At 71.6% G+C, this 230,686-nt stretch carries 201 protein-coding genes, 5 tRNA genes and 1 riboswitch (1 of these 207 only partly in view); of the genes, 120 read left to right on the top strand and 86 right to left on the bottom strand.

All coding sequences use genetic code 11. The features are described from left to right. Positions 1–223, bottom strand: the beginning of a protein-coding gene (locus IW245_RS03545; RefSeq protein ID WP_197001764.1) for an ROK family transcriptional regulator. Its footprint begins 1,046 nt before the window's first position; only the first 223 of its 1,269 coding nucleotides appear in the window; its start codon is at positions 221–223; its stop codon lies beyond the left edge, outside the window. Positions 224–411: 188 nt separating this feature from the next. Between IW245_RS03545 and IW245_RS03550 the strand changes: the two genes are divergently transcribed. The 5 genes from IW245_RS03550 (at position 412) to IW245_RS03570 (ending at position 8,006) form a co-directional block, all read left to right on the top strand. Next, the gene (locus tag IW245_RS03550) at positions 412–1,746 is read left to right on the top strand and encodes an ABC transporter substrate-binding protein (protein WP_197001765.1); all 1,335 of its coding nucleotides are present in this window, start codon (positions 412–414) and stop codon (positions 1,744–1,746) included. 4 nt (positions 1,747–1,750) lie between these two features. Then, a complete protein-coding gene (locus IW245_RS03555) occupies positions 1,751–2,734 on the top strand; it encodes a carbohydrate ABC transporter permease (protein ID WP_197001766.1) in 984 nt (327 codons plus the stop codon). Between the two features lie 12 nt (positions 2,735–2,746). After that, complete coding sequence (locus IW245_RS03560; protein ID WP_197001767.1) at positions 2,747–3,670, top strand: carbohydrate ABC transporter permease; 924 nt, start codon at positions 2,747–2,749, stop codon at positions 3,668–3,670. Further along, positions 3,667–5,634, top strand: coding sequence for a DUF5107 domain-containing protein (locus tag IW245_RS03565; RefSeq protein WP_197001768.1), 1,968 nt, complete (start codon positions 3,667–3,669; stop codon positions 5,632–5,634). Before IW245_RS03560 ends, IW245_RS03565 begins: the two co-directional genes overlap by 4 nt. Before the next feature lie 170 nt (positions 5,635–5,804). Beyond that, the gene (locus IW245_RS03570; RefSeq protein ID WP_233473115.1) at positions 5,805–8,006 is read left to right on the top strand and encodes an RICIN domain-containing protein; all 2,202 of its coding nucleotides are present in this window, start codon (positions 5,805–5,807) and stop codon (positions 8,004–8,006) included. Between the two features lie 136 nt (positions 8,007–8,142). Here IW245_RS03570 and IW245_RS03575 read toward each other — a convergent pair whose 3' ends face one another. After that, entirely contained in the window at positions 8,143–11,322 is a 3,180-nt protein-coding gene (locus IW245_RS03575) for a S8 family serine peptidase (RefSeq protein WP_197001769.1), read from the bottom strand. A 278-nt stretch (positions 11,323–11,600) separates the two neighbouring features. Here IW245_RS03575 and IW245_RS03580 point away from each other — a divergent pair, with 278 nt between their 5' ends. The 4 genes from IW245_RS03580 to IW245_RS03595 all read left to right on the top strand — a co-directional run bounded on the left by IW245_RS03580 (position 11,601) and on the right by IW245_RS03595 (position 16,339). Then, the gene (locus tag IW245_RS03580; protein ID WP_197001770.1) at positions 11,601–12,206 is read left to right on the top strand and encodes a cysteine hydrolase family protein; all 606 of its coding nucleotides are present in this window, start codon (positions 11,601–11,603) and stop codon (positions 12,204–12,206) included. Between the two features lie 7 nt (positions 12,207–12,213). Continuing rightward, entirely contained in the window at positions 12,214–13,146 is a 933-nt protein-coding gene (locus IW245_RS03585; RefSeq protein ID WP_197001771.1) for a GlxA family transcriptional regulator, read from the top strand. A 237-nt stretch (positions 13,147–13,383) separates the two neighbouring features. Further along, on the top strand, positions 13,384–15,738 hold the full coding sequence (locus IW245_RS42015) for a HelD family protein (RefSeq protein WP_197001772.1): 2,355 nt from the start codon (positions 13,384–13,386) through the stop codon (positions 15,736–15,738). 130 nt (positions 15,739–15,868) lie between these two features. Then, the gene (locus IW245_RS03595; protein WP_197001773.1) at positions 15,869–16,339 is read left to right on the top strand and encodes a carboxymuconolactone decarboxylase family protein; all 471 of its coding nucleotides are present in this window, start codon (positions 15,869–15,871) and stop codon (positions 16,337–16,339) included. A gap of 69 nt (positions 16,340–16,408) precedes the next feature. On the opposite strand, the gene IW245_RS03600 is transcribed toward IW245_RS03595, so the two are convergent. Beyond that, the gene (locus IW245_RS03600) at positions 16,409–17,629 is read right to left on the bottom strand and encodes an RNA polymerase sigma factor (protein WP_197008300.1); all 1,221 of its coding nucleotides are present in this window, start codon (positions 17,627–17,629) and stop codon (positions 16,409–16,411) included. Positions 17,630–17,899: 270 nt separating this feature from the next. On the opposite strand from IW245_RS03600, the gene IW245_RS03605 reads away from it, so the two are divergent. The 11 genes from IW245_RS03605 to IW245_RS03650 all read left to right on the top strand — a co-directional run bounded on the left by IW245_RS03605 (position 17,900) and on the right by IW245_RS03650 (position 21,498). Further along, complete coding sequence (locus IW245_RS03605; protein WP_197001774.1) at positions 17,900–18,217, top strand: hypothetical protein; 318 nt, start codon at positions 17,900–17,902, stop codon at positions 18,215–18,217. A gap of 3 nt (positions 18,218–18,220) precedes the next feature. Continuing rightward, on the top strand, positions 18,221–19,210 hold the full coding sequence (locus IW245_RS03610; RefSeq protein ID WP_197001775.1) for a radical SAM protein: 990 nt from the start codon (positions 18,221–18,223) through the stop codon (positions 19,208–19,210). An 84-nt stretch (positions 19,211–19,294) separates the two neighbouring features. Beyond that, on the top strand, positions 19,295–19,534 hold the full coding sequence (locus IW245_RS03615; RefSeq protein ID WP_197001776.1) for a hypothetical protein: 240 nt from the start codon (positions 19,295–19,297) through the stop codon (positions 19,532–19,534). 56 nt (positions 19,535–19,590) lie between these two features. Further along, positions 19,591–20,034 carry a hypothetical protein gene (locus tag IW245_RS03620; protein ID WP_197001777.1) on the top strand — a complete coding sequence of 148 codons (444 nt, stop codon included), beginning with the start codon at positions 19,591–19,593 and terminating at the stop codon, positions 20,032–20,034. Next, the gene (locus tag IW245_RS41430; protein WP_197001778.1) at positions 20,031–20,342 is read left to right on the top strand and encodes a winged helix-turn-helix domain-containing protein; all 312 of its coding nucleotides are present in this window, start codon (positions 20,031–20,033) and stop codon (positions 20,340–20,342) included. Before IW245_RS03620 ends, IW245_RS41430 begins: the two co-directional genes overlap by 4 nt. Before the next feature lie 148 nt (positions 20,343–20,490). Then, positions 20,491–20,622, top strand: a complete 132-nt coding sequence (locus IW245_RS41435) for a hypothetical protein (protein WP_267920110.1) — start codon at positions 20,491–20,493, stop codon at positions 20,620–20,622. 353 nt (positions 20,623–20,975) lie between these two features. Beyond that, positions 20,976–21,047, top strand: a tRNA-Lys gene (locus IW245_RS03630). A 7-nt stretch (positions 21,048–21,054) separates the two neighbouring features. Continuing rightward, a tRNA-Asn gene (locus IW245_RS03635) sits at positions 21,055–21,126 on the top strand. Positions 21,127–21,156: 30 nt separating this feature from the next. Further along, positions 21,157–21,228, top strand: a tRNA-Val gene (locus IW245_RS03640). A gap of 33 nt (positions 21,229–21,261) precedes the next feature. Further along, positions 21,262–21,335: transfer RNA gene (locus IW245_RS03645), tRNA-His, on the top strand. Positions 21,336–21,424: 89 nt separating this feature from the next. Further along, positions 21,425–21,498: transfer RNA gene (locus IW245_RS03650), tRNA-Arg, on the top strand. A gap of 111 nt (positions 21,499–21,609) precedes the next feature. Here IW245_RS03650 and IW245_RS03655 read toward each other — a convergent pair. Next, entirely contained in the window at positions 21,610–23,859 is a 2,250-nt protein-coding gene (locus IW245_RS03655) for an ATP-binding protein (protein WP_233473116.1), read from the bottom strand. A 164-nt stretch (positions 23,860–24,023) separates the two neighbouring features. Here IW245_RS03655 and IW245_RS03660 point away from each other — a divergent pair, with 164 nt between their 5' ends. The 3 genes from IW245_RS03660 to IW245_RS03670 all read left to right on the top strand — a co-directional run bounded on the left by IW245_RS03660 (position 24,024) and on the right by IW245_RS03670 (position 25,636). Further along, on the top strand, positions 24,024–24,479 hold the full coding sequence (locus tag IW245_RS03660) for a carboxymuconolactone decarboxylase family protein (RefSeq protein ID WP_197001780.1): 456 nt from the start codon (positions 24,024–24,026) through the stop codon (positions 24,477–24,479). Positions 24,480–24,569: 90 nt separating this feature from the next. Beyond that, positions 24,570–25,028, top strand: coding sequence for an iron chaperone (locus IW245_RS03665; RefSeq protein ID WP_197001781.1), 459 nt, complete (start codon positions 24,570–24,572; stop codon positions 25,026–25,028). Between the two features lie 107 nt (positions 25,029–25,135). Further along, a complete protein-coding gene (locus tag IW245_RS03670) occupies positions 25,136–25,636 on the top strand; it encodes a GNAT family N-acetyltransferase (protein ID WP_197001782.1) in 501 nt (166 codons plus the stop codon). 4 nt (positions 25,637–25,640) lie between these two features. Here the strand turns inward: IW245_RS03670 and IW245_RS03675 are convergent, their stop codons facing one another. Further along, positions 25,641–26,138, bottom strand: a complete 498-nt coding sequence (locus tag IW245_RS03675) for a hypothetical protein (RefSeq protein WP_197001783.1) — start codon at positions 26,136–26,138, stop codon at positions 25,641–25,643. After that, positions 26,131–27,471: a diaminopimelate decarboxylase gene (lysA, locus tag IW245_RS03680; protein ID WP_197001784.1), complete on the bottom strand. Its 1,341-nt coding sequence runs from the start codon at positions 27,469–27,471 to the stop codon at positions 26,131–26,133. The genes IW245_RS03675 and lysA overlap by 8 nt, the downstream gene beginning before the upstream one ends. 346 nt (positions 27,472–27,817) lie before the next feature. On the opposite strand from lysA, the gene IW245_RS03685 reads away from it, so the two are divergent. From IW245_RS03685 to IW245_RS03700, 4 genes are read left to right on the top strand one after another with little or no spacing between them, the layout of a single operon-like run. Continuing rightward, positions 27,818–30,049 carry a serine/threonine-protein kinase gene (locus IW245_RS03685; RefSeq protein ID WP_197008301.1) on the top strand — a complete coding sequence of 744 codons (2,232 nt, stop codon included), beginning with the start codon at positions 27,818–27,820 and terminating at the stop codon, positions 30,047–30,049. 15 nt (positions 30,050–30,064) lie between these two features. Then, entirely contained in the window at positions 30,065–31,345 is a 1,281-nt protein-coding gene (locus tag IW245_RS03690) for a vWA domain-containing protein (RefSeq protein ID WP_197001785.1), read from the top strand. Beyond that, positions 31,342–31,971, top strand: coding sequence for an FHA domain-containing protein (locus IW245_RS42020; protein WP_197001786.1), 630 nt, complete (start codon positions 31,342–31,344; stop codon positions 31,969–31,971). The genes IW245_RS03690 and IW245_RS42020 overlap by 4 nt, the downstream gene beginning before the upstream one ends. 6 nt (positions 31,972–31,977) lie before the next feature. Beyond that, complete coding sequence (locus IW245_RS03700) at positions 31,978–33,408, top strand: GlnX family signal transduction membrane protein (protein WP_197001787.1); 1,431 nt, start codon at positions 31,978–31,980, stop codon at positions 33,406–33,408. 82 nt (positions 33,409–33,490) lie between these two features. On the opposite strand, the gene IW245_RS03705 is transcribed toward IW245_RS03700, so the two are convergent. Continuing rightward, positions 33,491–33,853: a DUF1048 domain-containing protein gene (locus tag IW245_RS03705; protein WP_197001788.1), complete on the bottom strand. Its 363-nt coding sequence runs from the start codon at positions 33,851–33,853 to the stop codon at positions 33,491–33,493. Beyond that, complete coding sequence (locus tag IW245_RS03710; RefSeq protein WP_197001789.1) at positions 33,850–34,179, bottom strand: PadR family transcriptional regulator; 330 nt, start codon at positions 34,177–34,179, stop codon at positions 33,850–33,852. Before IW245_RS03710 ends, IW245_RS03705 begins: the two co-directional genes overlap by 4 nt. Before the next feature lie 103 nt (positions 34,180–34,282). Here IW245_RS03710 and IW245_RS03715 point away from each other — a divergent pair, with 103 nt between their 5' ends. Both IW245_RS03715 and IW245_RS03720 read left to right on the top strand, forming a co-directional pair. Further along, positions 34,283–34,618: a YnfA family protein gene (locus IW245_RS03715; protein ID WP_197001790.1), complete on the top strand. Its 336-nt coding sequence runs from the start codon at positions 34,283–34,285 to the stop codon at positions 34,616–34,618. A 116-nt stretch (positions 34,619–34,734) separates the two neighbouring features. Then, positions 34,735–35,805, top strand: a complete 1,071-nt coding sequence (locus IW245_RS03720; RefSeq protein ID WP_197001791.1) for a hypothetical protein — start codon at positions 34,735–34,737, stop codon at positions 35,803–35,805. A 226-nt stretch (positions 35,806–36,031) separates the two neighbouring features. Here the strand turns inward: IW245_RS03720 and IW245_RS03725 are convergent, their stop codons facing one another. Next, positions 36,032–36,925 carry a LysR family transcriptional regulator gene (locus tag IW245_RS03725; protein WP_197001792.1) on the bottom strand — a complete coding sequence of 298 codons (894 nt, stop codon included), beginning with the start codon at positions 36,923–36,925 and terminating at the stop codon, positions 36,032–36,034. 215 nt (positions 36,926–37,140) lie between these two features. On the opposite strand from IW245_RS03725, the gene IW245_RS03730 reads away from it, so the two are divergent. The 10 genes from IW245_RS03730 to IW245_RS03775 all read left to right on the top strand — a co-directional run bounded on the left by IW245_RS03730 (position 37,141) and on the right by IW245_RS03775 (position 49,476). Beyond that, entirely contained in the window at positions 37,141–37,782 is a 642-nt protein-coding gene (locus IW245_RS03730; protein ID WP_231399247.1) for a hemerythrin domain-containing protein, read from the top strand. 89 nt (positions 37,783–37,871) lie between these two features. Continuing rightward, positions 37,872–39,098 carry a serine hydrolase domain-containing protein gene (locus tag IW245_RS03735; protein ID WP_197001794.1) on the top strand — a complete coding sequence of 409 codons (1,227 nt, stop codon included), beginning with the start codon at positions 37,872–37,874 and terminating at the stop codon, positions 39,096–39,098. A 205-nt stretch (positions 39,099–39,303) separates the two neighbouring features. After that, a complete protein-coding gene (locus IW245_RS03740) occupies positions 39,304–40,539 on the top strand; it encodes a serine hydrolase domain-containing protein (protein WP_197001795.1) in 1,236 nt (411 codons plus the stop codon). Between the two features lie 345 nt (positions 40,540–40,884). After that, positions 40,885–41,340, top strand: coding sequence for a hypothetical protein (locus IW245_RS03745; RefSeq protein ID WP_197001796.1), 456 nt, complete (start codon positions 40,885–40,887; stop codon positions 41,338–41,340). Between the two features lie 72 nt (positions 41,341–41,412). Then, entirely contained in the window at positions 41,413–41,502 is a 90-nt protein-coding gene (gene kdpF, locus IW245_RS03750; protein ID WP_197001797.1) for a K(+)-transporting ATPase subunit F, read from the top strand. Beyond that, positions 41,502–43,163 carry a potassium-transporting ATPase subunit KdpA gene (gene kdpA / locus IW245_RS03755; RefSeq protein ID WP_197001798.1) on the top strand — a complete coding sequence of 554 codons (1,662 nt, stop codon included), beginning with the start codon at positions 41,502–41,504 and terminating at the stop codon, positions 43,161–43,163. The genes kdpF and kdpA overlap by 1 nt, the downstream gene beginning before the upstream one ends. Before the next feature lie 23 nt (positions 43,164–43,186). Then, positions 43,187–45,307 carry a potassium-transporting ATPase subunit KdpB gene (gene kdpB / locus IW245_RS03760; RefSeq protein ID WP_231398643.1) on the top strand — a complete coding sequence of 707 codons (2,121 nt, stop codon included), beginning with the start codon at positions 43,187–43,189 and terminating at the stop codon, positions 45,305–45,307. A 2-nt stretch (positions 45,308–45,309) separates the two neighbouring features. Further along, entirely contained in the window at positions 45,310–46,233 is a 924-nt protein-coding gene (locus tag IW245_RS03765; RefSeq protein ID WP_197001800.1) for a potassium-transporting ATPase subunit C, read from the top strand. A 19-nt stretch (positions 46,234–46,252) separates the two neighbouring features. Continuing rightward, positions 46,253–48,796, top strand: a complete 2,544-nt coding sequence (locus tag IW245_RS03770) for a DUF4118 domain-containing protein (RefSeq protein ID WP_197001801.1) — start codon at positions 46,253–46,255, stop codon at positions 48,794–48,796. Next, positions 48,793–49,476 carry a response regulator gene (locus IW245_RS03775; RefSeq protein WP_197001802.1) on the top strand — a complete coding sequence of 228 codons (684 nt, stop codon included), beginning with the start codon at positions 48,793–48,795 and terminating at the stop codon, positions 49,474–49,476. The genes IW245_RS03770 and IW245_RS03775 overlap by 4 nt, the downstream gene beginning before the upstream one ends. Before the next feature lie 211 nt (positions 49,477–49,687). On the opposite strand, the gene IW245_RS03780 is transcribed toward IW245_RS03775, so the two are convergent. Next, on the bottom strand, positions 49,688–49,909 hold the full coding sequence (locus IW245_RS03780; protein ID WP_197001803.1) for a DUF397 domain-containing protein: 222 nt from the start codon (positions 49,907–49,909) through the stop codon (positions 49,688–49,690). Then, the gene (locus tag IW245_RS03785; RefSeq protein WP_197001804.1) at positions 49,906–50,754 is read right to left on the bottom strand and encodes a helix-turn-helix domain-containing protein; all 849 of its coding nucleotides are present in this window, start codon (positions 50,752–50,754) and stop codon (positions 49,906–49,908) included. The genes IW245_RS03780 and IW245_RS03785 overlap by 4 nt, the downstream gene beginning before the upstream one ends. A gap of 850 nt (positions 50,755–51,604) precedes the next feature. On the opposite strand from IW245_RS03785, the gene IW245_RS03790 reads away from it, so the two are divergent. The 5 genes from IW245_RS03790 to IW245_RS03805 all read left to right on the top strand — a co-directional run bounded on the left by IW245_RS03790 (position 51,605) and on the right by IW245_RS03805 (position 54,794). Continuing rightward, the gene (locus tag IW245_RS03790) at positions 51,605–51,979 is read left to right on the top strand and encodes a hypothetical protein (protein ID WP_197001805.1); all 375 of its coding nucleotides are present in this window, start codon (positions 51,605–51,607) and stop codon (positions 51,977–51,979) included. A gap of 38 nt (positions 51,980–52,017) precedes the next feature. Beyond that, positions 52,018–52,338 carry a hypothetical protein gene (locus IW245_RS42845; protein WP_504739613.1) on the top strand — a complete coding sequence of 107 codons (321 nt, stop codon included), beginning with the start codon at positions 52,018–52,020 and terminating at the stop codon, positions 52,336–52,338. A 71-nt stretch (positions 52,339–52,409) separates the two neighbouring features. Further along, positions 52,410–52,691: a hypothetical protein gene (locus IW245_RS03795; RefSeq protein ID WP_231398644.1), complete on the top strand. Its 282-nt coding sequence runs from the start codon at positions 52,410–52,412 to the stop codon at positions 52,689–52,691. A 13-nt stretch (positions 52,692–52,704) separates the two neighbouring features. Next, positions 52,705–53,676 carry an ATP-grasp ribosomal peptide maturase gene (gene tgmB, locus IW245_RS03800; protein ID WP_197001806.1) on the top strand — a complete coding sequence of 324 codons (972 nt, stop codon included), beginning with the start codon at positions 52,705–52,707 and terminating at the stop codon, positions 53,674–53,676. After that, complete coding sequence (locus IW245_RS03805; protein ID WP_197001807.1) at positions 53,670–54,794, top strand: methyltransferase domain-containing protein; 1,125 nt, start codon at positions 53,670–53,672, stop codon at positions 54,792–54,794. Before tgmB ends, IW245_RS03805 begins: the two co-directional genes overlap by 7 nt. Positions 54,795–55,052: 258 nt before the next feature. Here the strand turns inward: IW245_RS03805 and IW245_RS03810 are convergent, their stop codons facing one another. From IW245_RS03810 to IW245_RS03820, 3 genes are read right to left on the bottom strand one after another with little or no spacing between them, the layout of a single operon-like run. Then, entirely contained in the window at positions 55,053–55,469 is a 417-nt protein-coding gene (locus tag IW245_RS03810; RefSeq protein ID WP_197001808.1) for an arsenate reductase ArsC, read from the bottom strand. Continuing rightward, on the bottom strand, positions 55,466–56,212 hold the full coding sequence (locus IW245_RS03815) for an aquaporin (protein WP_197001809.1): 747 nt from the start codon (positions 56,210–56,212) through the stop codon (positions 55,466–55,468). The genes IW245_RS03810 and IW245_RS03815 overlap by 4 nt, the downstream gene beginning before the upstream one ends. Then, entirely contained in the window at positions 56,212–56,517 is a 306-nt protein-coding gene (locus tag IW245_RS03820; protein ID WP_197001810.1) for an ArsR/SmtB family transcription factor, read from the bottom strand. The genes IW245_RS03815 and IW245_RS03820 overlap by 1 nt, the downstream gene beginning before the upstream one ends. A gap of 252 nt (positions 56,518–56,769) precedes the next feature. Here IW245_RS03820 and IW245_RS03825 point away from each other — a divergent pair, with 252 nt between their 5' ends. Beyond that, positions 56,770–57,141: a nuclear transport factor 2 family protein gene (locus tag IW245_RS03825; RefSeq protein WP_231399248.1), complete on the top strand. Its 372-nt coding sequence runs from the start codon at positions 56,770–56,772 to the stop codon at positions 57,139–57,141. Positions 57,142–57,187: 46 nt separating this feature from the next. Here IW245_RS03825 and IW245_RS03830 read toward each other — a convergent pair whose 3' ends face one another. The 3 genes from IW245_RS03830 to IW245_RS03840 all read right to left on the bottom strand — a co-directional run bounded on the left by IW245_RS03830 (position 57,188) and on the right by IW245_RS03840 (position 62,394). After that, positions 57,188–59,986 carry an AfsR/SARP family transcriptional regulator gene (locus tag IW245_RS03830; RefSeq protein WP_197001812.1) on the bottom strand — a complete coding sequence of 933 codons (2,799 nt, stop codon included), beginning with the start codon at positions 59,984–59,986 and terminating at the stop codon, positions 57,188–57,190. A gap of 104 nt (positions 59,987–60,090) precedes the next feature. Then, positions 60,091–61,995: an APC family permease gene (locus IW245_RS03835; RefSeq protein ID WP_231398645.1), complete on the bottom strand. Its 1,905-nt coding sequence runs from the start codon at positions 61,993–61,995 to the stop codon at positions 60,091–60,093. A gap of 75 nt (positions 61,996–62,070) precedes the next feature. After that, positions 62,071–62,394, bottom strand: a complete 324-nt coding sequence (locus tag IW245_RS03840) for a methyltransferase family protein (protein WP_197001814.1) — start codon at positions 62,392–62,394, stop codon at positions 62,071–62,073. A gap of 183 nt (positions 62,395–62,577) precedes the next feature. Here IW245_RS03840 and IW245_RS03845 point away from each other — a divergent pair, with 183 nt between their 5' ends. From IW245_RS03845 to IW245_RS03855, 3 genes are read left to right on the top strand one after another with little or no spacing between them, the layout of a single operon-like run. Next, positions 62,578–64,566, top strand: coding sequence for an APC family permease (locus tag IW245_RS03845; protein ID WP_197001815.1), 1,989 nt, complete (start codon positions 62,578–62,580; stop codon positions 64,564–64,566). A gap of 10 nt (positions 64,567–64,576) precedes the next feature. Continuing rightward, entirely contained in the window at positions 64,577–65,977 is a 1,401-nt protein-coding gene (locus tag IW245_RS03850; protein ID WP_197001816.1) for a sensor histidine kinase, read from the top strand. After that, positions 65,974–66,648 carry a response regulator gene (locus IW245_RS03855; RefSeq protein WP_197001817.1) on the top strand — a complete coding sequence of 225 codons (675 nt, stop codon included), beginning with the start codon at positions 65,974–65,976 and terminating at the stop codon, positions 66,646–66,648. Before IW245_RS03850 ends, IW245_RS03855 begins: the two co-directional genes overlap by 4 nt. Positions 66,649–66,669: 21 nt before the next feature. On the opposite strand, the gene IW245_RS03860 is transcribed toward IW245_RS03855, so the two are convergent. The 5 genes from IW245_RS03860 to IW245_RS03880 all read right to left on the bottom strand — a co-directional run bounded on the left by IW245_RS03860 (position 66,670) and on the right by IW245_RS03880 (position 72,454). Further along, positions 66,670–67,461, bottom strand: a complete 792-nt coding sequence (locus tag IW245_RS03860) for an ABC transporter permease (protein ID WP_197001818.1) — start codon at positions 67,459–67,461, stop codon at positions 66,670–66,672. Continuing rightward, positions 67,458–68,414, bottom strand: a complete 957-nt coding sequence (locus IW245_RS03865) for an ATP-binding cassette domain-containing protein (protein ID WP_197008303.1) — start codon at positions 68,412–68,414, stop codon at positions 67,458–67,460. Before IW245_RS03865 ends, IW245_RS03860 begins: the two co-directional genes overlap by 4 nt. 382 nt (positions 68,415–68,796) lie before the next feature. After that, positions 68,797–69,642 (bottom strand): DUF4097 family beta strand repeat-containing protein, encoded by an 846-nt coding sequence (locus tag IW245_RS03870; RefSeq protein WP_197001819.1) that lies wholly within the window; start codon positions 69,640–69,642, stop codon positions 68,797–68,799. Between the two features lie 76 nt (positions 69,643–69,718). Then, complete coding sequence (locus IW245_RS03875) at positions 69,719–70,222, bottom strand: toxin-antitoxin system HicB family antitoxin (RefSeq protein ID WP_197001820.1); 504 nt, start codon at positions 70,220–70,222, stop codon at positions 69,719–69,721. Positions 70,223–70,378: 156 nt separating this feature from the next. Continuing rightward, complete coding sequence (locus tag IW245_RS03880) at positions 70,379–72,454, bottom strand: alpha-galactosidase (protein WP_197001821.1); 2,076 nt, start codon at positions 72,452–72,454, stop codon at positions 70,379–70,381. A gap of 100 nt (positions 72,455–72,554) precedes the next feature. Between IW245_RS03880 and IW245_RS03885 the strand changes: the two genes are divergently transcribed. The 5 genes from IW245_RS03885 (at position 72,555) to IW245_RS03905 (ending at position 79,970) form a co-directional block, all read left to right on the top strand. Continuing rightward, positions 72,555–73,718, top strand: a complete 1,164-nt coding sequence (locus tag IW245_RS03885; protein WP_197001822.1) for an ROK family protein — start codon at positions 72,555–72,557, stop codon at positions 73,716–73,718. A 134-nt stretch (positions 73,719–73,852) separates the two neighbouring features. Then, a complete protein-coding gene (locus IW245_RS03890; RefSeq protein ID WP_197001823.1) occupies positions 73,853–75,112 on the top strand; it encodes an ABC transporter substrate-binding protein in 1,260 nt (419 codons plus the stop codon). A 3-nt stretch (positions 75,113–75,115) separates the two neighbouring features. Then, on the top strand, positions 75,116–76,072 hold the full coding sequence (locus IW245_RS03895) for a carbohydrate ABC transporter permease (RefSeq protein ID WP_197001824.1): 957 nt from the start codon (positions 75,116–75,118) through the stop codon (positions 76,070–76,072). A gap of 2 nt (positions 76,073–76,074) precedes the next feature. Beyond that, positions 76,075–76,893: a carbohydrate ABC transporter permease gene (locus tag IW245_RS03900; protein ID WP_197001825.1), complete on the top strand. Its 819-nt coding sequence runs from the start codon at positions 76,075–76,077 to the stop codon at positions 76,891–76,893. A 68-nt stretch (positions 76,894–76,961) separates the two neighbouring features. Further along, positions 76,962–79,970, top strand: a complete 3,009-nt coding sequence (locus IW245_RS03905; protein WP_197001826.1) for a CBM35 domain-containing protein — start codon at positions 76,962–76,964, stop codon at positions 79,968–79,970. A 46-nt stretch (positions 79,971–80,016) separates the two neighbouring features. Here IW245_RS03905 and IW245_RS03910 read toward each other — a convergent pair whose 3' ends face one another. The 4 genes from IW245_RS03910 to IW245_RS03925 form a co-directional block, all read right to left on the bottom strand. Continuing rightward, positions 80,017–80,826: an alpha/beta fold hydrolase gene (locus tag IW245_RS03910; protein ID WP_197001827.1), complete on the bottom strand. Its 810-nt coding sequence runs from the start codon at positions 80,824–80,826 to the stop codon at positions 80,017–80,019. A gap of 76 nt (positions 80,827–80,902) precedes the next feature. Continuing rightward, the gene (locus IW245_RS03915; protein ID WP_197001828.1) at positions 80,903–81,973 is read right to left on the bottom strand and encodes a helix-turn-helix domain-containing protein; all 1,071 of its coding nucleotides are present in this window, start codon (positions 81,971–81,973) and stop codon (positions 80,903–80,905) included. Between the two features lie 13 nt (positions 81,974–81,986). Further along, a complete protein-coding gene (locus IW245_RS03920) occupies positions 81,987–82,805 on the bottom strand; it encodes an inositol monophosphatase family protein (RefSeq protein ID WP_197001829.1) in 819 nt (272 codons plus the stop codon). Then, on the bottom strand, positions 82,802–83,335 hold the full coding sequence (locus IW245_RS03925) for a DUF5919 domain-containing protein (RefSeq protein ID WP_197001830.1): 534 nt from the start codon (positions 83,333–83,335) through the stop codon (positions 82,802–82,804). Before IW245_RS03925 ends, IW245_RS03920 begins: the two co-directional genes overlap by 4 nt. Before the next feature lie 774 nt (positions 83,336–84,109). Here IW245_RS03925 and IW245_RS03930 point away from each other — a divergent pair. The 4 genes from IW245_RS03930 to IW245_RS03945 all read left to right on the top strand — a co-directional run bounded on the left by IW245_RS03930 (position 84,110) and on the right by IW245_RS03945 (position 87,008). Beyond that, positions 84,110–84,256 (top strand): hypothetical protein, encoded by a 147-nt coding sequence (locus IW245_RS03930; RefSeq protein WP_197001831.1) that lies wholly within the window; start codon positions 84,110–84,112, stop codon positions 84,254–84,256. Between the two features lie 56 nt (positions 84,257–84,312). Beyond that, complete coding sequence (locus IW245_RS03935; RefSeq protein ID WP_197001832.1) at positions 84,313–84,672, top strand: hypothetical protein; 360 nt, start codon at positions 84,313–84,315, stop codon at positions 84,670–84,672. Between the two features lie 330 nt (positions 84,673–85,002). Next, positions 85,003–85,869 (top strand): PfkB family carbohydrate kinase, encoded by an 867-nt coding sequence (locus IW245_RS03940; RefSeq protein WP_197001833.1) that lies wholly within the window; start codon positions 85,003–85,005, stop codon positions 85,867–85,869. Positions 85,870–86,141: 272 nt separating this feature from the next. Then, positions 86,142–87,008 carry a peptidoglycan-binding protein gene (locus tag IW245_RS03945; protein ID WP_197001834.1) on the top strand — a complete coding sequence of 289 codons (867 nt, stop codon included), beginning with the start codon at positions 86,142–86,144 and terminating at the stop codon, positions 87,006–87,008. On the opposite strand, the gene IW245_RS03950 is transcribed toward IW245_RS03945, so the two are convergent. The 8 genes from IW245_RS03950 to IW245_RS03985 form a co-directional block, all read right to left on the bottom strand. Further along, on the bottom strand, positions 86,984–87,814 hold the full coding sequence (locus tag IW245_RS03950) for a sugar phosphate isomerase/epimerase family protein (protein WP_233473118.1): 831 nt from the start codon (positions 87,812–87,814) through the stop codon (positions 86,984–86,986). The genes IW245_RS03945 and IW245_RS03950 overlap by 25 nt on opposite strands. Further along, positions 87,811–89,097 (bottom strand): dihydrodipicolinate synthase family protein, encoded by a 1,287-nt coding sequence (locus IW245_RS03955; RefSeq protein WP_197001835.1) that lies wholly within the window; start codon positions 89,095–89,097, stop codon positions 87,811–87,813. Before IW245_RS03955 ends, IW245_RS03950 begins: the two co-directional genes overlap by 4 nt. Then, the gene (locus IW245_RS03960) at positions 89,094–90,239 is read right to left on the bottom strand and encodes a Gfo/Idh/MocA family protein (protein WP_197001836.1); all 1,146 of its coding nucleotides are present in this window, start codon (positions 90,237–90,239) and stop codon (positions 89,094–89,096) included. Before IW245_RS03960 ends, IW245_RS03955 begins: the two co-directional genes overlap by 4 nt. A 130-nt stretch (positions 90,240–90,369) precedes the next feature. After that, positions 90,370–92,793, bottom strand: coding sequence for an RICIN domain-containing protein (locus tag IW245_RS03965; RefSeq protein WP_197001837.1), 2,424 nt, complete (start codon positions 92,791–92,793; stop codon positions 90,370–90,372). Positions 92,794–92,830: 37 nt separating this feature from the next. Then, entirely contained in the window at positions 92,831–95,665 is a 2,835-nt protein-coding gene (locus IW245_RS03970) for a glycosyl hydrolase family 95 catalytic domain-containing protein (RefSeq protein ID WP_197001838.1), read from the bottom strand. Between the two features lie 461 nt (positions 95,666–96,126). After that, a complete protein-coding gene (locus IW245_RS03975) occupies positions 96,127–97,653 on the bottom strand; it encodes a CAP domain-containing protein (RefSeq protein WP_197001839.1) in 1,527 nt (508 codons plus the stop codon). A 141-nt stretch (positions 97,654–97,794) separates the two neighbouring features. Continuing rightward, positions 97,795–99,438: a M14 family metallopeptidase gene (locus IW245_RS03980; protein ID WP_197001840.1), complete on the bottom strand. Its 1,644-nt coding sequence runs from the start codon at positions 99,436–99,438 to the stop codon at positions 97,795–97,797. 100 nt (positions 99,439–99,538) lie between these two features. Next, on the bottom strand, positions 99,539–100,675 hold the full coding sequence (locus IW245_RS03985; RefSeq protein ID WP_197001841.1) for an RNA ligase RtcB family protein: 1,137 nt from the start codon (positions 100,673–100,675) through the stop codon (positions 99,539–99,541). A 316-nt stretch (positions 100,676–100,991) separates the two neighbouring features. Between IW245_RS03985 and IW245_RS03990 the strand changes: the two genes are divergently transcribed. Together IW245_RS03990 and IW245_RS03995 are read left to right on the top strand one after the other, a co-directional pair. Then, positions 100,992–102,680, top strand: a complete 1,689-nt coding sequence (locus tag IW245_RS03990; protein WP_197001842.1) for a ricin-type beta-trefoil lectin domain protein — start codon at positions 100,992–100,994, stop codon at positions 102,678–102,680. A 288-nt stretch (positions 102,681–102,968) separates the two neighbouring features. Beyond that, positions 102,969–104,192, top strand: coding sequence for an ROK family protein (locus IW245_RS03995; protein WP_197001843.1), 1,224 nt, complete (start codon positions 102,969–102,971; stop codon positions 104,190–104,192). A gap of 68 nt (positions 104,193–104,260) precedes the next feature. On the opposite strand, the gene IW245_RS04000 is transcribed toward IW245_RS03995, so the two are convergent. From IW245_RS04000 to IW245_RS04025, 6 genes are all read right to left on the bottom strand, one after another. Then, the gene (locus IW245_RS04000) at positions 104,261–105,835 is read right to left on the bottom strand and encodes a hypothetical protein (protein ID WP_197001844.1); all 1,575 of its coding nucleotides are present in this window, start codon (positions 105,833–105,835) and stop codon (positions 104,261–104,263) included. After that, positions 105,832–107,652, bottom strand: coding sequence for a hypothetical protein (locus IW245_RS04005; RefSeq protein WP_197001845.1), 1,821 nt, complete (start codon positions 107,650–107,652; stop codon positions 105,832–105,834). Before IW245_RS04005 ends, IW245_RS04000 begins: the two co-directional genes overlap by 4 nt. 63 nt (positions 107,653–107,715) lie before the next feature. After that, the gene (locus tag IW245_RS41445; protein WP_197001846.1) at positions 107,716–108,531 is read right to left on the bottom strand and encodes an IclR family transcriptional regulator; all 816 of its coding nucleotides are present in this window, start codon (positions 108,529–108,531) and stop codon (positions 107,716–107,718) included. 72 nt (positions 108,532–108,603) lie between these two features. Continuing rightward, positions 108,604–109,449 carry a geranyl diphosphate 2-C-methyltransferase gene (locus IW245_RS04015; protein WP_231398647.1) on the bottom strand — a complete coding sequence of 282 codons (846 nt, stop codon included), beginning with the start codon at positions 109,447–109,449 and terminating at the stop codon, positions 108,604–108,606. 19 nt (positions 109,450–109,468) lie between these two features. Further along, the gene (locus IW245_RS04020; RefSeq protein WP_233473128.1) at positions 109,469–110,794 is read right to left on the bottom strand and encodes a family 2 encapsulin nanocompartment cargo protein terpene cyclase; all 1,326 of its coding nucleotides are present in this window, start codon (positions 110,792–110,794) and stop codon (positions 109,469–109,471) included. A 39-nt stretch (positions 110,795–110,833) separates the two neighbouring features. Continuing rightward, positions 110,834–112,237: a family 2B encapsulin nanocompartment shell protein gene (locus tag IW245_RS04025; protein WP_197001847.1), complete on the bottom strand. Its 1,404-nt coding sequence runs from the start codon at positions 112,235–112,237 to the stop codon at positions 110,834–110,836. Between the two features lie 491 nt (positions 112,238–112,728). Here IW245_RS04025 and IW245_RS04030 point away from each other — a divergent pair, with 491 nt between their 5' ends. Next, on the top strand, positions 112,729–115,494 hold the full coding sequence (locus IW245_RS04030) for an AfsR/SARP family transcriptional regulator (RefSeq protein WP_197001848.1): 2,766 nt from the start codon (positions 112,729–112,731) through the stop codon (positions 115,492–115,494). Positions 115,495–115,637: 143 nt separating this feature from the next. On the opposite strand, the gene IW245_RS04035 is transcribed toward IW245_RS04030, so the two are convergent. The 5 genes from IW245_RS04035 to IW245_RS04055 all read right to left on the bottom strand — a co-directional run bounded on the left by IW245_RS04035 (position 115,638) and on the right by IW245_RS04055 (position 119,386). Next, on the bottom strand, positions 115,638–116,483 hold the full coding sequence (locus IW245_RS04035; protein ID WP_307788861.1) for a protein phosphatase 2C domain-containing protein: 846 nt from the start codon (positions 116,481–116,483) through the stop codon (positions 115,638–115,640). Then, positions 116,432–116,716, bottom strand: coding sequence for a hypothetical protein (locus tag IW245_RS04040; protein ID WP_197001850.1), 285 nt, complete (start codon positions 116,714–116,716; stop codon positions 116,432–116,434). The genes IW245_RS04035 and IW245_RS04040 overlap by 52 nt, the downstream gene beginning before the upstream one ends. Then, a complete protein-coding gene (locus tag IW245_RS04045; RefSeq protein ID WP_197001851.1) occupies positions 116,713–117,087 on the bottom strand; it encodes a hypothetical protein in 375 nt (124 codons plus the stop codon). The genes IW245_RS04040 and IW245_RS04045 overlap by 4 nt, the downstream gene beginning before the upstream one ends. A 728-nt stretch (positions 117,088–117,815) precedes the next feature. Then, complete coding sequence (locus IW245_RS04050) at positions 117,816–118,493, bottom strand: GntR family transcriptional regulator (RefSeq protein ID WP_197001852.1); 678 nt, start codon at positions 118,491–118,493, stop codon at positions 117,816–117,818. 71 nt (positions 118,494–118,564) lie between these two features. Continuing rightward, positions 118,565–119,386, bottom strand: coding sequence for a class I SAM-dependent methyltransferase (locus tag IW245_RS04055; protein WP_197001853.1), 822 nt, complete (start codon positions 119,384–119,386; stop codon positions 118,565–118,567). A 284-nt stretch (positions 119,387–119,670) separates the two neighbouring features. Between IW245_RS04055 and IW245_RS04060 the strand changes: the two genes are divergently transcribed. Beyond that, on the top strand, positions 119,671–120,090 hold the full coding sequence (locus IW245_RS04060; protein ID WP_197001854.1) for a hypothetical protein: 420 nt from the start codon (positions 119,671–119,673) through the stop codon (positions 120,088–120,090). A 1-nt stretch (position 120,091) separates the two neighbouring features. Then, positions 120,092–121,579 carry a M14 family zinc carboxypeptidase gene (locus tag IW245_RS04065; protein WP_197001855.1) on the top strand — a complete coding sequence of 496 codons (1,488 nt, stop codon included), beginning with the start codon at positions 120,092–120,094 and terminating at the stop codon, positions 121,577–121,579. 39 nt (positions 121,580–121,618) lie between these two features. Here IW245_RS04065 and IW245_RS41450 read toward each other — a convergent pair whose 3' ends face one another. Beyond that, a complete protein-coding gene (locus IW245_RS41450; RefSeq protein WP_267920112.1) occupies positions 121,619–121,750 on the bottom strand; it encodes a hypothetical protein in 132 nt (43 codons plus the stop codon). A 129-nt stretch (positions 121,751–121,879) separates the two neighbouring features. On the opposite strand from IW245_RS41450, the gene IW245_RS04070 reads away from it, so the two are divergent. Then, a complete protein-coding gene (locus IW245_RS04070; protein ID WP_197001856.1) occupies positions 121,880–123,109 on the top strand; it encodes an AfsR/SARP family transcriptional regulator in 1,230 nt (409 codons plus the stop codon). Positions 123,110–123,138: 29 nt separating this feature from the next. Here the strand turns inward: IW245_RS04070 and IW245_RS04075 are convergent, their stop codons facing one another. Continuing rightward, the gene (locus tag IW245_RS04075; RefSeq protein ID WP_197001857.1) at positions 123,139–123,573 is read right to left on the bottom strand and encodes a BP74-related protein; all 435 of its coding nucleotides are present in this window, start codon (positions 123,571–123,573) and stop codon (positions 123,139–123,141) included. A 306-nt stretch (positions 123,574–123,879) separates the two neighbouring features. Between IW245_RS04075 and IW245_RS04080 the strand changes: the two genes are divergently transcribed. Continuing rightward, the gene (locus IW245_RS04080) at positions 123,880–125,832 is read left to right on the top strand and encodes a M4 family metallopeptidase (protein ID WP_197001858.1); all 1,953 of its coding nucleotides are present in this window, start codon (positions 123,880–123,882) and stop codon (positions 125,830–125,832) included. A gap of 46 nt (positions 125,833–125,878) precedes the next feature. Here the strand turns inward: IW245_RS04080 and IW245_RS04085 are convergent, their stop codons facing one another. Next, positions 125,879–127,189: a hypothetical protein gene (locus IW245_RS04085; protein ID WP_197001859.1), complete on the bottom strand. Its 1,311-nt coding sequence runs from the start codon at positions 127,187–127,189 to the stop codon at positions 125,879–125,881. 381 nt (positions 127,190–127,570) lie between these two features. Between IW245_RS04085 and IW245_RS04090 the strand changes: the two genes are divergently transcribed. The 8 genes from IW245_RS04090 to IW245_RS04125 all read left to right on the top strand — a co-directional run bounded on the left by IW245_RS04090 (position 127,571) and on the right by IW245_RS04125 (position 135,805). Continuing rightward, on the top strand, positions 127,571–127,774 hold the full coding sequence (locus tag IW245_RS04090; RefSeq protein ID WP_197001860.1) for a hypothetical protein: 204 nt from the start codon (positions 127,571–127,573) through the stop codon (positions 127,772–127,774). 238 nt (positions 127,775–128,012) lie between these two features. Continuing rightward, a complete protein-coding gene (locus IW245_RS04095; protein ID WP_197001861.1) occupies positions 128,013–128,189 on the top strand; it encodes a hypothetical protein in 177 nt (58 codons plus the stop codon). A 74-nt stretch (positions 128,190–128,263) separates the two neighbouring features. After that, the gene (locus tag IW245_RS04100; RefSeq protein WP_197001862.1) at positions 128,264–128,869 is read left to right on the top strand and encodes a hypothetical protein; all 606 of its coding nucleotides are present in this window, start codon (positions 128,264–128,266) and stop codon (positions 128,867–128,869) included. Between the two features lie 104 nt (positions 128,870–128,973). Beyond that, a riboswitch (S-adenosyl-L-homocysteine riboswitch) is annotated at positions 128,974–129,049 on the top strand. Positions 129,050–129,062: 13 nt separating this feature from the next. Continuing rightward, the gene (metH, locus tag IW245_RS04105; protein ID WP_197001863.1) at positions 129,063–132,677 is read left to right on the top strand and encodes a methionine synthase; all 3,615 of its coding nucleotides are present in this window, start codon (positions 129,063–129,065) and stop codon (positions 132,675–132,677) included. 284 nt (positions 132,678–132,961) lie between these two features. Then, entirely contained in the window at positions 132,962–133,360 is a 399-nt protein-coding gene (locus IW245_RS04110; protein ID WP_197001864.1) for a hypothetical protein, read from the top strand. A 117-nt stretch (positions 133,361–133,477) separates the two neighbouring features. Continuing rightward, positions 133,478–134,182 carry a hypothetical protein gene (locus tag IW245_RS04115; RefSeq protein WP_197001865.1) on the top strand — a complete coding sequence of 235 codons (705 nt, stop codon included), beginning with the start codon at positions 133,478–133,480 and terminating at the stop codon, positions 134,180–134,182. A 50-nt stretch (positions 134,183–134,232) separates the two neighbouring features. Continuing rightward, a complete protein-coding gene (locus IW245_RS04120) occupies positions 134,233–135,351 on the top strand; it encodes a DNA glycosylase AlkZ-like family protein (RefSeq protein WP_197001866.1) in 1,119 nt (372 codons plus the stop codon). A gap of 115 nt (positions 135,352–135,466) precedes the next feature. Further along, the gene (locus IW245_RS04125; protein ID WP_197001867.1) at positions 135,467–135,805 is read left to right on the top strand and encodes a hypothetical protein; all 339 of its coding nucleotides are present in this window, start codon (positions 135,467–135,469) and stop codon (positions 135,803–135,805) included. 192 nt (positions 135,806–135,997) lie between these two features. On the opposite strand, the gene IW245_RS04130 is transcribed toward IW245_RS04125, so the two are convergent. Both IW245_RS04130 and IW245_RS04135 read right to left on the bottom strand, forming a co-directional pair. Beyond that, positions 135,998–137,641: a tannase/feruloyl esterase family alpha/beta hydrolase gene (locus tag IW245_RS04130; protein ID WP_197001868.1), complete on the bottom strand. Its 1,644-nt coding sequence runs from the start codon at positions 137,639–137,641 to the stop codon at positions 135,998–136,000. A gap of 151 nt (positions 137,642–137,792) precedes the next feature. Continuing rightward, positions 137,793–138,767 carry a GlxA family transcriptional regulator gene (locus tag IW245_RS04135; RefSeq protein WP_197001869.1) on the bottom strand — a complete coding sequence of 325 codons (975 nt, stop codon included), beginning with the start codon at positions 138,765–138,767 and terminating at the stop codon, positions 137,793–137,795. Between the two features lie 52 nt (positions 138,768–138,819). Here IW245_RS04135 and IW245_RS04140 point away from each other — a divergent pair, with 52 nt between their 5' ends. After that, positions 138,820–139,242 (top strand): cupin domain-containing protein, encoded by a 423-nt coding sequence (locus tag IW245_RS04140; RefSeq protein ID WP_197001870.1) that lies wholly within the window; start codon positions 138,820–138,822, stop codon positions 139,240–139,242. Here the strand turns inward: IW245_RS04140 and IW245_RS04145 are convergent. Further along, positions 139,197–139,796: a hypothetical protein gene (locus IW245_RS04145; protein ID WP_197001871.1), complete on the bottom strand. Its 600-nt coding sequence runs from the start codon at positions 139,794–139,796 to the stop codon at positions 139,197–139,199. The genes IW245_RS04140 and IW245_RS04145 overlap by 46 nt on opposite strands. A gap of 138 nt (positions 139,797–139,934) precedes the next feature. Between IW245_RS04145 and IW245_RS04150 the strand changes: the two genes are divergently transcribed. From IW245_RS04150 to IW245_RS04170, 5 genes are all read left to right on the top strand, one after another. Further along, a complete protein-coding gene (locus IW245_RS04150; protein ID WP_197001872.1) occupies positions 139,935–140,693 on the top strand; it encodes a bestrophin-like domain in 759 nt (252 codons plus the stop codon). Between the two features lie 310 nt (positions 140,694–141,003). Next, a complete protein-coding gene (locus IW245_RS04155) occupies positions 141,004–143,112 on the top strand; it encodes a serine/threonine-protein kinase (RefSeq protein ID WP_197001873.1) in 2,109 nt (702 codons plus the stop codon). A 135-nt stretch (positions 143,113–143,247) separates the two neighbouring features. Further along, entirely contained in the window at positions 143,248–143,844 is a 597-nt protein-coding gene (locus IW245_RS04160; RefSeq protein ID WP_197001874.1) for an FKBP-type peptidyl-prolyl cis-trans isomerase, read from the top strand. 82 nt (positions 143,845–143,926) lie between these two features. Beyond that, complete coding sequence (locus tag IW245_RS04165; RefSeq protein WP_197001875.1) at positions 143,927–145,168, top strand: MFS transporter; 1,242 nt, start codon at positions 143,927–143,929, stop codon at positions 145,166–145,168. A 245-nt stretch (positions 145,169–145,413) separates the two neighbouring features. Then, positions 145,414–147,606 carry a M4 family metallopeptidase gene (locus IW245_RS04170; protein ID WP_197001876.1) on the top strand — a complete coding sequence of 731 codons (2,193 nt, stop codon included), beginning with the start codon at positions 145,414–145,416 and terminating at the stop codon, positions 147,604–147,606. Positions 147,607–147,661: 55 nt separating this feature from the next. On the opposite strand, the gene IW245_RS04175 is transcribed toward IW245_RS04170, so the two are convergent. Next, positions 147,662–148,570, bottom strand: a complete 909-nt coding sequence (locus IW245_RS04175; RefSeq protein WP_197001877.1) for a hypothetical protein — start codon at positions 148,568–148,570, stop codon at positions 147,662–147,664. A 130-nt stretch (positions 148,571–148,700) separates the two neighbouring features. Here IW245_RS04175 and IW245_RS04180 point away from each other — a divergent pair, with 130 nt between their 5' ends. From IW245_RS04180 to IW245_RS04215, 8 genes are all read left to right on the top strand, one after another. After that, positions 148,701–149,996, top strand: a complete 1,296-nt coding sequence (locus IW245_RS04180; protein WP_197001878.1) for a serine hydrolase domain-containing protein — start codon at positions 148,701–148,703, stop codon at positions 149,994–149,996. Then, on the top strand, positions 149,996–150,742 hold the full coding sequence (locus IW245_RS04185) for a GNAT family N-acetyltransferase (protein ID WP_197001879.1): 747 nt from the start codon (positions 149,996–149,998) through the stop codon (positions 150,740–150,742). The genes IW245_RS04180 and IW245_RS04185 overlap by 1 nt, the downstream gene beginning before the upstream one ends. Beyond that, positions 150,739–151,854 carry an o-succinylbenzoate synthase gene (gene menC, locus IW245_RS04190; protein ID WP_197001880.1) on the top strand — a complete coding sequence of 372 codons (1,116 nt, stop codon included), beginning with the start codon at positions 150,739–150,741 and terminating at the stop codon, positions 151,852–151,854. Before IW245_RS04185 ends, menC begins: the two co-directional genes overlap by 4 nt. 51 nt (positions 151,855–151,905) lie before the next feature. Beyond that, positions 151,906–153,480, top strand: coding sequence for a helix-turn-helix domain-containing protein (locus IW245_RS04195; RefSeq protein WP_197001881.1), 1,575 nt, complete (start codon positions 151,906–151,908; stop codon positions 153,478–153,480). A 25-nt stretch (positions 153,481–153,505) separates the two neighbouring features. Continuing rightward, complete coding sequence (locus tag IW245_RS04200) at positions 153,506–155,032, top strand: N-acyl-D-amino-acid deacylase family protein (RefSeq protein ID WP_197001882.1); 1,527 nt, start codon at positions 153,506–153,508, stop codon at positions 155,030–155,032. 377 nt (positions 155,033–155,409) lie between these two features. After that, positions 155,410–155,667 (top strand): LutC/YkgG family protein, encoded by a 258-nt coding sequence (locus IW245_RS04205; protein ID WP_233473129.1) that lies wholly within the window; start codon positions 155,410–155,412, stop codon positions 155,665–155,667. 96 nt (positions 155,668–155,763) lie between these two features. Continuing rightward, a complete protein-coding gene (locus tag IW245_RS04210; protein ID WP_197001883.1) occupies positions 155,764–156,780 on the top strand; it encodes an L-tyrosine/L-tryptophan isonitrile synthase family protein in 1,017 nt (338 codons plus the stop codon). Positions 156,781–156,783: 3 nt separating this feature from the next. Beyond that, a complete protein-coding gene (locus IW245_RS04215) occupies positions 156,784–157,578 on the top strand; it encodes a TauD/TfdA dioxygenase family protein (RefSeq protein ID WP_197001884.1) in 795 nt (264 codons plus the stop codon). 48 nt (positions 157,579–157,626) lie between these two features. Here IW245_RS04215 and ybiA (IW245_RS04220) read toward each other — a convergent pair whose 3' ends face one another. Further along, positions 157,627–158,196: a riboflavin biosynthesis intermediates N-glycosidase gene (ybiA, locus tag IW245_RS04220; RefSeq protein WP_197001885.1), complete on the bottom strand. Its 570-nt coding sequence runs from the start codon at positions 158,194–158,196 to the stop codon at positions 157,627–157,629. Positions 158,197–158,401: 205 nt separating this feature from the next. On the opposite strand from ybiA (IW245_RS04220), the gene IW245_RS04225 reads away from it, so the two are divergent. Next, the gene (locus tag IW245_RS04225; RefSeq protein WP_197001886.1) at positions 158,402–159,145 is read left to right on the top strand and encodes an ABC transporter ATP-binding protein; all 744 of its coding nucleotides are present in this window, start codon (positions 158,402–158,404) and stop codon (positions 159,143–159,145) included. Next, entirely contained in the window at positions 159,145–160,011 is an 867-nt protein-coding gene (locus tag IW245_RS04230) for an ABC transporter permease subunit (protein WP_197001887.1), read from the top strand. The genes IW245_RS04225 and IW245_RS04230 overlap by 1 nt, the downstream gene beginning before the upstream one ends. Before the next feature lie 42 nt (positions 160,012–160,053). Here the strand turns inward: IW245_RS04230 and IW245_RS04235 are convergent, their stop codons facing one another. The 3 genes from IW245_RS04235 to IW245_RS42025 are packed head-to-tail and all read right to left on the bottom strand — an operon-like array spanning position 160,054 to position 165,073. Then, the gene (locus tag IW245_RS04235) at positions 160,054–161,298 is read right to left on the bottom strand and encodes an ATP-grasp domain-containing protein (protein ID WP_231398650.1); all 1,245 of its coding nucleotides are present in this window, start codon (positions 161,296–161,298) and stop codon (positions 160,054–160,056) included. Beyond that, positions 161,295–162,551, bottom strand: a complete 1,257-nt coding sequence (locus IW245_RS04240; protein WP_197001888.1) for an MFS transporter — start codon at positions 162,549–162,551, stop codon at positions 161,295–161,297. The genes IW245_RS04235 and IW245_RS04240 overlap by 4 nt, the downstream gene beginning before the upstream one ends. Continuing rightward, positions 162,548–165,073, bottom strand: a complete 2,526-nt coding sequence (locus IW245_RS42025) for an L-tyrosine/L-tryptophan isonitrile synthase family protein (protein WP_197001889.1) — start codon at positions 165,071–165,073, stop codon at positions 162,548–162,550. Before IW245_RS42025 ends, IW245_RS04240 begins: the two co-directional genes overlap by 4 nt. A gap of 150 nt (positions 165,074–165,223) precedes the next feature. Here IW245_RS42025 and IW245_RS04250 point away from each other — a divergent pair, with 150 nt between their 5' ends. Next, complete coding sequence (locus tag IW245_RS04250; protein WP_197001890.1) at positions 165,224–166,723, top strand: amino acid adenylation domain-containing protein; 1,500 nt, start codon at positions 165,224–165,226, stop codon at positions 166,721–166,723. After that, positions 166,720–167,766, top strand: a complete 1,047-nt coding sequence (locus IW245_RS04255) for a thioesterase domain-containing protein (RefSeq protein ID WP_197001891.1) — start codon at positions 166,720–166,722, stop codon at positions 167,764–167,766. Before IW245_RS04250 ends, IW245_RS04255 begins: the two co-directional genes overlap by 4 nt. A 4-nt stretch (positions 167,767–167,770) precedes the next feature. On the opposite strand, the gene IW245_RS04260 is transcribed toward IW245_RS04255, so the two are convergent. Both IW245_RS04260 and IW245_RS04265 read right to left on the bottom strand, forming a co-directional pair. Next, the gene (locus tag IW245_RS04260) at positions 167,771–168,496 is read right to left on the bottom strand and encodes a VIT1/CCC1 transporter family protein (protein WP_233473120.1); all 726 of its coding nucleotides are present in this window, start codon (positions 168,494–168,496) and stop codon (positions 167,771–167,773) included. A 72-nt stretch (positions 168,497–168,568) separates the two neighbouring features. Then, on the bottom strand, positions 168,569–169,312 hold the full coding sequence (locus IW245_RS04265) for a sugar phosphate isomerase/epimerase family protein (RefSeq protein WP_197001893.1): 744 nt from the start codon (positions 169,310–169,312) through the stop codon (positions 168,569–168,571). 85 nt (positions 169,313–169,397) lie between these two features. Here IW245_RS04265 and IW245_RS04270 point away from each other — a divergent pair, with 85 nt between their 5' ends. Beyond that, entirely contained in the window at positions 169,398–169,847 is a 450-nt protein-coding gene (locus IW245_RS04270; protein WP_197001894.1) for a GNAT family N-acetyltransferase, read from the top strand. Between the two features lie 103 nt (positions 169,848–169,950). Here the strand turns inward: IW245_RS04270 and IW245_RS04275 are convergent, their stop codons facing one another. The 5 genes from IW245_RS04275 to IW245_RS42030 all read right to left on the bottom strand — a co-directional run bounded on the left by IW245_RS04275 (position 169,951) and on the right by IW245_RS42030 (position 173,854). Continuing rightward, positions 169,951–170,367: a VOC family protein gene (locus IW245_RS04275; protein WP_197001895.1), complete on the bottom strand. Its 417-nt coding sequence runs from the start codon at positions 170,365–170,367 to the stop codon at positions 169,951–169,953. 10 nt (positions 170,368–170,377) lie between these two features. After that, on the bottom strand, positions 170,378–170,752 hold the full coding sequence (locus tag IW245_RS04280) for a helix-turn-helix transcriptional regulator (protein ID WP_197008309.1): 375 nt from the start codon (positions 170,750–170,752) through the stop codon (positions 170,378–170,380). Between the two features lie 128 nt (positions 170,753–170,880). Beyond that, a complete protein-coding gene (locus IW245_RS04285; RefSeq protein ID WP_197008310.1) occupies positions 170,881–171,531 on the bottom strand; it encodes a DUF2306 domain-containing protein in 651 nt (216 codons plus the stop codon). A gap of 333 nt (positions 171,532–171,864) precedes the next feature. Next, a complete protein-coding gene (locus IW245_RS04290) occupies positions 171,865–172,524 on the bottom strand; it encodes a response regulator (protein ID WP_197001896.1) in 660 nt (219 codons plus the stop codon). Positions 172,525–172,609: 85 nt separating this feature from the next. Further along, complete coding sequence (locus IW245_RS42030) at positions 172,610–173,854, bottom strand: sensor histidine kinase (RefSeq protein WP_197001897.1); 1,245 nt, start codon at positions 173,852–173,854, stop codon at positions 172,610–172,612. Between the two features lie 715 nt (positions 173,855–174,569). On the opposite strand from IW245_RS42030, the gene IW245_RS04300 reads away from it, so the two are divergent. Beyond that, positions 174,570–176,615, top strand: coding sequence for a M4 family metallopeptidase (locus IW245_RS04300; protein WP_197008311.1), 2,046 nt, complete (start codon positions 174,570–174,572; stop codon positions 176,613–176,615). Positions 176,616–176,857: 242 nt separating this feature from the next. Here the strand turns inward: IW245_RS04300 and IW245_RS04305 are convergent, their stop codons facing one another. Beyond that, positions 176,858–177,511: a DUF998 domain-containing protein gene (locus IW245_RS04305; protein ID WP_197001898.1), complete on the bottom strand. Its 654-nt coding sequence runs from the start codon at positions 177,509–177,511 to the stop codon at positions 176,858–176,860. A gap of 136 nt (positions 177,512–177,647) precedes the next feature. On the opposite strand from IW245_RS04305, the gene IW245_RS04310 reads away from it, so the two are divergent. Both IW245_RS04310 and IW245_RS42035 read left to right on the top strand, forming a co-directional pair. Beyond that, complete coding sequence (locus tag IW245_RS04310; protein WP_197001899.1) at positions 177,648–177,968, top strand: YciI family protein; 321 nt, start codon at positions 177,648–177,650, stop codon at positions 177,966–177,968. A 6-nt stretch (positions 177,969–177,974) separates the two neighbouring features. Then, positions 177,975–180,137, top strand: coding sequence for an RNA polymerase sigma factor (locus IW245_RS42035; RefSeq protein WP_307788862.1), 2,163 nt, complete (start codon positions 177,975–177,977; stop codon positions 180,135–180,137). Here the strand turns inward: IW245_RS42035 and IW245_RS04320 are convergent. From IW245_RS04320 to IW245_RS04335, 4 genes are all read right to left on the bottom strand, one after another. Continuing rightward, a complete protein-coding gene (locus tag IW245_RS04320; protein WP_197001900.1) occupies positions 180,121–181,353 on the bottom strand; it encodes an RNA polymerase sigma factor in 1,233 nt (410 codons plus the stop codon). The two genes, IW245_RS42035 and IW245_RS04320, sit on opposite strands and share 17 nt — an antisense overlap. Positions 181,354–181,382: 29 nt before the next feature. Continuing rightward, positions 181,383–181,724, bottom strand: coding sequence for a YciI family protein (locus IW245_RS04325; protein WP_197008312.1), 342 nt, complete (start codon positions 181,722–181,724; stop codon positions 181,383–181,385). A 202-nt stretch (positions 181,725–181,926) separates the two neighbouring features. Continuing rightward, positions 181,927–182,850 carry an ABC transporter permease gene (locus IW245_RS04330; RefSeq protein WP_197001901.1) on the bottom strand — a complete coding sequence of 308 codons (924 nt, stop codon included), beginning with the start codon at positions 182,848–182,850 and terminating at the stop codon, positions 181,927–181,929. Next, positions 182,847–183,767: an ABC transporter ATP-binding protein gene (locus IW245_RS04335; protein ID WP_197001902.1), complete on the bottom strand. Its 921-nt coding sequence runs from the start codon at positions 183,765–183,767 to the stop codon at positions 182,847–182,849. The genes IW245_RS04330 and IW245_RS04335 overlap by 4 nt, the downstream gene beginning before the upstream one ends. A gap of 132 nt (positions 183,768–183,899) precedes the next feature. Here IW245_RS04335 and IW245_RS04340 point away from each other — a divergent pair, with 132 nt between their 5' ends. The 6 genes from IW245_RS04340 (at position 183,900) to IW245_RS04365 (ending at position 190,096) form a co-directional block, all read left to right on the top strand. Continuing rightward, on the top strand, positions 183,900–185,288 hold the full coding sequence (locus IW245_RS04340; protein WP_197001903.1) for a B12-binding domain-containing radical SAM protein: 1,389 nt from the start codon (positions 183,900–183,902) through the stop codon (positions 185,286–185,288). Positions 185,289–185,441: 153 nt separating this feature from the next. Further along, positions 185,442–186,644 (top strand): MGDG synthase family glycosyltransferase, encoded by a 1,203-nt coding sequence (locus IW245_RS04345; RefSeq protein WP_233473123.1) that lies wholly within the window; start codon positions 185,442–185,444, stop codon positions 186,642–186,644. Next, entirely contained in the window at positions 186,641–187,540 is a 900-nt protein-coding gene (locus IW245_RS04350) for a polysaccharide deacetylase family protein (RefSeq protein ID WP_372445078.1), read from the top strand. Before IW245_RS04345 ends, IW245_RS04350 begins: the two co-directional genes overlap by 4 nt. Next, positions 187,537–188,517 carry a UDP-glucose 4-epimerase GalE gene (gene galE, locus IW245_RS04355; protein ID WP_197001904.1) on the top strand — a complete coding sequence of 327 codons (981 nt, stop codon included), beginning with the start codon at positions 187,537–187,539 and terminating at the stop codon, positions 188,515–188,517. Before IW245_RS04350 ends, galE begins: the two co-directional genes overlap by 4 nt. A 39-nt stretch (positions 188,518–188,556) precedes the next feature. Beyond that, a complete protein-coding gene (locus IW245_RS04360; RefSeq protein WP_197001905.1) occupies positions 188,557–189,423 on the top strand; it encodes a GNAT family N-acetyltransferase in 867 nt (288 codons plus the stop codon). A 118-nt stretch (positions 189,424–189,541) separates the two neighbouring features. Continuing rightward, positions 189,542–190,096 carry an isochorismatase family protein gene (locus IW245_RS04365; protein WP_197001906.1) on the top strand — a complete coding sequence of 185 codons (555 nt, stop codon included), beginning with the start codon at positions 189,542–189,544 and terminating at the stop codon, positions 190,094–190,096. Positions 190,097–190,140: 44 nt separating this feature from the next. On the opposite strand, the gene IW245_RS04370 is transcribed toward IW245_RS04365, so the two are convergent. Next, the gene (locus IW245_RS04370; protein ID WP_197001907.1) at positions 190,141–190,482 is read right to left on the bottom strand and encodes a hypothetical protein; all 342 of its coding nucleotides are present in this window, start codon (positions 190,480–190,482) and stop codon (positions 190,141–190,143) included. Between the two features lie 80 nt (positions 190,483–190,562). Beyond that, positions 190,563–191,030, bottom strand: a complete 468-nt coding sequence (gene ybiA / locus IW245_RS04375; RefSeq protein WP_197001908.1) for a riboflavin biosynthesis intermediates N-glycosidase — start codon at positions 191,028–191,030, stop codon at positions 190,563–190,565. 193 nt (positions 191,031–191,223) lie between these two features. Between ybiA (IW245_RS04375) and IW245_RS04380 the strand changes: the two genes are divergently transcribed. From IW245_RS04380 to IW245_RS04395, 4 genes are all read left to right on the top strand, one after another. Then, positions 191,224–191,457: a hypothetical protein gene (locus IW245_RS04380; protein ID WP_197001909.1), complete on the top strand. Its 234-nt coding sequence runs from the start codon at positions 191,224–191,226 to the stop codon at positions 191,455–191,457. A gap of 24 nt (positions 191,458–191,481) precedes the next feature. Further along, entirely contained in the window at positions 191,482–192,432 is a 951-nt protein-coding gene (locus IW245_RS04385) for a DMT family transporter (RefSeq protein WP_197001910.1), read from the top strand. A gap of 61 nt (positions 192,433–192,493) precedes the next feature. Beyond that, complete coding sequence (locus tag IW245_RS04390; protein WP_197001911.1) at positions 192,494–193,006, top strand: hypothetical protein; 513 nt, start codon at positions 192,494–192,496, stop codon at positions 193,004–193,006. A gap of 35 nt (positions 193,007–193,041) precedes the next feature. After that, the gene (locus IW245_RS04395; RefSeq protein WP_197001912.1) at positions 193,042–193,950 is read left to right on the top strand and encodes a hypothetical protein; all 909 of its coding nucleotides are present in this window, start codon (positions 193,042–193,044) and stop codon (positions 193,948–193,950) included. 45 nt (positions 193,951–193,995) lie between these two features. Here IW245_RS04395 and IW245_RS04400 read toward each other — a convergent pair whose 3' ends face one another. The 3 genes from IW245_RS04400 to IW245_RS04410 all read right to left on the bottom strand — a co-directional run bounded on the left by IW245_RS04400 (position 193,996) and on the right by IW245_RS04410 (position 201,058). Beyond that, a complete protein-coding gene (locus IW245_RS04400; RefSeq protein WP_233473124.1) occupies positions 193,996–196,356 on the bottom strand; it encodes an immune inhibitor A domain-containing protein in 2,361 nt (786 codons plus the stop codon). Positions 196,357–196,513: 157 nt separating this feature from the next. Continuing rightward, on the bottom strand, positions 196,514–198,289 hold the full coding sequence (locus tag IW245_RS04405; protein ID WP_231398653.1) for a PKD domain-containing protein: 1,776 nt from the start codon (positions 198,287–198,289) through the stop codon (positions 196,514–196,516). A gap of 60 nt (positions 198,290–198,349) precedes the next feature. Next, on the bottom strand, positions 198,350–201,058 hold the full coding sequence (locus IW245_RS04410; protein ID WP_197001913.1) for an ATP-binding protein: 2,709 nt from the start codon (positions 201,056–201,058) through the stop codon (positions 198,350–198,352). 120 nt (positions 201,059–201,178) lie between these two features. Between IW245_RS04410 and IW245_RS04415 the strand changes: the two genes are divergently transcribed. From IW245_RS04415 to IW245_RS41460, 4 genes are all read left to right on the top strand, one after another. Continuing rightward, on the top strand, positions 201,179–201,619 hold the full coding sequence (locus IW245_RS04415; RefSeq protein WP_197001914.1) for an SRPBCC family protein: 441 nt from the start codon (positions 201,179–201,181) through the stop codon (positions 201,617–201,619). Then, positions 201,616–202,029: an EVE domain-containing protein gene (locus IW245_RS04420; protein WP_197001915.1), complete on the top strand. Its 414-nt coding sequence runs from the start codon at positions 201,616–201,618 to the stop codon at positions 202,027–202,029. Before IW245_RS04415 ends, IW245_RS04420 begins: the two co-directional genes overlap by 4 nt. Then, positions 202,026–202,487, top strand: coding sequence for a MarR family winged helix-turn-helix transcriptional regulator (locus tag IW245_RS04425; RefSeq protein WP_233473125.1), 462 nt, complete (start codon positions 202,026–202,028; stop codon positions 202,485–202,487). Before IW245_RS04420 ends, IW245_RS04425 begins: the two co-directional genes overlap by 4 nt. Positions 202,488–202,611: 124 nt before the next feature. Beyond that, on the top strand, positions 202,612–203,832 hold the full coding sequence (locus tag IW245_RS41460; RefSeq protein WP_197001916.1) for a transglutaminase family protein: 1,221 nt from the start codon (positions 202,612–202,614) through the stop codon (positions 203,830–203,832). A 38-nt stretch (positions 203,833–203,870) separates the two neighbouring features. Here IW245_RS41460 and IW245_RS04435 read toward each other — a convergent pair whose 3' ends face one another. Together IW245_RS04435 and IW245_RS04440 are read right to left on the bottom strand one after the other, a co-directional pair. Further along, complete coding sequence (locus IW245_RS04435; protein WP_197001917.1) at positions 203,871–204,479, bottom strand: hypothetical protein; 609 nt, start codon at positions 204,477–204,479, stop codon at positions 203,871–203,873. Positions 204,480–204,572: 93 nt separating this feature from the next. Further along, complete coding sequence (locus IW245_RS04440) at positions 204,573–206,945, bottom strand: RNA polymerase sigma factor (RefSeq protein ID WP_197001918.1); 2,373 nt, start codon at positions 206,943–206,945, stop codon at positions 204,573–204,575. Positions 206,946–207,224: 279 nt separating this feature from the next. On the opposite strand from IW245_RS04440, the gene IW245_RS04445 reads away from it, so the two are divergent. The 5 genes from IW245_RS04445 to IW245_RS04465 all read left to right on the top strand — a co-directional run bounded on the left by IW245_RS04445 (position 207,225) and on the right by IW245_RS04465 (position 212,686). Next, positions 207,225–208,376, top strand: coding sequence for an alpha/beta hydrolase family protein (locus IW245_RS04445; protein ID WP_197001919.1), 1,152 nt, complete (start codon positions 207,225–207,227; stop codon positions 208,374–208,376). Between the two features lie 71 nt (positions 208,377–208,447). Beyond that, entirely contained in the window at positions 208,448–209,644 is a 1,197-nt protein-coding gene (locus tag IW245_RS04450) for a sensor histidine kinase (RefSeq protein ID WP_197001920.1), read from the top strand. Continuing rightward, positions 209,641–210,285 (top strand): response regulator transcription factor, encoded by a 645-nt coding sequence (locus IW245_RS04455; RefSeq protein WP_267920113.1) that lies wholly within the window; start codon positions 209,641–209,643, stop codon positions 210,283–210,285. Before IW245_RS04450 ends, IW245_RS04455 begins: the two co-directional genes overlap by 4 nt. 150 nt (positions 210,286–210,435) lie before the next feature. Continuing rightward, positions 210,436–211,134, top strand: a complete 699-nt coding sequence (locus tag IW245_RS04460; protein WP_233473126.1) for a M24 family metallopeptidase — start codon at positions 210,436–210,438, stop codon at positions 211,132–211,134. A 253-nt stretch (positions 211,135–211,387) separates the two neighbouring features. Continuing rightward, positions 211,388–212,686: a pyridoxal phosphate-dependent decarboxylase family protein gene (locus IW245_RS04465; RefSeq protein ID WP_197008320.1), complete on the top strand. Its 1,299-nt coding sequence runs from the start codon at positions 211,388–211,390 to the stop codon at positions 212,684–212,686. A gap of 36 nt (positions 212,687–212,722) precedes the next feature. Here IW245_RS04465 and IW245_RS04470 read toward each other — a convergent pair whose 3' ends face one another. Further along, on the bottom strand, positions 212,723–212,971 hold the full coding sequence (locus IW245_RS04470; RefSeq protein WP_197001921.1) for a hypothetical protein: 249 nt from the start codon (positions 212,969–212,971) through the stop codon (positions 212,723–212,725). A gap of 227 nt (positions 212,972–213,198) precedes the next feature. On the opposite strand from IW245_RS04470, the gene IW245_RS04475 reads away from it, so the two are divergent. Both IW245_RS04475 and IW245_RS04480 read left to right on the top strand, forming a co-directional pair. After that, the gene (locus IW245_RS04475; protein WP_197001922.1) at positions 213,199–213,624 is read left to right on the top strand and encodes a hypothetical protein; all 426 of its coding nucleotides are present in this window, start codon (positions 213,199–213,201) and stop codon (positions 213,622–213,624) included. Positions 213,625–213,639: 15 nt separating this feature from the next. After that, a complete protein-coding gene (locus tag IW245_RS04480) occupies positions 213,640–214,281 on the top strand; it encodes a GNAT family N-acetyltransferase (protein WP_197001923.1) in 642 nt (213 codons plus the stop codon). A 34-nt stretch (positions 214,282–214,315) separates the two neighbouring features. Here IW245_RS04480 and IW245_RS04485 read toward each other — a convergent pair whose 3' ends face one another. The 3 genes from IW245_RS04485 to IW245_RS04495 are packed head-to-tail and all read right to left on the bottom strand — an operon-like array spanning position 214,316 to position 215,932. Further along, the gene (locus IW245_RS04485) at positions 214,316–214,522 is read right to left on the bottom strand and encodes a DUF4287 domain-containing protein (RefSeq protein WP_197001924.1); all 207 of its coding nucleotides are present in this window, start codon (positions 214,520–214,522) and stop codon (positions 214,316–214,318) included. 25 nt (positions 214,523–214,547) lie between these two features. Then, entirely contained in the window at positions 214,548–215,354 is an 807-nt protein-coding gene (locus IW245_RS04490) for a PaaX family transcriptional regulator C-terminal domain-containing protein (RefSeq protein WP_197001925.1), read from the bottom strand. Continuing rightward, the gene (locus IW245_RS04495) at positions 215,351–215,932 is read right to left on the bottom strand and encodes a GNAT family N-acetyltransferase (RefSeq protein ID WP_197001926.1); all 582 of its coding nucleotides are present in this window, start codon (positions 215,930–215,932) and stop codon (positions 215,351–215,353) included. Before IW245_RS04495 ends, IW245_RS04490 begins: the two co-directional genes overlap by 4 nt. Before the next feature lie 55 nt (positions 215,933–215,987). On the opposite strand from IW245_RS04495, the gene IW245_RS04500 reads away from it, so the two are divergent. Then, a complete protein-coding gene (locus tag IW245_RS04500) occupies positions 215,988–216,998 on the top strand; it encodes an alpha/beta hydrolase family protein (RefSeq protein WP_197001927.1) in 1,011 nt (336 codons plus the stop codon). Here the strand turns inward: IW245_RS04500 and dctA are convergent. Continuing rightward, positions 216,981–218,318, bottom strand: coding sequence for a C4-dicarboxylate transporter DctA (gene dctA / locus IW245_RS04505; protein WP_197001928.1), 1,338 nt, complete (start codon positions 218,316–218,318; stop codon positions 216,981–216,983). The genes IW245_RS04500 and dctA overlap by 18 nt on opposite strands. 236 nt (positions 218,319–218,554) lie before the next feature. Between dctA and IW245_RS04510 the strand changes: the two genes are divergently transcribed. Beyond that, positions 218,555–219,502: a TAXI family TRAP transporter solute-binding subunit gene (locus tag IW245_RS04510; RefSeq protein ID WP_197001929.1), complete on the top strand. Its 948-nt coding sequence runs from the start codon at positions 218,555–218,557 to the stop codon at positions 219,500–219,502. A gap of 41 nt (positions 219,503–219,543) precedes the next feature. Here the strand turns inward: IW245_RS04510 and IW245_RS04515 are convergent, their stop codons facing one another. From IW245_RS04515 to IW245_RS04535, 5 genes are all read right to left on the bottom strand, one after another. Beyond that, the gene (locus IW245_RS04515; RefSeq protein WP_197001930.1) at positions 219,544–220,911 is read right to left on the bottom strand and encodes a HAMP domain-containing sensor histidine kinase; all 1,368 of its coding nucleotides are present in this window, start codon (positions 220,909–220,911) and stop codon (positions 219,544–219,546) included. Between the two features lie 13 nt (positions 220,912–220,924). Continuing rightward, the gene (locus IW245_RS04520; RefSeq protein ID WP_197001931.1) at positions 220,925–221,590 is read right to left on the bottom strand and encodes a response regulator transcription factor; all 666 of its coding nucleotides are present in this window, start codon (positions 221,588–221,590) and stop codon (positions 220,925–220,927) included. A gap of 25 nt (positions 221,591–221,615) precedes the next feature. Beyond that, positions 221,616–222,719 (bottom strand): Nickel transporter NicT, encoded by a 1,104-nt coding sequence (nicT, locus tag IW245_RS04525; RefSeq protein ID WP_197001932.1) that lies wholly within the window; start codon positions 222,717–222,719, stop codon positions 221,616–221,618. 137 nt (positions 222,720–222,856) lie between these two features. Further along, positions 222,857–223,522 carry a response regulator transcription factor gene (locus IW245_RS04530; RefSeq protein WP_197001933.1) on the bottom strand — a complete coding sequence of 222 codons (666 nt, stop codon included), beginning with the start codon at positions 223,520–223,522 and terminating at the stop codon, positions 222,857–222,859. 5 nt (positions 223,523–223,527) lie between these two features. Beyond that, positions 223,528–224,742 (bottom strand): sensor histidine kinase, encoded by a 1,215-nt coding sequence (locus IW245_RS04535; protein ID WP_197001934.1) that lies wholly within the window; start codon positions 224,740–224,742, stop codon positions 223,528–223,530. A gap of 192 nt (positions 224,743–224,934) precedes the next feature. On the opposite strand from IW245_RS04535, the gene IW245_RS04540 reads away from it, so the two are divergent. Further along, positions 224,935–225,903, top strand: a complete 969-nt coding sequence (locus IW245_RS04540) for an NAD(P)-dependent alcohol dehydrogenase (RefSeq protein WP_197001935.1) — start codon at positions 224,935–224,937, stop codon at positions 225,901–225,903. 32 nt (positions 225,904–225,935) lie between these two features. Beyond that, positions 225,936–226,433, top strand: a complete 498-nt coding sequence (locus IW245_RS04545) for a YbaK/EbsC family protein (RefSeq protein ID WP_197001936.1) — start codon at positions 225,936–225,938, stop codon at positions 226,431–226,433. A 62-nt stretch (positions 226,434–226,495) separates the two neighbouring features. On the opposite strand, the gene IW245_RS04550 is transcribed toward IW245_RS04545, so the two are convergent. Next, positions 226,496–227,827: a sulfatase-like hydrolase/transferase gene (locus IW245_RS04550; RefSeq protein ID WP_197001937.1), complete on the bottom strand. Its 1,332-nt coding sequence runs from the start codon at positions 227,825–227,827 to the stop codon at positions 226,496–226,498. Between the two features lie 163 nt (positions 227,828–227,990). Here IW245_RS04550 and IW245_RS04555 point away from each other — a divergent pair, with 163 nt between their 5' ends. After that, entirely contained in the window at positions 227,991–230,576 is a 2,586-nt protein-coding gene (locus tag IW245_RS04555) for a proprotein convertase P-domain-containing protein (protein WP_197001938.1), read from the top strand. Positions 230,577–230,686: the final 110 nt, after the last annotated feature.

Below are 230,686 nucleotides of genomic sequence, written 5' to 3' on the forward strand. Positions count from 1 at the left end.
GGTCACCTTCGCGGACGAGCCGGCGTTCGACGAGTTCGTTGACCAGGTTGGACACGGTCGCCTTGGGCAGACCGAGCTCCAGGGACAGCTGGGTGCGCGAGCGGGCGCCGTGCCCGCGCAGGTGTCGCAGGATCAGGCCCATGTTGGTGCGTCGCAGGGACGCCCGGTTGGCGATATCTCCCGATCTCGGAAGCGCGATGACCGATATGCCGTTTTCTGTCATGTCTAGCGCTCCTGTGCGGCCTCGTGTCCGGTCTGGCTTGAATGTTACTACGGGAGTCGAACTAAATTACAGCAGGTCCTTGACTTTGATCTTTGTTAGTTAGGACACTACTCGAACTAAAGGCGGGTCGGTAGGGGCTCAACTCCGCCCGCCGGACCAGGGTTCACGAACAGGGTGGTGCGTACGCAATGAAACGTCTGAATCTGTCCGGCTACGGCGGCCGAGGGGTCGCGGTGCTCGCCGCCGCGACGCTGATCGGTGGGCTGGCCGGCGGCTGCGGCCCGGCCAAGCCGACCTCCGCCGACAGCAAGGAGCTGACCTACTGGTCGATGTGGAAGCAGGGCGAGGACCAGCAGAAGGTCCTCCAGGCGGCCATCGACGGGTTCGAGAAGTCCTCCGGGGTCAAGGTCAAGGTGCAGTGGTCCGGCCGGGACGTGCTCAAGCAGGTCGCGGCCCGGCTCAACGCCGGCGACGTGCCGGACCTGACCGACCAGGACGGCGCCGCCATCGCCGGCAACCTCGGCGCGGTCGACGGCGTGCGGGGCCTGGCCGACGTGTACGCCACCACGATCCCGGGGGAGAGCAAGAAGATCTCCGACGTGATCGCGCCCGGGCTGGTCGCGTCGTACAAGACCAAAGCCGGGGAGCCGTTCGTGGTGCCGTACGAGGTCTTCGGCTCGACCATGTGGTACGACGCGGCCAAGCACCCTGAACTCGCCGCCAACCCGCCGAGGACCTGGGCGGAGTTCATCACCGTCCTCGACGCCATGAAGGCCAAGGGCCGCACGCCGCTCGCGCTCGACGGCGACGTGAAGTCCTACGACGCGTATTGGACCACCTGGTCGATCATCCGGCACGGCGGACCGGGCCTGCTCGCCAAGGCGGCCACCGACAAGTCGGGGGACACGTTCGACAATCCGGCGTTCCTCGCCGCGGCCAAGGACATGGAGCAGCTGATCAAGGGCGGGTACCTCGCCAAGGACTTCAACGGCACCAAATGGCCCACGCAACAGAACGCCTGGGCCGCCGGGAAGAGCCCGACGGACTTCCTTCTGATGGGTACGTGGGCGCCGAGCGAGACCGGTCCCCAGGCCGCGCCCGGGTTCACGTACCGGTCGATGCCGTTCCCGACCGTCGACGGTGGCAAGGGCAACTCCGCCGCCGAGGGTGGCGTGATCGGCTTCGCGGTGCCGGCCAAGGCCAAACACTCCGACGCCGCGAAGAAGTTCATCGCCTACTTCATGAACGGCGAACGCCTGGGCAAGATCTCCTCCGACGCGCAGAACCTCACCCCGCGCGCGGACGTCAAGGCGCCGGCCACCCTGGCCGACTACGCCAAGGAACTGGGCAACGCCGGCGCGGACGTGTACCTGCCCTCCGACAACGCCCCGGCCGTCGCGCCGCAGTGGGTCAGCAACGTGTGGGAGCCGGCCAACGCCGACTTCTTCAACGGCAAGCTCGACGCCGCCGGCTTCGTCAAGCGGCTCAAGGACGAGAGCGTCAAACTCGGCAAGCAGGGCTGAGCAGATGTCCCAGGTAGGCACCGTGCCGCGTGAGGTCCCTCGCGCGGCACGGCCCCGGACCCGAGGCCAGGCCCGACCCCGGAGCCGCGGCCAGAGCCCGGTCGCCCGGGCCCGCCGGCGGATGTACTGGCCGTTCATCACCCCGGCCCTGGTCGTCTACGTCGCGTTCTTCATCGGCCCCGCCCTGGCCAGCGTGTGGATCAGCCTGCACCGGTGGCGCGGGGCCGGCGACGACATGACGTTCACGGGCCTGGACAACTACCGCCGGCTGCTCGACGACGACGCGTTCGTGGCGGCGTTCGCCAACTCGCTGAAGATCCTGGTGATCTGCGGCGTCGGGATCTTCGCCCTCGCGTTCGCGCTCACCATCGTGTTGCGGGAACTGCGGTGGCGGCGGGCACTGCGGTCGCTGCTGTTCTTCCCGTACATCGTCTCCCCGATCGCCATCGGCGTCGCGCTCGGCCTGCTGCTGGAACCCGACGGTCTGGCCAACTCCGCGCTGCGCCTGGTCGGGCTCGGCGGGCTGGCCGAGCCGTGGCTGGCGCCGGACCGACTGTTCGCCACCATCCTGGTGGGCATCGTATGGGTGACGACCGGCTTCTACGTGATCCTGCTGATGACCGGCCAGGAACGCATCCCGGCGTACTACTACGAGGCAGCCGAACTCGCCGGCGCGACCCCGATCCAGCAGTTCCGGCACGTGACCCTGCCCATGAGCTGGGACGTCGTGTCCGTGGCCGCCGTGCTGTGGGTGATCAACTCGTTGAAGATCTTCGAGTTCGTCTACGCGTTCGTCGGCACCGGCGACTCCCCGCCCGTGCAGGCCCGCACCATCCCGATCTACCAGTTCATCATGACCACCGGCGGTCGCAGCCCGGCCTACGAACTCGGGTACGGCTGTGCCATGGGAGTGGTCATGGTCGTGCTGGTCTCAGTCCTCGTCGTGCTGTTGCGCCGCGTCATGCGCCGCGACGCGATCCAGTTCTAGAAGGAGAGCGCAATGTTACTCGCCCAGCCGCCGCCCACCCGAACCGTCCTGGCCCCGCGCACCCGCGCCAGCCAGAAGCGGCGGGGGCGGGCGGGGCCGGCGAAGGTCGCGGGCCGGGCGCTCGTCGCGGTGTGGGTGGCGTTCAACGTCACCCTGCTGGGCTGGCTGGTGTTGACCTCGTTCAAGAGCAGCCGGGAGATCTTCCAGGAGCCGCTGTCGCTGCCCACCGCCCCGCGCACGGACAACTACGTGTCCGCGTGGAGCGTGTCGGAACTCGGCGTCGGGTTCCTCAACTCCGCCGTCATCGTGGGGCTGTCCGCCGCGCTGGTGGTGGCGCTGGCCGCGCCGTGCGCGTACATGCTCACCCGGGGGCAGACCCGCTCTGCGGGGCCGGTCACCACGTTCTTCGCCGTCGGCATGGGCGTACCCCTGCAGGCCGTGATCATTCCGATCTTCGTGCTCACGCAGTCCGTCTCCAGCTTCGCCTACGCGACGTTCGGCTGGTGGGACGACCGGGTCAGCCTCCTGGTCGTCTACGTCGCGATGTCGTTGCCGTTCACGGTCTTCCTGCTCACCGGGTTCTTCCGGTCCCTGCCGGCCGACCTGGAGGAGGCCGCGGCCATGGACGGCGCCAGCGGGCCGCGCACCTTCCTGCGCGTCATGCTGCCCCTGGCCCAGCCCGGCCTGGTCACCGCGTTCATCCTCAACGTCGTCAGCCTGTGGAACGAGACCCTCGTGGCACTGATCCTGATCACGGACAACGAGCAGTACACGCTGCCGCAGGCACTGCTCGGGCTGTACCAGACCATGCAGTACACGTCGAACTGGGGCGGGTTGTTCGCCGGGGTCGTCATCGTCGTGCTCCCGATCCTCGGGGTGTACGTCTGGCTCGGTCGCCGCATCGTCGAAGGCCTCACCGTGGGGGCCGGCAAATGACCCACGTGCGCCTCGACACCGTCCGGCTGCCCGTCGCCCCGCTCGGCGACGCCAACCCGCTGCCGCCGTTGGGTTCCCCCCGACCGGTCACCTCCCTACTGGACGCCTCGGCGGCCGACCCGGAACTGGCCGCCAACCTCGCCTACGGACACCCCGCCACCCTGCTGCCGTACACCACCCAGGACGGGTACACCCGCGACCTCGCCGACACCGACGTGCCGGTGGCCGTCGTCGACAACGGCATCGTCCGCGCCGAGTTCCTCCTCGGCTACGGCGGCCGGATGCGCTCACTCGTGCACCTGCCCACCGGCCAGGAACTCCTGCACCGCAACCCCGTCCTGCAACCGGCGAACCTGGCCCTGCGCAACGCCTGGTTCGCCGGCGGCGTCGAGTGGAACCTCGGCACCACCGGCCACAGCCCACTGACCTGCGCACCCCTGCACGCCGCCCGGGTCACCCGCCCCGACGGCGTGCAGGTCCTGCGGATGTGGGAGTTCGAACGGCTCCGCGAACTGGTCTACCAGATCGACGCGTACGCGCCCCCGCTGTCGGAGGTGCTGTACGTGCACGTGCGAATCATCAACCCCAACCCGCACGAGGTACCGGTCTACTGGTGGTCCAACATCGCCGTACCCGAGACCCCCGGCACCCGGGTCGTCGCGCCGGCCGACTCCGCCTACCACCTGTCCTACGACGGCAGGCTGCGCCGCGTGCCCGTCCCCGTCCGCAACGGCTCCGACGCCAGCTACCCGGCGGCGGCCCCCAACCCGGCCGACTACTTCTACGACATCGTCCCGCGCCGCCGACGGTGGATCGCCGCCGTCGACGCCGACGGCACCGGACTGTTCCACACCTCCACCGACTGGCTGCGCGGCCGCAAACTGTTCGTCTGGGGCCACAGCCCCGGCGGCCGGCGCTGGCAGGAATGGCTGTCCCCGCCGGGGCACCCGTACCTGGAGATCCAGGCCGGCCTCGCCCGCACCCAGCTCGAACACCTGCCGATGCCCGCCGGCGAACGCTGGTCCTGGCTGGAGGCCTACGGCCGGCTCGACGTCGACAAGGTCCCCGCCCACGACCCGAGCTGGATCACCACCCGCGGCGCCGTGGAACGCGCCCTGCAACGCCAGCTCCCGCGCGACGCCGTCGACCGCGAGTACGCCAACGCCTCCGCCTGGGTCGACCTCCCGCCGACCCAACGGCTGCACACGGGCTCCGGCTGGGGCGCCCTGGAACGCCACTGCCGCGCCGACACCTCCCTGCACCTGCCCGGCACCCCGTTCGACGACGACACCCTCGGCCCCGAACAGCAGCCGTGGCGCGCCCTCGTCGACACCGGCGCGCTTCCCGCACCGCCGCCTGGCACGGCCCCGACGTCGTATCAGGTCGCGCCCGGGTGGCGGGCGCTGCTGGAACGGGCACCGGAGAACTGGTTCAGCCTGCTGCACGTCGGGGTCGCGCGCTGGCACGCCGGGAACACCGACGGGGCCCGGGCCGCGTGGCGCGCGTCCGTGCACGCGGCGCGCAACCCGTGGGCGCTGCGCAACCTCGCCGTCGCGAACTTGCGCGCGGGACAGTTCGCGACGGCGGCGGATCAATTCACATCGGCCCTCCGGTTGCGGCCGGGCCTGCGCCCACTGGTCGTGGAGGCACTCGGGGCCATGCTCGCCGCTGACAGACCCGAGCAGGCCCTCGCGGTCGTGGACGGCCTCGGCCCGGCGCTGCGGGCGCACGGGCGGATACGGCACCTGGAGTGCGCCGCCGCGATCGCCGCGGACCGCATGGACCGGGCGGGTCGATTGCTGGGAACGGGCATCGTCATCGACGACCTGAAAGAGGGCGACGACGCCCTCGAACAGCTCTGGTTCGCCTACCACGAGCGCCTCGCGACCACGGTGGCCGTCGACCGGGTCCGCGCCGACAACCCGCTGCCGACCATCTACGACTTCCGGATGAGCCCGCCATGAGCGCCCGCCGTCTGGTCGTCCGTGGCGGGCTCGGGGACAGGGCGCCGCCGAGACGCTCGCCCCTGCGCTTCAGCCAGCAATTTCCACATCCCCCCGACGTGCCCGCCCGAGCCCGCACCGCGTTTTCGATGTCTGGGCGCTCACGACACCTGATAAGAAAGGTCCCATCTGTGTCCAGATACCGAAGAGGGTTCCTGGCGGCGGCCGCCGCAGTGGCCCTCATGACGGTCGCCCCGTCCGCGTCGGCGACCCCTCCGGCCGCCAACTACACGATCTCTATCAGCGCCCTGACCGGTCACAGCTTCGCCACCGACAGCCCGGCGAGCGGTTACATCGACAAGGACGGCACGTTCTACTTCCAGCAGTCCGCGGCCCTCTACGGTGCCACCGAGCCCCGGTACTGGGACTTTTACACCGGTACGAACTTCGACACGGCCAGCCGATCCAGCACGATCAGCAACGCGGTGAACCCGGGCAACGCCAATGACAAGAACAACGACACGTCGTGGCGGTGCGACAACAGCCCGACGGGGGCCACCTCGACGAACCCGCCGACCGGTTCGGGGTACGCGCACCGCAACTACTGCGACCTGATGGGTACCTGGGTCGACCCGGACACCGGCAACTGGTACGGGCTCGTGCACAACGAGTTCACCCCGGAGCCGTTCGGCAGCGCCGGATTCTCGCACTACGACGCGATCGACTACGCGGTGTCCACGAACCAGGGCAAGGTGTGGACCATCACCGGCCACGCCATCACCTCGCCCTACAGCACCACGCGGGGTGACGACGCCGCGTTCCCGAACCAGACCTGGTACTACGGCGACGGCGACCCCCGGCTGCTGGTGGACCCGGCCTCGGGCTACTTCTACGTCTTCTACAACTCGCGGGTCAACCCGAAGTACAACGCGGGCGGCAGTTCCACCTTCGGCGTGCACGTCGCGCGGGCCCCGATGTCGCAGAAGATGGCGACCGGCTCGTGGCAGAAGTGGTACAACGGCACCTGGACACAGCCCGGCGTGGGCGGCCAGGAGAGCAACATGGTGCCGGTCACCTCGCCCACCCAGACCGGCTACACCCCGGTCGCCAACAGCTACAACCCGGCCAACACCGGCACCACAGACCAGCAGATCGCCGCCGGGAAGATCCCGCCCAAGTCGGACCTGTTCTTGATGAACGTGTCCTACAACGCGTACCTGGGCCTGTACATCGCCGAGCCCGAGGTGCAGGACCAGAGCGTGCCGACGTCGCAGAAGTTCTACGTCACCGATGACCTGTCGACGCAGAAGTGGTACCTGATGGGCGACTCGGGCAACGCCGCGAAGTCCGGTTCCTGGTACCGGTGGATGGTCGACAGCGTCAACAAGACCGGCTCGACGATCGTGGGCAGGTCGTTCCGTTCGTACTGCTCGATCAACTGCTCGGGCGGCTCCGGAGGCAACTACTACACCGCCACCATCGACTCCTCCCAGCCGGCCGCCGCGCCGGTGGACACGTCGAAGACGTACACCATCAGCAGTGGTTCCGGCCGGGTGCTGGCCCAGGTCTCCGGCAGTTCGGCGACGACGTCGGTGGGGGCCGCGACCGGGTCGGGTCTGGAGGCGTGGTCGTTCGCGTCGCTGGGTGACGGCGCGTTCCGGATCACCAACGCCGCGACCGGCCAGGCCCTCGGCGTGGACGCCGCCACGACGGCCACGCGGGCGTGGGGGACCAAGCCCACGGTCACCGCGTCGACGGGCAGTGTCGGGCAGCAGTGGTTCATCGTCCGCAACGAGACCGGGGCCTTCCGGATCGTCAACCGGTACAGCCAGCTCGTGCTGGGCATGTCCTCGGACTCGACCCGGCTCACGGAGACCACTCCGCACCGGGCGTGGACGAACACCACCGGCAACGCGGTCGGCGGCAACCGCACCGCCGCCGAGCAGACCCTGACCCTCACCCAGACCAGCACCCCTGGAAACCTCAACGGAACCCACACCCTGCGCCTGGCGTCCGGGAACCTGCTCGACGTCTGGGGTGGATCCGTCAACCAGGGCCAAGGGCTCATCACCTGGTACGCCAACGGGGGCACCAACCAGAACTGGGTCCTCACCCAGCAGTCTGACGGCGCCTACACCCTGGTCAACGGCCGCTCCAACTTCTGCGCCGGGGTCTCCGCCAGTTCCACAGCCCCGGGCGCCAGCGTCATCCAGTGGTCGTGCACCGGGGTCACCGACCAACGCTGGCAGGCCACCCAGCAAGCCAACGGCTCCTACACCCTCACCAACGTCAACTCCGGTCTGCTGCTGACAGCGTCGTCAACGGGTCCCGGAGCCACGATCTCCCAGCAGTCGAACACCAACTCCCCCCTCCAGCAGTGGAGCATCTCCTGACCGCCGCTTGAGGCAGGGAGGGATAGTCGGGGCCCCGCATCGGCGCAAGCGATGCGGGGCCCCATCACGTCTTCCGGACCACCCTCGGTCGGGCGAGCGCCCGCGCCCGCCCGGCCGAGCGCGGCCGGTTGTGCGCCTACCGGGTCCGGTAGGCGTTGTGGATCGTCTCGGTGACCTTCGCGCCGTCCGCCCCCGTGGCGGTGGTCCGCAGCGACACCCCGCCGCCGGATGCCGGATGCCTGACCTGGCCGTGCCAACCGCCCTGCTCCCGGATCAGGTGCACCGGCACCCACGTGACCCCGTCGTCGAACGAAGCCTCCACGGTCAGCGCCTTGGCCACAGAACCATCCGCGCTGGACACCGTGACCGGTAGCCGGAGCAGCCCGCCGGCCGGGGCGTACCCCTCGGCGTCGAGCTCTGGCGAGAACTGCACGGCCAGCGCCGGCAGCCGGGTACGGGTCGACGTGTGGCCGGAACGGAACGCCCACTCGGTGGTGATCCGGTCGCTGAGCACCGCCGTGGCGTCGGCCCACTCGGTGACGACCCGGTAGTCGGCGGCCTCCGGCGGCACCGTGGTGTACATCCCGGTCGGGCTGGCGCTCTCGGCGAGCTTGGCGCCGTCGCGGTACAGCGTGGTCCTCGTCGTGGCGGTGCTCGTGTCGCGCATCCCGTACCAGCCGGCCCGGCCCGGGCCGCGCGGCATGACGTACGTGGCCAGCTCGTCGCCGTCGCGCGACATCAACCGGGGCACGACTGACGGCCCGAACACCGGCTTGTTGAGCTCGTCGAGGTAATGCTTACCGGGCCGGTAGTTCGTCATGATGTCCGTCGCCTGGTACTCGAACCCGGTGTCGGCGGACTTGGTCGCTATGGTGTTCCAGCCGAGGGTGTCGCCGCCCAGGTAGTACTCGACCCGCTCCGAGCCGACCCGGGCCGGAACGGGGAAGCCGGCCGCCGAGTCGAAACCGAGCGACTGCGCGAACGGGAACGCCACGTGCTCGGCGACCGGGAACCTCGGGTCGACCGGCCCGAGCACCCTGGTCCGCACCGTGGCCAGGTCGGCGGGCTTGAGCGTCTTGCGCAGGGAGCTCGGCAGGTCGTCGCTGGCCCACGCGAGGTTGTACGCGTAGGGGCTGTCCACCAGCTCGCCGCCGCCCCGGGCCATGGTCGTGGACACGATCGAGGCGAACCGGCCGGCCGGTGGCTTCGGGCCGAGCCGGACGAGCCGGAGTTTGTCGAGCCGGTCCGAGCCGAGCCACGTCGTGCTGGACCACTTCGCGTTGCCCTCCCGGATGCCCACACCCGCGTTGAGCGAAACGGCCCCGGGCTCAGGCACGCTCACCTCGTATTTGCCAGCCTGACGGCCGTCCATCTCTACGGTCATCGGGCCGGTCACGTCCAGCACCGGCCGGGTGACCGCCGCCATTCCGTCGGGGCTGTCGATGACGGTCATCACCGAGTACCGGCCGGGGGGCACCCGGACGGTGCCCTGCGCCTCGTAGACGTAGGCCGAGTCGGTCCCGTCCGCGTCCGGCCTCAGGCTGGTCATCTGCCGGGCGACCTGCCAGCCGTCGGGGGCCGTGGCGTGGATCGTCACCGCGACGAGTTGCCGCTCGCGGTGCACCGTGAACGCGTTGACCAGCGAGACGTCGCCGCCTGTCGCGATCAACCGACCGGTGTAGCGGCCGTCGGGTCCGTTGACCCTGGTGTCGGCGGTGACGGTGACCGTGGCGGTGCCGCCAGCTGGGACCGTCACGGACGGGTCCGCGGTGAACATTCCTGCCGGGGCCGCCTGGCCGGTCGGCGTCGCGCCGTCGACGCGGAGCGCCAGGGTGACCGGGGCTGACCCCTGGTTGCGGTAGGTCACCTGGCGGGTGACCGGCGTGTCGTCACCGTGCGGGTACTCGGTCGTGCCGAAGTCCAGGGTGCCCGACTCGGCGACCACGGACTGCCGGGTGGCCCGGGCCACGTCGACCCGGCCGGCGCCCTGGCCGAACACGTCCCCGCCGGGTTTGGCGCTGCCGGTCAACGCGTTCTTCAACTGGGCTGCCGTCCACTGTGGGTGCTGGCCGGCCAGCAGCGCCGCCGCTCCCGCGACGTGCGGCGTGGCCATCGACGTACCACTCAAGCTGGTGTATCTGTCATTCACCGGGGTGCCGATCACGCCGTGCGCCGCCCGGGCGGCCACGATGTTCACCCCCGGCGCCGAGATCTCCGGCTTGACCGTGCCGGTCGCACTCGGGCCACGGCTGGAGAACGGCGCACGCTGGTCGGCGCTGTCCACGGCGGCCACGGACAACGCCGCCTCGGCCGTGCCCGGTGAGCCGACGCTGCCGTCGAAGCCGTCGTTGCCGGCCGCGACCACGAACAGCGCGCCGGTCTGCGCGGTCAGCGTGTTCACCGCCTCCTCGAGCGGGTCGATTTCCGGGCCGTCCCAGGAGCCGAGGCTCAGGTTCACCACCCTGGCGTGCTGTTCCAGGGTCGCCCAGCGCATGCCGGCGAGGATCGCCGACTCGGGGCAGCCGTAGACCACGCACACCTTGCCGATCGCCAGCTTCGCGTCCGGAGCCACGCCCTTGTAGAGCGGGCCCACCCCGGCGATCGTCGACGCGACGTGCGTGCCGTGCCCGACCAGGTCGTCGGTGTCGGGATCGTCGGTGAAGTTGCCCGTCGCCGAGATCTTCCCGGCGAAGTCGGGGTGACTGGCGTCGATGCCGGTGTCCAGCACCGCGACGGTCACGCCGGCCCCCGTGTAGCCGGCAGCCCACGCCTCCGGCGCTCCGATCTGCGGAACGCTCTTGTCCAGCAACGGCTTGCGGATCCCGTCCAGCCAGAGCTTGCCGGGCGCGGCCATCCTGTTCTTCCCGAGCCCTGCCCAGAATCCGGCCGCGTCCTTCTTGGCCAGCTTCCTCGGCGTCACCCCCGATGCCACGAGCCCGGCCCCGCCCTGGCTGAGCAGCGGCAGATCGGCCCGGCGGGCGTCGTCGTAGCCGAAGTCGATCAGGGACGTGACGTCGAACAGCCGGGGGTCCAGCTTGCCGTCGCGCAACCCGTCGAGCGCGTCGACAGGGGTGACCCGCAGGTGCCCGTCAGCCTTTGTGATCATGTAGCCGACGTGGGTTCTACCAGAGCCCATCGCGACCGTGACCCGCTCGCCCGCGACGGTCACCCGGTCCCCGGTGACCAGGGTGACGGACCGGATCTGGCCGGCGGGGACGTCGGCCGGGGCGGGTGGGGGAGCGGCGGTCGCTACGCCGGGTGACGCGGAGAGGAGGAGCGTGGTGAGGGCGAGGCCTATCGGCCATCGTGGACGCATCCGCTGTCCCTTCAGAAGCTGAAAATGATCTCTCCTGTAGGACGGGCAGGACGCTTCACAGGTTGCTTCAGGCCCATCTGCGATCTTGGTACTCAGCTCACGTCACGGCGCGCAGCTGTGAACGGGGACGGGAGCCGGGACGTGTCCGGGCACCTCCATCGTGCGTGCCCGGGGATGATCCCGCGGCCGGACGGGACGGAAGTCGCGTGACCGGATCGGTCCGCACCCGGGCGTGATGGTGTCTTACCACGGCATCGCCGAGGGGCCATGATCGAACTATGAAACAAGCGCTCATCGTGGTAGACGTCCAAGAGTCGTTCCGGCAGCAGCCGCTCTGGCCGGCGATCTCCCGACCCGACATTGTCGCCCAGGTGGACCGACTGGTGGCGGCCTTCCGCTCCCGGGGTGATCTCGTGGTCTGGGTTCTGCATGCCGACCCCGGTACGGGAACGGAGTTCGACCCGGCCCTCGGGCACGTCCGGCTGATGGACGGGCTGGTTCCCCACCCGGGCGAGCCCGTCCTCACCAAGTCCGCTCACAACGCGTTCACCACGACAAACTTGCAATACCTCCTCACGACCGCCAGGATCAGCGACGTGGCCATCTGCGGCATCCGGACCGAACAGTGCTGTGAGACCACGACCCGGCTGGCGTCTGACCTCGGCTACGAGGTGACCTTCGTGATCGACGCGACGGCGACGTCCCCGATCGAGCACCGCGACGCGCCGGCCGACCGCACGCTCGAGGAGATCCTCGCCGACCCGCGGACGCTACAGACAGCGGACATCATCACCCGCACCGAGTACGCGCTCGCTGGCCGCTTCGCCACCATCCGCACCGTCGCCGAGGTCGTAGGCTCGGCGGCCGTCACCATCGGAGGCTGACCGGATCGTGTCCACCGTCGTCTTCCTGCTCGTCCCACAGCTGCACCTGTTGGATCTGGCCGGACCCGCCCAGGTGTTCTCCACCGCCGCGGACCTCGGGTACGACTACACGCTGCGGTACGTGGCCGAGCAGGAGGACGTCCCCACCTCGCAGGGAATTCCCCTCCGGGCGGGCATCGACTGGCCCGATCTGGAGCCCGGGGACCTCATCGTCGTCCCGGGCTGGCGCGGGCCGACGCTGGGGCGCCATGGCCAGCTCCGACCGGAAACGTCCCGCCGGCTGGCCGGGCACCACGCCGCCGGCGGGACGGTGGCGAGCGTGTGCGCCGGGGCCGACGCGCTCGGCCGTGCCGGGTTGCTCGACGGGCGGCGATGCACCACTCACCACGACCTCCAGGACGACCTGGCGCGGCGCTACCCGGCCGCGACGGTGGTGCGGGACGTGCTCTACGTGGTCGACGACCGGGTCGTGACCTCGGCCGGGATCGCCAGCGGCATCGACCTGGCCCTCCATCTGGTCGCGGGTAGGCACGGTCCGGGCGCCGCCGGCCGGGTCGCCCGCTCGATGGTGGTGTACGCCCGCCGCAACGGCGAAGAACAGCAGGCCAGCGCGATGCTACGGCACCGCTCACACCTCAGCGACGTGGTCCATCGGGCACAGGACCTGATCGACTCCCGATTCGCCGACCGGCTGCCGCTCACCGACCTGGCCGCCAGCTGCGGAGTCAGCGAGCGAACGCTGACCCGGCTGTTCGGGAGAGCGACCGGATTGACCCCGCTGCGCTACCAGCAGGTCCTGCGGCTGGAACGAGCCGAGCACCTGATCGGCCACGGCGCGACGGCCGAGGCAGCCGCGCGATCAGTGGGCTTCCAGGACGCCCGCATGCTCCGAAGGCTTCGTGCTTCCCATACCGCGCCGGCACAGGACGTCCGCCCGTAGCCCGAAGAACCCTCAGCCTTCATGCCTTCACCGCCGGACGGCGGCCGGCAAGTGAGATGCGCACGTAGCGCGGAGGAGGCGAGGCATCGGGAACTGAGTCGCAACGGTGGCGACCTTCCCTCCCTGCCACAAGAACTGTATCCCACGGAATCAGGCGGAACATCGACCCGCGGAACGATCTTCCGTCCCATTTCCACACATACGCTGGCCCTCCATCCATTCTCAGGAGGCATCTCAGTGCAGTCCGATCGGGCCGAGGAACTCGCGGCCGAGCAGCAGATCGTGGACACCGTCTATGCCAGGCTCGCCCAGGTCCGCGCCGACGCGGCAGAGGTCGACCAGGAGGGCCACAACCGGGCCAGGTCCGGACCGGTCGGCGGGCTCGTCGAACGCGACGCGATGGTGCACCTGGCGGACCGCCGGATGAAGGGCCTGGACGCCGCGTACGAGGGGCTGGTCTTCGGGCGGCTGGACCTCGACGACCAGTCGGGATTCCACCTCGGCCGGCTGGGCCTGCGCGACGAGCACCTGGAACCACTCCTCGTCGACTGGCGCGCGCCGGCCGCCGCCGCGTTCTACCAGGCCACGCCCGGGGTACCCCTGGGAGTGGTGCGCCGGCGCGTGATCACCTGCGCCGGCCCCCGGGTGCTCGAGGTCGACGACGAGCTGCTGGCCGCGCAGGCCCCCGAGCACCTGCGGCTCGTCGGCGAGGGCGCCCTGATGGCCGCCCTCGAGCGGAGCAGGGGATCGGCGATGCGCGACATCGTCGCCACGATCCAGGGCGAGCAGGACGCGGCGATCCGGGCGCCCTCGGGCGGGGTCACCGAGATCACCGGCGGCCCGGGCACCGGCAAGACCCAGGTCGCGCTGCACCGGGCCGCCTACCTGCTGTACGCCGAGCGCCGGCGGTTCGCCGAGCGCGGCGTGCTGGTCGTCGGGCCGTCAGCGGTGTTCACCCGCTACATCGGTCAGGTGCTGCCCGGGCTGGGCGAGGACGACGTCCGGCTCGCGGCACTGGGCGACCTCGCGGAGCCGGTGGCCGCGACCCGCTACGACGCGCCGGCGCTCGCAGCCCTCAAGGGTGACACCCGGATCGTCGACCCCCTCGCCGAACTCGCCTGGCAGGCCCCGCCGGACACGCCGGTGCGGCTGCGCGTCAGCCACGTGGGGCGGGCGCTCACGCTCGGGGAGAGCGAACTGGCGGCGGTCCGCCGCGCCGTCCGGGCCAGGGGGGTCGCGCCGAACGCCGCCCGGGGACTGGCGGCAGTCGAACTGCTCCGGGCATTGTGGGTCCGGCTGCGCGCCGAGGAGACCGGGCCGCCGACGGAGTACCGGGAGTTCCTCGACGACGTGGCCGACCGCGGCGAGTTCCGCGACTTCGTCGAGGAGTGGTGGCCGCCGCTGAGCCCGACGTGGGTGCTGTCGTGGCTCGCCGATCCAGCCCGGGGCGAGGCCGCCGGCCTGACCGCGGCCGAGGCGGCACTGCTCGCCGGGTCGTTCGCCGACTGCGTCGTGCCGCCGGACGTCGAGGAACCCGAACCGGCGCCCTGGACGGTGTCGGACGTGCCGCTCCTGGACGAGCTGCGCGTCCTGCTCGGCGTCACCCCGGAACGCAAGGGCTCCCGCACCGAACCCCTCTGGGCACTACAGGAACTGCGGACCTGGGCCGAGCGGTCCCAGGAGGGCGGGTACGTCCTCAGCCGCGGCCTCGACAACGGCTGGGGCCTGTACGGCGCAGGGGACCCGATGCCCTTCGCCCGGCACCCCGACCTCGACGACGCGCCCGTCGTCGCCCAGCGCTGGGCCGAGGCCGTGCTGGCCAGCCTCGACCTGAAGGTGCTCGAATGGGCCGACGCCGTCGACCCGTACGGCGAGCCCGGGTTCGCCCCAGTGATCAAGGGCGCGGCCCCCGCCCGCGAGAAGGAGGCCGTCGACGGGGACGACGGCTACGCGCACGTGATCGTCGACGAGGCCCAGGACCTGTCCCCGATGCAGTGGCGGATGCTGGGCCGGCGCGGCGAGTACGCCAGCTGGACCGTCGTCGGCGATCCGGCGCAGAGCTCGTGGGCCGACCCGACGGCCGCCCGGGCCGCGATGGAGCTCGCGATGGGCCCCGGCGCCCGGCACCGGTTCGCGCTGCGGACCAACTACCGCAACTCCACCGAGATCTTCGCGCTGGCCACCCGGGTCATCGCGGGCGTCGTACCCGCCGAAGAACTGCCGGTCGCGGTGCGCGCCACCGGCCGGGAGCCGGTGCTGCGGGCCATCAGCGCCGACACGCTCGCCGAGGAGGCCGTGCGGGCCGCCGCGGAACTGCTCGCCGAGGTGACCGGGACCGTGGCGGTGATCGCGGCCGAACACCGGCTCGATCACCTGGCCGGCGCGCTGGGCGGACTGGCCGACGGCCGGCTGACCGTGCACGGCGCGCTGGAGGCCAAGGGCCTGGAGTTCGACGCGACGGTGGTCGTCGAACCGGCCGAGTTGCTGGCCGAGTCCGGATCCGGTCCCCGGACGCTGTATGTGGCCCTGACCAGGGCCACCAACCGGCTGACGGTGCTGCAGACCGGGTCCGGCTGGCTGCCGGCCGTCTGAGTCGCGGGTGGCCGGGTCGTCCCCGGCCACCGCTTCCCTTTCGTGGTGAGAGGCGGGTCACACCCGCCTCCGGTCACATTCGACCCGCCTGGCGAGTCATCCAGGTGTACCCACGAAAGAGGAGCCTGTGATGGAAGCCCGTCTCAACATGTTCGGCAACGCCTCCGCGACGAAGTTCCTGAAGTACATCAACACCGCCGGCAAGGTCATCTCCGACTCGACGTTGCCGGCCGCGACCCAGGAGCTGGTGAAGATCCGGGCCAGCCAGATCAACGGCTGCGGCTTCTGCCTGGACATGCACACCAAGGACGCCGCGCACGCCGGTGAGACCTCGCTGCGGCTGAACCTCGTCGCCGCCTGGCGCGAGGCGAAGGTGTTCACCGAGGCGGAGCGCGCCGCCCTGGAACTGACCGAGGCCGGTACCCGGCTCGCCGACGGCCGGGGCGTCAGCGACGACGCCTGGGCCGACGCCGCCAAGCACCACGACGAGGACCAGATGGCCGCCCTGGTCTCGCTGATCGCCCTGATCAACGCCTACAACCGGATGAACGTCCTCGTCCAGCAGCCCGCCGGGGACTACCAGCCCGGACAGTGGGCGTAACTGGCCCGTGCCGCGCCCGCCGGCACGCACCCACGCCCGGGTGGGGTCGCGACGCCGGCGCGGTGCGGCTCATGGGCCGGACAGCTGGTCGCGGCGACGGACGAGGTACGCCGTCTCCGCGGAGTTGCCGGCCAACCCGATCGCCCGGTCGTAGGCCGCCCGCGCCTCCTCGCCGCGGCCGAGCCGGCGCAGCAGGTCCGCGCGGGTGGCGTGGAAGGCGTGGTAGCCGTCCAGCGGCAGACCGTCGACCTCGGCCAGCGCGACCTGCGGTCCGTCGAGCTCGGCGACGGCGATCGCCCGGTTGAGCCGCACGATCGGCGAGGGGTCCAGGCGGCTCAGGTGGTCATACAGCGCGACGACCTGGGACCAGTCGGTGTCGCGGACATCGGGGGCGTCGGTGTGCACGGCGTTGATCGCGGCAAGGAGCTGGTAGCGCCCCGGCGGCTGCCCGGACGCGAGGCGCGCGCGGAGCAGGGCGTGGCCCTCGGCGATCAGCGCGCGGTCCCAGGCGCCGCGGTCCTGCTCGGCGAGGGTGACGAGTTCGCCGCCCGCCGACACCCGCGCCGCCCGGCGGGCCTCGGTCAGCAGCATCAGCGCCAGGAGACCTGCGACCTCGCCGTCCGTCGGCATCAGGGCCCGGACCAGCCGGGTCAGCCGGATCGCCTCGGCGGTCAGGTCGGCGCGGACCGCCTCCTTCCCGGGGGCCGAGGCCAGGTAGCCCTCGTTGAAGATCAGGTAGAGGACCGCGAGCACCCCGGTGACCCGGGCGGGGAGGTCCTCGCGCGCCGGTACCCGGTAAGGGATCCTCGCGACCTTGATCTTCTCCTTCGCGCGGGTGATCCGCCGACCCATGGCGGTCTCCTGGACCAGGAACGCCGCCGCGATCTCGGGCACCGTGAGCCCGCCGACCATCCGCAGGGTCAGCGCGACCCGGGCCTCCATCGCGAGAGCCGGGTGACAACAGGTGAAGACGAGGCGGAGCCGGTCGTCGTCGATGACGCCGAGCGGTTCGGGGGTGTCGGCCAGCATCAGCGCCTCCTGGTGCTTCTCCTCGCGCCGGGCCTCGCGGCGGAGCCGGTCGATGGCCCTGCGGTGGGCGGTGGTGGTGAGCCACCCGCCGGGATTCGGGGGTACGCCGTCGACCGGCCAGCGCTCGACGGCGATCGCGAACGCCTCGGCCGCCATCTCCTCGGCGATGTCGAGGTCCCCGACCCGCCTGGCCAGGGTGGCGACCACGCGGGCCCACTCCTCGCGGTGGACCCTGGTGATCACCTCGCCGACACCGGTCACGCGAACGGCCGCAGTTCGATCCACGCCGCCTCCCCTTCCCGCCCGTCGACGACCGTGGCCACGTCGGGCGGTCTTCTCCCCTGCTACGAACACCGCCGCCCCGATCCGACACATACTTCGAGGGCCTGTCCGCGGCCTCGATGCTATCGGCCCCCAGCGACCGAGAAGCCGCACCTCATAGAGATGCGCGGATGTGGGCCATGGTGACTCGGCGTATGTGTAAAACTTTCGGAGAGTGGCCTTTCCGGCTCACCACCTGGGGGGAACGACATGGCTCCGAAGACGGCCGCCGGCAAGATGCGCGGCTCCGACCTGTTGAAGAACCGGTACACCGAACAGGACCTCGAGAAACTGCTGGCGGTAGGCGACGCAGAGGGGATCGACCTCGTCGACTTCTTCCCGGTCGGCATCCCGGCCCCCGACGGCAGCTGGGGCGTGTGGCACGTCAAACGCGACAACCTGGCCACCCTGCTGGACCGGCTCACCAAGCTGGAGCACATCCCGGTATTCAAGGTCTTCCCGAAGGGCATCCCCTTCCCCGACATGTTCGAAGTGATCTTCGAGGCGGGTTCGCAACGGCGCTACTGACCCGTGCGCCTGACCGGCAGGGAAGGGATCCTCCAGATCCACCCCACCCGACGCTGCAACCTCAGCTGTCTGCACTGCTACTCCGAGTCCGGCCCGGGCGCGCGCGAGGAGCTCGCGCTCGGCACCTTGCTGGCCGTCGTCACCGACGCCGCCGAACTCGGGTACACGGTGCTGTCGGTCTCCGGCGGAGAGCCGCTCATGTACCGGCCGCTGCCGCTCCTGCTCGCCCACGCGCGGGCGCACGCGATGCGCACCCTCGTCACCACCAACGGCACGCTGACCAGCTCTCGTCATCTCGAGCCCATCGCCGCGCACCTGGACCTGCTCGCGCTGAGTCTGGACGGGCCACCCGCCGACCACGACGAGATGCGGGCCCGGCCCGGCGCGTTCGACACGCTCGCCTCCCGGATGGACGACGTCCGGGCGGCCGGGATCACCTTCGGCTTCCTGTTCACCCTGACCCAGCACAACGTGCACCAGCTCGACTGGGCCGTGCGCTTCGCCCTCGAACAGAAGGCGTCGCTGTTGCAGATCCACCCGCTGGAGGCGTCCGGCCGGGCGTCGGGGATGGCCGACTCCGTTCCCGACGAGATCGAGTGCGCCGCGGCGGTGCTGGAGGTCGCGCGCCTGCGCCACGAGGTCGGCGACCAGCTGCGCGTCCACCTCGACCTGACCGTGCGGGCCGCCCTGCCCCACAGTCCGATGTCGGCGGAGGACCATGACCCGTCGGCGGCGTTCGCGCGACTGGTGTCCCCGCTGGTCGTGGAGCCCGACGGCCGCTGCGTGCCCCTCGAGTACGGCTTCCCCGCGTCGTTCGCCCTGGGCGACGTCACCGAGCACCGTCTGAGCGTTCTGGCCGCGACCTGGCGGGACACCGTACTGCCGAGATTCCAGCGGCTCGTCGCCGACGTCCACCACACGCTCACCGCCGAGGATGGCCCCCTGGTCGCCAACTGGTACGCCGAGACCACCCGCGCCGCCCGGTCCCGCTGAGCACCGCGCGGCCGGGGTCGTCCTGGGATGTCGCTTGGGGAACCGGTGCCACCCGCCGCGCCTCTGATAAGCATGTTCACGGGGATGCGGTACCGGGTGGCCTTCGTGGTGGGGATGGGCTGCTGGGCGGTCGTGCTGAAATGGGTGCTCCTGGACGGGATCCTGGAGGGACGGTGGCTGGCGACGGCCGCGCTCGTCGTGCCCACCCTGCTGGCGCCCGTCGTCCTGTGGTGGCTGCGCAGGCGCAGGATCGCCGAGGGCGAGGCGATGCTCGCCGAGATCCGCGCCGCCCGCAATGACGCACCGCCCACCGGACCGTCCTGAGCGATCAGCCGCGGAAACTACTTTCCAAACTGGAAAGTAGTTTCTATGCTGTAGCCATGAACGATCTCACGCCCCCCACCAGCGCCCAGGCCCGCGAACGCCTCGCCACCGCCCAGGGACTCGCCACCACCACCGCCCGCCGAGGAGCCGTCGTCGGCTCGATCACCACCGCCGCCGTCGGTGTCCTCATGGCGGGCGCCCTCGCCGCGACGTCGTACTTCGCGTCGAGGAACCCGATCGCCCTCGCCCTGTCGTTCGCGGTCTACGGCATCGCGCTGGCACTGCTGATGGCGTGGCACCGCCGCACCCAGGTGGTCGCCCAACGCGGCTTCGGTCGGGCCTACATCCGCGCACTCATCACCACGATCGTGCTGTACGCCACCGGGGTGGCCCTGCTCCCACAACACCTGTCCTGGCCGTGGACGACTGCCTACTGCGTCCTGGTGGCGTTGCCGATGCTCGTCACCGCCACCCGCATGGCCACCGGCGCGCGCCGGTGAGCGACGCCGGAGCCACCCACCCCCGCCACCGACTCAACGAGACGATCCACGCGCCGGTGCGGTTCAGCATCGTGGCGGCGCTGTACGCGGCGGACCAGGCCGAGTTCGGCTTCATCCGCGACACGGTCCAGATCTCGGACTCGGTGCTGTCCCGGCAGATCGGCGTGCTGGAAGCGGCCGGCTACGTCCAGGTGCGCAAGGGACACGTCGGCAAGCGCCCGCGCACCTGGCTGTCGCTCACCGCGGACGGCAGACAGGTCTTCACCGACCACCTCGCCGCCCTCCGCGCCATCGCCGACGGTGTCTGAACCATCACCGGAGCCATTCTCCGGGAATAGCCCGAGGCCCACGAGAATGGTCGTGAAGGACGTCCCCGAAAAAGCGTTGCGATGGCTGGCACTGGAAATTATGGTTGTCACATCACGTCGAACGACACCGACCGAAGGAGGGGAAGACATGACGCGGACCGCCACCACGAACTGGCAGCGAGTCGCACTGCGCGGCGATGTCGTCGTGCACATGTCCAACCGGCCCTTCGGGCATCTGCACCCGAAGCCGTATGTGAATATGGGCAGGTGGCAGGCGTAGCACATCCAGTGCCGCCGCCGCCCCGTCCCCATCGGACAGGGCGGTTTTTCGTTTACCTGGTCTGCGCATCCCGCGGACTGTGCAGCTCACCAGCCTCCCGAACTGGCGGTCGCAGGTTCGATTCCTGCCGCCCGCGGCATTGCCGTGCCCACGGCGAACTGTCACCTGAGAATTCCACAGCGGATAGCACGAATGACGCGGCGCGCACCTCGCGCGCCGGAAAGTCCAGCACGCCTCGAGAATGCGAATGCTGGCAGCATCAATGCCCTCTTGGCGTAACTGGCAGCGCGCACGGTTGAAGCCCGTGGGGACCCTGTTCGAGTCAGGGGGAGGGCGCGATGGTTTTCGCTCGCGGGCCGCGAGCATGGATGGTTATGCTCCGGACTCTTAATCCGGATAGCGGGGTTCAAGTCCCTGGCGGCCCACGCACGATCCGGTATCGCCCAACTGGCAGGGCGCCTGGCTGTTAACCAGGTTGTCGAGGTTCGAGTCCTCGTACCGGAGCTCAGCACGATGCGGAGGATCCTCCGCGATGCCCGCGTAGCTCAACGGAAGAGCACCTCGCTTACAACGAGGGGGCCGGGGGTTCGACACCCTCCGCGGGTACGGCACCGGCGTCCTCGGACCCGGTATCGCCATGGTGTCTGTGGTGTAAGGAAAGCACGCCGGACTGTGACTCCGGCGGACGTGGGTTCGACTCCCCGTGGACACCCTGAGCGCGTCGTGGACGGCGGCACGTCCAGCGGCCTGTAAAGCCGCCACCTTCGGGTAGACCTGGGTCGGCACCAGGGGCGCGCACCATACCCTCGTAGCTCAGCGGAGTAGAGCGTCCGGTTCCGAGCCGGAAGGCCGCAGGTTCGAATCCTGCCGGGGGTACGCATGATCTCGTGGCTCTCCGGGCGGGGAGGCGCGCCCGCGCGACGGGTGCGCGGTCCGGTTCGACTCCGGGCGGGATCGCGATGCCATCCGCTGTGGAACTCTCCACGGTCACACCACCCGGCCTCCGCCCACCACAACCTCCCGCGCCGCCCGCGCCAGCCGCTCATCGTGTGGCCGGCCCAGTTCTCGCGCGAGCCCGATCACCCGCTCCAGCACCGCCAACGCCTCCTCACCGCGACCCGCCACCCGGCACGTCTCGGCGTAGGAGTGCAGACAGTCGATCTCCAACTGCACCTCCGCCAACGGCTCCAACAGCTCGAACGCCCGCCGATGGTGGTCCAGCGCCTCGTCGAGCGACCCCATGACCCGCAACGCGACCCCGAGATAGTTGTGGCACCACGCCTGGCTGTGGTGCAGATTGTGCCGCTCGGCCAGCCGTAACGCCTCGTGCAACGCGCGCAGCGACTCCGCCGGATCGTCCGGCGCCAGGGCGACACCGAGGGTCACCAGGCCGGTGATCTGGGCGGGTCCGTCGGCCAGGGCGATGGATGCCCGGGCGAGGTCGACGGCCTCGTCGCGTCGGCCGAGGTGCAGGGTCACCCAGCCGTCGAAGGCCAGCGCCTGGGACTGGCCGGCGCGGCGGCCGAGTCGCTCGAACAGTTCGCGGGCCCGCCGGAAGTGTGCCTGGGCGGCTGCGAGGTCGCCGAGGTCGCGGTGTACGAATCCGGTGCGCAGCGCCAAGCCGGCCGCGAGGTCGTCGTCGTCCGGCCCGGAACGTTCGGCCAGTTCGTAGGCGGCGAGCGCCTCGGTGACGCGGCCGGCGGCGGCGCGGGCGAAGCCGAGGTCGGCGAGCAGTGCCGCCCGCTGCCGGTCGCGGCCGAGGCGTCCCGCGGCGGACGCGGCGGCTTCGAGCATGCGCGCCTGGTCGTCGGTGCCGCGGTGCCGGAAGAACCAGACCCGCATGGCCTGGGGCAGGTCGGCCACCGCCTCGTCCGCGCCGAGGCGCACGGCGGCGTCGAAGCAGGCGACCAGGTTGTCGTACTCGAGGTCGAACCAGGCCATGGCCCGCGCCGGGTCGCCGGGCGCGGGATCAGGGCGGTGCGGCGAGGGCAGCGTCCGGTCGTGGGCGACGGCCTGGGCGAGGTAGTGGCGCAGGACCCGGTGCACGGCGGCGTCGACCTGCGGCTCCTCGTCGGCGGCGATGTCCGCGGCGAATCGTCGGATCAGATCGTGCATCCGGTACCGGCCGGGGGACAGCTCCTGTAGCAGGTGGGCGTCGACCAGTTCCTCGAGTACCTGTTCTGCGGGCAGGTCGGCGAGCGCGCCGGCGACCGGGGCGTCGAAGTCGGTGCCCGGCAGTACGCCCAGTAGTCGGAAAACGCGGCGCTGCGCAGGGTTGAGTTGTCGCAGCGACATGCCGAACACGGCGTCGAAGCGGCCCGCGTTGTCGCGCAGCCGCTCGGCCAGCACCGCCACGGTCCAGCCGGGGCGGTGCCGCAGCCGGGCGCCGGCCATCCGCAGGGCCAGGGGGAGACCGCCGCACTGGCGCAGCACCTGACCGACGGCGTCGTCGTCGGCGAGGGTGAGCCCGGCGGCCCGCCCGAACAGGTGCGCGGCGTCGTCGCCGGCCAGGGGCTCCAACGACACCGGGGGCACCCCGTCCAGGCTCACCAGCCGGTGGCGGCTGGTGACCAGGACCGCGGACTTGCCGGCGCCGGGCAGCAGCGGGCGGACCTGCTCCGCGTCGACCGCGTTGTCGAGCACGACGAGGGCCCGCCGGCGGGACAGCTCCGACCGCCAGAGGGCCGCGCGTTCCCCCATGCCAGCTGGGGGGTGCGCGATGTCCAACGCGCCGAGCAGCCGGCCCAACGCGGCCTGCGGCTCCAGGGGTTCCTGGCCGGGGGTGAAGCCGTGCAGGTCCAGATAAAGACCGCCATCCGGGTACGCCGGGGCGAGCCTGTGGGCCACGTGCACCGCGAGGCTGGTCTTGCCCACGCCACCCATGCCGTCGATCGCGACAGCGCCCGCGGTGCGTAGCAGCTCCTCGACCAGCGCGGACTCCGCTGCCCGGCCGGTGAAGTCGAACAGGTCGGCCGGCAGGTCGTTGCGGCGCGGGGCGGGCGCCGCGCCGGCCTTGGCCGCCTCGGCCCACCCCGCGCGCAGCGGACGGGGGTCGCGGCCCACGACCTTGCACAGCGCCACGACGGCCTCCCACGGCGGCACGAGCCGACCGGCCAGGTACCGCGACAGTGAGGAGCTGCTCAGACCCGCCTGAACGGCGAGGGCGCGCAGGCTGAGCCCGCTCAGCTCCTTGATCCGGGCGAGCTGGGCCACCAGGTGCTCTTGCGGGCTGGACACCTGCAACACCGTACCCGTCCCGCACCACGCCCACGGATCGAGCGGGTGTTCGCGCTGCTAGAGGGCGTTTCGAGTGTCCCACGGTGTCCCACGGACCGCGCGGGGCACGGTGCGCCGATGGTCGGATGACTCCTGTCAGCGACACCGACGACGGAGGAGAAACGATGTCGACCGAGCGCATGCCGAACCCGGCGGTTCTGATCCCCGGGGCGATGGACGCCCTGATGGCCCTCAACAAGGTCATCGCGGGCGCCGGGGTGGACGGCAGGCTGCTGGCGCTGAGCCACCTGCGGGCCAGCCAGATCAACGGCTGCGGACCGTGCGTGGCCGGGGGCGCGCTGCAGGCCGGCCGGCACGGCGCGACCGCCGACCAGGTGCACGCCGTCGCCGCGTGGCGGGAGACGCCGTGGTTCAGCGAACCCGAGCGTGCGGCGCTGGCCCTGACCGAGGCCGTGACCCGGCTCGCCGACCGGTCGGACCCGGTGCCCGACCAGGTGTGGGACGTCGCCGCCACGCACTTCGACCAGAAGGAGTTGGCCGTGCTGCTGCTCAACATCGCGGTCACCAACGTCTACAACCGGCTCAACGGGCCGACCCGCCAGCAGGCCGGGAAGTGGTGACGTGTTCCTGATCCAGGTCCACGAGAAAGATCAACACTGAAACAATCGGTGGAGAAACCACCAACCGCGAATCTGAGAGGAATCTTTGTCATGGCTGCCACGAAGAAGACCAGCACCGCGAACGGCGAGAAGTACGACGGCTTCACCGAGGAGGAGCGCGGTGCGATGAAGGAGCGCGCCAAGGAGCTCAAGGCCAGCGCCCGGCGCGGCCCCAAGGTCGACCCGGAGGTCGAGGTGCTGGCGAAGATCGCCGAGATGTCGGACTCCGACCGGGCGATCGGGGAGCGGCTGCACGCCCTGATCAAGGCCAACGCGCCGACCCTGACGCCGAGGCTGTGGTACGGGATGCCCGCCTACGCCCGCGACGGCAAGATCGTCTGCCACTTCGTGTGCGCGGGGAAGTTCAAGACCCGGTACGCGACGTTCGCCTTCAGCGACGAGGCGAACCTCGACGACGGCACCATGTGGCCGAACTCGTTCGCGCTGACCGAGCTGACCGCGGCCGCCGAGAAGCGGATCGCCGCGCTCGTCAAGCAGGCTGTGAGCTGACCACCGGGCACAGCGGACTGTCGGATGTGCACGCGTCCGACGTTTCGCTGTCGTCGGCCCCGATAATGGGGTCGCTGTCGGTGGCCTGCGCCCGGCAGGATGCGGTGATGGTCACCATTCGAGGGTTCCGGGACGCCGACGCGCCCGTGGTGTGGACGCTGAGCACGTTGCCGAACATCGGGGCCACAGCCGACGCGTCGATACCGCTGGCGTTGGAGCCGGCGGCGGGACCGCCTGCGGCGTTCGACGATCTGGCGGACGTCCGCGCGTCCTTCGACGGCGCCGGCGGCGCGTTCCTGGTCGCGGAGACGGGCGGCCACCTGGTGGGCATGGGCGGCATCCTGCCCAACGACGCCGGTCAGGCGGAGGTGCTCCGCGTCCGGGTGCACCCGGCGACCCGTCGTCAGGGCGTCGGGCGGGCGTTGATGGCCGCGCTGGAGACCCGGGCCGCCGAGCTGGGGCTGCGGGAGATGTTCCTGGACACCGCGACCAATCAGCCCGAGGCCGTGGCGTTCTACCAGGGCCTGGGCTATCGGGAGATCGGACGGGAGACCCGGCCGGACTGGTCGTGGACACTGGTGTACTTCACCAAGCCAGTGACGCCGTAAGTCGTCAGCCCAGGTGCACCACCGGTCGGTGGCGCTGGTCGGGCTCGGCGCGGCGCAGTACCTCGCGGGTCACGGGCGCGGTCTCGCCGGTACCGGTGAACAGGTGCCGCAGCAGCCGGTGCGTGAGGCCCTCCTCGGTCCAGGCGAAGTGCGCGTGCGGCACCACCCCCGTCTCGTCCCGGATGGTCAGGAGGACCGCGGCGAGGGTCGCCGGGGTGGGCGGGCCGTAGACCCTGAGGGCGCCGTCCTCCTCGTACACCCGGGGTTCGTCGGTGTTGACCGGGCTGACGGTGAGGAACAGTCCGTCGATCGTGGTGTCGCAGCCGGGCTCGCGGACCACGATCCGCACCAGTCCACCGCGCGCGGCGTCGGCGACGAGCCGGCGGACGGCCGGGTCCAGCACGGCGCGGGCCGCCGGGGGCGTGAAGGAACGGCGGATCCGGTACACCGCGACGGCGAGCACGAGGGCGACCGCGGCGAGGGCGACGAGGAGTTCACGCATCCTGGTCACGTCCCAGCAGGTCGTCGAGGGTCTCGGCGCGGACGAGGACCCGGGCCGCGCCGTCGTGCACGCCGATCAGCGGTGGCCGGGTGACGAGGTTGTAGTTGGAGGCCATCGCGTACTGGTAGGCGCCGGAGGCCGGTACCGCGATCAGGTCGCCGGGGCGCAGGTCCGCACTGAGCGGCGCGTCGTGCACGAGCACGTCGCAGGCCTCGTCGTGCCGGCCGATGACCATGGTCGGGCACGTCGTCGTGCCGGTACGGCCGAGCAGTGCCGCCGTGTAGCGGGCGCCGTAGAGGGCAGGGCGGGGGTTGTCGCTGAGTCCACCGTCGACGGCGGCGAGCTGGTGTCCGTCGGGCGTGCGGCGCACGGCGAGGACCCGGTACACCGCGACGCCGGCGTGCGCGACGATCGCCCGGCCGGGGGTGACCATCAGCCGGGGCTCGGGCACGTCGAGCCGCAGACAGGCCGAGTGCAGGACGGTGCGGACCCGGACCGCGAACGCGTCGAGGGCCAGTTCGGCCTCGCCGTGGGTGTGCGCGACGGCGTGGCCGCCGCCGATGTTGAGCTCGGTGAGCGTCACGCCGTGGCGTCGGCGGATCTCGTCGAGGAGGACGACGAGGTGGCGGATGGCGCGCTCGGCCGGGCCGAACCGGCTGAGCTGCGAGCCGAGGTAGATGTCCAGGCCGACGAGGTGGAGCCGCTGCTGGGCGACGATCCGACCGACGAGGTCCTCGAGTTCGGCGGCCGGCATGCCGAACCGGTCGGCGTCGTGTGCCGCCGGCAGGCCGGCGCACTCCGGGTAGCCCAGCTCCTCGGGCAGCACCCGGACGTGCACCCGCTGACCCTCCGGCCGGGCGAGCGCGGCGAGCCGGGCGACCTCGGAAGGGGACTCGATGACGATCCGGCCGACCCCGTAGTCGAGGGCGGCGTCCAGGTCCGCGGTGGTCTTGGCGTCGCCGTGCAGCACGATCCGCTCGGCGGGGAAGTCCACGGAGCGGGCGGCGGCGAGCTGGCCGGCGGAGTACACGGCCAGGCCCAGGCCCTCGCCGGCGATCCAGCGCAACAGGCCACGGCAGGTCAGGGCCTTGGCGGCGTAGACGACGTTGGCGGATCCGAAGGCCCGCTCGTATGCGGCGCACCGGTGGCGCACGTCGGTCTCGTCGAGCACGTAGGCCGGGGTGCCGAACCGGTCGGCGACGTCGGTCAGGGACACCCCTCCGACGGCGATCTCGCCCCGTACCCCCGGCGTGGTGCTGACCGGCCAGATCTCCGGGTGCACACGGGTGGGGAGCGAGGAGCGTAAGGACGGGATGATGTCGGTGAGCGTCACGGTCCCGATCCTGGACCCGCCGACAGGGTCCGGACAGGCTCCGATACGCGATCTCTACGCCCGGGAACCGATTATTGACGCCCTGTTGACGGCCCGGGCGCGAAAAAAATACGAAATCTCTACGCGACCGGCCATGCCCGCCACCCACCCGTCGCCGCATGCTGGATCGGCCGTCCTGAGCTCCGGGCGGTCGCTGCGAGCGGGGGAGGGGGCAAGGTTGTGGCATCGCGTCCTGGTTCGGCGCCCAGTGACCACTGTGGCTGGTGAACGCGGCGTGCGGCGCGTTCCGCCACGTTGACAGCCTTCTCGGCCGGCTCCGCGCCGACGAGAGGACCCAGTCGTGACCATGTGTGCCCGCCCGGGCTGCACCGGCAGCCTGCAGGACGGCTACTGCGACGTGTGCGGGATGGCCGCCGCACCCAGGCCGACCGCCCCGTCGAGGCCCGCCGGAACAGCCCCCTCGACCCGCGGCTCCTCCCGGGGCTCCACGCGCGGCTCCGGCCGGGGCTCCGGACGCACCGGCTCCACCTCGACCCGCCGCCGGGGCCAACTCGGTGCGGGCCTGGTGGAGATCCCGCCGATCCCGTACCGCGACCCGGCCACCGCCGTGCTGGCCTCCCCGCAGGTCGCCGAGGCCAAGCGGTACTGCAGCGCGTGCTCCGACCCGGTCGGCCGGGCCGCCGAGGGCCGCCCCGCGCGCACGGAGGGCTTCTGCCGCAAGTGCGGAACCGGCTACTCCTTCACCCCGAAGCTGGCCGCCGGTGACCTGGTCGCCGGCCAGTACGAGGTCCTCGGCTGCCTCGCGCACGGCGGTCTCGGCTGGATCTACCTGGCCCGGGACCGCAACGTCAGCGGCAGGTGGGTCGTCCTCAAGGGACTCCTCGATTCCGGTGACGCCGATGCGATGGCCGCGGCACTGGCCGAGCAGCGCTTCCTCGCCGAGGTCGAGCACCCGACGATCCTGAAGATCTACAACTTCGTGCAGCACCCCGACCCGAAGAGTGGCGCGCTGGTCGGCTACATCGTGATGGAGTACGTCGGCGGCCAGTCCCTCAAGCAGATCCTCCTCGCCCGGCGCGAGGCGGCCGGCCGGGTCGACCCGTTGTCGGTGGAGCAGGCCATCGCGTACATGCTGGAGGTGCTCCCCGCGCTCGGGCACCTGCACAGCCTGGGCCTGGTGTACTGCGACCTCAAACCCGACAACGTCATCCAGAGCGAGGAACAGCTCAAACTCATCGACCTGGGCGGGGTGCGCCGCCTGGACGACGTGGCCGGCGCGATCTACGGCACCGTCGGCTACCAGGCCCCCGAGATCGCCGAGGAGGGCCCGTCGGTGTCCTCGGACTTGTACACGGTCGGCCGCACGCTCGCCGTGCTCAGCTTCGACTTTCGCGGCTACGGCACCACGTTCGTCCACGACCTGCCCGACCGGGCAGACGTGCCGGTCCTCGCCGCGCACGGGTCCTACGACCGGTTCCTGCGCCGGGCGTGCGACCCGGACCCCGACCGGCGGTTCGGGTCGGCGGCGGAGATGTCAGACCAGCTCACCGGCGTACTCCGCGAGATCCTCGCCGCCCAGGACGGCCAGCCCCGGCCCGCCCCGTCGACGATGTTCGGCCCCGAACTCGACGCGATCGGGGCCCGGCCGCTCGAAGGGCCCGCGGACCGGGTCTTCGCCGCGCTCGACCCGGCCGTCGCCGCCGTCGCGCTGCCGACTCCGCTGGCCGACCCCGCCGACCCGGCGGCCCGCTTCCTCGCAGGTCTGGCCGCCGCCTCCCCGGCCGCCCTCGTGGCCGCGCTGCCAGGAGCCCCCGTCGCGTCGGTGGAGGTCGGTCTGCGCCTGGCCCGCGCCCACCTGCAACTCGGCCGGCCCGACCAGGCTGGACCGGTGCTGGCGGCGCTCACCGACGACGACTGGCGCATCGACTGGTACCAGGGACTCGTCGCCCTGGCTACCGGGCGGCCGGCACAGGCGGCCGACATCTTCGACGACCTGTACGCCCTGCTGCCGGGCGAACCGGCCGTGCGACTCGCCCTCGCCGTGGCCGACGAGGCGGCCGGCGACACCGACGGGGCGCGACGCGGATACGCGACCGTGTGGCGCACCGACCACTCCTATCTGTCCGCGGCGTTCGGCCTCGCCCGGGTGCACCTCGCGGCCGGCGACGGCGAGCGGGCTGTCGCCGCACTCGAGTCGGTCCCGGCCACGTCCAGCCACCACGTGCCGGCCCGGCTGGCTGCCGTCGCCGCCCGGGTCCGCGGCCTCGCGCCCGCCCAGCTCGACGCGGACCGCCTACGCGCCGCCGCCGCCCAGCTCGCCCAACTCGACCTGGAACCGGTCCGCCACGACCGGCACGCCGCCGAGCTCCTCGAAGCGGCCGTCGGCTGGCTGCGGTTCCACCGGCCGGGCACCGGTGCCGCCGGAGCCGGGGTCCTCGGCGAACAGCTCGCCGAACGGCCGCTGCGGGCCCGCCTGGAGCGCGCCTACCGGTCCCTGGCCCGCGCGGCCACGAGCCGGGCCGAACGTCACACCCTCGTGGTCCGGGCCAACGCCGTGCGCCCGCGCACCCTGATCTGACCAGGAGCAGCACCGATGACCGAATTCCAACTCGACGTGTACCAGAACGAGTACCTCCCCGACGGTGGCACCACGGTCGACGCGATCGTCACCGTCACCGCGCGCGGCGGGGGCGGTGACGGATCGCCGGGCCAGTCGGCCGTGGTGATCCTCGTGGACACCTCCGGGTCGATGAGCGCCGACAACCGGCTGCACGAGGCGAAACGTGCCACCGCCGTCGCGATCGACGCCCTGCCCGACGGGGTGTGGTTCGCGGTCGTGTCCGGCGACAGCCGGGCCACGATGGTCTACCCGCGCGACTACCGCCTGGCGCGCGCCGACCCGCGCACCCGCGCCGATGCCCAGCGGGCGGTCGGACGCCTCGTCGCCAACGGCGGCACCGCGATCGGCCAATGGCTGCGCCTCGCCGACCAGCTCCTCGCCGGGCACCTCGGCGCCATCCGGCACGCGATCCTGCTCACCGACGGCGAGAACCAGCACGAAACCCCACAGGACCTCGATGCGGTACTGGCCGCCTGCGCCGGCAGGTTCACCTGCGACTGCCGGGGCGTCGGCACCGACTGGAAGGTCGCCGAGCTGCGCCGGATCGCCACCGCCCTGCTCGGTACCGTCGACATCGTCGCCGACCCCCGCGGCCTCGCCGCCGACTTCGCCGCGATGACCACCACAGCCATGGGCAAGGGCGTCGGCACCGCGAACCTGCGGGTCTGGACCCCGCAGGGCGCGACGGTCCGGTTCGTCAAGCAGACCCTACCGACGGTGCAGGACCTCACCACCCGCCGCAGCGTCGTCGGCCCCCTCGTCGGGGACTACCCGACCGGCTCGTGGGGCCAGGAGAGCCGCGACTACCACGTGTGCGTCGAGGTGCGGGCCGCCGGCGTGGGCGAGGAGATGCTCGCCGCCCGGGTGAGTCTCGTCGTCGGCGACCAGCTGGTCTCCCAGGGCCTCGTGCGCGCGGTGTGGACCGACGACCTCGGACTGTCGACCCGGATCAACCCGCACGTCGCGCACTACACCGGGCAGGCGGAACTGTCCCGGGCCATCCAGGACGGCCTGGCCGCCCGCCGCGACGGCGACATGGACACCGCCACCTCCCGCCTCGGGCGCGCGGTGGCGCTGGCGGCCGAGTCCGGCAACGACACCATCACCACCCTGCTGCGCAAGGTCGTCGACATCGAGGACCCCGCCACCGGCAAGGTGCGGCTGCGGGCCCGGATCGCCGACGCAGACGAGATGGCGCTGGACACCCGCTCCACCCGGACGGTGCGCGCCGTGCGGGCGCCGGTGAACCCGTGACCACCTGCCCCGCCGGGCACCCGTCCGGAACCACCGACTACTGCGACGTGTGCGGCACCCCGATAGAGCCGGCACCGGCCGCCGTTCCCGTCGTGCCCCCGGTCGTCGCCCGGGCCGAGGGGCCGTGCCCGGAATGCGGCGCGGCGGCGACCGGCCGCTTCTGCGAGGACTGCGGCTACGCCTTCCCCTCAGGGCCGGCCCCGGCGGCGGTGGCCCCGGAGCCGAGGCCTGGGCCGGTCGCGGCACCTGCCTGGACGGCCGTCGTCACCGCCGATCGCGCCTACCACGAGACCGTGACCTCCGACATCGCGTTCCCGCCCTACTGTCCGGACCGCGAGTTCGCGCTGACCGGTGCCACCGTGCGGATCGGCAGACGCACCGCCTCCCGGGGTGTGCCCGAGATCGACCTCGCCGGGCCGCCGGAGGACTCCGGCGTCTCCCACCTGCACGCGGTGCTCCTGGCGGGCCCTGACGACACGTGGGCGCTGGTGGACCCGGGTTCCACCAACGGCACCTTCCTCAACGACGGCACCGACCCCGTCGCCGTCAACACCGAGCACCCCGTGCGCGCCGGGGACCGCATCCACCTCGGCGCGTGGACCACCATCACCCTCCGGAAGGACTGACCGGCCGTGGCCGTCACCGAACTCGCCACCTCCCACCGCAGGGCCCCCGCCGACCGGGGCGGCGTCCCGTCGCGGATCTGGGCCCTGGCCGCCGTCGCGGTCCTCCTCGCCGTCGGCCTGCTGGCAACCGGCGCGTCCGGGATCTCCGCCACCCGCTCGGGACTGCGCGTCATCGGCCACGTCGCCGGACCACAGGTGCGGGCGGGCTCCGACCTGTACTTCGCCCTCAACGACATGGATGCCCAACTCGCCAACGCCCTCATGCTCGGCGACACCCAGGGCCTGGGCCTGACCCGGACGAAGGCCCTGGAGATCTACGAACAGCGCCGCGTCCAGGCCGACGGGGACGTCCAGCAGGCCGCGTCGCTGGCCGCCGACGACACGGCCCGCAAAGCGGTGACCGCACTCCTCAACGGCCTCGGCGGCTACGAGGCCCTAGCCGCCCGCGCCCTCCTCCTCGACGGCCAGGCACCCCACCCCGTCGGCCGGCCCGCGCCCGCGGCACTCGCGGTCTACCGTCAGGCCACGGACCTGATGAAGTCCGACGTGCTTCCCGCAGCCCGCCAGCTCGCCCAGTCCAACGCCGCCGACCTCACCCGCACCTACGACGACACCCGCTCGGCGGTCGGCGGCGCGCTCACCTGGACGGCGGTCCTCGGCGGACTCCTACTCCTGGCCCTGCTCGCTACCCAGATCTACGTCGGTCGACGGTTCCGCCGCACCCTCAACCCGGCACTGGCCGCCGCCACCCTCGCAGCCATCGTCCTGGTCGCCATGGGCGTGAATCTGTTCGCAACCGAGGGCACACACCTGCGGCTCGCCAAGGAGGACGCTTTCGACTCGGTGCTGGCCCTCACCCAGGCGCGCGCCGTCAGCTACGACGCCAACGCGGATGAGAGCCGCTACCTCCTCGACCCGGAGCGCGCCGCGCGGTACGAGCAGTCCTTCTTCGACAGGACCCAGGAGATCGCCGGCGTCTACGGCACTCTCGGCACCTACGACGACCACCTGGCCCGGGCGCTGGAATCCTACGAGCAATCCCACAAGACCAACGTGCCGATCACCGGGTACCTGGGCGCGGAGCTGCGTAACGTCACCTTCCCCGGCGAGCGGGCGGCGGCGGACACCGCGGTATCGCGTTACCAGGTCTACCAGCGCGACGACCGGCGGATGCGCGCGATGGTCGTCCGTGGCGACGTGGCCGGCGCGGTCGCGTTCGGCACCAGTACACGGCCGGGGGACTCCAACGACGACTTCGACCAGTACGACCAGGCCCTCGTCGCCGTCACCGACATCAACCAGAACGCGTTCGACCGCGCCATCGCCGACGGCGAGTCCGAGCTGTCGGGCTGGGACCTGGGGCTGCCGATCGGGGTGGTGCTGATCGCGGCGTTCGTCCTGGTCGGCGTGCGGCCGAGGCTGGCGGAGTTCCGCTGACGTGGCGACCTGACCGCAAGCCCCTCCGGCGGGTCGCGGGCGGGGTCCGCGCGCCACTCCCGGCGCGGACCCCGCCCACCTCTCAGGTTCTCTCGCCGGCGGCGTGCGCGATGGCGCTGACGAACCGTTGCCGCTCCCGGCTGATCCACTGGCCCTCCGGGTAGTTCTGGATGAACGCCTCGACGAACTCCACGGGGTCAGCCCCGAAGATGTCGCGGATCGGGGTCCCGTTCGCCGCGCCCTGTTCGAACAGGTCGGCGAGGTCCTCGTTCATCGCGGCCGCGCCGGCGCCGTCGCCGCGGCCGAAGTAGTTCAGGTACCGCTCCAGCGCTTCCGCCGCCGCGCGGTAGTCCTCGGGAAGCGCCCTGATCCGCGCCTTGTACTGCCGCCACTGCCGTTTGTCGCCGATCACCTTCGCGGTGAACTTCGAGATGGACATGGTCATCTGCCTCCTTCGCGGAGCTGCTCGAGCCGTTCGGCGAGGAAGCTCCAGGTCCTCCAGAACTCTTCGAGGTACTCGCGCCCCTGGGCGTTGAGGGAGTACACCTTGCGCGGCGGCCCCTTCTCGGACGGAACCTTCACCACGTCGACGAGGCCGCGCTGCTCGATCCTGACCAGCAACGCGTAGACCGTGCCCTCGGCGATGTCGGCGAAGCCCTGCTCCCGCAGCCATGCCGTGATCTCGTAGCCGTACGCGGACCGGCCGGCGAGGAATGCCAGGACGATGCCCTCCAGCGTTCCCTTGAGCATCTCCGTCACCTGCTTGCCCACGGAACACGCCCCTAGCTACTCAGTGATGCTGACTACCGGTAGATAGTATCACTGAGTAGTGGTCGTGCAAGCTCCACCTGAGCTGCCCCGATACCGTGATCCCATGACGATCGCCCGGTCCCTGCTGTTGTTCCTCCTGGCCGCCCTCGCCGAGATCGGCGGCGCGTGGCTGGTCTGGCAGGGCTGGCGCGAACACAAGGGAGTGCTGTGGATCGCGGCCGGAGTACTCGCCCTCGGCGCGTACGGATTCGTCGCCACCTGGCAGCCCGACGCACACTTCGGCCGCATCCTCGCCGCCTACGGCGGGGTCTTCGTCGCCGGTTCCCTGGCCTGGGGCATGGTCGTCGACAGGTTCAAGCCGGACCGCTACGACGTGATCGGTGCCGCGATCTGCCTGCTCGGCGTCGCCGTCATCATGTACGCGCCGCGCGGAGCCTGACCGTCCGTCGCCCACGGCCCGAACGAGGGCCAGCCACTGTGGAGGCTTGACGGTCGCGTCGAAGGCTGAGTACCAATACTCATTCCGAAATCCTCCCAGGACCGTAGCTTGGAGCGATGATCAGAAATTGGTGGGTGGTGGGGTGCGGGTCAGCTCTGGGACTGACGGCGCTGGCCGGCGTGGCGTGGTACCACGGGGTGCCCGTGCTCTCCCTGGGGCGGCCGTTCATGCTGGCTCCGCTACTGCTCGTACCGATGGTTGTTCTGGTTGGCCACGCGCTGCGACCGCCGGTCGCGCGGCGCGGTTCATGGCGCGGGGTGTTGATGGTCCCGGCCGCGCTGGGGGCCGCGCTCGGGTTGGCCGCCGGCGGGCTGACCCTCGTGGTGGACCACGGTCTCGGCTCCTTGTGGGTGCCGGTGGCAACGGCGGCCGTCCTGGCTCTGGCGATTCCCGCGGGCGGAATTGTGTTCCGCATGGCCGGCACCCCGAGGCCATGGGCATTGGCGCTTTTCGGTCCTGCCGGGTATTACTGCGCTTTCGCGCTGCTCTACGCGCCCGCCCGCACCGCGGGGCCGCAGCCGCTGCTGCTGTCCTGCGCGGCGGGTGTGGTCGGCTACACGCTGGGTGCCCTGGCGATCGGGGACACGCTGCCGTCGGCCGCCCGACTGGCGGTCTACGCCCTGCTGCTGGCGTTGGTGCCGGCCGGGCAGGTGGCGCACACCGCGCTACAAGTCAACGACAACCTCAGGCGTCTTGAGTCGCTGTCGGTGCCGCTGCTGGTGCCGGACCTGCCCGGCTACTCCGTTGTGAGGGTGCAGTCGGGTTGGGACGCACCGAACGTGCTGGTCATCGTCATGCTCCCGACGACCGATCACAGCGGCTACGACGACGGGTACGAGGTCCATGTCACGACGCTTCCGGTACCCAGCTACTTCGCCCCACCCGAGTCGTGTGACCCGGTGAACCCGACCCTGCGCGGCGATGCACCGGGACGCCCGTGCGTCGCGGACACTTCCGACCTGTGGCACCGGGAGACCCAGGGGCACTTCACGTACCTGGTCCGCACCGGCCACACACTGTCGATAGTAGACGGTGGGCCGAAGGTGTCGCCAGAGATGGCCCGCGAGGCGGCCGCGAACCTGCGACCGGTAGCCGCGAAGGACCTCGCAGGGGTCCTCGCCTCCTAGATGATCCGTCCTGGTGTCAAAGGCGATCCGGGAGCGTAGGACGGGCCGGTCGGTGGCCCGGTTGCGCCAGATCGACCGCGGCCAGGGCGAGGATGCGTTGAGCGACCCGGGCGACTGCCCCAATGGGTGTTCGCCCGCGTGGCGTTCGAGGTCGACCGTCACCCCAGCATGCGACCAGCCCAAGAAGTGGACTAGATCATCTAGGTCAAGGCCCGCGCCGGAGGCTTCAGTGGAAGGCGACAGCGCCGAGGTCGCGGACGGTCCGGGCGAGGGCGCGGACGACGTCGTTCTCGGATTCGGTGTGCCACACCAGGGCGTAGGACAGGCGCGGCATGTCGGGGATGGGGACGAACCGCACATGGGGCATGGACCAGTAGCGAGTGACGTGGGACGGGAAGGGGTGCACGATCTCGCCGTTGGTGACGAGAGTGATCAGCTCGTCGGCGTTGGTGACGAGCTCCGGGCGTTCGATGACCTTGCCGCCCGAGGCGTGGAACGGCAGATAGCTGTCCTCCCAGTAGTCGGGCATGTCGGGCGCGGTGGCGTTGGCGAAGTCGGCCAGCGCCTCCTGCGGGATCGACAGCCGCCCGGCCAGTTCGTGCTCGGTGGACACGGCGAGCACCCGCGGGTCGGTGAACAGGGTCGGGCCCACGGTCAGGTCCGGTTCCTCCACAGGTAGCCAGACGACCAGGACGTCGAAGTCGCCGGCTCGCAGCATGTCGAACGGGCGGACGTAGGGGGCTACCCGAATCTGCAGCTCCCACTGGGGGTACTGGGCGCGGAAGGTCCGCCAGTAGGGCTGTAGTTCGGCGACGTTGAAGGGCAGCAGGCCCACCCGTAGCCGCGCGGTGACGCCTCGGGAGGCCATCCGGGCACGGTCGAGGCTGTCGCGCAGGCCCACGTAGACCGGTCGCAGGTCGTCGCGGAGCTGTCGGCCGACTGCGGTCAGCCGGATCTGGCGGCGGTTGGAGCGGTCGAACAACGGGCTCCCGAGGCGGCGTTCCTGTTGGCTGATCGCCTGACTGACCCTGGCCTGGGACACGTGGAGCCGGGTGGCTGTCCGGCCGAAGTGCAGTTCCTCAGCCAGGGTCAGGAAGATCTCAATATCCCGAATTTCCACGTTTTCCCGATCCGCGTTATCACCAAGAGGTTATCGACATCATACGGATCTTGGTGTTGATGCAGGTGAGCCGGCACTTCAGGGTTGTAGAAGCCCCACAAGCAACGCCGGTCGAAACCACACAGGAGAGTGACCATGGGTTCGAATTCGCGCTGTCCGACGCCGTCGCGTGGCAGGTCCCGCGAGCCGCCGAAGGGAGGGGCCCGGTGCGCGGCATGCCCGACCTGACGTTGATGGGCGCGATGCATGACGCGCTGCGGCGGGAAGCGGGGCGGCTGGCCGGGGTCACCGCCCGGGTCGACGTCGACCCCCGCACTGTCCTTCGCGCCGCGGTCGGCTGGGAACTGCTCAAGACGGCCCTGCGCGTGCACCACTCCGCCGAGGACGAGGCGCTGTGGCCCGCGCTGCGCCGCGGCCTGGCCGGACGGCCCGCCGACCTGGCGCTGCTGGAGGTGATGGAGGCCGAGCACGACGCCATCGACCAGGTCGTCGAGGCGGTCGACGAGGCACTGGCCGGCCCCGAGATCGGGTCGCACCATCTCGGCGACCTCACCGATTCCCTGGTCACCGGCCTCCTCGGACACCTCCGGCATGAGGAGGAGCAGGCGCTGCCGCTGATCCGGGCCGTCATCACCCCAGGGCAATGGGCGTACTTCGGTCAGGTCCACGCCCAGCGGATCGGCCGTGACGCGTTCCGGATCCTGCCCTGGCTGCTGGACGGCGCGAACGAGGAGACCTCCACCGTCCTGGCCGTGTTCCCCGAACCAGTCCGCCACGCGTACCGGCACCGGTGGCGACCGGCCTACCTGGCCCTGGACCTCTGGAACGCCGGATCCACCCCGTGTCAGGGGCCGTGACAGGACGAAGACAGCCCCGTGACAGGCCGACCGGCGAACCTTCATCCAACGAAGCAGCCAGACACTACGACAACCACAGGAGATTCACGATGGGTACCACCAACAACGGCTTCACGAAAAAGGGCCTGAGCAAGGTGCACGACGTGCTGGAACGCCACGTGGAGTCCGGGAAGATCCCCGGGCTCGTGGCGCTGGTCAGCCGGGGCGAGGAGACGCACGTCGAAGCGATCGGCACGATGCGCCACGACGGCGGCGCGCCGATGCGCCGGGACACGATCTTCCGGATGGCGTCGACGTCCAAGCCGGTCGCGATGTCCGCCGCGATGGTCCTGCTCGACGAGTGCAGGCTGCGGCTGGACGACGTGGTGGACCCGTGGCTGCCCGAACTGGCCGACAGGCAGGTACTCAAGCGCTACGACGGCTCCCTCGACGACACCGTGCCGGCGCGTCGGCCGATCACCGTGCGGGACCTGCTGAACTCCACGTTCGGGCTCGGGATGGACCTGACGTCGATCGGCACCCCGATCATGAACAAGATCTTCGAGCTGAACCTCATCGGCCACGCCGCGCCGCAGCCCGAGCCGGAGGAGTGGATGCGCCGGCTGGGCACGCTTCCGCTGATGCACCAGCCCGGCGCGCAGTGGCAGTACCAGATCAGCCACGACGTGGTCGGCGTGCTCGTCGCCAGGGTCACGGGCCAGTCGTACGAGACGTTCCTGACCGAGCGCGTCTTCGAGCCGCTGGGGATGAAGGACACCGGGTTCCACGTCCCCGACGGCAAGATCGACCGGTTGCCGCCCAGCTACGCGCCCGACCCGCGGACCGGGGAGTTCACCGTGTGGGACCCGGCGGACGGCGGGCGCTTCAGCGAGCCCCCGGCGTTCCAGGGCGGCGGCGGTGGGCTGGTCTCCACCGTCGACGACTACCACGCCTACTTCCGGATGCTGCTCAACCACGGGACGCACGGCGGTGAGCGGATCCTGTCCCGGCCCGCCGTCGAGCTGATGACCACCAACTGCCTCACGCCGGAGCAGCAGGCCACCCGCAACGACCTGGCCAAAAACGCCGTCCACATCTCCTTCGGCCAGGGACAGCAGGGCGGCTGGGGCTTCGGGATGGCGGTGCGCACCTACCGCGGGGACTACGCGCCCCTCGGCCAGTTCGGCTGGGACGGCGGAACCGGCACCACGGCCTACGCCGACCGGGACAGCCAGCTCACCGGAATGCTGTTCACCCAGGTCGGCCTGTCGGTCCCGGATCCGGCGCGGCTCATCCACGACTTCTGGACCACCGTCTACCAGGCCATCGAGGACTGACACCGACCCAGGCAGGTGGCCTCGGGACCGCCCACCGACGGACGCGGTCCCGTTCGCGGCCGGATCCGCGACGCGCGGCCGCCCAGGTGACCATGCACGCGACCACCGTCCACGGCGCCATCGCCACCACCTGCCTGTGACCGAGACCCGTCACGACGTACGGCAGTCATCGCCGCCATCCACCGAGAAGTTCGGAGAGACAACAATGAGCACCAAGAACGACAAGCCCCGTGCGCCGCGGTTCCTCTGGCAGGCCGGCCTCACAGCGGCAGCCCTCACACTGCTGGCCGGGACGGTCGCCCCCGCGGCCGCCACCGCAGCCCCGTCCGGGCACAACCGCCCGGAGCTGCAGGCGATCCTCCAGGAGGGCGTCGACGGCGGCCTCACCGGAGTGCAGGCGCGGGTGCGCAACGAGCGGGGCGAGTGGGCCGGCAGCGCCGGTGTCCGCGAGCTGGGCTCGGCCGCCGCACCCTCGACGAACGGCCGGTTCCGGGTCGGTAGCGTCACCAAGACCTTCATCGCGACCATGACGTTGCGGCTGGTGGCCCAGGGCAAGGTCGGCCTGGACGACCCGGTGGCCGACCAGCTACCCGAGTTCGGGCTGGACCGGCGGATCACCACCCGGATGCTGTTGCAGCACACCAGCGGGGTGTTCAACTTCACCGGCGACTTCGACGCCGAGGGCAAGTGGGTGCCGGGAATCGTCTCGGCGGGCAAGGACTGGGTGGACAACCGGTTCACGACCTACGAGCCGCAGGAGCTGGTGCGGTTCGCGCTGGCGAAGGGGCCGCGGTTTGAACCGGGGGCGGACTGGCGCTACGCCAACACCAACTACGTGCTGGCCCGGCTGCTGATCGAGAGGGTCACGGGCCACACCTTCGCCGAGGAACTCGAGCGGCAGATCCTGCGACCGCTCGGCATGCACGCCACCACGGCACCGGGCTTCTCGGCGCAGATCACCGGGCCGCACGCCCACGCGTACTACCAGTACGACGACAACGGCACGCTGAGGACGGCTGACGTCACCCTGCAGAACCCGTCCTGGATCTCCGGCGGCGGTGACATGATCTCCACCACCCAGGACCTGCAGACCTTCTTCTCCGCACTGATGGGCGGCAAGCTCCTGCCCGCCCCGCTGCTGGTCGAGATGCGCACGCCGAACCCGGTGGCCGGCTACGGCCTGGGCCTGTGGACCACGCCGTTCCCGTTCCCGGCACCGAGCTGCGGCGCCCCGATCGTCCACCACAACGGCAGCGTTCAAGGTTACGCGACGCTGATGTACGCCTCGCCCGACGGCAGCAAGACCCTGACCGCCTCGATGACCTACGTCGACGGCGTCGGGGCGGAGACCAAGGCGGCGGCGTTCATGACGGCGACCCAGAAGCTCCTCAACGAGACCTTCTGCGCCGGGCGGGCCGAGGCGGCTCAGCCGACCCGCTGAACACCGTGACCCCGGGGCTCCTTCCGGTGAAGGGCCCGCTGGCAGGCGATTCTCTCGGCAACTTCTGATCTGGTTCGCGGCCGGCGCGGACAGCCTGTGTCGCGGTCGCGGCGTGGGCTGTCCGCGCCGGCCTCATTTCGGTGGAGTGAAGGGCATTTTCTTCCATATCAGGCTTTGGTGCCGGTCGGAAGGGAATCCCGCGAGGGCCCCGTCGGGAAAACGTCAATATTGCCGCCGCGGCCGTAGGGAACGCGTATGGACCACTGTTCCACCGCCTCACCAGGGGTTCTACTTCCTGACGCGGTCGAAGGACGACCGTGGTCGAGCAGGTTGTCGGGAGTCGTCGTGTGGGTCAGGTCGGGCGGGTGGGCCCGGGGGTCGGAGGAGACCCCGCTGGGCGTCAACATCGCCCTCGGTTCGGTCCTGCTCGTGGTGGCCGCCGTGGCGGCCGCCACGATCCCGGACTCGGAGCCGGTCGTCCGTTACGCCGTCCTGGTGCTCGCCGTGGCGGCGTTCGCCGCCTGGACGCGTGACGGGCTCGCGCTGGCCTTCGTGGCCGTGATCGGGTTCGCGATCTTCAACGGATTCCTGGTGAATCAGCCGGGAGAGCTCTCCTGGCATGGTTTGACCGATATGTTGCGTCTGGGAGTGCTGGTGTTGGCATCGACGACGGGGCTGGCGGCGGGGGAGGCGTACCGACTGGTGCGCCGCCCGCACCGGCCCCGGCCATGGGTCAAGCCTCCGGTCGCTTCCGAGCTGCCCGGCAAGTCATTCAACGAAGAGGAGAAGCACGGTGCCTGATCTGGCGTACGTGGTGCTGACCGCGGTTGTGTTCGCGGTCCTGGCGCTGGTGGTCAGGGGCGTCGAGAAGCTATGAGTGCTGTCAACCTCATCGGCCTGATCCTCGCTGTCGGGCTGGCCCTGTTCCTGGTGGCGGCCCTCTTGTTCCCGGAGCGCTTCTAATGAACACGACCACGGCCGGCGTACTCTTCGTCGGCTCTCTGATCGCCGCCCTGGTGGTGTCCTACCGCTTCTTCGGTGACTACATGGTCCGCGCGCTCACCGGCACCAGGCACAGCAGGGCCGAGCGCGTCGTCTACAAGCTGATCGGCGCGGACCCGGCCGGGGAGCAGACCTGGGGCGTCTACGCCCGCAGCGTGCTGGCCTTCTCGGCGCTGTCGGTGCTGTTCCTCTACGCCTTCCAGCGGGTGCAGGACAAGCTGTGGTTGGGCCTGGGCTTCCCGCCGGTCAAGGCCGACCAGGCCTGGAACACGGCGATCAGCTTCATGTCCAACACCAACTGGCAGTCCTACTCCGGTGAGTCCACGATGGGCCACCTGGTGCAGATGTCGGGCCTGGCGGTGCAGAACTTCGTGTCCGCCGCCGTCGGCGTCGCGGTCGCCGTGGCACTGGTCCGTGGTTTCGCTCGCAGCAAGTCGGACACGCTGGGCAACTTCTGGGTCGACCTGACCCGGGTCTGCCTGCGGATCCTGCTGCCGGTCGCGGTGATCGGCGCGATCGTGTTCATCGCGGCCGGCACGATCCAGAATCTTTCATCGGGTACCGACGTCACGACGCTCGCCGGGGCGACCCAGCACGTCACGGGTGGCCCGGTGGCCAGCCAGGAAGTGATCAAGGAGTTCGGCACCAACGGCGGCGGCTTCTACAACGCCAACTCGGCGCACCCGTTCGAGAACCCGACGGCGTGGACGAACTGGCTGCAGATTTTCCTGATCCTGTTCATTCCGTTCAGCCTGCCCCGGGTGTTCGGCCGGATGGTCGGAGACAAGCGTCAGGGCGTGGCGATCGCCGCCGTCATGGCGATCATCGCGATCGGCAGCGTGGTCGGTGTGATGGCTCTGGAGGCGCACCACCCGGGCACCGTCCCGCAGGCGGTCGGCTCGTCGATGGAGGGCCGCGAGACCCGGTTCGGGGTGGCCAACTCGGCGACCTTCGCGGCCGCCACGACCCTGACGTCGACGGGTGCCGTGGACTCCTTCCACGACTCCTACTCCGGGCTCGGCGGCGGCATCCTGATGCTGAACATGCAGCTCGGCGAGGTCGCGCCCGGCGGTACCGGCTCAGGGCTCTACGGCATGCTCGTGCTCGCCGTCCTGACCGTGTTCGTCGCGGGGCTGATGGTGGGGCGTACCCCCGAATATCTGGGGAAGAAGATCGGGGCCAGAGAGATCAAATTCGCCTCGTTGTACTTCCTGGTCACGCCCTGCATCGTGCTCGTCGGCACCGCGCTGGCCATGGCATCGCCCAACCAACGGGCGAGCATGCTCAACTCCGGGCCGCACGGCTTCTCCGAGGTGCTCTACGCGTTCAGCTCCGCCGCCAACAACAACGGCTCGGCGTTCGCGGGCATCTCGGTGAACACGACCTGGTACAACACGGCCCTGGGGCTGGCCATGGTCCTCGGCCGGCTGCTGCCGATCATCTTCGTGCTCGGCCTGGCCGGCTCGCTCGCGAAGCAGAAGCCCACCCCGGCCTCCGCGGGCACGCTGCCCACCCACCGGCCGCTGTTCGTCGGCATGGTCGTCGGCGTGACCGTCATCCTGGTCGCCCTGACCTTCTTCCCCGCCCTGGCGTTGGGCCCCATCGCCGAGGGGCTGCTCTAACCATGACAAGGACTCAGACACCCATGGCTGTCACCACGGCCCCGAACCCGACCCGGGTCTCCGGCGGCCTGCTCGACCCGAAGCAGCTCCTCCGCTCCCTGCCGGACGCCGCGCGCAAGCTCGACCCGCGCACCCTGTGGCGCAACCCGGTCATGCTCATCGTCGAGATCGGTTCGGTGTTCACCACCGTCCTGGCGATCACGAAGCCGAGCGTGTTCGCGTGGCTGATCACGATCTGGCTCTGGCTGACCGTCGTGTTCGCCAACCTGGCCGAGGCCGTCGCCGAGGGCCGGGGCAAGGCGCAGGCCGACACCCTGCGGCGGGCCAAGACCGACATGGTCGCCCGCCGACTGCCCGACTGGCCGGCGGCGCTCACCGAGGAGTCCGTCGCGGCGAACCTGCTCCAGCTCGGCGACTTCGTCGTCGTGGAGGCCGGGCAGGTCATCCCCGGCGACGGCGACGTCGTCGAGGGCATCGCCAGCGTCGACGAGTCGGCGATCACCGGCGAGTCCGCCCCGGTCATCCGGGAGTCCGGCGGCGACCGCAGCGCGGTCACCGGCGGCACGAAGGTGCTCTCCGACCGGATCGTCGTGAGGATCACCCAGAAGCCGGGGGAGAGCTTCATCGACCGGATGATCGCCCTGGTCGAGGGCGCGAGCCGGCAGAAGACCCCCAACGAGATCGCGCTGAACATCCTGCTGGCCTCGCTGACAATCATCTTCCTGATGGCCGTGGCGACCATGCAGCCCCTCGCGATCTTCGCCAAGGCCGGCTCGCCGGCCCTGGACTCCGGCGTCATCGACGGCGACGGCGTCACCGGCATCGTGCTCGTCTCGCTGCTGGTCTGCCTGATCCCGACCACGATCGGCGCGCTGCTGTCCGCGATCGGCATCGCCGGCATGGACCGCCTGGTCCAGCGCAACGTGCTGGCGATGTCGGGTCGGGCCGTCGAGGCCGCGGGCGACGTCAACACGCTCCTGCTGGACAAGACCGGCACCATCACGCTGGGCAATCGGCAGGCGAGCGACTTCGTACCCGTCTCCGGGGTCAGCCCGGAGGAGGTCGCCGACGCCGCTCAGCTGTCCAGCCTGGCTGACGAGACCCCGGAAGGACGTTCCGTGGTGGTGCTCGCCAAGGAGCGCTACGGCCTGCGGGCCCGCGAGGAGGGCGTCATGACACATGCGACCTTCGTGGAGTTCACCGCCCAGACCCGGATGTCCGGGGTCGACCTGGCCGAGGACGCCGGAGTCCGGCAGATCCGCAAGGGAGCCGCCTCGGCGGTTATGAAGTGGGTCCGCGACAACGGCGGGCACCCCACCGACGAGGTCGGCGCCGCCGTCGACGCGATCAGCGGCTCCGGGGGCACGCCACTGGTCGTGGCGGAACTGCGACCCGGTCAGCCCGCGCACACCCTCGGCGTCATCCACCTCAAGGACGTGGTCAAGGCCGGGATGCGCGAACGGTTCGACGAGATGCGCCGGATGGGCATCCGGACCGTCATGATCACCGGCGACAACCCGTTGACCGCCAAGGCGATCGCGGACGAGGCCGGCGTGGACGACTTCCTCGCCGAAGCCACGCCGGAGGACAAGCTCGCCTACATCCGCAAGGAGCAGGAGGGTGGCCGGCTGGTCGCGATGACCGGCGACGGCACCAACGACGCCCCGGCCCTGGCCCAGGCGGACGTCGGCGTGGCCATGAACACCGGCACCTCGGCCGCGAAGGAGGCCGGCAACATGGTCGACCTCGACTCCGACCCGACGAAGCTGATCGAGATCGTCGAGATCGGCAAACAGTTGCTGATCACCCGGGGCGCGTTGACGACATTCTCCATCGCCAACGACATCGCCAAGTACTTCGCGATCATCCCGGCCATGTTCGCCGCCGTGTACCCGGGGCTCGACGCCCTCAACATCATGCGGCTGCACAGCCCGCTGTCGGCTATCCTGTCGGCCGTCATCTTCAACGCCCTCGTCATCGTCGCACTCATCCCGCTGGCGCTGCGCGGCGTGAAGTACCTCCCCGGTGGGGCCTCGAAGCTGCTCAGCCGCAACCTGCTCGTCTACGGGCTCGGCGGCATCGTGGCACCGTTCGTCGGCATCAAGCTCATCGACCTACTCGTTCAATTCATTCCGGGAATGTGACCATGAGACTCCCTACCTGGATCTCCGCCCACGTGGCGGCACTGCGGGCCCTGCTGGTCTTCACGGTCCTGCTCGGCGTCGCATACCCGCTGGTGATCACCGGGATCGCCCAGATCCCCGGCCTCAAGGCCAAGGCGAACGGCTCGATCGTCGAGCGCGACGGCAAGCCGGTCGGCAGCTCGCTGATCGGACAGTCCTTCGAGGGCCGCAACGAGTACTTCCAGCCCCGGCCCTCGGCGGCGGGCAAAGGCTATGACCCGACGGCCACCAGCGCCAGCAACCTCGGTCCCGAGAGCGTCGTGGACACCCTCGGCGATCCCGCCAAGGACCCGACCTCCGACGACGGCGACGGCGGCAAGCAGAGCCTGCTCACCCAGGTCTGCGCCCGCAGCAAGGCCGTCGGCGCGCTCGAGGGCGTCGACGGCGGCAGGCCGTTCTGCACCACCGCCGGCGTCGGCGCGGTGCTCGCGGTGTTCCGCACTGCGGGCCTCAACGGCGCGATCACCCGGGTCGTCAGCCTTAACGAGACCGCGACGGCCTACGACGCCACCACCAAGGCGGCGAAGAAGGACGACAGCGTCAAGCCCTTCGTCGACACCTACCAGGGCGTCAAGGTCGAGCTGGCGGAGTTCGGCAAGGACTACTCGAAGGGCATCGTCACCCCGGTCCGGGGCGACGCGGTGGCCACGGTCCCGGCCGACGCCGTGACCGCCAGCGGCAGCGGCCTCGACCCGCACATCACCCCCGGCTACGCGCGCCTCCAGGTCGCCAGGGTCGCGCACGCCCGGCGGATCACCCCCGCCACGCTCGCCACGCTCGTCGACGAGCACACCACCGGCCGTGCCCTGGGCTTCATGGGCGAGCCGGCGGTCAATGTGCTGGAGTTGAATCTGGCACTGGACGAGCAGTACCCGGTGAAGAACTAGAAGGAAAGGGGGCGGCACCGTGACACGCGGCCAGCTACGCGTCTACCTCGGGGCCGCCCCCGGCGTGGGCAAGACGTACAAGATGCTCGAAGAAGGCCACCGTCGGCGGGAGCGCGGCACGGACGTGGTGATCGGCTACGTGGAGACCCACGGCCGGCCGCTCACCGCGGCGATGGCCGAAGGCCTGGAGGCGGTACCCCGCAAGGACATGACCTACCGGGGTGCCGCCTTCACCGAGATGAACCTCGACGCCGTCCTCGCCCGGGCGCCGCAGGTCGCGCTCGTCGACGAGATGGCGCACACCAACGTGCCCGGCTCCACGCACACCAAACGCTGGCAGGACATCGCAGCCCTGCTCGACGCCGGCATCTCCGTGATCACCACGGTGAACATCCAGCACATCGAGTCCCTCAACGACGTGGTCGAACAGATCACCGGCATCACGCAGCGCGAGACGATCCCCGACTCGATCGTCCGCGGCGCCGAACAGATCGAACTCGTCGACATGACCCCGGAGGCGCTGCGCCGCCGGATGGCGCACGGCAACATCTACCAACCGGACAAGGTCGACGCGGCGCTGGGCAACTACTTCCGCCCCGGCAACCTCACCGCGCTGCGGGAACTGGCCCTGCTGTGGCTCGCGGACAAGGTCGACGACCAGCTGGAACGCTACCGGGCCGAACACGGCATCCAGTCCACCTGGGAGACCCGCGAACGCGTCGTGGTCGCGCTGACCGGCGGCCCCGAGGGCGAGACCCTCGTCCGCCGCGCCGGCCGGATCGCCGACCGGACCAAAGGCTCGGACCTCCTCGGCGTGCACGTCACCCGCAGCGACGGCCTGACCGGCGCCGATCCGGCGCACCTGGCCCGGCAGCGGACCATGCTGGAGGACATCGGCGGCACCTACCACGAGGTCGTCGGCGACGACATCCCCACGGCGCTGCTGGACTTCGCACGCGGCGTCAACGCCACCCAACTCGTCCTCGGCGCGAGCCGGCGCGGCCGGTTCGCCCAGATCTTCTCCCCGGGCGTGGGCGTCACAACAACGGCCGAGTCCGGCAGCATCGACGTGCACCTGGTCACGCACGAGGAGTCCAAACGCGGTCGGCTGCGGATCGCCGCCCGGGCAGGCGTGCCGACCCGGCGCCGGATCGCCGGCTACCTGCTGGCAGCCGTGGGTCTGCCCGTGATGACCCTCGGCCTCACCCTGGGGCGCGACCAGCTCAGCCTGCCCAGCGACATCCTGCTGTTCCTCGCCGCCGTCGTCGGCATCGCCCTCGTCGGCGGCCTGTGGCCGGCCCTCGCGGCCGCGGTCGTCGCCTCGCTCCTGCTGAACTGGTTCTTCACCCCACCCATCCACCAGTGGACCATCTCCGACCGGGAGAACGTCCTCGCCCTCGTCGTGTTCCTGGTCGTCGCCGCGGCCGTCGCGGTGGCCGTCGAACTGGCCGCCCGCCGCACCGCCGAAGCCGCCCGGGCCCGCGCCGAGGCCCAGATCCTGTCCACCGTCGCCGGCGGCGTCCTGCGCGGCAACCGACCACTGACCGCGCTCCTCGAACAGCTCCTCGAGGCGTTCACCCTGCGCAGCGTCACGCTCCTGGAGCGGCGCCCGGACACCCCCATCGGTCCCGACCGCCAGCGCGACCCCGACGCGTGGCGGATCGTCGCCACCGTCGGCGGGACGCCGTGCGCCACCCCGGCGGACGGGGACGTCGACGTCGTCGTCGACGACGACCTGTCCCTCGTGCTGTGCGGGCACACCCTCGCCGCGTCCGACCAGCGGATCGTGGAGGCCTTCGCCGCCCAGGCGGCCGTTGCGCTGCGCCAGGAACGGCTCGCCGAACAGGCCGCGGCGGCCGGGCCCCTGGCCGAGGTCGACCGGCTGCGCACCGCCCTGTTGCGCGCCGTCAGCCACGACCTGCGCACCCCGCTGGCGTCGGCGACGGCGGCGGTCAGCAGCCTGCGCAGCACCGAGGTGGAGTTCAGCCCGGAGGACAGAGCGGAGCTCCTCGCCACCGCCGACGAGTCGCTGGAACGCCTCGGCCGGCTGGTGGAGAACCTGCTCGACATGAGCCGCCTGCAGGCCGGGGCACTGGGCATGCATATCGAGGCCGTCAGCCCCGGCGAGATCATCGCCCGGTCCGTCGACGACCTGGGGGTGCGCTCCCTGGCCGTGGCCGTGCACCTCCCCGAGGACGTACCCGAGATGCGGGCGGATGCCACCCTCGTCGAACGCGTCCTGGTGAACCTGCTCGCCAACGCCCTGCGCTACAGCCCGCCGGACCGGCCACCGATGGTCACCGCCAGCGCCCACGCCGGCCAGGTGCAGATCCGGGTCATCGACCACGGGCCCGGCATCCCCGAGTCCGACCGCGACCGGGTGTTCCTGCCCTTCCAACGGTTCGGCGACCGCGACAACGCCACCGGCGTGGGCCTCGGCCTGGCCCTGTCGCGGGGGCTCGCCGAGGCCATGGGCGGCACGCTGACCCCCGAGACCACCCCCGGCGGCGGACTGACCATGACCCTGAGCCTGCCCGCCGTCACCTCCGAGGGACTCGCATGACCCGCATCCTCATCGTCGACGACGAGCCGCAAATCCTCCGCGCGCTGCGGATCAACCTCACCGCCCGCCAACACGAGGTGCTCACCGCCTCCGACGGCGCCGAGGCGTTGCGCCTCGCGGCCTCCGACCGCCCGGACCTGCTCGTCCTCGACCTGGGATTGCCCGACATCGACGGCGTCGAGGTGATCCGCGGCCTGCGGACCTGGAGCCCGGTGCCGATCATCGTGCTGTCCGGCCGGGCCGGCAGCGTCGACAAGATCGAGGCACTCGACGCCGGCGCGGACGACTACCTCACCAAGCCGTTCAACATCGACGAACTCCTGGCCAGGGTCCGGGCGGTCAACCGCAGGCAGGCCGCTGCCGACGCCCCGACGAGCGCGCGGCTCGGCCGCTACACCATCGACCTCGCCCTGCACACGGTACGGGCCGACGACGGCACCGGCGACACCGTGCACCTGACCAGGACCGAGTGGCAACTGCTGGAACTGCTGGTGAGGAGCCCCGGCGCGCTGGTCACCCAGCGCCAGCTCCTCCAGGAGATTTGGGGACCGACGTACCGCAACGAGACCAACTACCTGCGCCAGTACATGGCCCAGCTGCGCCGCAAGCTCGAACCCGAGCCCGCCCGGCCCCGCCACCTGCTCACCGAACCGGGCATGGGCTACCGCTTCCGGCCGTAGCGGCGCGTGTGACCGTGGTGGGCAACCCGGAATGCCTTGACCGGGGTACCGCAACCGCCTACCGTCCTCGTTCCCGTTGCCCCACGGTTCGGGCTCCTGGCCTCCGCCCGGTATGACTGACGCCGCGTCGCCTCCGCACATCGCCTGACCCCAGACACCCGAAAGGGCGGCCCTCAAGATGGGGCCGCCCCGCGTCGTGGGGTGATAGACGTTATGAGCCGTTGAACTGCCCGGCCTGTACACCAGCGAGGAAGCCTGACCACTCGGCAGGGGCGAACCATGTGGGCGTGCCGTCCGCCCCTTCCTTGGAGTCGCGCAGACCGATCATGCCCGTCGCGGCGTCGCGGGCTACACACACGCAGTTCCCGCCGTTGTCAGCGCTGCGCCGTGACTTGCGCCAGACCCACCCATCGCCGAAGTCAACTGTGCTCATGTCAGTTCCTCTGCCCTTGCCTTGATCATGTCGAGGGATTGCACGTCCGACAGCGCCGCCTTGATCAGGTGCGTGTACGCACGGTGATACGGTTCGACCTCCGTAGGGACATCCAAGTACAGGCTACCGGTCGGGTAGTCCATATACACCACGGCGAATTCCGGGGCGATTGCAAAGCTCAGGACCTGGAACTCGGTGTTCATCGAGGCATGTGCTCCATGACTGTCAGGTAGCACCTGGATCGTCACGTTCGGTCGCCGGGCCATCTCGGCAACATGCTCCAACTGCTCTCGCATGACGTCTCGGCCACCGACGAGTACCCGAAGCGCCGACTCGCACAGCACGACCCAGTACTCAAACGGCTCGTCGCCGTCGAGTAGGAGGGTCCGGGCCATCCGCGCCTGAACATGCCGTTCGACATCCTCACGGATCAGACCACCGCTCAACACCGCCCTGGCGTACCGCTCGGTTTGCAGGTAGCCAGGTACGACCCGCAGCGCGAACTGCTGGACTGTCGAGGCATCACGTTCGAGCGCGACGAGATCCTCGAACCAGGTCGGGATGATTCCCCGAAGCCCTTGACCTCCGCCTCGGCGACGTGAGGCTTTGACCAGTTCAAGTAGTTGACCGAGCCGGGGCTGTTTCTCTCCATACAACGTGAGCAGCTTTTCGGCAACAGGGATCGACATGGAGTTTGTCCCGTTCTCGTACCGGCTGAGCGACGTCTCGCCAATCCCTGCAGCCTCCTCGGCCTGTGCCTGCGTGAGGCCCGAACCACTGCGCAGACGCCGCAGTTCCGAAGCCAGGATTCGGCGGTACACGCTGGGGCTCTGGGGATTCGCCATATGCCTAGTTTCCGTGACGCCTCCCGTCTGCGGTAGGCAGGGTGCCAACCCCGTAATTCACTACTTGTGATTTACGGTTTGAGGGTTACGCTGTCTGTGTGGCTCCCGTCACAGGCTGGAAGTGCCAGAAAATGGCAAAAAGAACGAACCGGGGCGGGCGGCTGGTTGGTCGCCGTACCCGCCCGCCCCGTTCATCTGAGCGACGAAGGGATCTCCATATGGAGCTTCACCCAAGCAACTCACGGACTGTGTACCACGAACCGACGTCCCCAACTACCGGACACAGCGCCGCGGCAGCGCGCGACATGTTGGCCGAGCACGTGCTCGACCCCCGTTCGGGGACCTGCCGAATGTGCCTCGTGCCCGGCCCGTGTTCATCGGCCGGCTCTGCTATCACCACTCTCGCGCGTCTCGGTGTTCCCTTGCCGGGCGTCGTCGACGTGATGCCGGTGGACGGGCCGACATTGGTGCTGCTGACGGTGTCGACGCCCCGGCACCTGGTCGAGCCCGAGCCCCCCGGGGGCCTGCCCGGCGACCACGCCGCCCCCGCGCAGCCAGGTGTCGACCCGCTCGATTGGGCACTCGCCTCGCGTCTCCAGCGAGACCACCGCCCCGACGAGTTGGGGGTGTGCCGCGCCTGTGGCATGACGTATTGGTGCCGTACCCGCCGGCTGGTCGAGCGGGTCATCAATGGACGCCGCCAGTCGCCCCAGCCTAGCCCCGAGCCGGCCGACAGGTTGCGATTGTCGGCACCGGGGCAGAGGCCGCGCCGGGTGCCCGGCAAGGCTGGCCGTGACTACTTCGCGCCGCCGTCGCACTGGAGTGCACCTGGTTGGTTCGGGGAGGCGGCATGACCGTCAACGGCACCGCCCTCGACGCGCGACCGTGGCTGACTGCGAACAGCCTGGGGCGGCTGATCGTCGAGTACGACCACGACACGTGCCGTGCCAAGCTGCCCGGCGGACTGCGCGTCGAGTGCGACGGCGCACAGCCGTACTGGCTGGAATTGGGACACGGTTACAAGCTCAGCCGCAACTGCGACGACTGGGCAGTCGAGGGCGGGTCATGGGGATGGGCGCGCCTCACCGTGAACAGGGCGCCGGTGGCCAGCCTTCTCACCGACCACGGCGACCGGGAACTCGACCGGCACTCGACGTACATGGTTGTCCCACTCGACCACATCGGCTTTCCGGCGGCGTGGGAACTGCTGAGGGTGATCTCGTGAGCGCGCCGGTCGGGACAATCCCCGCACCGCGTCCGTTCGTGCTGCGGCGTTGGTCCGATCCCACGGGAGTCAGCGGCACGGGCGTCGTCGCGCACGGCGTGCAGTGGTTCGACGGCCGGGTCGAGCTCCGCTGGATCGGCACCACAACCGGTGTGGCGAGTAGCTGCTCGTACGACTCGATGGACGACTTGCTCCGCGTTCATGGGCACGGTGGACGCACCGAGGTCGCGTTGCTCAACGATCCTCCATTTTGCTCGCTTGACTACCGGTGCCCGCCCCTCGGTCAGAAGGTGGCCTTCAGCTCACCGGCTGACACCTGCTCGGTGGCGGCCCCTGGGGCTGGCGAATGTACCGACTAGAGAAAGGAGGCATAGCGATACCAACTGATCCAAGATAGTAAATGCACTTCGAACCTCAAGGAGGCTTTCCGATGACTCACCTCCCGCAAGACCGACCGGCCGGCGGAATGGATCCGCTGGTGCCTGGTGCGGCGCTCCTCCCGTTGAGCGAGCGCGGCGGCGTGTCCCACCCGATCCCGCACAGCCCCGGGACGCTGCGCCCGTTCTCTGCGACCCTCGCCCGTCCGATGCCGCCGGTCAGCAAGAAGCATGACACTGCCAGCACCACTGGTAGCCGCAAGGACCAGACCTCGACGTCGGACGACGGCAACGTCAAGCCGGACACGATCACCGTCACGACCACGGACTCGTAGGCGAGGGGCCTAGATGATCGCAAATACCGTTCTCGTCCTGACTTCCGAGGAAGACTCAACCGCCGACCTGGTGATCGACGAACTACGCAAGCGTGAGGCGAGCATCGTCCGCATGGACACGGGTGACTTTCCCACAGGCCTGCGACTGTCCGCGCACATCAGCGACGAGGGTTGGCGGGGGCGGATCGATGGCGACGACGCGGCCGTCGACCTGTCACAGGTCGAGGCTGTGTACTACCGTCGACCGACCCGGTTCGTCCTCCCCGAGGGGATGTCGGACGGAGACGCTGTGTTTGCGACCGTCGAGGCCCGGCTCGGGTTCGGAGGCGTTCTCGCCGCGCTCGACACTCGCTGGGTAAACCACCCGCACCGGGTCGCCGCCGCCGAGTACAAGCCTGTCGGGCTGAGGGCGGCGACCCGGTGCGGGCTGCGCGTACCCCGTACCCTGATCACCAACGACCACGCCACCCTGGTGGAGTTCGCTGCAACGGTGGGCGGGCCGGTCATCTGCAAGACGCTCGGATCGGTCGTGCTGACCGAGGGCTCCGAACCTCTGATGACCTACACGACCCGCATCGACCCCGAGGCAGTCGACCCCGCCCAGCTTGCCGCGACGGCCCACCTGATCCAGGCTCGGGTACCCAAAGCGTTCGAGGTGCGGGTCACGATGGTCGGGCGAACGTCCCTAGCGGTGGCGATCCACGCCGACAGCGATCGCGGCCGTGAGGACTGGCGAGGGGACTTCGCATCCTTGCGCTATGAAATCATGAACACTCCGCCCCAGGTCGCAGGCCAGATGGCTGCCTACATGGACGTACTAGGGCTGCTGTACTGCGCATTCGATTTCGTGGTCGACCCCGACCACCTGTGGTGGTTTCTGGAGGGCAACCCGATGGGCCAGTGGGGCTGGCTACAGGAAGAGACGGGGGCACCGATTGCGGCGACCCTGGCCGACCTACTCGTGAACGGAACCGGCACATGTTGATCGACTGGCAGGATCGCGCCCGCGCCCTGGCCGAGCATTTCACCGCCGCCGGGATGCTCGACCCGCAGTGGCGCGAGGCATTCGAGCACACCCCGCGTCACGTGTTCGTGCCCGAGTACTACCGCAGCGACGACTACGCTCTCGTCTCCGGGGCCGAACCCAGCCAGCGTGACGAGTGGCTCGACACCGTGTACTCCGACCAGTCGCTCGTCACACAGATCGCCACAGTCCCTGGCGTCGACATCCGTTGGCCGACAAGTTCGTCGACCAAGTTGAGCCTGATGCTTGAGATGCTGCGCCTTCTCAAAGTCGCGGACGGGCACAAAGTGCTGGAGATCGGTACGGGGACCGGGTTCAACGCAGCCCTGTTGTCGTTCCGGCTCGGCGACGCACACGTCGCCAGCATCGACGTCGACAGCACTCTCGTCGAGACCGCCGCCATGCGACTGGCTGAACTGGGTCACCGGCCCTATCTCGTCGCCGGTGACGGTGCCGTCGGCATCCCCGAGGCCGCCCCCTTCGACCGCATCATCGCCACGTGCGCTGTCCCGACGATCCCGCCCGCGTGGATCGCCCAGCTCACAGCCTCAGGACTGATCGTCGCGGACGTTCGCGGTGAACTCACGAGCAGCCTCGTCGTCGTCCGCAAGGTCAACGCCGACACGGCGGTCGGTCACTTCCTAGCCCAGCCCGGGCACTTCATGTGGCTACGCGCCGAGGCCGGCAGCCCATTCCGCGCGGGCGGTGTCCTCGGCCAGCCCCTCGACGGGGACAACGTCACCACCCGGACGACGGATCTAGACCCCGACATCCTCGACGACCCCGGGTTCCGGTTCGCGCTTCAACTCGATGAGCCGAACATCAAACACCCCGGCACCATCAACCATGACAACGGGCCCGACCACCTGCTCGTACAAGCCGAGGACGGCTCGTGGGCCGAACTCGACGGCAACCAGGTCGCCGAGGGCGGACCACGCGGACTCTGGGCCAGCATCGAACGCGCCGCCGACACCTGGGACAAGCACAACCGCCCCAGCCGGGACCGATTCGGCTTCACCATCACCGGAGACGAGCCCGCCCGGTACTGGATCGACCAGCCCGAAACCGCATGGCGATAGCCGTCGGCGGCCCCGTCGACACCAACTCGGCGGGGCCGCGCCGTCGAGATAATCTTCCCGAGCCTTCGGCGGCCGGTCGCTGCCCGGCCCACACTCGCGATGTGTCCACAGGTTCGGGGAGTAGCCAGGTTCGGTGCCAGGGCCACTTCGCCACCTTGCCAACTCCGCTGGACCAGCACGGGGGCTTTCCGGCCGGCTCAGTGGGCCGCAATGTGAGTTCCAGAGCCGATCGGGAACGAGCCACCGCGCCCGGGTCGGTCAGCGGGCCAGCGGGGTGATGTCGAGAGACGCGATCAGTTTCTCGACCCGGGTCTTGATCTCGTCGCGGATGGGTCGGACGGCGTCGATGCCCTGGCCTGCGGGGTCTTCGAGTACCCAGTCCTCGTAGCGCTTGCCGGGGAATACGGGACACACGTCGCCGCAGCCCATGGTGATCATGACGTCGGAGGCTTCGGCGGTCTCGTAGTCGAGGATGCGGGGGGTGTTGGTGGTGATGTCGATGCCGACCTCGGCCATGGCCTGCACGGCGACGGGGTTGATCGTGTCGGCGGGGGCGGAGCCGGCGGAGCGGACCTCGACGGTGTCGCCGGCGAGGTGGCGGAGCCAGCCGGCGGCGATCTGGGAGCGGCCGGCGTTGTGCACACAGACGAACAGCACGCTGGGCTTGGTGGTCATGACTGTTCCTCGGTGGTCAGCTCGGCGGGGTCGATGGCCTCGTGCCCGGCCACCGGGGTGCTGCTGTTGGGGTACAGGGCGAGCACGGCGGCGATGCCGATGAGTAGGCCGAGGATCTGGAACGCGACGAAGCCGGGTACGGAACCGGGGCGGATGCCGGCGAACGTGTCGGTGAACGCGCGCCCGATGGTGACGGCGGGGTTGGCGAAGCTGGTGGAGGAGGTGAACCAGTACGCCGCGCCGATGTACGCGCCGACGGCCGGGGCGGCCAGAGCGGCGCGTTCGGTGCGGACGAGGGCGAAGATGAGCAGGATCAGTCCGGCCGTGGCGACCGTTTCGCCGAGCCACAGGTGCCCGTCGTCGCGGTGCTTCGCCGACATCGTCACGGCAGGCAGGGCGAAGGTCAGGTTCGCCAGGATCGCGCCGCCGATCGCGCCGGACACCTGGGCGAGGGCGTACGGGCCGAGGTCGCGGCCGGCGAGCCCGCCGCCGGCAGACCGGTGCAGCCACCAGTCGGCGACCGACACGACCGGGTTGAAGTGCGCGCCGGAGATCGGCCCGAACACCAGGATCAGGATGGTGAGGCCGAGGACGGTGGCGGTGGAGTTCTCCAGGAGCTGCAACCCGGTGTCGTTCGGGGACAGGGTGGCGGCCATGATTCCCGAGCCGACGACGACGGCGACGAGCAGGGCGGTGCCGAGAAACTCGGCGAGGAGCCGGCGGGGGAGTGGCGGGGTGGCCATCAGCATTCCTGGCGGGTGTCGGAGGTGTCCCGGGCGCGGGCGGCCAGGGTGGTCAGGTGCCCGGCTGCGGCTTCGAGGGGTTCGGGGAGCAGCCGGTAGTAGGTGAACCGGCCCCTGGGTTCGGTGGCGACGAGGCCGGCTTCGCGCAATGCCCGAAGATGGTTGGAGATGTTGGACTGCGTCGCGCCCAACTCCTCGACCAGGTGGCAGGTGCAGGCCGGGCCTTCGGCCAGGAACTCCGCGATCCTGGCCCGGAGCGGGTCGGACAGCAGCCGTATCACATCAGGGGGAGCTGATATCACCATGGCGTGATCTCACCGCCCGGGGCGGGCGGCCGTCAACTTGTCGATCATGAACATCTGGTGACCTCGGAGTAGGTCGGCGTGTTTTCGGGTTGTGCGCGGCTCAGTGTCCGATTTCGCGTGTGTGCCCGTGGCGGGAGCGGTATCGGGCCAGGGCGCGGAGAGTGAGCGCAGCATCGACACCGCGACCTGAGGACGCCTTTCACGCCGTAGCCTGATGATGGTCTTGCCGTCGCGAGGGGAATTCCGGTGAGCATGAACGCATCGCAGGTGGCCGCCCAGCTGAAGACCGTCTTCGCGGGAGACGATCTGGACCTGATGGCCACTTTGCTGGCGCCCGACGTGCGCTGGGGTGATGACGAGGACACCGACACCACCTGCCACGACCGGGCGGCGGTGCTCGACTTCTACCGGGCGCTGCACGCACGCGGTGTCACCGCCCGGGTGGCCGAAACCGTCACCGGCCCCGACGTCGTGGTCGCCCGCCTCGACATCGACTGGCCTGGGCCGGAGGCTGACGAGCGGCCGCGCAACGAGTACCAGGTTTTCTCGTTGACGGGCGGGTTGGTCACCGACATCCGCGGCTACCCCGACCGGGCCGCGGCGCTGGCCGCCGCCGGACTGTAGGCATCTGGCGTCATCGACCGGGCAGGACGCCGCCCGCGCCCGGACGTCACCGGTCGCTGGACACCCGGCGGGTGTCGGGCGTGAGGCCGTCGAGGGCGGCCCGCAGCTCCCCGGTGTACGGATCGTCGCAGCTCTCCATCACGGTCAGCGCCTGCCGCCACAGGTCGACCCCCTCCGGGGTCTGGCCGTGCAGGCACACCGCGTCGCCGAGGTTGACGAGGGTCTGGGCTTCCAGGTGTCGGTTGCCGGTCTCGCGGTGCAGCCGGAGCGCCTCGCGGAACGAGTCGACCGCGGCCGGCTGGTCACCGGACCGCAGCTGGATCTCGCCGAGGTTGTTCATCGCCCGGGAGTACGAGTGCTGGTTGCCGAGTTCGTGGAAGAGGGCCGCGGCCCGGCGGACCCGGGTGGCGGCGGTGGCGTGGTCGCCGAGCAGCAGGTCGGCGCGGGCGAGGTTGCTCATCGCGTTGGCCTCGGAGTACCGGTCACCCGTCGCCGCGCTGAGCTCGGCGGCGCGCAGCAGCGCCACCCGGGCCAGGTCCAGGTCGCCGAGCTCGGTGTAGGTGTAGCCCAGGTGGCTCAGGGCCGCCACTTCGCTGTGCGGTTCGCCGATGGCCCCGGCGAGCAGAGCGGCCCTGCGCAGGCTGTCGGCCGACCTGGCGAGCTGGCGACGGCGGTGCTGGCAGACGCCGAGGCCGGTCAGGGTGCGGCTCTCGGCGTACTCGTCGCGCAGCTCGCGGGCCGCGACCAGCCCGATCGCGCCGGTCCGGCTCCAGTCGGCCCAGCGCGCGCGGAAGTTGAAGTAGTTGGTCAGGGCGACCGGGGTCTGCCAGGCGACGTCGAGCACCCGGTGACCGGCGGCGCACCCGACCCCGGCGACCAGGTTGGCGTGTTCGGCGTCGAGCCAGGTGACGGCCGCCGCCTTGTCGGCGAACGTGGGCGCCGGATGGCGCGGGTCGAGCGCGGGCAGGTCCAGCCGCAGCTCCCGGTACCGCAGGTACACGTCCGCCGCCGCGATCCCGTGCAGGTGCCAGGTGGTCAACCGGCGCACGGCCCCGGCGGCGTCCGCCACGGCCCGCTCGACGGCGAAGACACGGACCAGGTCGTGGAAGGCGTACCGGCCCGGCTGCGGTTCGTGCAGCAGGTGCACGTCGAGCAGGCCCCGCACCAGAGTGGCGGTCTCGGCCACGCCGCGGTCCAGCAGCACCGCAGCGGCAGCCAGGCCCAGGTCCGGCCCGGTCCACCGGCCGAGGAGCGCGAACGCCCGGGCCTCCTCGGCGGGCAGCCGCTGGTGGCCGACCTCGAGGGAGGCGCGGACGGCGCGGTCCTCCAGGCGCAGCTCGTCCAGCAGCCGGGCCCGGTCGGACAGCCGGTCGGCCAGTGCGCGGACCTTCCATCCGGGCTCGGCGATCAGCCGGGCGGCGGCGATCCGGATGGCCAACGGCAGCCCGGCGCAGGCCCGCAGCACCTCCTCGGTGGCCTCGGGCTCGGCGGCCACGGCGGCGGCCCCCACGATCCGGGTGAACAGCGCGTGCGCGTCGGCGGCGGGCAGCACGTCCAGGTCGACCCGGCTGGCCCCGTCCAGCCCGGCGAGCCGGTTGCGGCTGGTGATGAGAACCGTGCAGGAAGGGGTCCCCGGCAGCAGCGTCCGGACCTGGGCGGAGTCCAGGGCGTCGTCGAGCAGGATCAGCATCCGCCGGTCGGCGAGCATGCTCCGGAAGGTCGCCGCGCGGGCGTCCTCGTCGTCGGTCGGCGCGGCCGGGGCGGCGCCGAGGTCGCGGAGGAACCGGTCCAGCACCTCGGCAGGTGGCACCGGATCCGGGCCGGTGCCGCGCAGGTTGGCGTAGAGCTGACCGTCCGGGAACAGCGGGCGCAGGGCGTGGGCGACGTGCACGGCGAGGCTGCTCTTGCCGATCCCGCCGGCCCCCGCCACGGCCGACAGCACCACCATGCCGGCCCGGCCGGGGTCCGGCTGGCACAGGGCCCGCAGCGCCTCGACCTGGGCGGTGCGGCCGGTGAAGTCGGCGAGGTCGGCGGGGAGCTGACCGGGCAGCGGTCGGGTCGGGCCGCCGGCGACGGGCGGCCGCGGACCGGAGGCGAGCAGGGTCGGGTCGGCGGCCAGGATCCGCTGGTGCAGCCGGGACACCGCCTCGCCCGGGTCGATGCCGAGTTCGGCGCGCAGGGTGGCCCGGCCGGCCCGGTAGGCGGCCAGCGCGTCGGCGGGCCGGCCGCACCGGTACAGGGCGAGCATCGCCAGCCGCAGCGGCGCCTCCCGGAGCGGGTGCTCGGCCCGCAGCGCGGTGGCGTCGGCCACCACGGCGTGTTCGCGGCCCAGGTGCAGGCCGGCCTCGATCAGGCACTCCCGGGCCTGTAGGTGCAGTTCGGTCACCCGGGGCAGCTCGTCGCGGTGCAGCGGACCGGGCGGCACGTCGAGCAGGGGCGTGTCCCGCCACAGAGCGAGCGCGGCCCGCAGCTTGGCGTCGGCCTGGGGCCAGCGCTGCTCGGCCAGGGCGGAGCGGCCGTCGCCGACCAGGGCGGTGAACTGGAGGAGGTCGAACTCGTCGGGGTCGGCCTCGATCAGGTACCCGCCGGGCCGGGTGCGGACCCGGGCCCCGGCGACGGGCCCGAGGCGGCGACGGAGCCGGCTGACCTGCACGTGCAGGGTGGCCCGCATGTCGGCCGGGGAGCGGTCCTGCCAGGTCAGGGCGGCCAGCCGGTCGGCGGACACCGTGCGGCAGGCGTTGAACAGCAGCACGGCGAGGATCGTCGCCATCGTGCCGCCCGGCACGTCGATGTCCGCGTCATCCGTGCGGACGAGCAGAGGCCCCAGGGCGCCGAACCAGACCACGGCAGGACTGTACCCGAAGGTGCCGTGGCCTCCCACCTGTAAATCCAGCGGGCGCGGCCGGTATCCTCCGGCCGGTCCGACACCGGCCCGACCGTTCACAGCGGTCAGCCGACGTGGACCCCCGGTCGGCGGTCCAGATCGGCCTCGGCCCGGCGGAGCACCTCCCGGGTGACGGGGGCGATCTCGCCGACGCCGAGAACGAGGAACTCCAGCAGCCGGGCGACCGGGTTGCCCTCGGTCCAGTTGAAGTACACGTGCGGCACGACGCCGGTGTCGTCGCGGATGTGCAGGAGCACCGCCGCGACGGTGTTGGCGATGGCGGGGCTGTCGACCTTGAGAATCCGGTAGCCGAACCGTTCCTCGCCGACGACGTGCAGGTCCGAGGCGAAGTCGGAGCTGTCGACGAGGGTGACCTCGAGGAACAGCACGGAGTCGGCGGCCGGGATGTGGTTGTCGCGGCGCTGCTCGAACTCCTTCTCCCGGTACTCGGTCTCATCGCGCGCGTCGGGATGGTTGGCGATGACCTGGATGGCGCCGTCGGCGGCGGCCTCCATCACGAACCGGTGCGCCGTCGGGTCGAGGTGCACCCGGTCGGCGCGGGTCTCGAAGGAGCGGTGCACCCGCGAGATCAGCGACGCGATAAGGATCCCCAGGATGAACAGGCCGGCGATCTTGATGCCCTCGGGGCGCTCGACCATGTTGGTGACCGTCGTGTACGCGAACACGACCGCGATGCCGCCGAACGCGACCGCGGTCTTGCGCAGCCCCCGCCGCCACACGGCCAGGGTCGCCGCGAACGACGCGGACAGCATCAGCACCAGCACACCGGTGGCGTACGCGCCGCCCTGCGCGTCGACGTCGGCGTCGAACAGGTAGGTGACCAGGAACGCGACCGCCGTGAACAGCAGCACCAGCGGCCGGATCGCCCGCGCCCAGTCGGGTGCCATGCCGTAGCGGGGCAGGTAGCGCGGCACGAGGTTGAGTAGCCCGGCCATCGCGGAGGCGCCGGCGAACCACAGGATGGCGATGGTGCTCACGTCGTACACGGTGCCGAAGGCGTTGCCCAGGTAGGAGTGGGCGAGGTAGGCCAGGGCCCGGCCGTTGGCCTCGCCGCCGCTCTCGAACTTCTCATGCGGGATCAGCACGGTGGTGGCGAAGCTGCTGGCGATGAGGAACACGCTCATGATCAGTGCCGCGACGGTGAGCAGGCGGTGGGTGCCCCGGATCCGACCGGCCGGCCGGGCGGCGGTGTCCGAAGCGTCGCCGGTGACCTGCGGCATGACCGCGACGCCGGTCTCGAAGCCCGACAGGCCCAGCGCGAGCTTCGGAAACACCAGCAGCGCGATGGCGACCATGGCCAGGGGGCTGGAGTGCTGGCTGCTGAGAAGGTCCCACCAGTCGGTCACCACCAGCGGCCTGGTGGCCACGTGCCACAGGGCGACGACCATGACCACGACGTTGAGGGCCAGGTACGCCCCGACCAGCACGACGGCGATGCCGATCGCCTCGGAGAAGCCCTTGAGGAACACCGCGCCGAGGAGCGCGACCAGCACAAGCGTGATGATCACCTGGTGGCCGTGGAAGAAGCCCGGCGCGAACGGGTTCTCGATCACGTGCGCGGTCGCGTCCGCCGCCGACAGGGTGATAGTGATCAGGAAGTCGGTGCACACGAACCCGAGCAGGACCAGCACGAACGCCTTGCCGGCCCACCAGGGCAGCAGCCGTTCGAGCATCGCGATGGAACCCTCGCCGTTGGGGCTCTCGATCGCGACCCGCCGGTACACCGGCAGCGCCCCGAACAGGGTCAACGCGACCAGGACCAGCGTGGCGATCGGGGACAGCGCGCCGGCCGCCAGCGCGGCGATGCCGGGCTGGTAGCCGAGGCTGGAGAAGTAGTCCACACCGGTGAGGCACATGACCTTCCACCAGCTGTGGGTCCTGTGCCCGGCCTGGGGGGTGCCGTGCGGGCCCGGCGCGTGCACCGCCCGCTCGGACAAACCCTCGAGCAACCAACCACGAAACCCTGCCGCCACCGATGAACCCCCAGGTCAGACACATGCCGCCCGGAATCGTAGCGGCAGGGTTCAGCGCCCGGACGCCGGCTGGCCGTAGGCGGCGGTCCACGAATCCAGGTCCCACAGGCCCGCCACCAGAGCCCGCCCGGCGGGGGTGAGACTGTATTCGACCTGCTCAGAGGCGGTGCTGTCCCAGGTCCCGGAGGTGTCGGCGCGACGCAGCACGCCGCAGGCGGCGAGGGTCCGCAGCACCGACACGGTGGTCGTCCGCGAGGCGCGACACGCGGCCCGCAGCGCAGCGAGGGTCGCCGGCCGGTGCTCCAGCGCGGCGAGGATCTCCAGCACGTGGGGGCGGCCGACCACCTCGGCGGGGAAGATCGATCGAGTGGTCATAACCGCAGTTCACAGCCTTTGGCGGACCGACGGCGCCGGTCTTAACGAGGCCTCTACGGCGCGCCCCGGAATCTTGACGCGTTCATGACGGCGCGCCATGGCCGCGTTAAGACTGAGCGGCCCGGCGTTAAGAAAACGTCAAGATCCATCATCGGGTACCGACCCTGCCGCTTGACTGAGGGCATGTTGGGTTGGTTCAAGCGGCTACTCGTCGGTCGTCCTCTGCGCAGCGACCGCCTGGGCGAGCAGGCCCTGGCCAAGCGGATCGCCCTGCCGATCTTCGCCAGCGACCCGCTGTCCTCGGTCGCCTACGCCACCCAGGAGATCCTCCTGGTCCTCACCCTCGGCGGCCTGGCGTACCTGTACATGGCCCCCTGGGTCGGCCTGGCCGTCTGTGTGCTGCTCGCCGTGGTGGTGGTGTCCTACCGCCAGGTCGTGCGCGCCTACCCGTCCGGCGGCGGCTCCTACGAGGTGGCCTCGCGCAACCTCGGCCAGAACGCCGGGCTCGTGGTCGCCGCCGCGCTGCTGGTCGACTACATCATGACCGTGGCCGTGTCGGTCGCGGCCGGGGTGGACAACATCATCTCGGCGGTACCGTCCCTGAACCCGTTCCGGGTGGTGATCTGCGTCGGGTTCGTCGCCGTGCTCACCGCGATGAACCTGCGCGGGGTCCGCGAGTCCGGGCGGGCGTTCGCGGTGCCGACATACCTGTTCATCGGCGGCGTCCTGCTCATGATCGTGCTCGGCATCGGCCAGGCCCTGGCGGGCAACGCCCCGGTCGCCGAGAGCGCAGGCCTGCAGGTCAGGCCCGAACAGACCTCCGTCGGCCTGACAGGCATGGCCCTGGTCATCCTCGGCCTGCGCGCCTTCTCCTCCGGGTGCACCGCGCTGACCGGTGTCGAGGCGATCTCCAACGGGGTACCCGCCTTCAAGTCGCCGAAGGCCGAGAACGCCGCCCGCACCATGGCCGCGATGGGCATCCTGGCGATCATCATGTTCGCCGGCATCACCGCCCTCGCCCTGATCAGCGACGTCCGCTACGTCGAACACACCTGCGACCTGGTCGGCTTCACCGGCAACTGCGAGACCGACGCGCAGCGCACCGTCATCGCCCAACTCGCCGCAGCGATCTTCGGCGGCACCGACACGGTGATGTTCTACTTCATCCAGGCGTCCACGGCCCTGATCCTGATCCTCGCCGCCAACACCGCGTTCAACGGCTTCCCGATGCTCGGCTCCATCCTCGCCGAACACCGCTTCCTGCCCCGCCAGCTGCACACCCGCGGCGACCGGCTCGCCTTCTCCAACGGCATCATCGCCCTCGCCGCGATCGCCGGAGCGCTGATCTACCTGTTCGACGGCTCGGTGACCCGGCTGATCCAGCTGTACATCCTGGGCGTGTTCACCTCCTTCACCCTGTCGCAGATCGGCATGGTCCGGCACTGGAACCGGCACCTGCGCACCGAGCGCGACCCGAAGGAACGCGCCCGCATGCATCGGGCCCGGATCATCAACGCCGTCGGCGCGTGCCTGACCGGACTCGTCCTCATCGTGGTACTGGCGACGAAGTTCACCCACGGCGCGTACCTGGTCGTCATCGCCGTCCCGCTGCTGTTCGCCATGATGCGGGGCATCCGCCGGCACTACGACCGGGTCGCCGCCGAACTCGTCCCGGAACCCGGCGGCATGATGCTGCCCAGCCGGATCCACGCCCTCGTCCTGGTGTCCCGGCTGCACCGCCCCACCCTGCGCGCGCTCGCCTACGCCCGCGCCACCCGCCCCGACTCCCTCACGGCCCTCACCGCCGCGATCACCCCCGAGGAGGTCCGCGCCCTGCAGGCCGACTGGGACGACCGCGACATCCCGGTACCGCTGACCGTGGTCGAATCCCCCTACCGCGACGTCACCGACACCGTCCTCGCGTACGTGGCCCGCCTCAACCGCGACCACCCGCGCGACGTGGTCGTCGTCTACATCCCCGAGTACGTCGTCGGCCACTGGTGGGAACACCTGCTGCACAACCAGTCGGCCCTGCGGCTGAAGGCCCGCCTCCTGTTCGAGACCAACGTGATGGTCACCAACGTGCCCTGGCGGCTGCGGTCCAGCAAGGCCGAACTCAAACGCGTCCAGCTTCCCGAGGACGCCACCACGCCGAAGGTCCCGACGCACTAGCGTTTCGACCATGAGCATCACGGCACCCGCTCCGGGACCCCGACGAGGGCTCGGCCACGGCCGGACCCTCGCCGGGACGGTCCTGGCGGCCGGGGGACTGACCGCGCTCACCGCCGGGCTGGTCAACACCCGGGGCGAACTGGCGCTGGCCAGCATCGTCCTGCTGTACCTGGCCGCGGTGGTCGTCGTCGCCGTCGTCGGCGGGGTGTGGCCGGCCCTGGCCGCGGCCGTGGCCAGCGACCTGCTGGTGAACTTCTACTTCGTCCCGCCGTACCACACCCTCACCGTCGAGAACCGCGACCACGTCATCACCCTCGTCGTCTACGTCGCCGTCGCCGTCACCGTCAGCCTCGCGGTCGACCTCGCCGCCCGCCAACGCGCCGCCGCCGCCCGCAACGGCGTCGAGGCGGCGCTCCTCGCCCGGATCAGCGCCGAACCCGTCGACGCCGGATCCCTCGAGCGGCTCCTCGAACAGGTCCGCGACACCTTCGGCATGACCGCCGCCGCGCTCCTGGAGACCGACGGTGGCACCGAGCGGACCGTCGCGGCCGTCGGCGGGATCCCCAGCGCGACGCCCAGCCTGTCCGTGTCCGCCAGCGCCACCCTGCGCCTGGTCGCCGACGGCCCGCCCGTGATCGCCGCCGACCAACGGCTTCTGACCCGGCTGGCCGCCGCGGCTGCCCGGACCCTGCAGGCCGAACGCCTCGCGGCCGAGGCCGCAGGAGCCCGCGAACTCGCGGAGGTCGACCGACTGCGCGCGGCACTCCTCGCCGCCGTCGGCCACGACCTGCGCACCCCCCTCGCCGGCATCAAGGCCGCCACCTCCAGCCTCCGCGAACCCGACATCACCCTCACCGGCGCCGAGCAGGCCGAACTCCTGGCCACTGTCGAGGAGTCCGCCGACCGGATGGACGTCCTCGTGGAGAACCTCCTGGCGATGAGCCGGCTCCAGGCCGGCGTGCTGTCGGCGGACCTGCGGCCCGCGGCTCTCGACGAGATCGTCGCCGTGGCGATCCTGCACACGCCCGGCGCCCCGGTGCAGGTCGACGTGCCCGACGACCTGCCCCTCGCCCTGGTCGACCCCGGGCTCCTCGAACGGGTCGTGGCCAACCTGATCGCCAACGCCCGGCGGGCGAACCCGCCCGGCGGCAGGATCAGCGTGCACGGCCGGCACGTGGGCGCACGCCTGGAGCTGGCGGTCGTCGATCACGGACCTGGCGTGCCCGCCGACCAACGCGAGCGGATGTTCGCCCCGTTCCAACGCCTCGACGACCACACCACCGACGGGGGGCTCGGCCTCGGCCTGGCGATCGCCCGCGGCTTCACCGAGGCGATGGGCGGCACCATCACCCCCACCGACACCCCCGGCGGAGGCCTGACCATGACCATGACCCTGAGGGCTGCGCCGTGACGCGGGTGCTCGTCGTCGACGACGACCGCCCCCTGCTCCGGGCGCTGCGCATCAGCCTGACCGCCGCCGGCTACGACGTCACGATCGCCCCCGACGGAACCTCCGCGCTCACCATGGCCTCCGGCAACCCGCCGGACGTGGCCATCGTCGACCTCGGCCTGCCGGACATGGACGGCATCGCCGTCGTGGAAGGACTCCGCGGCTGGTCGACCGCGCCCATCATCGTCCTGTCGGCCCGGCACACCGAACAGGCCAAGATCGCGGCGCTGGACGTCGGAGCCGACGACTACGTCACCAAACCCTTCGGCATGGGCGAACTCCTCGCCCGGATCCGCGCCGCCCTGCGCCGCACGGCCCCCACCAGCCAGCAGCCGATCGTCGTCACCGACGCGTTCACCGTCGACCTGACCACCAAACAGGTCACCAACGCCGCCGGCCCGGTCCGCCTCACACCCACCGAATGGCATCTCCTGGAGATGCTCGTGCGCAATCCCGGCATGCTCGTCACCCAGCGCCAACTGCTCCAGGAGGTGTGGGGGCCGCGCTATGAGACCGAGACGAACTACCTTCGGGTGTACCTGGCCAACCTGCGGCGCAAACTCGAACCCGACCCCACCCGGCCCCGCTACCTGCGCACCGAACCGGGCATCGGCTACCGGTTCACGCCGTGACGCCCCGGCGTTCCGGGTGCCCTACCGCGAGGGGTCGCGGGCGTACAAGCGCTTCGCCCACAGGTACCCGACGAGTGCGATGCCGGCGCACCACCCGGCTGAGACGACGGCGTTGGTGCCGATCGGCCCGCCGGTCAGGAGCCCGCGCAGGGTCTCGGTGACCGGGGTGAACGGCTGGTACTCGGCGAACTGGCGCAGTCCGGTCGGCATCGAGGCCGCAGGGACGAAGCCGCTGCCGAAGAACGGCAACAGGATCAGCGGCATGGGCAGGTTGCTGGCCGTCTCGACGCTCTCGCTGACCAGTCCGAGGGCGACGGACAGCCAGGTGAGCGCGAACGTGAACATCGCGAGCAACCCGACGGCCCCCGCCCAGGCGAGCGGCCCGGCCGGCGGTCGGAAACCGATCAGCAGCGCGACGCCGGTGACGATGGCCAGACTCAGCATGGTCTGGATCATGCTGCCCAGGACGTGTCCGGTGAGCACCGAGGAGCGGGTGATCGCCATCGTGCGGAACCGGGCGATGATCCCCTCCGTCATGTCCGTGGCGACCGAGATCGCCGTGCCCTGCGCCGCGCTGGCGACGGTCATCAGCAGGATGCCGGGGACGACGTAGTTGACGTAGTCGGCGCGGCCACCGCCGGGCGCGCCGAGGCCGGAGCCGAGCGTGCCGCCGAACACGTAGACGAACAGCAGCAGGAGGATCACGGGGACGCCGGCGAGCATCAGGGTCATCGACGGGTACCGGCGCATGTGTCGCAGGTTGCGCCGCAACATCGTGGCCGAGTCGCGCAGGGTGTAGGTGAGAGTGCTCATCGCGATGCCTCAACTTCCTGGGAGTGTCCGGTGAGGGCGAGGAAGACGTCGTCGAGGTCGGGAGTGTGCACCGACAGCGCCTCGACCGTGATCGCCGCGGAGTCGAGCCGGTCGAGGAGCCCGCGCAGCAGCAGGACGCTGCCATCGCTGGGGACCTGCAACGTCAGCTCGTCCTCGTCGAAGGTGGACCCGTCGAGCACCCGGGCGGCCGCCGCGAGCGCCGCCGCGTCGGCGAACTGGAGACTGATGTGGCCGCCGGGGATCAGCCGCTTGAGCTCGGCCGCGGTGCCCTGGGCCACCAGCGTGCCGTGGTCGAGGACCGCGATCTGATCGGCGAGCTGATCGGCCTCCTCCAGGTACTGGGTGGTGAGGAAGATCGTCACCCCGTCGGCGACCAGGCCCCGGATCGTCTGCCACATCGCGCGCCGGCTACGCGGGTCGAGGCCCGTGGTCGGCTCGTCGAGGAACACGATCCGGGGATCACCGACCAGACCCATCGCCAGATCCAGCCGGCGGCGCATGCCCCCCGAATACGTGGCCGCCATCTTGCCGGCGGCCTCCACCAGGTCGAACTTCGCCAGCAGTTCCTGCGCGCGCACTCGGCCCTCGCGGCGGGGCAGGTGGTGCAGATCGGCCATGAGGTGCAGGTTCTCCCGACCGGTGAGCAGGCCGTCGACGGCGGAGAACTGGCCGGTGACGCCGATCGCCGCCCGGACGGCGTCCGGCGCGCTGGCCACATCGTGCCCGGCGACCCGGACCTCGCCGCCGTCCGCGCCGATCAGGGTGGACAGGATCTGCACCGTGGTGGTCTTGCCGGCGCCGTTCGGGCCGAGCAGGGCGAAGACGCTGCCCTCGGCGACGGTGAGGTCGATGCCGTCGAGGACGAGGTGCTTGCCGTAGGACTTGCGGAGGCCCTTCGCGGTGACCGCGGGTGGGGCCGTGGTGGTGGTCATGGTTTCTCTCGATTCCTGGGTGGAGGCGTGCAGGGTCGCCGGGACGGCGTCGGCCGTGCCGGGAGCTGCCACGCGGTGGGCGTTGGCTGCCGCCGTCGTCGCGGCGGCGGAGGCGTGCGGGTGGTGCGCCGGGTGGCGTTGTCCGCCGCTGCTGCAGCGGAGACCGGTAGGTGGTGCCAGGTGGTGGTGTCGGCAGCTGTCGTCGTGCCGGCGGAGGCCTTTTGAGTGCTGCCGGGTGGTGCCAAGAGGTGGCGCCGGTGGCCCGTCGTGGGCGGCGACCTGCGGGAGGTGCCGGGAGTCGCCAGGTGGTGGCAGGGGAGGCCTGCGGGTGGTGTCGGCCGTCGTTGCTGTGGCGGAGACCTGCTGGTGTGTCGGGCGGTGGCTAGCTGTGGTGGATGATGATGTCGCCGAAGGACGTCCGGGCGTGGATCTCGATGGTCTCGCCCTGCTCCGGCGCTGGGGCGTCGACGGCCTGGAGGCTGTTGCGGACGTGGCCGAACTGGGTGTGCACGTCCAGTAGCGCGGCCGTGCCGGCGCGGACGCCGACCTCGAGTTCGCCGAACGCCGTCTTGAGCGACACGGTGCCGCGCACGGTCTCGCCGATCCGGATGACGCCGTTGGCGGTGGTGGCCGTGACGTCGGCGTGCGCGGAGTCGACGGTGATGTCGCCGTTGGCGGCCTTGACCCGCAGGTCACCGGTGACGGTGCCGACCCAGGTGTCGCCGTTGGAGTTCTTCACGGTCGCCGTTCCGTCGACGTGTTGCAGGCGCACTCTGCCGGTCCCGGTGCTGACCTCGGCGTTTCCGGCCACTCGGCGCAGGGTGATCGCGCCGGCGGACGTGTTCAGGTCCACCGTCGCCGTGTCCTCGAGGTGCAGGTCGCCGGCCCCAGCCTTGATCCGGCACTCGCCGAGCCGGCCCTCGGCGCGGAATGCGGCGAGGCCCGCGTCGGCGTGCAGGTGGGAGCCGGACGGCAGGGCGATATCCACGTCGACCGAACCGATCTTGCCGAACAGGCCGAGTCGCTGCTTCGGCCCCTTCACCAGCAGCCGGCCGGCGGTGAATTCCACCTGGGTCTGCTCGGCGGACCGGACGTCGGCGTCCTTCGCCGGGTTGGACGGACGCACCTCGACGGTGGTGTCGGCACGGTCGCTGGCCGTGAGCCGGACGTCGCCGTATCCGAGGTCGATGGTGACGGAGATCGGTTCCGGGGTGTCGAAAGTGGGCATGGCGGCACGCTCCTGACGGGTGTCGAAAGTAGGCATGGCGGCGATCTCCTGACAGGTGTCGAAGGGCCGGGAGCGGCTAGCGCACCCAGCCGGTGAAGTGGTCCGCGCCACGGGGAGCGCGCTGGGGCTGCCCGAAGGATCCGGACGCCGCGGCGGAGGCTGCCCGCACCAGCCAGGCGTTGACGGACAGCCCCTCGCGGCCCGCCGCCTCTTCGATCCGGGCCTTGAGCTGGTCGGACAGTCGGAAGTTGATCCGCGAACCGGAGCCCTCGTCCAGGTCGGCGACGATGGGCGGAACGCCGGTCGCGCGGCCGGGCGCCTCGGGAGCGGGCTCGGCCGGGGGCGGGGTGACGACGAAACTGGGCTCACGGCCGCGAAGGCGCAGCTCGACCGAGCCGGGGGCCAGGTCGAGTGTGATCTCGTCAGCCGCGGCCGACAGCGCGTCGAGGAGTGCGAGCCGGAACGCCGACTCCAGGGGCGCCGACAGCCGCTCGGCGAGGGCCCGGGCTTCCTGGCCCCCGAGGTCGGCGGCGGCCGCGAGCTCCCGGCAGACGTTGTCGACATACGACGTGATGTTCATGGCACCATCATGGCACCATGATGGTGCCATCGCAAGCCACTATGGCTCACGCTGGCACCATCGGCCCGAATTTTGTCCCTATATCAGCCCGGTGGCTTTGTTTTGGCCACCGAATCGACCCGCCCGGCGTGGTCCCGGTCGGCTCGGTTAGGTGGCTCAGGCGCGCCGGAGTCGGATCAGCGCGCTGGCGTAGTCGCCCGGCGGCAGGGGCTGGATGATGCCGTGGGTCATGAGGGTGTGGCCGTGGTGGACGTGACCGGTGGTCTCGTCCCGGTAGAGCGCGCCGGGTTCGAGGCCGGCCAGGCGCAGCGCGAGGGGCTGGTGCGGCGGCCGTGAGGTCAACCGCCAGGTGAGTACGACGACCCGGTCGCCGTATAGGTACTGCACCGCGTCCTGGCCCAGCCGGTACAGCTCGCCGTGCTGGACGACGGGCCGGATGTCCTTGTACGCGGCGATCAGCGTCCTGGCCTCGGCGAGGTCCGGTGCGGTCCAGTGCAGCAGGTCCCCGCCGAGGCCGAGCACCCCGCTCATGGCGACGTGGAAGCGGAAGGCCAGCGGGACGACCCTGCCGGTGTGCGGGTTGGGGCTGTCGGTGACCCAGGCGGCCATGGTGCGGGCGGGGTAGAGCTGGCTGTAGCCGTGCTGGATGGCGATCCGGTCGACGGCGTCGGTGTTGTCGGAGATCCACGCCTGGTCGGTGCGGGCGAGGATGCCCAGGTCGACGCGCCCGCCGCCACCGGCGCATGTCTCGATCCGCAGGCCGGCGTGCGCGGCGCGGAGCCGGTCGATGATGGCGTACACGTTGGTGATGTGGTCGATCCACAGCCGTTCACCGTCGGCGCCCCGTTGCGGCCAGCCCGGTTCGGTGAACGCCCGGTTCATGTCCCACTTGAGCATCTCGATGTCGTGCTGGCCGACGAGTTCGTCGAGCCACTTGTAGGCCCAGTCGGCGACGTCGTCGCGGGCGAAGTTGAGGACGAGCTGGTGGCGCATGGTGGTGCGGGTGCGGTGCGGCATGTGCAGTACCCAGTCGGGGTGGGCGCGGTAGAGGTCGCTGTCGGGGTTGACCATCTCCGGTTCGACCCAGATCCCGAACCTCATGCCGAGGCGGCGGACCTCTGTAGCCAGCGGGCCGAGGCCGTGCGGGAACCGGGTCGGGTTGGGGGTCCAGTCGCCGAGCCCGGAGCGGGCGTCGCGCCGGCCGCCGAACCAGCCGTCGTCCATGACGAACAGCTCGACGCCCAGGTCGGCGGCCGCGGTGGCGAGCCTGCGCTGGTTGTCCTCGTCCACGTCGAAGCCGGTCGCCTCCCACGAGTTGTACGTGACCGGCCGCAGCTCCTCGGCCTGGGGGAGGACGTGTCGGGCCTGATAGGAGTGCCACTGCCGGCTGGCCGCCCCGAAGCCCCCGCTGGTGTACAGGCCGGCGAACACCGGGGTGCGGTGCCGCTGGCCGGGGCGCAGGGTCCAGTTGATGCCCTCGTGCCCGGCCCCGCCGGTCCAGCTGGCCCGGCCGTCGGGGTCGTGGTGCACGGCGATCCGCCAGCTGCCGCTCCACGCCAATGCCGCGCTCCACACCTCCCCGTGCTCCTCGGTGGCGTCCCCGGCGTCGAGCATCACCCAGGGGTTGGCCTGGTGGCTGGTGTGCCCGCGCCTGCTGGTCAGCACAGTCTCCGCGCGGGCGAGGGGGACCCGTTCCAGCTGGCTCTCGGCGGACCAGCCGCCGGTGATGTGGCTGAGCCGATACCCGTCGCGGGGTGGTGCCGTCCACGCCGCGGCGTCGCAGCGCAGCACCTCGATCGGGTGGTCGGCGCTGGTGTTGTGCAGGGTGGCCCAGCGTTCGATCACGTCGCTGTCGTCGTGCACCCGGTAGTGCAGGGTGATCTCCAGTGGATAGTGGTCGTCGCGGAACCGCAGCGACAGCCGGCCGCCGTCGACCTCCTGGCTGAGGTAGTGCCACTGCACGCCCCGGGCCCCGCCGTCGAACCGCACCTGCAGCGACGGCGGCCCGAACCGGGCTGGACCCTCCGCCGGGTACTCCTCGTCGATCACCCCGTCGAAGCTGCTGTCCCCGCCGGCGGGCACGGAAACGGACAGCGCCTGCTCGAGGGTGAGGCGCGGTCCCCACGCCACGTGGCGCGGGCTGTCGTCGGCGGCGAGCCGCAGCGCGTAGCCGCTCGACGGCGTGCTCAGCAGCCACAGTCGGCTGTCCGGGTCGTGGACCAGGGGGTTCATGCTGCTCCTCGCGGGTCGATGGGTACCAAAACAGCCTATGTTTCGGGCTCGTGAAATTCAATTCTTGACGAAGTTAATTTATGTGCCTAGTGTTCGGCCTATGAGCCCCAGACGCCCGCCGATCACCACCCAGGCATCCACCGCCGTGTTCACCCAGGTCCTCACCCAGGGCCCGGTGTCCCGGGTCGACCTCGCCCGGCGCACTGGGCTGTCCTCCGCCGCGATCACCAAGGCGGCCCGGCCATTCCTGGACGCCGGCTACCTGGAGGAACTCGAGGCCGGCGAGCGCACTGCGCCGGGGGCCGGCCGACCGGCCAGCCCCCTGGTCGTACGGGCCGACAGGGAGTTCTTCGTCGGCGTGAAGATCACCACCGAGGACCTGATCGGGGTCGTCGGGGACCTGCGGACCCAGATCCGCGCTTCCGCGCACCACCAGCTCGCCGCAGGCGACGTCGAACACGTCGTCGGAGCCCTGGCCGAGCTGGTCGACGAGCTGCTGGCCCGCTCGCCGGAGTACCGCGAACGCACCCACGTCATGGGCGTCGCGGTCTCCGGCGACGTGGACCGCGCGACCGGCACGGTGCGGTACTCGCCGTTCCTCGGCTGGCGCGACGTACCCCTCGCGGAGCTGCTCGCCGAGGCCACGGGCCTGAAAGTGGTGCTGGAAAACGACGTCAAGGCGCTGACCGTCGCCGAACAGTGGTTCGGCGAGGGCGTGGGACTGTCCTCGTTCGCACTGGTCACCGTCGGCACCGGTATCGGTTGCGGACTCGTGATCGGCGGGAACCTCGTCGCCGGCGCGCACGGCGTCGCCGGCGAACTCGGCCACCTGGCCGTCGCCGCGGAGCCGGCCTGCCACTGCGGCGGCACCGGGTGCGTGGAGGCGATCGCGAGCACCGACGCGATCGTCGCCCGCGCCCGCCTCGTCACCGGCTCGCCGGCCCTGAGCATGGAACAGGCGGTGACGGGCGCGCGCGGGGGCGACCCGCTACTGCGGGGAGTCTTCGACCGGGCCGGGCACGCGATCGGACTCGGCCTGACCGCCGTGGCCAACCTCGTGGGCCCGGAACGCATCGTGGTCTCCGGGGAGGGCCTGGCGGCCTACGACCTGTTCGAACCCCAGATTCGCGAGACGTTCGCCCGGCAGGCGTTCGGGGCCGCGGCCGACTGCGCGTTGATCATCCGGCCGCTGCCCTTCGAGGAATGGGCACGCGGTGCCGCCTCGGTGGCGGTGCAGAGCCTGTTCTCGGGCCACGCCCATTAACTGAATTGGGATCGCATCCTGCCAAAGCGCGGGTGTGACCGGCGGAAACGTCCATATCATTGCGGATACCCAAGACCCGGGTGATCCGTCGAACAGACACGCCCATTCTGGGTCACCTGAACGGAGAACCCCCCGTGAGTACCACCTTTTCCCGCCGCCGTTTTCTCAGCACATCGCTCCTGTTCGCAGGAGGCGCGATCGTGGCCGGATGCGGTGCGGACCCCAAGAAGGCTCCCGGCACCCAGGTCACGCTGAACCAGTGGTACCACGCGTACGGGGAGAAAGGCACCCAGGAGGCGGTCAAGCGCTACGCCGCCGAATACACGAAGAACAACCCGGACGTGGCCATCAACGTCACCTGGGTCGCCGGCGAGTACGAGACCAAGCTCAACTCCGCGCTGCTCACCGCCGGCGCGCCCGACGTCTTCGAGATCGGCGACTTCCGCCACCAGATGGTCAAGAACGGCAACCTCGCGCCACTCGACGACGTGATCGGATCCGCCAAGGGCCAGTACAGCAAGGCCGCGCTGGACCTGGTCACGGTCGACGGCAAGATCTACGGCATCAAGATGATCGACGACATCATGATGCTGTACTACCGCAAGTCGGTCCTCGCCGCCGCGGGCATCACCCCGCCGCAGACGTTCGCCGACCTGCTCGCAGCGGCCAGGAAGCTGACCACGCCCAAGCAGAAGGGCCTGTTCGTCGGCAACGACGGCATCGGCGACGTGCCGTACCTGCTGCTGTGGTCGGCCGGTGGCGACCTCCTCAGCGGCGGCAGGGTCGCGTTCGACTCCCCGGCCGCCCGCGAGGCGCTCGGCGGGCTGCGCCAACTGCACGACGCCGGAGTCCTCCTGGAGGGCTTCAGCACCGACTGGTACGACCCGGGCGCGATCGTGCAGAACGCCGCTGCGATGCACTGGTGTGGACTGTGGGCGCTGCCGGCCGTCAGCAAGGAACTCGGCGACGACTTCGGCGTGGTGCCGTGGCCGGCGTTCAACGCCTCCGGGGCCCCCGCCGCGCGACTCGGCGGCTGGTACGAACTGGTCAACGCCAAGAGCCAGCACGTCGACGAGGCCAAGAAGTACGTCCAGTGGCTGTGGGTCCAGCAGGAGGAACTGCAGAAGGACTGGTGCGTCAAGTACGGGTTCCACGTCCCGCCCAAGTCCGGCGTCGCCGCGAGGACCACCGAACTCAGCCAGGGCCCGGCCCGGGCGGCCGTGGAGATCTCCCAGAAGTACGGCCACTCCTTCCCCTCGCTGTGGAACACCGCGACCGGCACGGCGTTCGGCGAGGCTGCCTCGAAGATCGCCAAGCAGAAGGCCGACCCCGCCGCGGCTCTGGCCGACGCCGCCGCCCGGTGCCAGGCCGAGATCGACAAGCAGCTCGGCTGAACGATGAAGACCGCTACCCGTCCCCTCCAAGCCCCGACCGAGGCCATCACCCGGCCCCGGCGGCGCACCGACAGATCCGCGATCCTGGCCTTCGTGGCCCTGACCGCGCCCATGGTCCTCGGGCTCGGGTTGTTCAAGTACGTGGCGATCGGCTGGAGCTTCCTGCTCAGCCTGAGCGAGGCGCGCGGAACCATCACCATCGGATCGTGGGTCGGACTCGACAACTACGAGTTCCTGCTCCGCGATCCCGGGTTCCGCTCCTCGCTGGTCACCATCGTGCTGTTCGCCGTGTTCATCGTGCCGGTCACCTTCGCCGGCGCCCTGGGCCTCGCCATACTCCTGCACCGGATACGGCGCGGCCGTGCCCTTTTCCGGACCACCTTCCTGATCCCCGCGGCGGTGTCCTACGTGGCCGCGGCGCTCGTATGGAAGATGAGCCTGTTCAACGGCCTGCCCTCGGGGATCGCCAACACGGTCCTCCTGCTGTTCGGCCAGGACGCCGTCCCGTGGGTGGCGACCCAGGACCCGCCGCTGTACTGGGTGGTCCTGGTGACCCTGCGCCTGTGGCTGCAGGTCGGCTTCTACATGGTGCTGTTCCTCGCCGGACTGCAGGCGATCCCGCCGCACCTGTACGAGGCCGCGTCGCTGGACGGGGCCGCCGGTTGGGCGATGTTCCGGCACATCACCCTGCCCATGCTGCGCAACACGTCCGTGGCGGTGCTCATGCTGCTGCTGATCAACGCGCTGCAGGCGTTCGACGAGTTCTACAACATCTTCAGCAGCGGCCTGGGGGCCAGCGCCACCGCCCCCGTCCGCCCCCCTCTGGTCTACCTGTACGGCGTCGCGCTCGGCGACCAGAACTACGGCGTCGGATCCGCGGGGGCGTTCCTGCTCACCCTGATCATCGTCGCCATCACCCTGGTCCAGGGCCGCGTGGTCGGCTTCGGGCGAAAGGACTGACCATGATCCGCGTCCTCGTCCGCTACCTCGGCCTCGGCCTGCTCAGCACCCTGTTCCTGCTGCCGTTCTACATCATGCTGCGTAACTCGCTCATGACCACCCGGCAGGTCACCTCGACGGACTGGCAGTGGCTGCCCGTCCCGTTCACCCTCGACAACTTCACCGAACTGTTCACCGACACATCCGTCCCCATGGGCGGCGCACTGGCCAACTCGCTGCTGATCGCCACCGTCACCGCCCCCGTCTCCACCATGCTGGCGGCCATGGCCGGCTACGCGCTGGCCCGCATCCAGGTCCCCGGCAGGGGAGTGGTCACGGCCTTCATCGTCGCCACCCTGATGATCCCCGGATCGGTCACCTTCGTGCCCACCTTCGTGGTCATCGACGCGCTCGGCGGAGTGAACACCCGGTGGGGGATCATCGCCCCGGGCCTGTTCAACGCCTTCGCCGTCCTGCTGTTCCGCAGCTTCTACCTGCGGTTCCCCTCCGAGATCGAAGAGGCCGGCCGGCTCGACGGGCTGGGCCACGTGGGCGTCTTCCGGCGCCTGGCCCTGCCCAACTCCACGACCATGATCGCCGCCATGGGGGCGCTGTCGTTCATCGACAGCTGGAACGCCTTCCTGTGGCCCCTGGTCATCGGCCAGGACCCCTCCACGTGGACCGTGCAGATCGCCCTGTCGACGTTCCTCACCGCGCAGACCGTCAACCTGCCCGGACTGTTCGCCGGCGCGGTCGTCTCCATCCTGCCCCTGGTGGTCATGTTCCTCGTCGCCCAGCGCTACATCGTGCAGGGCATCACCATGAGCGGCCTGAAGGACTGACCGCTCCACGACCCGGCGGTCGCCGTCGCCCGCCACAGCCTCCCCCCTCAGCACGAAAGGATCCGGTCATGAGACCCATCCCCCTACGGCAGCGCATCCTCGCCGGAGCGTTGACGGCAGTTCTCGTACCCCTCGCGGTCGTGCTCGTCAGCGGCCCCGCCAGCGCGGCCAGCTACGAGGCGGAATCGACCGCCAACACCCTCCTCGGCCGCGCCGGGGTCCGCGACTGCGCGCCCTGTTCCGGCAGCAAGAAGGTCGGTGACGTCTACGGGGGCGGCGCCCTGGAGTTCCGGGGCATCACGGCCGGCGCGGCCGGCGGATTCCGGGTCCGGATCCACTACACCGCCGGCGACGCGCGCTCCGCCCAGGTCAGCGTGAACGGCGGCCAGGCGAGCACTGTCGCCTTCGCGCCCACGGGCGGCTGGAACGTCGTCGGGATCAGCGAGCTCACCCTCACCCTCGCCGCCGGCGCCAACGTCATCAAGGTCGACAGCGGCACCGGCTACGGCCCCGACCTCGACAGCGTCGAGATCGACCCGCTGTCCGCCCCGACCGCCTACGAGGCCGAGGCCTCCGCCAACACCCTCGCCGGGGCCGCGGTGCGGTCCAGCTGCGGCGCGTGCTCGGGCGGTAACAAGGTCGGCTACATCGGCGGCACCGGCACGCTGCGGTTCAACGGCGTCACCGCGCCGGCCACGGGCGACTACCAGCTTCGAGTGTTCTACGCCACGGCCGACCAGCGCCAGGCGACCATCAGCGTCAACAGCGCCACAGGCGTGCCGGTCACCTTCAACTCCAGCGGCGGATGGGACAAGGTCGCCACCAGCGACCTGACCGTCAGCCTCACCGCCGGCAGCAACACGATCACCGTGGCCAACCCCGCGGGATTCGCGCCGGACATCGACAAGATCGAGCTGACGGGTACCGGCCCGGCCCCGAGCCCCTCGCCGTCGCCCACCCCGACCGCCACCCCCACCCCTAGCGGCGGCATCGACATCAGCGCTGACAACATCCGGATCAACTACAGCCTGGCCACGGGCCGCGCCGACGTCTACTACTCGGGCGTCCGCCGGATCACCGGCATGTACAGCGGCGCCGACATCGGCTCGACATTCGTGTCCACGAAGGACGCCGGTGCCTCCTGCGCCTACGCCAACCTGGTAGTCACCTGTGCCCGCCCGGGCCAACCGACCCTGAGGCAGAAGTTCGTCTTCCAGGGGCCCGACCGCTTCCTCATCCAGCTCGAGGCCTCGTCCTCCTCCAGCATCACGGTCAACAAGATGACCCCGATGCTGGTGGACACCACCGGCGGCGTCGACATCGGGACCGCCGGTGACAACCGCGTCCTGCTGGTACCGGTCGACAACGACTCCTGGGTCCGCTACGAGTCCAAGCCGGTCGACACCGTCACCACCGCCAGCCGCAGCTTCGAGGTCACCTCGTTCTACGACGACACCAGCCGCAACGGCTTCGTGTTCGGCTCCGTCGACCACGACACCTGGAAGTCGGCGACCGTCGCCGCCGGCGGCTCCGGGAAGCTCAACCGCCTGGAGGTTACCGCAGGCATTACCGACTTCGGGTACGACTACGGCACGGCCGACAACAGGTTCCAGTTCAACCGGGAGAAGCGCGCGCACAATCCCGTCACGGGCACCACCGTGTCCTCGCCGCGGATGCTGATTGGCTACTTCGCCGACTGGCGCACTGGCATGGAGACCTTCGCCCGCGCCAACGCCACGGCCGTGCCGTCGCGCACCTGGGACAAGGGCACCCCGTTCGGATTCAACTCCTGGGGCGGGCTGGGCGCGCGCGTCGCCGACCCCACCCTGGTGACCCAGACCAGTGACTTCCTCGCGAGTCAGGTGCCCGGATGGCGCAACACCGCCACCGGTGCGGCGAAGCCCTACGTCGGCATCGACTCGTACTGGGACGCGCTGCTGCAGCCGCAGTGGGCGTTCGAGGACCCTAACACCGACTGGAGCAAGCTGCAGGCCTACGTCGACAAGGTCCACGCCAACGGCCAGGAGCCGGCGCTGTACTTCCAGCCCTTCGTCAACTTCTGGGACCACTACGACGAACCGGTCGGTGGCACCAAGCTCTGCGACACCTGTCAGAACCAGACCCTGAGGCAGATGAGCCTCAAGGTGAACAACCAGCCCATCATCAACGACGGTGCCATCGCGCTCGATCCCACCAACCCCGGAGTCCTCAACCGCGCCCGGATGGCGCTGACCAAGTTCCACGACCTCGGCGTGCGCTATGTCAAGATCGACTTTCTGACCCATGGCACGCTCGAGGCCGACGGCTGGTACGACACCACCGTCAAGACCGGCCTGCAGGCCTTCCACAAGGGGATGGCCCAGGTGATGAGCTACGCCGGCCCGGACACGTTCATCGACGCGGCGATCTCCCCGCTGTTCATGGCCCAGTACGCCCAGGCGCGCCGGATCTCCTGCGACGCGCACGGCAGCATGAACAACTGGCACGAGACCGATCCCGACCGGTACCAGAAGAGCACCGAGTACATGCTCAACTCGCTCACCTACGGTTGGTGGCTCGACGAGCTGTACACCTACAACGACGCCGACCACATCCAGTTCGGCAACTACGTCTACGAGAACAACAACAACGCCAAACTGATCGGAGTCTGGCCGGAGAACTACAACCGGGCCCGGGTCACCTCCGCCGTCATCACCGGCGTGTACCTGATCAGCGACGACTACTCGGCCACCGGAGACCCCGAACTCAAGAACCGGGCGAAGAAGTTCCTGCAGAACCCGCAGATCAACGCCATCGCCCAGCTCGGCCGCTCGTTCCAACCCGTGGAGGCCGACACCGGCTTCAAGGCCAACAGCCTCTACGTCCTGCGACAGGGCAACACCACCTACCTGGCGGTGTTCAACTTCGACAAGACCGGCGCGCGCACGTTCACCGTCGACGCCACCAGGCTCGGCCTGAACGCCGGCACCACCTACAACCTCACGGAACTGTGGTCAGGAGCCACCAGCACGATGAGCGGCTCCACGTCGATCCCGGTCCCCACCGAGGACGCGAAGATCTTCAAGATCACAGGCTGAGAGGGGTACCGGGTGGCCGGCGGCGTACTGTCGCCGGCCACCCGGCTCATGCCGCGTCGGGGTGTAGCCAGTCATAGATCTCCTGGTACACGTCGACACCGGGAATATGTCCGCCGCTGTACACGTGGCCTCGCGCGGTCGCGATGTGCGCGAGGAGGTGATCGGAGTGCTCTGCGGAAACGTGGGCGTCGTCGGTTCCCCGCCAGACGCCGACCGGCACGGTGATGGTCTCCAACTCGAAGCCCCACGGCCGGGCGAGAGCGAGACTGTCGTCGACCCAGCCGTCCGTACCGTCGACGAACGTCGCCCGCAGTCGCGCCATCGCGTCGGGATCGTCGAGGGCCGGGGGACCAGGTGTGCCGGGCAGTTCCGGACCGCCGTCGTTGACGCGTCCCATGATGTCCGCCGAGACCTCGGCAAGCCGGGACCGCAACTCCGCCTCCTCGCGCGGCGGCGTGTCGGGATCTGCCGGCTTCACGCCGGAGAGCACCGCGCACGCGGTGACGCGGTCAGTGAGCAGCGCAGCGCAGGCGAGGGCGTGCGGTCCGCCTCCGGAGCCGCCGAAGACCGCGAACTGGTTCCAACCGTGGGCGTCGGCGAGCGCGCGCACGTCGTTCGCCGCGTCGGCCACCGTGCGGCCGGGGCTGCGGGTCGAACCGCCGTAGCCGGGCCGGTCGTACGCGAGAACCCTGAGTTCGCTCCGCCGCATCGCCTCGATCAGGGTGGGCCACTTCCAGCGGGTGCTGGGCGATCCGCTGTGGAACACGACCGGGTATCCGTCCGCCTGGCCGTACTCGCAGTAGCGCAGGACCGTTCCGTCCGGGCGGGTCAGCTGCGAGGATTCGGGAAGAGTCATGCGGAGTATCCAAGCGCTTCGGTGTATCGCTCGCAACGCCCGCCGGGAATCGCCGGCCGCCGGGCCAGTGGCCCTGTCAGCTTGCCGTTTGCTCGATCTCGGCGAGCATAAGCCGCAGCGACTGGCTGTGCTTTTCCGGCGGCAGCCTGTCGAGGGCCTGCCGCGCGTAGGCGATTCCGCCCGCAGGATCGCCAGCACGGTTCATCATCAGCCCCCGGTGAAGCTCGATGTGCGTGGCGAACCGGGGCAGCGTCGCGGGCCGCGTCCGGTCGGCCTTCTCCTGGGCTTCGATCGCCCGCTGCTCTTCCCCCAGCCGGGACAGCAGGAGGCTGCTGATCGTGGCCATGCGCCACTCCGGGATCGCGAAATCAGAGATCTGCTCGGACGACCCGACGATGTCGAAGGTCCGCCTGGCCTCGTCGAGCGTCGCCAGGCTCGCTCGTTTCTCCCCGCGCAGTCCTTGAACGTGAGCGAGTCCGAGCAGTGCGTTCAAGCGCCCGAGGGAGGGCTGGTCGCTGAGTTCGAGGGCGTGCCTGGCCAGGGTGGAGGCGATCGGAAGCGCTGCTCCCTCATAGGCGAGTGCCAGGGAGGCCCGCCCTCTGACCCATACGCTGGCGTTCGTGTGTCCGGAACGATCCGCCACCTGCCCGGCCAACCTGTACCAGGAGATCGCTTCTGTGGATCCCTTCGTGGTCTTGCCGTACACCGTCATGACCCGGGCCGCGATCGCCCACAGCTCGGGCGACTCCAGATTCTGCTGAAGGACGACGAGGTCCCCGGCGAGCCGGTTCTGCAACTCGCCCGCACCGAGTGTCATGTAGTCGTATCCGTAGCCTTCCACTCGCTCGCGCCAGTCACCTTCCTGTTCGCGACCGTCGAGTGCGGCGGCAAAGCCATGCCGCAATAACTCCGACGCGGCGATCGGTGCGATGACGCTCGCGGCCAGTCCAGTCAGAATTCCATGGCGATCCACACACTCTCCCAGCTCTCGCTCGTACGCCAAGATGACATCGGGGTAGGCGCGCTTGACGCCGGTCTCGACGTTCCCGAGGTGACTTTTGCTGTAGTTCGTGCGACGCGCCATGGAGGACAAGCTGATCCCAGCCGCTTCCCTCGCGGCACGCAGGCTCTGTCCTACGGCGTCCATGGAGACCAATGGATCACAGCACAGCCCCCTCTGGCCACACCCTTGACTCCGCGCGTCGAATCGACTCAATGATCTGTGCGACGATCGCCGCGCTCCCGGCGATGGTGGCTTGGGAGTCGAACGTGTGTGGGGAACCATCTCTGTCCACGACAACCGCCCCGGCCTCGCGCGCGATCACCACGCCGGCCGACGTGTCCCATGGGTTGTTCGACATGGTGACCGACGCGTCCACCTTGCCATCGGCGAGCCAGGCCAGATCGGTTGCCGCCGTGCCGAGCATGCGCATCCTGAGTGCCTGTCCCGCAAGATCCTCGGTCAAGGCGAGGCGTAGCCGGTTCTTCTCCTGTGATCCCGTACCCACCGCGTAATCGCCCATGGCGATCACCGCGTCGTTGAGGTTCGCAATGCCGCTGACCTCGAGCTTCCTGGTCCCATGGAATGCTCCTTCGCCGTCCACGGCGTGGTAGCAACTCCCCAGAAAGGGAAGTTTGATCACTCCGAGCACTGCTCTGTTTGAGTGGACCAGTCCCAACGACACCGCACAGAGTGGCAGGCCTCGGACGAAGTTCACGGTTCCGTCGATCGGGTCCAGCGCCCACAGCAACTCGCCCTCGGCGTTGGTCCGCCCTTCCTCCTCCCCGAGGAAACCGATGTGGGGAGTCTTCTGGGCCAGAAACGAGCGCACCGCACTTTCCACCATGAAGTCCACGTCTGAGGCGAAGTCGCGATCACCCTTGGCGTGGAGTGTGCGCGGTTCGTGGTCGCGCACCAGGTCACTCGCTATGTTTACCGCTTCCAATGCCGCTGCGAGTAGTGGCGTGAATGTGCTCATGTCGGGGTGCCTCGCTCCCACAGGGACATCATGACCTGCTCGAAGGTCGCGAAGAGGCCATCACCGTTGCTACCCCGCTGTAGCACGAACGTTGGCGAGTCCACGCCTCTGGCGGCAGGCAGATATGGCTGCATCACACACAGCGAACCGTCGACAATGAAGATGTTGAAACGGACGGTCTCGTCATAGGTTCCGATGAGCATCCGCTCGCGCGCATCCGCCGACATTCTCGACCGTGCACGTTTCAGAGTCTGGATATTCAGATCCGTGAGCCCCGACAGATGTCCTGGCGTGTAGCCTTCCTCCTCCTCGCGGCGCTTGATCGCCTCACCCGCAGGGTCAAGGAACAGGCAGTGCACCTCCGAGCCAGTTTCGACCAGGTGCCGTAGGCACTGTTCTGGATACTGTTGGCAGACGAGGTTCAACGACAACCCCACGGCCCGCACGGTGTGGGCCTGGTCGAAGAGCGAGTGTGGCGGGTAGTGCGACAGGAATTCCGAACGGGTCGCATAGGCCGAAGAAGCGTCCACCCTGCGACCTTCCTGGTCGGCTTCCGAAGGCGTCCTGTTGCTCCGCATAGTCGCGGATCCGTTGACGTTTCGCTGCACAGGAGCCAGGCCGGAAGGCGGGAGAGCGAAAAGCTGGTCGGCCCTCCATTCCGGGAACATCACTTCTAGGACCCGGCAGTGGTGTGGGTACGGCAGGCCGACGAGCTGTCCCGACCCCCACCTGTGCAACTGGGCCCGGCTCGGCCAGGTCCTCTTCAAGGTGGAGTCGATAGTCCCAGCCGCCCTGTCGTACTCGGTGCAAAAGGTCTGATAGGTCTGCCAGTGGTTGAGCTTGAGCAGCGCACGCAACAGCGTCGGCTCTGACGGCATCGTGCCCTCCTGCGCGGGTCGGCGGTCCGGCGGGTGCGGGTCAACCCTAGACCCGGAAAGCGACACAGACGAGACACCATTCGACACAGATGACGGGGAAAGGCACATCCGCGGAGTCGTGACGAGACTGTCGTCGGACACATCCTGTGTGCAGGGCGCTCCCCGTCGATGGTGCCCATATCGACGGGCGGTGGTGGTTCCAAGCCATCGGCGGGGAGTTGCCCACTCACGTGCGAGAGGGGATGGCGGGATGGACAACGCGGGTGTGATGTCGGTGGACGAGGCCCGGGAGATCATGCGGGCGCACACGGAGTCGCCGGGGGGTTGGTGTCTGGGGTGCCGCACACCTCAGACAGAAGACGTCCTGTGGCCGTGCGAGCGCCGGAGATTCGCGTACCAGATGTTGATCGCACGGGGGTCGCTGGCATGAGCGGCGAGCGCGTGGCCGGGTCGCCGCAGGTTTCTCCGATCACGGCGCTGATCCGGCTACTGGCGGAGCTCGTGCTGGACGTGCACAAGCCGACGGAAGGCGTGGACGTGTGTCGGATGCGCCGTGGCCTCGGGGACAGGTGAATCGTTTCCCTGCTGGCCGGCCGACACCGCGAGGAACGCTCTGAAAGTGGTGAACGATGGGTGAGTACTACTCCTCGGCGGCCCGGGTCAGCGAGCCCCGCGTGGCCGCGCACCGGGCCTCGACTCCGATGTTCTCCGATCCGCACCCGCCCCGCCGGTTCGCGCTGCGGCGCTGGCAGGACGACACGGGCGTCAGCGGCCTGGGGATCGTGGCCTACGGCGTCGCGTGGCCGGACGACAAGGTCGTCATGCGGTGGCTGGGGACCACCACCGGCGTGGCCCAGGTGTGCGTGTTCGATTCGCTGGACGACCTGATGCGTATTCACGGGCACGGCGGTCGATCGGAGATCGTGTGGGTGGACCCGTACACGGTCGCCTCCTCCGGCGAGGTCCGCGTCGGCGGATACATCGACTGACCCCGGAGCGGCCCTGGGCGGGATTCGACAGGCGGGCGGGTAATCCTGGAGGAGGGCTGGAGCTCGCCCGCGAAGATAGACCATCACAGCACGTCGGCCATGGCGGCATACCCAGGTCGGCTCCGTGAGAAGCGAGGTCAAGTGCCCTCCACGACTTCTGCAGCGGCCCTGGGCGTCTCGGCACGCCCGGGGCGGCTTGGTACCTCGCCACCAACACCGGCGGGCGGGGGCGGCGGACTTCATCGCCGTCGTCAAGGTTCGGCGTTACTCGGAAAAATCCGCGCAGCTCCAGCACCTGCTGGTATCAGGCGGACCGGTCAGGAGGATTTGATGGACGGGCTGTTCGTCGGGTTGGCCACGGTCGACCTCGGCTACTTGGTGGCCGACTACCCCAGTGAGGACACGAAGAGCACGGCGCTGGACCAAGTGACCGCAGCGGGAGGCCCGGCTACGAACGCGGCGGTTGCGTTCGCGTTCCTGTCCGGCCAGGCCCGGCTGGTCACCGTTCTGGGCCAGCACTGGATCACGGGCCTGGTACGCGATGACCTGACCCGGCACCACGTCGAGGTCGCCGATCTCACGCCCGCCGAGCAGGCCGCCCCGCCCACGTCCTCGATCATCGTGTCGCAGAGCAACGCCAGCCGGACCATCGTGTCCCTCGACGCAACTCGCACCCAGGCCCCCGCACCGACCGACCCTGGCGCCCTGCTCGGCACCGCAGGGATCGTCCTGGTGGACGGGCATCTGGTCGAGCCGTGCTCGGCGATCGCCCGCGCGGCGCGGGCCACGGGCACGCCCGTGGTGTTTGACGGCGGCCGGTGGAAGGACACTCACGCCGAACTGCTCCGTCACGTCGATGTGGCGATCTGCTCCAGCCGCTTCGCTCCTCCCGGTGCCGCCGATGCCCACGACTTCCTGCTCGACCTTGGCGTCAGATTCGTGGCAACCACGAATGGCGAGGGCCCGATTCGCTGGTCGACCCCGAACGATCAGGGTGTCATCAAGCCGCCGTCCGTCGTCGCCGTCGACACGCTCGGGGCCGGCGACATCTTCCACGGCGCGTTCTGCCACTACTTCGCCGCCGGACGAGACTTCCTCGGGGCTCTGGAAAACGCCGCGACCGTGGCTGCAGCGTCTTGCGAGCAGTTCGGCACCAGGGCCTGGATGGTCACCGGACGAGAAAGGTTCCCCGGCTAGCCGCTACGGCCAACCGGCATTCTGGGAAGCCGCCCGCGAACTGATCCAGACGAGCGGCGGACGCTCCCTCAGCGCCATGCAGTTGAGGAAGGCGAACCGGACGGCAGCCGTTGGCGTAGGAGCAAACGCCACGACGACAAAGACGTCGCCTATGCCACCGTCAGTGGTCTGTGACGTCCGCCGAGTGGGCGTTCCTGGAGTGAACCTGGAGGTGGGCTGGAGGTCGCCCCGCGAAGGTGGACTCTCACCGGCACACAGGACGGAGCGACCCCATGGAGCTTCCCACCAGGCGTTGGCTGCTGACTCAGGGCGCGCTCGTCGCCGCTACGATCGCCGCCCCCACTGCATGGGCCACGTCAGCCAGCGCGGCCCTCCCCGCCGTCGACATGGAACTCGTCCTCCTCGCCGCCCAGGTCGACCCGCCGAAGCCGGACACCGGCACCACCCCCGGAGCCAAGGCCCACGTCCTCCCGGTCGAGCGGGCACTGAACACCATCGGCCTGCTCGCCACGTCCGCCGTCGACGGGCACTACGGTTCGTCGACGATCGCGGCGTACGCGGCGTGGCAGCGCCAACTGGGCTACTCCGGGATCGACGCGAACGGCCTGCCCGGGGTCACGTCGCTGACCAGGCTGGGGGAGACCCGGTTCACCGTGGTCCACCCGGTCCGGGCCGGCTCGCGGACCGACTCCTACGGCGGCAGGCTGGTCAACACCCGCACCGCGACCATGCTCGCCGCCGCCGACGCGTCCCCGGCGTGGGACATCACGCTCAGCCAGGGTTCCTACACGACCGAAGATCCCACCTCGGCGGGTACGCATGACGGCGGCGGCGTCGTCGACATCAGCGTGACGGGAATGTCCACGGCGCGCCGCTGGCAGCTGGTGCAAGCGCTGCGCACGGTGGGCTTCGCGGCGTGGCTGCGCACCCCGGAGCAGGGGTTCCCGTTCCACATCCACGCGGTGGCCGTGAGCGACCCGGACCTGTCGGGCCCGGCGCAGCGCCAGGTCCACGACTACTACTTCGGCCGCAACGGGCTGGCCAACCACGCCGTGGACGACACTCCGCCGGACTACCAGGTGCCGTTCACCTGGTGGGAGAAGGCCCAGCGGGGTCAGCCGGCCATCGCCGCCCGGTAGCCCTCGACCGCCTCGGCGAGCACCTCGGCCCCTGGCCGGGCCCACACCTCCTCGTGGAACACCTCGACCTCCACCGGCCCGGTGTACCCGGCAGCGTCCACCGCCCGGACGAACCGCGCCATGTCCACGCACCCCGTCCCCGGCAGGCCGCGCCCGAGCAGCACCCCGGCCGGGAGCGGCGTGATCCAGTCGGCGAGCTGGAAGCAGGCGATCCGGTCGGCGGCCCGGGCGATCTGTCGCCACACGTCCGGGTCCCACCACACGTGGTACGTGTCGACGACGACGCCCACCGCCGCGACCGGGAACAGTTCGGCCATGTCGAGGGCCTGGCCCAGGGTGGACACCGCGCACCGGTCGGAGGCGAACATCGGGTGCAGGGGTTCGATGGCGAGCCGGACCCCGGCGGCGAGCGCGTCGGGCACCAGCCGGCCGATCGCCTCGGTGATCCGGTCGCGGGTGCCGTCGAGGTCGCGGGAGCCGGGTGGGAGGCCTCCGCTGACGAGGACGAGTTCCGGCGCGCCGATCGTGGCGGCCTCCTCGATCGCGCGGCGGTTGTCGTCGTACCAGTCGGGGGTGGTGAAGAATCCGCCCCGGCACAGGCTGGTCACGGTCAGGCCGGCGTCGCGGAGCAGGCTGGCGGCCCCGGTGGGTCCGGGCGCGACGAGGTCCTCCCGCCACAGGCCCACCTGGGTCACGCCGGCCTCGACGCACCCGGCGACGAGGTCGGGCAGCGGCCAGTGCTTGGTGGTGGCGGAGTTCAACGCGAACCGTTCGAGCCCGCCGGCGGGCACCACCCGCCCGGTCACTGGGCGCACCCGTGCACGGCGAAGAACGCCCGGGCCCGCTGCTCCGCGAGGTCCGTGTCCGGCAGCAGGCCGGCGGCGTCGGCGAGCCGGACGAGCTTCGCGAGGTGCGCCGCCGACCGCCCCGACTGCAACCCCCCGACCATGCTGAAGTGCGACTGGTGGCCGGCGAGCCAGGCGAGGAACACGATGCCGGTCTTGTAGTAGTAGGTGGGCGGGCCGAACAGGTGCCGGGCCAGCGGCACGGTCGGCGCGAGGATCCGGTCGTACTCCGCGGTGTCGCCGGCGTCCAGCGCCGCGAGGGCTGAGGCGGCCGCCGGGGCGATGGTCGCGAAGACGCCGAGCAGGGCGTCGGAGTGGCCGAGGTCGTCGCCCTTGATGAGTTCGGGGTAGTGGAAGTCGTCGCCGGTGTAGAGGCGCACCCCCGCCGGCAGGGCACGTCGCAGGGCCACCTCCCGGTCCGCGTCGAGGAGGGACACCTTGATGCCGTCGACCTTCTCCGGGTACTCGCCCACCAGCGCGAGCACCGTCGCGGTCGCCTCGTCGAGGTCGGTGGAGCCCCAGTAGCCGGCGAGGGCGGGGTCGAACATGTCGCCGAGCCAGTGCAGGACGACCGGGCCGGACGCCTGGCGGAGCAGGTCGGAGTACACGGAAAGGTAGTCCTCGGGGCCGCGCGCCGCGGCGGCCAGGTGCCGGCTGCACATCAGGACGGGGACGGCCCCGGCGTCCTGGGTGTCGGCCAGCTGCTCGGCGTAGGCGCGGCCGATCATGTCGAGCTGCGCCACGCCGATCATGTCCAGGCCCGTACGGGCGTGGGTCCGCGCCTGGCGGGCGCTGCGGGTCAGGGGGTCGATGTCCGACGCGGTCCTGCCGGCGGGTTCCCGACGGAAGGAGTCGGCGCCGAGCCGGTCGCGGCTGGCGCGCAGGGACTCCGGGGACACGTCGAGCTGGTCGGTGGCGACCCCGGCGACGATCCGGCCGCCGGCGGCGCGGGCCTCGGCGGCGCTGCGGCGGATGAGTTCCCGGGTGGCCGGGTAGTCCAGGCCCATGCCGCGCTGGGCGGTGTCCATGGCCTCGGCGACGCCGAACCCGTAGGACCACAGGTGGTGGCGGAACGCCAGTGTGGCGTCCCAGTCGAGGGTGGCGGGCGCGCCGGGGACGTTGTCGGCGGTGGGGTCGGCGACGACGTGTGCCGCCGCGTACACGTCTCGGGATCGTGCTGGGCCCATGGTCGGCCACCGTGGGCCGCCGGTGAGCTGGAACGGGCCGTCGGGCAAGGTGATCATGACAGCTCCGGGATCTCGACGCGGCGGCCCTCGCGGGCGGAGACCAGGCCAAGCTCGGCGAGCTGCACGCCCCGGACGCCGGCCATGAAGTCCCACGGGAACGGCGTGGCGTCGACCACGTGCCGCAGGAAGTGCTCCCACTGCACCTTGAAGCCGTTGTCGAACTCCTCGTTGTCGGGCACGGTCTGCCACTGGTCGCGGAACGGCTCGGTGACCGGCAGGTCCGGGTTCCACACCGGCTTGGGGGTGGTGGCCCGCGACTGGATCCGGCAGTTGCGCAGACCGGCGACGGCGCTGCCGTGGGTGCCATCGACCTGGAACTCGACGAGTTCGTCGCGGAACACCCGGGTGGTCCACGAGGAATTGATCTGGGCGACGATGCCGCCGTCGAGCTCGAAGATGCCGTAGGCGGCGTCGTCGGCGGTTGCCTTGTACTCCGCACCGGCCTCGTCGACCCGGGTCGGCACGTGGGTGGCGATGTGCGCCGTCACGGACCGGACCGGGGCGAACAGCTGCTCGAGGACGTAGTGCCAGTGCGGGAACATGTCCACGACGATCCCGCCACCGTCGGCGGCCCGGTAGTTCCAGCTCGGCCGCTGGGCCGGCTGCCAGTCGCCCTCGAAGACCCAGTAGCCGAACTCGCCGCGCACGCTGAGGATCCGGCCGAAGAACCCGCCGTCGATCAGCCGCTTGAGTTTGCGCAGCCCGGGCAGGAACAGCTTGTCCTGCACCACGCCGTTCCTGAGCCCCTGGGCCCGGATCAGCGCGGCCAGGTCGAGGCTGGACTCGGTGGACTCGGTCAGCGGCTTCTCGGTGTACACGTGCTTGCCGGCCGCGATGGCCTTGCGGATCGCGCCCTCACGCTCGGAGGTGACCTGGGCGTCGAAATAGATGTGCGTGTCGTCCCGGGCGAGCGCGGCGTCCAGGTTCGTCGTGTACGCCAGGCCGTGCTTCGCCGCGAGTTCGGCGAGCTTGCGTTCGCTGCGGCCGACCAGGACTGGCTCGGGCCAGATCCGGCTGCCGTCGGCGGCGGGAAGGCCGCCCTGCTCCCGGATGGCGAGGATCGACCGCACCAGGTGCTGGCGGTACCCCATCCGGCCGGTCACGCCGTTCATCACGATGCCGATCGACCTGCGTTCCATGATCACCCCTTTGGTAAGCGCTTTCCAAAGGCAAAGGTAAACGCTTTCCGGGGTGGCCGCAAGTAGGGGTGCACCGCCCGACCGAGCAGGTCGGGCGGTGCACCCCTGGTCAATCCGGACAACCGGACCGCTACGGCACCTGCACCAGGGTCCACTGCTGGTTGGCGCCGTTGTTCGACGTCCACTGCAGGACCTGTGCGCCGTCAGCCATGGAGCCCCCGGACACGTCGGCGAGCATCGAACTGTTGCGGTTCGTCAGCGTGGTGTAGCCGCCGCTCGTGGTGAGCGTCCACTGCTGGTTGGCGCCGCCGTTGGCCGTCCACTGGTTGAGCTGGGTGCCCGCCGTGGTGGAGAACCCGGGAACGTCCAGGACCTTGCCGCTGCCGACATTCGTGAGCACCGAGTACCCGCCGGTGGTGGCGATCCTCCACAGCTGCCCGGTCGCGCCAGTGTCGGTGGACTGGGTGATCAGCGCGCCGTCGGCCGCCGAGTTCCCGGTCACTGTGAGGGCCTTGCCACTGTTGCGGTTGATCAGCTTGTACTTCGGATCGGGCGTGGTCTGCCCGGGGGTGATCGCGAAGTTGTCGTACTGGGCGTTGATGTAGTCGCTCATCCCCAGCGCGACCTGCCCGGCGGAGTACGTGCCGTCCGTGACCGTGCCGACCGTGGTGCCGTCGACCTGGGCGGTGATCGTGGTGCCCTGGAAGCCCAGGGACAGCTTGTGCCACTGGTTGGTGCCCAGCGCCGTGGCCGTGCCGCTCTTCAGCGTCGTGAACGTCCAGCTGGAGTCGCTCTTCTGGATGGACCAGGCCCCGGTGTTGGAGACCCGCAGATGGTAGGCGTTGAGCCCGTTGTTGTTCTTGTTCTGCGCGCCGACCCTGCCGAGCAGCTCGACGCTACCGGCCTGTTCGAGCAGCACGTCGGAGCTGACGGTGTAGTTCGTCCAGTCCAGTTCACCCATCATCGTGTACGGGTAGAGGAACGGCTCGTCCGTCCACCGGATCGGGGCCTTGGGGGCCATCTGGCGGACACAGGTGCCGGTGCGGCCGGCCGCGCAGCCGAGGGTCTCGAAGGAGCCGTTCATGTCGGTGAAGTACTTCGGGGACCGGTTGTTGGTGTAGCCGTCGAAGGTGTCGGAGTAGGGCAGGTTCAGCGGCGCCCGCGCCGGGGACACCGCGGTGCCCTTGCCCTGGCCGGTGGTGGTGGTCAGGCTGTAGACGTAGCCGGGCTTGAGGGTGACGGTGTAGCCGCCGCCTGCCGGGGTCACGTCGGGCTGCCGCACGAAGTGGTCCGCGGCGACGTCCGAGCGCATGTTGGTCGCCCACACGTGCACCGCCCCGGTGGACAGGCCGCCGGCGATGGTGAACGTCGCGGTCTGGTCGGCGGTGGCGTCCATGGTCTCGACGACCGTGCTGTAGTCGGTGCCGTTGGGCGATTTGAGGGCGACGTAGCTGCCGTTGGCGCGGTTGCCGCCGAGGTAGCCGGTGGCGGGGTCGATGTACTGCCAGCCGGGCTGGGCGAACTGGGCGGTGTGCGCCAGCGCCCACGTGGTCTTGCCGAGGCTGTAGGCCCCGGACCAGGGCTGGTCGGCCAGGGCCAGACCGTCGGTGGAGAAGTACAGGTTCTGGTACAGAGCCGCCACGATGGGCCAGTTGATGAACGCGGTCATCTTCCCGTCGATGTAGCCCCGGTTCACCCCGCGGGCGACGGCGGCGGCACCGGTGTTGTAGTCCTGCGAACCGCTCTCACTGGCCCACAGCGGCTTGCCCAGCCCGACGGCGTTGGCCGAGCTCGGGCAGTTGGTCTGGTTGCCGAGGTAGCCGCAGGCGTAGTGCGAGCCGACGACGTCCACGGCGTTGCGGAACGCGGTGTCCGACACCATGGCGTCCACGTCGCCGCCGAATCCGAAGTTGTCGTTGGCCACCACCTTGGTCGCCAACCCAGCCGTGGTCAGGCCGCTCTTGAGGTTGATGAACCACTGCTTGTCGTAGCCGCGTTCGTTCCAGCCGCCGATGTAGTCGATGGTCAGGTTGTGGTCGGACTTCGCGTGCTGGATCCACTTGACCAGGTAGCCGATCATGTCCTGGGACCAGAAGTTGCCGTTGCCGATCCAGCCCGGGGCTCCCCACGACAACGCGACGAGCTTGATGTTGGGGTTACGCGCCTTGGCCTGTTCCATCAGCCACCACTCGTACCCGCGCTGGTAGTTCTCGTCGGTGGCGGAGTGCATGTGGCTGGGCTCGGCGCCGTCGGTGGAGTTGGTGTCCCCGCCGACCTCGACCTTCAGGATCGACAGGCTCGCGCCGTACCCGGGCTTGAACAGGTAGTCCAGGATCTGCGAACGCTGCGGTTCCGGGTAGTCGAACAGCAGGCGCGAGTTACCGCCGCCGCCGCTGATCGCGCCCACGCCGTCGAACACCCGGCCGGCCGCCGTGCCGTTGATCGTGATCGACGTCGCGGCCTGCGCCGCCGTCGGGGCCCAGACGGCCGCCAGGGAGGTCACGAAGGCGAGCGCCACCAGCGCCGCCAGGGTGGGCCAATTTCGGAAATTCATCGGGTTCTCTCCAGGGAAGGGGTGTGCCACGGGGGAGTTAGGCGGTGCCGATGTTGAGTTCGGCGACGGAGGTCCACGGATTGCCGTTGACCTCGCTGAGCGCCCGCAGCCGCACGTACCGGCCGGTCTTGGCCGTGAAGGTCACCGTCTGTTCGGTGGTGTTGTTGGCGAACGTGCCGGTCTTCACGGCGGTGCCCCAGGTGGTGCCGTCGGTGGAGACGTAGACCTCGTAGTTGGCGATCCGGCCGTTGGCCTGGGACTGGCGGGGCAGGTAGTACAGGTTCGTGACGGAGTAGCTGGCTCCGAGGTCGATCTGGATCTCGTGCGGCATCTGTGCGACCGGGTTCGACCACTTCGTGTGCCAGAAGGTGGCCGGGCTACCGTCGAGAACGTTCGTGCCCGGAGCGTTCTCGTTCGTGGTCTCCTGGCTGTCCACGTAACGGACGGACATCTGTGACTGCGGGATCCGGCCGCCAGTCGGGGCGGGGGTGACGGTGACGAACCCGCCCGGTTGCAGGTTGACCGCCTGGCTCCAGGTGCCGAACTTCACCGTGGTCGTGGAGCCGGTGGTGCTGTGGATGGTGGCGGTGGTGACCTTGCCGTTGAGCCAGGTGAGGTCGACGGTGAACCCGCCGCGCGCGCCGAGGCCGGTCGCGCTGCCGGCCGCCGCCCACGCGGTGGGGAGTGCCGGCAGGAGTTCGATCAGGCCGGCACGGCTGTAGAGCAGCATCTCGACCATGGCCGTGGGGGTGCCGAAGTTGGCGTCGATCTGGAAGATGGGGTTGCTGCCGCCGCCGTAGATGTCGAAGAAGTTCTGCGAGGTTCCGGGGCTGCCGTTGATCGACGGCTTCAAGTTGACCAGCAGCATCTGGTACGCCTTGGCGGAGTCCTTCAGTCGCGCCCAGCAGGCCGAGCGCCACGCGGTGGCCCAGCCGTAGCCGCCCTCGCCCCGGGCGGTGAGCAGGTTGCGTACCCCGGTGAGGAGCGCCGCGGGGCTCCCGTCGGCGGTGATCCGGTCGCCGGGGAACAGTCCGACGAGGGGGGACAGGTGCCGGTGCTGGGTCTCGCCGAGGTTGTCCGGCGACATCCACTCCTCGAGCCAGCCGGTGGTGGGGCTGACGACGGGCAGGTAGAGCTGGTTCTGCAGGCCGGTGACGGTCTGGGCGTAGCCGGCGTCGACGCCGAGCGCCGCGGCGGCCTTGCGGTAGGAGTCGAACAGGGCCCAGACGAGTTCCTGGGCGTAGGTGATGCCCTTGACGTAGGGGCCGTGTTCGGGGGACCAGTCGGTGTCGTCGATGAGGACCGTGGCCCCGTTGACGGTGGTGGTGATCAGGCGCGCCTCCCAGAACTGGACGGCGCCCTTCAACAACGGATAGATCTTGTTCAGGTACGCTGCGTCGCCGGTGTACTGGTAGTGCTCCCACAGGTTCATGCACAGCCAGGCGTTGCCGGCCGGGTGCCAGTCCCAGCCCATGCCGCCGTAGATGTTGGTCGAGATCGCCGTGGTCCAGCCGGCGATCTTTCCGTTGGAGTTGCGGTAGTGGTTGCGGGAGTCGTTGAACAGGTTCCTCGTCTGGGTGGTCCAGGACGACACCTGCGAGACGCAGTAGTCGGCGAGCGCGGTGAAGGTGGGGCCCAGGCCGGCGCGGTCGGCCAGCCAGTAGTTCATCTGCAGGTTGATGTCGGTGTGGTAGTCGCCCATCCACGGCGGCGCGTTGTCGGACAGCCACAGGCCCTGCAGGTTGATCGGCACGCTGCCCCGCGAGGACGTGATCGCCAGGTACCGGCCGAACTGCAGGTAGCTGGCCTCCAGCTCGGGGTCGGCCGGCGCGCCGGACGCCGCGCGGGCCTGGAGCCGAGCCCAGGTGTCCTGGGACTTCTGGGCCGCCGACGACGTGCCGAGGTTGACGGTGGAGGTGTTGTAGAGGGCCTGGTAGTCGCCCGTGTGCGTGGCCAGCAGGGTCGTCCCGGCGATCCCCCGGGCGGCGGTCGCCTTCGACACGGCCACGGTCCTGGGGTCCACGGCCGGATTCTTGAACGCCTTCGACGCGTCGGGGGTGTAGTTCGTGCCCCCGGAGACGATGATCACGACCTCGGTGCAGTTGGTGAAGGTGACCGTGGCGCCGCTGGTCGCGACGGTTCCGCCGGTGCCGGTCGCGGTGACCGCCGCGGCGTACTGGAGCCCGTTGCCGAGGGCGGCGGCGAACGAGGCCGTCTTCGCCGTGGCGTCGGCGGTGGTCGTCTCGCCGTGCGTGCCGTTGAGCGTGACCGAACCGGTGTAGGCCCCGCCGCCGCCCTGGGTCAGCCGGATCACGACGACGTCGTCGGGGTAGCTGGCGTACATCTCCCGGCGGTACGTCACACCCTGATACGTGTACGTCGTGGTGACGAAGCCGTTGCTGAGGTCCAGGGCACGCTGGTAGCCGCTGACCGCCGACGTGGTGTGCGCCGGCACCGCGACGTACACCTTGGCCAGCATCGTGAACGTGCCGAAGCTGGTCGCGTCGTACGGGAACTGGCCGCCGCCGTCGAGGCTGGCGTTCAGCCCGCCGGTCCACAGTGTCGAGTCGGTCAGGTACAGGCACTCCCGGGCCGGGTCGCCGCCCAGCAGTCCGCCGATCCGGCCGTTGCCCACCGGCAGTCCCTGCGTGATGATCGCCGACTCGGCGGCCGGGGTCGGATACCACAGCCGGGTCGCCGACGCGTCCGGGACGAGGGACAGGGCCGCGGGCCGGGCGACCTGCGCCTGGGCCTCGAACGGCCGCAGGCCGCCGAGCACCGCGGCGACGCCGGCCGCGCCCGTGAACTTCAGCAGCGACCGGCGTGACGCCCCGGGGCCCGTGGGGCCGACGGGGTCGGGTGAGGGGGACATGCGGTTGCCTCCTGAGGGGTTATACGCGCTATGAGGGGTAATGATCAGAGGACTCGCACCTGCTGGGATCGCACCGCCGGACGAGGTGAAGCATGTCTAGTGATGTTGATTAATGAGTGAACTGGCTCAGCTTCTCGCCAGATCTGACAATTGTCAACACAATCCCTGCAAGACTTGTGCCAATGTGCCGCGCGCGGTCCACGGCCTGGCCGGTATGCATTTGCCCAGAGATCGGGCGACCGAAAAGGACAGACAGGCATGCCGGCGGCGGGAATGGTCGCGGGAGGATCGGCCGCTGACCAGCGCTGGCCGCACCGCGTTTCCTGGCCGGATCGGGTCAGGCGGCGCTGGACGTTGGAGCCCAGACATCCGATCACTGGGCAGCGAGAACCCCGGTGGCCCCATTGATCTCGGGCGCCACCGGGGCCAGGGAGAGGCGTGGGCCGCGGCCCACGCGGAGGTCACTTCGTGCCGAACATCTGCGTCCAGTAGTACCGGTAGGACCCGCCGGTCGCCCGGCCGACGCCCATCGCCGTGGACGCGCAGTTGAGAATGTTCGCCCGGTGCCCCGGCGAGTTCATCCACTGGTCCATCGTGCCCTTCGCCGTGGCGTTGCCCGCCGCGATGTTCTCCGCCGAGGGCGTCGGGTACCCGGCGGCCTTGGCCCGGTCCCACGGCGTCACACCATCGGGGGTGTTGTGCGCGAAGTAGCCGCGGGCCACCATGTCCGCGCTGTGGTCGGCGGCGGCCTTGGCGAGTCTCGTGTCGTACCGCACCGGTTGGCAGCCGGCCTCGGCGCGGCGTTGGTTGACCAGGGCGAGGACCTGCGCCTCCAGATCGCTGACGCCCGGCGGCCGGGTCGCGGCGACCGTCGGCGGCGCCTTCGTCGGCGACGGTGCGGGCGTCGGGCTGGCCATCGGGGTGGGGGAGGGGCCCGGTGCCGGGCTGACACTGGGGTTCGCCTCGGCCTCGGGCACCGGCACCGCACCGGCCTGCGACATAGCGTCCGTCCGGGGGCCGCCGGCGTTCAGCGCGTACGCCAGACCGCCGCCCACCAGCGCGAGCGCCGTCAGCGCGGCGACGCCGACCAGGAGCGCGCGGCCGGCCCGCCCGCGCCCGGCGGCCGGCCAACGGTCGGGAGCGGTGTCCGGCCACGGGCCCGGGGCGGTGCCAGGGGTCGTGCCCGCCCAGCCGGGTCGCTCCGCCCCGCCTGGGCCGATGTCCCCGGCGGCCCAGGCGGCCCCGGTGTCCGCGGCGGCATACAGCGCGGCGAGTATGTTCATCGACCGGACCCCGGCGCTGAGCGCGTGACACTCCGGACAACGGTCCACGTGCCGCCTGACGGCCACGGCCAGCGGCACGATCCGCACCCGACGGCGGTGCACCACGGCGTCCAGCGCCGGACAGCGCTCCGCGAGCCGGCCGAGGAGCCCCACCCACAACGCACTGCTGTACGCCCGATGGGCCTCGCGGGTGAGTGCCGTCGCCCGTCTGCGGCCGACGCCCAGGACCTCGCCGATGTCCGCGGCGGACAGCCTCCAGACTGCGGCGAGTTCCAGCACGGTCCGATGGTGGGGCGCGAGCCCGCGCAGCGCCGACCAGGCGAGCGAGAGCGCCTGCCGTTGCTCGGCCACACCTTCCGGACCGGCCCCCGGAACGCCGCCCGGGACGGACCGCAGAACGTGGTCCGGCGGTCGGGGCATCGCGAAGTCCAGCGGGAGGCCCGCGCGGCGGGCCGGGTCGAGGGCCCGGCGGTGGACGTCGCCCAGGAGCCACGCCATCACGGCGGACGGCAGGGGGAAATGTGCGGCCCTTTCCTGCCACGCTTGGCGGAACGTCTCGCGGACGATGTCGTCGGCGAGGCGCCGGTCTCCGGTCAGGCGGTGGACGAAGCCCACCATCGCCGGGTGGTGCCGGGTGTGGAGTTCCTCGAAGGCTGTCCGGTCCCCGGAGGACGCGGCGGCGGCCAGTGACGCGTCGGTCTGCATCTGGTACCTCTCGGCTCGTGCGGCCCGCCGAACACTACGTTCGGGGCGGGCCGCGGTGGCCTGGTCCAGCGCGGATTTAGGTACCAGCTAAGGAAGACTTGAGGTACGGGGCGGCCCGGCTGGCCGGACCGCCCCGGTGGATCAGAACTGCAGCGACCACACGTCGATCTTGCCGACGTCGTTGCTCGCCACGTCCTGGACCCGCAGCTTCCAGACCCCGTTCGCCGCGGCGGGCACCGTGGCCGAGTAGGTCTTGAGCACGTCGTCGGCCGAGTCGTTGTTCGGGAAGTCCTCCAGCACGACCACGGTGCCGTCCGGCTTGACCAGGCTGATCACCAGGTCGCCGCGGTAGGTGTGCTTGATGTCCACGTTCACCGACACCGACGTCGCGCCGGTGACCCCGGAGACCGTGATGGGGCTCTCCACCGTCGTGTTGTCGCTGATCGTCACGTCCGTGGTGTTCTCGAACCGCGGCCCGGGAGCGGTCCCGCAGTACTGCTGCTGCTTGCCGATCGCCCGGTAGGGGCAGTCGGCGTACTCGGCCAGCTTCAGCACCGCCTCCTTGTTCCGGGAGGTCTGCGCGGGGATCACCTCGTCGGGCGGGTAGAAGCCGCCGCCGCCGGAGGACGGGTACATCTCGAAGGTGTACGCGAAGATCTTCTGGTCGGCCCACAGCCAGTCGATGACGATCCCGTCGGCGATGTAGAGGTCACTGGCCTGCTCGGGCGTGTAGTTGTTCGTCGACGCCATCTGCTGGCCGATCGTGGCGAACGTGCTCCGCTGGTCGGGGTTCATCACCCCGTCGGTGTCGGCGGTCTGGTAGCCGTAGGGCCACAGCACCAGCTCGGAGTACGTGTGGAAGTCGATGGCGACCGAGATCTGCTGCTTTCCGCCGACCACCCGGGTCTTCACCCAGTCGGCGTACTTCTTCGTCTCCGGGGCGGAGAACGCCGACGGTCCGCGGTAGGTCTCGCTGGAGGTGCTGCTGGACGAGCCGCCGCAGCAGCCCCACTTGTACGGCCAGTTGCGGTTGAGGTCCGTGCCCACGTTCGACGAACCGGCGTTGGGCTGACGGTTCTTCCGCCAGGACCGGTAGGCGCCGGTGGCGATGTCGTACTCGCCGCCGTCGGGGTTCACGTCCGGCATGATCCAGAACTCGCGGCTGTTCACCAGGTCGGTGATCCGGGGGTCGGTGCCGTAGTTGTCGGCCAGCAGGTGCATCAGGTAGATGGCCATCTCGACGGTCAGGTGCTCGCGGGCGTGCTGGTGGGCGTTGAAGAGGATCTCCGGCTCGTCCTCGTCCACGTCCACGTTGTCGGAGATCTTGACCAGGATCAGGTCACGGCCCTCGTAGGAGGTGCCGTAGCTGAGCTTCTTGAAGATCGCGGGCTTGGCCGCCGCGAGATTGTTCACCTCCGTGGTCAGTTCGGCGTAGTCGTGGTAGTTGGAGTCGGCGGGCGGGAAGCCGGCCAGCCCGGGGGCGATCTCCTCGGCCTGGGGCGCCTTCTCGACGGTGAAGCCGAGCCGGCTGATCGCGGCGATCTCGGTTCGGGTCGCGGTGACGTAGACCCGGCCGTGCTCGACGTTGTCGACGGACGCGCCGGTCCGGGCGATCGCGTTCACGTCGGCGTTGGTCTTCGGGCCGGTCAGCACGTACTCGGCGGAGGGGTTGTCGTCGGACTGGCGAAGCGGATCCGCACCGGCGGGGTTCGCCATGGCCAGGCCGAGGACGAGGACGACGCTCGCCAGGAGCCAACGGGCCCGGCGGAGGAAGAGGGGTTTCATCGCGCCTCCAAGGGTGCAACGGTGGGAACCACTTCACACGCCCCAGAGGGTAAAAATCAATCAAAGTCGATATATTGGCAGGCTTGTGGCTGGTCCTGGCTCATCGGCGATCCCGGCGCCGACGTTGTTCGCGGCGCGGCTCGGACCCGAGATCCGCGGTCTTGTACGTGATCAGGGGAACCGTGGTGGCCACGGGCGTGGCGAGGGAGTGCTCGACGAGGTCGGCGATCACCTGCTCGATCCGCTTGTACGCCGTCGGCGCCTCCTCGAACAGCAACTGCCGGTCCCCGCACACCACCAGCGACCCCACCGGGGTGCGGCGCAGCTCCTCGACCGTGTGCTTGGCCCGGCCCCGGCGCAGCGCGTCGGCCCGGGACATCTTACGGCCGGCGCCATGCGCCACCGAGTGATTGGCGTCCGGCCCGGCGTGCGCGGCGACGAGATAGGAGGGTGTGCCACGGGTACCGGCGATGAGCACGTCGCGGCCGTCACCCGGCGCCGCCCCCTTCCGGTGCAGGTAGACGCCATCGCGGACCTCGACCAGGTTGTGGCACTGGTCGACGATCGGCTCCGTGGGCACGGCCCCGAGGGCGAGGGCGACCCGGGCGGCGATGAGCCGTCGGTTGAGCGATCCCCAGCGCACGGCCTGATCGTGCTCCACGAGATACGCGGCCGGATCCTCCGCCGGGCCCGCGCCGTGCACGTCGGTGTGCGCCCGCAGGATCCGCTCGCCGAGCCCGCGCGAGCCGCTGTGCACGATGAGGACGACGTCCCCGTCCGCCAGCCCCAGCCGGCCCGCGTGCCCGGGATCGAGGACGGTCCTGACCTGGGCGAGTTCCACGAAGTGATTGCCGCGCCCGACGGTGCCGAGACCGTCGAGATGGTCGGCGGGAATGTCGCCGTCCAGCACGTCCCAGGCCGGGTCGTCGGCGTCCGGCTCCTCGTCGAGGTCGGGGAACCGGGCGGCGAGCCGTTCGGGGACGACGCGCTTGAGTCTGATCGGGAACACGGCGATGCCGCAGCCGATGTCGGAACCCACCAGCAGCGGGTACAACACGGTCGACGCCATGGCCGCGCCGATGGGGGCGCCCTTGCCCGGGTGCAGGTCGGGCATCCCAGCGACGTGGACCATGCCGTCGAGGGCGGCCACCTGGTGGCACTGGTCGACGGCGTCGGACTCGATCCAGCTCGCGGGGGAGGCGAAGACGGTGACGGTGGCGGGGCGGTGCTCGGACAAGGAGGCTCCAGGGCAGGCTGATCGGACAACGGGGCGCGGCGCGGGGTGACCGGGCCGGGGCCGTGGGGAGGGGGCTGTCCGTCAGAACGTCATGGGCATACCTTGCCCTGGACCGGCCGGCGCGGGCAATCGGGTTTCCCCGAAACCGCTGGCCGGGCCGCGCGGCGCGGCGGCGGCTGTCCAGCGGGTGGCCTTCGTGTCTGCAAACGCCCTGTGATGCCGCGTGCAAGAAGCTGCTCTGAGATGGCCTTGTGCGCACAACTTATGTCAGTTATATATGTGACATACATAACTGCCATGCGTTAGGAGTCCCTCCATGAGACGCAGAGTCACCCGCCTCGTCGTCGCCATCGGCCTGATGTCGATGGTGATGACCGCGGTGCCGGCCTCGGCCGCACCGGTCTACCAGCCAGTGATCGCCGCCCCCTCGGTCACCGCCGCCAACGGCGCCAACCTGGCCCCCACCCCTCCCATGGGCTTCAACAACTGGGCCCGCTACACGTGCAACCTCAACGAGGCGCTGTTCGTCGCCACCGCCGACCGGCTGGTCTCCAGCGGGCTGGCGGCCAACGGATACCGCACCATCACCGTCGACGACTGCTGGATGACCGGAAGCCGTGACGCCGCGGGCAATCTGGTGACCAACAGTTCCCGGTTCCCGCACGGGATGAAGTGGCTGGCCGACTACGTCCACGGCAAGGGCCTGCAGTTCGGCATCTACGAGGACGCCGGCACATCCACCTGTGTGGGGCTGCCGGCAAGCTGGGGACACGAGCAGGCCGACGCGAACCTGTTCGCCTCGTTCGGCGTCGACTACGTCAAGCTCGACGGCTGCAACGTGCCGCCGGAGCCGGGCAAAACCCAGGAACAGACCTACCATGACGTCTACGCCAAGTGGAGTCAGGCGCTGGCCAACACCGGCCGCCGAATGGTGTTCTCCGAGTCGGCACCCGCCTACTTCTACATCGGAGTGTCCGACAAGCGCGACTGGTACAAGGTGCTGGAATGGACCCCGCAGTACGGCCAGCTGTGGCGGGAGGGCGACGACATGGGCCTCGCCGAGTACAGCGCGGCGACCCAGTGGAGCACCATCGTGCGCAACTACGACTACAACCTGCCGCTGGCCCGGTTCGCGGGACCGAACGCCTGGAACGATCCCGACTTCCTGATCCCCGGCTCGGGCATCACCCCGGACGAGGCCCGCAGCCAGATGAGCCTGTGGTCGATGATGGCCGCACCACTGATCCTGAGCACGGACGTGACCGCCCTCGGCGCCGCGGAGCTGGCCATCGTGGGCAACCCCGACGTGGTCGCCGTCGACCAGGACCCGCTCGGCGCGCAGGGGACGCTGGTCTCCCGCAACGGCAACACCGACATCCTCGCCCGGCAGCTGGCCAACGGCGACAGGGCGGTGGCGTTGTTCAACCGCGGCGGAAGTTCCGCGACCATCTCCACCACCACCGCGACCGTCGGACTACCCGGCGGCACCGGATGCACCTACGCGGTCAAGGACCTGTGGACCGGGCAGAGCAGCTCAGGCACCACGATCTCGGCCACCGTGCCCGCCCACGGTACCGCGATGTTCCGCGTCACCCCCGGCGCGACCTGCGCCGGCGCTCAGCCGACCGGCCAGATCACGGTCACCTCGGGCAAGTGCCTCGATGACACGGCGAGTGGCACCACCGACGGCACGCCGATCACCCTGTACACCTGCCATGGCGGAGCCAACCAGCGCTTCACGTTCCCCGGCGACGGCACTGCGCGCACGCTCGGCAAGTGCCTGACCGCGGCGGGCACCACCGACGGCGCCGCCATCACCCTGTCCACCTGCACCGGCAGCGCCACACAGTCGTGGTCGTACCGGCGCAACGGGAACCTCGTCAACGCCGCGTCCAACAAATGCCTGGACGTCTACGGCGGGGCGACCACCACTGACGGTGCCCGCCTGGCGGTCTGGGTCTGCGGCTACAACCAGCACAACCAGACCTGGTCCCTGCCCTCCTGATCTTCGGCGCGCCTGACCACAGGCGCGCCCCGAAGACCGGCACCCGGCCGGGTGACGATGTCCAGCGCGGACGTTGTCACCCGGCCCTTTCCTGTCCCCACCGACGACTCCGACACCGCCGCCCGCCCAGGGGCCCCGCCGCGGAGCCTGCGCATTGTCGTTGCCGTTGTTGTCGCGGTCACCCCCCGGCGGGCATCGAGCCAGGCGGAGGCGCAGGTCAGGGGTCGTGTAGTTTTCGTAATCGCATCAATAACCGGCAGGAAACTCACCCAAGGAGGGGCCGCCGCCGTGCCCGAGCCGCTGCCCGGCATCGCCAGGGATCAGACGATGTTGCGCCGCGTCAACGAGCTGAGCGTGTTGTCCGTGCTCCGCGACGGGGTGCCGCGGGTGTTGAGCGAGATCGCCGAGCGGACCGGCCTGTCCTGGCGCACCACCAGCGTGGTCACCGAGTCCCTGGAGCAGCACGGCTGGTTGGCCTCGGGCGACGCGGACGTCAAGCGGCCGGGGAGGCCGGCACGCCGGTACCGGTTCCTGGCCGAGGCCGGGCACGTGGCCGGCATCGACATCGGTGCGCACGCGATCGGCGTCTCCATCGCCGACCTGGCCGGGACGATCGTGGCCACCCACCGGGTGAAGGCGTCACCGCGGGACTCGGCCGACAAGCGACTGAACGCGACACAGGCCACCGTGCGTGCCGCGCTGGCCGCAGCCGGGCTCAGCGAAGCCGACGTGTGGTCCGCCGCGGTCGCGTCCACCGGCATCATCGCGCGCGACGGCATCGTGACCAAGTCCGTCGTCCTGCCCGGCTGGACCGGCCTGGACCTGGCCACACCCATGTCGGACCTGCTGGGCTGCCCGGTCACCGTGGCCAACGACTGCAACCTCGCGACCCTGGCCGAACGCTGGCGCGGCCACCACGCCGACACCATGATCTACCTCCTCACGGGCGTGCGGCTCGGTACCGGTCTGATCGTCTCCGGCCAGCTGCACCGCGGTTCCGCCGGCGCCGCCGGGGAGATCGGCGAGATCCGCGAACTCGGCTGGCACGACGCCGCCGAGCGGCTGGCCGCTGCGGCACCCGGACAGCACCGCGACCGCGACCGGGCCGCCGCACTCGTCTTCGCCGCCGCCCGCCACGACGACACGACCGCGGTGGCGGCCGTCGACCGGTTCGCCGCCGACGTCGCCGGTGGCCTGATCGCGATGACGCTGACGCTGGACCCCGATCTCGTCGTGATCGGCGGAAGCTTCGTGCACGCCGCGGACCTGCTACTACCGCGCCTGCGCCAGCACCTGGAACGCGCGTGCCCCCATCCGCCCAGGCTGGAAGCCTCCCAACTGGGTGACGAGGCGGTCGGACTCGGCGCGGTACGGCTGGCCCTGGACGCCGTCGAGACCCGCATCGCCAACCTCGACAGCACCATCCAGCTGTCACCTGCCGCGATCAGCGGCAACCGCCTCCTCCCGGCGTCGCCGGCGCAGGGAATTCCACGAACCCTTCCCAACGACTGATTCCGCGACACATTCCAGGGAGACAGCGCGGAAACGCCCCTAGGTGATCGCCGCTGGCCTTCGCGTCGTCAGCAGCGGTTCGGATCGATGGGATCGGGCTTGTGCACCGCCGCGCCGGGGTAGCTGAGCCGGACGAACTCGATCCGCCCCTGACAGGTGAGCCGGAGAATGGGGATCGCCTTGTTCACCGGGTTGCCGATCTCGTCGAAGGCGATCGGCCCGCTGGAACCGGACAGCGGACTGGAGGTGTTGATGTTGTACAGGCCGTTCTGCACGCCCCCGAGTTCCACGTTCTCCGGGTGCTCGACATTGCGCTGCACGGCCGCTGCGGCCGCCTTCACCGCGTCGTAGGCCATCATGGCCTGGCCGTCCTCCAGCATCGTGCGGTCGGTGTCGGTGAGCTCGGGGGTCTTGATCCCCATGGTGGACAGGAACGTCTCGAATCCCGCCGCCGCCGGGTTCGCCTGCTCGGGGCTCACCAGTCGGTCCCGGTTCCACACCTTCCACTGGTCGGGATGCGCGAGGCCGGTGTACACCAGCCGGACGGCGTTGCGCTTCATCGCCGAAATGATCTTGCCGTCCACCGGGTCGGCCGGGTTGAGGTGGATCTGGCTGGCGTCGTCGCCGCTGAGGACCGTGATGGTCCGCACCGGTCCGGTCGGGCCGTCCGTGCAGCTGCGGTCGTTGAAGGCGGCGAGCAGTTGGCGCAGCTGGGTGCCGCGGCCGGCGAAGTACACGCCGCGGTAGCCGCCGTTGCAGATCTCGTTGACCACGCCGGGCATCCGGTTGGCGACCGACTCGCGGTTGAACTTCGAGGGCTGGCTACCGGGCCGCAGCGCCTTGAAGTGGGCGACGAGGGTGCTGACGTAGTCGTCGTCGGCGTTGTCGTCGTGAACGAGAAGGACGTCCGGGCCCAGGTAGTTGAGGCCGGCGGCCATCTCGTCGTGGTTGGTGGGGGACACCCGTGCCAGGCCGTAGATGCCGCCCTTGTCCTTCAGGTCGACGTCCTTGCCGTCGGGGGTGACCTTGTCGGTGGGCCCGCCGCCGTGGATGTTGTCGGCGGTGATGACGGCCGCGACCATCGGGATCCCGTGCCGGGAGAGCTCACCCATCGCCGCCCGGGTCTGGGCCTTGCTCTGCCCCAGGCCGGCCACGGCGCGCAGCCTGCCCTGTTCGGCGAGCCTGACGAGCGTGGCCACCGGCCCCGCCCAGTGTTCGTTGCTCTCGCCGAAGTTCGCGATCAGCAGCCGGATCCTCGGCTTCGCCCCGCTCGCGTTGGCCTCGCGCTGGGCCGCCGCCGCGCCGAGCATCTCGTGCTGGATCGAGGCCAGGCTGAAGCTGCCGGTTTCGGCGGTCGGGATGGGCTGGGCGAACGCGATCGTGACCGCGTCCTTGTCCGTCACGTCGGCGTTCTGCCGGCGGATCGTCTCGGACACCCCGGCCAGGGTCGGGTGGAACACGAACCCGCCGTCGGTGACGCCCACGCAGGCCCGCTCGGGGCCGACGCGGTCGATGTCCGCGCCGCACTCCCCGCCTCTGGCCACCAGGATCCTGGTGACGACCACGACCGAGATCATGACGAGTACGCCCGCCACGCCGAGCAGCAGCTTCCGGCGGAGCGACCACGGAACATTGCCGGTCATCGGTTCTCCTCCTCGATGCGGCGGCCCAGGGCGAGCCCCCGGAATCTCTCCGCCTCGCCGAAGAACACCCCGTAGCCGTCGGGCCGCAGGCTCGCCAGTTCCTCGTACTCGTCGGCGATCGCGTCGAACAGGTCCGGACCGGACCGGACGAACGGGTCCGCGGCCAGCCAGTGCGCCGCCATCAGCCGGGCCACGATCAGTACCCGGTGCGGCTCGTCGGCCGCCCACCGCGACAGCTCGGCGACCCCGGAGATGTCGGCCGGCCGCCGGCGGCGGTGCGGTGCCAGCGTGATCCGCCGGACCAGGGCGATCCAGTCTGCGGGCGCCTTCGTGTCCAGCTCGGCCTCGACGGAGCACACGACCGGGCGGAGCCTGCCCAGGGCCAGCTCGTGGAAGCGGGCCGCGTCCGGCCGGGCCTGCGAGCCGTGCAGTGCCAGCAGCCGGGTGTGGGTCTTCTGCCAGCCGTCAGGGTCGTCGTCGCCGCGTGAGCGCAGCTGGACCAGCAGCAGGGCCCGCAGCCAGGGATGCAGCTGATCCTCCGCCAGCCAGAACCGTTCACTGAGCAGGGTACGGAGCTGACGGATCTGTCCGGCCGTGGCGTCGCGCAGTGCCGCGTTCAACGACGTCGGAGAGCAGTCCTCGGCCGCGGCGGCACTGATCAGCGCCGAACGCATCGACTCCGGGAAGTCGTCCAGGATCGTCTCCAGACTCCGCACCGCCGGGGAGTCCGGCAGCAACAGCCGCTCGGGATCGCCGTTGAGTTCCAGTAGGACGCTGACGGCGCCAGGGAGTCCGCCGGTCACGGCCAGGCCCGACCGGCGCGACAGGCCGGAGCGCTCGGCCCAGTCGGTGACCTCCCGTGCGGTGAGGTCACGCAACTCGACCGGGCAGAACCACGCGTGGCCCTGGCCGAGCCGGGAGTCGTCCCAGGTCAGTCGGTCGGGGTCGACCGGGGTCGCCAGGTTGAGGCGGTCGGGCCGGCGCCCGGTGGCCGCGGCCAGCAGCAGCTGGTCGGGTGGTTCGGCACCGACGGCGGACGCCCGCAGCCGCGCCAGCAGTCGGAGCAGATCGGTGCCGGCTCCGAGGTGGGCGTTGTCGAGCAGCGCGACGCTGGCCACCGTCCGGTCCGGGCCCCGGAAGACGTTGCCGTAGGCCGAGCGCAGGTCGGCGAGGAAGGCCCGGCCGAGAGCCTCGGTGGCCTCGTCCCGTTCGCGCTGGGTGCCGTCGTGCAGCTGCCGGTTGAGCTCGACGAGCCGGTCGGCGGCCGGCCCGTCGTCGCCCCACCAGCGTTTGCCGGGCGCCCGCCACAACCGCAGGGTCAGCTCGAAGGCGCTGAGCACCGCGTCGGGCACCGGGGCCGGGCCGGGCACCGCCGCCTGGAGCACCTGTCCGAGGAGCTGGCGTACGTCGGGCGGCAGGCGGCGGTAGCGCTTCACGCTGTCCAGCAGGGTGTGCACGGCCTGCCGGGCGGCGTCCTGGGTCAGCCCGGTCAGGTTGAGTTGCGCGGCGAGCTGCCCGATCAGAAATCTCGGGAACTTGAGCCGGCCCAGGCCCCGGTGCCCTTCGCTGAGTTGGAAGACGATCGCGCCCAACAGGCCGACGACGGAGTCGTTGCGGCGCGAGTCGAGGTCGAGGAACGCGCACGGCCAGCCGGACGCCAGCCGGCGCAGCTCGTGCAGCACCGCCGTCTTTCCGCTGCCCCGACGCCCGATGAGCAGCAGCAGCGGCAGGGGGCGGATCGGTCGCCGCCGGATGCCCCAGGCGGCGAAGGATTCGAGGATCGACGACCGGCCGTACAAGCGAATGTCAGGGGCCACACTGTCCATTGTGGTGATCTACGCCACAATCCTGCGCCGGTTGTCGGATTCTGCACTGTCGCGTCACCGATGCGGGGGAACCGGCGAGCCGCGTCGCGCATCGGGCGGGACACCGTCACCGGGAACACCGGCCATCGCCCGCCGCAGAGCCGTCGACGCCGTGTGCGCCACCCGCCGCAGGACCGGCTCGACGCTGGCGAAGCTGAAGGAGGCGCGCGGCCCGGCCACCCCGATCGCCGCGACCGGACCGCCGGGCGCGCTGTCGATCGTGGTGGCCATCCCGACCTGGTCCTCGGCGTGCTCGCCGTGGTCGTAGGCGACGCCCCGGGTGCGGATCGACGCCAACTCCACGGTCAGGTCGGCGGGGTCGGTGATGGTCCTGGTCGTGAACGCCGGAAGCGGGGTCGTGCCGAGGACCTGGTGGATGTCGTGATGGTGGGCCAGCAGCGCCTTGCCCATGGCGGTCGCGTGCGCCGGGGCGTGGTTGGCGAGTTGCGGCCTGCTCGTGCGGGTCTGGAGGTGTTCGAGGTGGAACACCATCGTGCCGCGCAGGACGGCGAGGCTCGCGGAGTGCCGGGTGTGGTGGAACAGCTCCATGACGTGCGGGGCGAGCACCGTGCGCAGGAGCGCGTGGGTGGGGGTGGCCGCGGCGTCCAGGAGGCGCCACGTGCGGTCGCTGATGTCGTACAGGTTGCCGTAGCGCACCACCGCGCCCTCGGCCGCCAGGGCCGTGACCAGGCGGTGCACCGTCGCTTTCGGGAGTTGGAGGAGACGGGACATCTCCGAGATGCCCAGCGGGCGGCCCTCGCGGAGGAGGCAGGTGGCGAGCCTGATGATCCTGCCGACGATGGAGGTGGTGGCGGTCGCACTGGTGGACACGTAGGGGATAACGACGGGAACGCCTTCCCGACGCGGGTCGGAGTCCTGAGTGGACTCCGACCCGGACATCGGTCAGATCCGGTCGGCGACGATCATCAGATAGTGGAAGCTGCCTTCCTTGTACGCCGTGAGGAACGACTCCTCGACCCCGGTGGCCACCGAGGACCGCGCACGCAGCTCCCAGTACGGGATGGTCAGTGCCGTGAGGTCGATGACCTCGATCGGGGCGAGACTGTTGGCCGCCATCGCCCGGAAGTACTCACCCCGGGAGTGCACGTTGCACGTGTAGCGCTCGTCGATCTGGATCACCGCCTTGGACCGGCCGCCGGTCAGGTCGTTCCAGCAACCGGTGACCGTGACGTAGCGCCCGCCGAAGGCCAGGGACCTGGAGTGCTCGGCGAACAGCTCGAACAGGTCGACGTACATCGTCGACTCGTTGTTCCACGCCGCACGCACCGAGCCGTCCGGCAGCCCGTTGTCGAGCATGTTGCGGAAGTGGAACCGGACCTGGTCGCCCACGCCGCGCTCAGCAGCCTGGGCGTTGGCGAAGTCCACCTGCTGCTGGGAGATCGACACCCCGTCGACCTGGCAGCCGAACCGCTGGTTCGCCATGAACGACGTGCCCCCGCGCCCCGACCCGGCGTCGAGCAGCCGGTCGGCCGGGCCGATGTCACCGAGATTGTCGAGCAGGAACGTGGACTGGGCGCTCTCCAGCCTGTGCAGCTCGGCGATCACCCGCTCCTCGCTGGGCGCGCTGTCCCCGAGCAGCGTCGGGTCGACGGCGCCGATCCCGTAGTGGTGGTGGAACAGGCCGTCCACCTCGCCGAGGCGGATGTTGACCGGGTCGCGTTCCTCGTCCCAGTACCGGGCGATCGAACGCTGGTAGGGGGTGCGCAGCACGGTGTCGGTCATGGTCATGATGTCCTCCTCGTACGGATCAGGCTTCGGAGTGGTACCGGCGGGTGGTGGCGTGCCATTCGCGGCTACCGCCGCACCATGCCCAGGTGTCGGCGAAGAACCGGCGCAGGTTCGGCGTGCCGACCAGACTGAGCGCGCCCGCCTCGGCGACGAAGCCGCGCATCAGCTCGTTGTGGATCTCGATCGTGCGGCGGATCGCCTCCTTCCGCGTGCAGCCCTCCTCCGCCACGATGGCCTCGGGCAGGCTGAGGTCGTCGTCGGCCTCCTTGCCGGCGGAGTTCAGGTCGTTGATCAGCACCGCGGCCAGACCGGCCATCGTGAACGCGCGGCGCACCCTCGGGTGGTAGAACTCCTCGGCCGACAGCTCGTAGCCGGCCAGCGCGTCGACGAGGATCATCGGCGGCAGATAACTGTTGTGGTGGCGGTGCACGAGGTACTCCCACACCGCCGGCCGCGCGCCGCTGACCCGCCAGCTCGCGTTCTGCCCGAGCGTGGTGAACAGGATCGCCATCTGGTGCTGGAACCGGCCCATCTGCGCGCCCGTCGTGTACCGGGCGAGGTTGCGCATCCCGGACCGGAAGGCCCGGGCGATCGGCTCGTCACGGACGAAGTCATCGAGCTGGGGCTGGTAGGCCCCGGGCAGCGCGGCGGGATCGACCATCCCGTAGATCAACCCCAGCCGGGCGCTGGTCAGCCGCGGGTCGGCTCCCATCTCCTCCTCGTCGAGGTAGTAGTCGTCGGCGGCCCACTCGGCCACGACCACCTGGGTGGCGGCCAACAACCGGTCAGGGTCGTCCACCGCCGGATGGGTGAGCATCATCAGCCGGCCGAAATTGCAGGACCGCAGGTGGTCGAGCCGACCGGCGTAGATGCCCATCTCCTCGGCCCAGATGACGAGCCGGTCGTTGACCAGCTCGCCGAGCGCCGGGTCGTCGCGGGCCGGACCGGGGCAGAACAGCTCCGGCAGGTCGTCGTCGCCCTTCGCCGCAGTCGCCCCGGTCGCGGGTTCCGGCTGGTTCGGCCTCAGCCAGGCGGCCGAGGTGCCCAGGCCGGTCGGCCGGCCGTGGAAGGCCGGGAACGGTATGGCCGTCCCCAGCCCGACCGCGGCCAGGTCGACCACCGGAGCCGGACCGACCGTGGCCAGGCCGACCGCCGGAGCCAGTCCGGCCGCGGCGAGATCGACCACCGGGGCGGCTCCCACGCCGGCCCCGGCGAGGCCCGCCGTGGCCGGCGTGGAGTCGCCGAGCAGATCGGCCAGGGTGGCCGACGGTGCCGAGCTGGTGTCGGACAACAGCGCCCGGGCGAGCGCGACCAGACTCTCGGTCGCGGGCGGGCGGGAAATCACGGGCAACGGGTACCTCCCTCGTGCGAGCGGCCGGGTCGGCTAGTCCTGCACGGCGCCGAGCTGGACGTCGTCGAGCACCCCGAGCGCGTCGGGCACCAGGATCGCCGCCGAGTAGTAGGCGCTGACCAGGTACGACATGATGGCCTGCTCGTTGATGCCCATGAACCGCACGTTCAGCCCCGGCTGGACCTCGTCCGGCAGCGGACCCGGCCGCAGCCCGATCACGCCCTGGTCCTCCTCGCCCGTCCGCATCACGAAGATCGAGGTGGTGCGGTTCCGGGTGATCGGGATCTTGCCGCACGGGTAGAGGGGCACGCCCCGCCAGGCGAGCTGTCGCTTGCCGTCGACCTCGACGTTGTCCGGGTAGATCCCGCGCTTGGTGCACTCGCGCAGGAACGCGGCGATCGCCTGCGGATGCGCGAAGAAGGCCCGCGAGTTGCGCCGCCGCGACAACAGCTCGTCGAGATCGTCGGGGGTCGGCGCGCCGCTGTGGGTGTGGATGCGCTGACGCAGGTCGGCGTTGGCCAGCAGGCCGAACTCGGGATTGTTGACCAGCTCGTACTCCTGGCGCTCGCGCAGCGCCTCGACGGTCAGCCGCAGCTGCTGCTCCAGCTGGTTCATCGGCTCGTTGTACAGGTCCGCGACCCGCGAGTGCACCCGCAGCACGGTCTGGGCCACGCTGAGCTCCAACTCGCGCGGCGCGAGCTCGTAGTCGACGAACGTGCTCGGCAGCACGGCCTCGCCGACGTGCCCGGCGGCCAGGTCGATCGCGGCCTCGCCGTGCCGGTTGGTGTTGGGGTCCACGGCGGCCAGCAGCCGGTCGACGTGCGCGCGCAGGGGCGGCGAGGCGGCCAAGACCTGGTCGAACTCCGCCCTGGGCAGCGCGAGGACCGTGACCTGGGTGCTGGCCTTGACGGTGTGCTCCCAGATGCCGGCGTCGTCGACGAGCACCCAGTCGCCGAAGTGGTCACCGCCGGCCAGCACGCCCAGGTTGGTCGGCGTGCCGTACTCGCCGACGCCGAGGCGGACCGCCTTGCCGTGCGCGATCAGGTACACCTGGTCGGCGGCGTGCCCGAACTCGACGATCACCTCGCCGGGACCGAAGTCCTGCCGGGTGAACCGGCCGGCCAGCGCCGTCAGCGTGTCGTGGTCGTCGAACCCGCGCAGCACCGGCAGCTCGCCGAGTTCCGCCGGGATGACCTGGATGTCGGAGCCGGAGTTGACGAAGGACACCTTGCCGTCGCCGACCGCGTACGTCAGGCGGCGGTTCACGCGGTAGGTGCCGCCGGGGACCTGGACCCACGGCAGTACCCGCAGCAGGTGGCGGGAGCTGATCTCCTGCATCTGGGGAACGGACTTGGTGGTCGTCGCCAGGTTGCGCGCGGCGGCCGTGCTGAGGCTGAGCTGGCGCTCCGCGGCCTCGGCGTCCGGGGTGATGGTCATGCGTCTCCTCTGGTGTGTGGGTGTTCCGGGAGCTGCCGCCAGCGATGCGGGCGCGGCGCGAGGCGCGGACATCCCCGGACGTCGATCGTGTGCCGTCCGGCGGGATGCCGCGTTCCACGGGGACAAGTCTCGCCAAGATGGCATTTCTCCAGCAACGAGGCGTTCCACGAGACGAAACGCCAGTGGCCGCCCCGAAGCGATCCGGGGCGGCCACACGTTGTGGGGTGGGGCGTCGGACCGGCCATGGCGGCCCGCCAACGGTCAGGTCGTGCCGCTCAGCCGGCCGGTCAGCCCGACGGGCACGGCGCCGAACGCGTAGCGGATGGTGCGGGGACGGCGTTGGGGACCGCCCCCGCACCGGACCACCGTCGCAGTGGCCGCTGCAACGGGGCCGCAACGGCGCTGGCGTGAGACTGCTCTCACCGCGGCCGGGGAACGCTTTCCAGCCTCCGGGACTCTGCACGTTCGACGACTCGGAGGGGGGAGCCGCGATGACCGCGTCCGCGCGGTACACGGTGCTGGGCCAGCTGCGCGCGTTCGACCCGGTGCGGGAGCTGGAGCTCGGCCCCCGCCGGCAACGCAGCGTCTTCGCGCAGCTGCTCCTGCGCGCCAACCGGGTGGTGTCCCGCGACGAGCTGGTCGACGGGGTGTGGGGCGGCCAACCCCCGCCGAGCGTGACCAACGTGGTGCAGACCTACGTCCGCCGGCTGCGCGGCGTGCTCGAACCCGACCGCCAGCCCCGCGAGCCGGCCAGGATCCTCACCTCCGTCGACGGCGGCTACCTGCTGCGGGTCGGCGCCGGCCAGCTCGACCTCGACGACTTCGACGGCGACGTGGCCGCCGCCCGCCGGCTCGGCCGGCTCGGCGACCGGGCCGGGGCGGCCGGCACCCTGCGGACCGCGCTCGACCGCTGGCTGGGCGTCCCGCTCGCGGACGTCACCGGCCCGTTCGTGGACGTCGAGCGGGCCCGGCTGGAGGAGCACCGGCTCGCAGCCTACGAGGAATGGGCCCAACTGGAGATCGACCTCGGCCGGCACTGCGACCTCATCGGCGAGCTGACCTCCGCCGCGGACCGGCACCCGCACCGCGAACGGCTGCTGGAACTGCTGATGCTCGCGCTGTACCGGTCGGGCCGCCAGACCGAGGCCCTCGCCGCGTACCGTGACGCGCACCGCCGGACCGCCGGCCTCCTCGGCCTGGACCCGGGGCCGGCACTCCAGGAACTGCACCGGTCGATCCTCGCCGCCGATCCGGCGCTGATCCCCACGCCCGCCGCGCTCGCCCAGCTGCCCCGCCCGCCCGCCGGGTTCGCCGGCCGGGAAACCGAACTCGCCGGGCTGGCCGGCGCGGCGGGGCCCGGCGCGCTGACCGTGGTCACCGGGCCGGCCGGCGTGGGCAAGACCGCCCTGGTGCTGCACTGGGCGCACCGGACAGCCGAGTTTCCCCAGGGCCGGCTCTTCGCCGACCTGCGCGGATTCGACCCGGCCGGCCCGGCGGACCCCGGACCGGTGCTGTACGGCTTCCTGCTCGCCCTCGGCGTCCCCGCCGAACGGATCCCGGCCGACCCGCACGCCCGGTCGGCGCTGTACAGGTCCCTGCTGGCCGACCGCCGGCTCCTCGTCGTCCTGGACAACGCCCGCGACGCCCGGCAGGTGCTGCCGCTGCTGCCCGGGGCCGGCGGGTCGGCGACCGTGGTGACCAGCCGCAACCGGCTGGACGCACTGACCGCCCGAGAGGGCGCCCGGCCGGTCCGGCTCGACGTGCTCGACCTCGCCGACGCACTCGCCCTGCTGGCCGACCCGGTCGGGGCCGACCGGATCGGTGCCGCCCCAGTCGACGCGCACGCCCTGGTCGAGCTGTGCGACCGGCTCCCGCTGGCGCTGCGGATCGCCGGCAGCCGGCTCGCCGAACACCCGCGGTGGCCGGTGGGCGCCGTCGTCGACGAACTGCGCTGCGAGCGGCGTCGCCTGGCGGCCCTCGCCGCCGAGGACGCCGGGGTCGCCGCGACCCTCTCCCTGAGCTACCGGGCCCTACCGGCCGAGACGGCCCGGCTGTTCCGACTACTGGGCCTGCACCCCGGCGCGGACGTGGACGCGTCGGCGGCCGGCGCGCTGCTCGGCGCGGCCCCAGCAGCCGGTGCCGCGGCCCTGCACGTGCTGGCCACGGCGCACCTGGTCGAGGAACGGTCCCCGGGACGGTACGCCCGGCACGACCTGGTCCGGCTGTACACCCGCCAGCTCGCCGCCACCGACCTGACCGCAGACGGGCGGACCCGGGCCACCGCCCGACTCCTCGACTACTACCTGGACACCACCCGCCGCACCCGGGCACACTGGCGACCCGACCAGCCGTGGCCGCCGGGCCTGGCGGTCGAGCACCCGCCGGCCGAGCCCCGGACGTTCGCCGATCGGGCGGCCATGATGGCCTGGTTCGACGCCGAGGACCGCACGCCCGGCGCACTGGTCGCCCTCGCCGCCGACGTGGGCGAACACGCCCGCGCCTGGTGGCTGGCCCGCGAACTGTGGCCATTCTTCTACGGCCGGCGCAACAGCGCCGAGTGGGCCGACACGCTGCGCACCGGGCTGGCCGCCGCCGGCGCGCTCGACGACGACCGGGGCCGGATGGCGATGCTCGGGCACCTCGGCACCGCGCTGAACGACCAGCGGTCCTTCGAGGAGTCCGTCGACTGCCACCGGCGGGCCTCGGCGTTGGCGCACCGGCTCGGTGACCGGGCCGCGGAGGCCGGCCTGCTGCTGAACCTGGGCGTGACGTACGCGCTGGCGGGCAGGCCGCACGACGCCGCCCGGCAGTACCAGCGGGTGGTGATCGCGGCCCGGGACCTCGGCGCGGACGCCCTGGCGGGCCGGGCGCTGGCCAACCTGGCGGAGGTGGCGCTGCGCCAGGACCGGCCCAGGGCCGCGTTGACGCACGTCGCCGACGCGCTCGCGGCCGCAGGCGAGGACGCGGTGTGGGGCCAGCGCGCCGACCTGCTGCTCTACCGGGGCCAGGCGCACCGGGCACTCGGCGAGCCCGGCCCGGCCGTCGAGGCGTTCCGGCACACCCTGGACGCGGCCCGGGCCAGCGGTCAGCGCCGCACCGAAGCCGAAGCGCTCTACGAGCTGGGTCTGCTGGAGCCGGCGGAGCGGGACCGGCACTGGCGGGCGGCGCAGACCTTGGCCGCCGAACTGGGTCTGCCCCTCGCGGCCGAGCTGGCGGCCCGCCTGGCTCCTGACAGGCCGAGGGGCCTGTTCGGATAGACCAGCGGGGCTACCATGCCTCGCGCTGGGCGGGGTCGCTGCCGGAGATGAGAACGCCGTCCCTGTAGAACTCTGGTACGAACACGTTCCGGGGATGCTCTGGAACGGTTCCAGTCAGTCAGGGGTGAGCGTTCCGGCGGACGTCACAGACCACTGAAGGTGGCATAGGCGATGGCTTTGTCGTCGTGGCGTTTGCTCCTGTGCCAGCGGCTGCCGTCTGGGTCGCTTTCCTCAGCTGCGTGGACCGCGTCGATGAGGGAGCGTGCTCCGCTCGTCTGGATCAGTTCGCGGGCGGCTTCCCAGGAGCCCGGTTGGCCGTGGCGGTCAATGCCGTCCGTCGCACCGTCTGAAGCGAGGAGGACGGCGGATACCTGATCGGATCTCCAACTGCGTCGAACGGCCTGATAGGCGGCTTCTGGCACTGCCTCGGCGATCCAGTAGCCGTCTGGCGTGTTGCGTGCCTGCCGTTCTGCTCGTTGAAGCTCGGCCATGAGCTGAACATGTCGGTCGTCGTAGCCGTTGCCCGCGAGGAAATGGCGGTTGATGGCCTCTCGCTGTTCCGTGGCGACGGCCGCTAACCGATTATCTGAGAGCACTTCGACAGATCCATCTTTCAGGTACACCACGGCGGCACTGTCGCCCAGGATGAGCACGTCAAGCGTGCCTGCTGTCCAACGCGCCAAGGTCACGGTGCTCGATGGTGCCCGCTGCGGCTGGAGTTCGGCCTCCATGGCCAGTGACGCAATTGCGTTTGCCACGATGTCAGCCAGGTCCCCGCTGTCCAGTTGATCGGCGATGCGCTTGCCCAGTTGTCCGGCATACCAGCCGCCGTCTGGCACGGATGGGTCAAAGGACGACGCGCCGTCCAGGAGCACGAGCCCTGATGAGGTCTCGAAAACGTGGTCCTGACAACGGCTGGTTGATCCGCTGCGGACCGCTATGTGTGTGCGCGTGGAGGGCACCTGACTTCGCTTCCCACGGAGAGCCACGCGACCTCGGTGTGTCCGCCGTGCCCGTGCACGCGCAACATGTCCTCCATCGAGTCGTACGAGCAGCTACTCGTCACCCCTGTCGTGGTGCCGATCCAGCGCAGCTCGATCCGGCCGTCGAACCACTGCACGCCGTGCGCGACGATGCCTGTGCCGCTGACTCCTGTGGGATCGGCCCAGCGGCGCAGGGCGAACGGACGCGGTGCGGGGATCGCCTCGACCGGCGCGCTCACGAGGTCACCCTCAGCAGTTCCCAGGCCTCCGGATAGCCGACATGGTCGAGCGGTACCACCATGTACGTCGAGTGCCTGTCGAGTTCCTGGTCGCCGTGGTCGGTGCGCAGACTGGTGACCGAGCCGCCGTGCAGAGTGAGCCGTGCCCATCCCCAGGACCCGCCCTCAACTGCCCAGTCCTCACCGTCGTGGCAGAGCTTGTAACCCTGCCCCAACTCCAGCCAGTACGGCTGTTCGCCGTCGCACTCGACCCGCAGACCGCCGACCATCCTGGCGCGGCACGTGTCGTAGTCGTACTCGGTGACCAGCCGGCCCAGGCTGCTCGCGGTCAGCCATGCGTGTGCGTTGAGGGCAGCGCCGTTGACGGTCATGCCGCAGCCTTCCCCCACCGACCGGGAGCGCCCCGGTGCGGCGGTGTCGCGAAGTAGTCGCGACCAGCATCCCCAGGCGCGCGACGGGTCCTGTGCCCTGGTGCCGTCAGTCGTAGCCTGTCGGCAGGCTCAGAAGGCCGGGACGACGGGCGGCGTCCGTTGATGACCCGCTGAACCAGATGGCGGGCACGGCACCAGTACAGGGTGCCGCAGGCGCGACACATTTCCGACTCGTCGGGGCGGTGGTCCCACAGCAGGCGAACTGCGAGTGCCCAATCAAGCGGGTCGACACCCGGCGGCGCGGGAGCGGCGTGATGGCTGGGCGGCCCCGTCGGATGTTCGAGGGCGGCGGCCAGGTGCCGGGGCGGCACCGTCGACAGCACCAAAGTCGGCCCGTTCACCGGGATCAGCTCTGACGTGCCCGGCAGGGACACGCCGAGCCGCGTGAGAGCGGTGATGGCGAAGTCGGCCGGTTCGCATGGACTAGGCACGAGGCACACGCGGCACGTCCCCGAACGGGGGTCGAGCACGTGCTCGGCCAACACGTCGCGCGCCTCAGCGGCGCTCGGCGCGATGGTTCCGGGTATCGGTTCGTGATAGACAGTGTGTGAGTTGCGCGGGTGAAGCTCCATGAGGCGATCCCTTCGTCACTCAGATAACCGGGGTGGGCGCCCACGGCGACCAACCAGTCGCCCGCCCCGGCATCTTCTGTCGTGTGTGCGCTCCGCTCAGCTCTCGTCTGTGGGAAGAGTCATCGTGAAAGTGAACGCCGCGTACCGATCGCGGGCGTACGTGATGTCCGAGACCATGACGACCTGGCCCGCTCGGTTGAAGTAGCGCTGACGGACGGTCTTGGTCGACGCGTCCGCGGGGATGCCGAGCCAAGCGCTGTGCCCAGGCGCCGGAACTTGATCTTCTAGCGTTTCCTCCAGGGTCACAGCCGCGATGTCCCTGTCGTCACCAGCCTCATAGGTGTCAGAGATGGAGATGGGCGTCCCGCCTTCCCGGACGCTGGTGACCGTGTGAGCGACGTTGTCACTGGGCTTGATCCCGAAGATCTCGGCGAGCTGATCGCCTGCCAGTACGTGATCCCCGGTCCGCTCTACCGCGACAGCGAGGTCTGATTCGTTGCCGAATGAAGTCTCGGCGGATTCCTTCTGGCGTTCGGGGGACACCCGAATCAGTTGCGGGCGGACGGCGACAAAGCTGCCCTTCCTCGGCACGGTGTGCACGAGCCCCGACCGTCGCAGCAGGCCCATGGCCTGGCGAATGACGATCTCCGACACGCCGTGTTCTTCAGCCAACCGGTCAAGACTGGGCAGTTGAGCGCCCGGCGGAAGGTCGCCACGTCGGATGAGCTGCGTGAGCTTGCCGGCAATCGCCACGTATGCGGGCGGTGACGCCATCGGTCCTCCTTGATACCAGAGGACCGCAGTGTATACACAGATTCTATGTATACACAAGCATGGCGGGCGGCCTACTCCTCGCGGAGCGTGTACCCGGCGGCGAGATCATGGAGGTTCCACCACGAGACGAAATCCTGATCGGTCGAAGCCAACTCCCAGCGCTCCGCCAAAGCGTCGTGGAACAGGTCATCTCCCGTCTTTCCACCTCGGGGCTCGCCGATGTAGACCACGCGCCGCCCGCCAGCCTTCTCGAAGTCCTGGAGCGCGGTGGAAGCCATCCGGTCACCCCAGCCCGGGGGCCAGCACAGCAACAGCACGGCATCCGACTGAAGGTCCACATGGCACGTGTCCCGAACCTCGAACCAGGCGTCCCGCTGTCCGGCCGCACGGGGGAACGAGGCATTCCCGGCGGAGTTCGGGGGTTGGATGTCGTGTGCACTCACTTCGACGCCGACCTCGGCCAACTGGCGCGCCCAGTAGCCGCGCCCAGCGCCAAGGTCGATGATCCGGCGGCCTTCGGCGAAGTCCGAAACCCACTGGATCGTTTCCGGCGACGGCACGGCGTAGGCGTAGGCGGCCTGGAGTGTCATCTGCGCATAGGCGAGCCGCGTGGAACCGTTGGCTGATCCATTGTTGATCACCCGGCGGCCGTCAACACTCGTAACCGAGGGTCCAACGATGCTCCACAGCGGATTTCCCTCCTGTGGGGCGGTCATGTGGTGGACCAGCCGAAGGTCAAAGGATCCGTCAGCCTCGGCATCGCCGGTGCCGGAGAGTCCCGGGGCCATGTCCAGGTAGTCGGCGACCTTGGGGTACTCGGCCCTCAGCCGCGAGTCATCGTCGAGAAGTGCGGCCAGTTCAGCCCTTCGGGCGGGCGTGAGTTCGGGATGCATATGTCGATTCTCGCGCATTCGACCTCACTCATGCCCTCATGCCACGGCCCGTCCTCATCGCGGACCGTTCCCGCCCCACGCGGTGCCGCGACGACACCCTCCGACTCAGGTTCGCCGCCGCCCCGTCGGAGCAGGCGTCGTACCGGGAAAACGGGTTTCGTGGTGTGCCCGGCACCAGCCCAGCCGCATTCAGAGCCATATCGCATATGTGACTTTTCCGTCGCCCCGAGTGACAGGATGAGATCGACCGCCACCCATCCCGCCGCCCAGGAGGGGAGATAACGATGGAATCATCCGTTCTCGACGGGGCATCGACCGGTCGCCGGCAGCGACGCTACTTCGTCACGGTGCACGCCGCCGACCCGCGCGCCCTGCGGCACCTCGCCGACTTCGAACTGGACCTGTTCCAGGCCACCGCCCGCCTCGCCACATCACGGCTGGCGACGGAACGGCTGACCACGGAACATCTCACCACCGAACACCTGACCAGGGAAAACCTGACCGCCGACCGGCCGGACGCCGAGCGGTTCGCCGGCGAGCCCACCGAGGGCGGCAGCGTCGAGGGGCTGGTCAGCCTCGAGGACGTCGCCCGCCTGGTGGAGGCCGGGTACCAGGTGACCGTCCAGGCCGAGGAGGCGTCCCGGAGCCGGGCCTCGGAGACCATCGGGCTGCGCGAGTGGCTCAGCGCGAACGGGGAGGTGTGAGATGGCGTACCTGACGACGGCGGGCATCGAGGGTGCCCTGCGGTATCTGGCGAGTGGCTACCCGACGTTGTGCCAGCTGATCACCATGCCCGAGCACAGCGTGGAGGGTCGCACCATCCGGGCCGTGAAGATCGGGAAGGGTGGCGGGGCCAACCGGCGCGGCGTGCTCTACATCGGCGGCGTGCACGCCCGTGAGCTGGTCAATCCGGACATGCTGGTGTCGCTGGGGTTCCAGATGTGCCAGTCCTACACCCAGGGCACGGACATCGTGCTGGGCGGGCGGACGTACCAGGCCTCGACCGTGAAACTGATCATGGACGCGATGGACGTGTACCTGCTGCCCCTGGTCAACCCGGACGGCCGGACGTGGGTCCAGTCCCCGGCCGGGTACGCGATGTGGCGGAAGAACCGCCGGGTCAACCCGGGGGCGTCGTGCATGGGCGTGGACGTCAACCGCAACTACGACTTCCTGTTCTCCAGCGGGATCGGCACCTCCACCGACGCGTGCAGCGACGTGTTCAGGGGCCCGTCGGCGTTCTCCGAGCCGGAGACCCGCAACGTGCGGTGGATGCTCGACTCGTTCCCGAACATCCGGGGCTTCATCGACGTGCACTCGTACTCGGAACTGGTCCTGCTGCCGTGGGGGGACGACAGCACCCAGACGAGCGACCCGGGGCAGAACTTCGCCAACCCCGCCTACAACGGGCTGCGCGGCAACCCGGGCGACACGGTGTACGCGGAGTACATGCAGCCCGACGACAACACCTGGTTCTTCAACGCCGGCAACGCGGTCCGCGACGCCATCGCCGCCGTGCGCGGGCGCAACTACCTGGTCGAGCACTCCGTCGGGTTGTACCCGACCTCCGGTACCTCCGACGACTACGTCTACGCCCGGCACCTGGTGGACACCGGCAAGACCAAGGTGTACGCGCTGACCATCGAGACCGCCCGGGAGTTCCAACCGGCGGCGGCGGAGGCCGCCCAGGTGATCAAGGAGGGGTGCTCGGCGCTGCTGCAGTTCAGCACGCAGGTGCTCTGCCTGGCCGACTCGCTCGCCGCGGACTCCGCCGTCGAGCTGGACATGACGGCACTGCGGCACCTGCGCGACCACACCCTCGCCGGGTCGGTCGTCGGGCGACGCTACGTCAGTCAACTGGCCCAGCACACCCCGGCCATGGCGCAGCTGCTCGCCGGGGACCCGGAACTGCGCAACCAGTGCGTGGAGATCCTGCGCGACCTGCGGCCGGCGCTGTCGGCCGACGGCGGCACGGCGGTACCCGAAGAGGTGATCAAGCGGATCGACAAACTGGCGGCGAACCTGTCCCGCCGCAAGGACGCCGACCCGGACCTGGCCGCGGCCCTCGACGGGTTGCGGGCCGACCTGGAGGCGTTCCGGGGGCGGCCGATCGCGGAGGGACTGCACGAACTCGACCGGAAGGTGGCACTGCCAGGGCGGGTGGCCACGATGTCCGGCCGGCGCGCCCGGTGACCGCGGGTACCGCGCCGGCCGGCGCGGTACCCGAAAAACTCAGGGCTTGCAGTCGATCGCGATGCTGCCGGGCCCGGTGATGACCACCCGGTCCGGCGGGCAGCCGGGCGGGGCGTCCGGCGCCACCGGTCCACCGAACAACGCGAACAGTACCGCCCACACGATCCACACCAGGGAACCTCTTCCATCGACCTCGCTGTCGGCACGATCATGGCCGGGCCGCACTGGAATCTGACTGGAACCGCCTCGCCGGGGACCCGTCACGCGGGGATACTTCGCGGTCGACGAGGGAGGTCCCTGATGGAGTTTCGGCTGCTCGGCCGGGTGGAACTGGTCCGCGACGGCGTCGTCGTGCCCCTCGGCCGGGGCCAACGCACCGTGGTACTCGTCACGTTACTGCTCGCCGAGAACCGGTCCGTGCCCGTGGACCGGCTGATCGACCTGCTCTGGGCCGACGGCCCGCCCCAGCACGCCAGGACCGTGCTGCACGGCCACCTCTCCGCACTGCGCGGCACCCTCGGCGACCGCCTGGAAACCCAACCATCCGGGTACCGGCTGCACGCGCCGCCCGAGGAGGTCGACGCCTTCCGATTCCGCACCGCCCTCGACACCGCCAGGTCCGCCCCCGACGAGTCGGCGACCGCGACCCTGCGCGCCGCGCTGCGGATGTGGCGGGGACCGGCCCTGCAGGGGGCGCCGGACCAGCTCGCCGGGTGCGCCGCCCAGTGGGAGGACGCCCGTCTGGAGGCCACGGAACTGCTCGCCGGGGCGCTCGTCCGGCTCGGGCGACCCGGCGAGGCGATCGCGGAACTGTCCACGCCCGCCGACGCGCACCCGCTGCGGGAGACCCTGATCGCGCCGCTGGTCGCGGCGCTGTACGCCACCGGCCGGCAGGCCGACGCGCTCGGCCGATACGAGCGGACCCGCGCCGCGCTCGCCGACGCGCTCGGCGTCGACCCGGGGCCGGCACTGACCTCGCTGCACACGGCGATCCTGCGCGCCGAGCCGCTGCCCATCCTGGACACGGTCGGTCATCTCCCCGGCACGTCCAGGGAGCACGGCCACCCGCGGCCAGCCTCCGGCGCGCGACAGGAACATGGCCAGCCGCTGCCCGCGCCCGGCGACCTTCCGCCGCCCACCCCCGGCGCGCTCCGGGAACGCGGCCTCGCGCTGGCCGCGCAGGGCCGGATCGACGAGGCCTCCGACTGCTTCCACCGGCTGCGCGCCCTGGGCCGGCGCCTGGCGGACCCCGACATCGAACGCTCGGCGCTGGCCAACCTGGCCGCCGCCGCCATCGATCTGGGCGACTACCGCGCGGCCCGCCGGTCGGCGGTGGCCGCGGTCGTGCTGAGCCCGCGGTGCCGGACCGACGCGGACCGGGCGCTCGCGCTGGCGAACCTGGCGGTCGCCGAACAGGCCCTCGGCAGACCGGGCCCGGCCAGGGGGTACGCGGCGGCAGCTCTGCGCGCGCCCACCCTGCCGGCCCCGGTCGCCGAGAGCCTGCGGACCCAGCTCGGCGGAGGGCGCTGAGTCACCGGCACCGCCCACCACCGAGCAGGCTAGATCGCGACCTGCTCGATCTTGATGACCTTCTGGTGCCAGGGGCAGTACCGGTCGCTGGTGATCGTGCCGTTCTCGACATCGCGCGGGTCGGCGTCGCACACCTCCGTGGCCATGTCCACGAAGGCGAGGTCGTTCGGGTCCAGGTGCCAGGTGTATGGGGAGTTGTAGAAGTCCACGCCGCCGTTGCGGACGATCTTGCCGTTGATGATCGTGCGCGACTGGCCGGCCGGCGTGTTCAGGTTCTTGTACGCCGCGGCGACGTCGTCGGCGTCCACCAGCCGGACCTTGAACTGCGTGGTCCCGTTGGAGAACGTCGCGACGTAGTTGGTGGCGTGCACCCCGCCGTCGGCGTTGGCCGGGCCGGAGAACGCGACGAGGGCCATGCTGGTGCCCAGCGTGGCGACGGCGGCGAGCTTCTTGAAGCCGATCATGGTGCTCCTTGAGGAAGTCGGCGCGGTGGGCGCCGGTCATCAGGTCCGCACCAGCATCCGGTGCCGCGCTGACGGTCCCCTAACACCGCCATTACAGTCCCGGTCCAGCGACCGGCCACGGGACGTGACAGTGGATGTCCGCCGGGTGAGGAAGCCCTCGTCGACCCCCTCAGCCCCGAGCGGCGCGACCCCAGCCGGACCCTCGTTCTGCACCCGCGAGGGCTGAAGAGGCCCCGGACCGCTCCTACAGTCCGGAGACGCGGATCGATGTCTCGGTCCGCGTCCCCTCAGACAAGGCAGGAATCCATGAAGAACACGCGTGTGTTAGCGGCGGGGGTCGCTGTCGGCGCCGCCGTGGCCGTCGCGATCGCCTCGGCGGTGACCGCCTCCGGCGCGCCGTCGGCCCAGCCGTCCGCGCTGGTGGCCGACGTCGCCGCCCCCGACCCGTCGGCCGCCGTCGCCGGCGCCGAACGGGTGATCGCCGCCGACCCGGCCGCCGTGCACGGCGCGCCGGGGGAGAGCTACACGTCCCGGGGCGTCGTGAGCACCCCGCAGGGCCTGCAGTACGTGACCTACGACCGGCGGTACCAGGGCCTGGCGGTCGTCGGCGGCGACTTCACGGTCGTCACCGACGCGCACGGCAACGTCCGGTCCACCACGGCCGCGCAGACCAGGGCGATCACAGTCGCCACCACCCCGGCCGTCGCGGCGGGCCAGGCGACCGCGACGTCGCGGGCCCAGCTCCCGCACGTGGACGCCGTGACCGGCCAGCGGCTCGTCGTCCTGGCCTGGGGCGAGCCCAAACTGGCCTGGGAGACCATCGTGGTCGGTCTGACCGAACACGCCCCGAGCAGGCTGCACGTCTTCGTCGACGCGGCCACCGGCGCCGTGCTGCGCGCCGACGACGAGGTGAAGGCCGGCGAGGGCACCGGCAAGTGGAACGGCCCGAACCCGCTGGCCATCGACACCACGCACTCGGGGAGCACGTACACGACGGCCGACCCGAACCGGCCCGGGGTGAAGTGCACGGACATCGGCACCAAGCAGGTGTTCTCCGGTTCGGACGACACCTGGGGCAACGGTTCCGGCGGTGACCGGGAGACCGGCTGCGTGGACGTGCTCTACGACGTGCAGCACGAGTGGGACATGCTGAAGAACTGGCTCGGCCGCAGCGGGATCGACGGCCGGGGCAACGGCTTCGAGGTGCGGGTCGGCCTGGGCGACGTCAACGCCTACTGGACCGGCGACCACATCGAGATCGGCCACAACAACAACAATGACTGGATCTCGTCGATGGACGTCGTCGGGCACGAGAACGGGCACGCGATCGACCAGTTCACCGGTGGCGGCACGGCCGGCGAGGCCGGGCTGGGCGAGGCGACCGGGGACATCTTCGGCGCGCTGACCGAGGCGTACGCCAACCAGTCCGCGCAGTACGACGCGCCCGACTACCTCGTCGGCGAGATGATCAACCTGACCGGCAACGGCCCGATCCGCAACATGGCCGACCCGTCGAAGGTCGGCAATCACCCCAACTGCTACTCCTCGTCGATCCCGAACACCGAGGTGCACGCCGCCGCCGGCCCGATGAACCACTGGTTCTACCTGCTTGCCGAGGGCACCAACCCGGGCAACGGCAAGCCGACCAGCCCGACCTGCAACAACGGCGGCACCCTCACCGGGATCGGCATCCGGCAGGCCGGCCAGGTCTTCTACAACGCGATGCTGGCCAAGCCGTCCAACGTCAGCTACAAGCAGTACCGCACCCTGACCCTGAAGGCCGCCAAGGACATCGACTCGACGTGCGGGTACTTCGCCAAGGCCAAGGCGGCGTGGGACGCGGTGAGCGTGCCGGCCCAGTCCGGTGACCCGACGTGCTCCGGCTCCACCCCGACGGCCTCGCCGTCGACCAGCCCGACCGCTTCCCCGACCGCGTCCCCGAGCACCAGCCCGACCGCCGGCCCGACGTCGAGCCCGACCGGGCAGCCGGGCGGCACGGTGACCGTCACCAACCCGGGTCAGCAGACCGGGTTCGTGGGCTTCCAGGCGTTCCCGTTGCAGATCAGGGCCACGTCCAGCACCGGGGGCACCCTGACCTACTCGGCGACCGGACTGCCGCCGGGCCTGTCGATCAGCTCCTCCGGGGCGGTGAGCGGCCGGCCGACGACGGCGGGCACGTACACCGTGAAGGTCACCGCGACCAACAGCGGCGGCGCGACCGGCAGCACCACGTTCAGCTACCAGATCTACGGCTTCTAGAAGAACCACCGGCCCGGTGAGCCCCCGCTCACCGGGCCGGCTCCGGTCACGGCCTCTTCTCGTCGGCCAGGTAGACGGCCCCGGCCAGACAGTCCCGGTACTCGTAACGCGGCGTCGCTCCCGTCCAGCTCAGGATCCCCGTGGACCGGTTGGCGAACCGCGAGCCGTCGTAGAGCACCTTGCCGGCCGTCGTCGGGGTGGCCGACGTCGTGACCTCGTGCCTGCCCATCAGCGCGCAGTCGACGTAGCGCACCATCGGCCCTCGCGACCCGTTGAGGGTGAAGTCGTATGCGTGCGTGAGTGTCCCGGCGGCGAACCCCTGGAACGCCCGGGCCGTGTCGTCGCAGGACTCGAAGGTGATGTGCCCCTTGTACCAGGCCGAGTCGATCACCTTGTGCAGGTCGCAGCGCAGCTCGAACCGCACGCCCTGGGCGTACAGCCGCATCACCGAGTCGGCCCGGCTGGGCACGGCGCGTTCCAGCTTGAAGAACGTGCCGGCCTTGTGCTCGTCGATCAGGATGTAGGAACCGCCGATGAAGTTCATCGAACCGCCCCGGTTGTTGCGGACGAACACCCCGGACTGGAACTCGACCTTGCACTCCCGGAACCAGTAGTTGAGGAACTGGTCCTGCTGGCTCACTATCGGGGTCATCCCCATCACCAGGAACGCGTCGGAGTAGGTGCCGGACACCTGGCAGTGGTCCCAGCCCATCTCGCTGTTGAGGTTGGAGACCGAGGAGCCGTCCAGGCCGATGCCCCGGGTCCAGTCGCCGCGCCACTCCACGTCGGTGTACCAGGTGTCCTGCACGCCCAGGCCGGCCGCGTCGGAGTAGGAGTAGTTGAAGCTCGACGTCGGGTTGGTGCTGTGGAAGCTCAACCCCGAGATCCGGATGTTCTTGTACCGCCGCTTGTTCGTCCACAGCGTCGTGTCGTCGGCGGTGGGCGCGTAGGTGATCGTCGACACCCGCTTGCCGTAGCCGGTGATGCTGATCCCGTCCACGACCCCGTTCAGGTCGCCCCGCGCGTTCCTCTCGCCTCCGTCGACATTGGGCAGCAGGCAGTCCGGCTGGGTGATCAGGTAGTTGCCGGGCGGGATGACCAGCACCTTCCTGGGGATCTGGCTGGAGTACGACGTCGCCTGGAACGAGGCCAGCAGCTCCGCCGCGGCGGCCCGGAACGCGTCGTCGCTGGGCCGGACGCCGGTCGGGTCGGCATTGTGGTCCAGGACGTTCACGCTGCCCGGATCGGCCCCGGAGACCACCGCCGCGTACGCGGGGGCCTGCGCCAACCCGCCGACCACCGCGCCGGCGCCGACCCCGACCGCGCCGGTCAGAAAGGCGCGCCTGTTGTCCACCACTGGGTCTCCTGTCGTGCGAGGGATAGTTGATCAAGGGTAGTTGATCATGTCCAGCCCGGTTTCCGTCGCGGGTGGCCGCCGCGGTCCCCGCCCTGGCCCTGCTGCTGGCGGTCCCCGACGCAGCGGCGGTGGCCCGTGGTGACCCTGTCGATCACGATCCAGCACACCTGCGCCGAGGACCTGACGGTCACCCTGCGCGGCCCGGACAACAGGACCTGTCCGGTAGGCCAGCAGGAGCGCCACCCGCACCCGCTGGTCCGGCGCACGCACGTTCACGGTGCCGTCGGTGACGTCGCAGGCCGGCCGGACGGAGCCTCAGAGCCCCGCCCGGGCGTCGTCCTCGGGGATGTCGATCGGGCTTCTGCCGGGTAACTTCGAGGAATGTGGATGATATGGCTGGGAGTGCCCGCTGTGGCGATAGCGGTGTTCGCGGTTGTCCTCGACCGCCGGCGCGCACGGAGAGTGACTGACGGCGATGTCCAGGGTGCCGCGAGGGCCTCGCTGAGCAGGAACGAGCGGATCGACCTCGCGGCCGTCGAGGCCCAGGCGCGCAGCCGGGGAGCGGTGGTCCCCCCGGCGCTCTGACCGGGCCCGCGCGCCGGGCGCACCAAGGGCCGACCAGCGGCAGGGCGCCGAAGTGTGCCCCTGCCGGAGCAGGCGCGACGCCTCCTCCGGGTAGCCGGTACGGTCGCGGGCTGGCCACGGTCCAGGTTTCCGAACACGAGCGGCACATCGAGGCCGTGGCGGGCGCCGAACGCCCCGCCCACGCCCGGCGCCGGCCAGGCGCGCCGCCAGGCCCCAGCGGTCCGCCCACCGGCCCATCGTGCCGACTACCGCGTCCCCGGCGGCGCACAGCAAGGCCCGTTCCACGGTGGACAGCTCGGCGACCGTGGGCCGCAGCCCCAGCTCGGCGGCGCAGGCTGCGGCGGCGACGCCGCCCCCCTGGCGCCGCCGCCTCGCCATCGCCCTGAGCAGAAGTGTGACGACCCCGCCCCGGTGAACGGACCTCCCGGATGGCTACCCTGTAGCCGCACCGAACATCGACAATGGTCACGGGGAGTCACTTTGCGTCGTATGATTGTGCCTGCCCTGGTGGCCGCGCTGGCGCTGACCGGCTGCTCCGGTGGTCCGTCGAAGACCACGGACAAGAACGCCCAGCCGGGTACGACCCCGGCCGCCGCCACCTTCGCGCTGGACGACAGCCGGGACGCTGGCGCGCCGACCCTGACTGTGCAGAAGGGCATGTGCGGGAAGTTTGACATTGTCCGACTCGTCGCGATGTACCCGAAAATCGAGCCCGACGCCAGCAATTACGAGGACGGCTTCGCCTCCTGCACTCTGAGGTACGCCCAGGGCGAGCCCGAACGGCTGTCCATGTGGATCGACATCTCCGACAAGACGTCCGCCCGCCTGGCCAGGTTCAACGTGCGCGGCACGTTCCTGGAGTCCGGCGAGAAGGGCGAGACGGCGGAGACCCTGGAGGACTTCCCCGGAGTCGCGTACCTCGTGACGACGGTGAAGAACAAAACCCTCACCTACAGGGTGTCCGCGCAGGCCGGGAATCTCGTCGTCGACATGCACTTCTTCCTCGAATCGGACGCCCCTGCGCAGCCGAACGCCACGGTGCGCGCCGCCGCCATCGACGCGGCGAAGGGCACCGTCACCCGACTCCTGGCGTGACGACACCGTTCGACCGCCTGAGTCCGGCGCGGTCGGCGGACCACATGGCGGGATCGCACGGGTTCGGTTGGCGGGGGCCGCGCGCGGCGGGTAACGTCAGGTGCCAGGTCGAGGGGCGCTGCGACGGACGAGAGTCCGCCACGCTCGGCCGGTTCCACTCCGCAAGGGCGCCTCCCGACAGGGAGGTGCACCGATGGACAGGACCGTGACCAGCCACAACGCGCTGCGGGAGCTGCTCGACGGCCGGGTGGCCGTGCTCGACGGCGCCTGGGGCACGATGTTGCAGGGCGCCGGGCTGACCCCGGCCGACTACCGGGGCGACCTGCTCCCGGACCACACCCACGACGTGACCGGCGACCCGGACCTGCTGAACCTGACCCGGCCGGACGTCATCCTCGACGTGCACCGGCGGTACCTGGCGGCGGGTGCGGACATCACGACCACGAACACGTTCACGGCCACCAGCATCGGGCAGGCCGACTACGGGCTCCAGCACCTGGTCCGGGACATGAACCTGCGCGGGGCCCAGCTGGCCCGGCAGGCGGCCGACGAGGTGGGCGGGAAGTTCGTCGCCGGTTCGATCGGTCCGCTGAACGTCACCCTGTCGCTGTCGCCCCGGGTGGAGGACCCCGCGTACCGGGCGGTCACCTTCGACGAGGTCCACGCCGCGTACGTCGAGCAGATCCGGGCCCTGGCCGACGGCGGGGTGGACCTGCTGCTGATCGAGACCATCTTCGACACCCTCAACGCCAAGGCCGCGATCGCCGCCGCCCGCGACGTCGCGCCGGATCTGCCGCTGTGGATCTCGGTGGCGATCGTCGACCTGAGCGGCCGGACGCTGTCCGGGCAGACCGTGGAGGCGTTCTGGGCCTCGATCGAGCAGGCCAAGCCGCTGATCGTCGGGGTGAACTGCTCGATGGGCGCCGAGCAGCTGCGCCCGCACGTGGCCGAGTTGTCGCGGCTGGCCGGCACGTACGTCGCCTGCCACCCCAACGCCGGCCTGCCCAACGCGTTCGGCGGCTACGACGAGACCCCGGAGGAGACGTCCGGACTGCTCGCCGAGTTCATCTCCTCGGGCCTGGTGAACGTGGTCGGCGGGTGCTGCGGCACCAGTCCGGCGCACATCGCGCTGATCGCGGCCGCCGCGGCCGGCCAGCCGACTCGGGAGGTGCCGGAGCTGGCCCCGGGGACCAGGTTCAGCGGGCTGGAGCCGTTCTCGATCGGCCCGGACACCGGCTTCGTCATGATCGGCGAGCGGACGAACGTGACCGGCTCGGCGAAGTTCCGCCGGCTGATCGAGTCCGGTGACCACCAGAAGGCCGTGGACGTGGCCCTCGAGCAGGTCCGGGGCGGGGCCAACCTGCTCGACGTGAACATGGACGCCGACCTGCTCGACAGCGAGCGGGCCATGACCACGTTCCTGAACCTGATCGCCACCGAGCCCGAGGTGGCCCGGATCCCGGTCATGATCGACAGCTCGCGGTGGAGCGTGCTGGAAACCGGGCTGAAGTGCGTGCAGGGCAAGGGCGTGGTCAACTCGATCAGCCTCAAGGAGGGCGAGGAGCCGTTCCTGGCCCAGGCCCGCACCATCCTGTCCTACGGGGCCGGCGTGGTCGTGATGGCCTTCGACGAACAGGGCCAGGCCGACACCACCGAGCGCAAGGTCGCCATCTGCGCCCGCGCGTACGACCTGCTCACCGGGATCGGCTTCCCGGCCGACGACATCATCTTCGACCCGAACGTGCTGGCCGTGGCCACCGGGATCAGCGAGCACAACGGGTACGCGAAGAACTTCCTCGACGCCCTGCCCCTGATCAAGGAACGCTGCCCCGGCGCGCACATCAGCGGCGGCATCTCCAACCTGTCGTTCTCCTTCCGGGGCAACGACGTGGTCCGCGAGGCCATGCACTCGGCGTTCCTGTTCCACGCCGTCCAGCTCGGCCTGGACATGGGCATCGTCAACGCCGGCCAGCTCGCCGTGTACGAGAACATCCCCGCCGACCTGCTCGAACTCGTCGAGGACGTGCTGTTCGACCGGCGCGAGGACGCCACCGACCGGCTTGTCGCGTTCGCGGAGAACGTGAAGGGCTCCGGTACCCGTCGGGTGGTGGATCTGTCCTGGCGTGAGGCCCCGGTCGCCCAGCGCCTGTCGCACGCCCTCGTGCACGGCGTCGTCGACTTCATCGAGGAGGACACCGAGGAGGCCCGGCAGGCGGCCACCCGGCCCCTCGACGTGATCGAGGGCCCGCTGATGGACGGCATGAAGATCGTCGGCGACCTGTTCGGCGCCGGCAAAATGTTCCTGCCCCAGGTCGTCAAGAGCGCCCGGGTGATGAAACGCTCCGTCGCCTACCTGGAGCCGTTCATGGACGCCGAACGGGAGGCAGACCGGCTCGCCGGCCGCGCCGACACCGCCCGCGGCCAGGGCAAGGTCGTGATGGCCACCGTGAAGGGCGACGTGCACGACATCGGCAAGAACATCGTCGGCGTCGTCCTCGGCTGCAACAACTACGAGGTCATCGACCTCGGCGTCATGGTCCCGGCGTCCGTCATCCTCGACACCGCCGTCACCGAGGGCGCCGACGCGATCGGCCTGTCCGGCCTGATCACCCCGTCCCTGGACGAGATGGTCACCGTCGCCGCCGAGATGCAGCGCCGGGGCTTGAAACTCCCGCTCCTCGTCGGCGGGGCCACCACGTCCAAGCAGCACACGGCCGTACGGATCGCACCCGCCTACGACGGCAGCACCGTGCACGTCCTGGACGCCTCCCGGGTCGTCGGCGTCGTCTCCGACCTGATGAACCCTGACCGCGCCGCGGAACTCGACGCCGACAACCGCGCGGACCAGGAACGCCTGCGCGAACAGCACGCCAACCGCTCCCAGACCCCGCTGCTGGACCTCGCCCGCGCCCGGGCGAACCGGGAGATCGTCTCCTTCGACGACCTGCCGGTGCCGGTGTTCACCGGGGTGCGCGTGGTCGAACCGGACCTGGCCGAGCTGCGGGCGATGATCGACTGGACGTTCCTGTTCCTGGCGTGGGAGCTCAAGGGGAAGTACCCGGCGATCCTGGAGCGGCCCGAGGCCCGGGAACTCTTCGACGAGGCCAACACCCTCCTCGACCAGATCATCGCCGAGGGATCCTTCACCGCGAAGGGCGCATACGGGTACTGGCCGGCACACGCCGACGGCGACGACCTGGTCCTCGACGGCGGGCCGCGCTTCGCGATGCTGCGCCAGCAGACCGCCAAACCGGCCGGCCGCCCCAACCGCAGCCTCGCCGACTACCTCGCCCCGGCCGGCGACCACCTCGGCGGCTTCGCCGTCGCCATCCACGGCGCCGAACAGCTCGCCGCCCGCTACGAGGCCGACAACGACGACTACCGGGCCATCATGGTCAAGGCCTTGGCCGACCGGCTCGCCGAGGCTTTCGCCGAACACATCCACCTGAAGGCCCGGCGCGACTGGTACGAGCCCGACGCGCAACCCCTCCTGGAGGACCTGCACGCCGAACGGTTCCGGGGCATCCGGCCCGCGCTGGGGTACCCGGCGAGCCCGGACCACAGCCAGAAGGGGGACCTGTTCGCGCTGCTCGGGGCGGGGGAGTTGGGGATGGGATTGACGGAGACGTTCGCGATGACCCCGGCGGCGAGCGTGAGCGGGCTGCTGTTCGCGCACCCGGACGCGAAGTACTTCACCGTGGGGCGGATCGGACGCGACCAGGCCGAGGACTACGCGGAGCGGCGGGGCCAGGACCTGACCGAGGTGGAACGGTGGCTGCGGCCGAACCTGGGGTACGAACCCCGGTAAGGGTGCGGGCCGGCGGAGTGCTCTTCGCATGCGGACCGATGGACGTACGAATACCCCTGACCGTCGCCCTCGTCCCTGCCGGCTCCGGCTGCGGCGACCGTGGCCCCCGGGGGCGGTGTCCAGAGTGGGCGTATGCCCGCAGCCGGGCCGCGGCCGAGGATGCCGCCCCGCCGGCCGTGGAGGCCCGCGTCGTAGAGACGCATGGAGCGCGCGGTAAGTTTGTGAGCGAGTCGGAAAGCGCCTGTCGAAATAGAATTTTTGCCTTTCGTCGAAGGTCGTGGCCAGTGTCCGATGTGTTTCCGCATTATGAAGATCTGGTCGAACTCCTGATGAAAGGCGCGGGGGGCATCTACCTTCAGGAGGCCGCGACGCGGTTGCTGGCGCGCCACGGGTATTGGCTACGAGACCGGGAGTTCCTGCGCTTCGTCGTGACGTACGAAGATCCACCCGTGGCGGCTGGTATCCGTTGGAAGGCCGCAGTCGACGCACTGGATCGCGGGGAGTTGGAGGCGGGAATTGAAGAGCGCAGCATACTGCGGATTGCTGCCAGTCTATGCACGTTCTACAACATCTCCCTGCGTGATGTGGTTGAGGGCATCGATGCTGTGAACATCAAACACGTCGCCGAATCAATCATGTACGCGGACGGATACTTGAATTCGATCGCCGAGCCGATTGCCTAGCTGTCGACCTCGCTAGAGTTCGAGATCGCCATCACCGCAACAGGTGTGCACGACTATCTCTGTTCATGGTGTGATCACTGCCGACCATCGCAGCCTGCTCAGAAAAAAGGACTATTCATGATGTACCGGCGCGGATGCGGCACTGTCGTCCTCATTGTCCTTCTGTTCACCGCCGCCGGTTGCGGGCCTACGGCCGGGTCGGGGGGTGCCAGCGCCTCCCCGGCTACTCCGCTGGCCGTGGAGGCCCAGTTCGCCCTGGGGAAGCGTGTCTCGACGCCCAGGGACGGACTGACCGCCCTCGGTATCACGGCCGAGAATGCCGCCGAGCGCCCGTGGAAGCCGCTACGTCTCCTCGCCTACTGCGCGCCGGAGATCAGCTCCACGCCGTGGATCACCGGTGGCTACGGCCGCTCGTGGCTCGACAAGGACCTGCGCCGAGCCGCCGAAACCGAGACGGTCGTCTACACGAAGACGTCCGGCGAGGCTCCGATGAACGCCGGCACGCTGATCGGCGAGCTGCGTGCAGCGGTGCCGACGGGCTGCGCGCACTGGAAGACGGATTATCTGTCCGCTGAGTTCGTCGCCGAGCTCCCGCTGCCGGAGCTGACCGGCGTCAACGACCGGTACGGCTTCTGCATGACCGTCGCCGAGCAGCCCGACTGGGAGCCCACTCCCCGCTGCGAGGTCTACCTGGCCCGGAACCTGTCCCCGGTCACCACCGTCGTGACCAGCTTCTCCTACCAGGCCCGCGACCTCGACACCGCCCGACAGGGCATGCTGCGCTTCGTCCCGACCGTCGCGGCACGGCTGGTCCAGGGCTGACGGGTACCGTTCGGCACGCGACTGTCGTACCCGTCGCCTAGGGTCGGGACGTGGCCGTTCACCAGCTCTCCCGGGTCGACGCGCGCCGGATCGCCGTGCGCGCCCAACTCCTCGACGGCCCACGCCCGACCGGTGCCCTGGATCCCACCGAGCTGCCGGACATGGTCAGGCACCTCACCCTGCTGCAGATCGACCTGGTCGAGGCCGTCGCGCCGAGTGCCGACCTCGTGGCCTGGAGCCGCCTCGGACCCGACGCGCCGGCCGAGCTGCGCGCCGCGCTGAAGGACCGCACCCTGCTGGAGCTGCGCGGGATGATCCGTCCGGCCGAGGACGTGGCGTTGTACCGGGCGGAGATGGCGGAATGGCCGGGGCCCGGCGAGCTGGTCGCGTGGCGGGAAAGCCAGCGCGACTGGGTGCTCGCCAACGACGCGTGCCGGCGCGACATCCTGGCGCGGCTCGACGCGTCCGGGCCGCTGGTCTCGGGGGAGATCCCGGACACCTGCGCCGTCCCGTGGAAGTCGAGCGGCTGGAACAACAACCGCAACGTCGGACAGCTGCTGGACCTGATGGTCCTGCGCGGCGAGGTCGCCGTCGCCGGCCGGCGGGGCCGCGACCGGCTGTGGGACCTGGCCTCGAGGGTCTACCCGGACGACCCGGCGGTCCCGACCGGCGAGGCGCTGCGGGTGCGCGCCGAGCGGCGGTTGCGGTCGCTGGGGATCGCGCGCGCCCGGGCGGCGGAGACCCCGGTCGAGCCGGGGGATGTCGGCGAGGTCGGAGAGCCGGCGGTGATCGAGGGCGTCAAGGGCGTGTGGCGGGTGGATCCGGCCCAGCTCGGGCAGCCGTTCACCGGGCGGGCCGCGTTGTTGTCCCCGCACGACCGCCTCGTCTACGACCGCAAGCGCATGGTGGAGCTGTTCGAGTTCGACTACCAACTGGAGATGTACAAGCCGGTGGCCCAGCGCCGGTGGGGGTATTACGCGCTGCCGATCCTGTCCGGCGACCGCCTGGTCGGCAAGCTCGACGCCACGGCCGACCGCAGGTCCGGTGTGCTCCGGGTCGACGCGGTCCACCAGGACGAGGCGTTCGACAAGGACGTGTCGGCGGCCGTGGACGAGGAGATCGAGGACCTGGCCCGCTGGCTCCACCTGGACCTCGCCTGGCCGGGATGAGGAACTCCTGAAGATGTTTCCGCGCGTCCGCGCGGGCACGGGCCGATGGCGCCACATGGCTGGCGGCGACGAGGCGGTGTTCGTTCCTGTCACAGGTGGTTGGCATCATGGGCCGGTGACGATGACGCGTACCGGTGCGGTGTGGGGGCTCCACCATGGTGACCGGCAGGTCGCCCGGCTGACGGTGACCGGGGCCGACTTCCCCTGGGTTCAGGCCGACGTCGAGTGCCTGCCGGCGTTCGAGGAGGTCCGGTCCCTGTTCGTCGAGCAGGAACAGGCCTTCGACAGTGAGGACTACGACCGGGCCGATGTGCTCTACGACCGGATTCGCGGCGTCCTGACCATGACCTTCCCGGGCGGCGGCCCCGTGGCCGAGTTTCTGTTGCGCGTCTATGACGACGGCACCGCCGGCTGGCGCTGGCACGATGAGCCGTTCGAGGCGGTCGGAGACTGACGGGCGGGGATGGGCGCACGCGTTTCCCGTTCTCCGGCGGCTGGCACCGCCACGCAGTGGCCGGGCGCGAGCGCGCCCAGCGACGTTCCCGTCAGAGGTTTTTGGGTTGAGGCAGGCTGAAACCCGCACCGGCGGGGCGGCCCTGAAGCCACCCCGCCGGTCAGCACCCGAAGGTCGACGGAACCCCGAAGGTCAGTGGAACCGGCCGATCCACCGGTACCCGGTGTTGTACCCGCGCCCCCCGGTCGGCGCCACCACTGTCAGCGGGTTCATCGGCTGCACCACGATCGTGGCCGGCTGCCCGGCGGCGGGGTGCACCGACGTCAGCGTGGCGGCCCCGGGAGCCTGCCCCTCCTGCACCCACGACATCAGCGGCGTCAGCAGGTCGGCCGTCGCCAACGGGTCCCCGCCGCCGATCCCCAGGCAGTGGTACTGACCCGGCATCATGTACAGCCGCGAGAACGACTGGGCCGCGGAGTACCCGCCGGCCTTCGTGACGACGTCGCCGTAGTAGGCCACGGTGCCGAACGGGGAGATGGCCTGGTCGGCCCAGCCGTGGTACAGGATGATCTTGCCACCGTGCTTGCGGAAGGCCGCCAGGTCGGGGTTGGTCGCGTTGTAGGTGCCCGCGAGGCCCTGGAGTCGGGCGTAGGAGGAGTCGGTGAACTCGAAGTCCCGCAGGGTGTAGGAGGCGGGCGGGTTCTTCTCGTAGGCGAGGTACTTCAGGAAGTTGAGCCCGAACTGGGCGGCGTTCGTGGTCAGGGCCGCCGCCGGGTCGTCGGTGGCGGCGATGTCCCAGCCGGCCCAGGCCAGCTCGGAGCCGTACGCCAGGCCGCCCGGGTAGAGGTTGCGGCCCCGGGCGTCGACGGGTCCTGTGTAGAACTTCCGGACGACGGTGACCTGGTCGGCGGTCAGGCAGCCGGCGGTGTCCGTGTCGGCCGGGCACTGGAGGGTGGCGGGTTCGAACGCGCACGTCCGCGGGTGGTCGATGAGGCCGTCGGGGCCGGCGCACGCGGTCAGGACGGCGGTGTGCAGCGCGGGCAGCTTGGGGCGGCCCAGGATCTGCCGGCCGGACCCGTCGGTGTTCGACCGGTGGATCCAGGCCTCGAAGGCGGCGAAGTCGGTGGCGTCGAACGCCGGGGCCCCCGACAGGATGCCGTCGAAGTCGTCCGGGTACCGCTGCGCCTCGATCAGGCCCTCGCGCCCGCCGCCCGAGCAGCCGTCGTAGTACGCGTACGTCGGGGCCTGGCCGTAGTACCGGCCGATCACGGCCTTGGCGAGCTGGGCCATGCTGTGCTCGGAGGTCACGCCGAACACAGCCCGCAGCTGCGGGTCGTCCTTCGCCCACAGGCCGTCGAAGCGGTTCGCGCCGAGGTGGCCCTGGTTGTCGGCACCGATCGCGAGTTCGCCGTTGTTCACCGGGGCGCAGCCCGTGGACACCCCGGGCGCGATGGCGGGCACGTCCCCGCAGAGGCCGCCGCAGCCCAGTTGCACGTACTGGCCGCGCCAGGTGGCGACGGGAAGCTTGAGTTCGAACTGGGTCTGCGGGCTGATGTACCCCTTGATGTCGCAGAACGCCGCGGTGCCGACCGTGACGGTGGCCGCCGAGACGATTCGGCTGGGCGCGTCGGGGACGGCGGTCAGATCCAGGCCGGGCAGCGCCGAGCAGTCCAGTTTCGGTACGACCGGGGTGGTGATCGCGGCGGGCGCGGTGGCGGGTTCGGCGCGGGTGGGCGCCGAGGCCGCGGGGGCCGCCACGGCCATGCCCAGGAGCACAGCCGCTGCGGCGAGCAGCCCCAGACGACGAGCGCCGCCGGGGGTCGGTGTGGATCGCACGAGGTTCTCCCTTGAGCTATAACGAGCGTTATAACGAAAGTTATAGCTAGCCAGGGGCGGGCGGACAAGCGATGGGCGCCCGGCGTAAGCCTTCGGTAATGTCCGACGGGCCAAGAGACCTGTGGCGACGCGTACCCGTCGAGGTCCGGGTCTAACGACCCCCGGCGGCTGGGCCGAAGCGCCGCCGGTAGGCCGACGGCGTCAGCCCGATCTCCCGCCGCATCAGCGCCCGCAGATTCGTGGCCGTGCCCAGCCCGGTGCGCCGGGCGACGAGTTCCAGGCTGGACTCGCCGCGCTCGATCAGCCGGCAGGCCAGGGTGAGGCGTTCGCCGGTCAGCCAGGCCAGCGGCGTCGTGCCCAGCTGGGCACGGAACCGGCGGTGCAGCGTCGCCGGACTGACCGCCGCGCGGGTCGCAAGGTCCGGCACCGTCAATGGGGTGTCGAGCCGCTCCTGGGCCCAGGCGAGCACCGGCGCGAGGGACTCGTCCGGCAGGTCAGGCACGGGCCGCTCGACGAACTGGCGCTGCCCGCCGGCCCGGTGCGCGGCGAAGACCAGCCGCCGGCTGACGGCGTTGGCGACCTCCGCCCCGTGGTCGCGGCGCACCACGTGCAGCCCGAGGTCGAGGGCCGCGGCGCTGCCAGCGGCGGTGAGGATGTCGCCGTCGTCGACGAACAGCACGTCGGTCTCCAGCAGCACGGCCGGGAACCGTCGCCGGAACGCCGGCGCCCACTGCCAGTGCGCCGTGGCCCGGCGGCCGTCGAGCACTCCGGCCTCGGCCAGGGTGAACGCGCCGCTGCAGAAGCCGATCAGGCGCGCGCCCCGCGCGTGCGCGCGTCGGACGGCGTCGAGCACGGCGGGGCGGCGGGGGACCTCGACGTCGGGCCGGTTCGGCACGATCAGCGTGTCGGCCTCCTCTGCGGCGTCCAGGCTGGCGACGCCGGTGAGGGTGAAGAACCCGTCCCGCATCACGATGTCCGGCTCCGGCGAGCAGAGCCGGAAGTCGTAGAGGTCGCGACCGAGCTCCGGCCGGCGCAGCCCGAAGATCTCCGTCGCGCAGCCCAGCTCGAACGGGTTGGAGTTCTCGTCCACGATCACGACCACCCGGTGCGAGGATTCTTGCGTCATGTGCTATTCCTAGCACTCACCCCGGTCGGGTGACAGGGCCCAGGCTGGGGGCATGACTGACGAACCGATCGCGCTCAGCGCGGCCCTGGCCTCCTTCGACACCCTGTGGAGCCCCCGCGTCGTCACCCGGGTCGATGACCACGAGGTCCGGATCGCCAAGGTGCGCGGCGAGCACGTCTGGCACTCGCACGCCGAAACCGACGAATTCTTCCTGGTACTCGACGGCGAACTGCGTATCGCGCTCCGCGACCGCACGGTCGTGCTCCCGGCGGGCTCGGTGTTCACGGTGCCCCGCGGCGTGGAGCACAAGCCGTCCTCGGAGTCCGGAGCGTCGATCCTGATGTTCGAGCTGACCGGTACGTCGACCGTCGGCGACCACAGCGGCCCGGTACCCGGCCACGTGGACGCGACCACCGGCCACCCCCTCGGCTACCAGGGGCAGCCGCAGCTCGGCGGGGTCACGAACGACAGGTAGGACGCCCACAGCGTCGCCGTGGCAGCACAGGTGACCACGGCGGCCGCCGCCACCCCGTACACGGCGGCCCTGCGGCCGGGACGGACCAGCCGGCGGACCGCCACCGCGAGCAGGAGCAGCGCGAACGCGGCACCCGCCGCAGCCTGGCCGGCCAACGCCCACTGCTCGGCACCCCGGCCGTCGACCACCACGTGCGCGCCGAGCAGCGAGGCCTGCAGTTCCGGGCTGGGCGGCAGCACGACCCCGGACACCAGGGCCACGGCACCGGCCAGGTACGCCAGGGCCAGCCACCCGCGGTGCACCGCCGTACGCCAGCAGGACACCGCGAGCGCGAGCAGCCCGGCGACCGCCACCACGGCGGGGCCCAGGTGCACCAGCCAGTAGCCGGTGACCGTGTCCGCGCCATACAGGTCTGAGAGTCTCGCGGTCTTGGCTCCGTGCGTCACGGCCAGCACCAGGGCGGCGACTCCGGCGAGCGCCGCCGCGCCCCGCTCGGCGACATCGGGCCGGTCCTCCCACGACGCCGGCTCCACGGCACTCAGTTGATCAACCATCGGCCGATCATGCCAGGTGGCACGGGGCGGCTGTCGCGCCCGACCGCCGGGTCCGAGGATGGCACGGGGCGGAGCCCTTCCCGTGTCGGCGATGGTGGTTCAGCTGTCGCGCGGGAGGTATCGGATAATATGTCCGCTATGAGCGCGGCGAATGTGGGACTGGTGGCGGGCTGTGTCGTCGCGGCGATCCTGGCCCTCGCCGCGATGACCCGATGGGTACCGCAGAGTTGGCGGGACGGCGGACTGCCCTCAGTCATCGACCAGTTCGCAGGCGTCAACAAGACCCTGTTCTCGTTCATTCTCGCGCTGTCACTGGTCTCGGCGTCGGCCAGCCTGAGCCAGGCGGGCACCCAGGTCAACGCCGAGGCCGCGAGCCTGACCAACTTCTACTGGGCGACCCGGCCACTGGCCCAGGGGCCGCGTGAGCACCTGCGGGAGCTGACCCGGGAGTACACGGACACGGTCATCAGCGAGGAGTGGCCGGCCATGGCGGACGGTCGCACCGACACCCGGGCCCAGGAACTCTACGACGAGATGCGCAGGACCCTGCAGGACGCGGACAAGGGCACCGCGCGGGAGAACGAGTTCACCCGCGACGCGCTGGTCTCCCTGCGGGCCGTGGGCGACGCCCGCCGGGCCCGGGTGCTGTCGATCTCCCAGGAGATCCCGTCCTACCTGTGGTTCGGCCTGATCGGCTCGGCCATCCTGGTCGTCCTCGCCGCGGCGGTCCAGATCCCCAGGATGTCGGTGCCCGGGGTGGTGAGCATCGGGTTGCTCGCCCTGCTGCTGTCCTCGGTCCTGACGGTCCTGTCGGCGTTGAACCATCCGTTCGGCGGCGGTATCCACGTGGAGCCGGACTCCCTGCGCTACGCCCTGAACCGGTTCGCCGCGATCTGACGCGCGACCTCGTCCTCGCGCGCGCCCGGGCCGGATGGGCTGACACCGCCTACTGGCGCGCGCCGTTTACCATCGGCTCGTGATCACGACCCCGCCGTTCCCCGAGCCGCCAGCAGGCAAGGCCGCTGCGCTGTGGATCGCCCGTGCGGCCACACTCGGGGTCGGGCCACTCGCGGCCTTATCTCGGGCTGAACAGGACCCGCCGGGCTGATGCGCCGTTGTTTCCCGGCCGGCCGTGACGGTATCCGGCACTGAGGGAACCCGTACGACAGTACATACTGGACGTTCACCCTGATATCGAGGAGGGCGCATGGCGGAGACCCAACCGGGGCGGTTGGTCGGCGGTCGCTTCCGGCTGACCGACCCGCTCGGCTCCGGTGGTTTCGGGCGGGTCTGGCGGGCCCGGGACGAGACCCTGCAGGTCGACGTCGCGGTCAAGGAGGTGTGGCTGCCACCGGCGGCGTCACCCGAAGAGCACACCGAGCGCCTCGCCCGCGCCCAACGCGAGGGCCGCAACGCCGCCGTCCTGCGCGGGCACCCGAACATCGTCGCCGTCCACGACGTGGTCATCGAGGACGACGCCCCGTGGATCGTGATGGAACTCGTCCAGGGGTCGTCCCTGGCCCAGTACCTGCGGGCCCACGGGGCCCTGACCGTGGACGTCGCCCGACACGTCGCCGGCGGCCTGCTCGCGGCCCTCGGCGCCGCGCACGCCGCGGGGATCGTGCACCGCGACGTGAAGCCCGCCAACGTGATGCTGACCGCCGACGGGCGGGTGCTGCTCACCGACTTCGGCATCGCCGTGCGCACCGCGGACACCAGCCTGACGGCGCTCGGCGGACTGGTCGGCTCCATGGAGTACATGCCGCCGGAGCGGTTCAACGGTGGCGCGGCCTCGGGAGCCGGTGACCTGTACTCGCTGGGGGTGACCCTCTACCAGGCCACCGAGGACATCTCCCCGTTCCACCGGGACACCCCGACCGGCACGCTGACCGCCATCGTGCTCGGCCCCTCGCCCGTTCCCGAGCGTGCCGGCCCGCTCACGCCGCTGATCACCGCGCTGATGCACAAGGATCCCGGCCAGCGGCCGGGCGTCGAGCAGGCGCTCGCGCTCCTCGCCGGTGTTGCCCCTGCACCCTCTTCCGGTCCGGCTCCGACGAGGGCCCTGCCGACCGTCCGAGCCGACATCCCGCTTCCCTTCTCCGGGCCGCCGGCCCAGGACGTCAGGGAGCCCGCCGGTGCCCTGCCCCAGCAGGCCGAGGGGTCGGCCCGCCCCACGCAGGCGGAGGCCTGGCAGCAGGGCGCCCCGCAGCCCGGCGGTTGGCAGCAGCCCGGCCCGCCACAGCCGGACGGTTGGCAGCAGCCCGGCCCACCGCCGGCCGGCGGATGGCAGGCAGGCCAGCAACAGCCCGAGGGGTGGCAACCAGGCCAGCCGCAGGTCGATGGATGGCAGTCGGGCCCACCGCAGCCTGACGGGTGGCAGCAGGGTCCGCCGCAGCCCGATGGATGGCAGATGCCGCCTGAGGGCTGGCAACAGCCCGCCCAGCCGCAGGCCGCGGGATGGCAGCCCCCGGCTGAGGGTTGGCAACAGCCCGGCCCGCAGCCCGACCAGGGATGGCAGCAGCCCGTCCCCCCGCCGGCCAAGCCGCAGAACACCAGGACGATCGTCATCGCGGCGGTCGCCGGCGCCCTCGGCCTGGTGGTCGTGTGCGCGATCATGGTCGGCGTGGGTGTCCTCGGCCGGTTCGGGACCGACGGGTCCCGCACGAGGGAACCGGTCGCGGAGTCGACGGGCAGCCGCTACACCCCGCCAGCGGCTGAGACCACCGAGCCCGCGCCGGTCCGGACCACCGCCGCGCCGACCAAGAAGGCGTTTGATCCGGCGAGCCTCGACGGCCAGTCCACCGACAACACCCCACTGACGGCCGCCGCGCTGCTGCCGGACTCGTTCACCGACGCCAAGGGCGTGGTCTACAACCGGAAGGGCAGCGGCACCGAGGGCTGCAACACCAACTACAAGCAGAGTCACGTCAACGACGCCCTGAGCGCGGCGCACTGCCAGGCCGTCATGGGCGGGACCTATGTCGACAACTCCGAGCAGATCCTGGTCGCGGTATGGGTCGTGCCGTTGGCGGACACCGAGACCGCGCAGTCGGCGTACGCGAGTCTCAAGGACGTGCACACCGGTGACTGGGGCATCCTGTGCCCGGCGTCGGGCGCGGGCGCGGACGTCTGCCACAAGGACATCGGCAGTGCGCGCAAGGCGGGCTACACGCACCAGCACCACCGGTACCTGACCTCGACGGTGGCGATCTACATCAACCTGACCGAGTCCACCACCGCCGACACCTGGCTGGACGCGGCGGCGAAGAAGGCCGCGGAGGAGGCTGGACCGCTGAACTACTCCGGCAACCGCTGACTTCCGAGCTGATATGTCCGTATTCGTGACGCGCCGGCCGGCGGCCTATCATCGATCGACGCCGGAGAACCTCCCGGCGAGGCGGTGACCCGGCGCCGCCCGTAGCATCCGGGGACACGACAGTAGGAGGGCCACGTGGGCAACCCGGTAACCAATGAGTCGGCCAAGAGCCCGACGAACGCCCGACGGTTGGCGAAGCGCGAGGCCGCGGCCCGTGCCGTCGCGGCCAGGGAGGCCGCCGCGCGCCGCCGCAAGTGGCGGGCGGTCGCGCTGGGCGCGTTGGCCGTGCTCGTCGTGGTCGCCGGTGTCTACCTGCTGGCCCGGGGCGGTTCGGACAGCCCGGCGCAGTCCGGGGGCCTGGACCCGGCGCTGAAGACGAAGCCGGTGGTCACCGCCGGCACCGGCACCGTGTCCAAGCTGACCGTCACCCCGCTGATCACGGGTAAGGGGCCGGAGACGAAGGCCGGCCAGTCGATCAGCGTGAACTACGTCGGCGTGTCCTACGCGACCGGCGCGGAGTTCGACGCCTCGTGGAAGCGCAACGAGCCGTTCAGCTTCCAGCTGGGTGCCGGCGGCGTCATCAAGGGCTGGGACCAGGGCCTGGTCGGCGTCAAGGTCGGCAGCCGGGTGCAGCTCGACATCCCGTCCGACCTGGCCTACGGGGACGACCCGAGCAGTGGGCGGCCGACCGGCACCCTCCGGTTCGTCGTGGACGTCCTCGACGCGAAATAGCCCTCCTGTGTACCAGAGATAGCGGGTCAGCGGCCATCCCCGTCCTGCTGGTTGGATCAGCGGCATGACGGGGATGAACGCTGTGGTGACACGAATCCTGCCTCCCGCCGGACTGGCACGCTCGCTGGCGTTGCAGTCCGCGCTGATCGCCGTGGGCAGCGGCACCTTCCTCACCGGCAGCGTGGTGTTCTTCACGCACGTCGTGGGACTCTCGCCGGTGCAGATCGGCGTCGGATTCTCCCTCGTCGGTTTCGTCGGACTGGTGGGGTCCCTGCCGCTCGGGCACCTGGCTGACCGGCTCGGCGGCAAGAGGGCGTGGGTGATCGGGGCCGTCGCGGAGGCGGCCTGCTTCGCCTGCTACCCGCTGGCCCGCGGCTTCTGGTCGTTCCTCGCGGTCCTGCTGGCAGCCTCGGTGGCGGACCTGCTGGCGGGCGCGGGCCGGCACGTGTACGTCGCGGCGGCGCTGCCCCAGGAGAGCCGGGTGCGGTCGATGGCGTTCATGCGCGCGTACCTGAACATCGGGTTCACGGTCGGCGCGGGGCTCGGGGCGGTCGCCCTGGCGTTCGACTCGACGGCGGCGCTCGTCGCGATGGTACTGATCAACGCCGTGGGGCTGCTGGTCAACGCCCTCGTGGTGTCCCGGATGCCGCGGGTCACCGTCCCCGCCGCGACCCGCGAGGCGCGTCCGTTCGGCGTGCTCACCGACCGGCCGTACCTCGCGCTGTCCACGGTTTTCGCCGTGATCTGGTGGCACGGCCTGATCTTCACCGAGGTCCTGCCGTTGTGGGCCATCACGCACACCGACGCTCCCAAGCCGGCGCTGGGCGCCCTGTTCGCCCTCAACACCGTCATGGCGGTGCTCCTGCAGGTACCGGCCACCCGCACCGCCGACACGATCGCCGGCTCCACCCGGTTGCTGCGCTGGGCCGGTCTGGCCACGGCTGTCGCGTGTCCGGTGCTCGCGCTCAGCGGCCGGACCCACGGCTGGGTGACCGTCGCCGTCCTGGCCCTCGCGGTCGTCCTGACCACGGCCACGGAACTGTGGGCTTCGGCCGCGCAGTGGCTGTTCACCACGGAGATCCCGCCGGCCGACCAGCGGGGCGCGTACAGCGGGGCGGCCAGGACCGTCGGCAGCGTCGGCCGCATGGTCGGCCCGGCGGCGCTGACCTTCCTGGCGATCCAGACCGGCGGCTGGGGCTGGTGGGTGATCGCCGGTGTCTTCGTCGGCGCGGCGGCGGTCACCGGACCCGTACTCGGATGGGTCACCCGCACGCCGAGAAATGGTCAACCGGTACCGGAATCCACTTTCGCCACCACCGGTTGACAAAAGGAATTCCGGGAAACTCGTCCGTCAAGGTGAATTGGTGTCCACACCCCTATTCACCTGCGGAAACCGCCAACGGGTAAGTGTAGAAATTGTCAAAGGACCTAAGCCGTCCTTATGGTGTTCTTAATGTTCCGTTAAGCATTGTTCGGTGATGCTGCTTGCCTCCGCATTGGCGGGGCGCGCCTGGCGGAAACTCTTTCGCAGCCGCTGTGCGCGTGAGAATGGGAAGGACAACCCCTCACATGACTCACGTAGGAATCTGGTCCCGACGGGCCGCGCTGATCAGCGCGGCCGTCGTCTCCGGTGGCGTACTGGCCACAGCCGGGTTCGCCGCCAGCAGCCCCGTCCGAGCCCCCGGCGGGGACACCGCGGTCCGCGACGCGCTCGCGGCCGTCTCCGGCGACGCCGACGGACTCGTGGCCAAGGGTGTCCAGGTGGACGCCGACGGCACCCGACACGTCCGCTTCGACCGCACGTACCGGGGCCTGCCCGTCCTGGGCGGGGACTTCGTCGCCCACAGTGGCCGCGACGGCCAGTTCACCCGGAGCCAGAACGCGCCGCTGAACGTGTCGACCACCCCGGCGGTCACCGCGCAGCGGGCGGCCGAGCTGGCGGCCGGCGGCTTCGCAGGCAAGCCGGCGAATTCCACCCCGACCCTGGTCGTGGACGCCACCCAGGGTTCGGCGGCGCTGGCCTGGAAGGTCACGGTGCTGGGCACCGCGTCCGACGGCACGCCGAACAAGCTCACCGTCGTCGTCGACGCGCAGAGTGGCGCGATCCGCAACGCGGAGGACACCCTCAGGACCTTCGTGGCCAGGGGGATGAAGCCGGCCGGAGCCGCGGCGGCGTCCGCGTCGGTCGCCGCGTCGGGTAACGGCAAGGGCTACCAGGTCGGCGACGTCACCATCGGAGTGAACTCGATCTCCGGCGGCTATGAGATGAAGGACCCGAACCGGGGCAACGGCGAGACCCGCGACGCCAACAACAAGGGCGACGCGAGCGGCAACACCGACCCGACGGTGGCCAACTCGCTGTCCTTCACCAGCACCACGACGACGTTCGGCGACAACACGTTGAACAACCGGGCCACGGTGGGCGTTGACGCGCACTTCGGTATCGCGGCGACGTGGGACTACTACAAGAACGTGATCGGCCGTAACGGCATCAAGAACGACGGCGTGGGCGTCATCTCCTACGTGCACTACTACGTCAACTACGGCAACGCCGGCTGGTCTGACACGTGCTCGTGCATGATCTACGGCGACGGTGACGTCGGCTCCAAGCCGTTCACGGAGCTGGACGTCGCCGGTCACGAGATGAGCCACGGTGTGGCCGCCGCGACCGCCGCGCTGGGTTACTCCGGTGACGTCGGTGGCATCAACGAGGCCAACAGCGACATCATGGGCACCGAGGTCGAGTTCAACGCGAACATCCCGGGCGACGTTCCGGACTACCTCATCGGCGAGAAGATCGACATCAACGCCAACGGCACGCCGCTGCGGTACATGGACAAGCCGTCCAAGGACGGCCGGGGCTCGGTGGACTGCTGGACGACCAGCACCAAGAACCTCGACCCGCACTACTCCTCCGGCGTCGGTAACCACTGGTACTTCCTGGCCAGCCAGGGCTCGGGCGCCTCCACGGTCAACGGTGTCAACTACGACAGCCCGACCTGTGGCGCACCGGCCGTGGCGGGGATCGGCCACACGACGGCGGCGAAGATCTGGTACCGGGCCCTGTCGACCTACTACACCTCGACAGAGACCTACCCCTCGGCGCGTAAGGACACCATCAAGGCCGCCAACGACCTGTACGGCACCGGCAACGGCGCCCAGTGCGCCACGGTCAAGGCCGCGTGGGCCGCCGTCGGCGTCGGCGTCCAGGCCGGCGAGGCAGCGTGCGCCACCGGCAACGCCACCCCGTCCCCGACCCCGTCGGCGACCAAGCCGCCCACCCCGTCGCCCTCGCCGACCCAGGGCGGCACCTGCAACGCGCAGCTCGTCGGCAACGGCGGATTCGAGTCGGGCACCAGCCCGTGGACCGGCGACACCGGCGTCATCCAGGCCGGCGGCACCGTCCAGCCCGCGCACGGCGGTACCCGGATCGCGTGGCTCGGCGGCAACGGCTCGGCCAAGACCGAGCAGGTCTCGCAGTCGGTCACGATCCCGGCGGGTTGCAAGGCCAGCCTGAAGTTCTACCTGCACATCGAGACCCAGGAACGCGGCTCCACGGTGTACGACAAGTTCACCGTCCTGGCCGGCAGCACCGCCCTGACCAGTCTCTCCAACGTCAACGCCGCCGCGGGGTACGTACTGCGGACCGTGGACCTGTCGGCCTACGCCGGGCAGACGGTCACGCTGAAGTTCACCGAGACGGAGGACTACTCGCTCAAGACCAGCTTCGTCGTCGACGACGTGACGGTCACGACCTCGTAGCGGACTCCTGGGGAGGAGCGGGGCCGGTCGTCTCAGGACGGCCGGCCCCCACCGGTCACTCCCACTCCCAGAACACGCCGTACAGCCCGGGGGCCACGTCCCGCACCGCGATCGTGGCGGTCAGGGTCGCGCCGAGTTCCACCTCGCGGAGCACGTGGATCTCCGCGTCGACGGAGGCCTGGACGAACTCGTGACAGCGCTCCGGCACCGCGCGGGGATGAAACGTCACCTCCCCGACGTAGAGGCCGGCGGGCCGCCCGAAGAACCGGCCGAACCGGTGCTCCGGATGCCCGCCGGGCTCGAAGACCAGCTCGAAGTCGAACGACGTCACCTCGCCGGGGCGCAGCAGCCGGTCGAACAGCAATTCCACGAGCGTCACCCCGGAGTCCGGGTCGGCGCGCACCCGCCCCCGCCGGCAACCGTGGCCGGCGTGCAGCGTCCCCATCGGACGGGTCGGGTCGTCGCCCTGGTGCAGCACCAGCCACCGGCCCACCTCGCCGACCGCGCGGGCGACCTGGCGGACCCGGATCCGCGACTCCGCGCCGTGCTCGTTGAACTCGTACCGGTCGTGCACGCTCTCCGACACGAGGTCGATGTTGATCGCGTCGGCCCTGGTCTCCGCGCCGAACTCGTCGAGGAGGTGCGGCACCTCGTGCAGCCGGCTGAAGCCGGTGGCCGGCGGCTGCCCGACGAAGCGGCCCCGCGGCCGGGGCGGCCCCAGCAGGGCGGCCAGCGAGTCCTCCGGCAGGTCGAGGACGTTCTCCAGCACGGTGACCGCCCGCAGCGACGGGGCCCGCTCCGGCCGGCGCAGCCCGCGCCGCCACAGGCTCAGCGTCGACATGCTCACCGCCACCCCCGCCGCCGCCAGTTTCGCCTGCACCCGTTCCAGGCTCAGGCCGCGCACCTCGATCGCGCGGTGCAGCGCGACGGCGAACGGGTTGCCGACAGGCTTGTCGTCAGTCACACCTTGGAGTGTGCCGGGCGCGCGGCCGGACCACCGCCGGAACGCCCGTTGTGCCGCTGCACGAATTCCGGCGGCGTCCTCGGTGCCCGGGGACGAGGCGCGGGACCCGGCCGGGCTCTAGGGTCAGGCGATGGACGACATCCAGCTCCGCCTCGACGACCTGGCCCGGGCCCACAACGTGCCGGGCGCCGTCCTCGCGTTCGGCACCGGCGACGCGGTGCACGAGTACGCAACGGGTGTGCTCAACACCGCCACCGGCGTGCCGACGACCACCGACTCCCTCTTCCAGATCGGCTCGATCACCAAGGTGTGGACGGCGACCCTGGTGATGGGGCTGGTCGAGGAGGGCCTGGTCGACCTGGACGCGCCGGTGCGCGAGCACCTGCCGGAGTTCCGCACCGCCGACCCCGGCGCGACCGCCACCGTCACGGTCCGCCAGCTGTTGTCGCACACCTCCGGCCTGGACGGCGACCACTTCGTCGACACCGGGCGCGGCGACGACTGCGTGGCGAGATACGTGGCCGCCTGCGCCGACGTCGCCCAGATCCACCCGCCGGGCGCGACCCTGTCCTACTGCAACACCGGGTACGTGATCCTCGGCCGGCTCATCGAGCACGTGACCGGCCGGACGTGGGACGAGGTCCTCCGCGAGCGGCTGATCGCCCCCCTCGGGCTCACCCACACCGTGACCCTCCCGGAGGAGGCGCTGCGGTTCCGGGCCGCCATCGGACACGTGGACGGCCGGCCGGCCGCCGTGTGGAGCCCGCCGCGCTCGGCCGGCCCCGCAGGGCTGATCTGCGCCCGTGCCGCCGACGTGGTGGCCTTCGGCAGGTGGCAGCTGGAGCACGGGCCGGCGGCGATGCGCGTGCCCCAGGCGGCGATCCCCGAATACCACAGTCCCGGCTCCTGGGGCCTGGGCTGGGCCCTGGAGACCTGGGACGGCCGCGAGGTCTTCGGCCACGGCGGGGCCACGATCGGCCAGACCGCCCGGCTGTACGTGCTCCCCGACGCCGGAGTCGTCGCCTGCCTCCTGGTCAACGGCGGCCAGTCGGCGGCGTTCCAGCACGCGGTGTTCACGGACCTGTTCGCGCGCCTGTGCGACCTGCGCCTCCCACCCCGCCCCGCACCGCCCGCCGCACCCCCGACGGTGGACCTGACCCCCTACGTCGGCGTGTACGAGCGGGCCGGCGTCCGCCTGACCTTCACCGCCCGCGACGGAGCCCTGCACCTGCTGTGGGAGACCACCGGCGCGCTGGCGGCCATGGCCCCGAGCGTGGAGGTCGACGGGATCGTGCCGGTCGGCGACGGGGTGTTCCTCGGCCGGTACCCGGACGACCCGGTCTGGTTCTCGATGACCTTCTACGCCCTGCCCGACGGCGCGCCGTACGTGCACCTGGGCATGCGCGCCACCCCGAAGGTCCGCTGATGCGCGTCGAGGAGCTGACCGACGCCGACGCCCAGCGGGAGGCCGCCCACCTGCTCGGGAGCATCTGGGACGCGCCGGTCGTGGCCCCAGCGCTGCTGCGCGCCGTCGGATACTCCGGCGGCTACGTCGCCGGCGCCTACGACGGCGCGGAACTCCTCGGCGCGGCGGTCGGCTTCCTCGGCGCCGGCGGACACCTGCACGCCCACGTCGCCGGAGTGACGGCCGCCCGGCGCGGCACGTCCGTCGGATTCGGACTCAAGCAGCACCAACGCACCTGGGCCCTCGCCCGGGGCATCAGCAGGGTCTACTGGACCTACGACCCGCTGATCCGGTCGAACGCCTCCTTCAACCTGCGCCGCCTCGGCGCGCTGCCGGTGCGCTACCTGCAGGACTTCTACGGCCCGATGACCGACGGGGTCAACGCCGGCGACGAGACCGACCGGCTGTACATGGCCTGGGACCTGACCGATCCGCGCGTCGTCCTCGCCGCCGCCGGCACCCGGGCCGAGGTGTCCGACGAGGGGGCCGAGCCGCTGCTCGACGAGGCCGGCACCTTGACGCCGAACGGCACGCGCCGGCTCACCGTGGCCCTGCCCGCCGACATCACCGCCCTGCGGGCCACCGACCCGGCCGCCGCCTCGCGCTGGCGGCACGCCGTGCGCACGGCGCTCCTCGGCGCGTTCGACGACGGTTACCTGATCACCGGCCTGACCCGACGGGGCCACTACCTGCTGGAGTTGTCGTGAGAATCGAAGGCGTCGAACTCCGCCGGATCCGGATGCCGCTGGTCGCGCCGTTCCGGACCTCGTTCGGGGTGTCCACGGACCGCGACGCGCTCCTGGTGCGGGTGGTCACCGCCGACGCGGAGGGCTGGGGCGAATGCGTGGCGATGACCGCGCCGCTGTACTCGCCGGAACACGTCGACGGCGCGGCCGAGGTGATCCGCCGGTTCCTGCTCCCCGTCCTGTACGCGCTGCCCGACCTCGACGCGCACGCCGTCGGGCCGGCGTTCGCCCCGGTCAAGGGGCACCCGATGGCCAAGGCCGCCGTGGAGATGGCCGTCCTCGACGCGCAGCTGCGGGCGGCGGGGATGACCTTCGGGCGCTTCCTCGGCGCGGTCCGCCCGACCGTGCCGGCCGGGGTCTCAGTGGGCATCATGGACTCGGTACCCGCGCTGCTCGACGCGGTGGCCGGCTACGTCGACGCCGGGTACCTGCGGATCAAACTCAAGATCCAACCGGGCTGGGACATCGCCCCGGTCCGCGCCGTCCGCGAGCGGTTCGGCGACGACCTCGCGCTGCAGGTCGACGCGAACACCGCCTACACCCTCGCCGACGCCCGGCACCTCGCCCGGCTCGACCCGTTCGGGCTGCTGCTGATCGAACAGCCCCTCGGCGAGGACGACCTGCGCGGACACGCCGCCCTCGCCCGGCTGATCGGCACCCCGGTGTGCCTGGACGAGTCGATCACCTCCGCGCGGGCCGCCGCCGACGCGATCGCCCTGGGCGCCTGCTCGGTGGTCAACGTCAAACCCGGCCGCGTCGGCGGATACCTGGAGGCCCGTCGGGTGCACGACGTGTGCGCGGCCCACGGGGTACCCGTCTGGTGCGGTGGAATGTTGGAGACCGGCCTCGGGCGGGCCGCGAACGTGGCCCTCGCCGCCCTGCCCGGCTTCGTGCTGCCCGGCGACACCTCCGCCTCCGACCGGTACTACGCCCGGGACATCACAGCCCCCTTCACCCTCGAGGCCGGGCACGTGCGGGTGCCGACCGGAGCCGGCCTGGGCGTCGTGCCGGATCCGGCGGCGCTCGACGACGTCACGGTCGACACCACCTGGTTGTCGCCGAGCACCAGATGACCGGCAACATTTGGTGCATCGGCACTATCAGGGCGCGCGTAAGGTGCGGGGATGAGCTGTAGCCTCCGTCGGATCCTGATCGACCTGGGATCGACAGTGCTGGACGTCGCCGCACCGGGCGCGGACCTGGACGCCGAGGTCACCGGCGTCGTGATCCACGACCCGCACGACGAGCCGGCGACCACGGCCGGCGGGCTGCTGCTCGGGATCGGGGTCCGCGGCCCGCAGGACGTCGCGGCACTGCTCGGGCAGCTCGGCCAGGCACGCGCCGCGGCCCTCGTGGTGAAGGGTCCGGTCGACGTCACCGACGAGGTCCGCGCGGCGGCCCGCGACTCCGGGGTCACCCTGCTGAGCCTGACCGCCGGCGCGGCCTGGGCGCAGGTCGCCGCCCTGCTGCGCGGCCTCCTCGACGAGGCCGGCACCGGCGTCGGGGAGGACATCGACGGGGACCTGTTCTCGGTCGCCAACGCCGTCGGGGCGCTCCTGGACGCGCCGGTGACGATCGAAGACCGCTCCTCACGGGTACTGGCCTTCTCCTCCCGCCAGGACGAGGCCGACGCGCCCCGGGTGGAGACCGTCCTCGGCCGCCAGGTGCCCGAACGGTTCCGCCGCCTCCTCGAACAACGCGGCTTCTTCCGCCGCCTGTACTCCGCACCCGGACCGGTGCGGATCGAACTCGGCGAGGACACCCTGCCCCGGGTGGCGATCGCCGTGCGGGCCGGCGACGAGATCCTCGGCTCCGTGTGGGTCGCCGTGCGCGACCCGCTGTCCGCCGCCGCCGACCGGGCCTTGCGCGACGCCGCCGGGGTCGTCGCCCTGCACCTGCTGCGCCGCCGCGCCGGGGCCGACGCGCGGCGCAGGGTACGCACCGACCTGCTGAGCACCGTGCTGGCCGGCGGGCCCGACGCCGCCGACGCGGCCGGCCGACTGGGGATCGCCACCGGTCCGCTCTGCGTCCTGGCCGCCGAGATGGCCGAGGACGACGGGGGAGACCCGCTCGCCGTCGAACTCCAGCGCCAACGGCTATCCGACGCGCTCGGACTGCACCTGGCGGCGGTGCACCCGCGCACGGCCGCCGCCGGGATCGGCCGCGTCGCGTACGCGGTCCTGCCACTGCCCGACGGGGCCGACGAGACCCGTGCCGCCCGCGTCGCCGCCAGCCTCCTGGAGCGGACCGGCCCGCTGAGCACCGCGAACATCGGCGTCGGCCGGGCGGTGACCGGGCTGCCCGACATCGCCCGGTCCCGGGCCGACGCCGACCGGGTCCTGCGGGTCCTCCGCTCGCGGGGCGCGACCGGCACCGTGGCGGGCCGCGCCGACACCCACTTCGCCTCGCTCCTGTTGCACCTCGCGGACCTGGCCGCCGCCGACCCCGCACCCGACGGCCCCTACCAGCGCCTCCTCGCCTACGACGCCGCGCACGACGCGGACCTGACCCGCACCCTGGCGGCGTACCTCGACGCGTTCGGTGACACCCGGGCCGCCGCCGAGGCCGTGCACGTGCACCCGAACACGTTCCGGTACCGGCTGCGCCGGCTCACCGAGGTCGCGGGCCTCGATCTCGCCGATCCGGACGCCCGCCTGGCCGTGGCCCTCCAGATCCGCCTGCACCGGCCGAACCGGTGACCGACCAGAATCTGCGGGAGAGCCGATGATCGACCTGTTGTTGCGAGGCGGCACCGTCCACGACGGACTAGGCTCCCGCGCCGTGACCGCCGACGTGGCCGTCACCGGCGACACCGTGTCCGCCGTCGGCGCGGACCTCGGCCCGGCCCGGCGGACCATCGACGTCTCCGGCCTCCTCGTCACCCCGGGCTTCCTCGACCCGCACGCGCACTCCGACATGGTGCCGCTGATGGCCGACCCGCAGCCGTTCAAGCTGCACCAGGGCGTGACCACGGAGATCGTCGGCAACTGCGGCTACTCGTTCGCGCCCCTGTCCGCCGACGCCGCGCGGGAGGCGTCGGTGCTGTTCGCGGACATCAGCGCCGGGATCGCGGTCGGGGCGCGCACCTTCGCCGGGTACCTGGCCGCCGTCGCCGACGCCGGGCCCACCAACCACGTCGCGGCCCTCGTCGGGCACAACACCCTGCGCCTGTCCGCCAACGGCATGGACCGCGACCTGAGGCCCGGGGCCGCCGAGCACATGGCCCGCCTGGCCGACGAGGCGTTCGCCGCCGGCGCGGTGGGCCTGTCCAGCGGGCTGATCTACCCGCCCGGCTGCTACGCCGACACCGCCGAACTCACCGCCCTGGCCAGGGTCGCGCACCGGTGGAACCTGCCGTACGCCACCCACCTGCGCAACGAGGACGACGGGCTCCTCGACGCCGTGGACGAGGCGGTCGCCATCGCCCGCGACGCGCGGGTCCGGCTCCAGGTGTCGCACTGCAAGGTCGCCGGCCGGCCGAACCACGGGACGGCCGGCGCGCTCCTCGAACGGTTGCGCGCCGCCAGGGTCGCGGGCGTCGACGTGCGCGGTGACCTGTACCCGTACCGGGCCGGCGCGACCGTCCTCGCCGCGCTGCTGCCGGCGGCGGCGCACGAGGGCGGGGTGCGGGCGCTGCGGGCCAGGCTCGCCGACCCGGCCACCCGCCGGGCACTGCGCGGCGGCCTGTTCGACCTGACCGGGCCCGGGGACGTGCTCCTCACCGGCGGACCGCACGCCGGGCGGACCCTGGCCGACGTCACGGGACCCGGCGACCCCTGGGACACCCTCTGCGACCTGGTCCTCGCCGACCCCGGCACCGGAATGGTGGTCACCCTGATGGCCGAGGACGACGTGCGGGAGCTGATGGCTGATCCGCTGGTCGCGATCGGCTCCGACAACGGAGTGCCCGTCGGGCTCCAGCACCCGAGGACCTGGGGCTGCTTCCCGCGCTTCCTCGGCACGTACGTCCGCGACCTGGGCGTCGTCGACTGGCCGGAGGCGGTCCGCAAGTGCACGTCGGCGACGGCCGACCAGTTCGGCGTGGTGGGGCGGGGCTGGCTCGGGCGCGGGGCGGTGGCGGATCTGGCCGTGTTCGACCCGGACACCATCGGACATCCGGGCGGCTACGACCTGCCCGACCTACCCCCGACCGGCATGCGGTTCGTGGTGCTCGCGGGGCACGTGGTGATCGACGACGGGGTGTTCGTCGGCGAGCGCAGGGGCCGGGTGCTGGGCACCGGTCCGACCTGACCGTGACCGCGTCGGCCGTCAACCATCCCCGTCCGCTCCGGACCCTGGTGCGTCACGCTTCACGCAGGGAACCGGGTCGGCCTAGGTCCAGAGTGGACAGATCCTCCCACAGTGCCGGCGGCACCGGGGTGCTGGCCCAGCGCACGTTGTCCCGCGCCTGCGTCGCGGTGCGCATTCGACCACGACCGTGGCCAAGGCCGGGTGCCGGCCGGGGAACAGCATGGCGGCGTGCGGCAGGTCCACCCCGTGCCGGTCACAGATCGCGGCGAGGTCGCGGGCGTGTCCGAGGACCTCGGGGGAGGCGGGCCCGTAGTTGAAGTACGCGCCGTCAGCGGGGTGCGCGCTGGCCAGCAGGCCCGAGTTGAACCGGCACCATCATCCTCGACGGGGGAGCGGCGCAGGGGCGGCGCGCGCTCACCCTCGTACCCGATCATCATGTGTGCGTTGTGGGCTCCGACCAGGTGGTGGCCGGGCTGCCGGAGGCTGTCGCCCTGCTGGACCCCCGCTGGCCCCAGACCTGGATCTCCGGGCCCTCGGCGACCAGCGACATCGAACTCCAACGCGTCGAGGGCGTGCACGGCCCCCGCAGGCTCGACGTCGTCCTCGTCGAGGAGGACACGACACCGGAAAATTAGTCAACTTCCATGTTGCCGTGGATATCAGGCCACTGTGGACAGTGGATATCCTGAACCTCGTCCCAATCCGGATCAGCTGGTTCGAAACGGGGTTCCGTGTTGCCCAAGAATGGCAGTAGCTCCATCACTTTCGGCACACCACCATCCATCGGCCCGAAGCGGGCCGGCCACACCGACGAGATCGCCGAGCGGGTGCTGCGGTGGGTGTTCCGCTACCGCAGGCTCGCCGAGCCGGAAGACCCATGCGCGACCGTTCCGTGCGAGCGGTGCTTCGACATCCACCGCCCCACGGTGGCGGCGTTCGTCGCCGCCGGGCGTCCGATCCACTTCGTGCTCCCCGCCTTCCCCGCCAAGTCGCCCAACCCCGGCAAGGTGCTCGGCACGCTCCCCGACCTGGCCGAGCGGTTGGCGGTGGAGTTCCTGCAGTCCATGTGCGAGCACATCGGCCGGTTCCACGAGCCCGGCGCCTCGATCACCATCTGCTCGGACGGGCACGTCTTCGCCGACCTGGTGGGGGTGTCAGACCTCGACGTCTCGGCGTACGGTGCCGAGCTGAAGAAGGTGATCGCCGCTACCGGTGGGGGCGCGATCGACACGTACAGCCTGGACGACGTGTTCGGCCGCCAGCCCTACGACCAGTCCCGGGCCCTGCTGGACCGCGACTGGGCAACGCCGCTCCCGGAACTGCGCGAACGGGTCCGGCGGGACCCGACCTGGACCACCCTGTTCAACGGCATCCACCGGTTCGTCTTCGAGGACGCCGCGGCCCTCAACCCCGACCAGAGCCGCACGAAGCTGCGCGACGCCGCCAAGGACGTCGCCTACGGGGTGATCGCCCGCAGCAACGCGTGGAGCCGGATCGTGGAGAGCGCCTTTCCCGGCGCGGTCCGGCTGTCCATCCACCCCCAGCCGGTGCACTCGCCCAAGATCGGCCTGCACCTGGTGCCGACCCGTGACGCCTGGCTCACCCCCTGGCACGGCACGGCCCTGCACGACGGCAACGGCCTCGCGCTGGTCAAACGCGCCGAAGCCGAGAGCCTCGCCGCCCAGATGGTGTGGCGGCACAACCGACCGAGCCACTTCGTCGCCGCCTCGGCACCACACAGGAGGTAACCCGTGACCACCGCGTTCACCACGACGACCCTGTCGCCCTTCGGCCAGGTGGTCCAGGCCGACGGGCCGGACCCCGACCTGCGCGCGCTATCCCCCGAAGCGCTCGCCGAGCGGGCCAGGACCCACAAGGTACTGGTCCTGCGAGGCTTCCCCCTCCTGTCGATCCCCGACCTGGTCGACTACTGCCGGGGCTGGGGCGAGATCCTGGAGTGGGACTTCGGACCGGTACTCGACCTGGTCATCCACGACGAGCCGCGCAACTACCTGTTCGCCCGCGGCGACGTGCCGTTCCACTGGGACGGCGCCTTCGCCGCGCACGTGCCGAGCTTCTTCCTGTTCCAGTGCGTGCAGGCCCCGCCGCCCGGCTCCGGGGGTGAGACGGTGTTCTGCGACACCACAGCCGTGCTCCGCGAGGCCGGTGACGACCGGGTCAAGCAGTGGGACCAGCTCACCGTCACCTACCGGACCGACAAGCTGGCGCACTACGGCGGGCACCGGGTCCAGCCGCTGGTGGACTCCCACCCGCGGACCGGCGAGCGGACCCTGCGCTACGCCGAGCCGCTGCCCGAGGGCGACTACCTCAACCCGCTGTTCCTGGAGATCGAGACGCTGGACGACGCGGAGCGCGAGCGGTTCTGCGCGGAGTTCGCCGAGTACGTGCACCAGCCGAGGTTCTGTTACGCGCACGAGTGGCGCGACGGGGACATCGTGATTGCCGACAACCACGCGCTCATCCACGGCCGCAACGCGTTCGGCACCGACGCGCCGCGGCACCTGCAACGAATCCAGATGATCTGACAGTCGGGGGCCGCGGTTCCCTCCGCCGGTGGGGCGGGAACCGCGGCCTCAGCCGGGGGCCAGCCGGGCGCGGGCTGCCATCAGGGCGAACCCGAGCAGGTTCAGCCCGCGCCACCGGGCCGGGTCGGTCGCGCGCGGGTCGGTGGCGGCCAGGCCGGTGCCCCATACCCGGTCCAGTGGGCTGGCCTCGACGAGGACCCGGCTGCCGGTACCCGTCAGATAGTCGCGGAGCGCCGGGTGCTGGCCGAATTTCGCGACGCTTCCGGCCGTCACCAGAGCGAGCCGGCCGGCGTCCCAGGCGTGCTGGTCGAAGCCGCGCACCTGCCGCCCGAGCGCCTTGGCGGCACCAGGGCTCGGGGCGGCGAGCACCCTGGCGAGGATCTCGCCGTCGCCGAACATCCTGGCCTTGCCGGCCATCATGTAGTGCTCCGCCGTCGGGTAGCGCACCCCGTCGACGGTGAACGGCGCCGGCCACCACTGGCTCAGGCAGCCGGCGCCGACCCTACCGCCGGGTTCGGGGCGGTGGCCCCAGAACAGGAGGTACTTCAACCGCGCGCCGCAGGCGACGAGGAGGCGTAGTTCGTCCACGTCGCGGGGGAGGGTTGTGGGGCGGGGCATGTCGGACAGCCTGCCAGGGGCCACCGGCCCGGGCGAGTGAATTCCGTGTCCGGCAACACCCGATCGCCGCCAGGCCATGGTGGACAGACGGGGCGGACGGCGAGTCACGGATCAGAGACGATGAGGGTGGATCTATTGTTACGCGTCGGCATCGGTGAAACCGTTTTCGCCGTCGCGATGTCACCGACCACACGGGGGTTGCCGCATGGCGGAAGGACGGATCGTCGTCAGCGAACTGACGAAACGGTTCGGTGCGGACACGGTCGTCGACCACCTGTCGTTCACCGCCGAGCCCGGGCGGGTGACCTGCTTCCTCGGCCCCAACGGCGCCGGCAAGACCACCACCCTCAAGATGCTGCTGAACCTGACCCGGCCCACGTCGGGCACCGCGACCATCGGCGGAATCACCTTCACCGAGATGGCGGAACCGTTGCGGTCGGTGGGAGTCGTGCTGGAGTCCGCGGGCGCCCACCCCGGCCGGACCGGGCGGGATCACCTGCGGGTCGTGGCGGCCACGATGGGCCTGCCCGACACCCGGGTGGACGAGGTGCTCGACAGTGTCGGACTCACCACGGCCGCACGGCGTAGGGCCGGCAGGTACTCCCAGGGGATGCGCCAGCGACTCGGCATCGCGACGGCGTTGCTGGGCGACCCCGCGACCCTGATCTTCGACGAACCGACCAACGGCCTGGACCCGGCGGGCGTGCACTGGGTCCGCGGGCGGCTGCGGGCCCTGGCCGACGAGGGCCGCACCGTTCTGGTGTCCAGCCACCTGCTGACCGAGATGGAGATGCTCGCCGACGACGTCGTGATCATCGCCGCCGGCCGACTGGTGACCCAGGGGCCGCTCGACGCGGTGCTCGACGCGGCGCCCGCGCCCGATTCCCGGGCGAAGCCGGGACTGGAGAGCGTGTTCCTGCACCTGACCCAGGAAGCCGAGGTGCGGTGATGGGACGGCTGATCCGGTCGGAGCTGCTCAAGTTCCGCACCACCGACGTGTGGTGGATTCTGGGGCTGATCGCGCTCGTCGCCACGGCCGGCGCTCTCGTGGTGAACGTGTTCCAGGCGAACGCCTCGCTGACCGACGTGTTCATGCCCTCCAGCGGCAGCACGGAGGAACTCGAGAGCATGCGCGCCCACTTCGTCGAGGAGCACAGTGTCCGGGGCGTCGCTCCGGCGGTGTACGTCTCGGGACAGTTCCTGGGGCTGCTGGTGGCGATGCTGCTCGGGATCGGGGTCGTGCGCGCGGAGTTCGCCCACCGGACCGCGAGCGTCACCTTCCTGTGCACGCCGCGCCGGGCGCACGTGATCGGCGCGAAGTTCCTCGCGTCGAGCGTTCTGGCGGCCGTGCTGTGGGCGGCCACCACCGCGCTGAACACCATCGTCGGCATCGTGTACTTCTCGGCGAACGGCTACGAGACGGGCCTGACCTACGGCGGCACTCTTGGCTCGATGCTGCTCAACCTGTTCGCCTACGCCGTGTGGGCCGCGTTCGGCGTCGGGTTCGCCACCCTGCTGCGGGGCGGCGCCGCGGCCCCGATCGTCGGCGTGGTGCTCTACCTGATCAGCATGCCGGCGGCGTTCATGGCGTTCGACGTGTTCGGTTCGATGTTCCTCGACGACACGACCTCTCCACACCGGTACGCGCTGATGGTGGCGCTACCGGCGGCGGCGTCGCAGGTGATGACCACCCCCGGCGAGGTGTACCGGGAGAGCCCGGCACAGTGGGTCGGCGCCGCCGTGATGATCGGCTACGGGCTGTTGTCCGGTCTGATCGGCGCGTATCTCACCCGCCGACGCGACATCGAGTGCTGACCCGCGCCGGGCGGCTGACGGTGCGCCGCCCGGCGGACGGGGTCAGTCGTCGAGCCGGTCCGACCGGATCCGGACCGTGTCCCCGCCCATGGCGAACTCGAACTCCAGGGCCCGGCGCGCCTCGGCGACCAGTTCGAGCATCGATCCGTGGTCGGCGGTACGGCCGGTCAGCACGTCGAGCGGGCGGGTCATGACGCCGCCGGGCAGCTCGGCGCCGGGTTGGACGAACCTGCGGTACCCGTCGATCCCGGCCATGCCGCGCACCTGCGGGACGCCGCGCACCGCGACGAGCCGGCACGCCAGCACCGGGGCAGGGTTGTTGTGCTGGAAGAACACGCCGTCCGGCCGGAACGGTCCGATGTCGAGCGCCTCGCCGAGTGCCGCCCGGCCGGCGAGGGTCACCAGGTCCGGTCCGCCGGCCCGCAGGCCCAGGTCGTGGAGCTGGCCGCCGAGCCGGCCGTTGACCTCGATCACGTGCGGGCCGTCCGGGGTGAGCTTGATCTCGGTATGGGCGACGCCGGTTCGCACGCCCAGCGCCGCCACGGCCCGGCCGGCGAGGTCGGCGACGGCGGCGGACTCGTCGTGGTCCAGGTGGGCCGGCCAGAACTGGCCGCGTTCGCGGAAGGGCTCCAGCAGGGGGTACTTGCCGGTCACGGCCACATGGCCCACCCGCCCGTGGGTCACGACGCTCTCGACGGACACGTAGTCGCCGTAGGGCCCGGTGTCCCGACCGGCCAGGTACCGCTCCAGCACGAGGTCCGCCGCGCCCCGCCGGTGCAGCTCGTCGACGAGCCGGCCGCCGGCCGCGGCGTCGAGGATCCGGTGGGTGTCCCGGCTGCCCTCGCCCCGGACCGGCTTGAGGACGGCAGGCAGGCCCACCGCGGCGACGGCGGCCGGCCAGTCGCCGGGGCCGGACAGCCGCGCGCAGCGGAGCCGGTCGACGCCGGCGGCCCGCAACCGCTCGCGTTGCAGGTACTTGTCCGTCAGCGCCCGGGCGGTGTCGGGGGAGTGGCCGGGCAGCCCGAGTGCGGCGGCCAGGTCCGAGGTGAGGCGCAGTTGGCGTTCGCTGAAGGTGAGCACCGCGTCGGGTCGCAGCCGTCGGATCCGCTCGGCCGGGTCCTCGTCGAGCGGCACGACCTCGCCGAACTCGGCGAGCAGCGGTCGCATCCGGTCGTTGTGGTCGGAGTGGGGGAGCGCGTAGGTGACCCGGCCGAGCGGGGCCAGACCGGTGTGGATCTCCAACGGCTGCGCGGCACCGGCGTCGTAGACCACCACGAGCCGGGTCACCCTGCCACCTCCACCGAAGCCGGAGCCGATGTCGCGGCCGGCACCGGACGGGTCCGCACCGCCCACCCGATCACCGGCCGGTTCAGCACGATCCCCACCACGAACAACCCCGCCAACACCAACCACCCACCCATCCGCCACTGACTCGTCAACGCCGTCACCAGCACCGGCGCGACCGCCCGCGGCACCAGCAACCCGAGCCGGAACGCCGCGCCGTACTCCCCCTGCGCGTCCGCCGGCGCGAGGTCGAACCGCAACGCCCAACGCGCCCCCTGCCCCCACATCTCCCCGGCGGTCAGCGCCACGACACTCGCGACGAGCAGCGCCACCGCCGGCCACCGCGGCACCATCCCGGAGAACCCCGCCAGCACGCACGTCCCCGCGAGCGCCGCCAGCGCCCACTCCTGCAGCCGCCGGGCCCCGGCGAGGGTGTCGGCGGCCCGCGCCGCGCGTACCTGCAGGCAGGCCACGAGCACGGTGTTGATCGCCAGCAGCCACGCGGCCAGCCCCGGCGGCGCTGACGTGGACGACACCAGCCACAGCGGCAACGCGAGCCCCAGCAGCGTGTCCCCGATGGTGGTCAGATTGGCGTGCTGGGCCACCGCGAGGTACGGCAGGTCCCGCAGCGCGCGGCGCGACCGGACCTCCCCGGGCGCCGGCGCGGTCCCGGGCACCGGTGGCAGCCACACGTACAGGGCGGCGGCCAGCACCGACGTTCCCAGGTACGCCCAGATCAGGGTCAGGTAGGCGGTCCGGGTGGCCACGGCGAGCGCGACCCCGGCGGCCAGGGCCCCGAGGGTGAGGCCGATGTTGAACACCGAGCGCAGGTACGCCGACGTCCGGACCCGGTCGGCGCCGGCCATCACCCGGGCGATCATCGCCTCGTTCGCGACGATCCAGCCGGACTCGAAGATCCCGAGCACGGCGACGATGGCGAAGAACTGCCAGAAGTGCCGGGTCCAGACCGCGCAGGCCAGGGGCGCGGCGGTGGCCAGGGCCATGCCGATCGCCACCCGGCGGGGGCCGATCCGGTCGGCGAGCCGGCCGGCGGGCAGTCCGGCGAGGAGGCCGAGGAGCCCGGCGACCGACAGGCCGAGGCCGACCTGGGTGGACGACAGGCCGACGGAGCGGACGAAGTAGACGGCGCTGCCGGCCGCGTACAGGCCGAGGCCCAAGCTGTTGAGCAGGGACACCGCGATCAGGATCCGGCCAGGGCCGGGCGGGGGCAGCAGACGGGCGAGGGTCGGGTTCATCTGCGCCTCAGGTGGATGCCGGTGCGGATCAGGTCGTCGACGGTCGACGGTGCCATGAACCACGGCTGGTCGGGGCCGAGCAGCGCCGAGTACACGGGCACGTGGCCCCGGTCGGACAGGGCGACGGCGAAGTCCGCCGACAGCTGGCCGAGGACGTCGATCGCGGCCGTGCCGTGCCAGGGCAGCACGCCGGCCCCGCCGAGATAGCCGAACCCGAGGCTGCCGGGCCGGGGGTTGGGCGTCAGCCGGATCCGGCCGGGGAACAGGGTCGCGTCGTCGTAGCCGAGGTCGCGGTCGACCTGCAGCACGGCCAGGTACCGGATGGTGCGCTGCCACGCCCCGACCAGCACCTTCCGGCGGGGTGGGCCGCACACCGGATCGGTGACGTCGAAGATGTCGGCGTACAGCCGGCGGGACCAGGTCGGGCGCGGCACCCCCGCGGGCGGTTCGATGGTGACGACGTAGAGCAGGGAGCTGAACAGGTCCGCGAACGGCGGCATCACCGTGCCGTCGCCGCGCCGGCCGAGGAGGTCCGTGACCAGCTCGCCGGCCCGGTCCAGGGCCCGGACCGGTGCGGCCGTCACGTCGACCCCGGCGAGAGCCTGCTCCAGCTCGTGCGTCCGGTCGTCGATCATGCCGGCGCGCCGGGCCCGCACGTCGGTGCCGAGGATCCGTTCGGCGACGTCCTCGACGTCGGCGATGGCGCACACGTCGTCCCCGCCGATCAGCGTGTGGTACTCGCCGAGCTTGCCGTGGTAGGCGCGCAGCAGGTCCGCCGGCCGGGTCTGGAAGTGGTTCCCGTCGGTCAGCACCGTGATCCGCAGCCCGGGCGGGTACACGCCCCGCACGGCGTGCTGGAGTTCCCGCAGCCGGACCAGTGCGCCGAGTTCGGCGAGGTCCGGCAGGAAACCGGCCGTCTTGAGCCCGTTGTAGTGCAGCTTCACCGGGAACCCGAACGTGACCACCGGCAGCGGCTCGCACCGGTCCACGAAGGCCCCCAGCGGCCGGGCCGTGTCGAGGGAGAAGTTGTCCCGGGGGCCCTTGCGGAACCGTTCCCGGGTGAGCACGTGGTGGATCAGCGCGACGGGGTCGCCGTCGGGCCGGGTCCGCCGGGCGTTGTCGGCGATCCGGCGGGCGGCGGTGTCGGCGCTGGCGAGCAGGGTGTCCACGAGCGCGCGGGAGGCGGCGGCGTCCAGGTGCGTGGCGTGCCCGGCCGCGGCGGCGTCGTGGTCGGCGAGTTCGGCGATCCGCAGCTCCGCCAGGGACCGGGCGTGCGACAGCGTGTGACGGTCGCGCCGTCGGGCGGTGCGCCCGGTGCGCGGGACGGTCTCGAAGCTCGACACCACCTCCGCGCCGTCGTCGGGGCCGTAGGGGTTCTCCACCGCGTAGCCGGGCAGTTCGACGGCGACGGCCAGCACCCCGGGCAGTTCCTTGGCCAGGGCGCGCCGGTTCTCGCACAGGTCGTCGAACACGGCGACGATGTCGAGGTCGCCGAAGCCGGCGAGGTTGTCCGCCTTGTGCTCGTGCACGGGCCGGGTCCGGTCATCGGGCATCATCGCCATCCGGGGCGCAAGGATCCCGGCCCGGGCGAGCGCGGCCTCGGTGTGCCCGCGGACCCGTTCCCTGCGGCCGGTGTTGAAGACCACGCTGCCACCGGCGTCGTGGACGTCCCAGGCGAACCTGGCCAATCCCGGGGTGGGCTCGTCGGTGCGCATCCGGTCCCAGGGCTCGAAGAACGCGGCGCAGAAACTCTCAAAAGCGAGATCCATCTCCGGGTACCGCTCCGCGAGCCCCGCCCGGGCCACGAACCCGTCCCACGACGGCCGGTGGTACGTCGGCAGCTCGCCGGCCGGGTCCACGAACTCGGCGATCCCGAACCGTTCGCCGACCAGCCGCAGCGCGTCCACCGTGCGCTGGCGCGGGACGAGGGCGCACAGGTCGACGTCCAGCATGACGGCCGGTCGCCGGACGGTCGGGTCGTGCCGGCGGCGGCGGGCCCGCTCGGCGACCCGGTCGAGCACCTCGGTGAGCACGGCGTGCTGGCGGTCGGGGACGCTGTGCGCCTCGGGGCCGAACACGTGCGCGGTGCCCGGGGCGAGGAAGCGGGTCTCGGCCGCGAACGTCGCGTCGACGCGGGCGCGGTGCGCGGGGGCCAGGGCGTGCAGGGCCGCGAGCAGTCCGGTCCAGGACGCGGGTTCCACGGGGGCCGCGGGGCCGGCGGGCAGGACGAGCCGGCCGGTCGCCGGGTCCAGGCACAGCGCGGCGAGCGGGGGCGGGGCCACGGCGTACCGGTCGATGAGGATCCGGGCGACGACGGCCAGCGGCCGGACGACCCGGTCGGGGTCGGACGCGAGGACCGCCCGGACGCCGGGGTCCACGGCGGGGCCGAGGAGGGTGTTCGGACCGGGGCCGAGGGGGTGGGCCTCCATGCCGGGGCCGGTGGGGTCGACCGTGCAGTAGAGCCGCAGGACAGGGTCGGTCGCGACGAGTTCCGCGTAGGTGAGGAGCGTGTGGACAGACACGTTCAGTAACCTCCCCTGGGAAGTTGATCAAGCACCGGGACGACTGTAGCAACGGATCCACCGGATACCCACAAAGGATTTGATCTTGACTAAGTGATCTTGATGTGTCAGGGTCTGGCTGCGGAGACCACCGTCCACGGGGAGTTCTCATTGCCTGCGACCACCCTCACAGACCTGTTCGGCCGGGTGTGCGCGCGCCGGCCGGACGCGCCGGCCGTCACCGACACCGTCCACACGCTCAGTTATCGCCAGCTCGACGAGGCCGCCGACGCGCTGGCCGCCCGGCTCCTCGCCCTGGGCGTCGGACGCGGCGACCTCGTGGGACTGCGGGTCGACCGGACCGTGACCGCCCCGGTCGCGATCCTGGCGATCCTGCGGACCGGCGCGGCCTACGTCCCGCTCGACCCCGGCTACCCCGCCGAGCGGCTGCGGATGATGGTCGCCGACGCGCGCCTCACGGCACTGGTCGGCGATCCGGCGCTCGACCACGGCCTCGGCCCCGACCGCGTCGTGGACCCGCACGCCCCCGCCCCTGAACAGCCCCCCGTCGGCGGACCACCACTGGTTCCGGCGTCCGCCGACGTGGGGCCCGACGACCCGGCGTACGTCATCTACACGTCGGGATCCACCGGCCGCCCGAAGGGCTGCGTCATCACCCACGGCAACGTCCTGGCCCTGCTGGACGCCGCGCTACCGCTGTTCGACCTCGACGACACCGACCGCTGGTCCCTGTTCCACTCGATCAGCTTCGACTTCTCGGTGTGGGAACTGTGGGGCGCGCTCGCCACCGGAGCCACCGTCGTCATGGTCCCCGAGGCGGCGACGCTGACCGGCGAGGCGCTCGTCGCGCTCCTGGCCCGGGAACGGGTCACGATGCTCAGCCAGGTGCCGTCGGTGTTCCGTTCGCTGGTCCTGGCGCACGAGCAGGCCGGCAGCCCACCTCTGGACCTGCGGTACGTGGTGTTCGGCGGCGAGAGCGTCGACCTGGACACCGCGCGCCGGTTCGCCACGGGCTCCGGCAGCACCGCCCGGCTGGTCAACATGTACGGCATCACGGAGACGACCGTGCACGCCACCTTCCGCGAACTCGCCCCCGCCGACCGGGGCTCCCCGATCGGCCGCGCCCTCGGCCATCTGGCCATCGAGGTCCGCGCCGACGACGGCCGACCCGTGCCGCCCGGCGAACCCGGCGAGATGTGGCTGACCGGCCCGGGCGTCTCCGCCGGCTACCTGCACCGCCCGGAACTGACCGCCCAACGGTTCCCCACCGTGGACGGCCGCCGCTACTACCGCTCCGGCGACCTGGCCACCGAGGGCCCCGACGGTCAACTGGAGTACCACGGCCGGTCCGACCAGCAGGTCAAGCTGCGCGGCTTCCGGATCGAACTCGGCGAGATCGAGGCCGTGCTGCGCGCCCACCCGGACGTCGCCGACGCCGGAGTGACCGTGTGGACCAGCCCGGCCGGCGCGCGGTTCCTGGTCGGCTGCGTGGCCCCGGCGGTGCCGGCGGACCTGCGCGCGCACGCCGGGCTGACGCTGCCGGCGCACATGGTGCCGCACCGGTACGTGCCCGTGCCGACCCTGCCCCGCACCCCGTCCGGCAAGCTCGACCGGGCCGCCCTGGCCTCGTCCGTGGGAGGAAGACCGTGACCGTCACCCGCGAGGAGGCCACCGCGCTTTTCACCGCGATCTGGGCGGACCTCCTCGGCGTCCCCGCAGGCCCCGACGACGACTTCTTCGACCTCGGCGGCTACTCCCTGCTCGTCGTCGACGTCGTCGACCGGGCCCGCGCCGCCGGCCTGCGGATCCGGGCCATCGACGTCTTCGAACACCCGACAGCCGCCGGCCTGGCCTCCGCCGCGCTCACCGGCCGGGACCCGGGGTTCCGGCCCGACATGGTCGCCCACGTCTGGGCGACCAGCGCCGGCCCGTGGCAGGCCCCGCCGAGCCTCGTCCCGCTCGTCCCCGACGGCGACCGCGAACCGCTGTTCGTCGTGCACCTGGGCACCGGCCACGTCCGGCTGTTCACCGCCCTGGCCGAGCGGGTCCGGTGCGGCCGACCGGTGCACGGCTTCGAGGCCATCGGGTACCGGGCCAGGGTCCGCCCGTTCCTGTCGGTCGGCGAGACGGCCGAGCGGTACCTGTCCGAACTGCGCGCGGTCCAGCCCACCGGCCCCTACCACCTCGCCGGACTGTGCGCCGGGGGCGTCGTCGCGCTGGAGATGGCGCAACGGCTGCGCGCCGCGGAGGAGGAGGTCGCGGCCCTCGTGCTCGTCGACCTGCCCTCCGGGATGCCGGAACTGGACCCGGGCTGGGGACTCAACGAACACTTCGAGTACATGCTGGGCGCGTTGAAGGTCCAGTTCGGACTGCACGACCCGGTCGCGGACCTGCCCGGGGTGCTCGCCGAACTCCAGCGCCGGGCGTGGTTCGAGGACACCGACGGGATCGACGACTTCTACCGGCTCGTCGTGCTGTGGGCCGCCGCCCAGTACGCGCAGGAGCACTACGAGCCGCGGCCGTACGCCGGGCCGGTCACCGTGATCAGCGCGGCCGAGCACATCGACCGCGCGCGAGCGTACTGGTCGCCGCACCTGCCGACGGCGCGGTACCACGTCGCCGACGACGTGCGGATGCAGCACATCCTGCGGGAGCCCGGAGTGGCCGACGCGTTCGTCGAGGCGCTGTCCTGAGCGCTCAGATGCCGGTCGCGCCCAGCAGGTGGCCGATCGTGTAGGTGACGACCATGCCGAGCGCCCCGCCGACCACCACCCGGGCGATCGCCGGCCCCCGCCGGGCGCGGCCCAGCCGGGCACTGATCGCCCCGGTCAGCGCGAGCGCGGCGAGCACCGCGACGAAGGTCACCGGCACCCGGACAGAGGCCGGCGGGGTGAGGATCGCGACCAGCGGCAGGATCGCGCCCACGGTGAACGCCACAGCGGACGCCAGGGCGGCGTGCCACGGGTTGGTCAGCTCCTCGGGGTCGATGCGCAGTTCGGCGTCGGCGTGCGCGGCGAACGCGTCGTGCGCGGTGAGCTCCGCGGCGACCTGCCGGGCGGTGTCGGGACTGAGGCCCTTGGCCTCGTACAACGCCGCCAGTTCGGCCTGCTCCTCGTCGGGGGACTCCCGCAGTTCCCGGCGTTCCCTGCTCAGCAGCGCGCGTTCGCTGTCGCGCTGGCTGCTGACGGACACGTACTCGCCGACGGCCATCGACACCGCCCCGGCGAGCAGGCCGGCGACCCCGGCGGTGAGGATCGGCGCGCGGTCACCCGTCGCTCCGGCGACGCCGACGACGAGGCCGGCCGTGGACACGATGCCGTCGTTGGCGCCGAGGACGCCGGCCCGGAGCCAGTTCAGCCGGGACGCCAGCGCCTCGACGTGCGGCTCGCCGGCGTGGCCGGGAAGTTCGCCGGGTGTGGTCACCACCGGAGCGTAGGCCCTCATACCCGCAAAATCCCGATATGACGGGGTACGTGTCCCCGCCGGACGGCCAGGTCAGCCCTGGGCGCGCATCAGCGCCGCGAACCCCGCCAGCGCCGCCTCGAACGGCTCGGCGTCCGGATACCACGGCGTCTCGTGCTCCAGCACCACCACGCCCCCGAACCCCAGCCCCCGCGCCGCCGCGAGGGTCTCCACCAGCGGAACCCCGCCGGCACCCGGCACCAACGGCCGCCGGTCCGTCGGGGACGCGGCATCCTTGAGCTGCAGCTCCACCAGCCACGGGGCCAGCGCCTCCGCCGCGTCGGCCGGCGACTCCCCGGCCCGCCACGTGTGCAGCGCGTCCCAGATCGCCCCGACCCCCGGCACGCCCGCCAGGATCGGCACGAGCGACGCCCCGGTCAGGAACTCGTCGTGCGTCTCCACCAGCAACCGCACCCCTGACCCGGCGGCCAGCTCCACCGCGGCCCCGAGCCGATCCACGATCGCGCCGACGGCCCCGGCCCCGGGAAACAGCCGCAGCGTCCCCGCCCCCAGATCCCTGGCCAGCTCCACGTGCTCGACGAGCCCGTCGATGCTCTCGGACAACCGGATGTACGTCGCCAGCCCGGTGACGTCCAGCCCGTCGAGATCCACCCGGGCCGCCGCGCGCTCGCGAGCCGTGATCCCGGTGTGCACGGGCTCCGACGGCGCGCACCGCAGCTCGACAGCCCCGATCCCGTACCGGCGAGCCAGCGTCGCGACGTCGGCCAACGGCAGCCCCGGGCAGCCGAGAGTGGACAAGCCGAGCGGGTTGGTCATCGGCACAGGCTAACCTAGCCCGCGTGCCTCGTCAGCGGACTCTCACGCCGTGGGAGCCGGCCAGGGCCTGGGACAGGGGGCGTCGGTGTCGGACCACGGAGTTGTCGCGATCAGGGCCGTCGAGGACGACGACGTCGAGACGTTCTTCGCGTACGAGCAGGAGCCGGACGGAGCCCGGATGGCGGCGTTCACGCCACGGGACCGGGAGCCATTCCTCGCGCACTGGGCCAGGATCCGGGCCGACCCGACCGTCGTCACGACCACCGTCCTCGTGGACGGGCACGTCGCCGGCAACATCGTGAGCTGGGACGCCCCCACCCACCGCGAGGTCGGCTACTGGATCGGCCAGGCCTACTGGGGCCGCGGGGTGGCCACGGCCGCGCTGGGGCTGTTCCTGGCGGAGTACCCCTTCAGGCCGCTGCACGGGCTCGTCGCCACCGGCAACGCCGGTTCCATCCGGGTGCTGGAGAAGTGCGGCTTCCGCCGGGTGGACACCGACGAGGAGGTGTACGTCGAACTCGTGCTGGACGCCTGACCGCCAACGAGGGGCTGATGCCTCCGCCGGCAGGGACCGCCCGCCGGCCGGGAACGCACCGACGGCCGCCCGGCAGGGGCCTCACCGCCCGCCGGCACGGACCTCACCGACGGCGGGGCTGGTTGAAGCGCAGCATGTTGCCGGAGGGGTCGCGAAACGCGCAGTCGCGGACGCCGTACGGCTGGTCGACCGGCTCCTGCAGCACCTCGGCCCCCGCGTCGCGGATCCGTGCGAACGTGGCGTCGCAGTCGTCGGTCCGGAAGATGACTCCGCGCAGCAGGCCCTTCGCCAGCAGTTCCGCCATCGCCTCCCGATCGGCGGGCGAGGCGTTAGGGTCGGCGACCGGCGGTTCGAGGACGATGTCCACGTCGGGTTGCGACGGCGAGCCGACGGTCACCCAGCGCATGCCCTCGAACCCGACATCGTTGCGCACCTCGAAGCCGAGAACATCCCGGTAGAAGGCGAGTGCCTTGTCATGGTCGTCGACGGCGATGAAGCACTGTGACAGCGTGATATCCATACAAATCATGCTACGGGCGGAGGGCGGGACTGCCGTCCCGATTCCTGACCGGCCGGGTATGGATCTTGGCGACGCACGCCGGAATGGCGGCGCCGTCGTCGTGGCGGCGGGCCCGGTACGCGCTCGGGCTCTCGCCCACCAGCTCGGCGAACCGGGTGCTGAACGACCCCAGCGAGGCGCACCCGACCGCGAAGCAGACCTCCGTCACCGTCAGGTCGCCCCGCCGCAGCAGCGCCTTGGCCCGCTCGATCCGGCGCGTCATCAGATAGCTGTAGGGCGTCTCCCCGAACGCCGCGCGGAAGCTGCGGGAGAAGTGGCCCAGCGACATGAGAGCCGCGCGGGCCAGGGCCGACACGTCCAGTGGCTCCGCGTAGTCGCGGTCCATCCGGTCGCGGGCCCGGCGCAGCCGGACGAGGTCCTCCAACGTCACAGAACCAGCATCCCACGCCACCCGGCCGGGCCCGGCGCCGATGACCCGGCGCCATCGGTCCCCAGGGCGCCCGGGTCGAGGGGTCACTGACTGGTGAGGTGGCCCGGGGCGGAGTCGGCGACCACCATGGCGGACCGCCGCGGGCCGGCCGGGCGTCGGCGGATGACCCACTCGGCCACGGCCACGTTGATCACCCAGCCGGCGGCCATCAGCATCGCCCTGGTCACGGTGCCGGGAACGCCGAACAGGAGGAGCCACGGCACATTGGTCAGGACCTGGGTGCCGGCACCCTGGCCGATCGCGTACCCGCGGATCATCCACGCGCTGTGCCGGATGAGGTCCCGGCGGCGGATCGCGGCGAAGCCGAGGGCGAGGGACGCGAACATGGCGGAGCCGAACACGAGCCGGATGCCGACGAGCAGGGCCCCGTCGCCGGGCGCGTCGGGATAGAACAGGGTCATCCACAGTCCCGACAGTGCCGCGGCGAGCCCGCACGGGACGGTGATCCGGCCGGCGATCCGGTGCCAGCCGCGCCGGCGGAGGCCGGGGGCGAACTGGAGCGCGCCGAGTACGCAGAACACGCTGGCGGTGAAGATGTGCACCAGCACCGGCACCGGCATGGCGACGAAGCGGGCGTTGTCAGGGGTGGTGGGGGCGTTACCGGCCAGGTCGGCCACCCGGACGGCGCCGCCGATCATCGGGACGACCGTGAGCGCGATCAGCAGGGTGGGCACGAGCCAGCGGGACTTGGCGGAGGAAGCCACAGCGAAAGTACCCTTCTTCGATCTGGTCAGCCGCATCCGAGGGCGGCGGCCGCCGGAACGGGGACGTCCCGACGTGCGTTGATCGTGCGCTGTGGACGCCGCCGACTCATCGGCACTCGGGCCCGAACCGGACCGGCCGATGGACCGGGAAATCGGGCGTACTTTCGGCCCGACAACGATCCACCCGACCGATCCGACCCACTCGGCGCGACCCCGAATCGTTTGGCCCGGCGCTCGATGCGGCGGTGCCCGCCCCGGGCCGTCCTCGGACGGGACGCGAGGCCGGGCCGGTCGTGCGACGCGCTAGTGGTTCCTGATCCGGTGGGTCTCGTGCGCCCACATCGCGATCTCGACCCGGTTCCGCGCCCCGAGCTTGGCCATCAGGCTCGCGACATGCGTCTTGACGGTGCTGAGACTGATGTACAGCTCGTCGGCGATCTCGCTGTTGGTCCGCCCACGGGCCACAGTGGACAGCACCTGCTCCTCCCGGTCCGTGAGCGGCTCGACGGGCTGTCTCGGCGCGGCGGTCGGTCCGGAGTCGGCGAAGGCGCGCAACAGCCGGGTCGTGACGCTCGGGGCGATCAGCGCGTCGCCCCTGGCCGCGGCGTGCACGGCCTGGGCGAGCAGGGCGGGGCCGGCGTCCTTGAGCAGGAAGCCCCGGGCGCCGGCCCGCAGCGCGGCGTAGACGTACTCGTCGAGGTCGAAGGTCGTGATCACGACGACGGCCAGGGGGTCGGGCACGGTCGGTCCGGCGAGACGGCGCGTGGCCTCGATGCCATCCATCCCTGGCATCCGGATGTCGAACAGACACACGTCCGGGCGCAGCCGCGACGCGAGCTCCACGGCCGCGATCCCGTCCGCGGCCTCGCCGACGACCTCGATCCCCGGCTGGGCGTCGAGGATCATCCGGAGCCCGGTCCGGACGATCTCCTGGTCGTCGGCGACGATCACCCGAACGTTCACATTGCCACCCCGACCCACGCCACCCGCGCGTCCACCCGGCCACCCCGGCACGCCGCCTGGTTTACCCGGCCACCCCGGTGCGTGGTCACGCCGGCACCCCCGAGCGGGGCAGCACCGCGGTCACTGTCCAGCCCCGGCCGGCCGACGGCCCGGCGTCCAGGGTACCGCCGAGCAGATCGGCGCGTTCGATCATGCCGGTCAGCCCGTAGCCGCGCGGCGCGGCGGGGGCGGCGTCGCCGTCGTCGCTCACCTGCAACCGCACCGACGTGGAGTCGGCGGCGACGCGGACCTCGACGCGGGTCGCGTGCCGGGCGTGCCGGCGGGCGTTGGTGACGGACTCCTGCGCGAGGCGGTAGATCGCCGTCCCCACCGACGGCGGGAGGCCGTCGAGGTCGCCGGAGATCTCCACGTCGACGGCCGGCCCGGAACGGGCGGGACCGGCGAGATCCCCGAGGTCGGCGATGCCGGGGCCGCGGTCCGGCTCCCCGAGGTCCACGGTGGCCGGCCCTGCGAAGTCCGCGAGGGCCGGCCTTGCGAGATCTGTGAGACCGGGGCCGCGGGCGAGCCCTCTCAGGTCGGCGATGCCGGGGTTGGGTGCCAGGTCCGCCGGCTGGTCGCGGCGCAGGACGCGGACCATGGCGCGCATCTCGGCGAGGGCGCGCGACGCCTCGGCCTCGATCACGCGGAGCGCGTCGACGGCGGCGTCCGGGTGCGACGCCGCCGTGGCGATGCCGGCCTGGGCGCGGATCGCCATCGCCGACACGTGGTGGGCAACGGTGTCGTGCAGGTCGCGGGCGAGTCGTTCCCGTTCGAGGAGTTTGGCCTGGTCGAGTTCGCGGACGCGGGCCCTGGCCCGGTACCGGATCGCGGCGCCCAGGGCCGCGGCGGCGAACAGGACCACGAAGCCGCCGACCGCGTCGGCCCGGCTGAGTTGACCGATGACCACCGACAGCGTGACGTTGCCAGCCGCGATCGCCGCGCCGATGGCGATCTCCCGCCCGGACCCCCACCGGACCAGCGCGTAGACCAGGATCAGGACGTACGCGACCGTGTACGACTGCGGCCGACCGGCCCCCACCACCAGCGTCACCAGGCCCGAGACGCCGAGGGCGACCGCGAACACCGGCAGTGGGGCGCTCCGGCGCCACAGCAGGGTCGGTAGCAGCGCGACGACAGTCAGGCGCACGAGCCACGGCACCTCGGGCCGTTGCACCGCCTCGAGCACGGCGAGCGGTCCGAGCACCCCGACAAGCGCCCAGTCCCGCCACCCGCGCGGGGGCGGGCCGGCGGGGCGGGGCTCGTCCCACACCGAGCGGAGAAACGGATGCACGGCGTCATCCTACGAGCGTCGGCGTGCCACCAGATCGGTCCAAAGTACGAGAAGCGAGCACGGGTGGGGCCGCGTCGAGCCTGGTCCCCGGCTCGCCCAAGAGTAGGACGGACGTTCGCGCCGCTGGAGGACAATCCACCCAGACCTGCCTGGAACACCAGCGCCGCACTCTCGGCTCCCGCCCGACGCCTGATCCGGAGCCTGTTCGGGCCACGGGCCGCGGACACGACGACGCCCGTCCGTACGGTCCCTGGTCGACCGGCTCCGGCGGGACTCCATTGTGATGCGCGCCACAGTTTTCAGGTGGCCTGTGCGTTCCCTGTTTCCGGCTGTCCGTTGGATTAAGCGGAGGTTATGCCGTGCCCTGGAGATATCAGATCTGTTATGTGTCTGCGGGTTTCGGCTTGCCGAATGCGTCCGGATAACGGGCAGTCCATACGCGACGTAGATGCCGCAAGTACCCCTAGCAGGCACGATGAAGGTCAACCCTAACGGTGACTTAAGGGGCATTGACTCATCCCGATGGGTGGGACTAGCTTCTCCGTTACCCGGGTCCCAGCAATTCCCTGCTTCACGAAAACGCACCGGTGCGCCATTCTCACCCCTCACATTGTTCGGCGCCGAACGTCCACCGTCCACAGACGAGGACGTCCGGCGCCGGAACGAAGGAGCACTCGTGAAACTTCCCCATCGGATACTGACCGTGGGCGGTGCCATGACCGTGGCACTCGCCGCGGCCGGCACCGCGGCGGCCGTCACGGCGCCCGCCCCCGAGATGTCCGTCCAGAGCGCGGCGGCGGCCCACGCCAACGCCCTGCAGTCGACGGCCTCGCTCGTTGCCAGCCGGCCGTCCTACCTGAAGGCCAGCGCGGGTGACAACTTCGTCCAGCGCGACGCGGTCGGCTCGAACGGCACCCAGTACGTGGCGTTCGACCGGACCTACAAGGGTCTCAAGGTCACCGGCGGCGACTTCGTGCTGGCCACCGACGACCTCGGGAACCTGAAGTTCGCCTCGGTCGCCCAGGACCACGCGATCGGCGACCTGGCGATCACCCCGAAGGTCACCCAGAGCGCCGCCGAGGCCGTCGCCAAGTCGAAGCTCACCTCGCCGGCCCTCGAGGGCTCCCAGCTCGTCGTCTACAACCTCGGCGCGACGCCGCGGCTCGCGTGGGAGGCCACGGTCTCCGGCCGTGACGCCGAGGGCCCGAGCCGGCAGACCGTCGACGTCGACGCGCTCACCGGCACGGTCCTGCACACCCAGGAGCACGTGGCGCACGGCACCGGCAACTCGGCCTTCAACGGCCCGAACCCGGTGACCATCAACACCTCGGGCTCGGGCAGCTCCTTCTCGATGACGGACCCGACCATCACCAACCTGAGCTGTCAGGACGCGGCGACGAACACCACGTTCACCAAGTCCAACGACACCAGCTGGGGCAACGGCACGGCCACCAACAAGGAGACCGGCTGCGTCGACGCCCTGTTCGCCGCGCAGACCGAGGCGAAGATGCTGACCCAGTGGCTGGGTCGCAATGGCATGGACGGCTCCGGCGGCGCGTGGCCGATCCGGGTCGGCCTGGCTGACGTCAACGCCTACTACGACGGTACCCAGGTCCAGATCGGGCACAACAACGCCAACCAGTGGATCAGCTCGGTTGACGTGGTGGCGCACGAGATGGGTCACGGCATCGACGACCACACCCCGGGTGGCATCTCCGGCAACGGTACCCAGGAGTGGGTCGCCGACTCCTTCGGCGCGGCCACCGAGTACTTCGCCAACGAGCCCAGCCCGTACGACGTTCCGGACTGGACCGTCGGCGAGACCATCAACCTGGTCGGCACCGGCCCGATCCGCAACATGTACAACCCGTCGCTGGTCAGCGGCGACCCGAACTGCTACTCCAGCTCGGTCCCCGGTGGCGAGGTGCACGCCTCCGCCGGTCCCGGTAACCACTGGGACTACCTGGTCGCCATGGGCACCAACCCGGCCGGCAACCCGGTCAGCCCGACCTGCAACAGCACCACGATCACGGGTATCGGCGTCCAGAAGTGGATCAAGATCCTGTACAACGCGATGCTGATGAAGACCTCCAGCAGCTCGTACCTGAAGTACCGCACCTGGACGCTGACGGCCGCCAAGAACCTCTACGGCGCCACCGGCTGCACCGAGTTCAACACGGTCAAGGCCGCGTGGGACGCGGTCAGCGTTCCGGCCCAGGCCGGCGACCCGACGTGCACCGGCGGCACCCCGTCGCCGACCCCGACCACCTCGCCGACCGGTTCCCCGAGCCCGACCCCGACCTCGGGCACCTGCTCGGGCCAGAAGCTCGGCAACCCGGGCTTCGAGACCGGTACCGCCACCCCGTGGACCGCCACCGCCGGCGTCCTCGACAGCGGCACCAGCGAGCCCGCGCACGGCGGTTCGTGGAAGGCGTGGCTGAACGGCTACGGCTCCGCGCACACCGACACGCTCTCGCAGTCCGTGGCCATCCCGGCCGGGTGCCACGCGACCCTGAGCTTCTACCTGCACATCGACACGGGCGAGACGGGCTCCACGGTCTACGACAAGCTGACCGTGACCGCCAACTCGACCACCCTGGCGACGTACTCGAACGTCAACGCCGCCGCCGGTTACGCTCTGCGGTCCTTCGACGTCTCGTCGCTGGCCGGTTCGACCGTGACCATCAAGTTCAACGGTGTTGAGGACTCGTCCCTGCAGACCTCGTTCGTCGTCGACGACACCGCGCTCACCCTGAGCTAGTCCGTACGGAACTGTCGAGTGGGCACCCGGAGAACTCCCTCCCCGGGTGCCCATTCCCCGTGCCGCGGTACGTCTCGGGGACCCGGTTCGGGCCGCTGGTCGGCACACCGGTCCTCGTGGTGCCGCCGAACCCGGCGCCGCCGCTCGTCCCGCACCAGCGGTAGCCGGCGCCGGGGATCACGGCCGGAATGCCCGCGACCACCAGGGCCGGGAGCCTTGGTGGTCGCGGGCGACGGCTGGGTTCACGCGGTCCGCCGGTAGCGGGCCGCGACCGCCGACACCCACAGCATGGCGGTGATCGCGCCGACCGCCAGCGTCACCGTGCCGTACCGGCCGCCGGTCATCGCCCACCCGTTGCCGACCAGCAGGGCGGTCCCGGCGATCCGGGAGGCGACGGCGTAGCCCCGGTTCCCGGCCCGGCCGAAGTGCCGGCCCAGGACGTAGCAGGCGGCGATCAGGGCGAGGAACGTGATGGTGCCGGCGACCATGTGACCGATGCTGTGCCAGGAGAACGATGCGGGCATGCCGGCCGGCGTACCCGTCGGGAAGCCGTCGGCGGGGTCCATCACGAGGCAGCCGGCGGCGACCATGCCGAACCCGGCGATCCGGACCAGCCGGGGCGCCCACCGGCCCCCGGGCGTGCCGTGCAGGACCCGGCGCAGCCCTGTGGCGCCGAGGACCAGCAGCGCGCCGGCGAGGACGAAGTTGGCGATCTGCAGCCAGCCGAGGGAGCCGTCGCTCAGGGCGCTGAGCGGGTGGCGCGTGATGTCGAAGCCCTCGCGGGTCGCCGCCTGGCCCAGTGAGACGGCCGCCCACAGGGGCGAGGCGACGACGGCGCAGGTGAGCAGCGTGCGGGTGCTGGTGGCGGTGGCGGCGGGAAGCTGGACGGCGGTCATGGCGGGTGCCTCTTTCGGGTTCGTGTTCGGTTCTCGCTGAGACGTCGGCCGGACGATGTGACAGGGAACGGTGCCGTTCCCTGTCGGGTAGGCTGGACGACGCTTCGACAAGCAACCGAACAGAAGGAGATCTGCCATGCGGTACCTGATGATGTCGAAGACCACCGACAACACCCCGGACGAGAAGCTGTTCGCCGAGATGGCCGCGTTCATCGAGGAGATGTCCGCCGCCGGGATCCTGCTGGCCACCGGCGGCCTCGACGGATCCGGCTACCGGATGACGGCGGTCGGCGACGAGATCACCGTGACCGACGGGCCGTTCGCGGAGGCCAAGGAGGCCTTCGGCGGGTTCGCGCTGGTCGAGGTGCGTTCCAAGGAGGAAGTGCTCGAGCTGGGCCGCCGGTTCCTCAAGATCGTCGGAGATGGCGAGAGCGTCATCCAGCAGGTCTTCGCCTGATCCGCCATGCCCGCCACGGACGCCCACCGCGCGGTCGACGCCGTCTGGAAACTGGAGTCGGCGAAGATCATCGCCGGCCTGACCCGGATGGTCCGCGACGTCGGCCTCGCCGAGGAGCTGGCGCAGGACGCGCTCGTCTCCGCGCTCGAACAGTGGCCCGGGCAGGGCATCCCCGACAATCCCGGCGCTTGGCTGATGTCCGTGGCCAAGCGCCGGGCCGTCGACCACCTCCGGCGGTCCCAGCGACTCGACCTCCGGCACGAGCAACTCGCCCACGAGCTGGAGCGCGCCGAACCGCAACCGCAGCCCGAAGCCGACGACGTGCTGCGGCTGATGTTCCTGTCCTGCCACCCGGCGCTGCCGGCCGAGGCCAGAGTCGCCCTGACCCTCCGGCTGGTCGGCGGCCTGACCTCCGCGGAGATCGCCCGGGCGTACCTCGTCCCCGAGGCCCGGATCACCCAGCGGATCGCCGCGGCGAAACGGACCCTGGCCGAGGGCCGGGTCCCGTTCGAACTCCCCGACGGCCCGGAGCTCGCCGGCCGGCTGTCCTCGGTCCTCGGCGTCGTCTACCTGATCTTCAACGAGGGGTACTCGGCGACCGCCGGCGACGACCTGATCCGCCCAGGGCTGTGCCTGGAGGCCCTCCGACTCGGCCGGCTGCTCGCCGAACTGGCCCCGGACGAGGCGGAGGCGCACGGCCTGGTCGCCCTGATGGAGATCCAGGCCTCCCGCTCGGCCGCCAGAACCGGCCCGACCGGCGAACCCGTCCAGCTGCACGAACAGAACCGGGGCCGCTGGGACCAGCTCCTGATCCGGCGGGGCTTCACCGCGATGCTGCGGGCCCGCGCACTCGGCGGCCCGCCCGGCCCGTACGTGCTGCAGGCCGCGATCGCCGTGTGCCACGCCCAGGCCCCGACGGCGCAGGCCACCGACTGGGCCCAGATCGCCGCCCTCTACGACGCGCTGGTCCGCCTGCTGCCGACGCCGGTCGTCCGGCTCAACCGCGCCGTCGCGATCGCCATGGCCCACGGGCCGGCGGCCGGACTCGCCCTGGTCAACGACCTGCTCGCCGACCCCACCCTGAAGGACTACGCGCAGCTGCCCGGCGTGCGGGGCGACCTGCTGGCCCGGCTGGGACGCAACGGGCAGGCGCGGGCGGAGTTCCGCCGGGCGGCCGCCCTGACCCGCAACACCGCCGAGCGCGCCTTCCTGCTCCGCCGCGCGGACACGCTCGACGCCACCGAGCCCTCGGCCTCCAGCGTGGAGCGTCCGACGGAGCGTTCGGTTCCCAACGCCGAGCGTCCCACGGAGCCCTCAGCCGCCGGCCTGGCGCAGACCTCTGAGCCATCGGGCGGCGCGGAGCCTCCCGACCCATCGGAATCCGGTCTTGCGCGGGACGCGGCACCATCGGGCCGCACTCTGGGGTGGGCCGCCGAGGCGTTCCTGGACCGCGACGACCTGGACCCCGCGACCGCCCGCTCCTACGACCAGACCCTCCGCCGACTACGCCTCAGCCTGGGCGCTGACCTGCCGCTAACCGCGCTGACGGCCGCCGAGGTGGCCCGGGTGTTCGCGACCGCGTGGGGCGCGGCGGCGGCCACGACGTGGAACCGGCACCGTTCGGCCGTCCGGTCGTTCGCCGCCTGGGCCGGGCTGGGCGACCTGGCGGCCGGACTCGACCGGCGCGCCGGAACCGGGGCCCCGACCGCGCCGATAGGCCCGGAACGGCTCGCGGCACTCCAGAGCCGCACCGATGTGGCCCTGCGCGAACGGACCCTGTGGCTGCTGCTGCACGAGTCCGGCGCCGCGGTGACCGCCGTGCTGGCGCTCAACGTGGAGGACCTCGACCTCGACGACCGGCGGGCCCGTGCCGGCATCCCGGGCCCGACGGCCCAGGAGCCGCGCACCGACGGCCCGTGGGTGAGCTGGCGTGCGGGGACCGCCCGGCTGCTCCCCGAGCTGATCGGCGACCGGACCCGGGGTCCCCTGTTCCTCGCCGACCGGCGGCCGGGCCCCGCCCGCCGTCCCGCCGACGGCGACCTGTGCCCCGACACCGGGCGCGGCCGGCTGTCCTACCCCCGGGCCGAGTACCTGTTCAAGCAGGCCACCAGGGCGCTGGACCCCGCAGGGCAGGGTCTCACGCTGCGACAGCTCAGGACCCGGGACTGACGGCGGCGATCCGGCGGCGCAGGTGCCGACGTTCCGGGTCCGTGCCGGCCAGATCCAGCGCTTCCCGGTACGCCGCGGCGGCCTCCCCGAACCGGCCCAGCCGCCGGAGCAGGTCGCCGCGCGCGACCGGGTAGGGCGGGTAACCGCGCAGCCGGGGCTCGTCAGCCAGTTCGTCGAGCAGCGCCAGGCCGGCCAGCGGTCCGTCGCGCATCGCCACCGCCACCGCCCGGTTCAGCGCGACGACCGGGGACGGGGTGAGGGCGAGGAGCACGTCGTAGAGCGCCACGATCTGGGGCCAGTCGGTGGACGCGACGTCGGGGGCCTCGTCGTGCAGGGCGGCGATGGCGGCCTGCACCCCGTACGGGCCGGGCGGGCCGCCGGACAGCGCAGCGAACACCAGAGCCCGGCCCTCCTCGATCATCGGCAGGTCCCAGCGCTCGCGGTCCTGGTCGTCGAGCAGCACGAGCCCGCCGTCCGGGCCGGTCCGGGCCGCACGGCGCGCGTGCGTCAGCAGCATGAGGGCGAGGAGGCCCGCCACCTCGCGCTGGGCCGGCAGGAGCGCGCGCAGGATCCTGGCGAGCCGGATGGCCTCCTCGGCGAGGTCGGTGCGTTGCAGGTCGGGGCCGGAGCTGGCCGCGTACCCCTCGGTGAAGATCGTGTAGACCACCCGCAGCACGCCCGGCAGCCGCCCGGGCAGCTCGTCGGCCTCGGGCACCCGGAACGGGATCCGGGTGTCGCGGATCTTCTTCTTCGCCCGCACGATCCGCTGCGCCATCGTCGCCACCGGGACGAGGAACGCGCGGGCCACCTCGGGCGTGGTCAGTCCGGCGAGGCAGCGCAGCGTCAGCGCCGCATGGTCCTCCGCCGGCAGCGCCGGGTGCGCGCAGGTGAAGAACAGCCGTAGCCGCTCGTCGGGCCCTCCGCCGTCCGGGGCCTGCGGCGGCACCGGCTCCGCCCGGTCGGCCTCGGCCCGCAGGACGGCGAGCCGGGTGGCGTACGTCCGGTCCCGCCGCAACCGGTCGACCGCCCTGCGCCGCGCGGTCGTGAGCAGCCAGGCGCCAGGCCTCGTCGGCACGCCGTCGGTCGGCCAGTGCACCAGCGCGGCCTCGAGAGCCTCGGACGTGACCTCCTCGGCCAGGTCCAGGTCGCCGAACTGGCGCACCAGGGAGGCGAGGAGCCGGCCGTGCTCCTCGCGGAACACCGCCTCCACGGACATCCGCGCCCCATCCGCCGCGTCCACCGGCGTCAGGCCTCGAACTCGGCAACCGGCCGCACCTCGACCGACGCGCCGCCCAACGCCCCCGGGCACCGCGCGGCCCAGTCGATCGCGGCGTCCAGATCCGGCACGTCGATCACGTAATACCCGCCGAGCACCTCGCGGGTCTCCGCGAACGGCCCGTCGGTGACGGTCCGCTCGCCCGCCGCGCCGACCCGGACGGTCGTGGCGGTGGTCAGGTCGGCCAGGGAGTGCCCGCCGACGAGGACGCCGGCATCCCTGACCTCCTGGTCGTAGCGCATCCAGTCCTCGAACAACGGCAGGGTGCAGCCTTCGGCCTCCGGCACGGCGGCGGTGTAGATCAGCATCATGTACTTCACGGGAGCTCCTGTCGGTGCGGGGTCGTCGTACGGAGGACGACGAACGGGACTCCGCCGGATCGACAGCCCGCCGACAATACTCGCCGGGCACGCCGGCCGGCCCGACCGCCGCACCGACGGCGAATCCGACCGCCGCACCCGGCGGCGAACCAGTGGCCGGCCGGCCCGACACGGACGGGCCGGCCGCCCCGGGTCAGGAGATGTCGCGCCTGCGGGTCAGCACGATGCCGATCCCACCGGACAGCAGCGCCCACCCGGCCATCACGAGCGCCCCCACCCACCAGCTCGCCGACTGCGGGTACAACTTGTCCGGCGAGATCATGACCTGCGAGGCCACCGGAGGCATCACGACGGCGGCCGTGAGCACCCAGTCCCCGTGGATCAGGTACGCCCGGATCAGGTTGAACACCCCGATCCCGCCGGCGAACCCGACCAGGTACACGACGAGGGACGTGACGACGGCGCCGATCTGGTTGCGGATCAGGGTGCCCAGTCCGATCCCGAAGACGGCCCACAGCAGGTAGCCGAGCGCGTTGAACAGGATGGCGCGCTGGATGGTCCAGTCCCCGAGGCTGTTGGTGACCCCGATGTTCTGGAAGAACAGCAGCCCACCGACCAGCGAGATGGTCTGGGTGACGAGCCAGAACAGCATGGCCAGTCCGACGCCGGCGATGAGTTTGCCCAGGATGACCCGGGAGCGGTGCGGCGTGGTCAGGAAGGTGGCCGTGGCCGTCTGGTACTGGAACTCGTTCGTCATCACCAGCGCGCTGAGCAGCAGTACCAGCATGAGTCCGAAGAACTGGCCGGACGTGAACACGCTGCCGGCGGCCGCGAGGATCTGGGAGTGCACGTCGTGTTCGGCCACGAACCGGGCGTGCTCCCGGGCGATCTCCGCGGCCGAGGACCCGGGCCGGGGCGCGAACACCTCCGCCGTGTCGCGGGCCCTGTTGATGTGGTCGCTGCTCTCGGCCATGTTGGCCCACATCGCCAGCAGGGTGATGACCACCGAGGACAGGCCGAACAGCCACCACGCGTTCGTGGAGAAGATCTTGCTGAACTCGCTGCGGACGAGCCGCAGGCCCGGAACGCCCACCTGGGGGATCGTGGTCGTGGTCATCGGATGTCGGCCTTTCCGGCGGTCAGCTGCAGGAACACGTTCTCCAGGTCGGGCCGGTCGACGACCAGCTCGTGGATGGCCACACCGGCCCGCAGCGCGGTGTCGCCGATCGTCTCCCGCGAGGCCCCGGTGATCCGCAGCGCGCCGTCGTCGGCCCGCGTCACCCCGACCCCCTCGCCCAGCGCGGCGACGAGCCCGTCGGCGTCGGGGGTGCGGACCCGGATCTGCTCGGCGCCCATCGAGTCGATGATCCCGGCGACCGTGCCCTGCCGGACCAGCTTGCCGGCGGCGATGATCACCAGGTCGTCGGCGAGGATCTCCATCTCCGACAGCAGGTGGCTGGACACCAGCACCGTGCGGCCCTCGTCGGCGAGGCCTTTGAGCAGATCGCGCATCCACCGGATGCCCTCGGGGTCCAGGCCGTTGGCCGGCTCGTCGAGGATCAGCACCTTCGGGTCGCCGAGCAGCGCCGCGGCGATGCCGAGCCGCTGGCGCATGCCGAGGGAGTACCCCTTGAACTTGCGCTTCGCCGCCGGAGTCAGCCCCACCATGTCGAGCACCTCGTCGGCGCGCGAGACCGGCAACCCGCCGGCGATGCACAGCATCCGCAGATGGTTGCGCCCGCTGCGGCCCCGGTGCGCCCCGGACGCCTCCAGGATCGCGCCGACGTGCCGGATCGGGTCGACAAGGTCGGCGTAGCGCTGGCCGCCGATGGTGCCGGTGCCGCCGCTCGGCCGGACCAGGTTCAGCAGCATCCGCAACGTCGTCGTCTTGCCCGCGCCGTTCGGGCCGAGGAAGCCGGTGACCCGGCCCGCCTCGACGGTGAACGACAGGTCATCGACGGCTCTGACGGTCTTGTACACCTTTGTCAGGCCGGTCACGACGATCTTTCCGTCGGACATGGGTCTCCTCCACATATCGCCGAAAGCCTTCCGGCGGTCGCGCGATCTTCCCACCCCGAAGGTGAGAGAACGCTGAGAGCGTGCCGATCCTGTGGAGAATCGACGGATGTCCCTCTCCCCGGGGGTCGGCGTTCCTACCGTGTGGCCATGCGCGTCATGATGTTCCTCCCGGCGTTGACCGAGGCCACCAGCCCATTGTTCCGCCCGATCAAATACTCCCTGTTCCCGCCGCTCGGTCTGGCGACCCTGGCCGGCTACCTGCCGCGGGACTGGGACGTCACGCTGCACGACGAACACGTCGAACGCCTCGACCTCGATCGCGCGGAGACCCCGGACCTCGTCGTCATCCAGGTGTACATCACCTCCGCCCGCCGCGGGTACGAGATCGCCGACCACTACCGGGCGCGCGGCTCCCACGTCGTCCTCGGCGGGCTGCACGTCACCTCCCTGCCGGAGGAGGCCGCCGCGCACGCCGACACGATCTTCCTCGGTCCAGGGGAGGACACCTGGCCGGTGTTCCTCGCGGACTGGCGGGCCGGGAGGGCGGCGGCCCGGTACACGTCGAAGGCCCGGACCCTGGTCGGACTGCCGCCGATCCGGCGCGACCTCATCGCCCGGCACCGCTACCTGGTGCCGAACTCGATCGTCGTGTCACGAGGCTGCCCGCACCACTGCGACTTCTGCTACAAGGACGCGTTCTTCGAGGGCGGGAAGTCGTTCTACACCCAGACCGTGGACGCGGCGCTCGCCGAGATCGACCGGCTGCCCGGACGGCACGTGTACTTCCTCGACGACCACCTCTTCGGCAACCGCCGGTTCGCCGAAGCCCTCTTCGACGGCATGACCGGGATGGGCCGGGTGTGGCAGGCCGCCGGGACCGTCGACTCCGTCCTCGCCCCCGACCTGCTGGAACGCGCCGTCGGCGCCGGCCTTCGCAGCCTGTTCGTCGGCTTCGAGAGCGTCAACGACGCGAACCTCGCCGACCAGCGCAAACGCCAGAACATCGGCCGGGACTACGGGGCCGTCGTCCGCCGGCTGCACGACGCCGGGGTGATGGTCAACGCGAGCTTCGTGTTCGGGATGGACGACGACGGCCCCGACGTCTTCGACCGCACCGTGGAATGGGCCGTCGGACAGGGCATCGAGACCGCGACATTCCACATCATGACCCCCTATCCGGGTACGGCGCTGCACCGGCGCATGGCCGCCGACGGCCGCATCCTGCACTCCGACTGGGACCGCTACGACACCCGGCACGTCGTGTACCAGCCGCGCCACCTCACCGCCGAGCAACTGGAGTCCGGCTACTGGCGCGCCTACCGCGACTTCTACCGCTGGGGCGCGATCTGGCGGGGCGCCTCCGCCCAGGACACCGTGCGCGGCCGGGCCCGGCACCTGGCGTACGCGGGCGGGTGGAAGAAGTTCGAGCCACTGTGGGACCTCGCGATCCGCACCGGGCGCGTACTGCACGCGCTGCCGCTGCTGGAGACCGTGCTCGCCGCGTTCGGCGAACGGCGCGCGACGGCCAGCGGCTGACCGGCGTTCAGCGTCGTCTCAGGAAGACCGGCGCACACTGCGACACATGACAGTGAACGCTGGCCACGGTCCTTCTGCTGTTCACCACGGTGTACCCGCAGTTCAGATCGCGGCGGTACGTTCCCGGGAATCCAACTCCGTCTAGGTGGCCTCGTGTCCCGTAACGTCGACCGCACCGCCCGCGACCAGCGCCGCCGCCCGAGCACTCCGGCGACGACGGGATCCGCGCGGCTCGGCCACCCGCACGACCTCGACGCCGGGCCGGTCGGGCTCGCCACGAACCCCGCGCCGCGCCGGCGGATCGTCGTCGTGTCCGCGAGTATCGGCGCCGGCCACGACGGCGCGGCCCGCGAGCTGGGCCGCCGGCTGGAGGACGCCGGTTTCGCAGTCGACCACCACGACTTCGTGGACCTGCTGCCCCTCGGCCGGTTGACCAGGGCCAGCTACGCCCGCCAGCTCCAGGTCGCCCCCGGCACCTGGGGCTGGCTGCTGACCGCCCTCGCCCGGTTCCGGCCACTGACCCGGCTGACCGCGACCTGGGCGGCGGTCGCGTCCTCCCGGCGGATCCGTGCGGCGCTCGGCGGCACCCCGGCGGCCGTGGTGTCCACCTACCCCCTCGCCAGCCAGGCGCTCGGCAGGCTCCGGCGGCGCGGACACCTGCGGGCCCCGGTCGTCACGTTCCTCACGGACATGTCGGTGCACCCGCTGTGGGTCGCGCCCGGGGTCGACGCCCACCTCGCGTTGCACGAGGTCGCCGCGGCGGAGGCCAGAGCCTGCGGCGCGCGCGAGGTACAGGTCACCGGCCCGGCCGTCGCGCCGGCGTTCCGCCCGCACCACGACGAGGACGAACGCACGGCCGCCCGGGCGTCGTTCGGGCTGCCCCCGGACGCGCCGCTGGGACTCGTCGTCGCCGGCTCCTGGGGCGTGGGCGAGATCGCGGAGACGGTCGCGGACCTCGCGGCCTCCGGGGTGCTCACCCCGGTCGTCGCCTGCGGGCACAACGAGGACCTCCGCGCGCACCTCGCCGGCTCCGACACGTGCGTCGCCCTCGGCTGGACCGACCGGATGCCCGACCTGTTCGCCGCCAGCGACGTGGTGATCCAGAACGCCGGCGGGCTGTCCTCGCTGGAGGCCAGGGCCTGCGGCGTACCGGTGCTGACCTACCGCTGCCTGCCCGGACACGGCCTCACCAACGCCGCGGCGCTCGACGCGGCCGGCTGGGTGCCGTGGATCCGCGAACCGGCGGATCTGACCGACGCGCTGAAACGGGCACTGACCGACGACCCGCAGCCCCCGCCGGGGAACGGGACGGACCCGGCCGTGGCCATCGCGGCGATCGCCAGGGAGACACTGTGAGCCCCACGACCCGCCGGACCACCGGCGCCTCCCGGACCGCCGGGGCCGTCGGAACAATCGGTGTCCCCCGGACGGGGGCGGCCGGGATCCGCCGGACGATCGGAGCCGCCGGCGCCGCCGTGCTCGGCGGGGCCGCGGTCCTGGCCGGCGCCGCCCACGCCGTCCCGGCCCTGACCTCCGTCGCCCCGCTCCGCCGCGTGCTGCTGCCCGATCTGGCGGGGATCGGGGACCCCCGGCACGTCGCCCTCACCTTCGACGACGGACCCGACCCGGCGTCCACCCCGGCGTTCCTCGCCGCGCTGGACACCGCCGGCGTGCGGGCCACGTTCTTCCTCCTCGGCCGGATGCTGCACCGCGCGCCAGCCCTCGGCCGGGAACTGGCCGCCGCCGGCCACGAGATCGCCCTGCACGGCTGGGGACACCGCTGCCTGCTCGCCCGGGGGCCCGCGGGCACGTACGACGACCTCGCGCGCGGCAGGGACCTGATCGCCGACGTGACCGGCAGACCACCGCGCTGGTGGCGGCCGCCGTACGGCGTTCTCACCACCCCGGCGCTGACCGCCGCACGCCGACTGGGCCTCACCCCGGTGCTGTGGACGGCGTGGGGCCGGGACTGGACGGCCAGGGCCACCCCGGCGTCCGTACTCGCCACGGTGCGCAAGGACCTCGTCGGCGGCGGCACCGTCCTGCTGCACGACTCCGACTGCACGTCGGCACCCGGCGCCTGGCGGGCGACGCTGGGCGCCCTGCCGGCGCTCATCGACGGGATCCGGGACCGGGGGCTGGCCATCGGCCCGCTGGCCGAGCACGGCACCGGGGGAGTGTTCGTGAACTCGTTGCCGGCCGGGTCGGGGTCGAGATACCAGGCCACGCCGCCGTTGGGCGGTTCGGCGTGACCTGGCTCGTCACCGGCGGCGCCGGCTACATCGGATCGCACGTCACCCGCCGACTCCTGGCCGCCGGCCACCGGGTGGTGGTCCTCGACGACCTGTCCACGGGGCTGCCCGACCGGATCCCGGCGGGCGTACCCCTCGTGATCGGGTCCGTCACCGATCCGGCGGCGCTGCTGCGGGTGATCACCGACCACGGCGTCACGGCCGTGGTGCACCTGGCCGCCCGCAAGTCGGTGCCCGAGTCGCTGGCCCGGCCCACCTTCTACTACCGGGAGAACGTCGGCGGCCTCGTCGCGCTGCTCGACGCGATGCTGGCGACCGGCGTCCGCCGCCTGCTGTTCTCCTCCTCGGCCGCCGTCTACGGCAACCCGCCCACGTCCCTGGTCACGGAGCACACCCCGACCCGGCCGATCAACCCGTACGGCCGGACCAAGCTCGAGGGCGAGCACCTGATCCGGGCGGTCGGCGAGGCGCACGGCCTGTCCTGGATCGCGCTGCGGTACTTCAACGTCGTCGGCACCGACAGCCCGCTGCTCGGCGACCGGGGCAAGACCAACCTCGTCCCGCTCATCCTCACCGCGCTCACCACCGGCGAGCCGCTGACCGTCGCCGGCACCGACCACCCGACGCCCGACGGCACCCCGGTCCGCGACTACGTGCACGTCGCCGACCTGGCCGACGCGCACCTGGCGGCGGCGGCGCGGCTGGCGGGCGGACCGGTCGCGGCCACGTACAACGTCGGCACCGGCCGGGGGTACTCCGTCCGCGACGTCATCGCCTGCGCCGAGCACGTCACCGGCCTGGCCGTCCCGCACCTGTCCGGCCCGCGCCGCGCCCACGACCCGTCGGAGGTGGTCGCGGATCCCGCGGCGATCGCCGCGGCCCTGGGGTGGACCGCCCGGCGAGGGCTCACCGATATGATCAGTTCCAGCTGGCGGACGGCGCGCGACGGCTCCCGGCGGCCGGCACCCGCGGTCTAATGCGGTTGACGGGCGGGTCCCCGTAGGCGAGGGTGCGGCATGCGACGTGACTGGCAGGGCCCGGCGGACCTGCGCGAGCTGCAGCTGTTCGGGCAGCGGATCTGGTCCCCGGCCAGCCGCTTGCACCTCGGCGACCTGGCCTGGGGGTACGGCATGGCCCCCGGGCCCCGGCCGGAGGCCCCCATGGCGCTGTGGGAGTCCGGCGGCGAAACGGTCGCGTGGGGCGGGCTGCACCTGCCCGGCGAGCTGTCCCTGCTGGTGGACCCGGCGCGCCCGGAGTTCACCGCCGAGGTGCTCGACTGGGCCGGGAGCCTGGCCACCGGGCCGCTCACCGTCACCGTGCTGGACGCCGAGCGGCACCTGATCGACGTGCTCACCGGCCGGGGCTTCGTGCCCGCCGACTTGGACGGCCCGTTCTTCCTGGCCCTCAGCCGGTCCCTGGCCGACCTGCCGCCCGTACCGGCGCTGCCCGACGGGTTCGTCGTCCGGCCGGTGCGCGGGGAGCGGGACGTCGACCGCAGGGTGGCCGTGCACGCCGAGGTCTGGGCGCCCAGCGCCCTCACCGCGGACAGGTGGCGGACCCTGACGGCCGGCTGGCCGTACTCGGCGGAGTTCGACCTCGTGGTCGAGGCACCCGACGGCCGGTTCGTCGCCTACTGCATGGGCTGGTACGACGCCGTCAACCGGTCCGGCGAGTTCGAGCCGGTCGGCACCGTGCCCGGGTACCGCCGCCGGGGCCTGTCCCGGGCCGTCGGCCTGGCGGTACTCCACGCCTTCCGCGCGGCCGGCGGCGAGACGGCCCTGGTCTACCCGAGGGGCGACGACGGCTACCCGGTCCCGCGGCGGGTGTACGGCGATCTGGGCTTCACCCCGCACGCCAGGACCGTCCGCTACCGTCGGCCCTGACCAGCGCCGGAGCATGGGATCTGTCCACTGTCGGCGGATGCGGCTACTGTGTGCGGGCCGGGATCCGAGCGGGGCGCCGTGTCCCGGACCCAGGAGTCCACGTGAGTAAGGGAAGAGCATGACCACACTCGAGAACCGGCCCAACAGCGCGCTGCTCGTCGTCGACGTGCAGACCGGGGTCGTCGCGGAGGCCCACGAGCGCGACGCCGTCGTCGCGAACATCGCCAGCCTGGTCGAGAAGGCGCGCGGCGAGGGCGTCCCGGTCGTCTGGGTCCAGCACTCCGACGAGGATCTGCCCAGAGGCGGCGACGCCTGGCGGATCGTGCCGGAGCTGACCCCGGGCGATGTCGAGCCGCTCGTGGAGAAGAACTACGGCGACGCGTTCGAGGACACCACCCTCGAGTCGGTGCTGTCGGGTGCCGGGGTCGGGCGGCTGTTCGTGGTGGGCGCGTCGACCGGTTGGTGCGTCCGCTCGACGCTGCACGGCGCGTTCGTCCGCGGCTACGACACGACCCTGGTCAGCGACGCCCACACTACGGAGGACCAGACCGGGTGGGGCTCGCCGGCGCCGGAGGCCGTCATCGCGCACACGAACCTGTACTGGAACTACCAGACCGCCCCCGGCCGCACGGCCGCGGCGGTCGCGACGAAGGACGTCGACTTCGGCGCATAGTGGTTCTGCCCGCCGCCGCGCCGCGCGCGGCGGCGGGTCCGGGCTCACCCGTCCCGGGGCCAGACCTTTCGGGCGGTGGGGGTGGGGGCGTCCTCGTCGATGACGTAGCTCGTGTCCGCCTGGTAGGACCACAGCTGCTCCTGCGAGCCATTGTCGTAGGTGTACGCGCCGTGCGGTGCGCTGCTCGGGTCGCTGTGGACGGGGAAGGCCTCGCGGAGGTGGAGGGCGTCGGCGGTGCGTTCGTAGTAGGAGGTGCCGTTGCCGAACGGGTCCGGGTACAGCCGCGGTTCGAGGGAGAGCAGCAGCTTCTCCCAGCCGGTCTGGCCCATAGCCAGCATCTCGTCGCGGTCGTCCTGGCTGAACTGGCCGGCTGTCGGGTCCAACATCGTGACCTCGGACCGTCGTCGGGGCGGAAGCCTCAGGCCGCTGCTGAGCGCCTCGGACGATTCCACATCGCATCCCGGTCCTACCACGGTCGACCGTGGCTTCCCTGGACCTCGGCGCGGAGTTGGTTTCGGGTGCGCATCAGGATCCGGCCGAGCATGTTCCTGCCGGTCCCGGTCCTGCCGCGGCCCCAGTAGTGGTCGGTGGTGGTGTCCTCGACGATCTCCTCGTCGCCGGTGGACAGGAGGATGTCGCGGATGTCCGGGTGCGCCCGGAACTTGGTCGCCACGACACGACGCATCACATCGTCCCTGACGCGGTCCCAGTCCCGCCGCAACGGCTTGGACGGGTCGCGGCCCAGCTCGGCGGCACGCAACGGCGTGCGGGCCCGACGGATGAGATCGGCATGGCGGGTGCCGATGAACTTCTGGGCCTGGAAGTAGTGCTCCGAGGTCGGCCACAGGTGCCCGTCGAGCTCCAGGTCGTGCGCGGAGAAATTGGAGAAGCAGCCGTAGGGGACTTCGTCGGCGCCGTAGAAGTAGATCGTCATCCGAGCCTCGTGGCAGTTGTGGGAGCCCGCACGGTCTCAGGCACCGGGCAGCGCTCGCAACCGGTTTGCCCGCTCACCCTTCGGCTTTCGGCACATCGCCGGCAGCCCGAGCGGCACCCGGGATTCCCGAGGAACAGGCCCGTCGCCGGGGTGGCGGCTTGACTTGTTCGCACAGGTGTTCGAAGATCTCCCGGTGGAGATGACGACGCTCGGGCACTGGTGGAACGGCAAGCTGACGGAGTTCGAGCGGGTGGAGGTGTTCGTCCGGCACAACCCGGCTGGCGGCCTCTACGAGGTGCAGGCCACTGTCGCCGGCCGCGACCGGCTCGTCGAGTGTCTCAGCAGGGCGCGGGCCGACAATCTGGTCGCGTTGCTGACCGCCGGCCCGGGTTGGGTCCGACTGGAGCCCGCCGCCGTCGTAGCCTGAGGTGATGGTCGGGGAGATGCTGCTGTGACGAGACGTGGCTGGGCGCTGTTCCTGGCGATGAGCGTGATCTGGGGCGTGCCGTACCTGCTGATCCGGATCGCCGTCGCCGACATCGACCCGCTCGTGGTCGCCTTCGGGCGCACCCTGATCGGCTCGCTGATCCTGGTGCCGATCGCGCTGTACAACAAGGGGCTCGCCTCGGCGTTCGGGGCGTGGAAGTGGCTGCTGGTCTACACCCTCGTGGAGATCACCGGCCCGTGGCTGCTGCTCGGGCACGCAGAGACCCGGTTGACCAGCTCCACGGCCGGGCTGCTGATCGCCGTAGTGCCGCTGATCGCCGCCGTGATCGTCACCCGGCTCGGCCACGACCGGTTCGACGCCCGCCGGCTGATCGGCCTCGGGCTGGGCTTTGCCGGGGTCGCCGCGCTGGTCGGGCTGGACATCGAGTTCACGGACCTGACCGCCGTCGGGGCGATCATGCTGACGGCCGTCGGGTACGCCGTCGGCCCCATCATCGTCAGCCGCAAGCTCGCCGACGCGTCCCCGATGGGCGTGGTCACCGGCTCGCTCGTCATCGCCACGGTGCTCTACGCGCCGTTCGTCCCGTTCCTCTGGCCGGCCCGGATCCCGGCCGACGCGGCCTGGTCGGTGGTGGGGCTGGCGCTGATCTGCACGGTCGCGGCGTTCCTGCTGTTCTTCGCGCTGATCGCGGAGGTCGGCCCTGCCCGGGCGACCGTGATCACGTACGTCAACCCGGCCGTGGCGATCCTGCTCGGCGTGATCGTGCTCAGCGAGCCGTTGACGATCGGCATGGCGATCGGGTTCCCGCTGGTCATCGTGGGGTCGATCCTGGGGACCGCCCGAACCCGCCCGTCGCACGCCCCGCCAGCGGACGTCGTCGTGGCAGCCCAGGCCGGCGACGCCGCCCCGGATGCCGGGGGCGGACCGGCACGGCCCGGTCGGGGGTCGGCGTAACCGCATGATCGTTGGTTTTGACTGTCAGGAGATGTCAGGGGAGCACGGCTACGGTCCGGGTATGACGGACAACATCGACGACGGCCGGCACGACTTCGACTTCTTCCACGGCCGCTGGCACACCGTGGGCCGGAAGCTGGTCGACGTCACCGACCGGACGTGTTCTGAGTGGGTGGAGTTCGAGGGCGCCGGCGAGTGCCGGCCGATCCTCGGCGGGCTGGGCAACGTCGACACCCTGACGGTGCCGGCGCTGCCGCCCGGCGGGCAGCCGATGGACGGGGCGACGCTGCGGCTGTTCGACCCGGCGACCGGCATCTGGCGGATCTGGTGGATGTCGAGCCGGATGCCCGGGGTGCTCGACACCCCGGTCGCCGGGCGGTTCGACGGGGGCCGCGGGATCTTCGAGGGGCCCGACGAGTTCGACGGGGTGCCGGTGCTGGTCCGGTTCGAGTGGCACGTGGTGGACGGTGACCGGGCCGAGTGGGCGCAGCGGTTCTCCTGGGACGACGGGGCGACCTGGGACGACGTCAACTACACGTTCACGCACACCAGGGTCGGCCCGCCGGGCGTCTAGACTCCAGCCACGGACGGCTGGGGGTGTGCGTGTCGGTGGACCTGGAACTCGAGCTGGCCCGGGCGCTGGCGACCGGGCCGTTCCACCTCGCGCTGTCCCTGGCCGTGCGCCGCCGGGGCCTGACGCTCGACCGGCTGTGCCACCGCCTCGCCGAGCGCGACATCCGGCTGAGCACCGCGGCGTTGAGCTACTGGGCCAGCGGCCGGCGGCGTCCGGAGCGCGGCGACTCGCTCAAGGGCGTCGCGGCCCTCGAGGAGGTGCTCGGCCTGCCGGCGGGCGCGCTGACCGCGTTGCTGCCGCCGCCCCGGCCGAGGGGCCGCTACAGCACCGACCACGAGCCGTCGCTGCGGCCGTGGCGGGCCGGGATCCTGGAGCGTATGGCCGAGGAGCTGGCGATGCCGGCGTACTCCGGGCTGCGGAAACTCAGCGTGGACGAGCACGTCGCGATCGACGCCTCCCGGTGCGAACGGACCAGACGGGTACGCGAGGTGCTGCGCGCCGAACAGGAGGACGTGTCGCGGTTCTTCCTGTTCTGGCACGTCGACGACCCGTCGGCCGGCAAACCGGAGTTCTCCGACCTGCGCGCCTGCCGGCCGGGCCGGCACCGGTGGGACCCGGCGTCGGGGTACCTGATCACCGAGATGCTCGTCGACCGGCGGCTCGCGGTGGGAGACACGGCGATCGTGCAGTACACGGTGGACATCCGGGGGCACGAGCCGGTCACCCGGTGCACCCGGACGGTGTCGCGGACCGTGCACGCGTTCGCGTTGCAGGTGACGTTCGCCGCCGGGGCGGTGCCGGAGCGGTGCGCGTCGTTCCACCAGGCGGCTGCCGACGAGGCCGACGAGGACCTGCGCGACCTGCGGGTGGACTCCTCGCGCAGCGTGCACCTGGCCAGGATCGAGGCCCGGCCCGGGGTGTACGGGATCCAGCTGCACTGGTGAGCCGGGCCGCGTCCGCCGTCGGAGGGGGGACGCGGCCCGGCCGGCCTAACTGGACCGGCCCACCCGCACGGTCGTCTCGCGGCCCTGCGCGTGCTCCCGGACGACCTCGATCCGGGTATGCGAGTCGGGCACCTTCACCCCGAGGTCGGGGTTGTCGGCGTACCAGTACGTCCCGGTGTGGTCGTCGAACGCCGCGACCGGGGCCTGCCGGCGGAAGGTCGTCGCCACCCCGGCCCGGTGCAGGGTGACCGCGTCGGTGTACTTCAACCCGAGCGTCGCGTCGAACACCTGGCCGCGCGGGTTGACGAGGTTGCCGGAGGCGAACCGCATCGGGGCGGCCCGCACGTCCACCGGCAGGATCATGCCTGACCCGGGGTGCTCCCGGGTCGTGTTGTCGCTGAAGTACGGGTCCCACAGCCAGACGAGCACCCCGTCCTGGTACGGGTACCGCTCGACCTGTTCGGTCCGCCCGGCGACCCCGGCCCAGCCGAAGTTGTACGGCCCGGTCTGCAGGAACTGCCCGTACGCGACGTACCGCCGGTTCTCCACGAGGTAGCTGCGCGGGTAGGACTTGACGCCGGTGTCCCCGATCCGGGTGAAGCCGCGCGCGGTCCAGCCGTTGTCGCCGGTCTCGACGTCGTCGGACAGCACGACCCGGTCGCCGGCCCGCACGGTGACGGTGTCGAGCAGGAAGCCGTTCTCGGAGGTGTTGGTGTCGGTGACGTACCGGACCCGGAACAGGACGGTGCCTCCGGCGTACGCGTCGAGGTTGTAGGTCACGTCGACCCAGCCGGCGGAGGTGCCGGTCAGGCCCGGGCGGCCGTTGACGGCGGGGATCGGAGCGCCGTCGACCGTGCCGCCGACGCCCTTCCAGGTCGCACCGTTGTCGGTGGACACCTCGCCGTAGAGGTAGTCGTAGTCCTGTTCGATCCAGTACCGGCTCTTCGCCGAGACGCTGGCGGTGCCGGCCCCGGTCAGGTCCAGGGACCGGGTCAGGGTCTCATCGAGGTAGTCGCCCTTGCCGCTCCACCACTGCGAAGCGCCCTGGAACGGCGCGACGAGGGGGGTACTGACCTCGCGTCGCGGCAGGTTGACGAGCACCGCCTGTTTGTCGGCCGTGTTGTAGGAGGACACCCCGAGCACGTGGGTGGACTCGGTGCCCGCCTGGGCGGTGTCGTAGCTGAGCCAGCCGAGCTGCAGCTTGCTCCACGCGTCCAGGTCGCCCGGGTACTCGCCCGTGGCCCCGTTCTCCCGGCTCAGGTACGAGGCGTCGGACATCAGCGACCAGAAGGTCACGCCGTTGCCGCCGGTGGAGGCGTACAGGTCCGGCAGGCCGAGGAGCAGGTGGCCGTTCTCGTGCGCCACGAGCCCCAGGCCGCTGTTCTCGCCGGCCGTCAGGTAGTCGCCGACCCAGATCCCGCTGTCGCCGACGGGGGTACCGCCCTGCTTGTTGCCTGCCGGCCCCGCAGACCCGCGCGCCGGCCAGTACGCGAACCACCGGTGCGCCCACAGCGCGCCGGCCCCCTGCGCCCCGCCGCCCCACGTCTGGTCGACGCCGGCGTGCACGACCTCGTAGTTGTCGATGTACCCGTCGGGCTCGTTGAAGTTGCCGTCGTGGTCGTAGTCGTACGGGTCCCGTTGGTCGTACTCGGCCAGCTGGGCCTTGATGTCCGCCGGGGTGCGGCCCCGGGCGAGTTCGCCGTTGTACCAGGCGGCCAGGGAGTCGCGGACCATGTCCCAGCTGTTCGGGCACTGCCGGCCGCCGTCGCACAGGTCGCTGCCGTAGCGGGCCTCGTTGTAGGGGAGTTTGACCCAGTCGGAGACGTAGCCTGTGATGTCGTAGCGGCCCGAGGACTGCACCTGCAGGTAGTTGCGCAGGGAGTTGGCGCCCTTGGTGCGGTTGAAGTACAGGTCCTGGTAGTAGGCCCGGTCGAAGTCGGGCCGCCAGATGGTGTGGTTGTCGTTCGTGGTGGCCGGGTCAACGATCGTGTTGTGCACGGGCCCGGGGGTGCCGCCGTACTGCACCTGCCCCTTGTACATCGTGGTGTTGTCGACCTGGTCGCCGAACTCGGCGAGCACCACGAAGATCTTGTCGGTGCGCTGCTGGGCGACCTCCACATAGTCCTGCCCGACCCGGACGGTACCGGCTGCGCCGGAAATGCCGGCCGGCGCGGCCGGGGCGACCGCCCGCGCATCCTGGGCCGAGGTGACCTGCTCCATGGCCTTGCGCCGCAGAGTCTGCTGCTGGGTCTGCAACGGGCTGACCGGCTCGGGGGCCGACTGGCCCTCGAGGGCGGAATCGGGGGCGGGGGATGGCGGCGGGGCTGCGGACGCCGGGCCGACGAGGGCCATGGCGCCGAGCAGGGTCGCCGCGAGCCCCGCGGCGATCGCGGTGGTTCTGCGCACTGGGATTCCTCTCACCTGGTGTGGCCGGGTAGAGGAGGGGCCGGCCACCGGATCGTCGAAAGCTAACAGCGCCGTCCCGCCCGGGGGAGTCCGTGACCGGCGTTAACTGTTACCGGAATTGCCGGCGGGCCCGGGTGCGCGGGCCCGCCGGTACTTCTCAGCACCAGGGTTTGTCGAAGAACTTCCGGCAGCTCATCGTCATGGTGTCGGTGCTGGTCAGCCCCTTGTGGTCGGTGACCTTCAGGGTGACGGTGTAGGTGGCGGTGACCGCCGGGTAGAGGTGGCTGACCGAGACCTCGGTGGAGGTGGTCCCGTCGCCGAAGTCCCACCGGTAGGTCAGCGGCCGGCCCTCGGGGTCCGAGGAGCCGCTGGCGTCGAAGGTGCACGCGCCCGGGCCGTGGCAGGGTGGCCGGCTGATCACCGCGGCCGGCGGCAGGTTCCCGGCCTTGACCAGCGCCCGGGTCTTTGCCTGCTTGCCGTCGTTGTCGGTCACGGTGAGGATCACCGAGTAGTAGCCGGCCGACGCGTACGTGTGGGTCGGCGTGGCCCCGGTGCCGCTCGAGCCGTCACCGAAGGCCCACGACCAGGCGGTGATGGTCCCGTCCGGGTCGGTCGATCCGGTGCCGTCGAAGGCGCAGGTGGTGTTGTCGATGGAGCAGGCGCCGGTGGCCCTGGCGGTGGGTGCGCCCGGGTCCGGGGCGGCCGGCGGGTAGACCGCCTGGTCGCTGAGGTCGAGCAGCGGCTCCTTGATGCCGTCGCCGGAGTCGTCGGTCCAGTTCTGGTTGCCGGAGGTCAGGAGGGCGTCCCGGATCCGGGCGACGTCGGCGCGGTTCTTCGGGTCGTTGCCGTTGCTGGTCAGCCACGCGACCGCCCCCGTGACGTGCGGGGTGGCCATGGAGGTGCCGGACAGGGTGGCGTACTCGGTGCCCTTGTAGGTGGAGTAGATGCACGAACCCGGGGCGGCGATCTCCACGAGGGGGCCGAAGTTGCTGTAGTTGGCGAGGGTGTCGTCCGCGCCCCGGGAACAGGAGGAGGGCGCGGTGCCCTGGCCGCCCGGCCGGCCGTCGTAGTCGGTGAGGGCGGACACCGTGATCACGTCGGGGTGGTTGGCCGGCGAGAACGTCTTCGCGTCCTTGTGGTTGTTGCCGGCGGCGACGACCATCACGATCCCGGCGTCCACCGCCCGGGTGATCGCCGCGTCCATCGCCGGGCTGCTGCACTCGCAACCCAGGCTCATGTTGGCGGTCTCGATCTCGTCGGCGTGGCCGGTGACCCAGTCGATGCCGGCGGCGACCCCGTCGGTGCCGCCGCTGCCGGAGTTGTCGAGCACCCGCACGGACCACAGCCGCACGCCGGGGGCCATGCCGACGACGCCGTTGCCGTCGTCGATCGCGCCGATGATCCCGGAGACGTGGCTGCCGTGCCCGTTGCCGTCCTCCCCGGTACCGTCCGCGCAGGTGGTCCTGTTGAGACAGTCGGTCCGGGCGACCACGTTGAGCTGGGGGTTCGTCGAGGTGATGCCGGTGTCGATGACCGCGACGTCCGCGTCCACCCGGGTGTCGACCCCGTCGCCGACAGCGAGGCGGGGGTTGGCCGTGGCGAGGGAGCGCTGCACACCGGTCGGGGTGACCTGCGCGGTGACGTGCACCGGTTGGACGACCTCGACGGAGGCGACCCGGGGATCGGCCAGCAGCGCGCGGACCCGTGCCGGGCTGAGCGGGGCGGAGAATCCGCGCAGCGCGTGCCGGTAGACGTGTTCGGGCGCGGCGGCGGCGGAGGCGCGGGCGAAGTCCGCCGGGTCTCCGGCGGCGTCGGTGAGCACCACGATGTACTTCTGTGGCTCGCCCCGCTCGACGGTCGCCGCGCCGGCGGTGGCCGGCAGGGCGAGCGCGAGCAGGAGGGGTGCGGCGAGCGCGATGAGTGTGCGTCGCAAGGGGACTCCCAAGTCCTGAGGGGTGGGTGGACTCCAGAGTCGGATCTACATAGAAGGCAATCAATGCGTAGGGGGTACGTACTGACGCGACGTGGCGATGTCCGCACGACGGGTGACGCCGAGTTTGCGCATCACCCGGGCGACGTGGGTGTCCACGGTGCGGGCGGACAGGTACAGCGACTCCGCGATCTGTCGACTGGTCCGCCCGCTGGCCACCAGGTCGGCGATCTCCCGCTCGCGCGGGGACAGGCCGGGGCCGTATCCGCGCCGGCCGGGACCCGTGGGCACCCGCACCCCGAGCGCGCGGAGCAGGCTCCGGCACCGCTGCACGTCCCAGGTCGCGCCGAGGTCCCCGAAGCCGGCGACGGCCGCGAACAGCCGCGCGATCCCCGCCGCGCCCAGCGTCCGGCCGTGCGCCTCCGCCACCCGTGCACGGTCATAAGGGCGGGGGATGCGGTCGTAGAGCTCCCCGGCCTCGGCGAAGTCGCCCGTGCCGGCGAGGGCCCGGCACGCGGCCAGCGCGGCGTGCGCCGCCGGGGCGTCGCGACCGGCGATGCCGGCGGCGTACTCGGCGATCAGGTCCCCGGAATCCGGCCCGAGCGCCTCGACGGCCGCCGGGAGCAGGTCCGCGCCCCACACCCAGGCGGTCGTGTCCCGCAGGTGCCGCAGCACGTCGCGGGCGATCCGCCAACCGGTCGCCGGGTCGCCGCGCCCCAGAGCCAACCGGACCCGGCCAGCCGCCGCCAGCGCGAGGTTGGGCACGGACTGGGTGGGCACGAGCAGCCCCCGGGTCGCGTCGTCGAGGTCGCCCCGGGCGAGCGCGAGCAGGCCGACGACCAGCTCGGCCTCGTGGCGGATCAGCGCGACGTCGTGCACCCGCGCGATGAGGTCCCCGGCCCGGCCGGCCAGGCCGTCCCACCGGCCGGCGCAATAGTCCAGCAGCAGCTCGGTGCCGTCGACCGCGCCACGCAGGAAGTCGCTGTGCAGGTGCTCGGTGCGCTCGCGGACCTCGGCCACGTACCGGGCCGCGTCGGCGTGCCGGCCGAGCCACACCGACGAGTACGCCTGGTCCGTCGCCAGCCGGATCCGGTGCAGGTCCGCCTCCTGCCCGGACGCGGTGGGCAGGGCCCCGCGGGGTTCCGGCAGCCCAGCCCGGGTCAGCGCCGACCGGCGGGTAGCCTCCACGCCCAGCGTCAGCACCGGGTCGCCGGCCAGGGCCGCCACCTCGCGCGCACGGTCCAGCCAGGACAGGTGGGCGTCCGTGGGCCGGTCGTCGAGCCAGCCCGTGGAGCCGAGCACCGCCATCGCCCACGCTGCCCGGCCCGGGTGACCGGACAGCTCGGTGGCGGCCCGCTCCAGGTACCGGACGCCGGCTCCGCCCCGGTCGGCGTGCGTCCTGGTCAGGATGCCGAGGGACAGCAGGATCTCGCCCCGGGCCACCCGCGGCAGGGCGGGGTCGTCGGCGAGCCCGTGCATCGTCGCCAGCACGTCCGCGGCGGCCAGGCTGTGCGGCGCGGCCCGGCTGAGCAGTACGCCGAGCCGGGCCCGGCACGCCGGATCGGCGTGCCCGCCGGCCAGCGCCTCCTGGAGCTGCCCGAACATGCCGGCCGCGTCGCCGGACGCGAGGGCCTGTTCGGCGGCGGCCTCCGTGAACCGCAGCCAGTCGGCCACCAGCCCGGCCCGCCGCGCGTGGTACGCCCGCTGGGCCGGCGCGTCCGGCGGCAGCGCCCCGACCGCGCGCCGGTGCAGCTCGACGCGCCCGGGGCCGAGCAGCGAGTCGTAGACGGCCTGCTGGCAGAGGACGTGCCGCGGCGCGTACCGGTCGTCGACCGTGGTCAGCCGGTCCCCGCCCACCGTGACCAGCAGAGACCGCCGGACCGCCTCGCACAGACCGTCGACGGCCGTGGCCGGGTCGAGCCGGGCCACCGCCGCCAGCACGCCGGCCGTGGCCGGGGCACCCAGCACCGCAGCGGCCTCGACCAACAGGCGCGCCGGCCCGCCGAGCAGGGCCAACCGGGCCACCACCGAGTCGCGCACCCCGCCGGGCACCTCGGTCACCCCCGGCCGGTCGGCGAGCAGCCGCAGCACCTCCTCCACGGCGAACGGCACGCCCAGCGTGCGGGCGTAGAGGTCGTCGGCCGCCAGGTCGCCGGCCAGCTCCGCGACCTGGCCCCGGGTGAGCGGCGGCAGGCTCAACCGCAGCCGGCGCACGCCCGGCGGCAACCGGGTGGTGGCCGCCAGCACGGACCCGTCGGGCAGATCCGCCGCCCGGTACGTCACGAGCAGCGCGAGCCGGTCCGGCATCCGCGCGGTGAGCACACTGAGCAGGTCGACCGTGCCCCGGTCCGCCCAGTGCAGGTCCTCGAGGACCAGCACCGTCGGCCCCAGGCCGTCGAGCAGCGCCAGGACCGCGCGGAACAGCCGGTGCCGGTCGAGTTCGGCGTGCCCCAGCTCGGGCAGCGCGGGCGGCAGCCAGCCGGCGAGTTCGGGCAGCGGGCGGCGCAGCGCACCCGTGACGGGGCTGAGATCCGGGGTCGGCGGCGCCCCCGACAACGCCTCGAGGAACGGCTCGTACGCCAGCGGCTCGCGGAGCGGCTCGCACCGCCCGGTGAGCACGGTGCGCCCAACCAGCAGCCCGCCGACGTGCCGGACGAGCGCGGACTTGCCGATCCCCGGCTCGCCGTCGACCACCGCGACCACCGGCGGACACGCGAGCGCTTCCAGCAGCGCCGCGACCTGGGTGTCCCGGCCGACCAGCCGTCCCGCCACGCCGTACTCCTCCGGGTCCGCCCCCCCCCAGCGCAATGTATCGACGGCGGCCACTTGATGTACATCGGTTCCCATGGCGCGGACTTGACAGCGGAAATACTAAGCGCGCATAGTAGTTTCATGATGATCGCGCAGGCAACAGTCAGCTCCCCGGCCGCCCCGTCGGCCTTCTTCGCCCGGTGGGCGGACATGGCCACCTGGCCGGAGTGGAACACCGACACCGACTGGGTCCGGCTCGACGGCCCGTTCGTCCCGGGCGCCACCGGCGTCCTCAAGCCCAAGGGCGGCCCGAAGGTGAAGTTCGTCGTCACCACGCTCACCGACCGGGAGTTCACGGACGTCTCCCTGCTGCTCGGCGCCCGGTTGACGTTCCGGCACCTGGTGGAGACCTCCGACGGCACGACCCGGGTCACGGTCGCCGTCACCCTGACCGGTCCCTTGGCGCGGCTGTGGAACCTGGTGCTCGGCAAGGACATCAAGGCCGGCATCCAGGCGGACCTCGACCGGTTGGCGGCGGTGGCCGAGGCCGCGACCGGGGCCGGGATCCGGGGGTCGGCGTGAGGGCCTGGCTGGGCGTCGTCAGCCGCGACCACGTCCGCCGGGGCACGGCGCTCGGCATCGCCCAGCTCGGCCACGGCAAGCGCCCCCCGCTCGCCCGGCTCAGCCCCGGCGACTGGCTCGTCTACTACTCGCCCCGCACCAGCATGCGCGGCGGCGAACCGCTCCAGGCCTTCACCGCGATCGGTGAGATCTCCGATGAGGAGATCTGGCAGGCCGACGAGGGGGACTTCCAGCCCTGGCGCCGCCGGGTCGGCTACCTGCCCGACGTGACGGAGACCCCGGTCCGCGACCTGGAGGGCCTCGACCTGACGGCCGACCCGAACTGGGGGTACGCGCTGCGCCGCGGCCTGCTCGAACTCACCGGGTCGGACTTCCGGGCCATCCGGTCGGCGATGGCCGGCCCGGCGTGACGGCCGGCGGTCGGCGGCTGGCCACCGGTTTCACCGAGGCCACCGACAGCCCCGGCCTGCTGCTGTGGCAGGTCACCCAGCGCTGGCAGGCGGCGCAGCGCGCGGCGTTGCGGCCGTTCGGGCTGACCCACGTCCAGTTCGTGCTGCTGGCGTCGCTGACCTGGCTCGCGACCGACGGCGTCGTCACCCAGAAGAACCTGGCCGACCACGCCGCGACGGACCAGATGATGACCTCCCAGGTGTTGCGCGCCCTGGAGGCCATGGGCCTGGTCCACCGGCTGCCGCACCCGACGGACCGCCGGGCCCGCGCCCTGGCCGTGACCCCGGAGGGCGAGGCCCTGGCGAACCGCGCGGTGGTCGCCGTCGAGGCGTGCGACGCGGCGTTCTTCGCGGCCCTCGGCGACGGCGTGCGGGAGTTCGCCGGGGCGCTGCGGGCACTGCGGAACGCGGCGGGCTGACACCGGACACCGCGCGGGGGAGCCGCCGTTTCCCGTTATTCGGGCGGCACCGCGAGGGACGGCGGCCGGCCGACCGGTGGGGCTATCCTGCGCGCAGGTCCCGCCGCGCCGACAGGAGCCCACGATGTCCCAGCCCCCTCTGGACGACCTCCGACGGCAGGCCCGGGACCTGGTCCGCGCCGAGGCGTGGTCGGCGTTCCTCGCCCTCGAGGGCCGGTTGCGCGGCGACACGGAATTCTGGTGGACACTGTGGGCACCGGCCTGCGCCGTCGCCGCCCGGCTCGTCGGCCGGCCCGACGCCCGCCAACTCCTCGACGAGGCGGTCGCCGCCGGCTTCAACCAGCCGGAGATCCTGGAGCCGACCCTGTCGACGGCGTTCGGCGCCGACCCCGACTGGGACCGGGTGCTCGCCGCGATGGCCGCCAACGTGCCGCCCCCGGCGCTGGAGCTGCTCGCCTGGCCGACGATCACCCCGACCGCCCCGCTGGTGCTGTTCCGGCTGCCCGCCGCGCGGGAGGACGAGCTGCGCGCCCGTCTCCCGGTCCGCGACGGCGGCGCGTGGCGGATGGCCCGTGACCTGCTGCGCTGGGTGACGACGATGTGGGTGCACGACAACGTGCACATCGACGGGTACGACGGGATCGAGGTCCTCGACCGGGTCGCCGCCGGGGAGCGGTTCGCGTGCCGGGAGTACACCCTGCTGCTCACCGAGGCGCTGAACGCCGCCGGCCTGCCCGCCCGGCAGGTCACCGTGCGCACCGCCACGGCGCACACCGGGGTGGGCGGCGGGCACGTGGTCTCCGAGGCGTGGGTCGACGAGCTCGGCCGCTGGGTGCTGCTCGACGGCCGCAACGGCCTGTACTGGGTGGACGCGGACGGTGCCCCGCTGGGCCTGCGGGAGCTGCACCTGCGGCACGCGGCCGGTGGACCCCGGCCCGGCGCGGTCTTCCTGGGGAAGCCGTTGCCCGACGCGGACCTGGACATGTGGTGGACGTTCTACGGCGAGGTGTGGATCACCGGCGCCACCTGGAGCACCCGGCCCGTCGCGCCACTGCTGGAGGGCGCCTTCGTGGACATGCCCCCGCTGCTGCGGTCCGTGGACGACGCCTACATGGACCTGTCGGAGGTCGCCGTCAGCATCGAGGCCCGCGACGGCGGGCCGGCCCTGCGGGTGCACACCCGGCACCCCTACGCGACCGGGTTCCGGGTCGGCGACGCGGAGGTGCCGCTGGGCGGGGCCTGGCCGCTGCCGCGCGGGGCCGCGGGGGAGTACACGGTGGAACTGTCGGTCGTCACGCCCTTCGGCCCGTCGCCCGGCCGGCCTCTCACCTACCGGTTGCGCTGACCAGGGGCGGGGCGGTCCCGGCCCCGCCCCTGGCGGACTCAGCGCAGGATCGGGTGCCGCCACACGGTGTTGTTGGACCACACGATGAGCCCGGCCGGATCGACCCGGCCGGCGTAGGTGGCATTGTCCGGGAACGTGACCACGATCGTCGTGGGGTTGACGGCGAACCCGACGCCGTCCGGCCGGCCGTTGCGGAACACGACCCGGAGGTATCCGCCCTGGTTGGAGACGGACTGGTCCGACGCGCCGTCGGTCCAGGGGCCGTTGATGTCGTGCACCAGCGGTCCGTTGAACACCTTCTGCCAGGTCGAGCCGTTCGACCACCGGATGATGCCGGTACCCTCCAGCCGCGCCGTGAACGTGCCGGCGTCGGGGAACCGGACGACGATCGTCGTGGCGTCCCGCACGGTCCCGAACGCCGTCGGCCGGCCGGCGTAGTTCATGTTCACGACGAGGTTGACCCCGTTGTTGATGATGCTCGGTCTGGCCGACCCGTTGTCCGTCCACGGCCCGTTGAGGTCGAAGACCGGTGCCACCGCGACCGTGGCTGCCGGCGGCGCCGCACCGGCCCCGGAGACCGCGGCGACCAGTCCCGCGCCGGCCAGCAGCACCACTGTGGCCAGTCGGCCCATCATGCCCATTCTCATTGCCGTTCCCCCTGTCACGCTCACCAACTCGGTCAACCCCGACGGTGCCAGGCCGGCCTGCAACGCCGCTGGAACGGCGCGGCAGCCCCGGGACTACGGCGCGCGCAGATAGGCGAAGGCGAACCGGGTGTCGCCCGGCACCCCGGCCGGGGTGTAGCAGTGCACCACCACGTGCAGCTGGGGCGCGGAGCTGGCGTTGACGGTGACCAGCAGGCAGTACCCGCCGTCGGGACCGGTCGCCGTGACCTGCGCCGTGCCCCCGGCCCTCCCCAGCGACGGGTACGTGACCTGGTACTGCCCGAGCCCGACCCGGGTCAGGGACGGCGTCCCCCCGTCGCTGACGTAGGAGTGTCCACTGTTGATCACCGGATTCGCCGGGTCCCCGGCGCTGGCCAGGTACGCCGCCGGCTCCTGATGCTGCAGCCCGGACCCGGCGACGTGAGTCAGCAGCCACGGCGCGTCCACCGGCTGCGGCGAGGCCGACGCCCCGATCCGGTAGCACGCGACCGTCACCTCCAGGGCCCCGCCGACCGGCCGGCCGCCCTGCGGCTGACAGCGCACCGCCGCGTCGGTCGCCCAGGCGGTCACGTCGGTGAACCCGTGGTCGGCGGCGAACGGGGCGCCGGGCAGCACCGCGCGGTACCGGCCCGGGCCGTCGCGGACGACCTCGTTGCGCCCCCCTGCGGAGTTGTAGCCGGTCGCCGTGCCGCCGTCGTAGCGGATCGTCGCCTGCGGGGCCTGGCCGGCGGACGGCGCGCCGAAGAACACGGTGAACCACCAGTCGACGGCCGCCCCGTTCTGGTCGAAGCACCGCACGTCCACCAGCTCGTCCGGGCCGGCCGCCCGGTAGCCCCGGACCAGGCAGCTGCGCCCCCGGTACTCGGTGCGGTACGCCGTGGTGTGCGCGACGCCCCCGTCGTCGGCCAGATCCGGCAGCCGCACCGTGTACGCGCCGGTGCCCGTGTGCAGCACCGTGACCGGCCGGGTCGACGTCGCCGACTGGCTGGTCCGCCACTGGGTGCCAGCCCCGAGCGGCACCTCGGAGCCGATCGGGGCCTCGCTGGTCGACGCGCGGTCCATGTACGCCATCGCCCAGCGCGGTGCGGCCGTCGAGACCGGCGGGCCCGGGTCGCCCGGTCCCGGCGTGGCCCCGGCCGACCCGGAGGGATCGCCGCCCGGACCGGTACCCGGTGTCGGACCGGTGCTCCGCCCGGGCGGCGCGGTGGCGGGCGGCCTCGACGGTCCGGGCGGGGTCGGGTCGGCGGACGGGTGGTCGCCGTCCGGAGGCGGCAGCAGGGTCAGGATCACGATGGCGGTGGACACGGCCGCCCCGCCGGCCCCACCGACGGCGAGCCACCGCCGCCACCCGCCCCCCGGCCCCGCGACGGAGGGACCGCCGCCGGACGGCCCGACCGGGTCCGCCACCGGCACATCCGGCGGGACCGGCACATCGGCCGGGACCGGTGCGGACAGCTCCACCTGCAGCGACACCTCCGCCGACGTCGACGGCGACGTCCGATCCGCCCCGGTCGGGGGTTCCGCCGCACCCGGCGCAGGAGTCGCGATGCCGGTCAGCGTCACCTGCTGGGCACGGACCCGGTCCAGCAGCGCCACGGAGGCCGCCACCAGGGGAACCGCCAGAAACTCCCGCGTCACCCCGCGCGCCCGGACGCGACTGTCGAACGCCGTGCACTCCGCGCAGGTCGCCCGGTGCGCCCGGACCAGACCCCGGACCGGCGCGAACCCGGCGGGGTCGGTCACGTCGAACCTGTCCGACAGCGCCCTCACCAGTCCGGCGCACGGCCGATCGGCGGACGGCACGCCGCGGCACCGCGCCAGGTACAGGTCCAGGAACCGCCCGTGCACCCGCCGGACCGCGGCGTGCAGCGCGTTGCTGTACCGGTGCGGCCGCACGTCGACCGTGGCCGCGATCTCCGCGCGGCTCAGCGCGCCGCTCGACGCCAACCGGATGAACACCAGGTCCCGGGGCCGGTCGGACGTGGCCTGGGCCAACCAGTCCACCAGCTCCTGGCTCCCGTCGAGCGCCGCCAGGTCCGGCGTGGACCCGCGCTCCGGCAGCAGCGCCGGATCGGTGGGCACCGCGGCGGTCCGACGGCGCGCGTACCGGGCGGCGTCGTGGTCGGCGGACGTGAACACGTACTCGAAGAACGAACGGTAGCCGTGTTCGAGGGTCAGGGCCCGGTTCGCGTGCGCGCGGAGTACCCGCAGGAGCAGGTCGGCCGTCAGGTCCTCCGCGTCGTGCGGCGGCACCCCCTTCGCCTGGAAGTACGCGTGGAGCCGGTTCGTCTGGGAGGCGCACACCGCGCCGAACGCGTCGGCGGCGTCCGGGCCGCCCGCCCGGACCAGGGCGACGAGTTCGACGCAGGCAGCCTCCCGGTCACGCTGGACCGGGCCGTCGCCGACCAGCCCGGCCCGCGCGGCCAGGGCCTCCAACGCGGGCCTCACGACGCTGCCCGCCGGGCCGCCGCCGTCTGGAATGTCATGGGAATCGTCCTCCCTCGGTTGCGCGTGTGCCGGCACTGAGTGCGCCCCGGCCGCGATATCCGTCGACATCCGAAAGATTTCCCAGAATTTTCCCGACCCGGTCCGTGCCGCCCCAGGCTTCTGTCGCACCCCCGACCGACCGGCGTCTGACAAACGTCACGGTCCACCCGTGACACCGTCACCCGGACCGGTGAGGATCGGCACTACAGCCCGGCCCGGCGGACCCGAAGACTCGAAGGCATGAGTGGAGTATTCGCCGTCGCCCTCGCGTCGGCCCTCAGCCTGTCCACAGCACTGCCCGCCATGGTCGCGCCCGGCGCGGCCCCCGTCCAGCTGACCCTGCCCGCCCCCACCGGGCACGGCCGGATCGGCACCGTGTCCCTGCACCTGGTCGACCGGTCCCGCCCCGACCCGTGGGTGCCGACCGAACCGGCCCGCGAACTGATGATCCAGCTCTGGTACCCGGCGGCCGACACCCGCAACCGGCCCCGCGCGCCCTGGGTGTCGCCGGGCGTGGCCGACCGGCTCAACCCGCCCGGATCGCCGGTGACGTTGCCGGTCAGCCACGCGTACACCGGCGCCCCGGCCGCCGGGGGCCGGCACCCGGTGGTCGTGTACTCACCCGGCCTGGGCATGGAACGCACCTCCAGCACCGCGCTCGTGGAGGACCTCGCCAGCCACGGCTACGTCGTCGTCACGATCGACCACCCGCACGACGGGCGGTTCGTCGAGTTCCCCGGTGGCCGGATCGCCACCCAGGCGCTGCCGGTGCCCACCACCCCCGAGGAGGAGGCCGCCATGATCGCCACGGCGCTGGCCACCCGGGTCGCCGACACCCGGTTCACCCTGGACCAGCTCGCGGCCCTCGACCGGGGCCACAACCCCGACGAGGAACGGCGACCGCTGCCGCGCGGCCTCACCGGGGCCCTCGACCTGGACCGGATCGGGATGGCAGGACACTCCCTGGGCGGCGCGACCGCGGCCCAGACCATGCTGGAGGACCGGCGGATCAGGGCCGGCGTCAACCTGGACGGCACCGTCTCCGGCACCGTCGTCACGGCAGGCCTGGACCGGCCGTTCCTGCTGCTCGGCTCGCCCGGCGACGACGACAGCTGGACAGCGCTGTGGTCCCGGCTGCGCGGCCCCCGCCACCGCCTCGAACTCGCCGGCTCGGGGCACATGTCCTTCACCGACTACCAGGTGCTGCTCGCCCAGGCCGGGGTGCCGGCAGAAGACCGGGAACCGTCGCTCGGCACCATCGACGGGGACCGGTCGATCGCGGTGCAGCGGGCCTACCTGCTGGCCTACTTCGACCGGTACCTGCTGTGCCGGGACGGGCGGCTGCTGGCCGGGCCGTCGCCGCGGTACCCGGAAATGCTCTTCAAGGGGTGAAAGACCACGGTCCCCGGAACCGCCGGGGACCGTCCATACTTCGGTGAGGTGCGGTGGAGGGTGGCGCGGAGATGAACGTGACGGCATGGTGGCGCTCGCGCGGCCAGGCGGCCCGCTTCGACCTGTGCGTCCGGGCCTCCTTCTACGCCAACCTCGCCGCCGTGCTGGTGCTGGCGGCCGGGGCCGTCCGCGCCGACGCGCGGGGAGCGGTCACCTGGGTGGCCGCCGCCGCGCACACCCTCATCTGCGTGTTCCTGGTCCGGGCCGGCATCGACCACTACCTGGGGCGGCGCGCCCGGCCCACCCGGCTCCTGTTGGCCGGCGCGGCCTCGACCGTCATCGGCACGGCCGGGGCCCTGCTCTGGCCCGACCCGCCCGCCGACGGCCAGGCGGGCGGACCGCTGCCCCTGCTGGTCGTGTCGTACGTGACCGCCGTGGCGACGGCCGTGCGGCCGCGGGTGACGCTGGCCGTGGTGCTCGCCGGTTGCGCCGCGATGTTCGGCGTCTGCGCGGCCCAGGGCGTGCCGGACCCCGTGACCCCCGCCGTCGGCCTGGCCGCGTTGGTCGTGCCCGTGGCCCTCCTGTGCCGGGTCTCGGTGTGGATGCTCGGCGTGATGTGGGAACTCGACCGGTCCCGCCGGGCCCAGGCCGGGCTCGCCGTCGCCGAGGAACGCCTGCGCTTCGCCAGGGACCTGCACGACGTGGTCGGCCGTTCCCTGTCCGTGGTGGCCCTCAAGGCCGAACTGGCCGCGCAGCTGTCCCGCCGGGGCCGCGCCGAGGCCACCGACGAGATGCTGGAGGTCCGCCGGATCGCGCAGGAGTCCCTGGCCGAACTGCGGGCCGTCGTCGGCGGTTACCGGTCGGCGGACCTCGACGTCGAACTCGACGGCGCCCGGGCGCTGCTCGCCTCCGCCGGCATCGCCTGCCGGGTCGACGGCGACGGCGCCGGCCTGCCCCCGGACGTCCAGGGCACCCTCGGCTGGGTGGTCCGGGAGGCGACGACGAACGTGCTGCGGCACAGCGAGGCGCGCGGCTGCACGATCGCGGTGCGCCGGTCACCGGCCGACATGGTGACGTTCACGATGGACAACGACGGGGCGGGCGGGGACGACCGGGTGCTGTTCGGCAGCGGGTTGACCGGCTTGACGGAGCGGGTCGCCGGGCTGGGCGGTACGGTCGCGGCCGAACGACGGCCGCCGGACCGGTTCGTGCTCGCGGCGGTGCTGCCGGTGGCGGTCGGGGCCGTGGCCCAGGGGCGGCAGCCGTGACGGCCCCCGATCCGGCGCCGGTGGCGGCCTGCGGCCCGGTGCGGATTCTGCTCGCCGACGACGAGCACCTCATCCGTGGCGCGATGGCCGCCCTGCTGGGCCTGGAGGACGACCTCGCCGTCGTGGCCCAGGCCGCCACCGGGGCCGAGGCCCTGGCGATGGCCCGCGCGCTGCGCCCTGACGTCGCGGTGCTCGACCTGCAGATGCCCGACCTCGACGGCGTGGCGGTGGCCCGCACGCTGCACGCCGAACTCCCCACCTGCCGCACCATGATCGTGACGAGCCACGGCCTGCCCGGCCACCTCCGGCGGGCCCTGGCGGCCGGGGTGCGCGGATTCCTGCCCAAGACGGTCTCCGCCGAGACCCTCGCGGCCGTGGTCCGCGTCGTGCACACCGGCGGCCGCTACGTCGACCCCCAGCTCGCCGCCGAGGCGATCAGCGCGGGGGACAGCCCGTTGACGGCCCGCGAGGCCCACGTGCTCGAGCTGGCCGCCGAGGGGGCTCCGGTGGACGAGATCGCCCGCCGGGCGGCCCTGTCGCCGGGCACGGTGCGCAACTACCTGTCCTCGGCGGTCGGCAAGACGGGCACCGCCAACCGGCACGAGGCGGTGCGGGTCGCCCGCGGCCACGGCTGGATCTGACCCGGGCGCGGCCCCGCGCCCGGGTCGACGGCCGACGTCCACGGCACCTCCCGAGAACCGTCCGGTCCGGACGGCGGTCGCGGAGTCGCTCGCGACGCGCGCGTCAGTCGCCCTGGTGTGCCCGGGCGGTCCGTCGGATACGGTGGCGCCGTGGATGAGGAGACCGAACGCGCGGCGCGGCTGCTGGACGCCCAGGGCATGGCCGCCGACCTGTTCGCGGAGACCGAGCGGCGCGGCCTGATCGCCCCGGGCCGCCGGGAGCAGGAGGTCAGCGACGACGTCCGCGACCTGGCCGGCGAGATTTTCGGGGTAAGCCGACACTGGCACAAGCGGATCGTGCGGTCGGGCCCGAACACGCTGCAGCCGTACCGGGAGAACCCGCCGGACCGGGTGATCGGCGAGGACGACATCGTGTTCTGCGACTTCGGCCCGGTCTTCGCCGAGTGGGAGGCCGACTTCGGCCGCACGTACGTGCTCGGCGACGACCCGGTCAAGCACCGGCTCCGCGACGACCTGCCGCTGGTGTTCGAGGCGGCCCGGCGCCGGTTCGCGGCCGACCCGGCCATCACCGGGGAGCGGTTGTTCGCCGTCGTCCGAGAGCTGACGTCGGCCAGGGGCTGGGAGTTCGGCGGGCCGCACGCCGGCCACCTCGTCGGCGAGTTCCCGCACGAGCGGATCCCCGGCGACCAGGTGGAGTACTACATCACGCCCGGCAGCGACCACCCGATGCGCCGGGTGGACAGCGCGGGCCGGCGGTGCCACTGGATCCTGGAGATCCACCTCGTCGACAGGGAACGCGGCTTCGGCGGCTTCCACGAGGAACTCCTCGACCTGGGCCACGACGGATAGCCGGGGAGCTCGACCCGGTCTCCTGCCCGGGCCGGGTCCTGGCCTGCCGCCTGGCCCGTGCCACGGCTGAGGCCGGCCGGCTCGATAACCGCCCGCGCGGCACGAATGTCCTCCGATAGCCGCCCCGCACTCCCGCGAACCCCAACGCGGCACCGCGCGGCAGGCTCACAGTGGGGGTGTGACCGCGCGACTGGACGCCTACGTCGCAGCCCTCGACCGGGCCGCCGCCCACACCCGGGCCTGGCTGGCGTCGATGCCCGACCGTCCGGTCCCGCCCAGCGCCACAGCCGACGAGCTGCGCCGGAGCCTCGGCGGGCCGCTGCCGGAGGGCCCGACGGACCCGGCCGACGTCGTGGACCTGCTCGCCGGCCTCGCCGAGCCGGGACTGATGGCAATGCCGTCCGGCAGGTTCTTCGGCTGGGTCATCGGCGGCACCCTGCCGGCGGCGCTGGCCGCCGACTGGCTCGTCAGCGCCTGGGACCAGAACACCGGCATGCGGTTCGCGACCCCGGGCACGGCCGCGGCGGAGGAGGCGGCGGCCGCCTGGATCCTGGACGTGCTCGGGCTGCCGGCCGGCGCGGACGTCGGCTTCACCACCGGCGCGACGATGGCCCACTTCACCGGGCTCGCCGCCGCGCGCCAGCAGGTCCTGACGGCCGCGGGCTGGGACGTCAACCGGCTCGGGCTCACCGGCGCGCCCCGGATCCGGGTACTGGTCGGCCGCGAACGGCACGAGACAGTGGACCTCGCGCTGCGCTACCTGGGCCTCGGTACCCCCGAAGTGGTGTCCTGCGACGACCAGGGCCGCCTGCGCACGGACGCGCTGGCCGAGCTGCTCGGCGACGGGCCGACGATCGTGTGCCTGCAGGCCGGCAACGTCCACTCGGGAGCGTTCGACCCGGTCGGGGCGGCCACGGCGCTGGCGCACGAGCACGGCGCGTGGGTGCACGTCGACGGCGCCTTCGGGCTGTGGGCCGCCGCGGCGCCGCGCCTCGCGCACCTGGTCGAGGGCCGCCCCGCCGTGGACTCCTGGACGACGGACGCGCACAAGACGCTCAACGTGCCCTACGACTGCGGGATCGCCGTCGTCGCCCGGCCGCACGCCATGCGCGACGCGATGGGCATGCACGCCAGCTACCTGGTGCACGACGACGGCGTGGGCGACCCGTTCGAGCGGGTGCCGGAGCTGTCCCGGCGGGCCCGGGGCGTCCCGGTGTGGGCGGCGCTGCGGTCCCTGGGCCGCTCCGGGGTCGCCGACCTCGTCGACGGGCTGGCCGGCCACGCGCGCTCGATCGCCGAGGGCATTTCACGGGTACCGGGGGCGGAGGTCCTCAACGACGTCGTGTTCACCCAGGTGTGCGCGTCCTTCGGTACCGACGAGCGGACCCGGGCCGTGACGGCGCGCCTGCTCGCGGACGGCGTCACGTGGATGTCGGGGTCGCGCTGGCGCGACCGTGACGTCCTGCGGGTGTCGGTGAGCAACTGGTCGACCGACGCCGACGACGTGACGGCGGCGGTCGACGCCGTCCACCGGGCCGCCGCGGCGACCTGACGGCCGCGCCGGGTCGCAGGCCCGGTGGGTCAGGTGTCAGGCGGCCTCGGCGGCCCGCACGTGCGCCGTCCAGGCGCAGGTCCGGTCCAGGTCGGGTTCCCAGCCGCCGTCCACAGTGAGCCCCTCGCAGCACCGCAGGTCGCGGGTCGCCTCCGCGAGTGGCGCCGGATGGTCAAGATCCCAGTGCAGCGGGTAGATGTGCGTCTCCCCGTCGCGCTGCACCGTCAGGGTGACGCCGGCCTCGTCGAGGTCGACACGTGCCGTGTTCTGCGTCTGTGCGCTCATGGCGTTCTCCTCTACCCCTGATTCGAGGCTAGGCCGCCGGGCGGATGGGAGCTGTCGACACGCGGACACGTCCGCTGTCGATTCCGCGGATCGGGTCCCGCCGGATCCGCGCCCGGAGCCGGTGGCGTGCGGGGGAGCCGGGGTCGGGGGAGACGGGAAGCCGGGGGAGATGGGCGTCACAGGTTCGCGGGCGGTCGGGCGAGGGCCGGCCACGCTAGCCTGAGCCAATGTTGAACATGTTCAACCTCGGGTCCGGGCTGGCGGTGCGCTGGACGCTGGTGGCTCTGCTCGCCGGCGGGTGCGTCGGCGGTTGCTGCTGCTGCCCGAACCCGAACCACCCGGTCACCACGATGGCGGACCTGGCGGGCACCTGGCGCGGACCCTTCGGCGGCACGCTGACCCTGCGGGCGGACGGCACCTTCGCCCGCGACCAGGTGGTCTGGTGCGGCGAGTCCGACCAGGTCCCAGGGCCGGTCGCCCTCACGGACTCCGGGAACTGGACGCTCGCGGCCGCAGAGTTCTTCGACGACTCCCAGCAGGTCCTGCTCGGCTCCCGCCAGCAGTTGTCCATCAGCGACAAGGGCGAGCTGTACTCGTACGTGGGCGACGTCGACGACCCGGGCACCTGCCGCTTCCGGCGCGGCACCGACTGACACCGAGAGGATCACATGGACAGGGAGATCGTGCGGGCCTGGGTGGACGGCTGGGTCGTCTCGCGCGGGGCCGCACCCGCGGTCGAGGCGCCGTGGGGTTTCACCGTCGACGTCGGACTGCCCGACCACATCGCCCGGCACGTCCTGCCGGAGGGCACCGAGGCACTCGTCGGCGGGCTCACCGGGACGGTCACCGCGCGCGGTACCTGGCTCAAACTCTTCGAGGACGACGCGACCGTCGCGCCATGGTTGGCCCCCGGCTGGTTATTCGCCCCGCCCGGGTTCCTGATGTCGGCGGCGGTGCGCGCGACCGCCACGGACGTTCCCGACGGGTACCGGGTGCGCACCTGGGCCCACGGCGGAGTCACCCGAACGCTGGTCCTCGCCGCCGACGGGGCCTTCGCCGCCCGGGGCCAGGTGGCCGGTCCGCCGGGGAGCCGTACCGGGATCGTGGTGGTCGACCAGGTCGAGACCGCCCCGCAACACCGCCGCAAGGGGCTGGCGAGCCTGGTGATGCGCACCCTGGCGAACGTGGCCGCCGAGGCGGGCGCGACCACCGGCCTGCTGGGCGCGACGGTCGAGGGCCGGGCGCTCTACGAGACCCTGGGCTGGGCCACCCGCGCACCCCTGACCAGCGTCACGCTCCCGATGGGCTGACCGCCGCGCAGCGCTCACCAGTGCGGTGGGCTGACTACTCGCCCTCGGCGAGGGTGTGCGCGACGAGCGCGTTGGCGTGCCCGTGACCCATCCCGTGCTCGGCCTTCAGCCACGCGACCAGTTCCATGTGCCTGGTCAGCGGCGAGGCGCGGATCAGGTCCTTCCACTCGGCGACCGGCCGGCCGTACTTCTGCTCGATCGCGGGGAAGTAGCTGGCGGGGCCCTTGGGTGCGTCAGTCACGTCCGCGAGTATGCCACCCAGTGGATCATCGCGGGTAGCGTCGGAACAGCCGGATCGTCGACGCCGGGTCGGCGCGGTCGCCGATCGCCGCGAGGCCCCGCGCGCACAGCTCCCGGGCGGTCGTACCGGGCCACGGCCGGGGCAGCAGCTCCGGCGGGAGCAGCGGGTCGGGCTCCATCGCGCGGGTGAAGGCCCCGGTCAGTTCGACGGCGGACGCGAGCAGTTCCACCGGAGACCGTGCGTCGAGGTCGTCGAGGAGGGCCCGGGCGAGTGCGGCCAGGTCGGCGTACCGGCCGGCGATCTCGTCGAGCGGCCACAGGAGAGCGGCGATCCGCACCGGGTCGCTCTCCCCGCCGACGCGCAGGTCGGTGCTGGTGAGCCGGGTGACGCCGGCCGTGACGCCCAGCCGGGCCGCCTCGGCGTCGACCAGGTCGTCCCAGTCGTTGGGGGAGACGTACAGCCCGCCCTGGATCGGGGCCCCGCCGAGGTGTCCGATCGCGTCGCGGAAGCTGTCGCGGGCCGCCCGGGACGTCTCCGGCACCGCGAACCCGACGAGCCGCCACCGGCCGTCCCAGGGTTGCAGCCCCTGGTCCTGGCGGTGCGCGAAGTGGACGAACTCCGCCTCAGCGGTCGTGGCGGCCGTGGCGCGCAGCACGGCCCGGCGGCCCCGGCCCTCGTGGGTGAACCGGCCCTCGGCGACCAGGCGCTTGACGCACAGCCGGACCTGCTGGTCGGTCATCCCGAGAGTGGTGGCGACCGCGTACAGCTCGCCGGCGTCGACCGTGTCGTCGTGGCGGACGAGGGCGTCGACGAGGGCGCGGGTCGCGATCACCGTCCGACCTTACGACGCATCGTGGTCACCGCGCCAAACCCGAGGAGCCGGCGCAGGTACGGGGTCGCCTCGGTGCGCCCGGCGACGAAACCGTGCCGCTCGTACAGCGCCCTGGCGCGCGGGTTGGCGTCGATCACGTCGAGGCGGATCCGGTCGTGGCCGAGGTCGCGGGCGACGGCGGCGACCTCGTCGAGGAGCAGGCTCCCGATGCCCTGGCCGCGCAGGGCCGGGTCGACGGCGATGCCGTCCATCACGAGCTCGCCGGGGGCGGCGTGCCGTTCGAGGAGGGCGAGGAGCGCCACCCGGGGCAGGCCGCGCACCGGGCCGTACGCGCGGAGCACGTCGAGGGGGCCGCCGCCGAGCAGGGCGCGTCCGCCGTGCCGGTAGCCGGCGACCGCGACGAGCCGGTCACCGGCCATGGCGGCCACCGCCCGGTCCGGGTGCAGGTGGGCGGCGAGGAACGCCACGCCCCGCTCGGCGGGGCCGAGGGCCGGGCCGAGTTTGCGGCCGAACGCCTCCCAGTAGAGCTCGGCGGCGCGGTGGTGGGCGTGGGCGGGCAGTACCCGGAGGATCTCCATGCGTACAAGTCTAGTACGATCGTTTTAACAACGATAGTTTTGGGAAGAGGTCGGCATGTGGCGCAGACTCGCCATCGCGGTGGTGGTCCTCGTGGCGCTCGGCGCCGTCGCCGTGGGCGTCGTGGCCTACCGCAACACCTACGACCTGCGGGAGGAACGGGTCACGATCGGCGCCCTCGACGCGGTCCTGGCCATGCCCACGACCGCCGGCCGGCCCGTCGGACTGGTGGTCTTCGTGCACGGCGACGGCCCCGTCGACGCCACCCACGACGGCTTCTACCGGCCGATGTGGGAGTCCTTCGCACGCGCCGGCTACGCCTCGCTGTCCTGGAACAAGCCCGGGGTCGCGGGCTCCGCCGGCGACTGGCTGGCCCAGTCGATGGCCGACCGGGCGGCGGAGGTGACCGCCGCGATCGCCTGGGCCAGGGCGCGCCCGGACATCGACGGCCGCCGGATCGGCCTGTGGGGCGCCAGCCAGGCCGGCTGGGTGATGCCGAAGGTCGCCGCCGACACCCCCGACCTGGCGTTCGTGATCGCGATGTCCCCGGCGGTCAACTGGCTCCAGCAGGGCCGGTACAACCTGCTCGCCGAGCTGTCCGCCCGCAACGCCTCCCCGGCCGAGGTCCGCGCGGCCGTCGACCGCAGCGACCGGGAACGCCGCCTCCTCGACGCCGGTGCCAGCTACGCCGACTACCGCCGCGAACCCGACGCCGACCCGGACCTCACGGCCGCGCGCTGGACGTTCATCGCGAGGAACTACCGGTCCGACGCCACGGCCGACCTGACCGCCGCGGCGACGGTGCCGACCCTGCTGCTGCTCGCCGGGCACGACACCAACGTCGACGTCGCCGACACGGAGGCCGGCTACCGCGCGGCCCTGCACACCCTGCAGGTCAGGCACTACCCGGACGCCACCCACGGCATGGTCCCGAAGGCCCTGGAGGACTCCCCGGTGCGCCTGGCCCTCACCGGCCTGCTCGCGCCCCGTTCGGTGTTCACGACCGGCGTGCTGGCCGACCAGGCCCAGTTCCTCAAGAACCTCAGACCGTCATCGGGTACCGGCTGACACCGGCTCGCGTTCCTCCTCCGGCTCCTCGGCCAGCAGCGTGTCCCCGTCTATGAGGTCCGGCCGGTCGAGGACCTGGCGGAACCGGACGGTGTCCAGTTCCCCCTGCCAGCGGGCGATCACCATGGTCGCGACGCCGTTGCCGACCAGGTTCGTCAACGCGCGCGCCTCCGACATGAACCGGTCGATGCCCACCAGCAGGGCGATCCCGACCGCCGGGAGGGCGCTGTCCCCGAACGCGCTCAGAGACGCCGCGAGGGTGACCAGACCGGCCCCGGTCACCCCGGCCGCGCCCTTGCTGGAGATCAGCATGAACGCCAGCAGGCCGAGCTGGGTGCCGAGCGACAGGTGCGCGCCGGTCGCCTGGGCGATGAACAGCGCGCCCATGGTGAGGTAGATGCAGGTGCCGTCGAGGTTGAACGAGTACCCGGTGGGGATCGTCAGCCCGACCACCGACCGGCCGGCGCCGGCGGCCTCCAGCTTCGCCATCATCCGGGGCAGCACCGTCTCCGAGGACGAGGTGCCCAGGACGATCAGCAGCTCATCCTTGATCAGGCGGAGGAACTTGAGGATGTTGAAGCCCGACAGCCACGCGATCGGGCCGAGGACGGCCAGGACGAACAGCACGCACGTCAGGTAGAACGTGCCCATCAGAGCCGCGAGGCTGCCGAGCACCTTGTCGCCGTACTTGCCGACCGTGAACGCCATGCCGCCGAACGCGCCGACCGGGGCGGCGTACATGATCGCCCGGATCACCCCGAACATGATCTTCCCGACGGTCTCGATGCCCCGGACGGCCGACGCGCCCCGCGCGCCCATGAACGACAGCGCGATCGCCACCAGAATGGCCACGACGAGGACCTGGATGATCTGCCCGTCCGTGAACGCGCCGAGGAGCGACTTGGGCACCATGCCCTGCACGAAGCCGACCAGCCCGTCCTTGTCCGCGGTGCTCGCCGTGTCCAGAGTGGCCTTGGCCAGCTTCGGGTCGGGCTTGATGCCGAGCCCGGCGCCCGGCCGGACGACACTGATCACGACCATGCCGATCGCCAGCGCGACGACGGTCAACGCCGTGAAGTAGCCGATCGTGACCAGGGCCAGCCGGCCGGCGCGCGCCAGATTGCCGAGGCCGGCGATCCCGACCACGACGGTGCAGAAGATCGTGGGCGCGATGACCATCTTGACCAGCGCGATGAACACGTCGGCGAGCCACTTGAGCTCGGCGGCCTGGTGGGGGAACGCCACGCCGACGGCGATGCCGGCGACGATGGAGACCAGGACCCAGAAGTACAGGTGCCGGTAGAACGGTCTGCGGTTCATGTTTCCTCCGGATGACGCGGAGAGGACGGGGGGATGGACTGTGATCGTCGTCACCGGCGGGCCGGAGGCCCAGCACACGGGCCCTGAATTAAGACCCCGCTTACACTCGCCCGGGCCCGGGCGCTCGGGCCACATGGGCCCGAGGCCTGGATCCCGCCCACACCCGCCCCGGCCCCGCGACTGAGGCGCTCGGGCGGCACCCGGATCCGGACCCGGACCCCGCCTACACTGACGGCATGGTGACCCGCCGGCAGCTCGTCGGCTCCGGGCTCCTCGTCGCAGGTCTCGCCGCGCTCGGGGTCGGGACCGCCGTGCTCCGGCGGCACCCGGTCACCGGCCCGCCGGAGCTGCGGATCGCCACCGGCCCGCCCGGGGCGGTGTTCCGCGAGGTCGGGTCGGCCCTGGCCGAGGTGCTCGGCGAGGTGCTGCCCGGCACCCGGGTCCGGACGATCCCCACCGGAGCCTCCGTCGACAACCTCGCCCTGCTCGCCAGCGGGGACACCGACCTCGCCCTGGCCTCGTTGGACGCCACGGTCGCCGGGCTCCCGGCCGCGGAACCCGGGCGGATCGCCGCCGTCGCGCGGCTCTACGACAGCTGGGTCCAGCTCCTCGTGGCCCGCGACAGCCCCGTCACGTCGCTGCGCGACCTCGCCGGCCGGCGGGTGGCGGCCGGCGCGGACGGCTCGGGCACCCGGTTCACCACCGGACGCCTCCTGGACCTGGCCGGGGTGCGCGCGGAGCTGGTCACCGCGAACCAGGACGAGGCGGTCGCCGCGCTCGCCGCCGGCACCGTCGACGCGCTGTTCACCCTGACCGGGGTGCCGACGCCGGCCGTGACCCGGCTGGCCCGGATGAGCGCCGTGCGGCTGGTGCCGCTGGGGGAGTTCGTGGCGGCGCTGAACAACCGGTTCGGCGAGCTGTACACGCCGGCCACGCTGCCGTCCTCGGCGTACCCGGGGGTGGGGGCCGCCGAGACGATGACGACGCCGAACCTGCTCCTCGCCCAGGCGGGGCTGGCCGACGACCTGGTGGAGCTGATCGCGGCGACACTGTTCGCGCGGCGGGACCGGATCGCGCGCGGGCATCCGGAGGCGAACCGGATCAACACCCGCACCGGCATCGCCACCGGCCCGATCCCGCTGCACCCGGGGGCCGTGCGCTACTTCCGCTCAGTGAAGGCCTGACGCCCACCCTGAGCCACATCACGCCATGCCACGCGGCGCGGTTAGTGGTCCGGTAGTTTCTCGCCGGGTAGCGCGATCCGCACCTCCAGGCCCTGGGGCTCCAACGCGTGCAGGGACAACTCGCCGCCCCAGGCCGCGACGAGTTCCGTGCAGATGGCCAGGCCCAGGCCGGTACCCGGAAGATTGTGGTGCGAGGCCCCGCGCCAGAACCGGCCGGCGGCGCGGGACCGCTCCTCGGCCGTCAGCCCACCGCCGTCATCGCGGACCGTCAGCACCACCCGGTCGGCGTCCAGAACCGCGCCGATCCTGAGCAGCGTGCCGCCACTGAGCCGGGCGGCGTTGGCGACCAGCTCGTCGAGGACGTTGCCCAGCCCGTCGGGGGGCGCGTGCGTCGCCAGGCCCGGCCGGATCTGGGTGACGAGCCGCATCCCGGCGGCCTCGACCTGCGGGGTCCAGCGCCGGACGTGCGCGGCGAACACGTCAGCGAGGGGCTGCGGCGCGACCAGCGGCGCCGCGCCCTCGACCTCGGTGAGCGCCAGCAGGGCCTCGACGACCCGCTCCAGCTCGCCGGCCTCCGCGACCGCGTCGGCGTGCGCCTCGCGGCCCGCCGGGGTGACGTGCGGGCCGAGCACCTCCACGGCCAGGCGCAGGCTGGCGAGCGGATTGCGCAGCTGGTGGGAGGCGTCGGCCACGAAGGTGCGCTGCTGGCGCAGGATCCGGGCGACGGTGCCGGCCATCGTGTTGAACGACCCGGCGAGCCGGCGCAGCTCGGGCGGGCCGGTCAGGGTCGCCGCCCGCGCGTCCAGCCGGCCGGCGGCGATGGCGATCGTCGCGGAGTCCAGCTCGCGCACCGGGCGCAGGACCCACCGCGCGAGGGGTACCGCCGCGGCCACCACCAGCGCCAGCGGCACGAGACCGAGGGCGAACAGCAGCCCCCAGCGGCGCAGGATGGTCGACCGCAGGTCCCCGGTGGGGGAGACGAGCACGACGGCGGCGATCACCCCGCTGTCCCGCCCGACCGGCTCCACGACCACCATCGGGGCGTCCCGCCAGGGCCAGACGGCGTCGACCCGGTCCGGCCGGTACCCGGCCAGGGCCGTGGCCAGGCCGTCGGCGACCGCGGGGGAGTCGGTGCGCGGGGCCGTCCCCGAGGAACCCAGCAGCCGGCCGTCCACGGAGAACAGGCCCACGTCAATGCCGTACAGGTCGGCGTAGCGGCGCAGTTCCGCCGTCAGCGCCTCGGTCCGGCCCCGGCGCAGCGCGTCGTCGGCGACCGAGGCGAACCGGTCGGCGTCGGCGAGCCGGTCCAGGTACACCGCCTGCGTCTCCCGCTGCGCGATGTACGCCGCGAGCGGCACCCCGAGCGCCGCGAACAGCCCCACCAGCAGCGGAACGAGGACGAGCAGCATCCGGCGCAGCACGTCAGGCCCGCAGCCGGTAGCCGACGCCGCGCAGCGTCTCGATGGTCACCGCGTCGCCGAGCTTGGCCCGCAGCGCCGCGATGTGCACGTCCAGGGTGCGGCTCGGCGTCTCCCAGCTGGCCCGCCACACCTGGTCGAGGAGCGCCTCGCGGGTGCACACCCTCCCCGGGTGCGCGGCGAGGGCCTCCAGCAGGTCGAACTCCTTGCGGGTGAGGGCGACCGGCACCCCGGCGACGGTCACGGCCCGGGCGCCGGGGTCGATCACCAGGTCGCCGAAGGACCGCGCGACGGCCTCCGGGCGGGTGGCGCGGGCCGGCCGGGTCCGCCGGGCGACCGCCTCGATCCGGGCGGCCAGCTCGCCCAGGCTGAACGGTTTGACCACGTAGTCGTCGGCGCCGCTGCGCAGTCCGACGATCCGGTCGTGTTCCGAGCCGCGCGCCGTGACCGCGATGACCGCGACGGACTCGAACTCCCGCAGCCTGCGGCACACCTCGATCCCGTCGGCGTCGGGCAGGCCAAGGTCGAGGAGCACCACGTCGGTCCCGGGAGCCGCGGCCAGCGCGGCCTCGGCCGTGGCGACCCGGTGCACGTCGTAGCCGTGCTGGCGCAGGCCCGCCACCAGGCTCCGGGCGAGCCGGTCGTTGTCCTCGACCACCAGGATCCGCACACCCTGAGAATGTCACAACGGTGTCCTAGTCGCCCGGGGACTCCTCGGCCGCCCGGGCCGTCCACCGCTGCTCGATCCGGCCGTACCGCCACACCGCGACGGCCACCAGCCAGATCGCGACGAACAACCCGACGACGGCGAAGCCGATGGCGTCGAACGACAGGCCGTCGAGCCAGTCCCACGTGCCGCCGGTCAGCCCGAGGCCGTCCCTGGCCAGCGCGAGGATCTGCACGGTGCCGATCAGGAGGGCCACGGCGACGGACAGGCCGGTGACGATCAGGTTGAAGTACACCCGGCGGACCGGCTGGGCCAGCGCCCACGAGTAGGCGACCTGCATGACGGAACCGTCGAGGGTGTCCAGCAGCGACATGCCGGCGGCGAAGAGGACCGGGAGACACATGATCGCGTACCAGGGCAGGCCGGCCGCGACGCTCGTCCCCGCCAGGATCAGCAGCGACACCTCGGTGACGGTGTCGAACCCGAGCCCGAACAGCACGCCGACCGGGTAGATGTGCCACGGCCGGCTGACCGCGCCCATCACCCGGCCGAGCAGCCGGTTCATGAAGCCCCGGTTGTCCAGGTGGGCCGCGAGCGCGGTGTCGTCGAACTCCCCGTGCCGCATCCGGCGGAAGATCCGCACGATGCCGACCAGGACCACCAGATTCATGATCGCGATCAGGTACAGGAACACCCCGGAGACTGTCGTGCCGATCAGGCCGCCGTAGAACCGCAGGTCGGAGGTGTCGTCGGCGAGACCGGCGCCGATGGTGCGCACCCCGAGGGCGATCAGGAGGGTCAGCGCCACGACCACGGTGGAGTGGCCGAGGGAGAACCAGAATCCCACCGACACCGGCCGCTGGCCGTCCCCGACGAGTTTGCGGGTGGTGTTGTCGATCGCGGCGATATGGTCCACGTCGAACGCGTGCCGAAGCCCCAGGGAGTAGGCGGTCAGGCCGGTGCCGACGCCGAACAGACCCGCCCCGAGCCGGTAGTGCCCCGGCACCACGCCCAGCACGAGCACGCCCCAGCCGACCACGTGCAGCAGGGCGACGACACCGAACATGCCCAGCATCCGGTACCGGTCGGAGCTGGTGACGGGTCCGCGGCGAACGCGCAGCTCGGAAGACATCGTCGACCTCTCGTCAGGAGGAAGGGGGCACCCGGGGGTAACGAGCGGAACCCCCTGTCATCATTTACCGAAAGTGACCCCCGGGCAACACGAACCGGCCTGGAGCGCCCGCACGCCGGTCGAGCAGGTCGGGACGGTCAGGGCAGCCAGCCTGGGCGGACCAGCCCGGCCTCGTAGGCGAACACGACCAACTGCGCGCGGTTGCGGGCCCCCAGCTTCACCATCGCCCGGGACACGTGCGTCCTCGCGGTGGCCGGACTGAGCACCAACCGGGCCGCGATCTCGTCATTGGACAGGCCGGCCCCGGCCAGCGCCACCACCTCCCGCTCCCGGTCGGTGAGCTCCGCCAACAGCAGGGGCGGCGTCGGGCTGGCCGCACGCACCGCGAACTGCTCGATCACCCGCCGGGTGACGCTGGGCGACAGCAGCCCTTCCCCTGCGGCCACCACCCGCACCCCGCGCACCAGTTCGGCCGGCTCGGTGTTCTTCACCAGGAACCCGGCGGCGCCGACCCGCAGCGCCTCCGCGATGTACTCGTCCAGCTCGAACGTCGTGAGCACGACGATCCGGACCCCGGCGAGTTCGGGGTCCGCGGTGATCTGGCGGGTGGCCGTCAAGCCGTCGACCCCGGGCATCCGGATGTCCATCAGCAGCACGTCAGGGCGCGCCTGCCGGGCCAGCCGCACGGCGTGCGCGCCGTCGCTGGCCTCACCCACGACCTCGATGTCGGGCTCCGCGTCCAGCAGCGCGCGGAAACCGGCCCGCACCAGGGCCTGGTCGTCGGCGAGCACGACCCGGATCATCCCGCTCACTCCGCACCGCCCGATCCGACCGCCGACCCGTCGGCCCGAGCCGATCCGCCGGCCGTCGGCAGGGGGAGTTCGGCCCGGACCCGCCAGCCGCCGGCCGACAGTGGCCCGGCGGTCAGCGTGCCGCCCAGCGCCGTGGCCCGCTCGCGCATGCCGCCGATCCCGTTGCCCTCCGCCACCGGCGCGGTGAGTGGCCCGCGCGCGCCACCGTCGTCCTCGACCTGCACCACCACCAGGTCCTCCCGCGGTTGATCGACCAGAACCGCGGCCGTGGCACCGGGGCCGGCGTGCCGGCGCACATTGGTCAACGCCTCCTGCACGAGCCGGTACGCCGCCCTGGAGACCTCCGCCGGCAGCTCCCGCGCCCCGCCGGTGACCATGGCACGCACCGGCAGCCCGGCGTCCACGGTCAGGTCGTCGAGCTGGTCCAACCCGGGCGCCGGGGCGCGCGGCGGCACCGTCGCGCCGGTCGGGTAGAGCGTGCTGATCACCGACTGGACCTCCCGCAACGCCTCCGCGCTGGCCTGCCGGATCGCCTCGAGGGCCGCCACAGCCTGGTCGGGCTGGCGGCCCATCAGGTGCAGCCCGACCCCGGCCCGCATGTTGATCAGCGACAGGTGGTGGCCCAGCACGTCGTGCAACTCGTGCGCGATCCGCAGCCGCTCCTCGCTGGCGTGCCGCAACTGCCGCTCCCGGTGCAGCCGCCGCTGGTCGCGGGCCATCCGGGCCATGACCCGGGCCGCGCCGAGGAAGAGTTCGACGAACAACCCGCCACCGCAGACCCAGGCCGCGAGCGCCACCGCCGGGCCGGGGGCGGCACCGGACAGGACGACCCATCCGGTGTACGAGACGGCCCCGGTCGCCCAGAACAGCCGGTGCCGGCCGGCCCGCAACGCGAACAGCCCGGCCAGGACCAGCGCCACGAACGTGGGGCCGGCCGGGTGGTGCGGCACGTGGTAGGCGACGGTCGCCGCGACGACGGCCACTGTGGCCGCACGAGGGAAGTGGTGCCGGCCGGCCAGGGCCAGCCCGCTGGTGGCCAGCAGCGCGCAGCCGGGCAGGTCGAGATCCGCCGACTGGCCTCGGGCGGCGAGGGCGGTGCCCGCGGTCTGCACCAGCGCGACCACCAGCGCCAGCCCGAGTCCCCGCCGCCAGCTCCGCGACCCCGCCGGGGTCGGCCCGGGGCCGGCGTCCGGGGGCGGCGTGCGCGTCATGCCAGCACCCTAGGCGACCACCGCCCGGCCCCGCGTCCACCGGCGAGCCCGGGACCGGTACTCCGTCCGGCGTAGCCGGCACCCCCGGCTACCCCCACGGGAGTACCCCCGGTGCCGCCGCCGGCCGGACGCGGTCCCGCCCCCGCCCCGGCACGCTGGGTCCACCAGGCACCCGAGGATTGGGAAGACACGATGAAGGCGATCGTCCACCACCAGTACGGCCCGCCGGACCTGCTCGGGTTCTCCGAGATCGAGGTGCCGGCCGTCGCCGACGACGAGGTGCTGGTCCGGGTCCGCGCGGCCTCCGTCAACCCCTACGACTGGCACCACGTGACAGGCACCCCGTACATCGCGCGCCTCGGCGGTGGCTGGCGCGCGCCGCGGCAGCTGGTCCCCGGCGTCGACCTCGCGGGGCGGGTCGAGGCGGTCGGCAGGGACGTGACCCGGTTCCGGCCGGGCGACGAGGTGTTCGGCATGCGCGCGGGCGCCTTCGCCGAGTACGTCAGCGTGCCCGAGGGCAGGCTGGCCCCGAAGCCGGCGAACCTGACGTTCGAGGAGGCGGCGGCCGTGCCGATGGCGGCGCTCACCGCCCTGCAGGGTCTGCGCGACCGGGGCGGCGTGCGACCGGGCCAGCGGGTACTCGTCAACGGCGCCTCCGGCGGGGTCGGCACCTTCGCCGTGCAGCTCGCCCGGCACTTCGGCGCCGAGGTCACCGGCGTGTGCGGCACCCGCAACGTCGAGGCGGCCCGGGCGCTCGGCGCGCACCACGTCATCGACTACACCGGCGCGGACTTCACCGCCGGCGGCCGCACCTACGACCTGATCCTCGACGTCGCCGGGAACCGGTCCATCGCGGACCGCCGGCGGGCGTTGACGCCCACGGGGACCCTGGTCGTGGTCGGTGGCCCCCAGAGCAACCGCTGGTTCGGGCCGGCGGGGGCCCTGCTCCGGGTGCTCGTCGCCTCCCGGTTCGGCGGTCAGCGGATGGTCGGGATGCTGGCCCGGTGCGAGACGGCGGACCTGCTCCTCCTGCGGGACCTGCTGGAGGCGGGGACGGTGGTGCCGGCCGTGGAGCGGACGTACCCGTTGCGCGAGGTGCCGCAGGCCCTCCGGCAGGTGGGGGAGGGCCACGCCCGGGGAAAAACGGTCATCACCGTCTAGGACCGCGGCGCCCGTCGGGCACAATGGCGGCTATGTCCGCGCCACCGCAGCACCCCAACGTCACCGCCGTCCAGAACGCGCTCGACCACGCCGGGGCCCACGACCACGAGGGCCGGCCGTCGCGGATCGTGATGCTGCCCGACGCCGTGCCGACCGCCGCCGCGGCCGCCGAGGCGCTCGGCGTCGACGTGGGACAGATCGCCAACTCGCTCATCTTCGACGCCGACGGCGCGCCGCTGCTCGTGCTCACCTCGGGCGCGCACCGGGTGGACACCGCGAAGGTCGCCGCCGAGCTGGGCGTGGCCCGGCTGCGGCGGGCCAGTCCGGAGTTCGTCCGCGAGCACACCGGCCAGCCGATCGGCGGGGTCGCGCCCCTCGGGCACCCGGCGCCGGTGCGCACCCTCCTCGACCGGGCGCTGGCGGGGTACGAGGAGATCTGGGCCGCCGGCGGCATCCCGCACTCGGTCTTCCCGATCACGTACCCGGAGCTGTCGCGGATCACGGGCGCCACGCCGGTCGACGTGGCGTAACCGGCCCAGGTCGTGTCTCGTGGATCTTCGCCGGCCTGCGGCGGGATCCACGAGACACTCCCCTAGCAGGTGTCGCCGGAGCACTGCCGGAGCGCGGCGAGCCGGGCCGACAGGGGCCCGAGGTCGGGGTCGTTGCCGGGGTCGCCGTCGTGCAGCAGGTTGGTCAGCTGCGACGGGTCGTGTCGCAGGTCGTAGTACTCGCGATCCAGCACCGTGCCGTCGGGGTTGTACAGCTCGGTGTACATGTGGTCGCCGATCGCGTACACCGACGACCAGGTCGGGATGTGGTCGTTGTTGCTGGCGTCGCGCCAGTACTCCTCCAGGGTCTCGCTCCGCCCGCCCGCGGCCAGCAGGCTGCGCCCGTCGAGGACGTAACTCGGAGTGAGGCCGGCGGCCTGGAGCACGGTCGGCGCGATGTCCAGGTAGGTGGCCAGCCGGGTGTCGGTCCGCACCGGTATGTGTCCGGGCCACCACAGCATCGTGGGCACCCGCTCGGCCTCCAGGTAGGGCATGAACTTCTCCTGCAGTGCGTGCTCGCCCCACAGGACCCCGTTGTCCGACAGGAGCAGCACCAGGGTGTTGTCGAGTTCGCCGCGGGCCTTGAGGCGTTGGTGGATCGCGTCGACCGCGTCGTCGACGGACCGCAGGGTCCGCAACTGGCTCTGCCGGACGGCGGCCCCGCGTTCCTCGGTGAAGGTGAAGTTGCGGACGTACGCCGGCTTGTCGGTGCGGTCGGTCTCCTTGGTGCCGGCGTTGCCGCTCCAGGGGTAGGACACGTTGGCGTACTGCGGTTCCGGGGTGAACGGGGAGTGCGGGGCGGTGAAGCCGGCGTAGATGAACCAGGGCGTGGTGTCGGTACTCTCAAAGGTGTCGATGTACTTGTTGACCTGCGCCCCGACGAAGGTGGTGGAGTAGGGCGCTGTGGTCTCCACCCCGTCCACGACGAACCGGGCGTCGTTGTATCCGCCGCCGGTCAGCGCCCACTGGTCGAAGTAGGGCGGGCGGGTCGACAGGTTCCAGTCGTTGAAGAGTTTGCCGACGGCGGCCGTGCGGTAGCCGGCGCCCTTCAGGTCGTGCTCGAGGGTCCGGTCGTGGTCGAGGTTGCCGATCCCGGACTGCTGGGTCACGCCGTGGTTGTGGGCGTAGCGGCCGGACAGCAGCGAGGCACGGCTGGGGCAGCAGCTCGGCGTGGTGACCACGGCGTTGGGGAAGTACGACCCCCCGGCGCGCACCCACTTCTCGCTCTTCGGCATGACCCAGGTCGTTCCGGTGCGGGCGTCGTCCATCAGCAGGATAAGGATGTTGGGCCGGGCGGCGGCTGCGGGTGCGGCGTGCGCCGGGGCCGCGAGCCCGGCCAGCATCGCCGTGCCGAGCAGTACGGACAAGATGCGCATGACACTCCCATCCCCCGGAAACAACCTTCTCCGACGCTAGTCGACCGGTCGGCGCGCGGGTTAACACATTGAGAACATGAAGACTCTTTACACGGGGAGACATCGACTGTTACAGATGTCTCAGCGGTGTTACACCGCAACCCTCTCGGCAAGGAGACTCGTCATGAGAAGTTCCATCGCCGCACTGGGGGCCGCCGTCCTGGCGGCTGGCCTGTTGGCCAGCCTGCCCGCGACGGCCTCCGCAACCCCTCGCAACCCCGAACAGATCGCCCTCTCGGCGGCCACAGCCGCGCTCACTTCGCACCGGGCCGACATCGCCGGGTCCTCTGGCGACGCCTACCAGGTGTTCCGCACCATCGTGGACCCGTCCGGCTCGTCGCACGTGCGCTACACCCGCACGTACCAGGGCCTGAAGGTGTACGGCGGCGACGTCGTCATCCACAACGCCGCCAACGGCTCCTTCGCCGGCGCCGGCAACGGCCTGGCCGCGCCGCTGGCGCTGAGCACCCACGCCCGGGTGCCCGCCGCGACCGCCGCGAGCACCGCGCGCGGCGCGTTCAGCGGCCAGGTGACCAAGGTCGGCGCGCCGGCCCTGATCGTCGACGCCAGCTCCGGCACGGGCAAGCTCGCCTGGGAGACGGTCGTGGAGGGCTGGGCTCCCGACGGCGCGACCCCGAGCAGGCTGCACGTGATCAGCGACGCGCAGGCCGGCGGCGTGCTCGGCTCGTTCGACGAGATCGAGACGGCGCTCGGCACCGGCAAGACGCTGTACTCCGGCAACGTCAGCATCGACACGACGCCGACGTACACGATGATCGACCCGTCGCATGGCAACAACAACACCTGCGACCTGAACAACGGCACCTCGACGTGCACGAACTTCACGGACGCCGACAACGTCTGGGGCAACAACGCCACGTCCGACCGGGCCTCGGCCGCCGCGGACGCGCACTACGGCGCGGCGCTCACTTTCGACTACTACAAGAACGTGCACGGCCGCAACGGCATCTTCGGCGATGGCCGGGGCGTGCCGAGCCGGGTGCACTACAGCACCAACTACGTCAACGCCTTCTGGGACGGCGCCCAGATGACCTACGGGGACGGCAACAACAAGCCGCTGACCTCCATCGACGTCGCCGGCCACGAGATGAGTCACGGAGTCACGGAGAACGTGGTGCCCGGCGGCCTGACCTACTCGGGCGAGTCCGGTGGTCTGAACGAGGCCAACTCCGACATCTTCGGAACCATGGTGGAGTTCTACGCGAACAACGCGTCCGACCCCGGTGACTACAACATCGGCGAGAAGATCGACATCAACGGCAACGGTACCCCGTTGCGGTACATGTACAACCCGACCCTCGACGGGTCCTCGCACGGCTGCTGGTCGTCGAGCACCGGCGGCGTGGACGTGCACTACTCGTCCGGCGTGGCCAACCACTTCTACTTCAACCTGGCGGAGGGCACCGGCGCGACCGCGTACGGCACCTCCCCGGTGTGCGGCTCGGCCCCTGCTGTCGTGGGCATCGGCCGCTCGAAGGCGGAGAAGATCTGGTTCCGGGCGCTGGACATCTACTTCACGTCCAGCACCTCGTACGTGAACACCACCACCCCGTCGAACACCGCGCGGGCCTACTCGCTGAGCGCGGCGTCGGACCTGTACGGCAACTGCTCGGTCGAGTACAAGGCCGTCCAGGCGGCGTGGACCGCGGTGAACGTGGCCGGCAGCGACGCGCCGTGCTTCACCCAGGACTTCTCGATGACCGCGACGCCGAACGCCGGCTCGGTCAACCCGGGTAGCTCCGCGACCACCACGATCGCGACCACCACCACGAACGGCGCGGCCCAGACCGTGAACTTCAGCGCCTCCGGTGCCCCGGCCGGCGTGTCGGTCAGCTTCGCCCCGTCCAGCGTCACCTCGGGCGCCTCGTCCACGGCGACGATCACGACGACCGGCGCCGTCGTGCCGGGTTCCTACGCGATCACGATCACCGGCACCGGCACCGTCGCGGTGCACGCCGTCACCTACACCCTGACGGTCAACGGCCCGCCCGGTTGCTCGGGCACCAACTCCACCGACGTGGCGATCCCGGACAACACGACGGTGTCGAGCACCATCGTGATCTCCGGCTGCGCCGGCAACGCCTCGGCGACCAGCACGGTCGAGGTCCACATCATCCACACCTACATCGGTGACCTGGTCGTCAGCCTGATCGCGCCCGACGGTTCCGCCTACGTCCTGCAGAACCGGACCGGCGGCAGCACCCACGACATCAACCAGACGTACTCGGTGAACCTGTCCAGCGAGGTCGCCAACGGCGCCTGGAAGCTCCAGGTCCAGGACGCCGCCACCGCGGACGTCGGCACCATCGACACCTGGACGCTGAACCTCGGCGGCGGCGGCCCGGCCGGCTGCACCGGCACCAACGGCACCGACGTCGCGATCCCGGACAACACCACGGTCTCCAGCTCCATCGTGATCGCGGGCTGCACGGGCAACGCGTCGGCGACCAGCACGGTCGAGGTGCACATCATCCACACCTACATCGGTGACCTGGTCGTCTCCCTGATCGCGCCCGACGGCTCCGCCTACGTCCTGCACAACCGGGCCGGCGGCAGCACGGACAACATCAACCAGACCTACACGGTCAACCTGTCGACCGAGGCCCGCAACGGCACCTGGAAACTCCAGGTCCAGGACGCGGCCGCGCTCGACACCGGCAACATCGACAGCTGGACCCTCACGCTGTAGCGACCGACCGGCTCCAGGGGCGGTCCGGACCACGGGGTCCGGACCGCCTCGCCCTGTGTCCGGCCCCCCGAAACGCCAGATCACAAACCTTTTCCGGTTACGGTGGTCCC

The organism is Longispora fulva, from assembly GCF_015751905.1.
Taxonomy (GTDB): domain Bacteria; phylum Actinomycetota; class Actinomycetes; order Mycobacteriales; family Micromonosporaceae; genus Longispora; species Longispora fulva.

What these genes read in the sequence shown, in the direction of transcription:
- IW245_RS03550 (WP_197001765.1), top strand. Translation starts at nt 412, where the DNA reads ATGAAACGTCTGAATCTGTCCGGCTACGGCGGCCGAGGGGTCGCGGTG.
- IW245_RS03555 (WP_197001766.1), top strand. Translation starts at nt 1,751, where the DNA reads ATGTCCCAGGTAGGCACCGTGCCGCGTGAGGTCCCTCGCGCGGCACGG.
- IW245_RS03560 (WP_197001767.1), top strand. Translation starts at nt 2,747, where the DNA reads ATGTTACTCGCCCAGCCGCCGCCCACCCGAACCGTCCTGGCCCCGCGC.
- IW245_RS03565 (WP_197001768.1), top strand. Translation starts at nt 3,667, where the DNA reads ATGACCCACGTGCGCCTCGACACCGTCCGGCTGCCCGTCGCCCCGCTC.
- IW245_RS03575 (WP_197001769.1), bottom strand. Translation starts at nt 11,322, where the DNA reads ATGCGTCCACGATGGCCGATAGGCCTCGCCCTCACCACGCTCCTCCTC.
- IW245_RS03580 (WP_197001770.1), top strand. Translation starts at nt 11,601, where the DNA reads ATGAAACAAGCGCTCATCGTGGTAGACGTCCAAGAGTCGTTCCGGCAG.
- IW245_RS03595 (WP_197001773.1), top strand. Translation starts at nt 15,869, where the DNA reads ATGGAAGCCCGTCTCAACATGTTCGGCAACGCCTCCGCGACGAAGTTC.
- IW245_RS03605 (WP_197001774.1), top strand. Translation starts at nt 17,900, where the DNA reads ATGGCTCCGAAGACGGCCGCCGGCAAGATGCGCGGCTCCGACCTGTTG.
- IW245_RS03615 (WP_197001776.1), top strand. Translation starts at nt 19,295, where the DNA reads ATGCGGTACCGGGTGGCCTTCGTGGTGGGGATGGGCTGCTGGGCGGTC.
- IW245_RS03620 (WP_197001777.1), top strand. Translation starts at nt 19,591, where the DNA reads ATGAACGATCTCACGCCCCCCACCAGCGCCCAGGCCCGCGAACGCCTC.
- IW245_RS41435 (WP_267920110.1), top strand. Translation starts at nt 20,491, where the DNA reads ATGACGCGGACCGCCACCACGAACTGGCAGCGAGTCGCACTGCGCGGC.
- IW245_RS03660 (WP_197001780.1), top strand. Translation starts at nt 24,024, where the DNA reads ATGTCGACCGAGCGCATGCCGAACCCGGCGGTTCTGATCCCCGGGGCG.
- IW245_RS03665 (WP_197001781.1), top strand. Translation starts at nt 24,570, where the DNA reads ATGGCTGCCACGAAGAAGACCAGCACCGCGAACGGCGAGAAGTACGAC.
- IW245_RS03670 (WP_197001782.1), top strand. Translation starts at nt 25,136, where the DNA reads ATGGTCACCATTCGAGGGTTCCGGGACGCCGACGCGCCCGTGGTGTGG.
- IW245_RS03675 (WP_197001783.1), bottom strand. Translation starts at nt 26,138, where the DNA reads ATGCGTGAACTCCTCGTCGCCCTCGCCGCGGTCGCCCTCGTGCTCGCC.
- IW245_RS03685 (WP_197008301.1), top strand. Translation starts at nt 27,818, where the DNA reads ATGTGTGCCCGCCCGGGCTGCACCGGCAGCCTGCAGGACGGCTACTGC.
- IW245_RS03690 (WP_197001785.1), top strand. Translation starts at nt 30,065, where the DNA reads ATGACCGAATTCCAACTCGACGTGTACCAGAACGAGTACCTCCCCGAC.
- IW245_RS03705 (WP_197001788.1), bottom strand. Translation starts at nt 33,853, where the DNA reads ATGACCATGTCCATCTCGAAGTTCACCGCGAAGGTGATCGGCGACAAA.
- IW245_RS03715 (WP_197001790.1), top strand. Translation starts at nt 34,283, where the DNA reads ATGACGATCGCCCGGTCCCTGCTGTTGTTCCTCCTGGCCGCCCTCGCC.
- IW245_RS03720 (WP_197001791.1), top strand. Translation starts at nt 34,735, where the DNA reads ATGATCAGAAATTGGTGGGTGGTGGGGTGCGGGTCAGCTCTGGGACTG.
- IW245_RS03730 (WP_231399247.1), top strand. Translation starts at nt 37,141, where the DNA reads ATGCCCGACCTGACGTTGATGGGCGCGATGCATGACGCGCTGCGGCGG.
- IW245_RS03735 (WP_197001794.1), top strand. Translation starts at nt 37,872, where the DNA reads ATGGGTACCACCAACAACGGCTTCACGAAAAAGGGCCTGAGCAAGGTG.
- IW245_RS03740 (WP_197001795.1), top strand. Translation starts at nt 39,304, where the DNA reads ATGAGCACCAAGAACGACAAGCCCCGTGCGCCGCGGTTCCTCTGGCAG.
- kdpF (WP_197001797.1), top strand. Translation starts at nt 41,413, where the DNA reads ATGAGTGCTGTCAACCTCATCGGCCTGATCCTCGCTGTCGGGCTGGCC.
- kdpA (WP_197001798.1), top strand. Translation starts at nt 41,502, where the DNA reads ATGAACACGACCACGGCCGGCGTACTCTTCGTCGGCTCTCTGATCGCC.
- kdpB (WP_231398643.1), top strand. Translation starts at nt 43,187, where the DNA reads ATGGCTGTCACCACGGCCCCGAACCCGACCCGGGTCTCCGGCGGCCTG.
- IW245_RS03765 (WP_197001800.1), top strand. Translation starts at nt 45,310, where the DNA reads ATGAGACTCCCTACCTGGATCTCCGCCCACGTGGCGGCACTGCGGGCC.
- IW245_RS03775 (WP_197001802.1), top strand. Translation starts at nt 48,793, where the DNA reads ATGACCCGCATCCTCATCGTCGACGACGAGCCGCAAATCCTCCGCGCG.
- IW245_RS03780 (WP_197001803.1), bottom strand. Translation starts at nt 49,909, where the DNA reads ATGAGCACAGTTGACTTCGGCGATGGGTGGGTCTGGCGCAAGTCACGG.
- IW245_RS03785 (WP_197001804.1), bottom strand. Translation starts at nt 50,754, where the DNA reads ATGGCGAATCCCCAGAGCCCCAGCGTGTACCGCCGAATCCTGGCTTCG.
- IW245_RS03790 (WP_197001805.1), top strand. Translation starts at nt 51,605, where the DNA reads ATGACCGTCAACGGCACCGCCCTCGACGCGCGACCGTGGCTGACTGCG.
- IW245_RS03795 (WP_231398644.1), top strand. Translation starts at nt 52,410, where the DNA reads ATGACTCACCTCCCGCAAGACCGACCGGCCGGCGGAATGGATCCGCTG.
- tgmB (WP_197001806.1), top strand. Translation starts at nt 52,705, where the DNA reads ATGATCGCAAATACCGTTCTCGTCCTGACTTCCGAGGAAGACTCAACC.
- IW245_RS03805 (WP_197001807.1), top strand. Translation starts at nt 53,670, where the DNA reads ATGTTGATCGACTGGCAGGATCGCGCCCGCGCCCTGGCCGAGCATTTC.
- IW245_RS03810 (WP_197001808.1), bottom strand. Translation starts at nt 55,469, where the DNA reads ATGACCACCAAGCCCAGCGTGCTGTTCGTCTGTGTGCACAACGCCGGC.
- IW245_RS03815 (WP_197001809.1), bottom strand. Translation starts at nt 56,212, where the DNA reads ATGGCCACCCCGCCACTCCCCCGCCGGCTCCTCGCCGAGTTTCTCGGC.
- IW245_RS03820 (WP_197001810.1), bottom strand. Translation starts at nt 56,517, where the DNA reads ATGGTGATATCAGCTCCCCCTGATGTGATACGGCTGCTGTCCGACCCG.
- IW245_RS03825 (WP_231399248.1), top strand. Translation starts at nt 56,770, where the DNA reads ATGAACGCATCGCAGGTGGCCGCCCAGCTGAAGACCGTCTTCGCGGGA.
- IW245_RS03840 (WP_197001814.1), bottom strand. Translation starts at nt 62,394, where the DNA reads ATGACCACTCGATCGATCTTCCCCGCCGAGGTGGTCGGCCGCCCCCAC.
- IW245_RS03845 (WP_197001815.1), top strand. Translation starts at nt 62,578, where the DNA reads ATGTTGGGTTGGTTCAAGCGGCTACTCGTCGGTCGTCCTCTGCGCAGC.
- IW245_RS03850 (WP_197001816.1), top strand. Translation starts at nt 64,577, where the DNA reads ATGAGCATCACGGCACCCGCTCCGGGACCCCGACGAGGGCTCGGCCAC.
- IW245_RS03860 (WP_197001818.1), bottom strand. Translation starts at nt 67,461, where the DNA reads ATGAGCACTCTCACCTACACCCTGCGCGACTCGGCCACGATGTTGCGG.
- IW245_RS03865 (WP_197008303.1), bottom strand. Translation starts at nt 68,414, where the DNA reads ATGACCACCACCACGGCCCCACCCGCGGTCACCGCGAAGGGCCTCCGC.
- IW245_RS03870 (WP_197001819.1), bottom strand. Translation starts at nt 69,642, where the DNA reads ATGCCCACTTTCGACACCCCGGAACCGATCTCCGTCACCATCGACCTC.
- IW245_RS03875 (WP_197001820.1), bottom strand. Translation starts at nt 70,222, where the DNA reads ATGAACATCACGTCGTATGTCGACAACGTCTGCCGGGAGCTCGCGGCC.
- IW245_RS03880 (WP_197001821.1), bottom strand. Translation starts at nt 72,454, where the DNA reads ATGAACCCCCTGGTCCACGACCCGGACAGCCGACTGTGGCTGCTGAGC.
- IW245_RS03885 (WP_197001822.1), top strand. Translation starts at nt 72,555, where the DNA reads ATGAGCCCCAGACGCCCGCCGATCACCACCCAGGCATCCACCGCCGTG.
- IW245_RS03895 (WP_197001824.1), top strand. Translation starts at nt 75,116, where the DNA reads ATGAAGACCGCTACCCGTCCCCTCCAAGCCCCGACCGAGGCCATCACC.
- IW245_RS03900 (WP_197001825.1), top strand. Translation starts at nt 76,075, where the DNA reads ATGATCCGCGTCCTCGTCCGCTACCTCGGCCTCGGCCTGCTCAGCACC.
- IW245_RS03905 (WP_197001826.1), top strand. Translation starts at nt 76,962, where the DNA reads ATGAGACCCATCCCCCTACGGCAGCGCATCCTCGCCGGAGCGTTGACG.
- IW245_RS03910 (WP_197001827.1), bottom strand. Translation starts at nt 80,826, where the DNA reads ATGACTCTTCCCGAATCCTCGCAGCTGACCCGCCCGGACGGAACGGTC.
- IW245_RS03915 (WP_197001828.1), bottom strand. Translation starts at nt 81,973, where the DNA reads ATGGACGCCGTAGGACAGAGCCTGCGTGCCGCGAGGGAAGCGGCTGGG.
- IW245_RS03920 (WP_197001829.1), bottom strand. Translation starts at nt 82,805, where the DNA reads ATGAGCACATTCACGCCACTACTCGCAGCGGCATTGGAAGCGGTAAAC.
- IW245_RS03930 (WP_197001831.1), top strand. Translation starts at nt 84,110, where the DNA reads ATGAGCGGCGAGCGCGTGGCCGGGTCGCCGCAGGTTTCTCCGATCACG.
- IW245_RS03935 (WP_197001832.1), top strand. Translation starts at nt 84,313, where the DNA reads ATGGGTGAGTACTACTCCTCGGCGGCCCGGGTCAGCGAGCCCCGCGTG.
- IW245_RS03940 (WP_197001833.1), top strand. Translation starts at nt 85,003, where the DNA reads ATGGACGGGCTGTTCGTCGGGTTGGCCACGGTCGACCTCGGCTACTTG.
- IW245_RS03945 (WP_197001834.1), top strand. Translation starts at nt 86,142, where the DNA reads ATGGAGCTTCCCACCAGGCGTTGGCTGCTGACTCAGGGCGCGCTCGTC.
- IW245_RS03955 (WP_197001835.1), bottom strand. Translation starts at nt 89,097, where the DNA reads ATGATCACCTTGCCCGACGGCCCGTTCCAGCTCACCGGCGGCCCACGG.
- IW245_RS03960 (WP_197001836.1), bottom strand. Translation starts at nt 90,239, where the DNA reads ATGGAACGCAGGTCGATCGGCATCGTGATGAACGGCGTGACCGGCCGG.
- IW245_RS03965 (WP_197001837.1), bottom strand. Translation starts at nt 92,793, where the DNA reads ATGAATTTCCGAAATTGGCCCACCCTGGCGGCGCTGGTGGCGCTCGCC.
- IW245_RS03970 (WP_197001838.1), bottom strand. Translation starts at nt 95,665, where the DNA reads ATGTCCCCCTCACCCGACCCCGTCGGCCCCACGGGCCCCGGGGCGTCA.
- IW245_RS03975 (WP_197001839.1), bottom strand. Translation starts at nt 97,653, where the DNA reads ATGCAGACCGACGCGTCACTGGCCGCCGCCGCGTCCTCCGGGGACCGG.
- IW245_RS03980 (WP_197001840.1), bottom strand. Translation starts at nt 99,438, where the DNA reads ATGAAACCCCTCTTCCTCCGCCGGGCCCGTTGGCTCCTGGCGAGCGTC.
- IW245_RS03990 (WP_197001842.1), top strand. Translation starts at nt 100,992, where the DNA reads ATGAGACGCAGAGTCACCCGCCTCGTCGTCGCCATCGGCCTGATGTCG.
- IW245_RS04000 (WP_197001844.1), bottom strand. Translation starts at nt 105,835, where the DNA reads ATGACCGGCAATGTTCCGTGGTCGCTCCGCCGGAAGCTGCTGCTCGGC.
- IW245_RS04015 (WP_231398647.1), bottom strand. Translation starts at nt 109,449, where the DNA reads ATGACCATGACCGACACCGTGCTGCGCACCCCCTACCAGCGTTCGATC.
- IW245_RS04025 (WP_197001847.1), bottom strand. Translation starts at nt 112,237, where the DNA reads ATGACCATCACCCCGGACGCCGAGGCCGCGGAGCGCCAGCTCAGCCTC.
- IW245_RS04030 (WP_197001848.1), top strand. Translation starts at nt 112,729, where the DNA reads ATGACCGCGTCCGCGCGGTACACGGTGCTGGGCCAGCTGCGCGCGTTC.
- IW245_RS04045 (WP_197001851.1), bottom strand. Translation starts at nt 117,087, where the DNA reads ATGACCGTCAACGGCGCTGCCCTCAACGCACACGCATGGCTGACCGCG.
- IW245_RS04050 (WP_197001852.1), bottom strand. Translation starts at nt 118,493, where the DNA reads ATGGCGTCACCGCCCGCATACGTGGCGATTGCCGGCAAGCTCACGCAG.
- IW245_RS04055 (WP_197001853.1), bottom strand. Translation starts at nt 119,386, where the DNA reads ATGCATCCCGAACTCACGCCCGCCCGAAGGGCTGAACTGGCCGCACTT.
- IW245_RS04060 (WP_197001854.1), top strand. Translation starts at nt 119,671, where the DNA reads ATGGAATCATCCGTTCTCGACGGGGCATCGACCGGTCGCCGGCAGCGA.
- IW245_RS04065 (WP_197001855.1), top strand. Translation starts at nt 120,092, where the DNA reads ATGGCGTACCTGACGACGGCGGGCATCGAGGGTGCCCTGCGGTATCTG.
- IW245_RS04070 (WP_197001856.1), top strand. Translation starts at nt 121,880, where the DNA reads ATGGAGTTTCGGCTGCTCGGCCGGGTGGAACTGGTCCGCGACGGCGTC.
- IW245_RS04075 (WP_197001857.1), bottom strand. Translation starts at nt 123,573, where the DNA reads ATGATCGGCTTCAAGAAGCTCGCCGCCGTCGCCACGCTGGGCACCAGC.
- IW245_RS04080 (WP_197001858.1), top strand. Translation starts at nt 123,880, where the DNA reads ATGAAGAACACGCGTGTGTTAGCGGCGGGGGTCGCTGTCGGCGCCGCC.
- IW245_RS04090 (WP_197001860.1), top strand. Translation starts at nt 127,571, where the DNA reads ATGTGGATGATATGGCTGGGAGTGCCCGCTGTGGCGATAGCGGTGTTC.
- IW245_RS04100 (WP_197001862.1), top strand. Translation starts at nt 128,264, where the DNA reads ATGATTGTGCCTGCCCTGGTGGCCGCGCTGGCGCTGACCGGCTGCTCC.
- metH (WP_197001863.1), top strand. Translation starts at nt 129,063, where the DNA reads ATGGACAGGACCGTGACCAGCCACAACGCGCTGCGGGAGCTGCTCGAC.
- IW245_RS04115 (WP_197001865.1), top strand. Translation starts at nt 133,478, where the DNA reads ATGATGTACCGGCGCGGATGCGGCACTGTCGTCCTCATTGTCCTTCTG.
- IW245_RS04135 (WP_197001869.1), bottom strand. Translation starts at nt 138,767, where the DNA reads ATGACGCAAGAATCCTCGCACCGGGTGGTCGTGATCGTGGACGAGAAC.
- IW245_RS04140 (WP_197001870.1), top strand. Translation starts at nt 138,820, where the DNA reads ATGACTGACGAACCGATCGCGCTCAGCGCGGCCCTGGCCTCCTTCGAC.
- IW245_RS04145 (WP_197001871.1), bottom strand. Translation starts at nt 139,796, where the DNA reads ATGGTTGATCAACTGAGTGCCGTGGAGCCGGCGTCGTGGGAGGACCGG.
- IW245_RS04150 (WP_197001872.1), top strand. Translation starts at nt 139,935, where the DNA reads ATGAGCGCGGCGAATGTGGGACTGGTGGCGGGCTGTGTCGTCGCGGCG.
- IW245_RS04155 (WP_197001873.1), top strand. Translation starts at nt 141,004, where the DNA reads ATGGCGGAGACCCAACCGGGGCGGTTGGTCGGCGGTCGCTTCCGGCTG.
- IW245_RS04170 (WP_197001876.1), top strand. Translation starts at nt 145,414, where the DNA reads ATGACTCACGTAGGAATCTGGTCCCGACGGGCCGCGCTGATCAGCGCG.
- IW245_RS04180 (WP_197001878.1), top strand. Translation starts at nt 148,701, where the DNA reads ATGGACGACATCCAGCTCCGCCTCGACGACCTGGCCCGGGCCCACAAC.
- IW245_RS04185 (WP_197001879.1), top strand. Translation starts at nt 149,996, where the DNA reads ATGCGCGTCGAGGAGCTGACCGACGCCGACGCCCAGCGGGAGGCCGCC.
- IW245_RS04195 (WP_197001881.1), top strand. Translation starts at nt 151,906, where the DNA reads ATGAGCTGTAGCCTCCGTCGGATCCTGATCGACCTGGGATCGACAGTG.
- IW245_RS04200 (WP_197001882.1), top strand. Translation starts at nt 153,506, where the DNA reads ATGATCGACCTGTTGTTGCGAGGCGGCACCGTCCACGACGGACTAGGC.
- ybiA (WP_197001885.1), bottom strand. Translation starts at nt 158,196, where the DNA reads ATGCCCCGCCCCACAACCCTCCCCCGCGACGTGGACGAACTACGCCTC.
- IW245_RS04225 (WP_197001886.1), top strand. Translation starts at nt 158,402, where the DNA reads ATGGCGGAAGGACGGATCGTCGTCAGCGAACTGACGAAACGGTTCGGT.
- IW245_RS04230 (WP_197001887.1), top strand. Translation starts at nt 159,145, where the DNA reads ATGGGACGGCTGATCCGGTCGGAGCTGCTCAAGTTCCGCACCACCGAC.
- IW245_RS04240 (WP_197001888.1), bottom strand. Translation starts at nt 162,551, where the DNA reads ATGAACCCGACCCTCGCCCGTCTGCTGCCCCCGCCCGGCCCTGGCCGG.
- IW245_RS04265 (WP_197001893.1), bottom strand. Translation starts at nt 169,312, where the DNA reads ATGACCAACCCGCTCGGCTTGTCCACTCTCGGCTGCCCGGGGCTGCCG.
- IW245_RS04275 (WP_197001895.1), bottom strand. Translation starts at nt 170,367, where the DNA reads ATGGATATCACGCTGTCACAGTGCTTCATCGCCGTCGACGACCATGAC.
- IW245_RS04280 (WP_197008309.1), bottom strand. Translation starts at nt 170,752, where the DNA reads ATGGACCGCGACTACGCGGAGCCACTGGACGTGTCGGCCCTGGCCCGC.
- IW245_RS04300 (WP_197008311.1), top strand. Translation starts at nt 174,570, where the DNA reads ATGACCGTGGCACTCGCCGCGGCCGGCACCGCGGCGGCCGTCACGGCG.
- IW245_RS04305 (WP_197001898.1), bottom strand. Translation starts at nt 177,511, where the DNA reads ATGACCGCCGTCCAGCTTCCCGCCGCCACCGCCACCAGCACCCGCACG.
- IW245_RS04310 (WP_197001899.1), top strand. Translation starts at nt 177,648, where the DNA reads ATGCGGTACCTGATGATGTCGAAGACCACCGACAACACCCCGGACGAG.
- IW245_RS42035 (WP_307788862.1), top strand. Translation starts at nt 177,975, where the DNA reads ATGCCCGCCACGGACGCCCACCGCGCGGTCGACGCCGTCTGGAAACTG.
- IW245_RS04320 (WP_197001900.1), bottom strand. Translation starts at nt 181,353, where the DNA reads ATGTCCGTGGAGGCGGTGTTCCGCGAGGAGCACGGCCGGCTCCTCGCC.
- IW245_RS04325 (WP_197008312.1), bottom strand. Translation starts at nt 181,724, where the DNA reads ATGATGCTGATCTACACCGCCGCCGTGCCGGAGGCCGAAGGCTGCACC.
- IW245_RS04330 (WP_197001901.1), bottom strand. Translation starts at nt 182,850, where the DNA reads ATGACCACGACCACGATCCCCCAGGTGGGCGTTCCGGGCCTGCGGCTC.
- IW245_RS04335 (WP_197001902.1), bottom strand. Translation starts at nt 183,767, where the DNA reads ATGTGGAGGAGACCCATGTCCGACGGAAAGATCGTCGTGACCGGCCTG.
- IW245_RS04340 (WP_197001903.1), top strand. Translation starts at nt 183,900, where the DNA reads ATGCGCGTCATGATGTTCCTCCCGGCGTTGACCGAGGCCACCAGCCCA.
- IW245_RS04360 (WP_197001905.1), top strand. Translation starts at nt 188,557, where the DNA reads ATGCGACGTGACTGGCAGGGCCCGGCGGACCTGCGCGAGCTGCAGCTG.
- IW245_RS04365 (WP_197001906.1), top strand. Translation starts at nt 189,542, where the DNA reads ATGACCACACTCGAGAACCGGCCCAACAGCGCGCTGCTCGTCGTCGAC.
- IW245_RS04370 (WP_197001907.1), bottom strand. Translation starts at nt 190,482, where the DNA reads ATGTTGGACCCGACAGCCGGCCAGTTCAGCCAGGACGACCGCGACGAG.
- ybiA (WP_197001908.1), bottom strand. Translation starts at nt 191,030, where the DNA reads ATGACGATCTACTTCTACGGCGCCGACGAAGTCCCCTACGGCTGCTTC.
- IW245_RS04390 (WP_197001911.1), top strand. Translation starts at nt 192,494, where the DNA reads ATGACGGACAACATCGACGACGGCCGGCACGACTTCGACTTCTTCCAC.
- IW245_RS04415 (WP_197001914.1), top strand. Translation starts at nt 201,179, where the DNA reads ATGATGATCGCGCAGGCAACAGTCAGCTCCCCGGCCGCCCCGTCGGCC.
- IW245_RS41460 (WP_197001916.1), top strand. Translation starts at nt 202,612, where the DNA reads ATGTCCCAGCCCCCTCTGGACGACCTCCGACGGCAGGCCCGGGACCTG.
- IW245_RS04435 (WP_197001917.1), bottom strand. Translation starts at nt 204,479, where the DNA reads ATGAGAATGGGCATGATGGGCCGACTGGCCACAGTGGTGCTGCTGGCC.
- IW245_RS04445 (WP_197001919.1), top strand. Translation starts at nt 207,225, where the DNA reads ATGAGTGGAGTATTCGCCGTCGCCCTCGCGTCGGCCCTCAGCCTGTCC.
- IW245_RS04450 (WP_197001920.1), top strand. Translation starts at nt 208,448, where the DNA reads ATGAACGTGACGGCATGGTGGCGCTCGCGCGGCCAGGCGGCCCGCTTC.
- IW245_RS04465 (WP_197008320.1), top strand. Translation starts at nt 211,388, where the DNA reads ATGCCCGACCGTCCGGTCCCGCCCAGCGCCACAGCCGACGAGCTGCGC.
- IW245_RS04470 (WP_197001921.1), bottom strand. Translation starts at nt 212,971, where the DNA reads ATGAGCGCACAGACGCAGAACACGGCACGTGTCGACCTCGACGAGGCC.
- IW245_RS04475 (WP_197001922.1), top strand. Translation starts at nt 213,199, where the DNA reads ATGTTGAACATGTTCAACCTCGGGTCCGGGCTGGCGGTGCGCTGGACG.
- IW245_RS04480 (WP_197001923.1), top strand. Translation starts at nt 213,640, where the DNA reads ATGGACAGGGAGATCGTGCGGGCCTGGGTGGACGGCTGGGTCGTCTCG.
- IW245_RS04495 (WP_197001926.1), bottom strand. Translation starts at nt 215,932, where the DNA reads ATGGAGATCCTCCGGGTACTGCCCGCCCACGCCCACCACCGCGCCGCC.
- IW245_RS04500 (WP_197001927.1), top strand. Translation starts at nt 215,988, where the DNA reads ATGTGGCGCAGACTCGCCATCGCGGTGGTGGTCCTCGTGGCGCTCGGC.
- dctA (WP_197001928.1), bottom strand. Translation starts at nt 218,318, where the DNA reads ATGAACCGCAGACCGTTCTACCGGCACCTGTACTTCTGGGTCCTGGTC.
- IW245_RS04510 (WP_197001929.1), top strand. Translation starts at nt 218,555, where the DNA reads ATGGTGACCCGCCGGCAGCTCGTCGGCTCCGGGCTCCTCGTCGCAGGT.
- IW245_RS04515 (WP_197001930.1), bottom strand. Translation starts at nt 220,911, where the DNA reads ATGCTGCTCGTCCTCGTTCCGCTGCTGGTGGGGCTGTTCGCGGCGCTC.
- nicT (WP_197001932.1), bottom strand. Translation starts at nt 222,719, where the DNA reads ATGTCTTCCGAGCTGCGCGTTCGCCGCGGACCCGTCACCAGCTCCGAC.
- IW245_RS04530 (WP_197001933.1), bottom strand. Translation starts at nt 223,522, where the DNA reads ATGATCCGGGTCGTGCTCGCCGACGACCAGGCCCTGGTGCGGGCCGGT.
- IW245_RS04535 (WP_197001934.1), bottom strand. Translation starts at nt 224,742, where the DNA reads ATGACGCGCACGCCGCCCCCGGACGCCGGCCCCGGGCCGACCCCGGCG.
- IW245_RS04540 (WP_197001935.1), top strand. Translation starts at nt 224,935, where the DNA reads ATGAAGGCGATCGTCCACCACCAGTACGGCCCGCCGGACCTGCTCGGG.
- IW245_RS04545 (WP_197001936.1), top strand. Translation starts at nt 225,936, where the DNA reads ATGTCCGCGCCACCGCAGCACCCCAACGTCACCGCCGTCCAGAACGCG.
- IW245_RS04550 (WP_197001937.1), bottom strand. Translation starts at nt 227,827, where the DNA reads ATGCGCATCTTGTCCGTACTGCTCGGCACGGCGATGCTGGCCGGGCTC.
- IW245_RS04555 (WP_197001938.1), top strand. Translation starts at nt 227,991, where the DNA reads ATGAGAAGTTCCATCGCCGCACTGGGGGCCGCCGTCCTGGCGGCTGGC.